The sequence below is a fragment of the Scytonema sp. HK-05 genome, from assembly GCF_963872035.1.
In the GTDB taxonomy this organism is placed as follows: domain Bacteria; phylum Cyanobacteriota; class Cyanobacteriia; order Cyanobacteriales; family Nostocaceae; genus Kalymmatonema.
In genome coordinates this window covers 1-190,471 of sequence record NZ_CAWMYC010000169.1, presented here as the reverse complement: position 1 = coordinate 190,471, position 190,471 = coordinate 1, and the positions used below count along the sequence as shown (strand labels likewise).

Sequence of the window (190,471 nt, the reverse complement as noted above, 5' to 3'; positions counted from 1 at the left end):
GATATACTCTAATTTCATCAAAATGAAACTAACTCAAACGTTCTTCACACTGAATCTTCTAGGTGAAGTTGTGCAATTCATTCCATAAACACCCTATGAATGTTGAGTTTTGCCCTTCTAGGTATGAGTTAACAACTCTAAATGACAAGTGGTACTGAGATGTTATCGATTTTTTAAAGTTTTGTAACAATTTCAAACGTTATAAACTCATCTTATACATCTCAAACATGAAGCAAAACCAAATCTCAAGCACCCATCTGCCATGCTGTAGAAGTACAGATTAAAAACTTCTCCATGAACACCGACATCTTCGCGGCGGTAGTTCCCGAAGATTTTTTCTAATAACTTTTCGTATTTCCAAACCCTGGCTCAACGGCTCACATATGTTATCAAGACAAGAACATAAAATAGATATTTTAGGTAATATTCCCTTTATATCCGTTCATATCGGTTGCCTGTTTATTTTTTGGGTGGGCTTTAGTTGGGCTGCTCTCATTACGTGCTTTATACTCTGGTTTGTGCGGATGTTTGGAGTGACAGCAGGATACCACCGTTATTTTTCACATCGTGCTTATAAAACAACACGTTGGTTTCAGTTTATTCTTGCTGTTCTAGGCAATTCCTCAGCTCAGTTAGGTCCATTATGGTGGGCAGCGCATCATCGTCATCACCACCGCAATACAGATACGGAACAAGATATTCATTCCCCCGTTGTTCATGGTTTCTGGTGGTCGCATATTGGCTGGGTGATGTGTCCTGAATATTCCAAAACGAATGAACAGAACGTTCGAGATTTTGCACAATATCCGGAGTTGCAGTACTTAAACCGTTTTCATATGATTGCTCCTACCGTGCTAGGACTCACTTTGATAGCAATCGGAATACTATGTCAGCTGTATACCCCTCAGCTAAGAACGACTGGTTTACAGATGTTTGTGTGGGGATTTTGTTTAAGTACTTTACTGCTTTATCACACGACTTTTACAATTAATTCTCTCGCCCATATCTTTGGTTCTCGTCGTTTTGATACAACAGATACTAGTCGCAATAATTGGTTTTTAGCTCTCATTACTCTAGGGGAAGGTTGGCATAATAATCATCATTACTATCCTGCTTCAGAACGGCAAGGTTTTTACTGGTGGGAAATAGATATTACCCATTACATTCTTAAGCTACTTTCATGGCTAGGAATCGTTTGGGATTTAAGAACTCCTCCCAGAAAAATCTATGAGAAGTCTCATTGTCTATCTACAAAGTGCTTTTAAGAGGGGAGCAAGCCCGACCTGCAGTTGCCCCAGTTGCCTTAAAGTTAAGAAGGCAGAAGTACGAAGGCAGCTATGCTGAAGGCATTCCCACGCTTAAAAGCGGGGGATTTAATAAGGTTTGCACTCTATTATTTGCCTCGAGAAATAAATTCAGGGGCTGTCTTACCGTATGGCAGAGCACAGAGGACTTCAATTCGTCTAAAAGGTGACAATCTTTCCTTCTGCCCTCTGCCCTCTGCCCTCTGCCTTTCTTCGGTAAACATGGGGCGCTAAATCCACAACATGACTATATCCAAGGAGTCTTGATGAAGCCGTTAATTACTGTTGAGCGCCTGTGTCTTGCAAGTCACATTTTGTCGTTGGTGTTTGGATTGGCAGGATTGCTGCTTGTATTGCCCAATCCTGCCTTTATTGGGACCTTACCGCCCTTTGGTCAAACACTTTTTAGCTGGAGCATGATCGGAGGTGGCGCTGTCTACATTCTTTTAGGAACAGCTACCGTTGCGATTTATGCTTACCGAATGCTGGGTTGGCAAAACTGGCTGGGGTTTATGCTACCTGCCGTGGTTTTGTCACTGTGCAGTGAACTCCTAGGAACCAGCACAGGCATTCCGTTTGGTCATTATCAGTATTTGAGCGGTTTAGGGTACAAAATTGCCGGATTGGTGCCATTCACCATTCCGTTGTCCTGGTTTTATATGGGAATGTCTAGCTATCTGCTGGCGCGAGTTGGGCTGGAGGCGAAGGGGGTTAATGGTTGGATCAAGCAGTTGGGGGCGATCGCTCTGGGTGCTCTCCTCCTTACTGCCTGGGACTTTGTGTTAGATCCCGCCATGAGCCAGACTCCTTACCCTTTCTGGGAATTTCAAGATCTGGGACAGTTCTTTGGCATGCCCTACCGTAACCTGAGCGGCTGGTTAGGAACTGGGGCACTTTTCATGTCTGTGGCAGCCCTTTTCTGGCGTACCCCTTCAACGCAACTGATCCGTAATCAACTGCGGGTTCCGCTCTTCATCTACCTAGTTAACTTTGCCTTCGGAGCCATCATCACGATGAGTCAACTCGGCAGCCGATTCTGGATTCCTACAGCAATCAGTGTGCTGCTGGGTGTGGTTCCCGCTGTTGTCCTATGGTGGGCTGCCAAGTCAACGGCGGTAGTCCCCCCATCTTCCAGCTCACCCACCGTTGCTGCCCTATCAAAAGTTTGAGCTTCTTTGTTAGGAACCCAAGTTTATAGACAAATCGGTTTCCTTGCTACCTTTACCGACCTGCAGCAATTTTCCTTTGTAAAACAGAAATCCGCTCTCGCGCTCCTGGGTGGTCACTCAAAAACGACGGTGTAGAACGCTGGTTCACCAATTTGCTTAAAAATGCAGGCATCGCATTAGGGTTATAACCTGCTCGTTGGATGTACCTAAGTCCTTTCTCATCAGCGTTGTATTCAGCATCCCGGCTATTAGGTAGGTCTACAGCTAATTTATAAGCTGCGGCAGCCACAGTACTTCTGTCTAAACCAGCTACAGAGGCTGCACCTTGAGCGAGTTGTGCTTGTCTGAGCTTGTTGACCAGGTCGTTGTTGCAAATGTGACCAATTTCGTGACCCAAAACAGCCGCTAACTGGTCTTCATTATCCACTGCATTGAGCAGCCCGGTGTGGACATAAACGTAACCACCCGTAGTTGAAAAAGCATTAATGCTTGAGTCTTGAACTACATAAAAGTGAAACGGATATTGAGAACAGTCACTAGCTGCTGCCACTCGTTGACCCACTCGCGTAACCTTCTCATTAGTAGAGAGTCTGTAATTGCTGCGTACCTGTTGGTGAATCTCCTGACCCAGTTCAACTTTTTGCTGTGTTGACAAATTAGACAGTTGCAACAACTGAACGCCATTAAAAAGTAACTGACCCCAAGGAAGCGCACTCGCTGGCGTGGGAGTCACCAATCCCACACCTACAGAAGTCCCCAAGCCAGCAAGAAAGAAGGCAAGACTTTTACGCAATTTAGAAAAGCGAGATTTCATAGTCAAGAGTAAATAGTTATAGAGTGGAAAAAGCTTTTATGGTGTTTTTGTTAAAAACAACTTTAAGATTGCGCGTATTAAATCTGTTTGAGTGAGATTTTGCTCAATCTACCTGTCATGTTTAGCTAAAATATAGACCAACATCTCGACCAAGAGAGCCACCACAAAGGAGGAATTTGACTTGCAGACCGCACCGCTCCCAAAATCATTCCCCAGAAGGTTGCTAGATTTGAACAATTTTGGTGTACTGATCTAAGGTTTATTTTGTTTATTTTGAGGAATTACTTAGAACCCTTAATATTATTATATGCTAAGGTTCATCTCATTTGTATATGCACCCATGACTAATCATGTTATTTTATTAATTGACCAATCAATCAATAACAGCTATGCCTCCACGCGACGAACAAGACTTTGAAGGTCGGCGACAGCAGATTATTGACGGTGCATTAGAAGTCTTTGCTAGCAAGGGCTTCGAGAAGGCGACCAACAAGGATATTGCAGCAGCAGCGGGGATTGGCTCACCTGGGTTGATATATCACTACTTTAAGGATAAAAGCGACTTGTTTGAGCAAGTGGTTGAGCAACGCCTACCAGTGCTGCAATTGCTGCTCCACAGTGAGGAGGACATCATGAGCAAACCACCGCAGGATGCCCTCACCATTTTTGGAAAAGCCTTTCTCAAAGTATTGGAAAACCCGACATCTATTACGCTGATGAAGCTGTTGTTGGGTGAAGCGTTTCGGCAGCCTGGAGTTGCTGAGATGATTAACAAAATTGGACCTAGTCGTTCTATTTCTTTCTTAACTCGCTATCTGGCAAAGCAAATGTCAGTTGGAGTCATGAAACCTATGAACCCAGCAGCAGCAGCTCGCTGTTTTATCGGTCCATTTCTTGCGTATATGCTCACGCGTGAACTATTCCAACAACCTGATGCTCAGCAAATTAGCTCTGATACGATGGTAGCAACTGCTGTCGAGGTTTTCCTGCGAGGCATGGTTTCAATCTCTGATAAGGATTCATACAGACAGTTTGCTACCACCGCAGATGTAATACCACATTCTCTGCCGCAAGGTGTGTTTGACTTGAATGAAAACGGCTACAACCAAGCTTGAAGCCAAATTTTTTTTGGAGCAAAGTTGATTAATCAATCAATCAACATGAAGAATTTAGGAATTCATCACTACCCACGGAGTTGTTATGACACAAACGCAGCCCAATCCTATCCATGACTCTAAACAGGCTCCCAGCATTACCAAAAACGACCTAAAGCAACCCTCGAAGCCCCAGCCGCCACCGCAGAAGCCGCGACGACGCATTCCTAAACCAGTGCTGATTTTGGGGGCGATCGCCCTCCTAGCTGGGGTCGGATACGGAGTTTATCGTGTATGTTTTTATCAGCCTGAGCCTGATGGTCTGTTTTTAAGTGGACGTATTGAAGGCTATGAAACCGATGTATCTGCCAAAATCGGTGGTCGAATAGCCAACGTAGCCGTTAGAGAAGGAGATATGGTTAAGCCAGGTCAACTGTTAGTGCAAATAGACGACTCCGAATTGCGTGCCCAACTACAAGGAGCCGTTGCCCGCGTACGTGCGGCACAGGAGAGGTTAGAACGCGCCCGCCAGCAGTTGCCCGTACTCCAAGCACAGCTACAACAAGCTAATCTGACCACCCAGCAGGCGAATCAAGAAAGTAAAGGTCGAGTTGTGCAGGCAGAGAACGCTTTAGCGGCTGCGCGATCGCAGTTAGTAGAGGCTCAGGCAAACTTGAAACTGGCACAGGTAAAACAACAACGCACTAGTTCCTTGTATGCCGAAGGTGCTGTGTCAGCTCAGCGACGGGATGAAGATAATGCTGGATTAGGTGTTGCTCTTGCTCGCGTTGCTGCTGCCCAGCAGCAAGTTCAGTCAGCGCAAGGAACCCTAACCCAAGCCCAATCTACTCTCAGCAATCCACCAATTCGCGCCGCAGCGGCATTACAAGTTGAAAAACAAATCGCCCAAGCCCGTACCGATATATCAGTCTCCCAGCAGGAAGTCCGCGATGCCGAAGCCACACAAGCGCAAACTCAAGCAAACTTAAATTACTTAGTTATTAAAAGCCCCTTAGCTGGTAATGTCATCACCCGTTCTGTAGAACCAGGCGAAGTCGTTGCAGCTGGTGCCCCACTATTAACGATAATCAATCTTGACAATCTTTACCTGCGTGGTTTCATCCCCGAAGGAGAAATCGGCAAAGTCAGAATTGGTCAGCCTAGTTTAGTGTACTTAGATACATTTCCCAAGCAACCGCTACAGGCAACAGTCACTCGCATAGACCCCAAAGCCAGTTTCACCCCGGAAAACACTTATTTTAAAAAAGACAGGGTAACACAAGTATTTGGAGTAGAAGTCACGCTGAAAAATTCCCAAGGTTTAGCAAAACCAGGAATGCCCGCTGACGGTCGAATCCTTGTACCAGAAACACAGCAAAAACGTGCTTCTACTCAGTTTTCCCTTCCGTGGAAATCCAAACAATAATTCTCTCCTCTGCGTGCTGTGGGACAGGCATCTTGCCTCTCATATACAGCGCAATTCAATTGAATAAAGTAATTATTTATCTGTGTCCATCTGTGTCCATCTGTGGTTCATTATTTCTTTCTCTACCTTACTCCAGGTTGCAAACCGCTATAATTAGTGCTTCATAAAATTATGACAGCAACGCTCCAGACCAACACTCCACAAAAACGCACCAACTCCAAAGTCATCTCCATCCGGGACTTACAACACCGCTACAACAAACAAACTGAAGCAGTAGCAGGTATCAACTTAGACATCTATCAAGGTGAGATTTTTGGGCTAATAGGACCTGATGGGGCAGGCAAAACCACCACATTTCAGATTCTCTCAGGAGTCATGCCACAAACAAGCGGCATCGTCGAGGTATTGGATTCCAAACCTTGGGATGTGCGCCTGCAAATGGGCTACCTCACCCAGCGCTTTAGTCTTTACCTGGATATGAGCATATGGGAAAATTTACGTTATGCCGCAGGGTTACGTGAGGTCACTGAAGCTGCTTTGAAAAGCCGTAGCGAACACTACTTAAAGTTACTAGACTTGGCACAGTTTAAAGAACGTCTAGCTGGACGCCTCTCTGGGGGAATGAAGCAAAAACTTGCTTTGTGCTGTGCGCTGATTCACCAGCCAAAAATTTTGTTGTTGGATGAGCCGACAACGGGTGTAGATCCGGTATCGCGCCGCGAGTTTTGGGATATCTTAGCAGATTTGGCTGTGAGTGAAGGCATGACAACAGTCGTCGCTACCCCCTACCTAGATGAAGCAGAACGCTGTTCGCGGATTGCTTTGATGTATGAGGGCAAAATTCAGCAATGCGACACGCCTGCTAAAGTAAAAGCGAGCTTGGGTGTGCAACGGTTAGAAGTTTATATGCCTGTGGCGCAATTAGACAAAGCTGCAGACATTCTCAAGAATAACGTTGATTTACGAGATTTGGCGCAAGATGTGCAACGTTTTGGCGATCGCCTAGATGTACTTACAGCGCAGCCTAAAGAAACCAGTCACAGAATTGAGCGCGTCTTGGAGCAACAACAGATTAAAGTTGAAAATCTTGCTATTGATACCCCAACTCTAGAGAACACCTTTGTCGCCCGGTTGCGGGAACTTAAAGGCGAAACTTCTACAGGCAATTATCCGCAAATTTTCTATCAAGAAAAATCTGAGGGAACAGCCATTGGGGCGGAAAATTTGAATAAAGTTTTTGGTAATTTCCACGCAGTTAAGAATATTAATTTAGACATTAAATACGGTGAAGTTTTTGGTCTTTTGGGGGCGAATGGTGCCGGAAAGACAACCGTCATCAAAATGCTTTGTGGCTTGTTGCCAGCAAGTTCTGGCAAAGTGAGTTTGGCAGGGGAAACGGGTCAATTACGCAGTGCCGAAGTGCGTCAGAAAATCGGCTATATGTCGCAAAAGTTTACCCTATACGATGACCTGACGATTGGACAGAACCTGGAGTTTTACTGCGGTGTTTATGGTATACCTCGCCGTCATCGACGAGCTAAGAAAAACTGGGTACTCCAGATGAGCGATTTACTAGGTCAAGAGGGTAGGCTAACTGCGGACTTACCAGGAGGTTGGAAGCAGCGCGTTGCTTTTGGCGCAGCAGTCATGCACGAACCGAAAGTTGTGTTTCTTGACGAGCCAACTTCTGGTGTTGATCCGCTTGCAAGAAGAGAATTTTGGCGTTGGATCAACCAGTTTGCCGCTGAAGGCATGGCAATACTGGTAACTACCCATTATCTAGAAGAAGCCGAACAGTGTCACCGCTTGGGATTCATGGTAGCCGGGGAACTCGTAGCTCAAGGGACACCGCGTCAAGTCAAACAAGAGCAGCCAGGACAATTGGTGGAATGGGAGTGTGAGCAAGTGCAAAAGGCTGCGGATGTGCTCAAGCAGAAGTTGGAGCGCAGGCGGGTGTCGATTTTCGGTTCCCGTCTACATACAGTTTTGGATGAGCCGCGCACTCAGATTCCCCAAGTCGAAAATTGGCTCGTTGAGGCTGGGGTAAAAGTGAAAAGCCATCGAGATATCGAGTTTTCGCTGGAAGACGTATTCATTAGTGTGGTGGAACAGGCACGACAGCGGGGTTTAGATGTGCCAAAGGATTAAGCCAACGTACATAGGACTTAAACCGAATGACACTAAAATAACGAGCCAGAGCAATTCTAAATATGAAAAACTCCTTTGTCCGCTTATTAGTGACTATTTCAGCCTTATGTATGGCGCTGTTTGGGTTATCAGTCATAACATTTGCGCAACAAGTAGCCGACCCTAACTTTGACACCACAGTTACTCGCCCTACTTATGTGCAGAACCACCCTAAAGTACTGTTTGATGAAGCCCACAATAATGGTCATACCACCGAGGGACGCTACAAGCCATTTGCTGAACTGATTAGCAACGACGGCTACCAAGTGGTAGCCAATAAAGAAAAGTTTCAACAGCAGATATTAAAAAACTATGACATTTTAGTGATAGCCAATGCACTGGGAACCACACAGGGGGCGAGCGCGTTCACTGAGAACGAATGCAATGTCGTCAGAGATTGGGTTCGCACAGGTGGCGCGTTACTACTCATTGCCGACCATGCACCGTTTGGAGCAGCGGCGGAAAAACTGGCAAAGCGCTTTGGTGTGAATATGAGTCAGGGATTTACTGTGGACTTATCACACTATGACAAAGAGTCTGGCAATCCAGGCTGGCTTGTGTTCACGCGGGAGAATGGACTGCTAGCAACTCACCCCATCACCCAAGGTCGCAATGTTACTGAACGAATTAATCGTGTGCTTACCTTCACAGGTCAGTCGCTTAAAGGCACAAATGACACAGTGGCATTTCTCCGTTTAGCCGATACAGCTGTTGACTTGCCACAACGTCTTTCCAGAGCAACTCAGTTACCTGGTGGTAAGCGAGTTTCTGCTGCTGGTCGCTCTCAGGGGATAGCGTTGCAGTTGGGTAAGGGTAGAGTGGTAATTCTTGGTGAAGCAGCTATGCTTTCAGCGCAACTACTTCAAGGAGAACCAGCACGCGAAATCATGGGGAAAGATGTCGTTCAGATGGGCATAAATCGTAGTGACTTTGATAATCGGCAGTTAGCGCTCAACATCATGCACTGGCTTTCCGGACTGCTTTCCTCAACAAGCTAAGAACGCTTGTTGACTAGCGAGGATTGATTAACGCGCTTCGCTTTGCAAAGGCGGTTCGTTTAAATAATTTTCTGGCAACTAAGGAGTACAGCTTGTGCCTACACGACCTAAACGCATCTTTGCTCAGACTGTTAAAGAACTAACGCAACTGGGGCGCGATCGCCTAACCCTAACACTAGCACTCTTCTTGCCGTTGATACTGCTACTGCTGTTTGGTTTTGCGGTATCCCTAGAAGTAAACAAAATTAACTTTGCCATTCAAGATTTAGACTTGACACCAACTAGCCGCGAGTATATTGCCACCTTTGAGCGCACCAATAAGTTCAGTATCGTTGCTTTTGGACCACAGGTTAATGTGCCGCGACTACTAGATAAAGGATCAGTAGCAGCAGGTTTGATTATCCCTCCAGAGTTTTCACGCGACTTAAAACGGAGTGGACGTGCAGCCGAAGTGCAAATCTTGGTAGATGGTACCGATGCTAACACTGCCAATATTGTCAGAGGCTATGCCAAGGCAACCACCAATGCTTTTGTGGAAAATCTGCGCGGTAGTAGTCATCTGCTTGTCAAGCTTCAATCTCGGCTATGGTATAACCCCGGCTTAGAAACCTTAAAATACATTGGTCCTGGGGCGATCGCAATTACTGTCACCCTGTTTCCGCCACTTCTGGCTGGCTTGGCTACAGCAAAAGAGTATGAACAAGGGACTATCCTCCAGGTTTATGCATCTAGCTTAACAGGCACTGAGTATTTACTAGGTAAAGCAGCAGCATTTTGGCTGGTGGGTATGGCGGAGGTGTTGTTTGTCCATTTAGAAGCATGGCTATTCTTCGGTTTGAGATTTGTTGGCGATCCCACACCCATAATTCTCAGTTCAATACTTTACATTGCTTGCGGTGTATTTTGGGGTATTTTCTTAGGCTGCAATACCAAAGTACAGAGTGCTGCAATCCAAGCAGTAGCCTTCACCGCCTTTTTGCTGTCACTGCAATTATCTGGCTTCATCTACCCCATAGCTAATATTCCAACTGGCATCCGTTGGGTTTCCAATATTATTCCAGCTCGTTACTACATTGAGTTAACTCGCGATGCCTATGTTCGCGGCGTAGGTTGGTTGGGAATCTGGTTTCAGGTCTTAGCTTTAACACTCCTTGCAAGCTTATTTTTCTTCTTGGCTTGGCGTAAATTGCAGAAGATGCAATTGGAGTCTTAAACAATTCAAAATTCAAAATTCAAAGTTCAAAATTATAGCGCCACTGAATTGAATGAATTAATTATTTATCTGTGTCCATCTGTGTCCATCTGTGGTTCATTATTTCTTTTTCTACCTTACTCCGGGTTGCAAACCCGTATATTTAATATGTTTTCAAATTTAATAGACACCCTTTTAGGCAGCCGCTTTTGGGCGCTCTTTCAAAAAGAATTTGCTCAGATACTGCGTAACCGTCAGTTAGTGATTCAATTGCTGGTACCGCCCACAGTCTTTTTAATGTTGTTTGGTTTTGCTCTGAGTCCAGACTTCCAAAACCTTAAAGTTGGAATTACCGACTATAGCAAAAGTAGTGCCTCGCGTGAATTTGTGGAAATATTCAATCAAACTGATGCATTTGTGATTAGTCGGTACTATGCGAATGAAGAGGATATGATTGCCGATTTGGCGAAAGGTTCCCTGACAGTCGGTATCTCTATTCCGCCAGAATTTGCTGATGACATTGCCAAAAGACGTACAGTCGAAGTGCAGACGCTGTATGATGCTGTAGATGCAAACACAGCTAGTATTGCTTCTAGTTACATTAGCCAATTAGTCAGTGACTACAACTTGCGTCATAGAAACAAGCGTGGCGATGCTGTAGCCTTCCAGCGCAATCAGGTGCAGGTTCAGACTTCAGTATTCTACAATCCTGGGTTGGAAACTTCTTGGTTTATAGTCTCAGGAGTATTTGGAATTTTGCTTACAGTCATCGGTTCTCAAGCCGCCGCATCATTGGTGGTACGGGAAAAAGAAGCGGGAACTATTGAGCAACTGATTATGACTCCAGCCTCCAACACAGAAGTCATTCTTGCTAAGGTATGTCCGTTACTTGTTCTGCTTACCGTTGATGTTTTGATTGCTCTGAGCGTAGCAAAGCTAGCCTTTGGTGTGCCACTGCGGGGTAATTTACTTGTGTTTCTAATGATTGCCGTGCTTTACTTCTGGGTAGGTATTAGTATCGGCATTCTGATTGCTTCCTACTCAAAAAGCGAGCAGCAGACACAGTTAACAGCATTCTTTGTCAACCCACCCCTGACTCTTTTATGTGGAGCCACTACGCCGATTTCCTCAATGCCCACCTTCGTGCAATGGCTCACTTATCTCGACCCCTTACGTTACTTTATCGAAGTTTGTCGCGGGATTTTGCTTAAAGGAGTCGGTATCGAGACGCTGTGGCATCAAGTGTTGATTTTGCTAATGTTCGCTACAGTGCTGATGACCTTGAGTATCCGTCAGTTCCGGCGGCAGTTGGGTTAAGGCGTTAAGGACTTTTAATACACTGTTTTTCACGAGAATTTTACCAGCATTTTTGCAGCCCTCAGCCTCAAGGTTGAGGTTTTTCTGTTCGTCATCAGTTTAGGAGGCGCGTCCTAACCATTGAATTACTGCAAAAAGCTGAACATAGCTAGACTTTGTTGTTCATCTTCTTAATTTTCTTTCTCAAAGATTGAATACACTCTCGCAACACATCACTTCTATTTAAATCAACCATCTGACAATATGCATCCAGCGTTTTTAACTCATCCACCGTAACTCTAATCTCTACTCTTTGCGTTTGTTTAGCCATTGACTTTACGTACAATTGTCCGTACAATTAGAGTATAAACCAAGTGTAACCTACAATGTATGCCATCAAAGTAGAGCTAAAACTGAATAACAAAGAGCGAACTTTGATGCGTAGACATTCTGGTTATGCGCGTTTTGTTTATAACTACGGCTTGGCACTAACCCAAGGGTTGCGTTCTGCTGGAGTAAAAGCAAGCGTTGCAAAACAGATAAACGAAATCAAAAAAGTCTTTACTAACTACACCAAAAAGCAGCCTGAGAATCAATGGATGAATGAGTTGTCATCCAAGGTTTATCAACGCGCTTTTATAGATTTAGCACAGGCATATCAAAGATGGGCTAAAGGGCTGTCTAGCAAGCCTGTTTTTAAGTCAAAAAAGGATGGAGATTCGTTTACTGTTTACGACGGCAACGGGAAGGTTTTGGCTTTGTCTGGGAAGAAAATAAAGATTCCGACTTTAGGAACTTTCCGCCTCAAAGAAGCCTTCCCCTGCTGTTATGTGACGCAGACTTTTACTATGAGCCGCCAAGCTAATAAATGGTACGTTTCTTTTGCAGTAGATGCTGATAGAATACCCAACGGGAGAGCAAGTTTCGACTCGACGGAAACCGCCAGGACTCGAACTTGCTCACCGCCAACTTATCATCCAGAGGAAGCAGTAGGAATTGATTTAGGCGTGAAATGTTTTTGTACTCTAAGCGACGGTTCTCAGATTAAAGCTCCTAAGCCTTACAAAAAAGCGAAAACCAAGCTAGCTTTGGCGCAGTGGCGTAATCGAAACAAGCAATCTGGTAATCGTCGTCAAGGTGTGAAGCAGTCGAATAGAGCAAAGAAGTTTTATGACTCTCTTGCTAAAAAACACGCTCGAATTTCTTATCAGCGCCAAGACTTTCTGCATAAGACAACAACAGATATAAGTCGTAAGTTCTACCGAATTCGGATAGAGGATTTAAACGTCTCAGGGATGCTAGCTAACTCTAAGCTTTCATCAGCTATCTCTGACTTAGGTTTTTACGAATTCCGTCGTCAGCTAATTTACAAGTCTGAGTTTTTCGGAACAAAAGTAGAGGTGGTTGACAGATGGTATCCATCATCAAAAATGTGTTCGCTTTGTGGAAACAAGCACGACAATGTAAAACTTTCTGATCGAGTTTATCAGTGTCAGAATAAGTCGTGTTTGGCTCACACAATAACAATGGATAGGGACTTGAACGCAGCTTATAACTTGTTGAACGCACCATTGGACTATGTACGGCTGGCTCAACCGGAAGTGACGCTCGTGGACAAGAAGTAGCCGACTACCTTGTTTGAAGCGAGAAATAAACAGCAATGTGAACACGTTGTATAAGTTTTATGGAGCAGAGCAAAGGCGTTTACCAGAACAGGAACGTACTGAGATAGAAGTATAGCGCGTCGAGGTCTCGACCGCGACAATCAATTCGCGTAAGCCTTGAAACGACTGGGGCGCGATCGTGCAGGGTGGAAGTGTAGGACTCATAAACTGAACAGACGTGAGTTGATATATCTGCTTGCTACATCATTCTAGAGACTGACTTGATTTAGGTTAATATTTGATAGTTTATTATTGGCAGCAGTGCAGGATGTACTTAATATAGGTGTGCCACTGATTGAGCTAAGACCGGAAATTCAACAGGAAATCAACCAAAGTTATCTTGGTTTTAAAGTGAATCAAGAGCGAGGAGTCTTAATTGTAGCTGTGGCTCCCAACTCCCCAGCAGCGCGTGGTGGTTTACGTCCTGGCGATATTATTACCGAAGTAAAAAGAGTTCAAATTCAAAACGCCGAGCAAGTCCAAAATCAAGTAGAAGCAACAGCTTTAGGAAATACTCTTCAATTTAAAGTTAACCGCAATGGTTTCACCCAAATTATCACAGTCAAACCAGAGCAATTAGTAGCTGCTACCTCTTATTAAAAAGTAGACAATTGTTAACTACTTAAGGCGCTATGCCAAGCCCAAAATTACTGAAGTAAGACTATTTTCAAAAATCAAAAGATAGTTTATCAGGCTTAAGGAGAACGAATATGTCAAATGACTTAAATTCTTACCTACCTACACCAACTAAGCAAAAATTTGCAGCTACTTTTCACGTAGTAAGGCCGATTAGCTTCTGGGTACAGTTAGCACTAGGCGCTGTTTCTAGCTTCGCTTTGTTCTTGGCAATATTTAGCCGTAGTTCCACTGTCCAAACAACGACGAATTCGGTCATGGGCTTTGGAGTCTTTTTAGGTATTATTGGAATTTTAGTACTGTGTTTCAGGCTCTATTGGGTTTTCCGCTATCAGCGTTTAGATAAACTTTTACAGTCGCCTAATCGTGAATTACATCCAAGAAAAGAGGACGTAATTCAAATATTACAAATTGGATTAATCGTCAGTTTGATAGGACTCTTTTTAGCTTTTTTAGCATCTGAAGTGACCGTTATTGCTGTATTATCGAAATCTCTAGCTCTGCCTCAAGGAGTGGCAGTCTATAGACCTGAAAATGTCATTCGTTCCCTAGATATTTTTGTAGTTTTGGCAAACGTCAACCTGATTGGCGCTCACCTTGTAGGAGGCGCTACTTCACTTGGGCTGCTTAACTGGTTAGATCAATAGACTTCTTGCAAAAGTTGAAAAAAAAGAATAATTAACCACAGATGGAACTCACATTCCGCAAGAGGTGTAATAGTAAATAACGTGAGTTCAACGGAACTAAAAAATAGCAGGAGGTAGAGCAGGTAAGTCTTTAGGATAAATATTGAGGGATGGTTTTTGGGGAATGCACGCTTTACACATCCCCTCGCGCTTTCCATAGCTCAAAACGAGCGGATAACGAGTGATTATGTCGAGTGGATTACTGCTCTAACCCTGCAAGGCAAGACATTTTTATTAGATATAAGCTAAAGACAGAGAACTGTTCTAGTTTTATCTCAATCTTCAGATTGAGGTTTTCTACTGCTTGGATACTTAAGTTTATGGTTACTAGGCTCACTTTATTTGATGGTCATGAAAGTGAGCAAAAGACTTTTTCACTGAACAATGAGAACATGACTCAGAATAATGCTATGAATTATCTTGTTGCAGTTCTACCAGACCGATTAAAGGCAGAAGAAGCTTACACTGCCCTAGAAAAAGAAGGCTTACCCACTCAGCAAATTGACATTTTAGGCACAGGGTACAAAAGTGCTGATGAGTTTGGGTTGATTGACCCAAATCAGCAAGCAAAGAAAGGTATGACTCGTTTGTCATCTTGGCTGATTCCCTTTGGTTTTGTTGCTGGTTACGCCTTCAACGTTTTGACGGGAATTGAAATCCTTCCTATTGGTAATCTTGGCAATCACCTTATTGGTGGACTGTTGGGAGCCGCTTCTGGTGCTTTGGGTGGATACTTTGTCGGTGGTGGAGTTGGTTTAAGCGTGGGGAGTGGGGATGCTCTACCCTACCGGAACCGCCTTAACGCAGGCAAGTACCTAATTGTGATCAAAGGTACTGAAGAATTGACTCGTCAGGCAACTCGGATTCTGCGCCAATTTGAGCCAGAAAACTTGCAAGGCTATGCCGAGCAAACTTAAGATTTAGGCGGAGGACGGGGTAGGCGATCGCTCGTGGTTGAGAGGGTGTCGGCGGGGCGATCGCTGCATTCTGCACTTACCATCCATAAAAAAATGACGTACTCTACAGCCCATACTAGGTTTACCAGGTAGAGTACGTCACTTTGAAAACCTATGACAAAAGATAGATGACTTGCAATCCCCTAAATGGAACTGTTACTTAAAAGAACCGGCTTGCGGAAATGTCCGTTATTCCGAGCAAACCGTTCAGCCAGAATCTTTTGATAAACTGCTTCATAGCCATCAGTCATATTCTGAACACTGAAACGATTCCAGACATTCTCCCGACAAGCAGAACGGTCTAGTTCAGTAACCTTGCTAATAGCGCTCACACATTCTTCAACACTGTTGCAAAGAAAACCTGTTTTACCATGAGTAATTATCTCTTGTGTAGATCCAAGGTTGATCGCAATCACAGGGGTACCAGATGCCATTGATTCAACCATTACCAACCCAAACGGTTCTCGCCAGGTAATAGGGAATAGGGTTGCTACCGCACCGCCCATTAATGCATTTTTTTGCTCATGATTAGCTTCACCTAAATATTCAATTTGCTTGCCATCAATCAAAGGCTTGATTTCACTTTCATAGTATTCCACATCAACGACATCCACCTTACCTGCCATCTTCAAGCGCCAGCCTGCTTTTTTAGCAATTTCTATCGCCAAGTGCGTTCCTTTCTCTGGAGAAATCCGACCTAGAAACGCTAGATAGGGTGGCTCTTCAGGTTGGGGATAAAATTTATAGGTGTTGACATCAATCCCGTTGTAGACTGTTGCTACACAGTTCAGCCCTAGCCTTTGTTCTCGTTGTGCATCGGAAATACTGACGTAAGGTTGGTTTTTTGCATGTTTAAACATCTTTTCGTTGTCAGGAGTAAAAATTCCATGCAACGTGTGAACAGTGGGTGTTTTTACCAGCTTGGCGTAGGTCAAGGCAGGAAACCCGATGTGGGAATGAATAATATCAAACTCTTCAGCTTGCTCATACACCCTTGCTAAGTTCAGCATATCGTACACGCTGTGTTCTTTCACAGTCCGATCAAGTCGTAGGGCACAGGGATGGACTGATTCAAGCTTTGCCAAACTAATGGAATCTCCTGATGCAAATAGCGTGACTTCGTGTCCACGTCTTACTAATTCATCAGTTAAAAGTCCAACGACTAGCTCTATACCGCCATAAGCTGGAGGTGGTACTCTCTCCCAGAGTGGAGCAACTTGGGCAATTCGCATCAAAAACCTCCTAAAAAGTTTAAAAAGTGAGTTTTAAATTCAAACTGCGGACTTTCTCACTAATGAATGCTTTCCAGCTACTCAACCCAATGAGAACTAACTTGGTAGACAAACCTGAGTAAGAATTTAATAAGCACTTTATTCGGTTTATTTAAAGATTGTCTTTCTATCTTAAGTAGGGAAGTTATTTTCTAAAATTTACAAAATTCTTTAAATATAACAGAATTTAAAGTATAGTTTTTTCCCTCTATGGGCTGATTGTAGCTCACTCCAAATAATAGATATTGCCATATTTATATATTTATACTTCCTAAGGAATAGAGCAATAGGAGTATAAAAGAGGTTTTTTTTATTATTTACAGCTTTGTCAATAACCTTTTTGGATAATTTTAAAACTTGTATTATTAATACCAATAACATCGTTTCTTCGTGCAAAACCCTGCTGATATCGCTAAAATAGTCTTATCCACAGAGCATATTGTGGCTCATCAGCCAAAACTTAAGGCTAGAAGTGCTGGGGAGGCTGGTAGTGTTTGATGAAACTTTGATAAAAAATCGGCAATAGTGATATAGACTTCGGTTGTCATACCATAAAGGCTAAGAGAACTGAGGAAAAGTTATTCATTATTGCGTAATTTCTATAGTGTATATTCACTAAAGCAATAAAAATGCACTCTAAAAGATCTGCATATGAACAGACCAATTTTGTGGCTGAGCGTTTTTCTTGTGCTTGTTGGTTATTGGGTTTTAGTTAATCTAGTAATGTCAAGCAGATAAAATTGTACGTTGGGCTTTCCATGTAGGAAAACCCATTCTTGTTTGAGCAAGTTTGGTCAAACAAGGGTAGTCTGAACTGAAAGCATTCTTGCTTGTTCTCTCTTCTTTATTAAAGAAAAGTGTCTTGTCATTGATTATTAAAACAATGAAAAGCCGTACTCTGAAAAATTTTCAGATTGCGGCTTAAACGTTTGTATCCCCATTGGAACGCTCGATTATGTATTCTATATCAAAAATTTTAGAAATTCTAGTAAGTGGAAAAAGTGGGATTTGTAGCCAGTTTTTATATTTTTACAAACTGAAAAAGTAGGAAAAAAACGAAATTTAGATGTAGCGATATATTAAGTAAGCTTTTTGAAAAAAGCGTCTTATTTATTGATAGAAAAAAGCTGTAACCTCATGTTTCGAGATGACAGCTAATCTAATCAGCAAACTGAAGGTAAGCATCGCAACAAAGTGCATCGACCAAATTCCGATTTTCAAGGCGATCGCGCCTTGGCTCCCTATGCCTACGGCACGGCTGCGCCGAACGGGAGTATCGCGAACGCGAGTGCGTGTCCGGAGGACTCAGCGGGCACTCCGTGCCATCGCCTAAGCGCAAAGCGCACACTTCGTGTTGGCGCAGCCTGTCCGTAAGGACTTACGCGCAACGTGTCCCGAAGCGACTCACGCGAGTGCGTGTCCGGAGGACTCAGGGGGAGAAAAACGCCAGCCCCGCCAATTAACCAGTTTCTCTTGCGTAGCGTCCCATCACTTCTGCTTTATCCAACACATGACCCTCTATCGCCGCTATCACCTGTTCTTTGCTTGCTCCTGGTGGTAAATCAAGCGGTTGGTCTAGCGCAAAGATTTTGAAAAAGTAGCGATGAGCACCGTTTTTGGGTGGACACGGTCCCCCGAAACCTAACTCACCAAAACTATTTTTTCCCTGTATACCACCATCTGGAAGTGTGGGCTCTTTTGTAACCCCTTCTGGTAATTCACGGGTATCAGCAGGTAAATTGTAGATCACCCAATGGGTAAACGTTCCGTCGGGTGCATCGGGGTCATCCACAATCAGGGCAAAGCTTTTTGTTCCTTGAGGAGGTGCTTCCCACAATAAAGGAGGAGAGATATTGTCACCATCGCAAGTGTATTTAAACGGGATGGTGCTGCCAATAAAAAAAGCTGGGCTTCTAATGTCCATATTTTCTACCAAATTTTTCTGAAATGAGTTATAGCGGTTTTCATTTGGTCGAATACACGTCCGGGTGCTTTGAATGTGGTTCGATATAATATTGCGACAAAAAGTAAACTATATAAATCCCTATCAGGGATTGAAATAAGAGCGGAGCAAAAGACACCCCACTCTCAGTTACTTGTAGAAACTTTGAATTATTTACGATTTACCTGAAGGGTCTGCTGCGTGAATTAATTCTGGCTGTTGACTCTCTGGACGTTGAATGATCTGGTCAGCCGTTGGTCTGTGCTGTCGTTTGAACTCACTCAGTTGCACCGGCTGACCTGTTTGTGCTGATTGGTTAATAGCACGAATGATGCGAATATCAGCTAACCCTTCCTCACCAGAGGGTTCGGGGTCTTTACCTGTGATCACACAGTCTGAGAAGTAGATAATTTCTGCGGCAAACTGGTCTCCAGCAGGAAAAGATTGTTCCTGCGTCTCATTGTTGATGGTAATTTGTTGCTTCAGTTCGCCCTGATAAGAGTATGCAGAGTCCATCCGCAAGTCGCCTTTTGTGCCTGCAACCACAAAAGTGGAAACTGGTGCTGCGCCAAAGCTAGAAGTGAAAGTTGCCAGTCTCTCTCCAGGAAAACGCAGAATAGCGGTGGTCATTTCATCGATTTCGTCAAAGCGCTTCTCTGCTTTACTGGCGCTGAAGGCAACGACTTCAGTGGGTTCATCTTGAAATAGATAACGGGCAGCATTGATGCAGTATATCCCCATGTCGTAAACAGTACCGCCACCATTAGAGATTGGTTCTAACCGCACGTTGCCTTCAACAACCTTTTGAGAAAATACGGAGTTAAAGATACGGGGATCGCCAATTTTGCCTGAATTAACAATTTCTACCGCCTGCATATTTGCTTTATCAAAGTGCAAACGGTAGGCAATCATCAGCTTGACATTGTTTTCAAGGCAAGCGCGAATCATCTGTTCGCACTCTTGTTCTGTGACTGCCATTGGCTTTTCGCAAAGCACATGAACACCAGCCTTTGCCGCCCGCACTGTATAATCGCAGTGGAGATGGTTAGGCAGCGCAATGTAAACTGCGTCTATTTCGCCACTTTTGAGGCAGTTATCATACTCTTCGTAGGCGTAAGTCTTGACTCCATACTGTTTGCCGAGTTCCTCACGCTTGATTGGATCTTCGGAAAATAAGGCAACCAGTTGCGAATTTTCGGTCTGGTTAAAAGCAGGTAAAACATCTTCTTGGGCTATCCAACCCAGTCCTATGACGGCGTAACGAACGCGCTTACTGTTTGTCACTGTCATTTGTTAACCTCCTGATAAACAATTTATTTGCTCTAAAGTGTAGGGGTTAGAATTTCCCTATACGATGAGTTAGATGAGGAAAATGCAGAACATAGAAGGCAGAAGAATAAAGAAAAAAATAAGTTTATTTTTTATTTTTATTCTGAATTCCTACTCTGTGGTATGCTTATTCTTTCTTGGTCAAAAGCCTCCTAAGAGATAATATGGAGAAAAAAGAATTCTTTTGTTGGTAAATAAGCGCCAATAAATAAGCGCCAATGTTACGTTGGCGATATTGTCTGTTCTGCGTTCTTTTTTAAGTCGTCTCTGCCTTCAAGGCTAAAAACTTATGGCTTTAGCTCCATCCTCCTAGTGACTGAGAGGTAGCATATTTTCTCGAAACCTTAATTTTATTTAGAATCCAGCGTTATAGCAGAATATCACTCTCTTTTTAGAAATAATATTTACGACTTTAGATAGAAGCGAATTTGTTAATATTTTTTACTATATAAAGTATATTACTTAACCTCATCAGACAAGTTAACACAGTTAGATACTACTATGAGTGCAAGCTGAGCTAATACAGCTTAGTTTGCCTCAAAGTTTCATTCAAGAGATAGTTACAACACAAAAAAATCACCTAAGCGCTAAACAATATTAAGTTGCAATTGAACGTTGATGCTGCAAAAACCAGTCGTACAACATTGGATTGTTATAAGTCTGGGTCCATGAATCGTGATCAGCTTCCGGATACACTGTAAACTTCACATTATTTGCGCCACACTTTTTGAGTGCTTGAACCATTTTTTCAGATTCCCTTAGTGGCACAATGCGATCGCCTCTGGCGGGCACTCCGTGCCATCGCGTTTTCCATGAAATGCCCACACAGGCAGATTTTTTAAACGATAAGCTTCCTCAGGATTCCCACCACCGCAAATAGGTGCTATTGCTGCAAACCTATCCGGCTGATCTGCTGCTAAGTGCCATGTGCCATATCCACCCATGCTTAAACCAGTTAGGTAAACCCGATCTAGTGAGACGTGGTACTGAGCAATAACGTCATCCAAAAGAGCACTCAAAAGGTTCACTGACCAGCGTTCACCTCGGGGACACTGGGGAGACACAACAATAAACGGGAAATCGGGCTGTTCCTCCACTATCCTAGCGATACCATTCCTTTTCACATCTTCTAGGTTAGAACCTCGCTCACCAGCACCATGTAAAAACAAAATCATCGGGAAACGAGACTCTTGTGCTTCATAGCTTTTAGGCAAAAACAGCAAATAGTTATAGCTATGAGTATTCAGAATTTGCCGTTGTGGCGATGTTTGATGCATGGGCTGATTAGCGTATAGGAACAGCAATTGTGTAACTTGGTCGCTGGGAAGCTTCTCGTTGAGTTTTAACCAAGCGCAAGTCACAATCTACATATAAATGCTCTAAAGAAAAATGAGCCAAGTAGGTTTTTTCATATTTCTTTACAGTATTTCTGTCCAAATTTTCTAATTTGAGTGCCTCCGGTAAGTTTCCTTTTTGCAAGGCTGGCTTAACTTTCGTGTTGACGACATCAGTAAACCAATTGTCTGCCTCGTCAACACTTAGAGGAATTTCTCTGTTCCTGAAAGCTTGAAATATACCAACATTTTGAATCCACCATTGATTATTACGGACTTCATATTTTTGCATCACCATAAAGTCGTAAGCAGGCAACCTTGACGAAACCTTTTTCCAGAAAGAAGATTCATGCCCTGGTGCATAACGAGCAATATTAGCGTAATAACCATCGTCGTGAAAAATTTGATAAGACTGCTCACGTATCCGTCCTGGCAAATTATCATGAAAAGGTATAGTAGACCAGATTGGTACCCAAACACCAAGGACAATCGGCAGTTGGTCTTCAACGATGGGAAAAGGGTTGCGTTGGCTTAACTCTTCAAAATAGGGAAGCAATTCGTTTTTATAAAAATTAACTTTAGCGCTTAAAGGTTCTGTATCTCGACCTTTCACCATATTCAAAAGTTCATTTTTGATGTCTTGCGTACTCCAAGAGTTAAAAGGTTTTGTGATTATGTTTACCATAACAATTCATTTCTAGTTATTAACAGCTATTGATAAATATGTGATGAGGCTCACTTCAGCAATAAGACAGATGAAACATCAAGAGCGAGTGAGCCTCATTTCTTTATGGCTAGCTAACGCCATTCGTTACTACCACCAAATCCTATTCCCATTTTCATCGACTCGTGCTTGCCGAATGACATCAGAAATTTCTTCTGCATCCTTCACATGGTGAAGAGCTTTCTTTTCACCATTTGGGTATTCCACAACAAAGTAAGTGGGTACTTTAATCCAGTCGCCTGTAATATCAGGTTGGTCTACAGCTACCTGCTTAGCCTTTTCTTCAACTGTTTGAGGCTTCTGGGCAATTGCGTCTCCCGGATTGACAGTTAAGTTTCTTTCCTTAGCTGTAGGCTCTTCTTTTGCGTGCCAATCAACACTAACTGGCTGCCTAATTTGATTTTTTTCTAGCTGATTAGTCATGTTTCTATCCCAGATTTTTGCTTTGACAATTTCGGCTTTCCTTTAATCACTCTAGACAATTAAAATCTGGATTTGCTCTTTCGTCAGAAAGACTTTTAAATTCATCGTTCTCTTACAAAAGTTTTGTACCTTCTGACTCGAAATCTGAAGCTATACTACGAAAGTCAGTAGAAGAAGGACTTTTTATTTGTTAGCGATGACGAATAGCGTTGCGTGTGTAGACGCAATTTCTAAGGGCTAGGTACTTTTGCCAGAAGTCTCTTCAAGATTTTTCTATAAAAAGTTTTATAGAAAATCATAATTATCTACATTTTTTATAATTATTTTACATAATTCTTCCTTGAGCAGCTTGAAAATATGCTTTGAGGAAGAGGTATTGATTTGACGAAATCTCATTAATATAAATAGAACCTAAAATATATTTTGAATTTGCTGACAAGTCTACAACACAGTCCTTTTTGTTATTAGGCTGCACCGCTATGTTTATTCAAGATTTAATGCTTTGTTTGCAGTTAACAGTTGATAACTTTGAATCCAAAAATTCTTCGGAGTGTCTCTTACATCTTCCCTGTGGTTGTCTTCATCCAGGAAAAGAGCTTTGCTGTGAGAATTGTGAATATCTTGAGGCTTGCTTATCACAAAAACAAATGTTAGAGCGCAAACAAGCCACCTGTGCTAAAGCAGAAGCTGTCACTAAGGTGTAGCGCGAGAGGTTATGGTCAAATCAGCAGCCGAGAAACGAGAGACGGAGTTATTGACTATAAATTTAGAAGATGGTATAATAGTGCGAATGAAAAAAGAATAAGTGAAAATAACAAAACGTGAATATAAGTCCATTCCGGAAGAAACCGCCTGCCTTTACATGGCAGGCGGTTTTCTCACTACTCATGTTTGTTTTCATGTATCTACCGATACTGGTTCTTGCCTTTTATAGTTTCAACTCCTCGCCCTACAGTGCAACTTGGCAAGGATTTACCCTGGAATGGTATCGCAAATTATTCACTGATGAGCGGATTTTATCAGCGCTACAAAATAGTTTGATCGTAGCCTTGTGTGCAGTGGGGATTTCAGCAGTGTTGGGAACTTTGATGGCGGTGGGGTTGGCACGTTATCAGTTTTTAGGTAAGAGCTTGTATCGCGGTATTTCTTACTTACCATTGATTATTCCCGATATTGCGATCGCCGTTGCTACCTTAGTTTTTCTAGCGGCGTTTGCCGTTCCCCTGAGCATTTGGACAATTGTTGCAGCTCATGTCGTATTCTGTCTTGCCTATGTTGCTCTTGTTGTGTCTTCTCGACTAACCAACTTAGATCCCCATTTAGAAGAAGCAGCACTAGATTTAGGAGCAACACCAGTCCAAGCCTTCATCAAAGTCTTATTACCTCAGTTAATGCCTGGTATTGTCGCTGGTTGTTTGCTAGCTTTTGTCCTCAGCTTAGATGACTTTCTCATAGCCAGTTTCACTGCTGGTAGTGGTTCCAACACTCTGCCAATGGAAATTTTTAGCCGCATTAGGACAGGAGTCAAACCAGATATCAATGCTCTCAGCGTTATCTTGATTTTACTCTCTGCGATCGTTGCTCTTGTCGCTGAATTAATTCGTGCTTCAGGACAGAGAATAAATACTCATTAGTCACCTCTAATACCGAAGTAAATACGGTAACTCGCCAAAATTTTGTATTCTTGTTCAACATAACTAAGTGATAATTCATCCGGAAGACAGATGGAGTCATTAAGCAAAACTATATCCTGGAGAGAAGAAATTGCATTCCTACACTTCCTAGAATGATGGGAGTGTTAAATGCAGAGCTTACTATATGACTTATCCAAAAGACCAGGAAACAGAAAACCGAGAATCCGACGAACAAAACGCGGTTGCTTCCGGTGGCGTTCAAACCCCTGTTGATGAAGAGAAACGCCATACTGGCTCTGGTAATAACGAAACCAATGCTAAGCCATCTTCAATACCAGAATCTGGAAACAGTGACCAGTTTACTGAAGGCGCTGGCAATCAGGGAACCGAAAAGCGTTAAGTTTCAATACAACTGAAACCAGTTGTCTCCCAAAAATGACAGGTGGAATGGTGTGATGCTAACCGCATCTTTTTCCACCTATTTTTTTATTTTCACAAAGTAGCTTTTGATGCTTTATTGTGTTCAACTACTATTGAGAATATTTTCTGTTAATTAAATGACAAAAGGGGCGAGCACATGGAGCGCGATGGCACGGACTGCCCGCCAAGGGGCGATCGCCCCTTTTTTCAAATTCCATGCTCATACGGAGTTGCGTTCCATTTTTAATTTTTAATTCTCCAAGGGAGCTCAGTTTCTTTCCAGAATCTTTTATTTAAAAACATCAATAACGTATTTGTAAGAAGCTTGAAGCAAATTTTATTGTCTCAAAATTTTATACTCTAGTATATACAAAACTCTTCCACTCAAATTTGTCTTATCATACTCTCGAATAATTTGCCCACCAAGCTTTTCTGGGATTCTTCGGCTGGGGATATTTGCTTTATCAACGTCATAGATAAGATATTCGTAATCTAAGTTCTCATCAGCCCATCTTTTCAGTCCAGTAATAGCCTCTAATCCATAGCCCTTACCTTGTGCAGATTTTTTTAGCCAAATACCAAGTTCTGGATTTTTACTGTGGATTTCGTGGATTGCAGTACATCCCAAAAATTCTTGGGAGTCTTTTTTTAAGATAACTAGTACAAGATGATTTCCCGTTTCGATTTCCCCTAGAGAATCGTTAATAAATTCTTCTGTTTCGACGATATCTTGAAGTGGACGAGGATACATATAAGTCGTAATTTCTTTTGTGAATTCTCTAAAAATCTCTTCTTTGTATTTCTGTGATATAGGCAGCAACAAAAGCCGATTTGTAAATATTTCTACTAGAGACAGTGACCTAGTCTGTAATTCTCAGTCATTATCTAGCTGAGTTTACCAATTTCATCAATGACTCGCACTAACTATTGAGAATCTTTATTGATTAATATTTGATTGAGTATTGTATTTAACAAAAGTGGCGAAAAATTTATCTGAACTTCAAAAAGAAAAAATCTAAGTTTTGTCATGAAAGAGCTAAAGTTTTGTTAAGATGCAATTGCTGGTATTCTACACACGGAAAACGCCAATCACGGTGTGAAGAATATAAATGAGTACTAGCACCATTGAGTTGAGTAGATAAAACAATGACCACTTACATTTTCTTTGATGACGCCCTCCGGATGCTTGTAAACGCCTTCTTGGCTTCGGTATTCCTACTGGTTGCCTTTTCTAGTTTAGGTTTGGCAGTTATCGAAAGTTTTGAAAAAGCAGGTATTGGCGTAGACGCGAAGCGCCTTCACTAAGCCAAGCGTTTCCGTAGACGCTTTATCCACAGGGGCTTTCCCTAGGGTAATTCTGATCACCTCAAACTAAAAATTTACTTGTTGTCAAGAACCATCGAGTCCAAGTGTTCGCTTGCCAAAAATCTTGGGAACACTGAAGCGTAAAAGTCTCACAGCGTTGCACAATGACCTGAAAGTGACCTAGGCACCAGTGGGTGTACCGCTACACAGAGGCAAGCGAAGCAGTCAACTACGATGGGTCTATTCGACAAGATGTTCGGGGCACAAAGCCAAGTCGAAGAAGCACTCAATAAGCGCAGAAGCTTTTGCTGCAATGACTTTAGCTGCAACAACCACGCATACGGAAATCTTTCTGATCAGCAGGCACGTGGTATTTCCTCTGTGCTGTCTCGTATGAAGCTTTTCAGAAGTTATTCCAACGATAAGATGGACAGGATGTTTGACAAACTCCTGGATAGTTTGAGGCGGTATGCAATAAATGCTTTGTCTCATTCAGCTAAAGAATCCTCACCCTACGACTTGCGGGAAGCAGCTTTTGCGGTAGTCACGGATTTGGTTTTAGCCGATGGTGTGTTGATCCAAGAAGAGTAAGACTTTTTAAACGATTTGTATCAAATTTTGGGAATTTCTGCTGACATTACCACACAAATTGTGCAAGTGATGTGGATCAAAAATCGGGGATAGCGCTTGCCAATTATCAAAAGCCCTTCCTAGAAAAATGGGGTGTGGAATGTAAGGTGTAGAGAAATCCTATATTTCATCTGGGATAGCGGCAATTTTAGGATGATCGGCTATCTTGACAATCAAACGAAAGCAGGGGCAGTAAAAAAATCCTCCCCTGCTTCGTTGTTATGAGAAAATTTTATAAATTTTGAGGCTGTTTTTATTCTGATTTGACAACTATATCTGAGTATAGTAGATTCATTAACTTTATATTCTCAGCAAAAAAAATTAGCATTTAAGGAATTTTGTCCTTGTCGCACTTGCAGACGAGGTATCTCCTTGAATCTAAGCAACAAATTTTGGAATCCAAAAACCCTAGTGTTATGCCTTGTTCTGCCACTCTAAGCCAATTGGTTGAAGTTCTATCTGCAACAGCAGCAAACTTATCTGAAGCTGATGAAGCACATTTGATCTGCGGTATACAGACAGATTCCCGTATCCTTAAGCCTGGTGAAGTGTTTGTGGCTTTACGCGGTGAAAAGTTTGATGGACACAATTTTGTCCCAATGGCGATAGAAAAAGGTGCAATCGCTGCGATCGCTGATTTTGAATACGACTATTCTGAATTTCCTGTGTTGCAGGTCAAAGATACGCTACAGGCATATCAAAAAATTGGCAGGTGGTGGCGTGATCAGTTTTCTATTCCAGTGATTGGCGTCACGGGTTCTGTAGGCAAAACCACAACCAAGGAACTCATTGCCGCAGTTTTGGCGACACAGGGAAGAGTCCTTAAGACTTATGCGAATTACAATAACGAAATTGGCGTGCCGAAAACTCTCCTAGAACTGCAAGCAGAACATGATTTCGCTGTCATTGAAATGGCGATGCGGGGGAAGGGGCAAATTGCGGAACTCACGCAAATAGCCCGTCCAACGATTGGTGTGATTACCAACGTGGGGACGGCGCATATTGAGTTACTCGGTTCAGAAGAAGCTATTGCCTCCGCAAAATGTGAGTTATTGGCTCAAATGCCTGCTGGTAGTGTAGCAATTCTTAATCATGACAACCCTTTGTTAATTGAAACGGCGGCGAAAGTCTGGCAAGGCAAAGTTTTGACGTTTGGTTTATCTGGCGGCGATATCCAAGGAAAGTTGATTGATAGCGAGACGTTGGAAGTGGCAGGAATGCAATTGCCTTTACCCTTGAGTGGACGACACAATGCAACTAACTATTTGGCAGCTTTGGCAGTGGCGCAGGTTTTGGGCATTGATTGGTCATGCCTGAAATCGGGTGTGATGGTGGATATGCCGGGAGGGCGATCGCAGCGTTTTACTTTGCCTAATGATGTGGTAGTATTAGATGAAACTTATAATGCTGCACCAGAAGCTATGCAAGCGGCGTTACACTTGTTGGCAGACACGCCAGGAAAACGACGCATTGCGGTGTTGGGTGCGATGAAGGAATTAGGAGAGCGATCGCACTCCTTGCATCAGCAAGTAGGGGAAACGGTGCGAAGATTGAATTTGGATGCTTTGTTGGTTTTGGTGGATGGCGAAGATGCAAAAGCCATAGCCAAGAGTGCCCAAGGTATACCATCTGAGTGCTTTGCAACTCATGCAGACTTAGTTGCCTCTTTAAAGACTTTTGTGCAAGAGGGTGATAGGATTCTTTTCAAGGCAGCCCATTCAGTGGGACTAGATAGAGTGGTGAATCAGTTCCGTACGGAGTTTGCCAACTAAGTACCCCACCCCTTAGGGAGTACCAAAAAATAAATTATCCATTATGTAGGGGGGCTTCCGGCGCACGACAGTTGAGGTTTTACATACAGGACTTGCATTGCGTCGTAACCCACCATTGTTTTGGAGACTACTACAAATTGGAGATTTTTTTAATTGGAAGTCTCTTACCCCAAGGCGTGCAAGCGCAGACGGGGTTTGGCGAATAAATTGCACATGATATAAATATAGTTATGAGGTATAAGTTATGTGTTGTATTCCTAACTCATAACTCGTAACTCTTAACTTTGTAATGAGCATCAACCTACAGCTAGAAACGGAACGTCTTATTCTCAGGGATTTTACAAAATCAGATTGGCAAGGAGTGCATAGTTACGCCTCTGATCCAGAAGTTGTTCAGTATTTGCCTTTTGGTCCTAATAGCGAAGAAGATACCAAGAATTTTTTGCAAAGAGAGATTAAATTACAACGGCAACAACCGCGTCAGCATTTTAGTCTAGCAGTGACTTTAAAAGATGATAAACAATTAATAGGTGCCTGTCGTATTAGCGTGACAAATCCAGACAAGCAAGAAGGTTCGATTGGATACTGCTTTGCTAAGGAATCTTGGGGACAAGGATACGCAACGGAAGCTGTAGGAAAACTGTTAAATTTTGGTTTCCAGCAACTTAATTTACATCGGATTTTTGCAACGTGTAACCCGAAAAATGTTCTTTCAATGCGAGTTTTGGTAAAAAGTGGGATGCGTCATGAGGGGTATTTGCAAGAGTATCAATGGGTTAAGGGTGAGTGGCGAGATTCAGTGCTGTATGCCATGCTTGAGCGTGAATGGATACAGATGCAGATTCGTAATGTTGAGTAAAGCCGTTATCTGAATTTATCGAACCGCCAAGACGAGCCAGCGCCCTTCGGGTATGCCTTCGGCACGTCTATGTCCTTCGGACACGCTTCGCGAACGACGAACGCAGTCGCCTGCGGAGGGAGACCCTCCTGCAGCGCTGTCTCACCGTGCGGGGGTTCCCCCCGCCCGTGCGACTGGCGTGCCAAGAACGCAAAGGTATCTAGTGCGTCTTTGCGTCTTGGCGGGAGATTAGCATTTCTCTTTACTAGGGTTTTGTACCCAGACGAGAAGGTGCAAGATTGGAACCGCAGATGCACAGCAAAACACGCAGATAATTTATCTATCAAGACATAGTGGGAGGGTGAGAACCCCTACCTTTTAATCCGGGGATGAAACCCGACGGTAGCACGTTTTAACAATCATGTTTCTTTTTCAGGAACTTTGCACGCTTCAAATGCGTCATAATCAATATAGCGTCGGCTCACGCGAAACCATTGTAGGAAAGTCTTCCGCTTCATGCCCAGAGAACCGATAATGACACTGGCTTCTGAGAAAAAGACTTAGGAACTGAATCTTTAAATCCATCCGAGGGGGGACGCCTCTTAGATGTAAAACTAACGGTTCGACTTCGCTCACCGTTAGCCCTGAGCGAAGCCGAAGGGCTAAAATGCTTGTTGAGACGGTCTGGCGGGGAGTAAGTCACGAGGCTGCTCTAGTTAAGAGTCTAAGAAACAGCGAACTTGGGTGTAACAGCATGACCTTGGTCTGCTGTGGAACAACTTTTAAGAATCCCTGCGCATTTATGCCAGGGAGTACGTCAAGTGCATTGGAGATGGCGAATGCGGGACGACGCGAGGTGATAGCATTCTGAGAAGTTATCAGAATTTTGGATGAGGATGAGGTCACGCTCAGGTTGGAAGCGATCGCCTCGAAAGTTGGTAAAAATGAAATACTTTGTACGTGGATATTAGGTGAGCAATCCTAAGAATCAGGACTCTTGTTGCTTACCAAAATTAGTATTGCTCTGAGCTACATATAAACATTAGATTCACGCCGTTTCCTCTAGATATCTATGAACAAATGTCACAGCCATAGCACCTTCACCAACGGCTGAAGCAACTCGCTTTACGGAGCCATGCCTAACGTCGCCAGCAGCGAAGGAACCTGGAACACTTGTTTCCAGAAAGAAAGGGTCACGCTCCTGCGTCCAACACTCTGGTGGACGACCCTCTTTGAGCAAGTCTGATCCAGTCACCAAATAACCTGCTTTATCGCGAATAATGTTGGTGTCCTTTGCCCACTCGGTGTTTGGCGCACCACCAATGCAAACAAACAGCCGTCGAGTATCAATTTTATGCGCCGAACCGTCACGACAGTTGGTAATTTCAATCTGATGCAATGATGTATCACCCAAGAGCCCAGTAACCTGAGCGTGAAAGAGCACTTCGATGTTGCTTGTGTTAGTAATTCGTGAAACGAGATAGTGCGATAAGGTAGCCGCTAGAGTATCGCCGCGAATGAGCATAGTTACTTTTTTCGCATAGCGGGAAAGATACATTGCAGCTTGCCCTGCTGAGTTACCGCCACCGACAATAAATACGTGTTCACCTCCACACATTGGCGCTTCGCTTGCACCTGCACCGTAGAACAGTCCGACCTTGAGAAACTGATTTTCATTTGGCAGATTTAGCCGCCGATACTCTATACCAGTCGCACAAATGTTTGCCCGTGCAATCATTTTGCTGCCATCAGCCATGTCCGTATAGATCCGGTTGTGCTTAAATTCTGATTTTATTCCCTCACGCAACAGCAGAAGTTCGATGCCGAACTTAACAGCTTGCTGGCGTGCCCGTTCGGCTAAGTCGGCACCGCTGATTCCTTCAGGAAACCCCATATAGTTCTCGATTAGAGAACTAGTGCCAGCTTGCCCCCCAACGGCATGACGCTCGACGAGAACAGTCCGCAAGCCCTCTGATGCAGCATAAACGGCGGCGCTTAGTCCCGCCGGACCAGCACCATAGATAGATAAGTCATATTCTTTGAATTTCGGCTGCGTCACCCATCCCAAACGTTGAGCAATTTCTCGGATTGTGGGGGCAAATAGTTGGGTTCCATCCGGGAATTCAACTACTGGCAATCTAACATTGCTTAGAGATGGCAGTCCCAGTTCCTTATTGCAGTCAGCATCGCAAGTGAGCGCAATCCAGTCAAATTCGACAACGGTGCGGTTTAGAAAATCACGGATTTCGTAGGCTTGGGCTGAGTCAGGCTGCCCGTAAAGCCGCACTTTTCTCTGATATGCTTGTGAGTCTGGATTTTTCAGTTCGGTCATGATGGTTCCCTTGTATTATTGGGATATAAGTAGCTGTCGCCAGCTTCCCCACACCGGGTGCGTTTGGATCAGACCTGAACGTCGGGCGCAAGAAGCTGCAACACCTGCGCGTGTGTCATCACAACGTCAGGGTCGCGCTGGAGGGCATCATAGTACTGTTTTTCAAAGCCAGCGCCCGACTCGGACGGGTTGAGCAATGCGCGTGCTCGTTCTATGAGACTGCTAGCATCGTTTGCCGTCATCGGATCGTCCGCGTCTAGTAGCTCGTCAATTTGGACCACGAGTTCGGAGACAGGGTGAAGCCAGGCAAACCACTCGTGTTGGATGACGAGTTGTAGAAGTTCGCCACTCGAAGTGACTCGCCCGTGGAACCGCTCATAAGAGATGCGCTCGGAGTCCACCAGCGCCTTATGGAGACGGAGAAGCCCGTGGCGCAAGTCGTTCAGGTGCGCTCGTGTGAGATCCTCAGACGAGCTGGTGGGGAATATGGACTGATCTGTCATGGTAGTAAGCACCTTCAAAGTCTTTATTGGGCTTTCAAGTAGAGCTATTGCTATAAAAACCACTTTGTGCTATGTCTCAGGCGAAAGTTGGGTACTTTGTCACAAGTCGGCTTAATACAGATTAATCTACTTAATGATAGGTTCACGTTTTAGTTTGGTTAGTTGATTATCAATGACCCCAGGCAAAAGATAAAACAGCGGGATGAGTATATAGAGTGCGATACTTAGCGTTATGTTAACAAACGCTAAACCAGTTGCAACAAGATACGAAACCGGGTAGCCAAGACTCCAAATCGTAGCTTTACGGACAGATCCTTGGTGAATGAGTCCTTCACTCACGATATACTGCTGCACCACATAAAACCAGAGAAAATTGTAAACAAGTCCAGTCATTGCAAGCGATAGCCCGTAAAAGACAACTACGGGCAGCGATGCTCCAAACTCACCAATCAGTGCCGTGGGATATGGGATGAATGCGACACACATCAACAGGAGTAAGTTGATTACTAAGGTAGAGCGATCAACTCGCTTCAAAAGATGAAAGAGCGCATGATGATTAATCCAGAGCACACCAATGACCATAAAACTGGTGACGTAACTTAAAAAGTGGGGGAAGATTTGGAGTAGCTTTGTGACTGCCTCTGATGGTGTCGCTTGAGATAAGTCAGGAGTCTTGATTTCAAGAACAAGGAGTGTTGCAGCGATTGCAAACACCCCATCGCTAAATGCTTCAAAACGGCTCAGACTCATTAAGGGAATTTGTTTTGTATCCTCTGAGCGCGGCATTTTAGTTTCCTCATATATGGAATGATCGCTTTGATTAAGACGCTTGAATCAGGAAGCTGAAGATTTGACAGACAGTTCCCAAGAAAGAGTTGCTCTACACGCTTTGTTACAAGCTATCTAAGTTTTAGCTAAACCGACCAGTTCCGTAGCCGAACTGAGAGCGTGAGCCAAGTTGCTGCCCGTGTGCCATGAGTTGGTTTCCGTAAGCTAGTTGAGTCGGTTCCCAGGCTGGCAACGCTTTTATAACATCATGGTTATGCTCAACCAGTGCATCCGCTAAGGCTAAAGCATTTGCCGCCGCTTTGGAGGTACTTGCTGCTGTATGTGGGCGTGGAACGAAGGCTGCATCACCCACCAGTGCCACCCGCCCAAAAGCCATCTGGCTAACACTCAAGTCAACAATTGCCTGGACAAACGGTTCAGGAGTTGCGGCAATCAGCTTCTGGAATGGCGGCGCAAGCATAGCATCTGCATATGTCCGCATTTCACGCTCAACGAATGGTGCCAGCATACCTGGTGGAATGGAGTAGTCACGGTGTCTCTCGAGTTTATCCGTCAAAATGCGAGGCAATTCATTGGCTTCATCATAATTGACATACCAGACCCAGTTGAAGCGCCGCTCGCCAGGTACCAAAGATTCATTTGCGCCAGGTATAACATATTGGAGAATGTGGGAGTTTGGGAATTGGTAGAAAACAAAGCGCTCAGTAAACAGAGCGGCGGTTGAGCGATCCAGTTCGGTCTCTTCCACCAAGCCGCGATAGGCGACATAACCAGCATACCGATATTGCACTTCTGGTAAGAATTGCTGACGCACCGTGGAGCTACCACCATCTGCGCCAATCAATAAATCTGCTGTGTCATAAGTACCATCGGCGAATATTGCAGTGACACGCTCACCATTCTGCTCAATATTAGTTAGGGTCTTCCCTTGGTGATAATGCTCGGATGGAAAATGCCGACGCATGGAACCATAGAGAAAATTCCAGGAAGTCAGCACCTGACGCATGGACATGGGTTGGGCAATGCTGCCATCGCGGTTCAAATAATATCGCTCATGCGCCACCACACCGAGCGGTTCAGAGTAGCGAATGCCAGCACGCTGAAATACTTCTACTACATCTGGCTGGAGCACAATGCCACCACCCCGGCTGTCGAGATCATGGTCAGAGCGTTCGTAGATATCGACATGCCAGCCAATAGAGCGCAGCATAATCCCGGTAAATAAGCCGCCTAATGACCCGCCAATGACGATTGCATGGTTTCCTGTGGGTTTCATGGTCATCGAACCCTCCATTGTATTCTTATGATCGGCGTTATGCCGCCTTTAATTCATTCACTGCGGTTTGCAAGGCTGTTAAAAAAACATCAACAGACTGTGCCCCGACGATCGTTTCTCTACCAATTTTGATGGTCGGTACGCTGCGTATACCCCGGTTAGCAGCCTGCTGTTCTAGCTCTTTCACTTCCGCAACACCAACAGTTGAAGTTAGGAATGCTCTAACTTGGTCAGCATCCATCCCGACTTCAGCAGCAAGTCTGGCTAAAGTCTCAATATCGGTAATATCCTGTCCTTCAGTAAAGTAAGCATTCAGAATACGCTCAACCATCTCGGTCGCTTTGCCGAACTGACACGCCTTCCAAGTCAAGCGATGAGCTTTCAGGGTGTTCGGAGTGACCTGCATCAAGTCATAGCGGAATTCAATACCGTCACCCATAGCCGCCTGCATCGTTTGAGCATCCAGCTTTTGTGAGTATTCCCAACTGCCAAATTTGTTGGAGCGGTAAGTTTTGCGATCCATGCCAGCTTCGGGCATGGTTGGGTTTAACTCGAATGGATACCAAATGCGCTGGATCTCAACAGGAGTCTTGAGTTGTTCGATCGCTCGATTTAGTCGTCTATCTACGACGAGACACCAGGGGCAGATAAAGTCCGAGGTTATTTCGATCATTAAGGTCATGGTTGCCTCCTGAGTCCGTGTTGCACATTGATTTTCTATATCTCAACCATAACCTCATTCATATAAAATGATAATATAGCTATTACGCCAAACACCTTTGCGTTTTTTGCAAAAATAGGAGAATACGAGAGCCGATGGATCAGTTTGCAGCCATGCGTGCCTTCGTGAAAGTGGTGGAAACTGGCGGATTTTCCGAAGCTGCGCGGCAATTGCAGATGGCAGTTTCTTCTGTGACTCGCCAAGTGAATGCTCTGGAAGAAATGCTCAATACCCAACTACTCAATCGCTCAACTCGCAGCGTTACCCTCACACCGCAAGGTCACAAATACTACGACAAAGCAGTTCGTATCCTGCAAGATGTGGAGGAAGCGAACCAATGTGTGGCGGAGCAGGAGGATATTCCACGAGGACTGTTGCAGGTCAGTCTACCTGTTGCGTTTGGTCTCCTCCACGTTGCACCAATCCTCACAGATTTTCAAGCGAGATATCCAACGGTGAAACTGAATCTCCGATTCATTGATGCGTTGTCTAACCCAGTGGAAGAGGAACTGGATATTGTCATCCGCATCGGAAATCTTGATCGGTCGGGTGCTAACTTGATTGTCCGTAAGCTTGCCTCGCATACACGTTTTGTCTGTGGTAGTCCGGCATATTTCAAACAGTATGGTTTGCCCAAGCATCCATTCGAGTTAGCGCACCATAATTGCCTATTGTTCAAGTATTTCACAGGCTATGACATCTGGCGATTCCAGCGAGACACGGATGTGTTTGAAGTCAAAGTGAGTGGTTCACTGGTGGCGAACAATTCTCTTGTGCTACGCCAAGTCTGCTTGGATGGTTCGGGTCTAATCATGATGCCAACTTGGCTGATTGGTGAGGACATTCGCGCTGGTCGATTGCAAGCTGTACTCACCGACTTCCAAGTGCATCCCCAATCCGACATGGATATGGGTATTTACGCGCTTTATCTACCGAATCGCAGGCATTCTCTGCGAGTTAAAACGTTCATCGATTTTTTGATGAAACGATTTGGTGATCCGCCTTACTGGGAAGCAACCCTGATCTGAAGGGGGTTATGGCAACGATTCGATAGTGTTGGCATGCTACAAATCATCAGACAAAATTACTACAATTTTCAAGGAGCAACGACCACTCACTACAGCGAGCAAAAATCTGCTATGTTTCAGCCTATCCATTACTATGCTGAGGGGTTTGAGTGAAGCGTTTTTGAAACAGAACTGCCCCTACATTGCTCAACAAACAGGTGAGTGCTAACCACAGCAAGATGTAAGTGGGAGCCATCACTACGCCAGCCAAAAACCAAGTATAGACGTGCAATATCATTATGAACGCAAATATGCTACCTATTGCGGATGCTTGCCATACATAATGTGACGGGCGACGGAGTGCGGCAAAAGTCATAGCCAAGATTGTGGCAAGCAAGTTGGCTGGCACTAGAAATGCACAAATACTTACACAGTTGGCGCGGGAGAACTCAGCTAAGCTGTTAAGGTCAAGCATCAATTCTTGGGGATAAAGTCAACATTTTGTACAACCTTTAACATATTTATAAAATAGTGAAACATACCTTAGTGTATACATTTAATATAATAACGACTAAATTAACATAAGTTTAGATAAGTAAAGTATTTTTATCGTTATTAGCAGAGTCAGCGGGGCTAAACCCAGGAAGGATAAGCTTTTCTGAGAAATAGTCATTAAATATTTTAATTTGAATCTTACTTGCAAAAGTTTAAAAAAATGTAAATTCCGGAATTAAAATAACTTTATCAATAATGTGAATCAAAATCTTATCAGCTTCAATGTAGGATAATCGCAGAAAATATAATAGATATAATAGATTTCCTTCATGTCCCTTCGCACATACGCCATTTTAGGAACAGGTGCATTAGGCGGGTTTTACGGTGCTAGACTGCAAAAAGCTGGGTTAAACGTCCACTTTTTGCTGCGTAGCGACTACGAACACGTCAGCAAGCACGGTTTAGTTGTTGAGTCTGTTGACGGCGACTTCACCTTAGGGCAAGTCAATGCCTACTGCGATGTAGAAAAGGTGCCTCGATGTGATGTCGTAGTCGTGGCGCTGAAGACAACGCAAAACCATGTGCTGCCAAAGTTGTTACCCCCTATTGTTAAGGATGATGGGGTTGTACTGGTGTTGCAGAATGGACTGGGAGTGGAGGCGGAAGTCGCCCAAATTGTCGGTAGTGATAAGGTGATTGGTGGGTTGTGCTTTCTGTGTTCAAATAAAGTAGGACCAGGACATATCCGCCACTTGGACTATGGACAAATTACCTTAGGCGAATATGCAGCTGACTATTATGCAGCTGGTATCACAGAACGGATGCGGCAAATTGGCGAGGATTTTGAAAGTGCTGGTATCCTTATTGAATTAACTGAAGACTTGCTGCTGGGGCGTTGGAAAAAACTGGTATGGAACATTCCCTACAATGGGCTTTCTGTCATTCTCAACGCTACGACAGCGGAATTAATGGCAAATGTTCACACTCGCAAGTTAGTGGAACAGCTGATGTATGAAGTACTGGCAGGGGCGAAGAATTCAGGGCGCATTATCCCTGATAGCTTCATCCAAACAATGCTCGATTACACCGTGAAGATGAAGCCTTACCGTACCAGCATGAAAATTGATTATGACGAACGCCGCCCCTTGGAGGTAGAAGCAATTTTCGGCAACCCGTTACGAATGGCACAAGCTGTAGGTGTTAATTTACCGCAAATTTCTTGTTTATATCGGCAACTCAAGTTTTTGGATGCCAAGCAAAAAGGGGGATGAGGGAGATGAGCTGAATTATCCTCACTTCCCTCATCCTCACTCTTTAACGCACTGACTCTGAAATCACAGCTACTGCTAGCAAACACAATAGGAGAATTCCCACTCGCAAAAACCAACTTCCTACTAAAGGTAGTAGCATGGCGGCGATGTGCAAGATACCAAAACTCATTGACATTATGTAGGCGATCGCAAAGCCGAATATGACAATTAAGAAATATTTGAGGCACTTGGAAGCCAACTTGAGAAGGCGACTGCGATCATTGGTGGTGGTTTTCATGGTTCTGAGAATAGGTAGATATGTGCTGTTAAGATTTGGGACAAACTAGACGCAGTTGTTATTTTGTGCTTTGCACAGGAGTTTGCATCTGCTGTTGAGAGTCGATGGTTTGACGGTGATTGCTCACGACTTTCATCACCAGGAGTAAGCACACAACCAGTGCTGCTATTACAAAGAAATTGCTAAAACCATTCCGGCGAAAAAAGTAGTCTTGTCCGCATTTGACGCATACCTGTCTGTTGGGATTGTAGGGATCGCTCCTGAACGGACAATTATCATGCTCGCACTCATTATTACAAATAGGGGTCATGCTACAAGGCTCCTAAATGGGAAGTAAAAACGTCCACATTTTCAGAATGACTGAAGCAATCAGCCTTGAAAGCTCACTATGCGGCTCAATTTTTTGGCTCAGTTGGCTCGGTTATTACGTTTGTCGCTATCGAACACCAGAGCAAATGTAACATAAGAAATATCGTGCTAAATCATATAAAAATGGCGGATTCTGTTAGAGCATCTACACTAGGGCTAGAAATCGTCAATGAAGCTAGAAAAAGAAAGGGCTGGAATAAAACCGCACAGATGTGGTGTCGAGCTGCAAACACTTCACAAGCCACGTTGAAACGGTTTTGGGCAAAGGAGCCAATTCAGAGAGAGACTTTTATCAAGATTTGTGAAGCTGTAGGGGTAACAAACTGGAAAAATATTGCTGAGCATTACCAAATTCCTAGAACTGAACCAGATCCCGATTTTGTTGGACGTTCCGAAGCGATCGCTCAACTCCACAATATGGTGAAAGGTGGTGCAAAGATTATAGTCATCCAAGGTGAAGGCGGCGTAGGCAAAACAAAACTAGCTCGCAAATATTTTGACTCTCTGGGTTTAACTTTTCTAGAACTATGGATGCCAATGGAACATCAGAACATTATTTCTGTAGAGAGCATAGTTGAGGAATGGTTATGGCGAGACTTTGATGAACAACCAGGACGGAATCTGTTGCTCAATTTGCAGAGACTGAAACGGAAACTTCGAGATGAAACCAGAAGAATAGGTATATTAATCGACAACCTCGAAACTGCTTTAGATATAAATGGACAATTCATCCAGCCTCATCGCCATTATGTAGAATTATTGAGAGTCTTGGCAGATCCAGCAATCAATTCAGTCACACTCATTACCAGCCGCGAACGCCTATGTGAAGCTAATGTTGATGTGAACTTTTATCTGCTCAAGGGGTTGGACGAGTCCGCATGGAGACAGTTTTTTGCCAGTCGCGAAATTAATCCTGATTGTCCAGCGCTAGGTGAAATATGCAGAGCTTATGGAGGCAATGCCAAAGCAATGCGAATCATTAGCGGTGTCATTCGCGCAGACTTTGAATGTGATATGGATGCTTATTGGGATGTAACTCAGGATGATTTATTGATTGAACAAGAGTTAAAAAATTTAGTTATTAGTCAGTTTAACCGCCTGCAAGAAATTGATCCTGAAGCATATCGGCTCCTGTGTCGTTTGGGATGCTACCGTTATCAAGATGTACCTTGGGTACCAATTGAAGGGGTTTTGTGTTTGCTATGGGATGTGCCAGAGTCGCAACGTCGGAGGGTACTTAATCGTCTGTGCACTCGGTCTTTAGTAGAATCTCGTAATGAAAAATACTGGTTGCATCCAGTGATTTTGGCTGCAGCGATTTTCCGATTGCGACTGAGTGAAGAATGGCAGACAGCGAACCGCACAGCTGCCGCTTTTTGGACAAATAGTGTGAATACAGTTCAAGGCACAACAGATGCGTTGAGAGCCTTGGAAGCTTACTATCATTATGTAGTGATTGAAGATTTTGAACAAGCTGCAGATGTCATCATCAGACAGAGAAATAATAAATGGGGAACTCATGAATCTCTTGGGCGATCGTTTTACAAACGCGGTTTGTTAAAACCAATGACCGCTGCAATCACTGACATATTAAACAAACTTAATCCAGGGTATCGCCTTGCCAAACTATATCACACATTAGGTGCTATGTGCTGGTTAAAGGGTGATATTCACCAAGCCATTGGTTATTGTAAGCAATCAAGAGAAATAGCGATCGCCTGCTTGCGAGCAATGCAACAAGAAGATGATAATCAGACTGTTAAAAAACTTCAATTAATAGTCATAAATTCCTTATTAACTATAGGTATTTGTCAAATTGGTTGTTGGGAACTCGAAGAAGCAGTAAATACTCTCACACAAGTTGTTCAGCTTTGTGAGGAACTCGACTATGAGAAATATGCTCCATCTGCTTTGTTTTACCTAGCATTTTTAAATTCCTGTTTGGGACGAAAGCAAGAAGCCAGTGAGATTGCTAATTACCTCTACAATAGACTACCAGAGGAAGGACTACCTTCATGGCTAACAGAGTATAGACTATTTTACTTATCCCTAACCTTTAAGAATTTAGGAGAAATAGAAAAATCATTGAAAATATACAAAATCAATCTTTTTTATGCTAAGAAAAGTCCTTATCCTCAAGCTAAAACTAAAGCTTTGATTGGTTTAGCACAATTGTATCGAGAACAGGAAAAATTTAAAAAAGCGGTGATTTGTCATGAAAAAGCAATCAGAGTTTTAGGTGAAATAGGCGCTAAATGGGATTTAGCCGAAGCTTATTTTCAACTGGCATTAACTTATCAACGAATGATGGAAGTTGCCAGAAGTGGGGAAAATTTTGAGAAGGCGATCGCTCTCTTCAACGAAATGCAAGCACCAAAACAAGTTGAGAAAGTACAAAAAGCAATGGGGTGTTTTCAAGATTAACAAGTCATAATGTTAATTGTGCCTTGGGATTTAGAATTTAGATTTTGGATTTTAGGTTTCTTTTGGGGGATGCCAACCTGCTAATACCCATTGTTGCCGAACTGTGACTGATATAATGTTGTTTAATTGTAGGGCAATAACTGTAGCTCGTCCACAGGCAGTAATTCCAATAATTTGAGCGCCATCTTCACTCCATTCAAAATGTTTTGACCACTTTTGTTTTCTCGGATTAAATAGTTTTACTTTTTTACTAGTTACTGGATCTACTGCATCCGTTTGAGTTCCTTTGTAATTGTTGCACAGCCGACAAGCTAACCATAAATTATCTTCGTCGTCAGTGCCTCCTTTTGCTTTGGGAATGATGTGTTCAATTTCTAAAAGTCCCAAAACATAGATTTGTAAACTACGACAGTAACCGCATTGGTCGCTAGCTTGAGCACGAATTTTTTCTCTTAGTGTTTCTGATATCCAGCCTGAACTCATGCATCTAAAGGTTCCCGCAAGCCTCGTTGAACTGCTTCACGTAATGCTTGAGCTTTAAGTAATAGCTTTTCTTGGTAGACTTGCATTAGAGCCAGGAGTTCAAAATGCTCAGTATTGGCGAGTGTTCCAGCTTGTTGATTGTATAGCAATTCGCTTAACCTTTGGTCTTGTTCTGGTTGCATCTGTAATTTTGTGAGGGCGATAATTTCTTCATCAGGTAAAGAAGAGAAAGAGGGAGTTTCTTTGCTGTCAATTGGTGTAGACTGGGGACTGACGGGAGACAGGGAAAGTGCTATTGCTTGTGTCAAAATATCAACTACAGCGCGGTTAGTGAGTTGGGCAAAATGTTCGGCTTTTTTGTAGACTTCATCTGGTAAGTTCAAGATAATTTGAGTAGTCATAGGATTTCAGACTCTTCTGCTATGCTAATGGTACTTTCTTCCACATTATCTTCCACATTACTAGTTCTCTGCCGCTTGGAAAATCTCTTGTGCATCAATCAGCACACTTATTTTAGTTTTTACAATCAATTTGCCAAACGGGTCTTGTATTCTTACTCCCTTCCCGCCACAAGAATACCTATTTTTTAACCGCACGAGGCAAGAGAGGAGGAGACTTCCGTGCGGTGAGACCAGTGCTGCAGGAGGGTTTCCCGACCCAGGCAACTGGCGAACCCGAAGGGAGGTTCCCCCCGCCCTTGGAAAGTGTCCGTTGACACAGAGAGAGAAGTAAATCACTATAGGTAATCTTAGATCGGTAAGGGACTAGCAACCGGGGATGGGGACTCGCACACTGACCAAATAAACTTTCCTCTTGCTGTTGCAGTGCTTCTACTTTGGTTCTAAATATCATTCTATGACTTTTGCAAGAAGTCTATTTAACGAAACTCTAGAAGATAAGCAATAGCTTGAATAACACTCAAATAGAAATTCCTCCCATCGTGTATGAGTGTAAAATCATCAATCAGAATAATCACTCCCAGAACCGTACTTCCAAGTGTCAACTAAGCGATTCCAATAGTATTGCGGTACATTGGGTAAATTTTTCATCCACGGTTCTAGTATTTGACTAAGCCAAAATAAAATAGAATAAATCCCTAAATTCGCGTAATGCACCATCCAATCGAGTAAAGTTCCTAAACCGACTTGTGGAATCACTTTGGCAACTAATCCTGGATGTGTTAACCCAGTTTTTATCAGAGTTTGCGTCAGTGCTGGAAACTGCACGACATCTTGCAAAAATGGTTTGAGTACGGGTTCACCGAGTTGTTGCATTTGTTGAAACACCGCAGACAGCAGTTGGTTAATTTGATTTGGATCAATTTCTTGATTTAAATCAACACTCATTGCTCTTTGGAATAGCCAAGTCACAGCTAAACTCGGTTGATATGGTTGCAGTAGTGCTAGTGCATTTGTAGATAACTGATCTGTTTGCAGCGCCTCGTGAACACCAAATGTTAAACGCCGCAAGTGACGCACCATCGCGCCAAAACCACCAAAACTGAGGGGAGATTGGCTCCCACTGCTATCTCCTACAGGTAAAATGCGGCTCCAAGGTGTCTTCAGCGGATGACGATAGGAGGGAAAAAACCCAAACAGCGCTCGTTTAAATGTCAGTTGGTTTAACTCCACGCCTTGATATTCGCTCATCAGGCGCAGATAATCCTCGAAAAGAGCTTCCAAACCCAAGCGTTGCGGATGGGTATCCATGTAAGTAAACATATAAGTCGTTCTGCCATCCCTTGCTGGAAAAGCTTCCCAAAAGTACTGGCACTGATTTTGCACGGGTGTGAATGATAACAACAAGTCGCCTGTGTGGTTTTCCGAAAAACCTTGAGCACAAGTTCCCACAACTAAACAAAGCGCATCTGGTTTTTCTCCCTGACGTGCTTGTCGTGTTATGGGAGAAAGATGTCCCATTGCATCAATTAACAATCTGGTTTTGAATTGGTTGTTTACCATCACTCCATCAGGATGAACAACTGCTTCTGTAAATGGAGTGTTTTCAAACAACTTTCCGCCAGATGCAAGAAATCGCTGCTTTAAAGTTTCCAGCAAATAAATTGGATCGACACCGATATTGAGAACATCCCTTACCCAAACTTCTGTACCACCAAAAAAGCTCACTCTCGCAGGGTTGTATTTTGTGGCGATCGCCTGCTCTAATTCTGCATCACTCAGTAAATTTAATTCCAAAAAAACTTGTAATTCTTTACGTGAAATATTCCATTCTTGCTCTCTTCCACGCAAAATACCCCGTTCCATTAACGCGACTCGCACTCCCTTCACAGCCAAGGCGCAACCAAGTAAAATCCCTAATGTCCCGCCGCAAATTATAACGTCCCAATCTACACTACTTAAAGGTTGCTGAGTTTCTTTCACTACCATTGGCACTGATGCGGTACCTTCTTTGAGTGATGCTAAGAGGCGATCGCCTTGACGCAACCCTCCCAAAACATTGCCTGGTAATTGCGAAAGAACATTTTCAGTTAGGGACATGACGGTAAATTCTACGAGAGTAACTATTTTCAATTTTCAATGGTACTGATGGAAGTTCCCTCTTAAAATCAATACTAAGTTTTAATAACTTCTACTTAAATGTAGATGGACATAATGTCAATAAGTATTTTCTCGAATAGGGGGAGTCATGAACGATATCAAACAGAATTTAGCTTGTTTTTCAAGATATTCAAAACTTGCTTCTATCGAGACTTCCATTCTTTCTTTACAAAATTTTAACATAAATCGTCTTAATTTAAAGATATTGTAAATAACCTCTGTATTCTTGCGGATCTGAAAAAAAATTATTATCTTTGTATAAGTTTTAGCTTAGTAGTAGAAAATTACTGAAAATCAAAAAAAGCACTGAAACAGCTAGCATGCTGTGATATTTTTTATGAGAATCGCCTTTATAGTAGGACCGTTTCCTGTATTATCTGAGACATTTATTCTGAACCAGATTACAGGTTTGCTTGTGCGTGGACATGAGGTTCACATTTATGGCTATAAGCCTGATGATACTTCTAAGGTTCATCCCGATGTGGAGAAATATCAACTTCTTGACCGTACCTACTACATACCTCAAATTCCTAAAAATTACTTTTTGCGCTTTCTCAAAGGGTTAGCATTTATATCTACCAATTTTCATAAAGCACCTTTGGTTTTGCTGCAATCTCTTAACATTTTTAAGTATGGGAAACGAGCCGCTTCCATGAGGTTGCTTTACTCAGTCATGCCTTTATTAAAGTCTCAACCATACGATATTATTCACTGTCAATTTGGGATGTATGGTATCGATGGCATGATTTTACGAGATGTTGGTGCCATCAAAGGAAAATTGATTACTTCATTTCGAGGTTATGATATCAGTTGGTATGTGAAAGCTTGCGGAGAAGATGTATATGATGAATTATTTGTCAAAGGAGATTTTTTTCTAGCCAATTGTGAGTTTTTTAGACAGCGAGCTATTAAGTTAGGTTGTGACGAGAAAAAAATTGTCGTCCACGGTTCTGGAATAGATTGCAGTCGGTTTACCTATAAGCCACGTTATCCACATCCTGATGGCATTCGGATTGTAACAACAGGGCGTCTCGTTGAAAAGAAAGGCATCGAATATGCCATTCGTGCCGTTGCAAAAGTGGCAAATTTTCATCATAATATTGAGTATAATATCATAGGCGATGGACATTTAAAAGAACACTTGCAGCAGGTGATTTCGGAACTAAATGTTGCGGAGAAAGTCAAGCTGCTTGGCTGGAAAAACCAGAAAGAAATTATTGAAATTCTGGATAAGGCTCATCTATTTATCGCCCCAAGTGTAACTGCTGAAGACGGAAATCAAGACGCTCCTGTCAACACGTTAAAAGAAGCGATGGCTATGGGTTTACCAGTTATAGGAACTCTACACGGTGGTATTCCTGAATTGGTAGAAGATGGTATTTCTGGTTTTCTTGTTCCAGAACGTGATGCTGATGCGATCGCCCAAAAGTTACATTATTTTATTGAACATCCAGAAGTCTGGGAACAAATGGGTAAATCAGGTCGTGTTTATGTAGAAAAACATTACGATATAAACAGACTTAACGATGAGTTAGTAGAAATTTATCAGCAAGTCGTGATGAGTCATTCACAGTTATGCAACCAATTACCAAAAGTATCAGTACCTTCAGAATACATAAGTTTGTCGTAGTGCATAGTGCTACACTAAAAAAAATGGGTGCTTTCATTTGCTGCAATTTTCAAATACATACAATCGTTTCAGATTAGCAGAGGATTTGGAGATGAATTTACCAGGAATTGCAGAAGCGCAAGTTACGATTGTTGTGGTTCCACGGGAGCGTTTCAGTTACACTCGGGAATCTCTTGAAAGTATCTACGAACATACAAAGTATCCTTTTAATTTAATTTACGTAGATGGTGGTTCACCCTCTCATATCAGGGATTATCTGGTAGCTCAAGCTACTGAGAAAAAATTTCAACTGATTCGCACTGAGCATTACCTCTCCCCAAATAGAGCCAGAAACTTGGGTTTACAACAAGTTACAAGCAAATATGTTGTTTTCATCGATAACGATGTCGTCGTTACTCCAGGCTGGCTAGAAGCAATGGTGGAGTGTGCCGAGGAAAGCGGAGCCGCTGTAGTCAGTCCCCTTATCTGTCAGTACCTTCCACTACATGCAGAAGTGCATTGTGCAGGTGGAGAATCTGGGGTGAGAGTGGAAACCAAAGGCGAGACAACAAGACGGCGAATAATTGAGAAAATTTATAAACAAGGTCGCCAGGTAGCGGACGTGCGTCCCCAGCTACAACGCCAGCAAACCGGGCTAGCAGAATTCCACTGCATGATGGTACGCACAGAGATATTTGAGAAAATTGGTTTTTTGGATGAAGCACTGCTGAACACGAAAGAACACGTTGATTTGTGTATGCTGGTAACTGAAGCTGGCAGTTCAATTTATCTTGAACCTCAATCTCTGGTGACTTACGTGCCAGGACCACCACTTGAGTGGACAGATATACACTATTATATGCTGCGTTGGAGCGATGCCTGGGAACTGGCTAGCCTGAAACGCTTGCGCGACAAGTGGAACCTCACCGAAGACGAGTACTTTCAAAACAAGTACAAGCGTTTAGGATGGCGGCGAGACATGACAATTGTCAGTCCCCTCACTCGTAAAGTTCCTTTTGGCAAAATTGGCGCTCGCATAGCAGGGAAAATACTGCGTCACATGGACAAGGCGCTAAACCGCTATCTAACAACCCGCTATGCCAAGAGACATTTGCACAATTTACAAAATCAGCGATCGCCACAATTGGTGAATGCAATCACAGCAACTTCCGAGAGTTGAGATTTATGGCGTTGCATCTATGCATGATCATTGTTCTTTCAATCTCACGCATAGATACAAAGATTTCTAGTGCGCTGTGTCTACGCGTGAGGTGATAGCAGTTCTTAATTAGACAAGATTGCATCTCTTTGATTCCATCTGTGTCCATCTGTGTCCATCTGTGGTTAATTATTCTTTTCTTTCGACTTTTGCAACAAGTCTATTGAATGCACTACAACCTTTTTCTTGTGGGATGGGCTTCTAGCCCGCCCACAAAAATCCACAACTGTATTTTATTCAATTGAAAACCGCTACCAACATAAAACACTATTTTGCAGGGTAAGAAATTTTGAAGCACAATAAAGTTCTCAAATCTCAACCGCCTGCTGAAGTTGTTTATACACCAGAAAGTCAGCTCAGGCGTCCTCGTGAATTGTTCCAACAAATGTGGCGAGACTTGCTGGCTTCTCGCGAACTTGCTTGGCGATTAATGGTACGAGATATTAGCGCCCAGTATCGTCAATCATTTTTAGGAGTCGCCTGGGCTTTTTTACCACCAATTGTCATGGCTACTGGATTCACCCTGGCAAATGATGCCAATGTTATCAATATTGGGGCAACAGATATCCCATATCCAGCTTATGTTATGTTCAGCACAGCACTGTGGCAGACATTTGTAGAAGCGTTGAATGGTCCAGTGCAAGCAGTGACAGTGGCAAAACCGATGCTAGCCAGAGTCAACTTTCCCCGAGAAGCACTGATTTTGGCAAAGGTAGGAGAAGTCTTTTTTAACTTTGCCATCAAGCTGATTTTAATAGCGGCGTTGTTCATCTGGTTTCATATCCCTGTCACTTGGACAGTGATTTTGGTGCCAGTTGCCTTAATTCACTTAGTTATTCTAGGAACATTTTTGGGTGTTTTATTAGCTCCTTTAGGAATTTTATATCAAGATGTCTCTAGAGGAATAACTTTAGTGACTGGGTTTTGGCTATTCTTGACTCCAGTCGTTTATCCAGTTCCCAGCCAAGGAACCTTTGGGTTTTTAGTCAAGCTTAATCCCGTCACTCCTTTACTAGTAACAACGCGAGAGTTAGCAACCACAGGAGTCGTATCAAACCCTTTAGGATTTTGGGTGGTAAGTGGGCTTTCCTTTGTTGGTTTACTACTAACTTGGATTGTATTTCGTCTTGCTATGCCTTTCGTTGTTGAGAGAGTGAGTTCTTAATAATGACTAATTTAATCAAACAAGAAATTGCTGCCAGTTCTGAAGATACTGAAGTTGTTATTTCAGTTGACAACGTTTCTAAAAAGTTTTGTAGAAATTTAAAACGCTCTTTATTTTACGGAATTCAGGATATCGCCACCGAGTTGGTAGGAGGAAGGAGAAAAAGTGATACTCTCAGAACAAAAGAATTTTGGGCGCTCAAAGATGTTAGTTTTCAACTCCGACGAGGAGAAGCACTAGGCTTAGTTGGTTCAAATGGAGCCGGAAAAAGTACACTGCTGCGCATCATTAGTGGTTTGATCAAGCCAGATACTGGTTCTGTAAAAGTTAGGGGTAGGGTAGCTCCGTTAATTGCTTTGGGTGCAGGGTTTAATCCTATCTTAACAGGAAGAGAAAATATTTATGCAAATATGTCAGTGCTAGGGCTATCAACCAAAGAAATCGAAGAGAGATTTCAAGATGTGATAGAGTTTGCTGGCATTGCAGATGCAATTGATGCTCCCGTACAAACTTATAGTTCTGGTATGGCTGCACGGCTAGGTTTTGCCTGTGCTGTTTACATAGAACCAGATATTTTACTTATTGATGAAGTGCTAGCTGTGGGTGATATTTCTTTTAGAATGAAGTGTTACCAAAGATTAGCAAAGCTGCGAGAAAATGGAACAGCTTTTATCTTAGTTTCTCACAATCCTCATGTCGTCTTAAATGTCTGTGAATCTTCTATTTATTTACAAAAAGGGAAGTTGATTACCTCTGGCGAGACAGAAGCAGTGATTCGTAAATATGAAGAAGACTTGAGTCTGGGAGGAACAGACGCACCTCTGGGAGTCATGTATTTGCCAGAGAAACCAAAGAGTGAGAGTCTGGGTGTTGACGTGGTTTCCCTTTACTTCAAAGATGAGCAAGGAAATCTACTTGCTACCCCTTTTTGTGGTGAACCAGCTTATTTGTGCATAGAATGCAAAGCACATAAAACAATTGATAATGCAAATATAGGTGTCTTAATCACAGCTTTATCCGGACAAAATGAGCGGATTTTATACATAACTTCCGGAAGTGATAATGAACTGCTCGAAATACTTCCTGGGGGAGTTGAGATACAAATGCAAATGCCTTACTGTTGCTTACTGCCGGGTTTATACAGCGCCAAGATATACATAAAAGAGGGCATCTGCTCTTTTGATATTGTTGAATCTTTTAGATTTGCAGTCAAGGCAAGTAAGGTGACAAGCCAATCGTTATTTTATCAGCCCCGAAAATGGAAAGTTATGAATAAGTAAGCCTAAGGTAAGAAACTAATGCAGATATAAAGCATTCACTTCCAGCTTAGCTTATTCCCCACGTCGTTTAGAAGTCAGGAATAAAGATATGCCACCGCTTGTTTCGGTCATTATACCTTGCTTTAATGCAGAAAGATGGATAGCAGAAGCAATTCATAGCTGCTTGCAACAAACCTATCCGAACATTGAAATTGTCGTCATTGATGATGGTTCAACTGACAATTCTTGGAAAATTATCAAAACATTTGAAAAAAAAATAATTTGCGAAAGTTTGCCTCATAAAGGGGGAAATCACGCCAGAAACAGAGCTTTTGCTCTATCTAGCGGGAAATATATCCAGTTTTTGGATGCTGATGACTATATATTACCAGAAAAAATCGAAAGGCAAGTGCATTTTCTAGAAACAACTGGAGCGGATGTTGTTTATGGTGATTGGAGACACAAACATCATTTGCCTGATGGCACAAGTTTTCTAGATAAAGTAGAGATTGCTGGAACACAAATAGATATACTTGAGTCTCTGCTTGCCAATTGGTGGACTGCTGTTGCTTCTTTACTATATAAGAGAACTGTTGTAGAAAAGGTTGGTGGTTGGGATGAAAGATTGCCTGCTGCGCAGGATAGAGATTTCTTTTTATCAGTAGCCCTCAATGGTGCCAAAGTTGTCTATCAACCTGGCTGTTATTCTATCTATAGACGATATGGCAATGTCACAGTCTCTAGTAGTTCTCCGCCCCGCTGGATAGAAAGCCACTGTGCAGTCTTAGAAAAGGCAGAAAAAAAATTGATACAGATGAACCAACTTACGATGAGGTATCGGTATGCCTTAGCTAAATCTTATTTTGAACTGGCTAGAGATTCTTTGTTGATTGACAACTACTCACAATACACACGATTGTTAGAAGAAGCTTTAATTCTGTTTCCTGATTTTAAGCAAAACTCTCAAAGACCATTTTATCGTCTTGTCCAAAGTATTTGTGGCTTTCGTCTTACTGAAAGAATTGCTTGCCGTATACTGTTGGTCCAAAAGTTCTTCAATTCAATAATAGATAACCTTGTTAGCCCGGAAAAAAAATATATATAACACTCTAGGATGTGCGATCGCAATCTTACTATAGGCATAATACAATAGTTCACATTGCAGGTAAGACTGTTCACCAACCGAGCCCGTCATGGAGGAGGATTGACCGAACCAATTCGGACAACGCAAGAGGTGAATAGCCCCTGGGAGCCTAATTCTGGTACAGACGAACGGATGCTTCCCATAAGGGAGGATTTATCTCTAAGCTTGATTGGTAAGGGCGTTGGGTAATGCCCTTACGGGTTCGCCAGTTGCCTAGGTCGGGAGACCCTCCTAAGCCCTTCGGGCACGCTGAGCGCAAAGCGCACGCTACGCGAACGCGAACAGCACTGGTCTCACCAAGCTATCTTGGATTAGGTGGGCGAGGGGACTAACTACGGGTTTTGCTGGTTCCTGGGATTATATCCATTTAAAAACCAGCATTCAAATGTAAAGCCGTGCTTTTAGCACGGGGCAAGAGACCCATAATTTTCGATGAATCGTGGAAAAATAGTTGCAATTATCACAGGTGCGATTTCCATACTTTTGGCAATTGCCTACCTTCTCCTTGTGCAACTGCTTGACTTTCGGGGCGAAATGAAACCCGCACCTATCAGTCAGTTGTCGCAGCCCTCAGCTATGATTGCGTACAGTTTACCAGAAAATGGGCAAGCAGTCGTAGAAAGAATCTACTAATTCAAGCGAAAAGCATCCAAAGACGCAACCAGTTGCGTCTCTGCTTTTTTGTATCGAACTACTATAGATAGAAAACAATAGTTACTATTAATTTTCAAAAGTATAAGAATTTATTAGAGTAAACATCTATTAATTATTTAGGTCACTTATTCCCTTTTGTTGTGATAAACGGTAATCTATGATCTAAGAAGCTTAAATAAAAATTAATTTTTCAATTCCCATATCTGCTTTATTTGAAGCAACGGTTGTTAGTTGACAACCGCGTTCTGTTATGCTGCAAATTTAGAGGAGAGTTCATGGCTCATTTCCTGCTTGAAACCGTTTGGTTAGTACCTTCCTATGCCTTAATTGGCGGGCTTTTAGCCCTGCCTTGGTCTCCAGGAATCATTCGACGCACCGGACCAAGACCGGCAGGTTATGTCAACTTGGTAATGACATTTTTTGCGTTTGTTCATGCTGCTTTAGCATTACCAGCGACTTGGAATCAACTGCCATTAGAGATATCTATACCTTGGCTGAATACGGCGGGTTTAAACCTCTCTATTGATTTAGAAATCTCCTCATTAAGTGTCAGCGCGATGGTTGTGATTGCTGGCTTGAATTTGCTAGCACAAATTTACGCTGTCGGCTACATGGAGATGGACTGGGGCTGGGGACGCTTCTATTCCCTGTTGGGATTGTTTGAAGCTGGGCTATGTGCCCTTGTATTATGCAACTCTTTGTTTTTCAGCTATGTCATTTTGGAAATCCTAACTTTAGGTACTTACTTATTGGTGGGACTTTGGTTTAGTCAGCCCTTGGTTGTCACGGGTGCTAGAGATGCTTTCTTAACCAAGCGGGTGGGAGATTTATTCCTGCTGATGGGAGTCCTGGCACTATGGTCTGTAGCAGGGACTTGGAACTATACGGAACTCGCCGAGTGGGCGGCTACTGCCAACGTCAACCCTACCTTAATAGCTTTGGCTTGTCTAGCATTAATTGCAGGTCCGATGGGTAAGTGTGCCCAATTCCCCTTGCATCTGTGGCTGGATGAGGCGATGGAAGGACCTGTTCCCAGTACAATTTTACGGAATTCAGTGGTCGTTGCGAGTGGTGCTTGGGTGCTGATTAAGCTGCAACCTGTTTTGAGCTTGTCGCCTATAGCAACTTCTGCAATGGTGGCTATTGGTGCAGTGACAGCAGTGGGTGCTTCTTTAATTGCGATCGCCCAAATTGACATCAAACGTTGCTTATCCTATTCTGTGAGTGCCTACATGGGTTTGGTGTTTATCGCCGTAGGAACGCAACAAGACGAAGCAGCACTGTTATTGGTACTGACTCATGCTTTAGGTGCAGCACTGTTAGTCATGAGTACTGGTACCATTATCTGGAACAGCATCACTCAAGATGTCACCCTTGTGGGGGGACTGTGGTCACGCCGTCCAGTATCAGGCATAGCTTATGTAGTAGGGACTCTGGCGTTAATTGGGTTTCCACCGTTGGGCGGCTTTTGGGCATTACTGAAATTAGCTTCAGGGCTGTGGGAAACGCAACCTTGGTTAGTGGGAGTGGTGATAGCGGTGAACGCTTTGACAGCTTTCAGTTTAACTAGGGAGTTCAGTTTAATTTTTGGCGGGAAACCCAAGCAAATGAGCGAGCGCTCACCCGAAGTGAGTTGGCAAATGGCTCTACCAATGATTATTTTGCTTGCTTTTACTCTCCATTTACCCTTGGTGTTGCAAAGCTTATCACTGTTACCATCTTGGGCAACTCTCAACAAAGATGTCGCACTACTACTGATTTGGTCGAGTATTTTTGGGTGCAGCATCAGTGGTGTCATCTATCTGGGCAATGTCATTTCCAAACCTGTTCGCTTGCCCATCAAAGCTTTGCAAGACTTGGTAGCATACGACTTCTACACACCAAAACTGTATCGGGTGAGCATAGTTTTGGGTGTTGACCTGATTTCAAAACTTGCCGACATGATTGACCGCTTAATATTTGATGGAATTGTTAACTTAGTTGGCTTAATTTCCATATTGAGTGGGGAAGGTTTGAAATACAGCACCTCAGGACAAACCCAGTTTTATGCATTCACTATCCTGTTGGGAGTAGGAGTTTTAGGAATGCTTGTGAGTTGGCAATACTGGGGAGTTCAGTTTTTAGATTTGGTGTTTTAGTTTTGGGATTCCTTAGTGGAGTAGGGGCGCAAATTTCTGCGCCCTTACAAAAAACTCAATTTTCAACCAATCATTAATAACAAATAATTAACAATCAGCAAGTAGAAGTATCAGAAAAAGACGATGAATAAAAAAACACAGAAGGGAAATCTTTCCAGAAGAAATTTGTTCAAATTTGGTGCAGGAGCAATAGGAACAGGGGTATTAACAGCAGGAATTGGCTCCAAGTTAATGGTTCTTGAACCAGCCGTAGCACAACAAAAAGACATCACTCCCGATCAGGCTCTGCAATCGTTAATCGAGGGAAATCAACGCTTTGTCGCAAGAAAACGTCGCAACCCTAACCAAACTCCTACACGTCTTGTTGAAGTCGCAAAAGCTCAGAAGCCGTTTGCATCTATTCTCGGATGTGCAGATTCACGGGTTCCTGCTGAAATTGTTCTTGACCAAGGATTTGGAGATTTATTTGTGTGTCGTGTAGCTGGTAATATCGCCACTTCAGAGGAGATTGGCAGCCTGGAATTTGGCAGTTTGGTATTGGGGACAAAGGTCATTATGGTGCTTGGTCATAGAAGATGTGGTGCGGTAGATGCCACGATAAAAGGTGCTCAAGTTCCCGGTCAAATTGCCACTGTGCTTGATGCCATTAAACTAGGTGTAGAAAGGTCAAAAAACATACCAGGTGACCAGCTAGAAAACGCTACTAAAGCAAATATTTTGGTGCAAGTGGAAAAGTTGAAATCGTCAACAGTTCTCTCTCAGTTAATTGATACCAACAAATTGACAATTGTAGGTGCTTTTTACGATTTGGATACTGGCAAAATCACTATGGTTAGTTAGCACTAACTATTCATGAATCTGCGCCTAATAACAACTCACTAACAAGTTTTCTTTTGAGTCGAATCACTCTATGCTCAGTACCTTAATTTGGCTACCTATTTTAGGTGCCGCTGTTATTAGTTTATTGCCTCGTGCTATTCCTGCAATTAATATTCGTTTGACAGCCTTAACTGTTGCTGGATTAGCTCTTATTTGGAATATTTTCCTATTCCTGAAATTTGATATCTCCAATTCAGGAATGCAGTTACAGGAATATTTACCTTGGAATGATACCCTGGGCTTGAGCTATCAATTGGGGGCTGATGGACTTTCCATACTGATGCTCATTTTAAATAGTTTGCTGACTTGGATTGCTATCTACAGCAGCAGTCAACAAACCGAACGTCCCCGGCTTTTCTATTCGCTCATCTTATTCGTCAGTGGAGGGGTAGCAGGTGCGATCGCAGCACAGAATTTGTTGCTCTTCTTCCTGTTCTACGAACTAGAATTGATACCCTTCTATCTGCTGATTTCCATTTGGGGTGGTGAAAAGCGGGCTTATGCTGGCATGAAGTTCCTGATTTATACTGCTGTTTCAGGAGCATTAATTCTGGCGGCATTCTTAGGTACAGTGTGGCTTACTGGTTCAACCAGCTTTAATTACGATGCACTCTCCACCCAAACCTTATCAACAGCACTGCAAATCATTCTACTTGCAGGAATAGTGCTAGGTTTTGGTATCAAAATTCCTCTAATTCCCTTGCATACTTGGTTACCCGATGCTTACGTTGAAGCTTCAGCCCCCGTTGCTATTCTTCTCGGCGGAGTGCTAGCAAAGCTAGGAACTTATGGCATTTTGCGATTTGGAATGGCGCTGTTTCCCCAAGCTTGGAGTATTCTTGCGCCGACTTTGGCAATTTGGGGGGCAGTCAGTGCGATATACGGGGCGCTTACAGCAATTGCCCAAAAAGACATCAAGCGCATGGTAGCATACAGTTCCATCGGTCATATGGGCTACATATTGTTAGCTGCTGCTGCCAGCACTTCCTTAGCACTCATCGGTGCCATTACACAAATGGTGAGTCACGGCATCATCCTCGCCCTCCTCTTCCATTTAGTAGGAGTTGTCGAAGCAAAGGTAGGAACCCGTGAGTTGGATAAACTCAATGGCTTAATGAGTCCCATACGCGGACTACCCCTGATCAGCGCCCTACTAGTTTTAGGTGGTATGGCAAGCGCTGGCATTCCAGGCATGGTAGGATTCATTGCTGAGTTTATAGTGTTTCAAGGTAGTTTCTCGGTCTTTCCCATACCAACACTATTGTGTGTAGTTGCGAGTGGCTTAACCGCAGTCTACTTTGTCATCCTCCTTAACCGTACCTGTTTTGGCAAACTTGACAACAACTTAGCTTACTATCCCAAAGTTCTGTGGTCTGAGAAAATGCCAGCCCTTCTCTTGGCAGTTCTCATCTTGTTCTTGGGAATACAACCTAATTGGTTAGTGCGTTGGACTGAACCAACATCTACAGCAATGGTTGCGGCAATTCCTCCTGTTGAGAAAGCCGTAACTGCTCAAGTCGCTCTCAATCAATAAACTTGCCTTAAAAACCCTTCTTTTTCAGAACTAACCACTAACAACCAAAAACTCATAATCTGAAAAGATAAGATCCCCGACAACTTTGGCGAAGTCGGGGATCTGAAGAAGACCAATTTATGCGCTTACGCGCAGGCACTTTCACACAAACGAAATAGGATTGCTATAGCTAAATTTGAGGAAATCCAAATGGTACAAACTCCAGAGAAATCTTCAACTAAATTACCTCCTTCAACCCATGAATTTGCAGAAGTGATTCATCGGTTGGAAGCAGGCGGTGCAATGTTGCCCGATACCCCAGAGAACTTGATGCAAATCATCGGTCTTTACAAAGCTTATGCAGTACCGATGGACTTCTACTGGCGCGACTTATTATATATTGCCGAACGCGTATTTATAAATCCATTTCCCTTCTTCAAATACTTCTTGCCTAAGGAGTATTTAGAACTCCACAATCATTATGCAGGCGATGATGCTGAGTTGAGAGTTTGGCGCGGTGAAGCAACTGCCCATCCAGAACTTTTGGCATTTATGGAAAAGGGTGAAACCTTCAAAATGCCGAAGTTGTTGCATCACTTATTCCATGATCGCATCAACATGGAATTTGCTGAAGCTTGTATGCGGGCAATGCTTTGGCACAGAGGTATGGGTGGGAAATTTGACCCTTACTTGGACACCGAAGAATATAAAGCCAACGCCGACAGGGCAATCAAAGCTTACTTCCAAGGCAACCCATTCATGTTGGCACTCTACAAACTGTTCCCAGATATGTTTATAGAACAGTGCCGCCAGATGTCTTACTACGCTAATTTGGGCTTGTTCTGGGAAATCATGGCTCCCGTGTTCTTTGAAATGTCAGACTTGTATGACGAAGGGAAAATTACCAGTGTCCCAGACGCAATGAATTTCTTGGTGAATGGAATTCTTGCAGTCGCAAATCGTCCCATTTACCATAATGTTTATATCCGTGGCGAATGCTACGAAATCGTTCCCAAATCTAAAGGATTCGTATGGCTTCACGAAGCTGCATTACCTTACGTGGAAGCTGTTTTCTACCGCACCGCTCCCTTCCGGGGTACTAAATCTTATAATGCTCAAGCACGACAAGTACCAGAAGACCAAAAAGACTTCCACTACGGAATTCTTTATGCAGATGTCTTTCCAGTAGGTACCGCTGGCATTCCACCAACACTCCTCATGCAAGATATGTTGCATTTCTTGCCACCATATCTTGTCGAGTACTACAAGCAACATTGCCGAGGAGAAGAAGATATGTTGATTCAGTTGGGAGTTAGTTTTCAACGGTCAATGTACTGCGTCACTTCTGCGGTTATTCAAGCATTACGGACTGCACTTTTACATCCTTTAGATGATCCAGATCCTGAGCATTTACAAGCAAATCGGGACTTTTTTGAGACTCAGTTAAATCGGTTCACACGTCCCGAATATGGCATTCGTGATGCTGCTCGCCTGCGGGATATTCAAAGGCAGGATTATAGATAAGCGAAAACACATTTAAATTGACGTGAGTTCGATGTATCCTGATTTGACCCCTCTCCAAACCTCTCCCCTATAAGGGGAGAGGCTTAAAAATCCCATTTTTACGTAGCTCCTCCCTCTCCTTGTAGGAGAGGGAGGTTGGGTGGGAGAGGTCCTGAGAACTCACGTTAAATTGCATACTTTCTTGTGAGTATCGTCATGAGTCATTAGACTCGCCCAAAAATTTGAAAAGCAGTGAGTGTCTGGCTTGGAGGAAGTTTACCTGCAAGCCATCGCTTTTTCATCTTCAGATGTACTACCTGTGAATCAAAGTGAATAGAGAGTAACCACTGACACCCAAGATGAAAACAACGGCGGCAGAAAAAACTACGACATCTCTGACAATAAATAAAATCCAATCTTTTCTTAATTCTTGTTTAGACTTTAGTTCTCGCAGCTTCCGTTCAAGCGCTGCATCTTCTTGAGACTGCAAATTTAGTGATGATAAAATCAGCGGGTTTTTACCTTGTTTGGCAATTAAATTGGATAAATCTTTTAAATCTGTCATGCTGCTAAATGCCAACAATTTCAGTCTCTAAAGTTTTCTTTTCATCAGTAATCCACAAATGCTTCCCGTTCTGCTTTGCTTCTACTGCTACCTGCATCAAAACTATACCTTTCAGCAGAACCTCAGCCATGTCTCCATCAAGCTGTTGAGCCAGGTTCTTTAAAGTCTCATACAGTTCTGGTGACAAATCCAAACTGATTTGTACACGCTGATTTTTTCCTTGTATAGTCATTTTTTACTCGTATTTTTGCTAATGTGTTTTAAAATATTATATTTTGATGGAAATAATGTCTTATCAAATCGGCGAGGAGTGTAGAGAAGTAGAGGCAAAGGGGCTTGTTGCCGAACCTCGAGTTTCCTATTGAGGCGATTGCGCGTAAGCGCAAAGCGTGTCCCCCAGAGACTCAGGGCAGTGCCCCGAATCGCGATCGCACTTCCCTAACCGATTCGTTTCACGCATCTTTCGATGTTTCTAAGGCAAAGTCCAGTTTTCCAGTTGTAGTCCGATGGGCTATTTGACACTTTTTTGGATTCATGCAAAGCAGGTAGTTATACTAAAGATATTTGAGCGCTTGTGTTCTGTTGCCTCAACCCAAACGACAAAAATCACCTTAAACCGTATAGCCAACTTGACAATTCATCAGCCACCCTTAGTCAGCACATATTATTTTTGTTTCTATCAAAGAACTGGGTTCAAATAATGTGAGTTGTGTCGGATATTTGTGACGACGCACATGATTACAAAAACCAAAATTTTGGTATTCTTTTATATCTATAATTATTTTAGTAGCAAGCTGTTTTGCTAGCAATACAGGAACAGCATTTCCAACCATTTTATAGCCATCAATTATATTTTTATATTTAAAAATATAATCATCTGGAAAAGTTTGAATTCTTGCACATTCTCTCACAGATAATCTCCTGTATTGTTTTAATGAATTGGGATCAAAAATCCATTTATCTTTGCCAACCCAAATCATTTTTTGTGCTTGAGGATGTATAGGAGCATGTCTACCACCTGCCTGAATTGTAAAAGATGGCTCATCCCAGGTTCTTACTCTGTTTCTTGACATATAAATGCTAGAAAAACTACCTTCCATATATTCATGATTAGGTATATATGGGTGAGTTTTAGATACCTCTCCTGCTACTGCTATCGGTTCAAATTCATTTATATCGTAGATAGCATCTCTTAGAGTTAAAATGTGCCTGCTTTCCCGGGGAAATTCAAAGGTTCCCCCCATCTCTTCTCTATACCCTACAATAATTACCCGTTTTCTATCTTGGGGTACTCCATAATTGTAAGCATTGAGCAATTTATAAGTCACCTCATATCCAGCGTCTTTAAATTGATATAAAATATTTGTAAAAGCTTTGTTATGCTTTTCTGCTAAAATTCCACTGACATTTTCAGCTAGAAAAAAAAGAGGTTTTTTTTCTCTAATAATTCTAATGTAATCAAAAAATAACTGACCTCTGCTATCATTTATTCCTCGTCCAGCACCAGCTTCACTCCAACTTTGGCAAGGAGGACCACCAATGATACCTATGCAGTCAGGTATATCATCAGGTTCAATAGCTCTGATATCTCTTCTATCTAGTGTCACATTTGGATGATTAATTTCATAAGTATCCCAAATTGATTTATCATATTCATTTGCCCAGACTATGTTAAATCCAGCTTGATGAAAGCCTAAATCTAAACCTCCACAACCTGAAAATAGAGACACTATATTCATATTTTTTAATTAATTAACTAAGTTGATTTTTAATTTTATAGATAAACATTTTAGCACGAATAAGTTGAGCAGGATTATTCGGAGATCTAATGTTGACATTTTGGTGTTTGAAGTTAACATTAGATATACCTTCTATTTCTTTTCGAGTTTCTGAATAAAAAGATAAATACTTGTCTTCTTTCATAATTACTACTACTTGTAAATTGTTTGTTTCCTCATACTGAAAAATATAATCATAAACAAATATAGGATTTGTTATTCCCCACATTCCTCTAATCCTCAAATCTGTAATCCCTAGAGGATCTACTTTATTCACTCTTCCTAGCTCTCTAGTGTCAGAAAATTCAACATCTTTGATTTCTCTAATGCCGCTACTAATTTTTTTAGCAATTCTTTCATATATTTCTCTGTCGGCAGCATAGCAATCACCATATATAAACCAAAGAAGTTTCAGTTTTCTATCTTTGGGAACACCAATTACATAAATGATGTCTTTCTCTTGCCAATCTTCGCATTGACGACAATGTTTTGTGAGCAGTGGACTATCATAATATAATTTAGATTTTGGATAGGAACTGTTTAATGCAATACTTGCTTTTAGTGATTCTATTTTTTTGACTTCTATTGCATCACCATTTTTTAAAATTAGATCTGGTGGGTTGTTCTGATTACCTATATAAGAAAAAACTTCAGAATATCTCTCATTTTTTAGAGCCTGATCGCTTTGACTTAAAGTTTCGGCAAAGATATCCTTTACAAAACATTCCAAAGCATCACCAATACTGTTAATTCTATTTTTACCTTGGTAGTAACTTACTAAATCTGGAATGGGATTATCAACAATTGTTTTAATTGCTTTAAGTAAGTCTGCCATAAATGTATGTTATGTTTATTACTATATTCTAATTAGATAATAAAGATTATGCCGCTCCTCATGTGTGAAGAGCGGCAATACCGTATCGTATCAGATTGCTAAATCTAATGCAGCAACTCAATCCCCCGCTTCGCCAACGCCTCCGCCGTCAACCCATTAAACGCCATCAACTCGCCAGCACTCGCCGTCGTCTCCCCACGCCTCCATGCGAAAGTATCGCGCTTCGCCGTACTCCGCAGCATGATGGGTTCTAGCATCGCCGCAGCGCCACCAGTGACACCAATGAGTGCATCGCCATCAAATAATTCGGCAAATTTCTCATCATCCAAGAAACCGCCATCGGCTTGCGAACAAGTATCCCAAGCGGTATCATGAGGACGATACAAACGCCGGGGGTTGATAACAGAAACAATCTTGACGGCAATACCTTCAGTTTCTAGAAAAGCAGCAGCTTCAAATACTGGCATTAACGTCATATCGCCAATGACGGCAAATACAACTTTCTTACTCCCCCCTTGATTAGAATCAACATCTTGCAACACGACTGCACCATCGCGTAACCCTTGACGAGTTTGTTCAAATGTTGTTCTAATTGGCAATGGCGACTTACTCGCAGTAATCACAATTCCCTTATTCTTTGTTGTCAGCGCCCAGTCATAACAGACTTGAATACTGTTAGCATCGGGGGGAAACAATGGGAATACATTTCCATTCCGCATCAAGGAAGCAAAATAAGCTTCAATTTCCGGACGTTGGTGAGTCCAACCGTTGCGTCCTTGCTCTAATGCGCCAGCAGTGAATAAAGTAATTGTTGAGGGAGTGGGACGTCGCAATTCTGCCATTGCTTGCGTGACTGTTTGCCAAATTGGTAAACCGTTGATGGCAAAAGATTCGTAGGAACACCACAAAGTTCTCGCACCCATCAAGGATAAACCAGCAGCTAACCCAGCACAAGCATCTTCACTCAAAGGTTCGTAAACTTGTCCACCTGGTGCTTGGTTATATAAGTCGTCTGTGGTGGGGTGGATAATTTTGAGTGCTTGGTTGATATTAGCAATTCCTGATGCTTCGTTACCATCGGCATTAGTCACCAGGAAATTCTTATCTTTCTGTCCAACTATTCCCACTAATCTTCCCATAGATGTGGTGGAAACTTTTGGATCTCCTCCTACTGCATATTCTTCCAAAGGCAATTCGCCTAATTCTGGCAATGGTAATTCAAATTCTGTCACAACTGTCTTCGCTGCGGGACCTCCGCCTGCGCGTTCAGCATTTGTCCGCACCAGTTGCCAAGCTTCTGGAGGTAAGGCGCGTTCTTTCAACGCATTTATAATATGCGGAGCATCAAGGGTATCTTTAGGATAAAGGTTGTGCGATTTTGCACCTCTTGCGTGGACTCCTGCACCTTTGAGTTGTTTTATGATGAACACGGTAAGCTTGCCGCCAAGTGCAGAAATAGCCGCTTTATCCACACCAGTTAGTACGGCTTTGGTGAAAGCTAGCCGCTGCTCAAATGAAAAGGCGGTACTATCAACATAATCGCCTGGCTGGTTTTGGTCGTCAAAGTCTTTGGCATCGACTAACACGACTTCTTCAAAACCGTTACCTTGCCAGTATGCCTTCATCTGTTCATTGGTTTTGAGGGAAACCATGCTATGGTGTTCCTGGCTGTAACCGTTCCACACCAACACTGGCAAGAAGTTAGTCGCCCCTGGAAACGCGGTGTGGAAGTGTGCGATCGCACTTATGATATACGGTTCACCCAGTCCACCGTCGCCAACGGTAAAGGGGAATAACTTATCTTTATGCAGCTTTGCAGCTGCCATTGCAAAGTGTTGCCCTTGTCCCAAAGGACCTGCGGGTGCAAGAATACCGGGAATGTAGCCAGAAAGGTGTCCCAACAGTCCGTGCTTTTCCCGGAAGCGATCGCGCAATTGTTGCACTGTAAAAATTCCCATGTCCTCTAGCGAACGATCCAAGAACATGGCACTATAAAATCCAGGGGCATGGTGTCCCACTTCGGTGATAATGTTCTTGTAACCGAGCATGACAAGCGCTGCATAAGCTTCTGCTTGAGAGGCAAAACCACCTGGGTGTCCAGAGGCTTTAGAGCCGGTGATTTGCAATGTCAGGTAGCGCAAAGCGTCGGCAGCAAGTAAGGTTTGGAAGGCGGCGGCTGGATCTGTGGGGTTGGCAGTCCCCCCCGACTCTATGGCAGGTGTTCCACCATAAGTTTCAAAACCTGGGATTGCTTCACCAAAGTATTGAATTCCTTCGCAAAAATCGGGAGATGCTGCAGTTGCCTTTGGGGTGATTGCTGTCATGCTGAGTACCTTATTTCAAGTATTGAGGAGACACTATACATGCTCGTTCAATTTAATAAAAATTTTACAACTTTCAGGTTGTAACAGTTTATTACTGTTTGGTCATGGAAAGATAATTACCTTAAATATTTGAAAGTGGATGTTAGGAAGTTGTTTTAAGGTAGTTTCAGTGGAAAAAATCTTTTAAGTAGCAAATTATGAAACTACCCGATGGACCGCAAACTCCAGCCCTTGTACAAATGTTCCAGTGGATTTTTAGCCCCATGTCATTCATGGAGAACTGTACAAAGCGTTATGGCGATTTTGTCACTCTACGATTCGATCCCCAATATAGTCCTTTTATATTCGTGAGCAATCCCCAAGCGCTACAGGAAATTTTAACTAGCGATACCAAGGACTTTGCAGCTCCAGGTAGCATAAACAAGATACTGATACCATTTGTTGGGCAATATTCTCTTCTTACCCTAGACGCTGAAGCACACCAGCGCCAACGCCAGCTTTTGTTGCCTCCCTTTCACGGCGAAAGGATGCGAACCTACGGTCAAGCGATTAGTAATGTCACAGAGCAAATTATCACTCAGCTGCAAATCGACAAACCATTCAGTGCCCGAACTGTAACACAAGCTATTACTCTACGAGTGATCCTGCAAGCTGTATTTGGGCTGTATGAAGGTCCACGCGCCCAACAACTAGAGCAACTTTTGCGTAATATGTTGGAGCATTCAACTTCTCTATTGTTCGTCGTCCTGCTTTATTTCCCAGTCCTGCAAAGAGATTTAGGTCCTCTGACTCCTTGGAAAAGCTTTGTGCGCGTTCGAGAGCAAGTTGACCAACTCCTGTATGCGGAAATTCGGGAACGTCGAGAGCATCCAGATCCATCTCGTACAGACATCCTCAGTTTGCTAATGGCAGCTAGGGATGAGGAGGGTCAGCCCATGACGGATGAGGAATTACGCGATCAGTTAATAACTCTGTTAACTGCAGGTCACGAAACCACAGCCACAGCTCTAGCTTGGACTTTGTACTGGGTTCATAAATTGCCATCTGTGCGCAAAAAGCTGCTGGAAGAACTTGATAGTTTGGGTGATAACCCAGACCCTAGCACCATTTTCAAATTACCTTATCTAAACGCTGTGTGCTGTGAAACTTTGCGGATTTACCCAGTGGCTATGCTTTCTATGCCACGGGAGGTGAAAACACCAGTATCGCTGTGTGGTCATGAACTCGAACCCGGCACTTTCTTGTTTGGCTCAATTTATCTCATTCATCAGCGTGAGGATTTATACCCACAACCAAAGCAGTTTAAGCCAGAGCGCTTTTTAGAGAGGCAATTTTCCCCCTATGAATTCATACCCTTTGGGGGTGGTGCAAGACGCTGTATTGGCTTAGCATTTGCTCAGTTTGAAATGAAAGTCGCACTCGCTACCATCCTCTCACGTTGGGAATTAGCGCTAGTCGATAATGGTGAGGTGCGACCAAAACGCCGTGGTTTGGGTACAGCATCTGATCGCCCCATTCAACTGGTCGTTAAAGGTGAGCGAACTGTAAAGCCTCGAACCCTGGCATCTATACCTGGTTAAGTTGGTCACAAGTGTAGGACTGACGCATTGTACAAATAGTATCGTTATGTAATAAGTCATGCGGCAGTAGTGCAAAGAGGACCTATCTTGAAGGCATATATGAGTGCATTTGTACAGTGCATCAGTCATATATAAATACATTTAATTATTTTCAGTGAGCTTCAGTGGCAACAAGAGTATGAAGCAGCAAACAAAACTTATGAAACTACCAAATGGTCCACAAACGCCAGCGCTGATACAAATGGCTCAGTGGGTTTTCACTCCTCTGTCATTTATGGAAGCCTGTGCCAAACGCTATGGGGACATATTCACCTTGAATTTGAATGTTCCTGTGGTTTTCGTTAGCAACCCTCAAGCGTTGCAGCAGATGTTGACTAGCGACACAAAAGAGTTTGAAGCCCCCAGTGATTGGAACACTGTTTTTGAACCACTTATGGGGAAGCATTCTGTTATCACTGTTAGCGGTGAAGCACATCGGCGTCAACGCCAGTGGTTATTGCCTCCCTTTCACGGTGAAAGGATGCGAACCTATGGTCAAGCAATTAGCAATATCACAGAGCAAAAAATGAGTCAGTGGCAGATAGACAAACCCTTCAATGTCCGTTCTGCTACACAAGCCATTACCCTGCGGACAATCATGCAAGTCGTGTTTGGGTTATATGACAGCCCCCGCGCTCAAGAACTCGAGCAACTTGTGTGTGCGTTAATGGATTCTTGGAGTTCTCCCTTGATGGTCGCTATGCTTTATTTTCGAGGTCTACAACGGGATTTCGGTCCGTTGAGTCCTTGGGGAAGCTTTGTGCGTCAGCGGGAAAAAGTTGATAAACTCCTTTACCAAGAGATTCAGGAACGTCGAGAGCAACCAGACCCCTCTCGCACAGATATCCTCAGCTTACTGATGGCTGCACGCGATGAAGCTGGTGAGGCTATGACGAATGAAGAGTTGCGTGATGAATTGATGTCACTGTTGTTTGCAGGTCATGAAACCACGGCTACTGCCCTAGCCTGGGCATTATACTGGATTCACAAACAGCCAGCAGTGCGAGAAAAGCTACTGCAAGAACTCGATACCCTGGGGGATAACCCAGACTCTAGCACAATTTTCAAACTATCCTATCTCAACGCTGTTTGCTGCGAAGCTCTGCGGATTTACTCAGTGACAATGCTCACCTTTCCACGAGTCGTGAGAACACCGCTGTCCCTGTGCGGTCATGCACTCGAACCGGGTACAGTTGTCGTTGGCTCAATGTATCTCACGCACCAGCGAGAGGATTTATACCCCGAACCCAAGAAGTTTAAGCCAGAACGCTTTTTAGAGAGGCAATTTTCAGCCTATGAGTTTATACCCTTTGGTGGTGGTGCAAGACGCTGCATTGGTATGGCATTTGCCCAATTTGAAATGAAAGTGGTACTTGCCAAAATTCTTTTGCAGTTAGAATTGGCACTGGTGGATAACCGTGATGTGCGTCCTAAACGTCGTGGTTTGGTGACAGCACCTGCTCAGCCGATCCAAATGGTTGTGAAAGGTCAGCGATCGCTGCAGTCTCGCAGCCTGACATCTGTTGCTGGTTAAGGTGTTCAGAACACGTTAGTAGGGCTTTGTCTAACCTCAAAAATTGTGCTTCAAAATTTGTGATGATTGTTGAAATCGGACAATTAAAAGAAATTTAATTGTTTAAATTGAGTAGCAGTGGCAAAAAAGAATTAGCACAAGAGCCTATGAAACTACCAAATGGTCCGCAAACTCCAGGGCTGGTACAGATGCTTCAGTGGATTGTTAGCCCTATGTCGTTTATGGAAACCTGTGCCAAACGCTATGGGGATATCTTCACATTGCAGTTAAATAGTCCTGTGGTTTTCGTTAGTAACCCCCAAGCGTTGCAGCAGATTTTGAGTAGCGACACCAAGGAATTTGAGGCTCCCAATGATTGGAATACTCCGTTTGAACCAATGCTGGGGAAGCATTCTGTAATGACCCTAACTGGTGAGGCACATCGGCGTCAACGGCAGTTGTTATTGCCTCCCTTTCACGGTGACAGAATGCGAACCTATGGACAAGTTATTGGCGATATCGCAGAGCAAATCATCAGCCAATGGCAGGTAGACAAACCTTTCGATGTTCGGTCTGCGATGCAAGGCATCACCCTGCGGGTCATGATGCAAGCGGTGTTTGGGCTATATGAGGGTTCACGCGCCCAAGAACTCGAGAAACTTTTGGTTGCGATGCTGGAAAACCGATCTGCCTTGCAGGTGGTTATACTTTATTTTCCGGCTCTACAACAAGATTTAGGTCCTTTGACTTCTTGGGGAACCTTTCTGCGCCGTCGCGAGCAAGTTAATCAACTTTTGTACGCCCAAATTCAGGAACATCGAGAGCATCCAGATCCATCTCGCACAGACATTCTCAGCTTGCTGATCACAGCTACGGATGAAGCAGGAGAATCAATGACGGATGTGGAATTACGTGATGAGTTGATGACTCTGTTAGTCGCAGGTCACGAAACCACCGCAACAGCTTTAGCTTGGGCATTGTACTGGATTCACAAACTGCCAGAAGTGCGCCAAAAGCTGCTAGAGGAACTCGATACCTTGGGCGATAACCCAGATCCGAGCGCCATTTTTAAATTACCTTATTTAAATGCTGTTTGTTGCGAAACCTTGCGGATTTACCCAGTTGGGATGCTGACCTTTCCACGAGTGGTAAGAACACCTGTATCGCTATCTGGTTTTGAATTTGAACCAGGTACAGTCTTGCTTGGCTCAATTTATCTCACTCATCAGCGTGAAGATTTATACCCCGAACCCAAGCAGTTTAAGCCAGAACGCTTTTTGGAACGGCAATTTTCACCTTATGAATTTTTACCCTTTGGCGGTGGTGCAAGACGCTGCATTGGTATGGCGTTTGCCCAATTTGAAATGAAAGTGGTACTTGCGAAAATCCTTTCGCGGTTGGAATTGGCGCTGGTTGATAACCGTGATGTGCGACCAAAACGTCGTGGTTTGGTGACGGGACCGGAACGCCCTATCCAAATGGTTGTTAAAAATGAGCGTTTAGTAAAATCTCAAACTTTGGCATCTGTCTCTGGTTGAGTTTTTAAGAAATAAGATTTTGGTATAGTTTTCAACGCGTGTAATTTAATGTAGGGTGGGCATTGCTCACCCTATAGAATTTTGAGTAAAACATTTAACGAACCGCCTACGGCAAAATTGGTGTCGCAGGCTAGACGCAAAGGACGCCAAGTAGAAGAAACTTTTATTTTTTATCATGCTGCCGTTAATACAAACACTGCAATTGATTGTTAATCCGACAAAATTTTTAGAAGAGTCCGCTGTTAAGTACGGTGACTTGTTTACGGTGCGGGTTTTGGGGTTAAATTCGCCGCCAGTGGTCTTTTTTAGCAGTCCGGAAGCGATCGCTGAGTGTTTTGCGGTTCCAGCGAAAGAGTTGGATTTTAAAAAGGCAACTCATGTGTTTGAGCCTTTGTTTGGCTCAAATTCGATTGTATTGCAAGAAGGGCGATCGCACAATCGCCAACGGCAGTTATTGATGCCGCCTTTTCATGGCGATCGCATGAAGGATTACGGTCAAGCCATTTGCCAAATCACTGAAGAAGTCACGCGAATTTGGACGCAAGGTACGACTATTTCTATGCAGCAAGTCATGCCAGACATCACTTTGCAAATTATTTTGCAAGTGGTGTTTGGTATGAGTCCCGGTGTGCGTTACCAAAAATTAAAAGAACTGCTGAGTTCTTTATTAGAAGATGTCACTAAACCTGGGTATTCTACCTTGTTTTTCTTTCCGCCTTTACAAAAAGATTTAGGTGCATGGAGTCCTTGGGGAAACTACCTTAAAAGGCGAGAGGAAATCGACAAACTGATTTATGCAGAGATTGATGAACGGCGTTTGTCCAATGATGCTTCGCGTACAGATATTCTAACTTTGTTGATGTCAGCGCGTGACGAAAACGAAGAGCAGATGACAAATAAAGAGTTACGCGACCAATTAGTTTCTCTGTTGCTTTTGGGGTATGAAACAACAGCAGCAGTCTTGGCGTGGGTGTTTTATTTAATTCACTCCCACCCTTTGGTAAAAGATAAGCTGATGCAGGAATTGAATACTTTGGGAGATACACCCAATCCTGAAACTATTACTCAATTACCATATCTAGGCGCTGTCTGTCAGGAAACACTGCGAATTCACCCCATTGCTCTAATTTGTACGCCGCGAATGGTAAAAGATACAGTAGAAATTGCGGGTCAGAAATTTACATCGGGGACAGTTTTAGTTCCCAGCATTCATTTAGCGCATCGACGTGCAGAAACTTACCCTGAACCAGAAAAGTTTAAACCAGAAAGGTTTCTCAACCAAAAATTTTCACCTTATGAATATTTGCCTTTTGGTGGAGGTTATCGTGGTTGTATCGGTGCAGCATTTTCTATGTATGAACTGAAATTAGTAGTAGCAAGTATTTTATTACATTTTCAACTAGAGCTTGTTGATAATCGTCCAGTGCGTCCAGTACGTCGTGGCATTACGATTGTTCCTTCTGGGGGTGTGCGGATGGTTGTTACTAAAGAGATGAAGAAGGCGAATAATTTTGTGTATTTGTAGCTATTGCTCAAGATATAAAGATTAAGGAACCACAGATGCACACAGATTAACACAGATAGTATTCTCGTCTTCTTCCTCTATGTTCTTTGTTGCTTCGTGTGGGTTCGTTTATTATCCAATCACAGGATTTTTGATATCTTCCTTCTTTTATATCTTGATGTAGATACTCTCCTCAGTTTTCAGCGTCAAAATTAAGCAGTAAAAGGACGCGAGGAGATAATGAACTTATGCCAGAAGAGCATCGGCTAGAGGAGCACATGCTTTCGCAGGAAGCCGAAAGGCAGATATCTAAACAGCTAGATGGAGCTGAAAAAATAGACGTAGATGTACAAACCGACCTACTGAAAATGTTTCAGGGACAAGCTGATGGGGTTTCCGTTGCAGGTCGCGGACTGGTGATGCGAGGTATCCGCGTGCAGGACATAAAACTGCAAACAGATAGCGTTGCCATTAATCCATTGAGTGTTCTTTTTGGTCAAATAGAACTGAACCAGCCAGTCAATACCAGTGCTCGTGTTGTACTTACAGAAGCAGATATTAACCATGCCTTGACCTCAGAGTTTGTTCGTAGCAAGATGCCAAACTTTGAGTTGAATGTAGATGGTGAAATTGTCGGTTTACAGCCACAAGAGATACAAATTCACCTAATAGATAATGGTAAGATGGCATTTACGGGAAAGGTTTTGTTAACAGAAAAAGGAAATACTCGCCCGATAAGTTTTACAGCACAGGTTTTTCCACGAACTGAACACAAACCCATAATGCTAGAAAGCTTCAACTGTACTCAAGGAGAAGGCATTTCACTTGAAGTCGTTGTTGCCTTAATGCAAAAGGTAAAAGAACTTGTCAACTTACCATATTTGGAGTTTGATGATGTAGTATTTCGTGTCAAAAATATGGAAGTGCAAAAGAATAGTATGACACTTTTGGTAGATGCTCGTGTCACACAAATACCTACGATGGAAGGTAATTTTTAGTTGTAAGTTGTTAAAAAATCTCGCTAACCACTAACCAGTCCATTAGCAATTATCTGTTATGAAAAGTAACATCATCAAAAAATCCTACCTAAAGGTTAATTTTTCTGACTGCCGAATGATGTAAAGCTGTCAACATCTTTCTAAAATCGGGAGTATATGTACTTCCCGAAACTTAAACTATGCAAACGTATGATGTTGTAATTATTGGAGCAGGACACAATGGGCTAGTTTGTGCTGCTTATTTGCTGAAAGCTGGCTATAGCGTCTTACTCCTAGAAAAGCGTTCTGTTCCTGGTGGTGCAGCTACAACAGAGGAATGTTTGCCAAAAGAAGCTCCTGGATTTAAGTTTAACTTGTGTGCCATTGACCACGAGTTTATTCACTTAGGACCAGTCGTACAAGAATTAGAACTCGAAAAGTACGGCTTAGAATATTTGGAGTGCGATCCAGTTGTTTTCTGTCCTCACCCTGACGGGAAGTATTTTTTAGGTCATAAGTCGTTAGAAAAAACTTGTGCAGAAATTGCCCGTTATAGTGAACGGGATGCTAAAAAATACGCAGAATATACAGACTACTGGCAACGGGCAATAGGTGCAATGATTCCCATGTTTAACGCGCCGCCAAAGTCAGTTTTAGATATTCTTGGCAACTACGACATCGCAAAGCTGAAAGATTTATTTTCCGTCATTGGTTCTCCTAACAAGACGCTGGACTTTATTCGCAACATGTTGACCAGCGCTGAGGATATTCTTAACGAGTGGTTTGATTCAGAATTTCTCAAAGCGCCTTTGGCAAGACTTGCAGCAGAACTGGGTGCGCCTCCCTCGCAAAAAACCATTGCCATTGGTGCAATTATGATGGCGATGCGTCATGACCCAGGGATGGCAAGACCGCGTGGCGGTACTGGTGCATTAGTACAAGCCTTGGTAAACTTAGTGACGAGTAAAGGCGGCGTTATCCTAACGGATCAGCATGTAGAGAAAGTTTTAATTGATAATGGTCGTGCGGTTGGTGTGCGGGTGGCAAATGGTACAGAATATCGCGCAAAAGATGGAGTCATCTCAAACATTGATGCCAAACGGGTGTTTTTGCAATTGATTGATGATAGTGATGTCGATGCAGCCGATGCAAATTTGCGAGAAAGATTAGAACGCCGCATCGTCAACAACAACGAAACCATTCTCAAGATTGACTTGGCTTTAAACGAACCGCCGCGCTTTGAACATCACGAACACAAGGATGAATATCTCATTGGGTCTGTTTTGATTGCAGATTCTATTGCTCATGTTGAACAAGCACATAGTAAATGTACCTTAGGAGAGATTCCAGATTCTGACCCCTCGATGTATGTGGTTGTGCCGACAATGTTAGATCCATCAATGGCACCACCAGACAAGCATACCGTGTGGATTGAGTTTTTCGCCCCGTATCAAATTGCAGGTGCAGAAGGCACGGGTTTGAAGGGTACAGGTTGGACGGATGAACTGAAAAATAAAGTTGCAGACAGGGTGGTTGATAAATTAGCAGACTACGCGCCAAATGTGAAAAACGCACTTATCGCCCGTCGCGTGGAAAGTCCGGCGGAACTGGGAGAAAGATTGGGCGCGTACAAAGGAAATTACTACCATATTGACATGACCCTGGATCAGATGGTGTTTTTCCGTCCCCTACCAGAGATAGCGAACTACAAAACCCCAATTGAGAATTTGTTCCTCACAGGTGCGGGAACTCATCCAGGCGGTTCGATTTCCGGAATGCCAGGACGCAACTGTGCGCGAGTCTTTTTGCAGAATAAACACCCCATAGCACAGACACTTAAGGATGCACGGGATTCGATTAAGTCAACAGTTGAGTCGGTATTTAAGATTAATTAATCATTAGCGTTGAATATCACTGACTTAAGGAAAAACTAAACAACAGGAACCTCACCCGCCCACCCCCTCTCCGCTAAGCAGAGAGGGGGTTGTATTTTCTCCTCCTCACTTGTACGCAAAGCTCAAAATCCTAATCCATTTAAATGCAAAATGCAAATAGCTATAATGCTTTAACCTCATTTTTAAGTATTCCGATAAAGTTTTCGGGGTTTTATTTATAATAATTCCGATAAACTTATGGGGATTTAATTCCTAACAATTCCGATGAATTTATGAGTATTTAATTTGTCAAATTTTCAAGATATTTAATCCGTAATTTCTCAATTTAAACTTGGAGATTATTTTATTAATATAAAATTGAGATGTGCCCGTGCTTCAAGACACTGGGCAGATGCATTTCTATTTTTAATTAACCATAATCGAGAGGTAAGTAGGTTTTATGGGTAAAGAAAATCCTTCTACAACTATTGCTATTATTGGTGGTGGCTTCAGCGGTTCGATGGTCGCTGCTCATTTGTTACAAGCAGCAACTTTTCCTCTCAATATCAAGTTAATTGAGCGCAATTCTTTATTAGGACGAGGAGTAGCCTACGGCACTTATTCTCCTTATCATCTTCTCAATGTTCCTGCTGGACAAATCAGTGCTTTTCCCAATAACCCTGACCACTTTCTGCGTTGGGTTCAAAGGCAAAACGACACAATAGGAGGTTTTGTCACCTCTGAAGTTACGGCAAACTCTTTCGTTCCTCGTAAGATTTATGGTGGCTATGTTCAGGCTATCTTGGATGAAGCAGAAACTACTGCGCCCGATTATGTGCGTTTAGAACGAATCACTGATGAAGCTGTTGGCATTGAGCCGGGAAATGTAGGTGCAACCGTGTCCTTAAGCAACGGTCAAACTATACAGGCAGACCGAATTGTTCTAGCTTTAGGCAATTTTTCCCCAGCCGATCCACCCATTCAAGACCGTTCTTTCTACAAAAGCAGCCGCTATAAAGCCAATGCATATTCTGCTGAGGCGTTGACAGACCTCGACTCCGACGACTCAGTTTTGCTGATTGGTTCAGGGCTGACGATGGTAGATTTAACTCTCACCCTATTCCGACAAGGTCATAAAGGCAAGATTTACACTGTCTCGCGACATGGATTATTACCTCTTGCTCACAAAACAATTCCTTCCATAGCTCCCTTTGTTGCTATCGACCAAGCTCCCAAAACAGCTCAAGCGTTGATGCACCTCGTCCGCCAAGAAGTAGAATCGGCAGCTGCTTGTGGTCTAGACTGGCGGGCTGTCATTAACTGTCTGCGCCCAGTCACTCAAAGCTTGTGGCAAACTCTTCCTCTCGGCGAAAAACAGCGCTTCTTACGTCACGTTCGAGCTTACTGGGATATCCATCGTCATCGAATTGCACCAGAGATAGCAGAGGTCGTAAACAAACTACTTTCTTGCGGTCAACTCGTCATACAGGCAGGTCGCATCCAGGCTTACCACGAGGATGAGCGTGGTGTCGATGTCACCGTTCGCAAGCGCCACACCACAGAAGACCTTGTATTACGGGTGAACCGCGTCATTAACTGTACTGGTCCTGCCTCCAACTATGAAAAGTTGGCACATCCGTTAGTCAAGAGCTTGCTGTCTAAGGGTCTTGTTTGTTGTCATGTCTTAAAAATGGGACTCAAGACAGATGCCAATGGAGGGCTGTTGGACGCAAATGATGTAGCTTCAAAGTTTTTATACACACTCGGTCCCACACGTCAAGGCGACCTTTTGGAGACGATCGCAGTCCCGGAGATTCGAGAGCAAGCAATGCTGTTGGCACAGGAGTTATTGTCTCGACCCAATGCACCAGACAGTTCGCTCTTGAGAACAGTTATCAATCAATCGAATAGCAAGCTTGTCAGGTAACCCGATGTTTAGGGCAAGTTTGGCTTTGAAAGTCTTTTGCACTGTCTACCTTAAAAAGTTAAGGATAAAGAGTCGTATGCTATTTCGCCAGTTATTTGATAAGGAATCAAGTACCTATACTTACCTCATTGCCGATATCAAAACGAAGACTGCTGTCCTTGTTGATCCGGTTTTAGAACAATTTGAGCGGGATTGTCAGATTCTTCAACAATTAGAACTTACTTTACGTTATTGCCTAGAAACTCACGTCCATGCTGACCACGTTACCAGTACAGGTAAGCTGCGAGATGCAACTGGGTGTGAGACAGTCGTTCCCTTTGGGGCAGAAGTGCCTTGTGCAGACCGCTATATTACAGATGGAGAAATCTTGCAGTTGGGGTCAGTTGTGATTGAGGCGATCGCCACTCCTGGTCATACGAATGCTCACTTAGCCTATCTCGTCAACTCTGAACGTGTTCTCACGGGTGATGCCTTGTTTATCCGAGGTTGTGGAAGGACTGATTTTCAAAGCGGGGATGCTGGTACTTTATATGACTCAGTGACACAGCGGCTATTTACTCTACCCGATGAAACTCTGGTCTATCCAGGTCATGACTATCAAGGTTGTACTGTTTCAACAATTGGCGAAGAAAAACGTTGCAACCCGAGATTTGCTAAACATGAGCGTAATAGCTTTATTGAATTGATGGGGAATCTCAAGTTAGCCTTTCCTAAAAAGATGGTGGAAGCGGTTCCTGCTAATCAAAATTGTGGTCGTGTCTTGTCTACTTTCAACAAACACATTCCGTAACAGCAGATTGACCAACTAAATCAAAGCCCAAAGAATACGGCGTTAACAGTTATCAATTATCAGTTATCAGTTAATCCCCATGCTTGAAAGCAGGGGATTTAAATGAAGAGTATGGCTATACAAACAAAGACTGCCGGGAGCAGGCTCTAACAGTAATTGTTCGTAGCTTTGGGTAATGGTAGCGCGGGAAATACTGAGAGATTGAGCAAGCGATCGCGTCGAAGGCAATTTTTGTCCTGGCGCTAAAGAGCCTTTTGAGTATCGCCCGCCGCAGTTCCTGCCTATTGCCTATTGCCTATTCCCCATTCCCCATTCCCTTCCTCTACAAACCTTGCTACATTATCACAGAAGAAATAGGCTGAGAACATCGGGCATTTATCAACAGGAACTATTCAATCTATGGCTAAACTTTTTGAATCCATCACTGAAGAACTGCAAGAATTTATTGAAGCTCAACACCTTTTCTTTGTAGGTTCTGCACCCTTAAGTCCCACTGGTCATGTTAACCTTTCTCCTAAAGGTCTAGGAGGTTTTCGCGTTCTTTCTCCCCATCGTGTAGGTTACTTGGACGTGACAGGTAGTGGTAACGAAACCTCAGCCCATCTGCAAGAAAATGGGCGAATTACTTTTATGTTTTGCGCTTTTGCTGAACCCCCAAGTATTCTCCGTCTCTACGGTAAAGGATACACAGTTATTCCCAGTTCGCCAGAATGGGAAACTCTGTATCCCTTGTTTCCAGAGATTCCCGGAGCGCGTCAAATTATTGTAGCGGATATTGAAACAGTGCAAACCTCCTGTGGTTTTGGCGTACCACTTTATGAATATAAAGGACAGAGGGAGACTTTAGTCAAATGGGCTTTGAAAAAAGGTGAAGCCGGACTTAAAGAATATCATCAGCAAAAAAATCTGGTCAGCATTGATGGTTTAGCAACTCCATTGAGTAAGTCATGAGGCTATTGATAAGTTTTGGCTCTCTTATTGGCTGATTTTGGCGCAAAGGTAGTTGTATGTGATAGCCTTAGGTGATTTCTAGGTTTGAGTGAAGCCCACTCTACTAATGCGATACAGAGGTAGTACCAGCAAACCGATCTCCACTCGTGTGTTCCGAAGCGCTCACTCAAGCACACACAAGCATAAACTATTTTTGACCTCATATTCCGGTTAGTGTCTTTAGTTTTTTGCCATCCTTAGCAGTTGCAGACATTAAGCATTGGTTAAAAAAAGATTAAATAAAATTCCTAAGTGTGGTATGTTTGACACTACACATGAATTAAATTTCATATGAATGGTTATTTGTTTGCCATTGCCGGAGGCGATCGCTATTGTCAAACTTCACTCTCGAACTGTCCAGAAGCGCCGCTTGCGTCACGTTGGAAATAACAAAAGCCTATTGCATTCAAGCAAATGAAAAGCAGCACAAATTCGTCAGTTGACTGCGTAGAAAAGCTCAAGGTACTGGCAGATGAAACCCGTCTGGCAGTATTAGAACTGTTAATCGACAGTCCCAGGTATGTGGGACAGATGAACGCAATTTTGGGTTTGGAACAAAGCTTGCTCTCCCATCATTTGCAAGTTCTGCGTCGGACAAAGTTTGTCGTTGCAAAGCGTGATGGGAAAGCAGTTCTCTACAGTCTTGCTCCAGAGGTAGAAGTCACCGCAGACAAGGCTTTGAACCTTGGCTGTTGTGTCCTCTCTTTTTACAAAAAGCTCTAACAGGGTTGCGAAATCAATGATCAAACGTTCACAAGTTCTAGTTCCCCTAGCTATTGGATTGGCGACTTGCTTTTGGTTGCAAGGCTGCTCTTCAGCAAACAAATCTGCAAATAATAATACAAAGAATTCTCAGGGAAAACTCGTCCTCACTGGTTCTAGTACAGTGGCACCGTTAGCAGCAGAAATTGGTAAGCGGTTTGAATCTGGGCATCCTGGTGTGCGAGTTGATGTGCAATCAGGGGGGTCTTCTCGCGGTATTTCTGATGCTCGCCAAGGTGTGGCTGATCTTGGCATGGTTTCCCGTGCTTTAAAGCCGGAAGAAAAGGATTTAAAAGCATTTTCTATCGCCCGTGATGGGGTGACGGTGATTCTCCACAAAGACAATCCAGTACCATCTCTCAATGACAAGCAGGTTGTAGATATTTACACAGGCAAGGTGACGAACTGGAAGCAGGTGGGTGGTAAGGATGGGGCGATTACGGTTGTGAACAAAGCCGAAGGGCGTTCCACTCTGGAATTGTTTACCCACTACTTCAAACTAAAAAACACCGACATCAAAGCACAAGTGGTCATTGGTGATAACGAGCAGGGAATTAAGACTGTCGCAGGAAACCCTAATGCAATTGGTTATGTCTCAATTGGATCGGCAGAAAATAGTATGGCGAATGGAGAATCCATCAAGCTGCTGCCTGTAGGCGGTGTAGCAGCGACAACAGCTAATGTGCAAAATGGCACTTTTCCTATTGCCCGCCCACTTAACTTGGTCACCAAAACCGAACCCCAAGGACTGGCAAAAGAATTTATTAACTTCGCGCAATCACAGCAGGTCAGTGACATTGTTAAAAAGCAAAACTTTGTCGTCGTCTCCAAATGACTTATGGTTAATTTGGATACTTAGAGCTTTGGCGGTTATAGCAGGGGCGATCGCACTCTTAATTGTCGTCTTTCTCATCTTAGAGTCGTTACCAGTCCTCAACCATGTGGGACTTACACGCTTTTTTACCGACTCCTCCTGGAACCCAACCGCAGGGCTATATAATCTCTTACCCATGTTGTTGGGTACACTCTTGGCAATGGTTGGCTCCGTGCTAATCGCTACACCTATCGGGATTTTATCCGCTGTTTTTTGCCAATTCTACGCCCCAAGGGCAGTGGCTGGGCTCTACCGCCGCTTAATTGAATTGCTAGCGGGAATTCCTTCTGTCGTCTATGGGTTCTGGGGATTGGTGGTGCTAGTTCCCCTTATTGGAAAGATACATCCACCAGGACCAAGCTTATTGGCTGGCATTGCTATTCTGACAGTGATGATACTGCCGACAATTGCGCTTGTTGCCGATGCTAGTCTCGCGAAAGTCCCAACCTCTTACCTTCGAGGAGCAGCAGCCTTAGGATTATCCCGTTGGGCAACTATCCGCAGAGTCGTGTTTCCTGCTGCCAAATCAGGATTATTTACAGGTATGATTCTCGAAACAGGTCGCGCTATTGGCGAAACAATGGCAATTCTCATGGTATGCGGTAATGTGGTACAGACTCCAAAAAGTCTATTTGACCCCATCCGCACGCTAACGGCTAATATTGCCCTAGAAATGGCTTATGCCACGGGGGATCATCGTTCTGCACTGTTTGTTAGTGGTTTGGTGTTGATGGGAATGATTGTGCTGTTGGTTGCGATTGCCGAAGTTATCAGTCAGGGGAAAATTTATGGGTGAACCTGTTGTAAATCCTAAAGATTGGCTGCCAACAATCATTGTTTGGACAACTGCTGCTTTGGTGACTGGTATTTTCCTGTGGATACTTAGTGATATCCTTTGGCATGGCATAGGACACTTGTCCTGGGAATTTCTTACGACTGAACCGCAAAACGCTGGTAGAGAAGGGGGAATTGCGAGCATTCTCGTTTCCACCTTCCTAATTATGGGAGTGTGTATGGCAGTTTCCATTCCTATAGGTGTTGGGACGGCAGTTATGCTGGCAGAATTCACCCCAACAGATAGTTGGTTTGGTGGGTTAGTGCGGCGCAGTTTAGATGTATTGGCAGGCGTACCCTCTATCGTTTTTGGATTATTTGGCAACGTCTTCTTTTGCAAAGTTTTAGGACTGGGGTTTTCTATCCTGTCGGGAGGATTGACTTTGGCGTGTATGGTGCTACCAATCTTGATTCGCTCCACAGAAGAAGGATTTCGCGCTGTTCCAAATGAGTATAGATTGGGAGCCGCAGCCCTTGGCTTCTCCCGCACAACAACTCTATTTCAACTCTTGTTACCCGCTGCTGTCCCTGGTTTAGTTGTGGGATTGGTGCTTGGTATTGGTCGAGCGATCGCAGAAACTGCGGCTTTAATTTTTACCAGTGGTTACGTAGATAGAATGCCAGAATCACTGCTAGATTCTGGGCGTGCTCTTTCCATTCATATTTTTGATTTATCAATGAACATCTCTGGGGGAGATGCTAATGCCTACGCCTCAGCATTAGTCTTGCTGTTGCTACTGCTGTTGATTAATGGTACAGCAGCATGGATTGCAGAACGTTGGTTGCACAGGAGAATTTTTTCGGTATGAAACCGACCGAGTCTATACAGACGAATGTCGCCACTGAAATGACTGAACCGTTCATTCAAACGGAGAACTTAACCCTAGAATACGGGCAAAAAACCGCGTTTGCTAATGTCAATTTGGACGTCAATGCGGGGGAAATTTTGGCATTGGTTGGTCCTTCCGGTTGTGGGAAAACTAGCTTCCTCAGTTGTCTGAATCGCTTGACGGATATGATTCCACAGTGTCGAGTCAAAGGCGCAATTCGGATTGGAACTTTAGAAGTGCTGAATACGAAAATCAATGCGATCGCACTGCGGCGTAAAGTCGGCATGATTTTTCAAAAGCCGAATCCTTTTCCTTTATCAATTTGGAAGAATTTGGAATTACCACTGCGAGAACATGGTATCCGCAAGCGGGAGCAAATTGATGAGATTGTAGAGACAAGCTTACAGGATGTGGGACTGTGGGATGAAGTCAAAGACCGACTGCATACCTCCGCTTTGGCACTTTCTGGTGGACAGCAGCAGCGTTTGTGCATAGCTAGAGCTTTGGGTTTGCAACCACAAGTTTTGTTATTAGATGAACCTTGTAGTGCCCTCGATCCCATTTCGAGTGGGATTGTCGAAGATTTAATCACTAGTTTGCGTCAGCGCTATACCCTGATAGTTGTTACGCATAACTTGGCTCAAGCCAAGCGCATCGCAGATCAAGTTGCTTTGTTTTGGGTGCAGGAGGGTGTTGGGCAGCTGATTGAGTCGGGTTCGGTGAAGCAAATTTTTGAGTACTCCCAACATCCCCTAACAGCTGCTTATGTGACGGGTGCAAGGGGTTGATTGCAAAGAGTAATGGGTACACAGTTGTTAGCAAGTTCCGCAATTCTTCTGATCACTCCCCTATGGCTAACGACACGCTACGCGAACGTCTGAGTGAGAGGCTTCTTGCGGAACTTGCTAAATTTAATCATCATGAATTTGAATAGTCTCACCGTTGCCACGAGTAATACTCAAAGCATTGAACTCCTGATCGTCATAGTTGCCAACTACGGTGACTTGTTCTCCTACGGAAAGACTAACAGGTTGTCCCCGATGAGGTTCTGCCTCAACGATGACTTGTCCCTTACCATTGTCAAGAATGAACTTATCATCTAACAGCTTAGTAACTTTACCGGAGATAGTCATAACACGAGCGTTTGGCAAATTCTCAATTTGAGTTTGCGCTTTCTGGGCTCCTACCTGAAAGGGAATTATCAAGGCAGCCAAGCCAATTAGGACGATGCTAGGTAGAAGATTGAATTTCATTCGTTAAGACCTCCAATCTGATGTGTAACTGACGCCTATTTTTAGATTGCCGGATAAAAGTAACAAGAAAGTAACAACAAGGTTTTAAGTCAGGGAATTTCTCTGATCACCAATGAAAATCCTTCTTGTCCAGTTTGCAGTCCCAGTTTTATAGCGCTTCTCGTTTGGATGAAGTAATTATTTATCTGTGTCCATCTGTGTCCATCTGTGGTTCTCCTAACTTGATGTATTGCACTCAACCAAGAAGGGCTATAATTAGAGCTTAGACGTGAAGGGTAGCTGGATTTGGAAGGTGGAACCTTCACCCAAACGGCTTGTCGCTATAATTTGTCCTCCATGTGCCTGGACAATCTGCTGTGCGATCGCCAGTCCTAACCCGAAGCCTCCAGAAGAGCGCGATCGCACACTATCAACTCGATAAAACCGCTCAAAGATATGGGGTAAATCTGCCTCTGGAATTCCAATACCGCTATCCTGTACTTCAATAACCACCCAACGAGACTCAAGGAAAACTCGTAAGCGAACCCTACCTCCAGACGGTGTGTAGCGGCAGGCATTACTGAGAAGATTTGTGACTGCTTGCCGCATCAAATCTGGATTTATTCTCAACATCACCCATTGTTCAGGAAATTCGCTCGTGAATTGTAAGTTTTTTGTCTTTGCTTGGTAAGTGTATTCCTCTACTAATGGCTGGAGCCAGCTAACCAAATTGATGAGATTGAGTGCCTCCAGTTTTAACTGCCCTTCATGTCGAGCTAAGAATAACAAATCGCTCACCAACATTCCCATTGATTCAGCAATCTGGTCGATGTTTTCCAGGGAACTCTGCTGTTGACAAGGATCAATTGGTTCAAGCAAGCCAAACTGAGCATTGTTCCGAATTGCTGTCAAGGGCGTCCGTAGCTCGTGGGAAGCATCAGCTGTGAACCGCTGTAATTGCTCGTAGGATTGGCGAATTGGCTGCATTGCCATTCCCCCAAGGAACCAACCCGTCAAACCAATTGCGCTCAGAGCAATGGGTACGCCTACTATCAAAAACAGTCTCAGCGACCATAACGTTTCCTCAACAGGCGCTAAAGAAGCGGCTATCTCCAGATAACCGATTAATTGTCCATTCTGGAAAACAGGAAGTGTTAATTGACGCAGCCGTTCATTTGGAGGAACAGTGGTGGAAACGCTCTGGCTTAACTCAATCGTTTGAAACCCTGGTTTATTCTTCAACCACTCTGATGGAGTGACACCAAAAAACTCTAGTAGTTGCTTTTTTGGAGTATACCACCGGGCATAAACAATTGCGTTGTCAAAGGGCAAAGCTTCACCACCCAAAATGGGGACATCTTCGAGACTAATGCGCTGCTGTTCTTGGTAAAGTCCATCTTCAACACCCGCCGCCATCAGCCGACTTGTATTGTAAAGTTCTTGGTCAAACGCCCGCAATTGGTCTTTGGCTTCTAAAAAGTAAAGTATTGCTGCAAAGATAACCAGAATACTCCCCATCGAAAGGGTAAACCAGCGAGCTAGGTTACGGCGACTGCGGCTGAATAAGGTAGGAACGAGCAATTTCATGACTCAGGAGCAACCAATCGATATCCCATACCATAAACAGTCTGTAGCCAATCTTCTGCTCCCACCGTCTGTAGCCGCTGCCGCAGTCGATGCACTAACATCGTTATCGCTTTGCTATCTGGCTGTGTATTCCATTCCCAAAGTGCCTGTTCGATTTGGTCATGAGTAAGAACCTGTCGGGGATGTCGTAGAAAATATTCCAGCAATTGAAACTCTCGACCCGACAACTGGACTGTCAGTTCCTGGCGCTGTAGCGTTAAAGTATTGAGATCGAGCTGTAGATCGGCTAACTCTAGCGTGTCACCTTGCCACAGTGGAGCTCTGCGTCCCAATGCTCGCACTCGTGCCAACAGTTCGAGCAAACTAAAGGGTTTAACTAGATAGTCATCTGCACCAACATCCAGAGCAGACACTTTATCCAAAATCGCATCCTTAGCAGTGAGAATCAGTACCGGAGACGTTTTTCCAGCTTGGCGATACTGTTGACACAGACTAATACCACTGACCTTGGGCAGCATCCAATCTAAAATCAACAAGTCATAGTCTCTCTGTGTCATTAACCACTGGGCTATTTCACCATCTTCAACCCCATCCACAATATGTCCGACTTTAGAAAGCGAACCCCGTAGTGGCTGTAACTGAGTGACATCATCCTCCACAAGTAAGATTTTCATTCGCCATGTCGCTGTACTTTCTCTTTATTTTTCTATCATGATTTAATCATTAAGCTTTCTTTGTCTTATGACTCGACCCCGTTGGCTGCAATTTCTGATTAAGTTAGGACTAGAGTTCTGGCTGCCAATACCCTTGATAGGGCTGTTTTTTTGGTTGAGCACGGGTTTGCTAACGCATCAAGTCTTGAGCTATACCTATGACACAACCGCACAATTACACGCCGACTCAAAACATCAAATTCATTTTTCTGTTTCGCTTGCTGTCATGTCTATTGAAGCCCTAATTGAGCGAAGAGAGAAGTTGACTGAAGTAAAGGTTTACACTGCTGATTCGGTTTTAAAGCAGATGGAATTTGAATTTCCAGTGACTGAATATGCTCAAATCGATGCAGCGATCGCTCAAACTTTAGGATTACCGATAACAGCAATTAAGCAGTTAATACGTTATCGAATCGAGAACTAACTTAACGTGAGTTCGACGAACTAGAAACTCTGAAAGACTTGTCTAGAAAAGGTTTTGAAAAATCGTAGCTTCTAAAAGTTTCTGAGCTTATTGAGAATAAAGTCAGCAACTCAAGAATTCTGTTAATTATTGACTTTATTCCAATACGGTTCAGTTAGAGCTAAAACAGTAATGCATGCGTAGGTTGGGTTGAGGAACGAAACCCAACATTCTCGTTGAGACAACTGCTGATTTGGGGATTCCCGCTTATACTGACTATGGAACTGTAGCAATAATATCTCTTACTCCAGGAGCACGCGGAAATGTTTCACAACTGACTCCGGTGTCATTTCCCAGTATTAGGAGATTGGGTGCGATCGCTCTCACCGAACCAACCAGAAATGGGCAAGACGCAGAAACAGAAGCCGAGTTTCAGCAACGTATTTATGGACTGCTTCGTCGCCGCGAAACCCTTATCAGTGAGGATGATTTTGAGGCAGCAGTAGTTGATTTTTTAGGAGTTGGTTCTACAGCGCTGGCAATTGGAAGATTAAAGCCAGATAAGATTACTTATCAAAATGGGTATGTAGGAGTATTTGGACTCAATGCAGACGGTAGCGCTTTAAGTACTGGACAACTCTCTGCACTGAGTGATGAGCTTAACCGTAAAGCTGCAATGGCAACTATCACCGTTTGGACAATTGAAACTTTTACGGTTAATGTTGATGTGGTTGTTGGCATTCAATCAGGCGTGTTACCTGATGCGATCGCTTTATCTATTCAACAAAACGTCAGAGACTTTCTTTTTCCTGGCAAGTTACCAGCAGGTGAGAGTGTTTATCCTAAAGCTTTAGAAGCGCGAATACAAGCAATTCCTGGGGTTGTTTTAGGGGTGATTGATGTTAAGCTTAATGGTTTTGCTATGCCTCAACCTATACCGCATCTTTGGACAGTAGGTGTTTTAGGAATGTTAAAAGTCACAGTCAATCTTAATGGTGGAAGGGGGCTATCTATTAGTTTTAACTATTAAGATTGCTGCAATTACATTAGTCTTTTAGAATATCGGTAATTCGGGAGCAGCTAAGGTATCCAGAGCAGATAAATGACGAAACTCAACGCAACAAAGGTTAGCATTATCGTCAGTATCCCTGATTCTTATCGTTTTACCGACATTTGGTTAAAAGTTGAGTAAAAGTGTAGTCAAGCTAACGGTTCTAATCTAATTTAGAGAAAAACAGCGGTTGTCGTTGAAATAGGTTGAAATCGGGAGCATTAACTTGACGAAAATAAGCCGTTGTAAGGCTGTGCTACACAAAAATGCCCAAACGTGTAGTTGTTTCTGATTTGGCTGGTGAATTTTTCCGTAATCATTAAATTTAGTTTTGAAGTAGTATCTATCACCTGCAATTTGGTAAGGTTTAATACATCCATCAAAGGTGGAAAATGATTAACAGACAAACTACTCAGCCACAAAAAATCTTAATTTTGGCAGCCAGCCCTGTAGACCAAGCAAAACTACGCTTGGATGTGGAAACGCGTGAAATTGATCAAGGTTTACGACGTTCTCGGCATCGTGACAAGTTCCAACTAGAAAAGCAAGGAGCAGTACGAATTGATGACCTGCATCGAGCTTTATTAGATACTGAACCCCAAATTGTTCACTTTTGCGGTCATGGTACTGGGGAAGATGGATTAGTATTTGAAGACGAACTTGGCAATACTAAAGTAGCCAGTACAGAAGCTTTGGCGAATTTGTTCGAGTTATTTGCTGGTGAAATTGAGTGCGTTGTACTTAATGCCTGTTTTTCACAAGTGCAAGCGAGCGCGATTGTTCAGCACGTTGGCTATGTAATTGGCATGAACAAAGCTATTGGGGATAAAGCCGCGATCAAATTTTCCATTGGCTTTTATGATGCTTTGGGTGGTGGAAGGTCTGTAGAAAACGCTTATAAGTTTGGTTGCTATGCAATTCAAGCTGAAGGTATTCCAGAACATCTTACCCCTGTTCTCAAAATCAATACTGCATGGAAGTCTGTATTGGAGAAATCTTCACAGCTATCCAATGCCTCTGCAATAGAAGATTCATCAACAGAGACTTCAAATAAACCCAAGACTTCACAACCCAAAAACATCCACCAACAAGCAGGAGATAATGCTAAACAAATTGGGGAGATTGGGTCAGCAGGAACAATCAATTTTTAGTGAATCAAAAAGATAATGATGGATCAAAGAGCTGGTAATAATGCTGTTCAAATTGGGGAGATTGGGTCAGTAGGGGTACTCAACTTTAACACTCATTCTACAAAAGATAAGCTTATTCCCTTTCAAGCTCCACCCCTGCCACCTTACTATGTAGACCGTCCCGAATATAGTCAAGACTTAAAAAAACGTTTGCTTACAAAGTCTTCAGATGAGCGTACTTTGGTTGTGACTGCCATTCACGGCTTAGGTTCTATCGGCAAATCAACCTTAGCTGCTGCTTTGGCACATGACAAAGAAGTACGAACTCATTTTTGTGACGGCATTCTCTGGGCAACATTAGGTCAGCAGCCTAATCTTCTACCTCTGCTGAGTGGCTGGGTACAAGAATTGGGAGGTGACAGCTTAAATGTCACTAGCGTCGAAGCTGCTTCCAATCAACTGCGTACACTGCTGTATGACAAAGCTGTGCTGCTAGTAGTAGACGATGCTTGGAATACACAGGATGCACAAGCATTTAATGTTGGTGGAGCGCGTTGTCATGTTTTGGTAACAACCCGCGACGCGGCGATCGCTGATGTATTAGAAGCCAGCACTTATTCTCTGAATGTGATGACACCAGAGCAGGCGATGAAACTGTTAACTAATAAATTAGGACGCCCGCTCAAAGAAGCAGAACATCAGTCAGCGTCCGATTTAGCCAAAGAACTTGGGTATCTTCCTCTCGCATTAGAATTGGCAGCAGCTCAAGTTGAAAGCCATGTATCTTGGGCAGTTCTGTTACAAGATATTCAACAAGAAATTGCCCGGTTGAAAACATTTGACAGACCTGGAGCCAGAGATGCTACTGATGAAGTTTCTTTAAAACGTCTCAGCTTAAAAGCATCGTTAAATTTGAGCATAAAGAAATTGTCAGACGAAACACGAGAAAACTTCATTTGGCTGGGAATATTGCCGGAGGATGTAAACATTACTCAGGCTTTTACTGCAACGCTGTGGGATATGGATGATGACAGGGATGCTGTAGATGAGTTACGCGGCTTGCACAGTAAAGCGCTGTTATTAGTTGGAGTTCCTTTGGCAGATGGAACTCCAACCTACCGTTTACATGACTTATTTCATGATCTTGCACGTAATTTGTTAACAGCAGAACCAAAACCGAAGCGCGGCAATCTACCAGGATTAGGTATAACTCTACCTGCTGCCCACGCCACATTATTGGACAAGTACCGGAATTTAACCAATAAAAACCTCTGGCATACTCTTCCTAATGACGGTTATATCCATCAGCATCTAGTCTGGCATTTAGAAAAAGCTGAAAAGGTAGAAGAGATTCACGAATTATTGCGGGAAGAGTCAAAAACAGGAGGTAATGGTTGGTATGAAGCCTGCGATCGCTTAGGACAAACTGCCAACTTTGTAACTGATGTTGCTCGTGCTTGGCAATTGGCAGAAGCAAACTGGACTGAAACAACCCTGCCTCAAGTTATTGGGTTGCAGTGTCGCTATGCTTTGATTATTGCATCCCTTAATAGTCTGGCAGCTAATTTACCAGTAGAACTGCTGATTGCGTTAGTTCAAAAAAATGTATGGACTCCTGACCAAGGACTCGCTTACGTGCTACAAAGCTCGAATCCAGCACAGAAAGCAAACTTGCTTACACAACTAGCCAATCATTTGCCACCAAACCTAAAAGAATTTGGACTAAAGAAAGCACTGGCTGCTGCTAGGGAGATTCAGTATGAGTCTTATCGCGCCTATGTCCTAAGTAATTTGGCTGATAAACTGCCAGAATTGTTAAGTGAAGCACTGGCTGCTGCTAGGGAGATTCAAGATGAGTATAGTCGCGCCAATGCCCTAAGTAGTTTGGCTGATAAACTGCCACCTGAATTGTTAAGTGAGGCACTGGCTGCTGCTAGGGAGATTCAACATGAGTCTTATCGCGCCAATGCCCTAAGTAGTTTGGCTGATAAACTGCCAGAATTGTTAAGTGAGNCCTGAATTGTTAAGTGAGGCACTGGCTGCTGCTAGGCAGATTCAAGATGAGTCTTCTCGCGCCAATGCCCTAAGTAGTTTGGCTGATAGACTGCCAGAATTGTTAAGTGAGGCAGTGGCTGCTGCTAGGGAGATTCAATCTGAGTCTCATCGCGCCAATGCCCTAAGTAGATTGGCTGATAAACTGCCAGAATTGTTAAGTGAGGCACTGGCTGCTGCTAGGCAGATTCAAGATGAGTCTTATCGCGCCAATGCCCTAAGTAGTTTGGCTGATAAACTGCCACCTGAATTGTTAAGTGAGGCAGTGGCTGCTGCTAGGGAGATTCAATCTGAGTCTTCTTGCGCCGATGCCCTAAGTAGTTTGGCTGATAAACTTTCACAAATACAAAAAACTCCACTTTTTGATCACTGGCGAGAGACCCTTCACATCTTATCTGTTCACACTCGCCCAAACTTACTCAATGATATAAACGCATTAACTCCTGTTATATTTACTTTAGGTGATGAACAAGCAGTGAAAGATATAGCTTCTGCCATTCAAGATGTGTCACGGTGGTGGGGTTAGAGAACAACATCTTTAGTTAGCGATAACATTCTACATAAGAGCCAAAAGATGGAACGGGTGGCTGAAAGTATTCATTACTCATTGAGATTTTTTTAATGACAACAATTTGTCACGACGACATCTAATTAATCACTGTACAACTGGCAATCATACAAAGCGAGCTTTGATGACACTCTAACTCAATACAAAGATTTGATAGGGCAGGTAGGAGTCAACGTCGAATAGGTAACACTAAGGTAACTTCCAGACTTGAACTAAAGAGTAATCAGATCTAACACTAGTTTGAACACCTCTGGTAAGGTAAATCCTTAAATCTGCTGTTTGCCCTGCCGTCATGATCAAAGGACGAGCGTTAGAAGCGTTGATTGTTAAATCACCTCTGGCGCTTTCGGTTTGTCCTAAAATGGCGTATTCTTGCCCAGCAGTAAACAAAGATAATTTTGCTGACATATCAGGACTCGTTTGTGTTGCAGTCGTAGTGACACGGATTTGTGCATGAAAAACAGGCGTCACCTGCTACTTGTGTTGTAAAAAGTCCAGATGTATTAAATCCGTTCCCCTCTAATGCTTCAAATGGAATGCGGTAATAGGTGTCTCTTGCAGGAATAGGAAAGTCTTGTGTTTTCCGAACAAGCGCAATTCTTTGCCAAGCGCGGCTATTTGCATATTCAATTGTTGCAAAGTTATCAGTATTAATTGCTGGTGAACGCACTTCAAAAAGAGGATAGTTTTGAATTTCAGTGATTTGACCTCCGTCCGTGACAACACGCGCTACCTCATAACCTCCTGATGGACGTGTCGTAGCAACAAGTACTTGAGCATTGTTATCAATATAAACGTAGCTTGTGGAGTTGTCAGGACAAGTTATTGAAAGTGCTGCGATACTAGCAACAATTCCCCCAATTTTAATAGTACCAGCCGCCACATTAGCAGTGAGTCCAGCACTACGAGTGACTTGAAAAGCTTGGCTTAACTGACTTTGTAGTGTTCCCAATTTTTCGTTAGCAACTGCTAAACTTTGTTCCAAGTCTGCAAGCTTGCGGGAAGCGGCATTAATCCAAGCTGCTCTTAAAATATCTGAGTCTTGAGCGACCTGCCCCAAGTTGACAATATCTACCATTTAAGCGATTCTCCACATCACAAAATAATTGCTTTGTCCGGTATTGCCACCAGGTGAAATAGAATTACCATAAGCATCTATGCCACCACCGCTCATCTTGGCGCGTACATTAAAAATATCACCTGCAACAACTCCAGCCAAAAACCTCCAACCAATGCGACGCGATCGCCAAGCCCCAGCAGTAGAAGATTCATTTTCGTGTACTTAGTACTCGACCAACCCAATTTAGCGAAAAAATGGGTCTAGAGCCGCCGTCCTAAAGGAGCGGCTTTTTCTTTGCCTTCAAACTTCTAATGAGTTCTCTAAGTACATCAGTTTTTGTTCTGCCGACAGATAAGCAGTAGTCTTCAAGAATTTGAAGTTCGTACTCTTCTACTCTAAAATAAGCATCGTTTCTTCATACTATTGTACAGCTTTATTGTGTACAATAGTAGCATGAGAACACTACGATTTAAGTTGTACGAACACAAGCGGAATAGGCACCTCAAGCGAATGATTAACGCTTCTGGGGTGATTTATAACCATTGCATTGCCCTGCATCGTCGGTACTACCAGATGTGGGGCAAGCACCTAGCTTGCGGAAAACTCCAATCTCATATAGCCAAATTGCGGAAGCGTAGCCTGTTTTGGCAATCAGTAGGTTCTCAGGCAGTACAGGATATCTGTCAACGCCCAATCGAAAGCATACCAATTGTTTTTTAAGCACAATAAAAAGGGGGTTCGTCCACCAGGATTTAAGAAAGTTAAGAAATACAAATCATTCACTCTAAAGCAAGCAGGATATAAATTTCTTGGTAGCAATAGGGTACGAATTGGAAATCGGGTTTATCAATTTTGGAAGTCTAGAGAGATTGAGGGAACGGTCAAAACATTAACGATTAAACGTACACCATTGGGTGAGTTGTTTATGGTTGTTGTAGTTGACGATGCAGTTGAACCAGAAATCAAATTCACGACTGGTAGAATGGCGGGATTTGACTTTGGCTTAAAGACATTCCTCACCTGTTCTGATGGCTCTAGTATTGAATCTCCCCAATTCCTTAAACAGTCTCTCAACACCATTAAGAAAGCGAGTAAACAACATTCCAAAAAGCTAAAAGGGTCATCTAATCGAGAACGGGCTAGAAAGAATCTGGTACGCAAGTATGAGGATATTTCTAATATTAGACGTGACTGGTTTTGGAAGTTGGCACACGACCTAACTAATAGGTTTGATGTGTTGTGCTTTGAAACCTTAAACCTCAAAGGAATGCAACGTCTTTGGGGACGAAAAATCTCAGACCTAGCCTTTGGGGAATTTCTACAAATTCTAGAGTGGATTGCGAAAAAGAAAGGCAAGCAGGTCATATTTATAGATCAATGGTATCCGTCTAGTAAGACTTGTTCTAATTGTGGACACGTTTTAGAAAAGCTGGATTTGTCAGTCAGAGAGTGGCGTTGTCCTTCCTGCCAATCAGTTAATGGGAGAGACGAAAACGCAGCTAAAAATATTTATGCAGTTGGGGCATCAACTGCCGGGTTAGACGATGTAAGACGGGCAACGCCTGCAATTGTTGTTTGAGCCTAGAATCCCCATGCCGCGATAGCTGGGGAGTATGTCAAAACTCTCCTAAGACAGCACGGGCAATACTACTCGTGTGTGAGATGACACGGCTTATGGCATTGACCATTTCTAGGTGGATGGCAGATGCATCTAAACTGGATGCCGCCCCAGAACGTAAGCGGTGGAGATGTTGTAGATGAAGTTCACGCTTGGTTTGATTGAGCGACGTTCTACGCAATAAAACTTCATTTGCAATAATTGAGTCAAAGGACGCCAGCCCTGCCAGTGCTTGTTGCAGGAGCGAAATCGTTTCACTATGATAAGTCGTTAGATCATTCCACTCTTCGTCGGAAAAGGCAATTTGTTTGCGGCGCTGTCGCTTGGCGAGTCGCATGAGTTGCTTGTCAACGATATCGCCAATAGCTTCAAGGTCAGTGCAAATGTAAAGTAATGCGATCGCCCTATTTGCCTGTTCTTGGGTCAATAAATCCCCATTGAGCTGTGTTAAATAGCGCTTAATTGCTATTTCTAACTCGTCGAGATGGTCATCTAGCTGGGCAATGCGCTTGGGGATGTCTTTGCCACCGTCTTCAAAAGCGTGGATGCTCAATTGCAACATCTCCCCTGCCAAATCACCCATCCTGAGGATTTCACGCATCGCCAGCCCGAGTGCTACAGCAGGCGCGGGTAGGGCAGCGGAGTCAAGGTAGCGTGCCCCAGACTGTTCAACAGTTGCTGGTTCTCTTACCAGCGTAGTCGCTAAATGTGCAATCTGATTGACTAGTGGAGCGAAGAAGATTGCCAACAACAGGTTAAACCCTAGGTGGAAAAACGAAACTTGAGCGGCTATTGGTAATGGCACATAACTCAGCAGTGCTGTCAACGGATTAAGCGCCACAAGTGCTACGGCAGCCCCGAATAGTCTAGTACCTACGTAGATATATGCCAGCCTAAGCCCAGTGATACTGCCACTATTGAGGGCTGTCAACAATGGCGCGATTGTTGTCCCTACATTGGCACCCAGTGTAATCGCTAGTGCCGCAGAGAGTGGCACTGCCCCACCAGCTGCTAGTACCAAGACTAGACCAATTGTCGCTGTGCTAGAGATAAAGGCGATCGCCAGGAGTGTGCCTGTCAGTGCCAACACTAAGGGTGAACTAGAGAGTGCTTCGAGGATGGCTTTGGTAATAGGACTCGTGGCGATGGGAGCACTACTTGCATCGATCATCGCTAGTCCTACCAACACGAGTCCAAAGCTGAAAACGCCCCTACCTATATGACGTAGGGCAGCTGTGCGGCGGTTCGTAAATATCGCTACTGCTGCACCGAGTCCCAATAATTCTAGAGCGTAGTCAGTGATATGAAACGCCAGCAATTGGACAACCAATGTAGAACCAACCGCAGCCCCTTGTAGCATGATTGCTGCCGCTGTTAACGGCACCAATTGGGCGTTCACCAATCCCACAAGCACAGAGGCAGTCGCGGAAGAACTCTGAGTGAGCACAGTTGTTATAACACCTGTCACAAAAGCTGCAAAAGGGCGCTTGGCAAGCGTCATCATAGCAAGGCGCAGGCGTGCCCCCAAAGCCCGTTCCATAGCATCGGTGACTAGGCGCACACCATATAAAAGTAACATTACACCACCAAAAAGCAGCAGCAAAACTGTGGTCGGATCGTTGGTGTTGACCATAAGCTAGTTAATCTACGGTAATTCTGATGACTTACTGTAAATTAAGTTTAAGTTAAGAATAAATTAAAACTAACAATAAATACTTCAGTGCGGTCAAAATTTTCGCCAATAACTTGAGTGAAAATCTCTAGGGCTTACTAAATCTTGGGTTATGAGCCTGCTAGGTAGTCTTTCAGCAGTCGCTCAATGTTCGTATCTAGAACGCCTGAAAGTGCAACCAAATCTGCTTCTGTTGGACTTTCATCGCCGTTCATTAAATGATCAAGCCGTTCGACTGGAATACCGCTCGTCTGGGCAATTTTTTGTAACGATGGATAGCGCCCCGATTCGATGACAGCATGAATGGAGTGCGAGAACGACTTTGTCTTGGTATCAATCAGCAATCCATAGAGTAGTGCATTGAGTTCTTGAGCAATATGGACTTTGTCTCGCAGGGAAGCACGCCACTTGAGCCAGTAGAGGACATCATCAACGGTTAACTTAGCCCAGTAGTTAAACCTACGCTGAGGGTCTAGCAACTCCTCCAAGCCAACCTTCCCAGAAAGGTAATGATCAATATCTTCAACGCTGCGGCCTAAGTATCGAGCAACAGCTATTTTTCCTTCACCGCTGATGCTCCCTGTCTTTCGCCAACGATAAATAGTGCTTTGAGAACCCAGTTTCAGCTGCTGGGCTATCCACCGCAGCGATTTGTTTTCCTGTAGGCGATCTAAGAGTTGAATTAACCGCTGTTTCTCGTCGTCCACGTTCGCTCACACAACACCATTTGTTTCCATTTTCGCTTAGACATTGGCGTTAGTTGTCTGTTTCGTTTTAGAACATTTAGTGTTTGACGGTAAAACAGTAGTTGTGATAGAACAGGCATAGACATGACACGAACAAACTCCAATAGTTATTCGTGGCATTACCTAAAGCAAGTCTTGGAGAAATGGTTAGAAACAGATATAAATTTGCTGCTGCTTGTGAACAAGAGCTAATCGTCTTTGGTGCTTCAAGACCGGGTTACTCGGCTCAAAATGTACACGACTGGATTGACTTCATGAAGTCTCAAGGTATAGGGCGGGTTTGCTGCTTACTTCCTGATACCCAGTTAGCTCGTTACTCGGATCTACTTGGAATCTACCGAGAGGTATTTGGAATCGGTCAGGTGTGTTGGGCACCTATTGAAGACTTTCAACTCGCTGAGCGTGAAACCTTGCTCCAGAAGATTCTGCCGTTCTTAGCAACAGCAGACCAGCTTGGTGAGAAGGTGGTTGTCCACTGTTCGGGTGGGATTGGACGAACCGGACAAGTTCTAGCTGCCTGGTTAGTGAGTGGACGAGGGTTATCTAACTCAGATGCAATTGCGGCTACCAGACGCACTGGGAGAAATCCTTATGAAGCGGCAATTGTAGCTTTGCTCAAAGGTCGCAATCCGTGGAAAGTCGTAGGAGAGCTTAACGCACTTTTGGATGATTGTCGTGACGCCAATAGGAATGAGTGAGCGTCTGTTGAATGAGTGATATCAAGCCCAGTTAATTAGTGATGATTCCCACATCTGTGCAAAAACCGGAAAACCCTCTTTCCCTCTGCCCCCAGCAAAGCTGCGTTCTTAATGATAAGTGTTTGACCGGACATGATATTACTCTACTTAGAAGAAACTCTGGTTTATCCAGGTCAAGACTATCAAGGTTGTACTGTTTCAACAATTGGTGAAGAAAAACCTTGCAATCCGAGGTTGGCTGGACGCGGTCGTAATTGTTTTATTAAATTGATGGGAATCTCAAGTTACCTTTTCCTAAAAAGATGATAGAAGCCGTTCCTGCCAATCAGAATTCTGGTGATGTCTTGTCCATATAGATATAAGCATGGAATATTTCCCTCTTACACCAATCATTCGTGGATGACTTGTTTATCTTGATTGGTGCAAGCTCTGAGTTATTTTACTCTGTTTGAACTAATAAAGGAGATGCCCTAATAATTCAGAACAAAAACTACCTATCCGGAAACTAAATTAAGACTTTATGAACTATTCATATTGAATTCTGATAATTTCATAGGCTTTGATGTACTTGAGTACTGAAATATACAGCTTTCCTAGAGCTTTTGTATTAAACCAATGAGATTGAACAATATAATTTTTCATTAAAATACTCAGAATGAGGTATCAATTTGCCAAATAGCTATGACATAATCATCAAAGATTAAAAACTGGTTAACTAAAGATTAATCAAAGGAAATTGCTACCAAAGTAGAGCTTGTGAAAAACTACGGTGAAATTAGTCTAAAGTACATTTGTATAGTTATATTTACGTCAGCCTCTACAGGGGTGGCGTAAAGTGAAACATAAAGTTCTAGCAGTAATGTCCCTTGCTAAAAAGTGGGGTCATCGCTTTGATGAAGTGTTCTCACGGCAAATCCTAAGTCAAGACTTTCAAATTTATTTAGGAGGATTGCTGGGCGAAAGCGATTGCCCGAAGGGCAGTGCGCAGAGCGCAATCACAAAAGCCTTACTTTTTGAACAATACGCTGTGGGATAAAACGAAGCTACATAACCGACGTTTAGACGTTATGTACCAGTGTCGCCAAACCAAACGACAGCACGACTTCACCTTCATCGTTGATAAATCAGGTTTTTGTGAAATCGGTAAGACACACAATGAGCTAGTGTTCTTAACAACTTAGTTGTATGACCAAGTGTGAGAACTGACCTTAGATTTGGTGTTTTGCCAACATACCAGTTTGCTAGCGCAAGGTAAAGAACACCCATATATGTGTCAAGAAAGCAGATATGGTCCTGCATAGGACTGCGTTGGATTGCCATTCAGTTGAATGCCATACCGAGGACGGGAGCAATCGAAGTTGATGACTTGCTCACTAATGCTCCAATTGAGTCAGTGAGCACTACCCAAGTAGCGCTTCTTTGCTTACACGGTGGCGGTGGTTGTATTCACTCAATCCAATGGTTTGCGCTGGGTAATTTTTAGTGGCAAGTTGCAGATATATTTACCTGAGTTTGCACTATTTGTGGCGTTGGTGGTACTGCTGTGGAGTAGTATTTGGCATCTCTATAAGACGGAATGTACTTTTGCTGACATGGATTAGGTGTGTGATTGAGGTAGGAGTTTAGATAGATGTCGGATACGGTTATTCGAGTTGAAAACTTAGCTAAGAAGTACGTCATTACACATCAGGAAGAGGGAAGTATTCGTTACAAAACATTTCGTGGGGCGATAACTAATGCGACGAAGTCCTTTGCTGGTGCGCTCAACCCCCATCGTGCAAAGAACAAAGCAAACGCGAGCCGGGAAGAATTTTGGGCACTTAAAGATGTGTCGTTTGAGATTAAGCAGGGCGATCGCGTTGGTATTATGGGGCGTAATGGGGCAGGGAAATCAACACTACTGAAAATTCTCAGCAGAATTACCGAACCAACAAGCGGCTCTATCCGAATTAAGGGGCGAGTTGCCAGTTTATTGGAAGTGGGAACGGGGTTTCATCCAGAGCTTACTGGCAGGGAAAATATTTTTCTCAACGGTGCAATTCTGGGAATGAGCAAGGTAGAAATTCAACGCAAGTTTGATGAGATTGTGGCGTTTGCAGAGGTGGAGAAGTTTTTAGATACGCCTGTCAAGCGGTACTCATCAGGGATGTATGTGCGGCTTGCTTTTGCAGTAGCTGCGCATTTAGAACCTGAGATTTTAATTGTAGATGAAGTTTTAGCGGTAGGAGATGCACAGTTTCAGAAGAAGTGCTTAGGAAAAATGGAGGATGTAGGGAAGGAGGGGAGAACAGTTTTATTTGTCAGCCATAATATGGCGGCTCTAGAGAGTTTATGCGACAAGGGAATTTTATTAAAGTCAGGTAAAGTTTTGACACAAGGTCAAGCACGAAATGTCGTTAAAGAATATATCAAATCTTATGAGTCTTCCCATGAAATTCATATTTCACAAAGAACTGATAGACAAGGAAATGGTTTATTAACAATAACAGACTTCGATTTATTAACTGATGATAAAAAGTTGGCTTTTAATACTTTAAGCTGCGGTCAGCAAATACTTTTTCAAATCAAATATCAAAGTAAAATTAATGATTTTTATGGAAATTTTCAGATTAGTATTTATGATGAATATGAACTACGTATATTAGCTTTGAATACAAGTACTGTAAATCAACTTCCTCTAAAATTATCAGCAAAGGGACAAATTACAGTTGGCTTATCAAAAGAATTTTCTCTTAGTCCAGGACAATACACCGTTAATGTTTCTGCGTTTATTAATGAAGAGATGGCAGATTACGTCCAAGGAGCAATAATCTTTAATGTAGTAGAGGGCGACTTTTTTGGTTCAGGGAAACTTCCTACAGTTAGCAGCCAATGTTTAGTAAAACAATTCTGGGCATTTGAGAAAATATAAATAAGGAATGTGAATTATGGATAATACAATAAATTTAGAAGAAGTAAATTTTTCCTCTATGTCATTAGTAGATCCCGTTGGAGTAGTTTTCTCATGGAGGGGTCGTTTATTTCGAGCAATTTCTTATGAAGAGGTTGAAAATATTAAGGCAATGTTTGACTGCGGAATGATTGATGCTCTCGTGAATAAAAACCTTTTTCCAAGAACCTGGATAACCAGCTATAAATTGGATGGTTATGGATTAATTGTAGAACACGAAAAGATACCTGCTGTTAACTATCCCTATGAGTGGAGTTTTTTAATGTTAAAAGCTGCAGCAATTGCAGTTTTGCAGGTTAATTTAGTAGCAAATCAATATGGATACCAAACAAAAGATTGTCATGGTTATAACATAATTTTTGATGGCTGTTATCCTAAATTTGTTGATTTAGGAAGTTTTGTAAAATTAGGTGAACCAGGCTCGAATTGGATTGCGTATGAAGAGTTTATAAGATTTTATTACTATGTACTCAGTATTTGGAAAGATGGAAGTTCATATCTGGCTCGTAGAGCGTTAAGTTCTGATTACGAAATGCTTAATCATGACGAATTCTATATTTATAGATATACTTATTTGATTTCCAAAATTTTGAAAAATACAAAAAAATATATATCTAAAATTGCAAAGTATTTAAATATAAAATCACATATACTATCTGATGAATTTGGTTTAAAAAATTTAAATAATATAAGTTTTGTTTCAAAAAAAATTGAAAATATGCATTTCAATGATTTTGGTATTTATAAAAAACCTATCAAAAAAATGCATATAAATTTTGATACAAAACTCTCTCAAGAAATTAGCAAAATTATCAATATTTATGATATTGAAAAGATAACATATTTTTCTGCTGTCTATGAGTTGTCTAAATTAATAATAGAAAAAACTAACATCAAACAAATGGTTTGTGTTAATACTGATGAACATGAAATTGATAAAATTTATGAACTATCTAAAACAAATTCTATAGATTTCCAAGATAAAAAAATACTGCCAGTTTTGTTAAATTTTTTACTTCCTGTTAGCAATTACAGTGCATATCCAAACAACTTACCATACTGCAAAGGCAGGTTCCTATCTGATGCAATCATCTCATTATCAGGGATTGATTATGCTATTTCACTAGGATTTAGCATTGATTATGCTTTAAAGACGATTGCCCAGTATACTAAAAGGTATGCCTTAATAGGATTTAGTACGTGCGATAGTAACGAAAATAAACAAAGTGGTCGCACTATTCCTGAATGGCACATAAAAGATTTTTGTAGAGACAAGTTTCAGCAATATTTTGAATTGCTTTTAGAACAAAAAATAGATGATAAGCTTATCCTTTTTGGGAAGAAGTTTGTCGAGAAGCCAAATAATAAGCGTCAAGAAGATTGTGATGGTTCCCTAACTGAACCTATTCCACTCAAAGGGGGGTAAATAAAGTGATTCACAAAATTACCTATCACGACAAGCTACTAGCCGTAATTGTCTCCAGTAAATTTAAAGAGCCAGGCATTCATTTCTTCACTCCGAACGACCTTTCTCAACAGCTAGCTTATATGCACCACCCCACAGGGAAAGCCATTCAACCCCATGTCCACAACCCTATACTTCGTGAAGTGCAATATACCCAAGAAGTTTTGTTCATCAGAAAAGGCAAGCTGCGCGTAGACTTCTACAACAACCAGCAGGATTACCTGGAAAGTCAAATTCTAGAACCTGGTGATGTCATCCTTTTAGTTACTGGTGGGCATGGCTTTGAAGTACTTGAAGAAGTCGAAATGATTGAAGTCAAGCAAGGTCCCTACGTGGGTGAACAGGACAAAACCCGATTCATCGGCATCACCGCAGAGCAAGCCAAGATAGTTAAGTAGAGTCAGTCATGAACCCAATTCCAGTCAACGAGCCACTACTAGACGGCAAGGAGAAGAAATACTTATTTGAGTGTATCGAAACCGGTTGGATTTCTTCTGAAGGACCATTTGTCAAACAATTTGAACAGCAGTTTGCTGCCCATATGGGACGCAAATATGGTATTGCTGTCTGCAATGGTTCTGTTGCTCTCGATGCGGCAGTTGCAGCATTAGGAATTGGTTCTGGGGATGAGGTTATTCTGCCCACATTCACAATTATTTCCTGTGCAGCTGCCATTGTCCGTGCTGGCGCTGTGCCAGTGGTGGTAGATTGTGACCCCCACACCTGGAATATGGATGTTAGCCAACTTGAGGCGAAAATTACACCCAGGACAAAAGCAATCATGGTTGTCCATATCTACGGACTGCCCGTAGATATGGAGCCAGTGCTAGCCTTGGCTGAAAAATATGGGCTGCAAATTATTGAAGATGCAGCTGAGATGCACGGTCAAACCTATAAAGGACGCCCTTGTGGTAGTTTTGGCGCTATCAGTACCTTTAGCTTCTACCCCAACAAGCATGTCACAACTGGTGAGGGGGGAATGCTGCTCACCGATGATGAAAAGCTGGCGGAGCGCTGTAGTTCTTTACGCAATTTGTGCTTTCAACCCCAAAAACGATTTGTCCACGAAGAATTGGGCTGGAACTTTCGGATGACCAATTTGCAAGCGGCTCTTGGCGTTGCACAGTTGGAACGACTTGACGAATTTGTAGCTCGTAAATACCACATCGGGCAACGATACACAGAACTTTTATCAGACATCCCTGGCTTACAGTTACCTGTTCCAAAAACTGACTATGCCGAGAATATTTATTGGGTGTACGGCTTGGTTTTGAATGATCAAGTGCCTTTTGATGCAGAAGAGGCTATGCGGCGTTTAGCCAAGTATAAAATTGGCACTCGTCCCTTTTTCTGGTGTATGCACGAGCAACCTGTATTCCAAAAAATGGGTTTATTTGATGGAGTGTGTTGTCCTGTAGCAGAAAGAATCGCCCGTCGTGGTTTCTACATCCCTAGTGGGATGGCATTGACAGATGAACAAATGGAACGGGTGGCAATAGCAGTCAGAGAGATTTTTAGTTGAGTGTTGCATTATTCCTTTTGATTCAGAAAACTCAGTTCCTTTTTATTCTGGATTGTACTTCAAGCTTAGGTATTGACTATTATGAGTGTCTTTGGCAACTATGCCCGCTACTACGATTTGCTCTACCGCGATAAAGACTACGTGGGAGAAGCTGAATTTATTCATCGGTTAATTCAAACCTATGGACCAGATGCACAAAATATTCTAGAGCTAGGTTGCGGTACAGGTAACCATGCTGTTCTCTTAGCAAAAGAAGGATACCAAATTCACGGGGTGGATTTTAGTCACCAGATGTTGCAAAAAGCAAGCGATCGCCTCTTACAACTCCCTCTAGACTTAGCCTCTAAACTAAAATTTTCCCACGCAGATATCCGCCACATTAAGCTTAATCATACTTTTGATGTTGTCCTATCCCTATTTCATGTCATTAGCTACCAGACAACGAATGAGGACATTCTAGCAGCTTTTGCCGCTGTCAAAGAACATTTAAAGCCAGGTGGAATTTTTATCTTTGATGTTTGGTACGGACCAGCTGTATTGAACCATCGCCCGAGTGTCCGAGTCAAGCGACTAGAAAATGAAGAAATTAACGTCACTAGAATTGCTGAACCTGTGATGCATCCTAATGAGAATTTGGTGGATGTTAACTATCAAGTTTTCATCAAGGATAAAAACAGCGGTGCTGTCGAGGAGCTTCAAGAAACCCACCTAATGCGTTACCTATTTAAGCCGGAAATAGAATTGCTGTTGCAGGAATTTCAGATGACGTTACTTGAATATCAGGAGTGGATGACTAACCAAGAACCAGGCTTCGATACTTGGGGAGTTTATTTTGTAGTTCGTGCATAAAATGTAACAATCATGAAAAAGTCGTGCTCTATATTTTTCTACGAAGGTTATGTTGGTGTTGCACCAACAATTATCAATTTAGCAAAAAGCCTTAATAATTGTGGGTTTTATGTAAATATTTATGCTACAGAAAATGAATATCCATATCCACAAGAAATGGGTGAAAAAATCAAAATCACTTACTTCAAGAAGGCTAGTCAGTTTTTTATTTTTACTATTTTAATGAAAATTTTTTATAAATTTCATTTAAGTAGTTTAGTTCCAGTGATGGAAACAGTTTTATTTGTATTTCAATCTTTAAGAGAAGTATTAAATTGCAATTGTATTGCCGATAATATTAGTATAGGAGTTGATACAAATGGCTCTATAACAGCATTTTTGCAATCTTTTTTGTTCAGAACAAAATTTATTTATCTATCGTTAGAGTTAAATAATCCAACCCATTTTAGAAGATTTGCTAAGCTTATAAACATACTTGAGCGTTTAGCATATAAAAATTCAGAAGCCATAATTGTTCAGGATCAAGACCGATTTACAACTCTTTGCGATTACAATCAATATCAGCATCCTAAAGTATTCTATTTACCAAATTCAGTCACTGCATATGATTCCATAGCTCAAGTTGAAGTATCTGAGAACTATTTTAGAAAGATATTTAATTTGAGCAGTCAAGATTTTCCATACATTGTTATTCAAGCAGGCATGATTGATGATGTAGTGTTTTCACAATCGTTGGCTAAAGCTTTTACATCTATTAAAGGATGTGCTCTAATATTTCATGAAAGAGTTAAGAGAGAAATATACGATCCCTATCTACAGAAATTACAAGAAATTAATTCAGTAAACTTATTTTTATCACTAGTTCCATTGCCTTATGAACAAATTGATAAAATCTATGCTTCTGCAACTATAGGCTTGGCATTCTACAGAAACATTGATAATAACTTTTCTCAAATTGCGATGGCATCAGGAAAATTAGCCCATTACTTGAAGCATGGTAAACCGATATTAGTTAACAATCTGGAATCTCTATCAAGATTAGTGGAGAAATATCAAATTGGTGTGGTAATACAAGAACCATCAAACTCTTTAGAGATGGAACTAGCGATACAAAAAATTTTAGATAATTATGCTTTTTACAGCAGAAATGCAAAGATTTGCTTCGAGGAAGAGTTTGACTTTGCCAAAAAAGTTCAGCCTGTATTGTCTTTGCTCGCGAATTTGTGATCTTTACTAAGAAATGTACAACGCAGCGTAACAAACCTCATCGTAATAGGTGTTGAAAAATACTCCTTCTTGAGAACCGTGAACTTGGTTATCGCTAACATCCAGGTTCAATACAATTTGCTGAGGTGGCTTGGTGTATGACTCTAAAAACAAAAAGGTTTGACAAGAAATTCTGATTCTTTAGTTAATACATTAACAAAGGTTTTTTTAAAAAGTAAAAAGTAAAAAGAGAATCCCCATAAATAAATTTAGGGGATTTAATAAAGACACCTTGTTTCATCGCACTACGTGTCTCGTTCGCGCAGCGTCCCGTAGGCATAACAAATCTTTATTTTCTTTCCATAAATAAATTGAGGGGCTTGTACCATTTCTTTTCTTTTAACTTTTAACTTTTAACTTGGAGCGAAGCGACGGTCAAGAGTAATTTAGATACCTTTGCCCTGGAATAATAAATATAATAAATATAAATATATTGTTAATATAAACATATTATTATTCAATAATACTGAATAATCAGCGGTTGGCATCCTCCTGCAGACTGATACCAAACAAAAGCTAAATTACAAAAATCCCAAATTTTTAATTATAACCGCCGAAAGATTTATACTTCTTAACAGCTTTCTAACATCTGGGAATATACCCTAATCCCCAAATTGCAACTATGGAAGCGTATGATGTTGTGATTATTGGCGCTGGTCACAATGCACTTGTTTGTGCCGCCTATCTACTCAAAGCTGGGTACAGCGTCCTGCTCCTGGAGGCGCGTTCAATTCCTGGTGGCGGTTCGACGACTGAAGAACTTATGCCGCAAGAAGCGCCTGGTTTTAAATTCAACCCCTGCGCGATTAATCACCTATTTATTTTTCTTGGTCCAGTTATACAAGAATTAGAATTACACAAGTACGGTTTGGAATATCTTTCCTGTGATCCGGTCGCCTTTTGTCCTCATCCTGATGGCAAGTATTTCTTAGCTCATAAGTCCGTTGAAAAGACTTGTGCGGAGATTGCCCGTTACAGTCAAAGAGATGCCCAAAAATACGCCGAATATATCGAATTTTGGGAACGGTTTATCAAAGCGGTTACACCCTTTTTCAATGCAGCACCAAAGTCAATTGTTGACATTGCTGGTAACTACGGTCTGAAACATCTGCAAGACTTCTTCTCAATTCTAGGTGGTCCCAACACGACTCTAGATTTAGTTCGCACCCTGCTTAGCAGTCCGATAGATAATATCAACGAGTATTTTGATTCTGAATTTGTCAAAGCACCCCTTGCCCGACTATCTGCGGAACTGAGTTCGCCTCCGTCCCAAAAAGCGATGTCCTTTGGGGCAATGATGTTGGCATTGCGTCACAACCCCGGTATGGCGCGTCCACGCGGCGGTACTGGCGCACTCACCGATGCTTTAGTAAATTGCGTGACAAGTCTTGGTGGTGTTATCCTCACGGATCAAAAGGTTGAGAAAGTGTTGGTGGATGACGGTAAAGCTGTGGGTGTGCGGGTTGCTGGCGGCAAAGAATATCGTGCTAACAAAGGTGTCATCTCAAGTCTTGACGCCAAGCGGTTGTTTTTGCAACTCATGGATACAAGCGATGTGGATAGCGCCGATGCGAACTTACGAGACAGATTAGACCGTCGCATCATCAACAATAACGAAACAATTCTCAAGATAGATTGTGCTTTATCTGAACCGCTGCGCTTTGAACATCACCAACACAAAGATGAGTATCTCATTGGTTCTATTCTGATTGCAGATTCTATGAACCATGTGGAACAAGCTCATAGTGAGATTACTTTGGGTAAAATTCCCGATGAAAACCCGTCAATGTATGTGGTGATGCCTACAGGACTTGACCCCTCAATGGCACCAGAAGGCAAGCATACATTATGGATAGAGTTTTTTGCGCCTTATCAAATTGCCGGTGCAGAAGGTACAGGGTTGAAGGGGACAGGGTGGACGGATGAACTGAAAAATAAAGTTGCTGATAAGGTGATTTCTAAATTGGCAGAGTATTCGCCCAATCTCAAACACTCCATTATTGCCCGTCATGTGGAAAGTCCGGCGGAACTGGGAGAACGCTTGGGGACTTACAAGGGTAACTACTACCACATCGACATGACTCTAGAACAAATGCTGTGCTTCCGTCCTCTACCAGAGTTGGCTAATTATAAAACTCCGATTGATAATTTATATCTCACAGGTGCGGGAACTCATCCAGGTGGTTCCATTTCTGGCTTACCAGGACGCAACTGTGCGAAAATGTTTTTGCATACTCAGGAACCATTGACACAAACACTGAAAGATGCAGGAAATTCGATAAAATCTACCGTTGCAACGGTTTTTGGTCGCGAATGATCAGTTTGTAGTAAGTGCTTAGGCGCTTACTACAAGCTTAAGTGTCATGAAACATCTTCCTATGTGAGCAAGCAAACGTCATACTCCTTACCGATGACAAGGATAAGTGAAAATTGATGTAATAAAAATGCTGTTGTCAGTGCTGGAGCCATGACTGAGCGGGTTTTAATTATTGGAGGGCGGGGGCGGATCGGCAGTAGTGTTGCCCAAGACATTCTCTCCCATACACAGGCAGAAGTAACAATCACTGGACGCACCCCAGATCATGGAATGAATGATCCGCGAGTGCAATTTTTGGTGTTGGACTTGGCAGACGTGGAAAAATTGAGGAAGGCGATCGCCTCTACCAATTTGGTGGTTCACTGTGCTGGTCCTTTTCACTACCGAGATGCCAATGTTCTGAAAATCTGTATAGAACATGGCGTCAACTACGTCGATGTCAGTGACCACCGTTCTTATACTAGTAAAGCTCTAAAATATCATGATGCAGCCATTGCTGCGGGTGTCACAGCGATCGTTAACACTGGCATCTTCCCCGGCATTTCTAACAGCATGGTACGCCAGGGCGTTGAGCAATTCGACACAGCCCAAAAGATTCATTTAAGTTATTTGGTGTCTGGTTCTGGTGGGGCTGGTGTCACTGTCATGCGGACAACTTTTTTAGGGTTGCAAAAGCCTTTTGAATCTTTAATAGATGGTCAATGGCAGATGGTAAAACCTTACAGTCAGCGCGAAACTATTGACTTTCCATCTCCTTATGGACGGACCGGAGTTTACTGGTTTGATATGCCAGAAACCTTCACACTGCCTCATGCTTTTCCCTCTGTGAAAAGCGTCATTACCAAATTTGGTTCAGTTCCCGATTTTTACAATCACATGACTTGGATAGCTGCTCACGTTTTTCCTAAACAATTAATGCAGCGTCGTGCCATGATAGAATTTTTGGCATATGTCAGTCATTTTATGACCGATGTAACGAATCGCTTCAGTGGTATTGGAGTAGCTGTTCGCTCAGAAATTACAGGTCGTAAAGATGATAGAGAAGCAGTCTTTTGCTCTAGTTTAGTGCATGGAAATACTGCCGTGGCTTCTGGTTGTGGCACGGGTAGCATTGCTCAATTGTTACTAGATGGCAAGCTGAAAAAACCTGGTGTGTCACCTGTGGAAGAAGCACTGCCAACTGATTTGTTTGAGCAAGCAATGCAAAGCCGAGGCATTAAGATTAGTCACAATTGGTTGTAAAAATAGTAAAACTTTGCACGAAAATCATGTGAAACGAGTATCTACATATTTCTTAACTTTGAATTTTAAGCGTCTTCCAGAAGGTCTGCACAAACGTCTAGCCTAACCGTAGGGCATATTTTGAATGAGCGAATTTTGAATGAGCGAATTGTTAATGTATCCTCTGGTAGAAGGCAGAGTTACACCTAAACAAGTAGGATTCCTCTGAAACTCTGATTTTTAAGTAAGTATTTATCTCTACTTACGCTGGAAAAATATCATAACAAAGAGGGTAGTGCAATGCAGATAATTCTAGGAATTGTAAATAAAGCATTACGCCAAAGCATCGTTGTTTTAGGGTTGATGCTTTTAATGAGCGTGTCGGGTTTATTTTTTTTTGTTCAGCCTAGCTATGCATTAGGATTTACAACTGAAAAACCAACATTTCCATCCGAGAAACTCACACCGGAACAAAAGATTGACCGTGCTTACGAATATAACAGAGCTGCTGGCCTTCGTGAAGAAGACAGACAACAGGCTTATGAACAAGCAGTAAAAGATGCTGCAACCCCTGAGGAAAAGGTTTACGAAAGGAATGTGAAGGATTCGCAGCCGAATTTGATTGATAAAGCTGGAGAACTGGTTGAGAAAGTCACAGGTAAGTAGCAGTAGGAGAAGATGAGGAAGTTATCTCCCCAAGAGTGTGAGCGTGAATGAAGGCTGAAAATTAATGTTTGTTTGAGCTTCTGAAGCTATCATATTGCAGAACTTCAGAGGCTTTTCTATGGGGTGGCTCCTTAGACCTTAGTAGCAACAAGCCCTCTAGTACACCAAGTTTCCACTACCGCGCAGCTGACGTAAGGAATTTATACAATAAGGGCAGTCGCAGCTAAATAACTGAATCGCAGCATTGCTTTCCTCCTCACTAAAGTCCAGCATGGCAACCTTGCTGTCTGATGGTAGCTGAGAGATAACCGTCGATTTAGGTGCAGGGGGAGCTCCTGGATTTCTCTGTGAATCTTTAATGCAAACAAAAGCGTAGTTACCGTGGGGATGAGTGATACAGGTACGACCGTGATTTGTGTGCATTAATCGCTGGGTCGTAGTAGCCGCGTGGGCGGGATTGATGACTGCCAATGTAGACATCAGCGATGTAAAGATTGTGGAAGTGGAAAGCAAATTCAGTACAAGTTTTTTGTTCATGGCTTCCTTGAAAAACGTGCCTGACTGCTCAGGTTATTCTATTCACTATCAAAGTAAAAGTGAATATTTTCCTCGAATATAGGACTCATATTTGATTTTTGTGAAAGTGCCTGCGCTTGCGCTTAAAAAGTCCGTACACCTCTACGTCCCTTATTTCCTGTTGCCTTTTGCCTACCTCTACGAGCCAATTCAGAAATCAAACCGGATTCTTATAGCTGATCGCAGCTTCACACCGTAAGCAGACAATGCAGCCTTTAGTGGTTCAAATCTAAAGATTTTATTAAATAGCTACTGAAGAAAGATAGGTAAAAAATGTTCTTTTTTGCCATCCCACAAGATTTTATAGTTACATTTTTTGTTATCTGTCTTAACTGTCCGTCAATGGAAGAAATTAATTGCTTAACTGTCTTAACTGTCCTTGACAAATGACTGGAGGTGTATAAATATCCATTTATAAGCTGTTACTATCAAATCATTAACTGAGATTTGGTACTCAGCCGAAAAATAAGCAATACAATTCAAGGCACTTAAATTAATACCTTTGCTAACAACTGAGGTAATCTAACTTTTGCCAAAATAGCCTAATACAAGCGTATGCTGAACTATTAGGAAAGACGTAAAATCCTCATCTAGACAGACAAGACACTATAAACTCTTTCCACAAACAAATACAGGAGTTTATGGATTTAATTTTATGTCTGATGGCAAAAATAAGTATTTATTATTTAAGTTTTCTCTACGCTAATTTATCAAGATTGGCATAGAAGGTATTGCTTATGAATCTTATTCTTTTACAGGGTCAGTAATACAATGTCTATTTTCCTCCGTCAAGAAAATCTTCAGCACCTAAACAGCATTGTCCATGAAGGTAAAGTAGTCATCTTGGCTACAGATACCAATGGCAAGATTTGGTACACAGTCAAGCAAGATGGTTTTGAAGATAGCTACCTCAAACAACCAGCAGATGAGAGAATTGGCTGGGAAAACTGGGAAGCACTGGAATTACCTGATGAAGCAGACGATCAATCAGTAATTGAGAAAGAAACAGAGGAACTTACCTACCAGACAGATACGAGTAAGTTTATTTTCAAATCGCGCTACCAAACCCAGGATGAATCTGCTGTCGCCCCCGTACAACTAATTTCTGGACTAGGACATATTTACGTTTTTCGTCAGTCTAAATCTAATACTTTGTTCGTAGACCGCTTTGTTTTAGATGGAATGACTAATAAGCTTAACCGGAAGCTAGAAGTCAGGTTTAAACGCAGTAAACAAAAGCACAAGCCAATATCAAACATGAACAAAGGAGTTAATGGAATCCTCAATATTGACTCCTTAGATTTTCGTGATGCCAATGGTAACTTCTTCTATGAACCTACAACTGAATTGTGTTCAATAAATAACCTACATCAAGGCTGGTTCTCTGTTGTATTAGTACCCACCATTGAAAATGATATTTATCGCTGGCATATTTTCGCTTACAACAGTTCCACTCAAAAAGTTGAATTGACCACAATTCGCGCCTCGGAAGAAGGGTTGTTTGATGTGAAAGATTACACGATTTTTGAAGAGTCAGACGATATTCTCGTTCCGCGTCGAATTCCAGGTTTAATCAGGCGTACATTAGATATTACAGGTGTAATCAATGGGTTAGCTGCTACCAAATACGATTTGCAAAAGGAACAGCAAACTGAATCAGGAGAGAATCAACTCATTAAAACTAGCACCCGATTGCTGTTGGCTATTCCCACAGAGAAAGGAACCGCGGCTTTCAGCTTTGCCATTGCTGGAGATGGGACACTCGCACAAATCGACGAAACACCACAAACCACTATTATCCGCAGCAAACAGAAGGAAGTTCTTTTACCTTTGAACACCCTAGATGAAATCAAAGCTTTTGGCGATACAACTCCACCACCCCAAGGAATCATTACTGGGTTAGCAGTGGGAACTGATGAAGAAGATGCAGAAGATTTGGTGAAAATATCGACTGATGACAAAGCTAAAGAATTAAAAGATGGCGACCTGGTAAAAATCGCTGGTACGAGTAATTATCAAGGTCTTTATCGCACTCAAAAAATAGACGAGAATACCTTTGAAATTGAACTATCGCTGGATAAAGGACTTGGTTATTGGGAAAAAGAAGACGAAGAAGTAGGTGGATTAATTTTTGACGGCATGATTACTGCCTACGAAAAAACAGCTGATGGGAAATTGCGAGTTACCTGTCCCAATCATGGCTTAGAAAATGGCGATGAAGTGCAAATTACTGGCACAGATGTTTATAACGACACTTATCCAGTGCAGAAGATTGATGATACTCATTTTGTCATCCAACGCAAGTGGGTAACAAGAGAAGCCGTAAATGTCAAACTAAAATCTCAAAAGCGCCGCGGAGTAGTGTTTGATGGAGTCGATGATTATATTCAATTATCGCAGCCACTGCCAATTTTCTCTAGTTCATTTACTATTTCGATGTGGGTAAAAGTACCTCACAATTCTGATAAAGGTATATTATTGGGAGACAATCAACTATCAAACTCAATTAATGTTAATTTTGGAATTTTCGAGGGAAAACTGAGATTTGATTGGAACGGTGAACTACCACCAGATTTGCTTGGTTCAAAAGATTTAAGAGATAATCAATGGCATTTTATTAGCTTTGTCCGAGACCGGGAAAACAAGAAAATCTCCGGCTATATTGATGGTGTTCTTGATTTTGAACATTCTGGAGAAATTTCTGCTCGCGTTGCTGTTGTTGCTCATAGAATTGGATGTGATGGTCAAAAAGGAGTAGCCAATTTTAAAGGGCAAATTGCCAACCTTCGTATCTGGAAAATAGCACGTACTGCCGAAGAAATCAAAAACAGTATGTACCTACAACTGACTGGGAAAGAAGTCGGTTTGGTAGGATATTGGCGTTTGGGTGCTATTGCAGAAAACAAAGTCATTGACTTTTCAGTTAACAGCAACGACGGCATTGTGTATGGAGATGCCTATGTAAGTGCTGTAACGCTGAATCGCAAACTAGGAGATAATATAATTGACGCGGTTAAATATAGCAATTCTGAGCTAATTGCCATTAGTGAACGAGCAACATATCAAGAAAGCTTTGAATTCAAAGTTAATTCTTCAACTCCAGTTGCTCTTGACTATTTAAACAATGCAGATGGCAAAGATATAGACACCAAGATTTTTACTTTATCCTATTGGGGAAAAAGTAGCCGGAGTGCGGAAGAGAAAAAGCCCATCTCTGCTGTGCAGAATGAATTTGAAGAATTGGGCAATGGTTGGTATCGGGTATCTGCCAACGTTACAATCCCTGATGGGGTGAGTATGTTACGTAGCTTCGAGATTGATAATCTCCAAGGTGAATGGGAATCTCTGGAAATCCGCAAACATCGTATCAGTTTGTTGTCTGATAGCATTAGCGAGGCACATTACATTGACAGCGTAAATTTGACAGCCTTGGCTGATAAATATGAAAGCTTACGACAAAAATTGCAGCAGTTGGAGCAAAAAGAGCAAGAAGAAGTGGCTCTAATTATAGAAAAAAGGAAATTAGAACAGCAATTATCTGCTTTAGATAATCTGGAGGATACACAAACCAAAGTCAATAAACTTAGAAATGATATTTATCAGTTGGAAAAAGAGCAAAAGCCCCATCAAGCAGAAATAGACAATGTTTTCAATTATTGGTGTTTAATTATCAATCAAGGTAAGGGATACGCTCCAAATGTTTTGAAAGTAAACGAAAACAAATCAGCGGTGACAACACAACTGAATAATTCCTTGAGTGGTAACGTTGGAAAAATACAATTTTCATATTTAGAAAGCTTGGAAGATTGTAAGAAGATTATTAGTTCTGAGGACTGCCATTGGCGGATTTCAAAAATTGAAAATAACTATTATCGGCTGCAAAATAGAAAGACTAACAATCATCTAGAACAAGACGGCAGTAAAACAGTTGTAGCAAGAAAAAATTATCAACCACCAGAAACAGAATGGAGTAGCAATAAATGGTATTACGATGCTGAATGGCTGCTAGATAAGATAAATAAGGACTCCTGTTTTTACCGTTTGCAAAACAGAGAGAGTAACAAATCTTTGCAATGGGGCAGCAAGTCTAGTGTTACTGTCGGTAATTACATTGGAAAGGAGGAGCACTTGTGGCAAATCATATCTACTGGGCAAGTGATCAATCAATCTGCCATTAGTGATGCCCAAGATAACTTGAACAGGATACAGAAAGAAATCGAACAAAAACGTGAAGAGTTGCAGCCTTTGGAGGAAGTCCTTGCAGATGGTATAAACAAACAAGAAACTTGGAACAAACGTCTTGAAGAAGTTATCAATTTACTCAGCAGAGAAGTTCAACCAAAGTTAAATGAATTAAATACCAGCTTTGTTAATGGAGTTAAAACCATCGAGCAAACGCCACAAATCATGCCCCAAGTTGCTAAAGATGCTAAGGGATTAGTAACTCAAGCAGCTTTACTCGGTTTTGTGAATCCTGCCAGTCGGCTGAACGCGATTGAAACTTGCGAAGGTAACGTGCAACTGAGTTACTTCGATACCCAAGGTCGGATGCGGCAAACGAATTATGATGCTACTGCTGACGCCAGCAATACCGCCTTTGAACAGTGGATTCCTAATGAAGAACGTGTCTGCTTGAACTTTGGCAACAACAACAGTATCCTTCAGTTAATCGATGACGAGGGTCAAGCCCAAAGCTTAAATTTAAGCACAGACTGGACGATTGAAGCTTGGTTCTTTTATCCCTTACCAAAAACAGAACAGTGGAATACGTTAATTGCTGCCAAGGGATTAAATAGCGATGGTGATCGCCACATTCTAGTTAACAATCAGAAACAATTGGGAATTTATCTCTCAAACGATCCCTTTGAGCAAAAATTTTACGATAGTGGCTTCAATATGGAGGTGTTGCCCAATGGATGGCATCACATCACTGCCGTTGGTCGAGGAGATACCACTTTGTTCTATATTAATGGTGACAAAGTTGGCGATACTAAAGCCAAAGCCATAGCAGATGCACAAGCGAATTTCAACAAAAGCAACAATGATGCCTCCGCCAAGCAAAAGCTTGAGGACATCAAGAAAAAAGCAATTTTGAAAGTTACAAGCAATATTGACTTCATCGCCAATTTAGAAACAGGTACACAACAATTCGGAAAACTAGCAGAAGTCCGCATCTGGGGAGTTGCCCTCACTGACGAAGAGGTTGCAGTCAACAGCAAAACACTACTTAGTGGCAATGAACCGGATTTGTTAGCTTACTATCCTATGACCGAGGCTACAGGTGAAACAGTCCGCGACCATTCTGGGAATGGAAATAATAGCACGGTATCTGGTGCAAATTGGTGGGGTTGTGCAGCACCTATTGGCAAGCCCGAAAACCCACCGATAAATCTTCAAGATGCTGTCGTCTCTAGCGAATACAGCACCCTTACCATCGACCCCACGACTAAAGGCAAGTTGGCAATCATGCGACGGTTCTTTGCCTATCCTGCCACCGATGGAGCAGTGTTGTTACCAGATAAGCGCATTGAAGCTTTAGAACTCAAATGGATTGGTAACGCCCAGTTTGCCCCCACTCTCTTAGGCTACATTGAAGGAGCGCCACCCGTACCCAGTGAAAACTTAACGGTGGAATATGAACCCGCAGACGATTATAACGGTGCAACTTCGGTAGAACTTAGCATGTCTGAAGATGTCGGTTTTAGTTGGAATAGATCGCAAGATTGGGGTTTAGGAGCAAATAGAGAACTCTTTGTCGGAATAGATAAAGAAGGCCAAGCAGGTTTGGGGGCAACAGAAAAGATTTATGCTGTCCGTAAGGGTTTAAAGAGCAACTTGGACTTCAGCTACCAATTCCAAAATACCAGTGACGTTACTTCTAGTTCATCCCTGGGTAAGACGGATAAATTAGAACTGCATGGTGATTACGAACAAGAAGCTAAATTTCCCCATCTTGGCAAACGATTCATTCCCAAAAACGTAGGCTATGCTTTGGTTGCCTCTGCATTGGCAGATGTGTTTATCACCCGACTTGCCCGTACTGGTAAAATGGTCGGTCAGCAAGTCCAACCTGTTGATGGTATTCCCCCCGATGTCAACACCATCACCTTTTTAATCAATCCAGCATACACCATCAACGGCAGCTTAGATGGGTTGACCGGTAGCAGTGCCACAAGCGATCGCTTCTTTAAGCACGTTCCCGAAATGCGATCGCAGTATGGTTCTTTGTATCCCGCTAGCTATTACCGTCTACAAGAGGCTTATGACCTCAAAAGACAAATCGAAGCCGAGGATAAGCGACGCGAATCTTACTTTTTTAACTTTAACGTCCGGACGCTTAATGAAATCTCTTTGAACCGCAATATAGACAGCGGTGAGGCACCGGCTGCCATTGGAGTACAACGAGAAGAAGACAAACCTGATACCGAGTTGACAGAAGAGGAAAAGAAAAAGGCCGAGGAGGAAAAAGCTAAACAGGCGCAAGCCGAAGCCGGTACAGCCATCAAGGAAAGTAGCAAAGCTGCACAGCAGAAACAGAAAGAAATCGAGAGCAAAATTAGCGACCAAAAGAAACGAGTGCAAGCCAAAGAAAGTTTTGCAAGTTGGCAAAAACGTATGGAAGCTATTCAAATTCGAGCTGGCAAGCGCAACATCGTCAATACCTATGTTTGGGATGCTGACGGGGGACTGCGAACTGAGCAACAAAGCTTTGCCAACACCGTAGAGCATACCATTGGTGGCTCTTTTATCCTGAATGCAGGTTTGGGTCCTGAAGGGAAAGGAGTTTTATTTGGTGTAGCAGCAGAGTTAACAGCCCAAACTACTTTCAATTTAACCCAAACCATGAGTAAAACAGAATCTCGCAGCGAAGGATGTCAATTAATCGTAGATTTACATGGTGTGGAATCTCGCGGGATTACTGACTACAACGACAACCCGATTTTGCCAGGGGAAAAAGTAGACCGCTATCGATTTATGAGTTTTTATCTCGAAGGTAGTACAAAAAACTTCCAAGATTTCTTTGGCTACGTGGTTGATCCAGAATGGTTAGCCAGCAATGACGAAGAAGCAAGGGCTTTACGCCAAGCACAAGCAGGCAAACCTAATAAAGCTTGGCGAGTGTTGCACCGCGTCACCTACGTGGAACGTCCGGCACTAATGGGTTTTGGTCAAAATGTGCGTAAATTGCAGGCTGCGGGTGAGAGTTCTGAAAATCAAGAACTACTCGATAAAATTGCCAAGTTGGAGGAAAACAACCGAAAACTAGAGGAGAAACTTGATAAAGTCCTCAATTTGCTACAACAGCAGAAATAGTTGATGATTCAGGGAGGAGGAAAATTTCCTCCCTTAACTGTATTGGGGTTGGGTTCAACAGTTTTTGGTAGGTCTGGTTGAACCACTGGTGTAGTTTAATCAGCTAACACCCAGAGCATAGAAAAAAGATTTTTAGCAACAATTATTCACTAAAGTTTTGTAAAAATAGTGCTGGTTTCTATGACTTGAATGATTGTCAAACAGACAGCAGCTTTGATAACGAGATAAGCCAAAAATTAAACATTTGACTCGTCCAAATGTTCTAATAAAGAGCGATACAGGTTGATGATATGACTGTCAGCCAAGCTGTAATAGACGTTTCGACCTTCTCGACGATAACTGACTAAACGCATCACTTTTAATAATCGCAGTTGATGGCAAACTGCTGATTCACTCATCTTCGTTAATACTGCTAGATCGCAAACACACAACTCTTGGGAAGCCAAAGCTGATAAGAGGCGTAGACGGTTTGTATCTGCCAGCACCCCAAAGATTTCTGCCATTTGCTGTGCTTTATCTGTAGCTAAGATTTCCGCCTGAGTTGAGCGTACATTATCTAGATGCACGACATGGGTGTCACAGGTTGGTGCGTCAGAACTTTGGAGTAAGTCCAAGCCCTGCTTTTCCTTGTGCTTGTTCATAGCAAGTTTCTTTTAGCCAATGGTTATCAGTATCAATATTAACTAAATTATTAACTAAAATTTCAATATTGAACAGTTGAATAGTTGCTCAATTGTTGTATTAAAATAATGGCAGTTATCCTTGTCGCCTTTGTTATAAAGCTGCCATGACTCAAACTCCTTCTCTCAAAACCCAAACCTTACAAGTTGGTGGCATGGACTGCGGAAGCTGCGCCAAGACAATTGAAGCAAGCTTGCAGCAGTTACCCGGTATGACGGAAGCGTTGGTTAACTTTACAACAGAAAAAGCTAGGGTTTCCTACAACCCAGATCTCTTAAATGAGAAGGCGATTTTCGACCGTATTAAAGCTTTGGGTTACACAGTTGAGCACAGTCATGGGGCAAACTCCCACCAGCATACCCATACCCATTCTTGTTGCCACGAACACGAACACGACCACGATCACAATAGCGTTGAAGTCGCTTGTGCTAAAAAGCTACAAGTGAAAGTTAACGGCATGGATTGTGGCAGTTGTGCTAAGACAATTGAGGTTGGGTTGCAGCAAATCCCAGGTGTGAGTGAAGTATCGGTCAACTTTGCGACGGAACGATTGCAACTGTCCTATGATCCGCAACGGGTAAGTGAGACAGCAATCTATGAGCGGATTAAAGATTTGGGATATACGGTTGAGGAGAGTCTTGGGGTAAGTGAGCGCCATCACACCCATGACGATCGCCACGACCACAATCATCACCACAACCACGCTCATCCAGTCCCAAAACCGACTCAAAAACGCGACCCAGTAAGCTGGAAATTCTGGATTGCTAACCGCCGGGGACAGAGCGTAATTTTAGCGGGAGTAGGGTTAATCCTGGGCTTACTTGCTCAGTATTTAGCGCTACCCGTTTGGATAGCGCGAGCTTTTTATGGCATCGGCATAGTCGTTGCTGGGTATCCAATTGCACGGGCAGGTTTGTTTGAGTTGCGCTTGCGCCGCGCTGATATGAATCTGCTGATGACCATTTCGGTGATTGGGGCAGTGATTTTAGGAGACTGGTTTGAAGGGGCGCTCGTGCTGTTTTTGTTCTCTTTAGGGACAACGCTGCAAGTTTTTACCTTTGGTCGCACGCGCAATGCTATCAGCGCCCTGATGGATTTGACTCCACCGACTGCTACTGTGAAGCGGGGGAATAAGGAGGTCACAGTTGCCGTTGAGAATATTCAAATTGGAGAAACTTTGACGATTCGACCAGGACAGCGTGTGGCGTTGGATGGCGTAGTCGTTTATGGCACAAGCACGATTGACCAATCTCCAATTACGGGAGAGTCAATTCCAGAAGACAAAGCCCTTGGCGATACTGTCTATGGCGGGACATTGAATCAAACAGGGTTTTTGGAAGTCAAAGTTACCCACACTGCTAGTGATACTACTGTTGCCAAAATTATTCATCTGGTGGAACAAGCTCAAGAAAGCCGCGCTCCCACGCAGCAGTGGGTGGATCGGTTTGCAGAGGTGTATACCCCGATTGTCATTTTGATAGCGATCGCCATTACCCTCATTCCACCCTTAGTGTTTGCTCAACCTTTTCATGTTTGGCTTTACCGGGCTTTGGTAATGTTGGTAATTGCCTGCCCTTGTGCCTTGGTGATTTCCACGCCAGTTTCAATTGTCAGCGCTATTGGTGCTGCAACTCGCCAGGGAGTTTTATTTAAAGGGGGTAACGCACTGGAGACAGCGGGACGCTTGACTAGCCTTGCCTTTGATAAAACGGGGACGTTGACGCAAGGAGAGCCTGTGGTGCTTGATATTTATAATTTTGGGGAGGAGAGTGCAAACCAGGTGTTACTGATTGCGGCTTCGCTGGAGCAACGTTCAGAACATCCTTTGGCAAAGGCGGTTGTTGCGAAGGCTCATGAACTTGGGTTGGAGTTAGAGACACCTGTTGATTTTACGGCGTTACCGGGTAAAGGGATTCAGGCAAACTTTGGTGACGCATTTTGGTTTAGAAACAAAGCAGGCTTTGCTACACCACAGATAAATCAGGATGCTTTCACGACTCATCAAATAAGCCTGCCCTCTTGCCAAAATAACATTCATGAGCTATTGTACTTCGTTGGCAATCGACGGTTGTTCACAGACTTTGACATTCCTTTGTCTCAAGAAGCTGAATCTCTGTTGGCTGAAATTGAACAGCTCGGTCAAACCCCAGTGCTGGTAGGGACAACCCACGGGGTATCGGGAGTTATTGCACTGGCAGATGGACTCCGGTTAGAAGCAAGCGAAGCCATGCGACAACTCAAGCTGTTTGGGCTAAAACACTTGGTGATGCTAACGGGCGATCGCGCTGCTGTTGCTAAGCAGATTGCTCAACAAGTGGGAATCACAGAGTATCAGGCAGAACTGTTACCCGAAGATAAACTCCAAGCGATTCAACAGATGCGTCGAACAGGGGTAGTCGGTATGGTTGGGGATGGGATCAACGATGCTCCAGCGCTTGCTGCTGCAGATATTAGTTTTGCGGTTGGTGGAATTGATATTGCTTTAGAGACAGCAGATGTTGTGCTAGTAGGAAGTGATTTAAGACGACTTGCCTATGCAGTAGATTTAAGCCGCCGCACTGTCTCAGTGATTCAACAGAATGTGGTCTTTTCGCTGGTAACAAAGGGTTTGTTTCTGCTGTTGGGGACTTTTGGGTTTGTTGGGCTAGCCGTCGCTGTTTTAGCAGATACAGGAACTTCCCTGCTTGTGACTGCAAATGGAATGCGGTTATTTAGAAGTGAACTACCCAGCACCGACCCTATCGGGTACGGTGTGGGCTTCCGGCGTCATTGACAGATGCCTTTCCACCTTTCGGCTTATTGGTCTTACTCTGCCTCAGCACGGCAAGAACGGGGTTCCCTCCGTTCATAGATAATATCCGAATTCCTTCATTCCTGATATTCAGTGCGGCGTTACCATCACGGTCGTGGTGAGTGTTGCAGTTGGGACAATCCCACTCACGGATATCGAGCGTTAACCCATCAAGAACATGACCGCAGCATGAACACGTTTTGGAACTGGGGAAAAATCTTCCTATCTCTACAAGTCGTCTTTCTTTAGCTTTCAACTTGTAGTCTAGAAAGTTAACGAACATTCCCCAACCCACATCGGATATTGACGCGTGATAGCTTACGATTCCGTACCATTCCCTTAACGTTGAGGTTCTCTACAACGATGACTTGACTATCGTCTACCAGTTTTCTGCTCAATTTATGCAAAAAATCCTGACGGGAATTTGATACTCTTTCGTGAACCTTGGCTACTAGTTTTCTGTACTTATTTCTTGAATTAGTTTCTTGTACAGACGCGCCATGGCGCGTCTCTACACGGGCAAACTTTTTCTGTTTTCTAGCTAAATTCTTTTCATGACGCTTGAGGTGTTTCGGGTTTGAATACTTGGTAGCTTCACTGCCATCATGAACAATAGCGAAGTCTTTCAATCCCAAATCAATCCCCAATGTTTTACCATCAGTTGATTGATTTATACTATCTTCTATTTCACATAAGATAGAAGCGAAGTACTTATCCGTGGTTGTTTTACTGATGGTGACAGTCTTAACTTTACCTTCAATAAGTCGATGAAAGACTGCTTTAACATTTCCAATCTTGGGAATTTCCAAACAGTCGCCCACAACGTTGACGTTTTGAGGATATTGGATTGACTGTTTATGGTGCTTTGACTTAAATCTAGGAAACTTAGCCCTACCCTCAAAAAAGTTACTGTAAGCCTTGTTTAAATTAATTGCTACGCATTGCAAAACAGCAGAATAACAATCCTCTCTCAACCAAGCATATTCTAGCTTTAACTGAGGTAAGTAAGCTTTATACACACTTAGTTTTAGTGTTTTACCTGTTTCTTCATAGTGGTGAATGCAAGCATTAAGGGCATAGTTCCAATACCACCTTGCACAACAAAATGACTTGGTTAGAGCTATTTCTTGTTCGGTTGTCGGGTATAGCCTGACCTTCACTGCTTTCAACACTTTTATCACCTCCTTGCTGTTACCATAATAACATAAATGTAGCGACATTGATGGTACAAAATGAAAAATAAATACCTGCAAATACGAATAAGTGAACGTAGGTTGAATAAGTTTCGTTTATATTCAGCTTGGAAAGATAAGACTATGACTCAAATACTTGAAGACTTTATTGACTCGTTGCCAACTCCAGAGATTGACAAAAACTCGGACACCCCCCGAACGCGTTAACCGACGATCAACATGGGTCGGGGCGGGGGTCTTACACGAAAAAATCAGCCAGCCTTACTGAACACGAGTACTCGTCTTGGAACACAGATCTACAAAACAAAGGCTGGCCTATCTTAGGGGGACAATGCGTCGGGTGTACCTCGTTTTTGTCCGGCTATTCATCCCGACACCGACTCTTCGAGTACGGTGCGGGGCTTCTAGCTGTTTAAGCTAAAACTTGAGCGTGAAGAACAAAAGAACTCAGGAGCGACAGAACCTGTATTTAAGGTACTGTCTAAGATTGTCCAACTTATTAACCTCTTGATCCCCGATGCTTTATTCAAATTCATCAATCGTAGCTGGGGGAGAAGCATCTCGGGGGTTGGGGGAAAGATTGCGCTCATACCAATTCATTAATGGAGTTGAACTAATTCCATGCATAATCACAGAAACGACAATAGTGGTGTAAGTGATCCAGGCAATTTGCTCACCAAGTTCGCCTTTTAAGCCATTACCAAACGCATAGGCAAGATAATAAAGAGAGCCAACTCCGCGAATGCCAAACCAACCAAATAACCACCGAGTTCCTGGATGAAATGTCTGATGACGCGGGTCTACAGGGCGCTTACCAATTGTGCTGATCCAGGCTGCTCCAGGTCGGATGATAAAAAACAGCAACACCATCACCAATAAAGATTGGAAAGCATAAGTGACCATGGGCTTATATAATAAAATTGAACCCAAGAGTAAAATTATCCCGACTTCCAAAAGCTTTTCAATTCTCTCTATAAATTGCAATTGTGCCAGTGGCTTTTCTGGATTTTTATAACTCCGCTGCACAACTAAGCCAGCAACAAAGACTGCAAGAAATCCATAACCATTCACACATTCTGTCAATGAATAAGTTAGCAAAATTGTGCTGATGGCAATAAAATCTTCCATTGATTCATCGGCACGACGGCGTTTTTGGATTTTTTTATCAATCCAAACGATAGCTTTAGCAACGAGAATTCCCATAACTATGCCAGCGGCGATCGCCCAAATTAAATCAACCGCAACCCATTGTTTAAACCAGTTGTCCCAGTTTTTATCTTTTAACGAATGAATACCAAAATAAACAAAAGGAAACGCAAGGGCATCATTTAAACCGCCCTCTGATGTTAAACCAAAGCGCAACTCATCTTGGTCGTGTGTATCAGTCAGTTGAACTTCTGAAGCTAATACTGGGTCAGTAGGTGCGAGAATTGCTCCTAATAAAATAGCCTCTCCCCAATCCATGCCTAAAAATAATTTGCCTACAATAGCAAGCGCAAAAATTGAAATCGGCATCAAAAGACCAATCAGTCGTACCGTTATATCCCAAGCCCCCAATTGTAGCGGACGAATAATTTTTAAGCCGCAGCCGAAGACAGAAACAAGCACCACAAACTCGGTTAGCCGTTCCAACACCTCGGCGTTAAATACTCCGTCGCGGCGCAATTGAATCAGCTCGAAACCATAGGGACCTAATATAATACCAACCACTAGGTAGATGAGGGCGAAGGAAAGAGGTAAGCGCGAAATCCAGCCTGACCCTAAGGTAACTACCAGCAGAAGTAAACCAATAATAAATAGGTCAATAATATAAATATCAACCATAACAAATACTTTTTTTTATAGAGGGGTGCAACAAGAGTTTACTTGCGATCACTTTTAGGTCTACATCTCCTTGCGGTAGATTTGTTGAAAAGGTTTTACATTACTTATGACCGATGATGCGCGTAGTCACGTATACAGATTCTGCTGGTATTGGAGGAGCGGAAATTAGCCTCCAACATTTAGTCACTAATGTGTCTAAAGACATAGATATTACCGTAGTTGGTACTTCCAATTTAGTCGTGGATGCAATTGCACAGCATAGACCGCAAGCATCACGAGTGGTATTACCCGCGAAAGGAACTCACTCACTAACAGCACACCTGCAAGTACTGCATCGCCTGCGTCCTGACGTAGTACACATCAACATCTGCACGCCTTGGGAGTGTGCAACGGGTCTTTTCGCCGCCCTGACGTTACCAAATGCTCGTGTGGTGCGCGTTGACCAATTACCGCTACGCACCACAGATGCTCTTAAGCTGTGGCGTACCAGGGCGCTGTCGCTGCGAGTTGATGCCCATGTTGCCGTTGGTGAGGCGAGTGCAAGGCGGATGGAGGACTTCTACGCTCTGGGTAGAGGCTCGGTCATTTCTATACCTAACTGCGTACCGGAAATTACACAGAACCCCACCCCTAACCCCTCCCCGCAAGCGGGGAGGGGGAAAGGAGGCGGGGAGGAGTTAGTGATTGGTAGCGTCGGTAGACTGGATGCAATGAAGGGTCACGATATCCTGCTGCGGGCTGTTGCCCAACTTGATGCAGTGCGAGTGGTTATTCTAGGAGAGGGTGGACAACGCACGGATCTGGAGAAGCTAGCAGATGAGTTGGGGGTGAGCGATCGCGTCGGGTTCCCCGGATGGGTGGACAACCCCCGCGCTTATTTACCGCAATTTGACATCTTTGCTATGCCTTCGCGTTCAGAGGGTTTTCCATTGGCGATCGTTGAAGCGATGCTTGCAGCCCGTCCTGTGGTTGCTAGCCGCGTGGGTAGCGTTGCGGAAGCCGTAACCGATGGCGAAACTGGGTTACTTGTCAATAAAGACGATGTAGAAGGACTGACTGCAGCACTGCGCCGTCTTCGTGATGATCCAGCACTGCGTATCCGTCTTGGTCAACGCGGTCGCGAGGTAGCACAGCGTCACTTTACTGTCAAACAGATGGTTAACAGTTATGAGCACTTATGGCGTCAAGTGCTGGCTCAGCCTCAAGCTCCCCGGCTATGGGTTCCACAACCACGTGAATGACCGTGCGTCTCATTTTTGGTTCAGCAAACTCCACCAAATTTATCTATCTGCGTGCGCCGCTGTCCATAACCAAGCAACCACAACAGAAGAATTAGCAACACAAAGGCTGATACTGTTGTTGGCTCAGGTACCTTCTTGACTTCCTGTCCAGGCGGAGGAGTCACAGGAGGAGTGGGCGGGACTTCAATGATTTGATTTCCACCAGGAGGACCACCATTGTTTACAGGAGGAACAGATCCACCAGAGGGAGGTGGAGTGGCAACAGGCGGTATGCCTGTTACTGTACCTGATCCCCGACTTGAAGAACTATCTCCACCACCAAGAGAAAGAAGAAGTAGGAGTAAAGCAAGACCACCTCCGCCAATCAGCCAGGTTGGAAAAGAATTCCCTGAGTTTTGTTGTAACACCACATCTTCTGCAAAGTTGCCAGGAAAATCAACTTCTGCAAGGCTAGAGGGAATATCAATGCTGATTGCTTCAGGCTCCAACGATATTGGAGTTGTCCCAACAAACGCATCGCCAGGAAGAGTTTCTCCAACGAGCGAATCGGCTGGAGGAATACCAAGATTTGGGCGTCCGAACTCAGCACCATCTGGTGGATATGGCACTGAGAGGTCTTTGAGAATGGTGTCTTTGAGAGACTGTTCATTCCCATTCAACGCACGCTTCGCTGTAGAAAGTTTGTCTAAGTAAAACTTGGTTTGCTGCGGCTCTAAACCCAGAGCTTGAATCTGCTGCTGAGCATTAGGAATTTTTCCCACCTCCTCAAGCAACAGACGCCCATAAGAGTATTTCAAATCCAGCAAGCCACGACGAGGATCAAGCGAGTTGCCACTTGTTTCAGGTGCCCAGTAGAAGTTTTTGGTAACTTGCCCTAAACCTTGTTGAGGAGTCCGATTGACTGTCTGTCCAAGAAGATATCGGTACCCGTCTACGATATTAGGGTCGTCTTGCCGCCAGAATGATGCGTACGGCACCTGAGAAAGATTGGGATTGTCTCCGTAGAAGGAAGCGAAATTCCTGTAGTTTTCCTCCCCACCAGCCGCTCGCATCAACAACTGCTCGTAGGTTGGTCCACCATTGGACTCAACTATTTTCTGGAAGACTGCTCCAGGCTTGTTACAAGCCGCACCAAATCCTACATTACATCCAGGAATGCCTCGCATTTGGCTTAAATCTCGCCCTGAAATCTGATACTGCAGATAGTTTTGCTCTAGTCCCGGTTGAATACCATAGCGTCCAATGCTTAGCTGAGCAGAAGCAGACTGGCACGCCGTGATAACTGCTACAATTGATGGTAGTGCAATTGCGGTTCTTTTAATAACTGACTTCAAGGGATTTACCTCCAGTAAACAAGGGTGTAAGGGCATAGGAGTGTAGGAGACAAACCAATTTCAAATTCAAGATTGAAAATTATTTTTTGAATTTTGAATTTTGAATTTTGAATTTTTCTACACCCTGCCCAAAAGGGATTCAGCTTAAATCAGTTATCAGTTATCAGTTATCAGTCAGTCAGGCGTATGGTGGGGGACGCGCGACCACTCGTATTTAACTGATAACTGTTTACTGTTCACTGTTCACTGTTAAAAGGCTGGGGAGGGACCTAAATTCTGAGGTGAGTTGATGTTAATCGTGATTGCTGTGCCCTTGAGGTCTCCTCCTGTAACAGCGTTGTACAAGATGAACCCTCGGCTTGGTTGATCGAAGAGATACCCACGACCAGAAGACGGTATCTTCCCTTGCTTAACTAAAGCAACGAAAGATTCCAAATACCTGCGTATACTCTGACGGTTCCCCTGATTTGTTTTCGTATGATTTTCAATCAGCGTCATGAACAAATCCAAGGTGCGACTTTCTTGCCCTTCAATCAGACTGCCGTTATTCAAGAACGAACTCGCTATCAGCTTTCCATTGATTTGTTGAACTTTAAAAAGCGTATAGTAAACCCCCTGTTTCTGGTTATCTCTCACGTAACAGACCCAGGAACCGTCTTGCTTCTGTGTAAAACCTTGTTGTGCTAGATAGGAAAACCCAGAAGGGTTTTGCTCACCTGCCGGTGGAGGTAGCAAACTCTCTACTGCATCAAAAGAGCATATCTTCTGTGCTGTTCCCGACGGAGGAACAGTAGGAGTCTTTTGCGTTGTTCCTGGCGGAGGAACAGTAGGAGTCTGCTGTGTTGTTCCTGGCGGAGGAACAGTAGGAGTCTTTTGCGTTGTTCCGGGCGGAGGAACAGTAGGAGTCTTTTGCGTTGTTCCGGGCGGGGGAACAGTAGGAGTCTTTTGCGTTGTTCCGGGCGGAGGAACAGTAGGAGTCTTTTGCGTTGTTCCGGGCGGGGGAACAGTAGGAGTCTTTTGCGTTGTTCCGGGCGGAGGAACAGTAGGAGTCTTTTGCGTTGTTCCGGGCGGAGGAACAATTGGAGTCTTTTGCGTTGTTCCTGGCGGAGGAACAGTTGCAGGCTTTTGCGTCGTTTCCGGCTGGGGTACAGTTGGAGTCTCCTGTGCTATTGCAAAGGAAGGCATAGCAGCATATGTAGACAGCGAAAAAGCGAATGCCCCAAGCAAACGAACAAGGATATTCATAAAGTGTTGGCGAGTGGGTAGCAACGGATGTTGTTAGCGAAGTTAATAAACACTCATATTTGACGGGTTAGAAATGAAGGGGTTTCAGTAGTAGCGAAACATCAATGTACGCGCTTGCTCGAAACTTTGAGCAAAAGGGCGTTTCAGCAACCAACAATGCCTGCCTATGTTTAGGCAAAATGTAGGCAATGTTACACTGCTGTCATCAAAGTTTTAACCTATCTAAAAGGTAATAACTTACTTTTGTTTCATGGAAAGTGCTTTAGGCAAAGCTTACCTAGTGCGTACATTCTTGTTCTGTAGCTACTTAAATACGGATAATAAGTGGTTATATGCGCTACTGGAGCCATAGAGATACTATCCTTCATGAAGATATGTGGAAGGTACTGCCTTTGACGAAGTCATACCTCTAGCCAGGTAATTTCAGCCGTTGATGTTCTTAAATGTTTATTAGCTAATAGTTGTACATGGGTGTTAACTATTGAAGGCACCCTCTCCCCCAATTTCTTGTGATGTCATCGAGTAGGAACACAAACAAAATGATTTATACCGAAATTGATGCACCGTTGATAACAATTTTAAAAGGGCTAGAGATGTTATATTGTGCAACCGCTTGGTAGAAAAGTCAACCACCAAAGTACTGTTGTTTGCTTATTCTTGTAAGATTTTTTTCTAGCTATAAAAATTTAAAATCAGGGTACATAAGTTGAATCAGTTTTGTGATATTATTTATTGATTGTAGAATTAATAACTCTAGATAGTTTATAAAGTAAATTTGAAGTAGACAAACACACCACCTCGCAGAGCGTTACTAAGTAGTACTAACGCACCCTACAAATTTAAAGTTGTCTTTATAAATAGTCTCTAAAATGGCATTAGAGTTCAATTAGACCAAGACGAATCTGGATGGGCTCTACTTGTTTCATGGTTTCTAATGTCAGGATTCCTGGTCTTTTTGATACGTTTGTTCTAAATGAAACCAGTAGTCTTCAGCTAATCAGACATCATGTTCAGCCTTACCAAGCGCTCGCTCCTTCAAGTTTTTTCTGATTTGTAAGCAACATATTATTATATGGCTTCAGTGATCAATTGGCAGTGATTCCCCCAAGGGCAATACGCTACAAAGTGCGATCGCCTTTTTGACTTAGTTGATCAACGAGTTCAATCGTTTCTTCTATCAAGTTAATATTCAGCCAGCAATGCAAAATTTTTTACTAAGATGTTACATTGTTATCTGCATTCTTGACATCTCCCCCTTTTAGAAAAAGGAGGATTCTAGACTGTTGCAGCTACGGGGTCTATAAGACCCACTGAGTCCCAAGGGGACACGCTGAGCGCAAAGCGCACGCTCCGCGAACGCGAACGCTGCGTCTACGATATGATTTATTTAATCGTGTAAACAAGTCATATCGTTGTGGCGTTGTCAAAACCGCCCTACCTACCTCGACTAGGCTTACACCTAGCTGTGTAGCTACTTTTTGTGCAATATTCGCTGCACCATTCGCATCTGCGTTGATTAACAAACCTGTTGCTGTTTTATACAATCCACGCTCCACCCTTCTACCTGATGGCTTCCAATATGTGGGTTTTTCACCAAATTTGTGTAGAGTATCGCCATCCAAGAATGATGCTTTGCTTGTATACGCTTCTTCTGTGACTGTGACAACAATCCCGTATTCACTAGCCAGTTGTTTTAACCGTGCAATCAGTCGTCCCGTAGGAATGGGGACAAAGTTTTGGTTGTTAACCTTACTCATATGGGAGCCAACTTTGTGACCATCATTCCAACCAATAATAATATTGCCAATCTTATCCGTTAAACAGCGATTAACAATAAACCGCGCTGCTTTGTTGATTGCATCACGCATTTGATTGTTGCGCTTGCGTTGCACTCTATCAAGGCTGGAGTCCCAATAAAAATCGGGTAACCCAAGCTTGTATTTAGCAACCAAACGACAATAACCTTGGTTCATCGCTTTTAGCTTCTTGCCATCGACAATGAGACTCTTTCCGCGAGTTGAAACACCTGTTAACCAATTACTTCCACCGTGGTCAAAAGACCAAGCATGACTGTAATCAAGGCTAGGGTTGGCTAGAGCTTGCTCTTTGCCATCATCAATAACCCAGTCAATTATGAATTGCCCAAGGCATGGGCGTATTGTCACTTCTTTAACCCAGTCTGAGTCAATGAAATCAGGTAACTTTAACTTGATTTCGGTGATAAGTTCTGACTTGGTTTCCTTGCTGATTGATGGTTTGAAGTAACCGTTTTTGAAACTGAGTGCTTGACGCGGAAATGTGACTGCTTGAAGCCCACCTTTTTTACGGTACTTAGGTAAAGACGGTCGGTCAACCTCTCCCTTGTAATAAGCTTTGACAAGTCCGTTATAGCTTGTTATTGATTCACCAACAGACTTTAAAGTTTGTTGTGCCGCTTGTGCGGCTAATCCTTTGTAGTGTGGGTTATCTTTAAGAACTTTGTCCAACTCAGGGTATGAACCATTGCACTGGTAAGTTTTCCACCCACTACGCAACTCATCACCACACCAAAAAGTCGTATATGCATTACCCATCTCTTGAAGACGTGCAGTCCGGAGTCTGACGAATATGATAGATGGCACAGTTAATCAAGCTGTTTGCGTGTTGACATTGGTCTAACCAAAACGCTTTTTCTTCATCCGTAAATCTTGCTCTGACCGGAACTGTTTTGTACAGTTGACTCACCTCCTGTTTGCTTGTTAGCTTGTCATTAGAATACTAAACGGTACTAAATATGTCAACAGGTAAAGGCAGGAAGAGAGTAAAAAATCAACCAGCATTACATGAAGAGTTAAAGAAGCAGCATGGAATATTTCTGACCAATACAGCTTGGTACTTTGTGTGCGAACAGGCTGTAAAAGAAAGAACAAGTGCTAGTGAGTATATTGAAGCTCTTATTCAACAAAAAAGAAGAGAAACAACAGGTTAAAACCTGTTGAGTCGCGCTTCATCCCCTGGTTAAAAACACAGGGGTTCTCGCGCTCCCATTATGTTTTGATAGTATGCATTTAATACACACCTTTAATGCACATAACATAAAATGGCGTAGATTGAGAGAACTATATTACTTTTTAGTATTCATATCATCGCAGAGATGGCGATCTGCTGAAAGCAGCAGCGCTGAGTCCCAAGGGGACACGCTACGCGAACGCTATCGCTCTCACTAATGTTGGGGTTAGTTGTCAGATAGGCATATAGCCAGTTACAGCCCCGCGCTAGAAGAGCATCTAGCTCTATAGCAGAATCTAAATGGTTGAGTTTCCAAATCCTCACAGTTTTTCCATCACTGGTAGAAACTATGACTTTACCATTGGGACTGAAACTCACACTGTTGACACAATTATTATGTCCATGAAAAGTTTGTAGCTCTTTGCCTTCTAAGCTCCAAAGTTTGACTGTCTTGTCATCACTGGCAGAAGCAATCATCTGCCCATCCGGACTGAAACTCACACTGTTGACAGCATCTCTATGTCCCTGAAAGGTTTGCAGTTCTCTACCATCAACAATACTCCAGAGTTTTACTGTCTTGTCATCACTGGCAGAGGCAATCATTTTACCATCGGGACTAAAACTCACGCTCCTAACCCAATTGTGATGTCCTTGGAAAGTATATAGTTCGGTTCCTTCCAAGTTCCAGAGTTTTACTGTCTTGTCATCACTGGCAGAAGCAATCATTTTACCATCCGGACTAAAACTCACGCCCCAAATCCAATTGCAATGCCCCTGGAAAGTACGCAGTTCTGTGCCATCGAGCCTCCAAAGTTTCACTGTTTTGTCATCACTGGCAGAAGCAATCATTTTACCATCCGGGCTGAAACTCACGCTCCTGACTCTATCGCTATGCCCCTTCAAAGTTTTGAGTAACGTTCCATCAAGACTCCAGAGTTTCACGGTTTTATCCTCACTGGCTGAGGCAATCATCTGCCCATTGGGGCTGAAACTCACGCTCCTAACCCAGTCACTATGCCCGACTAAGGTTTGTAGTTCTTTGCCCTCGATATTCCACAGTTTTACTGTTTTGTCCTCACTAGCAGAGGCAAGCATCTGCCCATTAGGGCTGAAACTTACGCAACTGACTCTAGCACTATGTCCTTGGTGAGTTGGCTTTTCTATACTATCGAGGCTCCAAAGTTTTACTGTATTGTCATCACTAGCAGAGGCAAGCATCTGACCACCTGGACTAAAACTTACGCTCCTGCTCCTAGCCCTATGCCCCTTTAAGGTTTTGACTAAAGTTCCATTAAGACTCCAAAGTTTAACTGTACCGTCATCACTAGCTGAGGCAATCATCTGACCATCCAGACTGAAACTCACGCTTCTGACTCTAGCGCTATGCCCTTGCAGGGTTCTCAGTTCTATGCCATTGAGGTTCCATAGTTTGACCGTGCTGTCATCACTAGCTGAGGCAATTATCTGACCATCTGGACTGAAACTCACGCTCCTGACCTTAGCGGCATGCCCGACTAAGGTTCGCAGTTCTTTACCGTTGAGGTTCCAGAGTTTAACTGTAGTGTCATCACTTGCCGAGGCAATCATCTGACCATCCAGACTGAAACTCACGCTCCTAACCCAGCCACTATGCCCTCGCAAGGTCTGCAGTTCTGTGCCGTTAAGATTCCAGAGTTTGATTGTGCTGTCATTACTGGCGGAGGCAATCATTTTACCATCAGGACTGAAACTTACGGCTAAAACCCAATCGTTGTGCCCGTGAAAGGTTCGCAGTTCTGTACCATCCACCCGCCAAAGTTTCACAGTTCTGTCAGTACTTGCAGAAACAAGCATCTGTCCATCTGGACTGAAACTAACACTATTGACACCAAGGCTATGCCCCTTGAGGGTGTTAACTAGAGTACCGTCGCACTTCCAGAGATTTACAGTGCTGTCATCACTTGCCGAGGCAATAAGCTGACCATCTGGACTGAAACTCACGCTCAAAATTCTGGCACTATGCCCTTGCAAGCGATTCTTCTCTTGAATTCCGTAAACTGCCTGCTGTAGATTAGCTATTGTCCTTAGCTTAAGCTTAATATCCACCAGTGCTGGTGTCTCCTGTAATTTTCTACCTGCCTTGACAGCAGCGACTAATGCCCCAAGTTCATCATGTGATAAAAGCAGGGCTTGAGATAAAGAACTCAGTGCCTCAATTTCAGCAATCTCTGCTCGCTTGCGTTCCTGCTTTTCTTGCAACAGTGAGTGCTTAAGTTTTTCCTTAGTCAGCTTCAATTCTTCTAATAGTTCAGGTTCCTGTTGTTGACGAATAAACGCCAGCAGATAATCGTGAACGAGCTGATAACGATCTGCTGGTGTTTCTCGCACCCGAAATACAAACCCTGCACCGACTAAAATCTCTAAAACTAAATCCAATTGGTCGGGTTCTAATTGCAAACCTGCTGTTTCTATCTTCTCTATCAGTTCAGCACGAGTCTTGAGGGGGCGGATGCCATTTTCATCTGTTAGTAGAAACAAAATAAGTTGAGCAATGGGTTTGTTCTCAAGACCGCAGTCTTGGATAACTTGTTCTAAATATCGCTCAACCAGTTTTGCTTTCGGGTTAGAACCAAGTTTTTGATATTCTTCTAGCTTGGTTATTTTGTCCTCTTCAAGTTGTGCACCTACAATCTGTAACTCGATTGGACGCACTACCCCTAACTCTCCGGCTAAATCCTGCACCAAGGCATCAATGAGCGCAGGCTCAAAGTGAAAATGCGAGTGCGCGGTTAAACTTTGGATGTTTAATTTGGCATCTTCTGATGAAAACTCTTTTAAAGAGTAGCGAATATTTTTACTTAGAATGTCATTATTGATGATATCTAAATTTGTCAGGCGCTCCCACTCCAACAAATAGTGCAAATAATCTTCCCGTAATAATAAGATGATTTTTACAGAGGGAATATTTAAGCAAGTATGCAAAAATTCGTAAAATGGTCGTCTTTGAGCTGGATCGGTGCAGACAAAGAAAAACTCTTCAAACTGATCGAAAATTAAAACTGTTAGTAAATTGCGATTTTTATGGTTTCGCAATTGTTCAACAATATTGTCCCCAGAATCTGGAGTTGCAGGCAAAAGAATGCCTTTTTTTTCTAGAGCATCGACCAAAGCTGTACCCAATTCCTGCAGCCACTTGGTGTAATCCTTCTGCACCACCACGGGTAGGGTCTTATGTTGGCAGATTGGATATTCTACCGCTAGGACTAACTCATTCACCATCGAACTCTTGCCCACCCCTGATTGACCGTGGATCACTATCAGTTTATGATCGTCACGGCATATTCTTTTTTTGATCAAGTAATCAACTTCTTGCTGCCGACGAGCGGAAGCAGTTATTTCTTGATTAAAGCTCATGAGCTGAGCAGATGGCAGCAATGTCGTGTTAATCACCTGTTGCTGTAGCTGCAACTGATTTGCACCGATGAAGGCTCGAATACCATACTGGTGTTCAATTTGACGTTTTTCTTGTTTAATCTGAAAGGCTTTGAGATATTGACCTTGTGTAAAGTAAAGCGATCGCAACACCTCTAAAATCCGAATGTAAATCGGCGCATTATACTCAGGTTTACTTTCTGCTCTAGCAGTTTCTAAGTTTTCAATCGCTTCTGAAACTTGACCAAGATGCTGTTGCGACTGAGCCAATAATAATAAGTACCAACCTCCATGCGATTGCCAAGCCTGAGCTAAACTAGTGTTCTGCTCCAGGTAACAGTAATTTAGTGCTGGCTCTGCCGCACTGTCTAAAATTTGCCGTGCTTTTTCAGTATATTGCTGTGCTTGAGTCCAAGCTTCCACAGCCAGTGCAACCTCTGCTAGCAAGCCATAACTATAAGCAAGCCTGATTGGGTTGAAATAGCTCTGATGCAGAACCTGTGCTCTTTTAGCAATATCGTCTAACTCATCCCACTCGTGTAACCTTTGTAGTACTTCTCCTAGGGCATTGATAAATTTAGCTTCTAGATCGGGGCGGTTAGCCTCCTGGAATACTTTAATACATTGCTGATAATAGTCTTTTGCTATACTACAAGCTTGCTCATACTGGGAACGGTGTAGTACACCGTATGCACGCCACCAAAGACCAAGGCAGAATAGTAAACACCCTCGCCACTCTGGGTTATCGCTTTTTTCCCAAAACGCTAAACTCCTTTCATAGTGTTCTCGAGATTGTTCCATTGAGTTGCAAGCATCTCGTCCTAGAACAAACTCCAGACTGGCTTCTAGCTCTGAATGCAAATTTACACCACGACGTTGTAAATCTTTCCTGGCTGACTCAAGCTCAAATCTACAAGGTGAACCAATTCCTAGATTAAGAGCTGCATTGTCCAGAAATGTGTCTGCACCGACCTCTAGAACTTTGGAAAATACCTCATTTACAGTTTGCTGTAAGAACTTGAGTAACTCATCAGTGGTGAGTTCAAATTCAATTGTTGTTGCCCAACTCTCGAAATCTGGCGTGAGCCGAATCAGCTTTTGCAATACTTCATCATTGATCCACAATAATAACGGGAAGGGAAAATTTTTGCGAAATTCCTCCCTAACTTGATTGGTAGAAGTGAGTACGGTATCAATATCACTCACGGAATCTAGCCCAAATACCATCAATGCTGGTGGCTGTTCTGAATCGAGATTTGCTTGGATGGTGGTGTAAAGCGTCTTGACAGACTCAGGTAGGACTAGCTCTCGAATCTTAATGTTCGTTAGCTCCCGCAGTCGTTGCACCATGCGCTCACGTAAAACTGCGTAGTTACAGCGCACCAAAATGAGCGAAAATTGTCCTTGAGAACGCGCGATCGCCCGCGTCAGCGCCTGCAATGAACTTTCGTTATAGGCGGTAAAATTTTCCGTTTGATCTGAGTTAGTCATCACTGCAACTCTTTTGCTTGTGCCAAAATCGGATTAATATCAAACCACAATTCATCTTGATATCGATATTCAAAAACAAACATACTGTGTATCAGAGATTGGTATCTTTCTTCGCCTCTCAAGCTTTTCTCTTGTGCCACTTGATGCAGCAAGTCCCACTCCTGATCGGTAACTGTATTCTTTAGCGTATTACAGCGTTGCCTAATGACACTTGCCAAGCAGTCACGCGAGAGAGGTAGATCATCTGTCTTTTGGAGACAAGTTTGGAGTAGCATCAGCAAGCTTCGCACATGACCACCACTAACTCGGCACAGTTGCTCTAAAGTCTCAGGACTATCAAAAACCCGCGTAATTAAATTACGGCTTCCTTCCCAACTGACACCAGGAAAAGCTCTTGCCATAACCATCTGTTGCAGCAGTGTAATTCCTTTTAGGAATTGCGAACTATCCCGTAGCTGCACAGGAACCATAGGCAAAACTTTGGGATCTACCCCAAATCGATCTGTCAGTCGTCCTAAAACATTTGAAAAAATCAAGACCAGGGGAATTGTATAAACTAGATGGCAATTCAGTTGTTTTAACTGTTCACCCCGGTCTACAAATAAATATTCTGCCTGACTAGATCCCGACGGCTTCACAGAGTTATGCAATTTTTCGAGATTATCGACAATTACCACCAGTCCTTTTTTGCCTTGCCACTTTAGTTTTTCTGTAGCAGGTTCAAGCACTTCCTTGTTAATTGCTTCTAAAAGCCGATTCGTCTGTGGCTCTAGATAGTACCTTAACTGACTACGAAGCCTAGGACTATCTTTGGTTTTAGCCGTAATTTTGGCAATGCCTACAGACAACTGCACATCGCTGATGTCAATTGGTGTTTGTAAAATCTCTGCAATTTCACGAAACAAATCAACAAAGTATCCTGGCTTAACCCTGATTTTAATAGCTTCCAGGCTTTCACTCACCTCGCGGGCGATCGCCAGTAAAATATCTGTAATATCAACATCCGCCATGTCCATATCATCGCTGGAGTTGAAATAAACGACATGAAAGCCCTCATACTCTAACTCTGCTTTCAGCCGCAGTAACTCTGTAGACTTTCCACAGCCGACGTGCCCTGTAAACAGCTGGCAGGTTGGCTCATCAGGTGAGAGGCGTGTGATGGTTCGCTCTAATTCCGCAATAATCTTGCCACCACGCACTGAGGAAAAATCGATATAGTACTGCCTATCCTCGGCATTCCCTACGACTAGGGTTTTGCTGGGGTCACATGCTTGATAGAATTTTGTTAAATCCAGCTTCATTATAGTTTTCTTAAAAAAATAGCCTGACCGTATCCCTTATATACAGAGCGAAAAATCGCTATTTCGGGTTGGACTGGCTTGGAAATAATTAATAAATATTAAGGGAACAAGGGTGCGTTAAGAAATGCCTAACGCACCAGGGCAATGTCTACAATTCCAACTTCACACCCCGAATTGAATAATCCAACAACTCCATCGGGTGCATAATGGAAATCTCTTTATCCTGCGATCGCAAATGCTGACTAATTTGCAAAGTACAACCCGGATTAGCAGAAGCAATTAACTCCGCCCCAGTATTGAGCAAATTCTGCACTTTTTGCCTACCCAATTCCTCAGCTACCTCTGGCTGCAGCATATTGTAAACCCCCGCACTGCCACAACATATAGCCGCATCGATGGGTTCGCGCAACTTCACACCAGGAATTTGCTGCAATACCTGACGCGGTTGCACACTAATTTTTTGTCCATGCAACAAATGACAAGCATCTTGATAAACCAAAGTCAAGGGCTTATCAGCAAGAGGTGACAATTTTGCTGTTAAACCAACAGTCGCCAAAAACTCTTGCACATCTCTAACCTTCGCAGCGAATTCTTTAGCTTTTTCCCGATATTCCGGGTCATCCTCTAAAATGTGACCATACTCTTTTAACGTATGACCGCAACCAGCAGCATTGATAATCACAAAATCGACATCAGTATTTGCAAAACTATCAATCATCTGCCTTGCCAAAGCTTTGGCTTGTTGGGTTTGTCCTTGGTGTTCGGGAAGCGCCGCACAACATCCTTGAGTTTTGGGAATCACAACCTCACAGCCATTCGCCGTTAAAACCCGTACCGTTGCTTCATTCACAGGCGAGAAAAACAACCGTTGCACGCATCCCAAAATCACCCCAACTCGGTAACGTTTCTCACCCTGCGCCGGAATCACATCCGGCAAATTATCTTGAAATGATTCTAGAGTAATTTTTGGCAGAATAGATTCCATTGCCGCCAAGCGCGGAGATATTTTCTTAAGCAACCCAGTCCCACGCACGAGTTTTTGCAAACCCAACTTTTGATAAACAAACAATGGAACTAGCAAAACTTTCAAACGATTGGGATACGGAAAAAAAGAAAATATGAGTTTGCGAAGCAGTGTATCCGACAAACTGCGAGGATAATTGCGTTCAACTTGGTGACGAGTCGCAGAAATCAACTTGTCATACTGCACACCAGAAGGACAAGTCGTCACACAAGCAAGACACCCCAAACAAGAATCAAAATGTTGTGCAGTTGCCTTATTCAGCGGAATCTCACCCTCATTAATCGCATCCATTAGATAGATGCGCCCTCGTGGAGAATCCATCTCCTTGCCAAGAACCCTGTAACTCGGACAAGTCGAAAGACAAAACCCACAATGAACACAACTATCAATCAACTTCGGTTCAGGCGGATGATTCGCATCAAACCCAGTCAAATCACTCAAACTAGCCTTCTTACTCTCAGAACTTTCCGAAACTTGCATATTATTTCTTCTTTTCCCCTCTCTTGGCGTCCTTGGCGTCTATGTCCTGCGGACACGCTTCGCTAAGGCGGTTCATTTCCTAAATCCCACCCACAAAACGACCAGGACTTAAAATATATTCCTTATCAAACTGTTCTTTTATCCGACGCATTAACTGCACAGCATTACCAGTGTAGCCCCAGACATCCAATTGCTTAACCTTCACTGGTGCTGACAAAATAGTCAGAAAACCGCCATGACTTTGACAAAGATTTCGTATCCCCAACACCTTATCAACCTTATCACCCTCAAACCGCAACACCCCCAAACCACTAGCGATGTGAATCCAACCCAGATCGGCTTGAGTCAAAACCTCAACAGCAGAAGTAGGTAACACTCCTATTTTGCAGGTAATTGCATCATTGGGAGAAGAATGCATTTGTTCTCGCAATATGCGCCATAAATCAGCTTCATCCACAGATGAATATATCGTCCCTTGCAAACCGAGTTGCGCCCCTACCTCCAACAGTCGGTTTGATTGTTCTTTGACACTTTCAGGAATACTTTGGAAGCGAGCAATTAATCCCAATCCTTTACCCAATTCTAAGTTAGACACAAGTTGAGTTGATAGTAAATCAGCTTGGGTTGGTGTTAACGCAGAACCTCGCAGCGTATCAGCAGCTTGGGATACAGCCTTTGCATCACCAGTTAGCACCACCGTACCGGATGCCTCAGGTAACGGATAAACGCGAAAAGTGACTTGACTTAAAACCCCTAATGTGCCATAAGATCCAGTAAACAACTTCATCAAGTCGTATCCTGCGACATTTTTCACCACTCGCCCGCCAGCTTTGGCAATTTGTCCATCGGCACGTACAAAGGTCATACCTAGTAGTTGATCCCTTACACTACCATAACGTTGCCGTAGGGAGCCTGTATCAGCGGTAGCAACAATACCGCCAATTGTTGCTGTATCTTGTGTTATGGGGTCAAGAGCGAGAAATTGCCCACAGTCTACCAACATTGCTTGGAGACGAGAAAACTTCATTCCAGCTTCGACTGTAACCGTCAAATCCCCTATGGCGTGTTCAATCAGTCGGTTGAGCCGTTCTGTACTCACTACGACATCAACGTCTTTGGCTAACCCACCCCAGTTAAGTTTACTGCCACTACCGCACGGTAAAACGCGCCACTTGTTGCGATGCGCTTCTGTCATGACTTGGGCTAGCTGTTCGGTGGTGTGAGGATAGACGATACAACTGGGAGGCGTTGGGGAAGCAATTACCTGTAATATAGATTTTTGCTGACTGACTGGTATGTTTTCCCAAGGACAGACAGAATTTTCTTGATTGATGATAGATGCAAAACAAGAGGCGATCGCTTTCATCGGTTTGTTTTATACTCCCTACATGTGACATCCTCCTACACTCCCCTATCGGGTAAGTGTAGGCTTCCCAACCTCGCGATTGAGATTTCCTGGTTGTTTCCACCTCTAGGGTGTTTCACCACTTACCTAGAGCAGCCTCATGACTTACTCCCCGGCAGACCGATTGCCCAGGCGGTTTCCGTTCCGCACAGCCCGTGCGTACTGACTACCAATCAATTGATACAAATTGGAGTACACCTATGTACTGTGAAGTTTTTACCCAACTACAGAATTGGGCACATCTCACCCAAAGTTTTTAGCTGGAACCCCCTAACTTCAATTGTCTAGGCTTCGGCCGTGATCTCAGCCGAACGGTTCAGACCAATTTATGCCGTTTGCGCTGTTCACCACGTTGCGGGAGACGTGTTCGTTTGAGTCAAGGCAACCGTTGGTTAGACGGTGTATTAATTTTATCATTTCTGTTGGGAATAGCAGCAAACGTCGCCAACACAGAAAGTTAATTTTAGGGATATTGAATCCCATAAAATTAACTTGGGGGAGTCCATGTATCCCACGCCTCCCTTACGGGTAGGGCGTGGGTCTTATAGCTCCCCCAAGCCCCCTCAAAAGATAATTTACTGGTTTAACAACCAAAATAAGGGAGTAAGGAGTCAATAGAAAGAAAACTGTAAAGGGGACTAGGGATTCGGGATTAGGGATTGGGTTGACTAATTCCTCAAAAAGCTTTATTGACTATTAACCACGAAGCGATAATATCAATTTTGACTTCTAGGGGTTTATATTTCTATTCAGTTTAAATAATACTCTTTATACATGAGATACGTATGTCATTGTGATAAGTAACCTTAATATTTTGTAGAGACGCGACGCCAGTCGCCTCTGTCGGGAAACCCTCCTGCAGCGCTGGCTCGCCATGGCGCGTCTCTACATGTACACATTGGCGCGTCTCTACATTTACACATTAACCGCCTGTGTCTTATTTACTGGCGTATAATATCCGTTGGTGTTTTCAGCTTTTACATTTTGCAGTAGTTCTTTACCTGTAATCAATCTTGCGCCACGTTTGCGGGTGAAATAGTTCCAGCCCCACTGAATCATCACTACCAGCTTGTTGTCAAACTCAATCAGGAAGTAGATGTGAACGAACAGCCAAAACAGCCAGGCGAAGAAACCTGAAAATTTCATGAAACCTAAGTCTACAACGGCAGAGTTTTGTCCAATAACCGCTAAACTACCGGAATCAACATAACGGAATTGTGGCAATGTCTTACCTTTTAGCCGTTGTTTAATCAGTGAAGCAACGTATTGTCCTTGCTGCATCGCTACGGGTGCAACACCTGGTAAGGGTTTGCCGTTTTGATGGGCAAAATTCGCCAAGTCTCCAACGACAAAAATGTTGGAGTGTCCTTTGATACTCAAGTCGGGTTCAACAATGACTCGTCCGGCGCGATCGCACTCAGCCCCTGTGCTTTCTGCTAGCAACTTTCCCAGAGGCGAAGCTTTCACACCTGCCGCCCATAATACTGTCTTTGCTGCAATCTGCGTTACTTCATCACCTTGTTTGAGGGTGACAACGTCACCTTCTATATTTGTCACCAGTGTTTTTGGTTGAACAGTAACACCCAAGCGCGTTAGTGATGCTTGTGCTTGTGTTGATAACTCTGGTGCAAACGGTGGTAAAACTCGATCCAAACCTTCGAGGAGTAAAACCTGCGTTTCGGAAGTGTCGATGTTGCGGAAATCCTCCTTCATGGTGTGGTAAGCTAATTCTGCGATCGCACCTGCTAATTCCACACCAGTCGGACCACCACCGACAATTACAAAAGTTAACCAAGCACGGCGTTTTTCGGGATCAGTTTCCTTTTCTGCTGCTTCAAACGCCGTAAAGATGCGGCGACGCATTTCTATCGCATCTTCCACAGTTTTTAAACCAGGGGCAAATTCTTCCCATTGATCCTTGCCAAAATAAGAATGCTTTGCACCTGTCGCCAGGATTAAAGAATCGTAATGTATCGCTTCCTCACCCATGAAGACTTTTTGTGCCTGTGGATCGATATCATTCACCTCTCCCAGCAGCACTTTTGTATTCTTGCTCTTACTGAGTACGGAACGCAGTGGTGAAGAAATATCAGCAGGAGATATGCTGCCAGTGGCGACTTGGTATAAAAGCGGTTGAAAGAGATGAAAATTTCGTTTATCAATAAGAGTCACATGGACATCAGCACGAGTCAGTGCTTTTGCGGCATATAATCCTCCAAATCCACCACCAACAATGACTACGTGTGATGGTGGCTTATTTTCTACTGCGTTTACCATAAGATTTATTTCCTTTTATTGACCGCTTGTCATCCTTCTTAACAAATTTTAAACAATTTCGTCAAAGTAGTTCTGCTCATTTTTTACATATTTAGAAATGTAAAGGTATTGAACAACACGTGAAAAATGTAATGTGTATTACTTTTTTCTTTATGATTTATGCGTTGACAGAAATTTTATTGTATGCAATTACCCTGACTTGATAAAGTACAGAAGTTAAGCATGAATGAGCTAACCTTACTGTATTTTTAATAGTGTAAGCAGACACCAACTTATGCAGCTTAGAGACAAAACACGGTTTCTATTGCGATAGGGTGATAGTTTAAGCAGTACGAACTAAGGGTAGGGCGATCGCTTACTATAGAACTAAGCTTATAGCTGTAGCTTGAATGCACTATGCAAATAACGGTTGAAATTCCCGATGAAATTGCTCAGCGACTAAACCAAGCATGGGGAAGCCTTTCTCGTCGGCTCCTAGAAACGGTTGTCGCTGATGCTTATCGTTGTGGTGAGATTAGCACTGCTGAAGTAGGGCAGATACTTCAATTACCATCACGTCTAGAAACCCATGCTTTTTTGAAACGGATGGGTGTTTACCTGAATTATGACGAAGCTGAATTAGAACAGGATCTTCAAACCCTTAAGAAGTTCAGAGCACAATGATTGTGGTATCTGATACTTCACCAATTTGTTACTTGCTGTTGATTGACCATATCAGAGTATTGCAAGAACTCTACGGCGTAGTGATAATTCCTCAAACTGTGGCTGATGAATTAAACGCTTCTGAGTCACCATCTGTCATCCGAGATTGGATAGCTAAACCTCCTGACTGGCTGCAAATTCAACCCGTTGAAACTCTCCAAAACCTAGAGCTGGAAAAACTCGAGCCTGGTGAACGAGAGGCAATTTTATTAGCAGAGAAACTAAAAGCTGACTTGGTGATCTTGGATGACAAAGCCGCAAGACGCGTGGCTCTGGAACGTGATTTGAGGATTATTGGACTCCTGGGTATTCTGAAAGACGCTGCTAAATTTGGTTTACTGGATTTGAGGATAGTTTTTGACGATTTGCGAGAAGTTGGTTTTTGGGTTGCACCAAGTTTACTTGAGCAGCTTCTCAAAGAGGAGTGATTTTCATTGCCTATTGAATATCCCGAATCAACATTTATCTAAACGCGAGTAGTATTGAAACTATCAAAGCATCGCGGGAGGGTGAGAACCCCTACCTTTTAAGGAGGGACGGGATACCTGACTTCTTTGGACTTTAGTCCTTTGTTTCTCTTTCTTTTTTATCAACATATTCTCTTATTGCTTCTCGAATCAAATCGTTAATTGAGCGTTCTGTTAGCGCTGACATCTTTTTCATATCTTCATATTCTTTATCAGACAACCTCAAGTTGTATCGTTGCATAATGCCATATATATGTTAATATGGGATTATGGTAACACAAGGATGAAAAACTCCAAAAACAAAAAGTGATGCCATGTTGAACAATGACAATTGAAGATATGGAGTTGTGTTGAAAAGAACCTAACAGTTGCCTTCAATACGTGAAATCTTCAAGGTTGGAAGATCCTAAAGTAGCCGCACAGCCTGAAAAGGTCGAGGCGGGTAGGGCTGTCTTACCCTCGTCAACGTGCTTAAAAAACACGAGACAGCGTTGCGCTGTGTGCCTTTTAGCACACGAAGCAACAACAGTCTAGAATCCACGTTTTTCAAAGCGTGGAGAGTTCAAAATCTGGAACAGTGCGACTTTATCTTGTAGCTCCTTGTGTTTTTTTAGATACAACTGAGATGCACCGACGCACCGGAAGACTCGCAATGCTGAGATATCTCACAAGCCGCAAAATACTAGCTGCTTTATTTGTACTGGTTATCTGCCTTACCCTAGTATATGGTTGCTTTTCTGGGCAAAAAACTCTAGCATCCGCGCCTGTATTGCTTACAGATCCATTTCTACAACTCCCCACTCAATCTTCAGTGCGAGTTGTGTGGTTTACTGAGTTTGCTGGTTCTAAACATAGTGTTGCTTATGGGGACAATTTCCAGCAAACAGCCACAGCAAATACTACCAAACTCAGTCGGACACGGGAAGACCAAGAATCAAGAGTAGGAAACCAAACGCAAAACGGGCAAGTTTACAAGCAACCTGTCGCGCGTGACATTTGGCGACATGAGGCGGAAGTTGTTGGGTTAACTCCTGGTAAACGAGTTCCTTATCGCGTCACGAGTGTACGAGAAGATGGCGAGAATGTGAGCAGCAATGCTTTTACTCTAGCACCTACCCCAACTCCAGGAACACCATTGAAAATTCTACTGACTTCTGACCATCAGTTGAAACCGATGATAGCAGCAAATCTGCAAAAGGTCGTGGAAATTGGGAAAGTGGATGCGGTGTGGTTAGCAGGAGATACAGTGAATATTGCAGACCGTGCCTCAGAATGGTTTGATGATAATAGGGGCGGTGCTTTCTTCCCTTGTTTGCAAGGTCGTGCTAAATCCCAAAGAGATTTTAATGGTGGAGAAATCATTCAACACGCCCCCATGTTTACCAGCATTGGGAATCATGAAGTGATGGGACGCTTTCGCAAGAGTGGGGGTATAGGCGATGAATTTAATGATGCGTTTCCGCGTGCAGTGGCTTTAAAGTTGTATGGGGAAAAATCGCTGAAAGATAATTCTTATAATACTGATACCTATGAAGAAATTTTCACATTACCTGAAAGTAAAGAAGGTGGAGAAACTTACTATGCAGTAAGTTTTGGTGATGTGCGTTTGGTGGTTTTGTACGCAGCGAATATGTGGCGGACTCCCAACATGGATGCAGAAGCGAGAGGAAAGTACCGCGAAAGAGACAAAGATTTACAAAATCCAGAGAATTGGGGTTACGGACAAGTTATTTTTGAGCCAATTGCCAAAGGAAGCAAGCAGTATAACTGGTTAGCACAAGAACTCAACAGTTCTGAGTTCAAACAAGCAAAGTATAAGGTGGTGATGTTCCATTATCCGCCGCATTCTTTAGGCGACAATATTGTCCCTGCTTATACTGATCCCGTGCCGAATATTGAACGTGATGCGAATGGCAAAATTAAGGCAGTGCGTTACAACTACCCTAAAGAAGCAGACTACCTGATCCGCGATGTGATGCCTTTACTTGAAGCCGCTAATGTACAGTTGGTATTTTACGGGCATTCGCATCTATGGAACCGCTTTCGTAGTCCGTCGGGAATGCACTTTCTTGAAACATCTAATGTTGGCAATACTTACGGTGCTTTCTTAAGTGGTGATAAACGACCAGTACCGCCTAAAGACAAAAAGGATTATGCTGCACTTGGTGATCCCAATGGATTAGAACCAGTTGTACCAGCGATCGCTCCTTTGCCAGGTAAAGATGGTAAACCGATGCCTTATATTGCCAGTAATGACATTACAGCTTTTAGCATTTTTGATACGGGTACGGGTACAGTCAGCAGTTATCGTTTTGATACAAGTCAGCCGAATTCAAAGGTGGTGAAGTTTGATGAGTTTCAGCTGTTACAACTGAGATAGTAACAGACCATTTATAAAGTAAATCTTAACTTTGTAGGGTGCGTTAGAGCGCAGCGCAACGCACCGTTGATTTCGGTGCGTTACAATACCGTTCAGTTAAGGTTGATGCGTAAAAAATCATGTGTGTAGAGACGCGCCATGGCGAGCCAGCGCTGCAGGAGGGTCTCCCTCCGCAGGCGACTGGCGTCGCGTCTCTACATTGTGTTCTTGATAAGGGTTCTGGTCTTATCTGAACCGTATTGTGATATAGCTGGGGCATCGCCGATTTTCAAATTCAACCAAAGTTGATTAACTTGCACTAGCAACTGGCTTTTTACGAGAAGGACGTTTGCGATCTGATTTTTTCTTTAGTCCCACCGCTTGAGCTTCATCGCTATCTGAACCATATTGCCCACGCACGACTTCTTTCATAGCTAATACAGCATTATGAAATTCCCATTCTGCTAATCGCGCAGCATCAGAAGCAGCACGGTATAAAGCGAGTTTCTCAGTTTCGGTTTGTTGAGAAATCAACATCGCCTGATAAACTTCCTGTAACTTTGCAGTAGAGGCATCAGCACGAGTTGTGTTGTAAGTGCTGACAGTTTGCAAACCGTGGAATGAGTCAATATCTTGACTAATGGTTTGAGGGCGCAAACGGCGTGTTGTATCTTGGATAGTCATAGATGTATACAGTGGTATAGTGTACATTTAATGTACCCATTGCAATAAACAAACTAACAGTAAGGTAAAGTTTTTAAATTGGGCAAGTTTAAAAAAAGGGTAAGCATTAACAATGCATTAACTTGAATTATGAATGTATTGACTTGCATTGTGAATGCATTGGCTTGCATTATTAATGTATTGGCTTGTATTGTGAATGCATCGACTTACATTGTGAATGCATCGACTTGTATTGTGAATGCATCGGCTTGCACTCACAGTTGAATCAGTTTTAAACCACGAGGAGCATTAAAATTTATAACACTCCAAAGCTGAAGTGTTACTAGTGGGAATACAATCACAAAATTAGACAGTTTTGTTAGTAGAGACTGCACTAGAAAATAGCGGAGGTTAAAGCAATGGATGAGCGTGATCGCTATTTACGAATTGCTCTGGTTATTATTGGAATAGCTTTTTTACTTATCTATCCGCTGAGTAAGGTCTGGGCATCAGGCTGGTTATGGCAACCAGGTCAGCACGAATACGAACAGATGATCATTGGTGTTTATGCGACGCTTGGTGTCTTTTTGCTGTTGGCTTCAAGACAACCAGAAGCTCACCTCAGTTTAATCTGGTTCACCGTCTGGTCAAGTGTAGTCCACGGGTTGATCATGGCGGTACATGCAGTAATTGACCCTGCTGAACATGGACACCTGTTTGGTGATGTTCCAGCATTGTTTTTGGTAGCAATTGTCCTTGGCTTTTTAGCACCCCGCAAAGTAGTGTCAAGTACATGAACGGGCTACGCCTACGCTCTATTATTTACTGTACTTTGGATATGTGGGGGCATGAGAATCGAACCGCAGAGGCGCAGAGGACACGGAGGAAGAAATTAAGAGGGAGCGATCGCCATTTAAAGTTACAATTTGTAGGCGATAGCTGCTAAAATTGGAACTACGACTGTTATGTGGTATCAATTTGGTGTGATTTTGTGAGAAAGGGTGCGTAGGCGTAGCCCGTCGTAGACATCGCGTAGCGTGCAAAAGGCGATCGTTAGGGATATGCTTCTCTTAAAAACCTTGCATAATTTTCCTGAACCGTCATTGTATCGGGATGACCTACACCTAAAGTACGTTCACAAATGGCTAAAGCTTGCAGATACAGGGGTTCGGCTTCGCTGTAGCGTCCTGTAGAATGGTAGAGTGCTGCGAGATTGTTCAGGCTAGTGGCGACATGGGGATGGTTGTCTCCCAGTAAGCGTTTATTCAGTTCCAAAGCTTGCTGATACAAAAGTTCAGCTTCGCTGTAGCGTCCTGTAGAATGGTAGAGTTCTGCGAGATTGTTCAGGCTAGTGGCGACATGGGGATGGTTGTCTCCCAGTAAGCGTTTATTCAGTTCCAAAGCTTGCAGATACAGGGGTTCGGCTTCGCTGTAGTGTCCTGTAAAATGGTAGAGTTCTGCGAGATTGTTCAGGCTTTGGGCGATATCGGGATGGTTGTCTCCCAGTGAGTGTTTTCTCAGTTCCAAAGCTTGCAGATACAGGGGTTCGGCTTCGCTGTAGCGTCCTGTAGAAAAGTAGAGTTGTGCGAGATTGTTCAGGCTTTGGGCGACATGGGGATGGTTGTCTCCCAGTAAGCGTTTCCTCAGTTCCAAAGCTTGCAGATACAGGGGTTCGGCTTCGCTGTAGCGTCCTGTAGAAAAGTAGAGTGCTGCGAGATTGTTCAAGCTAGTGGCGACATGGGGATCGTTGTCTCCCAGTAAGCGTTTTCTCAGTTCCAAAGCTTGCAGATGCAGGGGTTCGGCTTCGCTGTAGCGTCCTGTAGAATAGTAGAGTAATGCGAGATTGTTCAAGCTAGTGGCGACAAGGGGATGGTTGTCTCCCAGTAAGCGTTTATTCAGTTCCAAAGCTTGCAGATACAGGGGTTCGGCTTCGCTGTAGTGTCCTGTAGAATGGTAGAGTCCTGCGAGATTGTTCAGGCTTTGGGTGATATCGGGATGGTTGTCTCCCAGTAAGCGTTTTCTCAGTGACAAAGCTTGCAGATGCAGGGGTTCAGCTTCGCTGTAGCGTCCTGTAGAATGGTAGAGTAATGCGAGATTGTTCATGCTAGTAGCAACAAAGGGATGTTCTAAACCAAGACGATTTTTAGTGACTTTTTCACACTGCTGCAACCAAGGTTCTGCTTGCGGATAAAGTCCTTGACCTTGATAAAACCAGCCTAAACCTGTGAAAGGCGAAATTAAATGCTCGTCGCTGAGATATTGGGATAGGTGGGTTGCAACTTCTGCAAGGTGGGGAATACGTGGAGTAAGGTTGAAAATATCTTCACGGTTAGGCTGTTGAGGAATTTGCTTTGCCACCTCTACCATCTGCGCGACAAAAGTAGTTTTCACCTTATCTGCCTCACTTGACTCATCCAACTTCATTTGGAAAAATTGCCGAATCAGTGGATGTAGACGATAAATTCCTTTACTTTGTCGTTGTAGCAAATGCAGTTTCCGCAACTCAGCTATAGCTTTCTCCCAGAGTTCTTGTGTTTCTTCATCTTCTATCGCCTCAACAGAAAAATGAATATCAGCCAAAGCAAACAAACTCAGGTAACAGCCAACATCTTGTGCATTTTTATCCAACTGTTCCCAACTCAATGCAAAAGCTTCAGCGATACCATATTCATAACGCATTAATGGGTTAGCCTTGGCTACTGCTTCGTGTTCCAGTCGCTTTTTCTCTAGCCGCTTTAGCAGTGTTTCTAGAGACAAATCTGGCATTGTATCCAGATATCGCCCCACTAACTCTAACGCCAAAGGCAAATATCCCAAGAATTTACAAATTTTTCTCGCAACCCAAGGTTCGCTTTTAAGTCGTTCCCTGTGAACCAGCGATTTTAATAATTTCATCGCCGCCAATGGTTTGAGAACACCCAAAGGTAATTGCGGCAAAGTTCTATCAAACCCCAGGCGCGTTGTCAGCAATACTTTAAACCGGGGTGATTCTGGGGGTAGATAAGGCTGAACCTGTGTTTTGTAGTCGGTGACATCATCAAACACCAGCAGCACTTCACCTTGTTGCCAATTTTGCCAGCAGTATCTCAGCCTATCTGCTAATTCCCAATCGTCCGGTGCAATGAGTTTAAATTTCAATTCAGCAAATCTGAGAATCTGAATTCCGACATCGATACCCTGTGCTGATAACCAGCAAACTCCACCTTGATATTTCTGCAAATGCTGTTTGGCGTATTGGGTAGCGAGTTCAGTTTTGCCGACACCACCCATACCCGCCACAGCTACAATTGCAACTTGCCGAGATGTTTGTAATGAGGAGTGCAGGTTTTGTAGTTCCGCCTCACGTCCCACAAATTTTTCAAATGGGACAGCAAGGGGAATATTTTGATGAATTTCTTTAATTGTGGGGTGGGCATCTTGCCCGCCATTATATTTTTTTTTCAAGCAAGCTCGTAACTTTTCCAGCTTACCCCGGCTTTGAGAATTGGCTAACTCAGGATAACTCTGGGCGAACTTTTTATAAACCTCAGTCATCCACTTTTTAACACTAGCAGGACTGATCTTCAAGTCGCTGGCAACTTTTGCCTCACTATTAGTTGAGTTTTCAGTCTTCAACCGCTCTACAAAAGCTGCCTTTTCCTCCGAGGATAAGTCATGAGTCGCGGCTTCTTGTTCTAGAAAATCACGCCATTGCATAGACAGCTTGTGAGATTTCTTCTCGATTCTACTTAATTCTACTTTTTTCTACTTAAGTTTCTATTTCTAGGGAATCTCCTCTTCTTCTGGCAGAAATACGATTTACATATGAAACATTTAGAAGAGGTTCGAGCCATGAAAACTGTCTTAACAACTCCAGTTAACTCCAATCAAACTACCCAAACTTCGCAATTAATCCCCGCCTCGCCAACATCGGTAGAGAATCCATCTACTTGGATGCGAGATGGATATAGCCCCACTGAAATCATCCTCTCGGTGGCAATTTTAATTTCATTGTCGATTGGGGGAATTGCCTCTGTGATTGTGGCGATTACGGGTTTAGTTAAAAGTTTAGTGCCTGTAATGGTGCGCCCAACAAAGGAAGAAACTAAGTAGTCAACGTTAAAAGATATTTGCTGCCGTGGATCTTTAACGTTAGCGCGATAGCGTAAGTCCTGCGGACAGGCTGCTTCAGTCGCGGAGCGTGCCCTTGGGCTTAGCACTGCCGCCTTCGGCAGTTCGCATCTCTGATAAACTGCAATGCCGAATAGTGCATAACGCATCAATCAATGCGTTGGCGTAGCCCGCCGCAGGCATCGCCAAAAAACTGAAGCAGCCGAAATAGCGATCGCAATTTTGCAGGTGTGAGTTACGCATATCCCCTGAAAATCAAATTTTGTGTCACTTCACTCGATGCATTTTCCCAAAAAGCCAGGGGATTTACTGCTATCCCGGTTTTGATTGCTGCTGAGTCTATCGATTGGAAGATGAATTTATCCTCAAAGTTTCGATGATGTGAAGGGAGAGTACAAACAGGTTGACTTTGACACGCTTTGTCTGTGCCAAAAGTATCGTTAGAAACTTCCTTCAACTAAGACATCATTATGAAACGCATTGCATATTTAGGACTTGGCATCATGGGCAGTGGTATGGCAACCAACTTGCTGAAAGCGGGGTATGATGTCACGGTTTGGAATCGCAACCCAGAATCCTGTAAGCCTCTGGTTGAACAAGGTGCAACACAAGCTCAAACACCTGCAAAAGCCGTTGAAAATGCTGAGGCGATTATGTACTGTCTTGCGAATGACAACGCAGTTGAAGAGGTTGTTTTTGGGCAAGATGGCATTTTATCGAATGTGCAATCGCCACAAATCGCGATCGACATGAGTACAGTTCATCCTGACACATCCCGCCGACAAGCTGCAGCTTATGCCGAAAAGCAAGTTGAATTTCTTGATGCTCCCGTTTTCGGTAGTAAAAACGAATCCGCAGCCGGGGGATTGTGGATTGTCGTCGGTGGTAAACGGCACGTATTTGAGAAAGTCAAACCAATTTTAGAGCCGTTAAGCGAAACAATACATTACCTCGGCGACACTGGCAAAGGCGCATCAATGAAACTCATCGGTAACTCGATTGTGGCAACGCAAATCGAAGCGTTAGGGGAAGCGATGATTCTGGCAACTAAAGCCGGGCTGAATCCAAAAGACGTTCTCGATGTGTTGCATGTGGTGGATTTTCGCTCTCCGATTTTTGACGGTATAGGCAAGATGCTGGTGGAGCGCGATTTTACACCAAGTTTCGCATTAAAACACATGCTCAAAGATGCCAACTTGATTGCTCGATTTGCCCAAGATTTGAATTCTCCCACGCCTGCTGCCGCAATTGTCAGAGAAACTATCAAAACAGCGGTTAATCAAGGATGGGGAGAAGAAAATGCGTCTGCCCTGATTAAAGCGCTGGAATTAGAAGCGGGAGTAACTATTGAACCATAATTACAAATCATTGTTATCAAGATAACATCAAAAAGTATAGCCAATAAAACAAAATCTGTCTTAGGGCAAAGGTTGGAACAAAAAGGCTAACTAGTTGAATCTGTTTGCACAATTCACACCAACGGTATCTGCAAAGCGTTAATCGACGCTCGTTTCACAACGGCTTTGTTTGTGGTTCGTGATTGAAATCCGTCATCATCTGCTGAGTGTGATCGTACTCAACTGTGCGATCGCGAAGCGGGCGCTCTGCGCCATCGCCTTATGCGGGGCTTTGCCCCGGAGCGAAACGGGCACTCCGTGCGATCGCGAAGCGGGCGCTCTGCGCCATCGCCAGTGAGAGGGTAAAGCCAGAAAATCACCCTTTTGACCGGTATTAAATAAAAGCGCAACCGTAACTACAACGAAAGACCATTCTGATATTCAGTGATTTTACTAGTAAATTCACTGAAGCCTTAATTTAATTCCTAGTTTTTACGGTTACCAACCAACCTCTAGAGTAGTTAGGCTATAGCAGATGATATATCGCTTGTTAATCAGCTTGTAAGCTCTAGGGCAATTTCAGATGATTATTGAAAGACCGCTAGTCATAAATCAGCCACAAATTGGTAAACTAATTCGGGAACTCCGGTTAGAAACTGGGCTAACACAAGAAAAGTTTGCTGTCAAATTGGGCGTGACGTATCCCACGATAAACCGTTGGGAGAACGGACACACGAAACCTTCACCATTAGCCATGCAGAAAATTGAGGAGATGCTAAAGCATAGAGACTTGTACGGTCAAAATCTCAATTTTCAAGAAAACAAGCAGTTTTATTCTTAATTTATTGCAAAGAATAGTAGCTTCAATTCCATTTATTCTTCAGAGTTATTAATACAGCCTAACACTGAATTAAGCGGATTTTTTAGGCAACTTAACTTGACTTAAAAAAGCAAAGATAAAATATTTTTTGGATTCCAAGCAGGGAAATAATAAGCTTAAATTATGATATTTCATGCAATTTTACTAAAGAGTTTTCAAACCTGAATTGATTCAAAGGATTGCTAAATATAGATTTCAAAATTCTTGATGGCAATCCTTAAACACAGGTAGAGTTAATCCATGCGAACTAGCGAACAAATTCAGACAGAAATTGAGGCAAAATTCGGCTTTTTTCCTCCTTTTTTTAGCCCAGCGCTACAAAACCCACAAGTTCTAGAAAATCTTTGGCAACAGACCCTAAGCGCCTACGTTACCAATCCGCTGCCAGCTGTATTTAAAGAAAAGCTTTCTGCCTACCTCTCGCGCTACTGTCCTGTTCCTTACTGTATGGTTTGCCACAGTTGTTCGTTGCACTTCTTGGGGATGAAAGGTAAAGAGGTGTTAAAACTGCTTCAATCGTCTCCTACAGAAGAAATAGAAATTGATAAATACCTACATATACTCGCACAAGCCTCTAATGAGTTAATGCTTGAGGTAGAGATCAACTCAGAAGTTGAAGAGAGCTTACTTTACTGCGCAATATTTATTTCCTTAGAAAAAGATGCCACATATTGTCGCCGCGAACTGCGCCACCTTTTAGGAGATGTAAACTATCAGCACTTAGTCACGTTTATCGCTTACGTGAAGACGTGTCACCTATGGATGGAAGCCCACCCAGAAGTTGCATTAGCAGCAGACAAGCGAGCGATTGACCATCTTGAAGCCTTAGTTGATGAGGAGCCTGGTTTAGCTGATTACTTTGACAGTTATATGGAAGCAGCTAAACAAAAGCGAGAAGAAGAAATTTTTGAGCGCCAACGGACAGAGTCGGCATTACAACAGACAACGACACTTCAACGAGGGATTTTAGATAGCGCCAACTACGCGATCATTTCCACCAATTCACACGGCACAATCCTTACCTTTAATGCAGCCGCAGAGCGATGGTTGGGCTATACCGCCTTTGAAGTAGTAGGGAAAACAACGCCTGCCATTTTCCATGACGCTGCAGAAGTACTGCAGCGGGCGCAAGAGCTATCGCAGGAGTTAAGAACTACTATTGAGCCTGGATTTGAAGTATTTGTAGCCAAGGCGCGACGCGACGAAATAGACGAATGCGAATGGACTTACATTCGCAAAGATGGTAGCTGCTTTAGCGTGCTGCTATCAATCACGGCTTTGCGCGACAACGAGGACAACATCACGGGTTTTTTGGGCATCGCCAGCGATATTACAGAGCGCAAACGAGCAGCAGCGGCACTACAGCAAAGTGAGGAACGCTTCAAGGCGTTTATGAACAATAGCCCAGCTGTGGCTTTTATGAAGGATGAGCAGGGGCGCTTCGTCTATATCAACGAGTCATTCGAGCGCTGTTTCGATATAAAGATGGCTGATTGGCTAGGGAAAACGGATTTTGATGTCTGGCCGGAGCAATTAGCTTTACAGTACCGTGAAAACGATCGCGCTGTTTTCGCTGCTGATAAAACCCTAGAACTTGTTGAAGTTGTTCCTAACCCAGATGGGCATCTCCGCCATTGGTTGTCTTTTAAGTTTCCTTACAAAGATATTTCTGGGCAACGGCTGCTTGGAGGTATAGCGATTGATATTACTGATCGCTTGCAGGCGGAGGCGCTAGAGGAAGCTAACGACAAACTCAGTCGTTCGGTAAAAGAATTAGAACAGCGCCATCATGAGTTTGCTCAACTAGGCGAATTGAGCGATTTTTTACAGGCTTGCAAAACAGTTGAGGAAGCCTACAGCGCACTTGAACTGCTAGTCCCACCTTTATTCCCTCAAACTAATGGTGGGATATTTTTAATTAATGATTCAAAAAATTTGGTTGAAGCCGTTGCTACTTGGGGACCTGCGCCATTTCCTAGCCAGGAATTATTCGCACCTGATGAATGCTGGGCATTGCGGCGGGGTCGGATTCATCATACAACAAAAGCGCACTCAAAATTACGCTGCTCTCATATCCATTCAGACTCAGCACCCGCATCATCTTTATGCATCTCCATGACGGCGCAAGGGAAAGCAATGGGCGTACTGTATTTGAGTTTGCTGGAATCGGGAGAATTCATCGAAAGCAAACAACAGCTAGCTGTTACGGTAGCAGATCACATCGCGCTGTCTTTAGCTAACTTAAAACTACGCGAAACGTTACAGAACCAAAGTATCCGCGATGCGCTGACAGGATTATTCAATCGCCGCTACTTGGAAGAATCCCTAGAACGAGAACTGTACCGATGCGATCGCAATAAGAAATCTTTAGGAATCATTATGCTTGACATTGACCACTTTAAATCGTTCAACGATACGTTTGGTCACTCAGCTGGTGATGCTGTGTTGCGCGAATTGGGCGAATTCTTGCAAAGCCATATTCGGAGATCGGATATTGCTTGTCGCTATGGCGGTGAGGAGTTAACGCTGATTCTGCCGGAAGCATCTGTTAAGGTTGTTTTAGAGCGAGCGCAAGCTATTTGCGACGGAGTTAAGCACTTGCAGGTTGAGTATCGTCGTCAGTTGCTCGGTACGATCTCGCTGTCATTGGGAGTTGCAATGTTCCCAGAGCATGGTGTCACAGGAGAGGCTGTACTGCGAGCGGCTGATGCAGCCTTATACCGCGCTAAACGAGAGGGGCGCGATCGCGTCATTGTTCATCAGTAAATCCTTTCCGGTTTTAGGGTAGAATATTGCATTGACCCAGTTCAAGCTGAGAAATTTATCGCCGCGATCAATGCTTTGCGAGTGGTGCGGCTGCGAGATGGTGCCATTCGGTGGGGTATTTTTCATGATACCGCCGATCTGACTCGTTACTTGGAGACGTTTATAGTTGAGTCCTGGGTGGATCATTTACGCCAGTATGAACTGTTCACTATCCACAAACTGAACAACTCCCCATTGTCCATTTGTCAACCAAGCAGAATCTGATTTCACCACTTCCTCCAGAACTTCCGGTTTAATCCCTGCTGCGACTTCTGATTTGAGAGTACGTAAAGCTACCATTGGCGCAGGTAAGTAACACACTATATCTGCAATGTTAGTTGTGAAATCCCAGTGTCTATCTCCTAACAGCCTACGATAATTTGCATCTCCTTTAATGATTATCAAATTGGAATGAGATAACTCATTTTTGAGGGAGTCGGGTATTTCCCAAAAGGCTAAAGGTGATGTCCAAAAATAATCCTCACACAAAATTAACCGCTTTGATGCAATATATTCTTGCAGTCGTTGAGCAAAGGATATTAATTGTGGATTGCTAGAATCGGCTAAAAAGTCTGTTGTATGATGCACATCTTTAATCATGGCATCAGAGACAAATGTTGGATGAGGTTTTAAATGCAGTTTGATTTGAGTAGCTACACCACTTCCTAAAAGATAATCCACCAAACATAAATCACAGATAAGTTCAAAGCCAGCATTATCTACAACAAAGTCAACGCGTCCGGAATTGCTATTAATTAACAATTCAGTGACTTTGGATGCATCATCTACTAATATATGAGATTGTTGGCTTTCAATGTCAAAACGACTTCTGTCAGTCTCAAATGCAGACCAAAGACTCAGGTCAACTCGGTTTCCCCACAAAGCAAAATATAATAATGCTATCAAAGCTGTTTGCTTGGACTCACTTTGTTGCTGCGATACACTCAACCATGCGTTCACTTGAGTGCATAAAGCAACTATCGAGTCCAGGGATGTTTCTAAACCTTGATGTTTTTGTAATTCAAATGGATCTACACCTTGCGATTCACTCTTGAGAAAGTAATTGGTAATTTGCAGAATAAATCTATAGAAATAAGTTTCAGCAAAAAACCAGGGAATATCTATCCAACGCTGTCCCTTGTATGGTTCTAGATATCTATTCCATGCTGCAAAATCTGCACCAGTGTCATCTACAAGAAGTGGTAAATATCCTGATGACAGTTCACTAGCTAGTTTTTCCAAGCTGTCATTAATATTGGCTGGAAACTTATTTTCAACGATGACTTTACGGGCAATACTGGGCATCCGTTGAGTGACTGTAAACTCAGTAAAAGTCCCAACTTCTGCACCCACCAATGACGGTGGTAAGGGTAATTTAGGAATGCCGGATTTCTGTTTCACTAACTTTTCTTTGCGATAAAGCACCACTTTCAAATAGTGCGATATTTTGTTAACGAACTCTACAAATTTAACATTCAGTTTATAAATGTACAACTGAGGCGGTCGTTTAGTTGACCAAAGGAGCGATGCGAAGCGCGTCCTAGTGGTCTGTCGCATTAATTCTGGTGGGTTGTAGAGACGTTGCATGCAACGTCTCTACAGGGTTTGAAGATAGGTTTGGATGATACACAAACGGTCTTCTGGGCATTTTGCCCTGGTTCTTGTTGCGAAAATTGCAAAAGCAGTCAGTTCAAGACTTCGGTAGCGTCCACCTAGTGTTTGACTTATCATTAAAATCACCAATGTCTTGAGGAAGTTCTCACTTCATTTGATCAGGATTTTGGCACAAACTAAAGTAACTAATATTTACCAATATTTGAAAAAGTACACGAGTCATCTATGAAACTTAGCCTGTGCATGATTGTCAAAAACGAAGAAGCAACACTGTCTAAATCTCTGAGCAGTGTGAAAAATGTGGTAGATGAGATGGTAGTGTTAGATACAGGCTCTACAGACAGAACTCCCGAAATCGCTAAGAAATTCGGTGCGCAAGTGCATCACTTTGAATGGTCCAATGACTTCAGTGCTGCCCGAAATGAAGCTTTAAAATACGTCACAGGTGATTGGATTCTTGTCTTAGATGCAGATGAAACTCTTACCCAGAAAATTGTACCGCAGTTGCAGCAGGCGATACGAAGAGAAGAATATCTCCTGATCAACCTCCTGCGTCATGAAGTGGGTGCAGAACAATCTCCCTATTCTCTGGTTTCCCGCCTTTTCCGCAATCATCCCCAAATCCGCTTTTCCCGTCCTTACCATGCGTTAGTGGATGATAGTGTGTCGGAAATTTTAACTCAGGAACCGCATTGGCAAGTTGGTTATTTGGAAGGCGTGGGGATTGTACATACAGGATACCAAAAAAGTGCGATCGCTCAGCAAGATAAATTTCCCAAAGCGCAAGCGGCGATGGAAGAGTTTCTTGCCTCTCATCCTCATGATCCCTATGTTTGTAGTAAGTTGGGGGCGCTGTATGTGGAAAGTGGGAAACTCGTAGAAGGTATCAAATTGTTGGCGCAAGGAGTCGCACATTGTGAGGAAGAGTACGAGACTTTGTACGAACTCTACTATCATCTGGGCATTGCCTACACTCGTTTGCAAAATTATAAAAATGCGATCGCCCACTATGATGCTGCAACTAAATTGCCCATTTACCCAATTCTTAAATTAGGAGCATACAACAATTTGGGCAGCTTACTCAAAGCAACTGGAGATTTTAACGGTGCTAAAACTGCTTACGAAGCAACAATTAAGATTGACCCTAGTTTCGCGATCGGTTACTACAATTTAGGCATGACTCTCAAAGAGATAGGTTTATTCAAGGATGCTATTCTTGCCTACCGTAAAGCAATTGAGTTGAATCCAAAATCTGCTGAGACTTACCAAAACTTAGGGGTGTTGCTGCTGAAACTTGGCTACGTACAGGATAGTCTGATGACTTTTAAAAAAGCAATAGCCCTTCACGAACAGCAAAACCCCAAAGAGGCGAAGCGACTGCGCCAAAGTTTGTCAGAGATGGGCTTGTTGCGTTAATGAATTTGGGATCTCATAGATTTCTTGCAAAAATCCTGTTTAGAGGTATTTGAACCACAGATGGACACAGATGGACACAGATAAATTATCTGCGTTCATCTGCGGTTTCATATTCAAAAAATTTGACTTAGGCAAAAGATCTATGTAGAGACGCGCCATGGCGCGTCTCTACACGATGCGACTAAATAACTGACTTGACAAATTTTTCCAATCTATCCATTCCCTTTTCAATTGTTGCCAAATCGGTGGCGTAGGAAAGGCGAATATTGTCGTCAGCACCAAAGGCGATTCCAGGAATAACTGCCACTTGCTCTTTTTCTAGCAAGGCGTTACAAAAATCTAGGGATTTTAGTCCTGTTTTGGTGATATCCGGGAATAGGTAGAAAGCGCCGTCTGGTTTTGGACAACTCAGTCCAGGAATAGCGTTGAGTCGTTCAAACATGACTTCTCGGCGTTTGGCGAATGCTTGGCGCATTTCTTCTACACAATCTTGCGAACCTTCCAAAGCAGCGATCGCCCCATATTGAGCAAAGGTACAAACATTCGACGTACTATGGCTTTGGATGTTAATTGTTGCCTTAATCAAATCAACGGGTCCTGCTAAATATCCAATCCGCCATCCCGTCATTGAGTAAGCTTTGGCAAAGCCATTGCTGATCACAGTGCGGGCAAAGATATCTTTTCCTAGTGAACCTATGCTTACCTGTTTTACGCCATCGTAGAGAATCTTCTCATAAATTTCGTCGGAAACGACAACAATATCAGTTTCCACGATTATTTGGGCGATCGCCTGAAGTTCCTCTGGTGTGTACACCATACCAGTGGGGTTAGATGGCGAGTTGAGGATGAATAATTTCGTCTTGGGTGTAATCGACTTACGCAACTTGTCTGGTGTAATCTTATAACCAGTAGAAGCATCTGTAGGGACAATCACAGACACTCCTCCTGCAAGCGTCACCATGTCGGGATAGCTTAACCAGTAGGGCGCTGGGATAATGACCTCATCTCCTGCTTCAATCAGCGCCAGTATTAAATTAAACAGAGAATGTTTTCCACCGTTGGTGACGATGACATTTTCTGCCTTGTAATCAAGACCATTATCCGTTTTTAACTTGCGAGCAATCGCTTCCCTTAACTTGGGTTCTCCAGATGCTGGTCCATACTTAGTCTTACCTTCTTCCAAAGCTTTCTGTGCAGCAGCTTTAATGTGCGCTGGAGTGTCAAAATCTGGTTCTCCGGCGCTAAAACTACAAACATCAATTCCTTCTGCCTTCATTGCCTTAGCTTTCGCGGCAATAGCTAAGGTTATTGAAGGTGTTACTTGACTTACTCGTCCTGCCAGCTTCATTATCACTCGTTTGGCAAACTTGAGACCTATTTAAGAATATCCCAGAAATCCTCTCGATATTTGTCTTTTAATAATTCCTTTGTTCGTTGCATTCACCAAAAGGTAGGGGTACAGCACTGCTGTACCCCTACAAGCGCGATAAAATGAAATCACAAATTGCTTGCTGCTTAATCTCCACGATGAGCTTTATTACGAGCAAGTTCTTGCTCAATTGGGCTACGGTCGTAGTCTTTTGCTCCAAAAACTCGCTGAGGCTGGTCGTTTCCTAATTCTTCTCCAGCTCGCTGTAGCATATTAAGAGGATTTTTTTGCCGACTTCCAGTTCCCAAATCCTTGGGAATCACTTCTCCTGCTCGCTTTCCGCTTTCGATGTAATTATCGCCGCCAATCTTTGGTGTCTGGTTGGCGTTCTGTCCGATTTTTTCTTCTATGACACTACTGGAAGAATAATCACCAGAATAATAACCTGCAGCTTGAACAGAGGTAGCAGGCAAGCTCATGAACGCAAGTAAACCAGCCAGTAAGACTACCGCGATTTTGCGGCGCAATTGATGAAATGTTCTGATAATTTCTGTCATGCGCGAAATTCCCTTTATGCTTTGTGAGTTAACCTCTGAATGTTAAGAAATTGGTACAAAGCTCTCTTCTTCCCTGAGGCGGGTTGTCTGCTATATAAAGAGTCGGGCAGTATAGGTGTTTTCAATTAAGCAATGTAGAGACGTTGCATCGGAAAGTTCTACACGTGTGGAATCTACAGCACATTTGTGCCACGGGCATATCCCGATAGGGACACGCGCAAGCGAGGCTATCATCCAATACAGTTCAGTTAAGGATTGATCCTCCCTAGCCCTCCTTAAAAAGGAGGGAACTAAGTACAGCTTTGCATTAATTCGTAGCGTTTTAAAACGCAGAGGGACGCCGAGTCAGCGCAGAGTAACGCAGAGCCTTTCTGAAATTAATTCGTTACGAACTTGTGAAATTCTGTACTAAGCCCCCTTTTTAAGGGGGTTGGGGGATCTTAACAAAACTAAACACCACTAACTGAACCGTATTGGGCTATCATCGACAATCCTTAACTGAACCTTATTGGTTTGTAGGGGCACAGCATTGCTGTGCCCCTACTGAATGTTGGAGTTTGGAGGTCAGCTTAAGCTATCGTTACCTCACTAGACAAGTAAACATCCTGGATGGCGTGGAACAACTTCACTCCTTCCTCAAAAGGACGCTGGAATGTCTTGCGCCCAGAAATTAATCCTGTTCCACCAGCACGTTTGTTAATTACAGCAGTGCGAATTGCTTCTGCAAAGTCATTTTTTCCAGACGCCCCACCAGAGTTAATTAATCCTGCACGTCCACAGTAGCAATTCAGCACCTGATAACGTGTCAAATCAATTGGATGGTCTGTTGTCAAGTCTGTGTAAATCCGCTCATTGGTTTTACCGTAACTGTGACCAGTCGCTTTGGCTACTGCTCCGTAGCCATTGTTATTTTCCGGCAATTTTTGTTTAATGATGTCTGCTTCAATTGTTACACCAAGATGATTCGCCTGTCCTGTGAGATCAGCAGCAAGGTGATAGTCTTTGTCTTGTTTGAAAGCGTTGTTACGCAAATAGCACCAAAGAATAGTCGTCAGCCCCAGTTCATGAGCGTGTTTGAAGGCTTGGCTGATTTCCTGAATTTGCCGGGTGGATTGTTCTGAGCCAAAATAAATTGTCGCACCCACCGCAGTTGCACCCAAATTCCAAGCTTGTTCGACATCGGCAAACAAGACTTGGTCAAATTGATTGGGGTAAGTTAGCAGTTCGTTATGATTAAGTTTGACAATGAAAGGGATTTTGTGGGCATATTTACGCGAAACTGAACCCAAGACTCCTAAAGTCGTAGCAACAGCGTTGCACTCGGCTGCTATTGCCAGCTTGACAATATTTTCTGGGTCAAAGTAAATGGGGTTGGGTGCAAATGACGCACCCGCTGAGTGTTCAATTCCTTGGTCTACAGGGAGAATAGATAAATACCCAGTATTTCCTAGCCGTCCGGTAGAGTAGAGTGTTTGGAGATTGCGCAAAACTTGGGGATTGCGATCGCTATTCAACCAAACTCGATCCACAAAGTCGGGTCCTGGTAGATGTAGCAAATCCTTGGAAACTTTTGCCTTGTAGGTGAGCAAGTCTTCTGCTTCTTTGCCGAGCTGGGACTCGATAAAACCTGGTGTAGATAGAGTGGCAGTCATAATTTGTCCTCAAGACTTCCGTCTCTTATGGTGGCTATGCCCAGAGTAACGTATGTCTCCCCAAAGACAGAACAATAGCTATTTTTTCTTTGGATTTTCTTTAGGTTCTAAGAAAAATTTGACACAGTTTCATCAGCGATACTTATCACACAAATGCCTATCTTCCTCTGACACCTCTGCATTCGTCCGCAGATAATCCCGCACCCAATCGCAACCATACGCCACCAAAGCCTCACGCTGCAAATCTCGCTCCAAGTTCCACAAAATCACTTTTCCGGTAATATCAGATGAGGCAAGCACGAGTCCGTTTGGGCTGAAGGTGACTGCCCTTACCTGAGAGCCATGCCCAATCAGCGTTTGCACTTCGGTACCACTAAGGTTCCATACTTTAACAGTGTCGTCAGCACTAGCTGAGGCAACTAATTTGCCATCAGGACTCCAAGCGACACTCCAAACCGAATCGCCATGCCCTTTAAGCGTCAGCAATTGCCCATCCCGACTCCACAGCTTCACGGTTTTGTCCCGAGAACCTGTCGCTATCATTTTGCCATTTGGACTCCAAGCGACACTCATCACCTGATTGTCATGTCCTCGCAGCGTTTGCACTTCAGTACCATTAAGGTTCCATATTTTAACAGTATTGTCAGCACTGGCAGAGGCAACTAACTTGCTATCAGGACTCCAAGCGACACTCCAAATGCGATCGCCCTTTGGGCGGCTCCCTTTGGGAGCATCGCTATGCCCTTTGAGCGTCAGCAACTCTTGCCCATCCCGACTCCACAATTTCACGGTTTTGTCCTGAGAACCTGTCGCGATCATTTTGCCATCCGGACTAAAGCTGACACTTAGTACCCCACCCTTGTGTCCTTTAAGCGTTTGCAGTTGTTGCCCATCTTGACTCCACAGCTTAACTGTTCCATCCCAACTAGCAGTAGCAACCGTTTTACCGTCAGGACTCCAAGCTACACTGTTGACTACATGAGTATGTCCCCTAAGGATTTTAACAGCTAAACCGTCCGGTGATACAAGTTTAGCTGTTTTGTCTTGAGAGGCAGTGGCGAGGGCTTTGCCATCTGGACTAAAACTAACGCTCATCACCCAGTCGTTATGTACCGACAAAATATTGAGATACTTACCCTCTACATTCCAAAGCCTAACCGTTTTATCAACAGAGCCAGTGGCAATAGTTTTGCTATCTGGGCTAAAACTAACGCTCATCACCTGGTCATTATGCCCTTTGAAGGAGTAAATTTCTCTGCCATCTCGACTCCAAAGTTTGACCGTATTATCTGCACTGGCACTAGCAAGAGTCTTTCCGTCAGGGCTGAAACTGACACTGATAATTCCTTTGTCATGCCCTTTGAGGATTTTATCAGGACGAGTTTGAAAGCTAGTTTGATTCTTTCGACTCCAAAGTCTAATTGTTTTGTCCCAACTAGCAGTCGCCAAGATATCACTATCAGGGCTGAAACTAACACTCATAACTGTGTGGTTATGTCCTTTGAGAGTTTGTAGTTCTTTACCCTCGCGACTCCAAAGTTTGACAGTTCTGTCCCGACTGGCGCTAGCAATCATTTTGCCGTCAGGACTCCAAGCTACACTAGTAACCCATCCGCCATGTCCTTTGAGCGTTTGCACTTTTATGCCAAACTCCTGTCCAGACGCTTTGTTTTCAAGACTCCAAAGTTTGACTGTATTGTCAACAGAGCCACTTACAATCATCTTGCCGTCGGGACTCCAAGCTACACTGGTCACTTCATCATTATGCCCGACAAGAGTTTGCACTATTGTACCATCAACACGCCAGAGTTTAATGGTTCTATCCCGACTGGCACTGGCAATCATCTTACCGTCGGGACTCCAAGCTAAGCTGGTGACTTCATCATTATGCCCGACAAGAGTTTGCATGATTGTGCCATCCAGACGCCAAAGTTTGATGGTTTTATCCCGACTGGCACTAGCTATGATTTTACCATCCGGGTTAAACCTGACACTCCTGACGACTCCATCATGTCCTTCTAAACGATTGTGTTCTCTTACCCAGTAGAGGCTTTGTTGGAGTCTCGTCTCTACCTTCGCCCGAAGTTTGGTATTAGCCCAGACTTGAGGAGTTTGTTTAAGTTTGATGCTAGCTTTCAGACTTGCTATTAAGGCATCTAGCTTATGATTTGTGTTAAACAATGCTTCTGAATGGTTTACTAAAGCAGTAATTTCGTATTCCGTTGCCCGTTGTTTTTGAGATGCTGCTTGCTGCGCCAACAATCCTGCGATTCCTAATAGACCGAATGCTACTACTGAAGTTATAGTTAAATTAAGCTGTGCTTGCCTAATGGTTTGTTGAGCTTTTTGTTGGGCTAACTTTAAAGTCTGATTAGCTTGAGCTAAAAGCAAAGTCGCTTGTTTTTCAACTTCCAATGCTTTTTGGGTTTCGCGCTTCTCTAGATCTTGGCTTGCGGCAAGAAACTGATAATCCAAGTCAGTCACACTTTTGCCCTGGACCCAAGCTTGGGCATCTCTTAAGGCAAGTCCGCGCAGTAGTCGCGATTCATCAGTCTGTTTTGAGGCAACCCAAGCATCGAAGGTTTGGGAGTAGGGACGCAGGTTTCTGAATTGTTTTTCCACCCATTTGGTGTTAAAAACTTCCTGATAAATGCGGTTTGTCACCTGCAAATAACCCTGGTTTTTCACCACCAAACCTGATAACAACAGTTCCATTTGCTCACGCGAGTCATCGGCTTTGACGAACACACCCTGCAAAAGACTCTGATAAATATCGAGTATTCTCGCAGCACGTTTTTCATTTCTCAGAATCCGGTTGCTTATCGTCCGCAAATGCTGTGGTTCATCCTGCGATTCCCAGTTCTCAATGATGCGTTCATGCACCAACTGCTTGAGCCAATATTCCTCATTGCTTGCAGTATTAGGCAGAGTATTAATTTCGTTTATCGAACTCTTGATTGCTTTTTTTGAGGAATCCAGGCAAAGTTGACAAAGCTTCTGAGTGAGAAATGGTTGTCCACCTGTCCAAGCTAATATTTCTTTGAGAATAGCTTCCGGGTTACTAACTGTGTCCTTTAATCCCTGAATGAGCAGCTGTGCTTCATGTAATTGAAATCCGTGTAGTTCTATCGCTCTACCAATATTAAAAGGTGTACGATTTTTATCTGTAATTAAATCGCTGGGTGTGGCGACTCCAAAAATTGCAAACGTGAGGCGATTGTAGTGTGGATTGATAGCTCTGCGATTGTAGCAAGACCGTATGAGAGCAAAGAAATCATCAACGGCAAAATCTAAGCTGAGAATACTATCAATTTCATCAATAAATATAACAATATTATCTTGGGGAAACTCAACTAACAAGATATCTTCAATAAAACGATTCAGAAGCTGAACCAGCGAGATACCTTGTTCGTCGCGCCACCAGGATTTTAAATTCACTTTTTCTAATAAATTAAACCCCCGCCACAATTCACTCACAACGCCTTTGTACCACTGGAGTGGCGTGATATTTTCGCCGCCTACACAGGACATATCTACAGTCGTACAGCGGTATCCTTGTTGTTGTAGCAGATGACGAGTCCTCACCATGATTGAGGATTTGCCCATTTGCCGAGTGTTGAGGACATAACAAAACTCACCCGCTTTTAATGCTTGATACAATTCCTCATCGGCTTTCCGTTTTACATAAATTGGAGTATCAGCTGCAAGACTACCACCGACTTGATATCTGTAATTTGTCATTAACTACTCATTGCTGACGACTAATAAGCTTGTGGTTGCGCTAAAGGATGACTCACCCTCTACCTTAAATTACGGAATCCATAATTTAAAGTTGTGCTGATATAAGTGCGATCGCGCTTTATAAGTACTGATTGCTGAAGTGTTTCAGAAACAGCATTTACAAGAACGCTTGATGTGCCTTTCTTTTGCGGAATTGTGCAACCAACTGCTAAACTGACTGTTACCACAGGTGCTGGAAGACCGTAAAGTGTCTCTTGATGAGCAAGACCTAATTTTTTGACTTGTTTGCGGATGAGTTCAGCAATTTTAAAAGCCGAATTGGCTGTTGTATGGGGCAAAATAGCCGCAAATTCTGCCTCTTTATAACGAACTGGCAACCGTTGATGCGATTCATGACTGCTTACAACATCACTAATAACGTTAGCAACAAGCCGTACACATTCATCTGCAGCTTTCTGACCATGAGTATTATTGTAAATTTTCAAATAGTCAATTTCCAACAAAATCAATGATAAGGGGCTTTGTTCTTGTGTTAACCTTTGCCATTGTTGTTCTAGGTAGATGTCAAAGTAGCGTTGATTAGCAAGTTGAGTCAGTTCATCAGTATAAGACAAGCGGTGTAACTCTTGGACTTGTCTTTGCAACTGCTCAATTTTCTCCTGCGCGTTCTGTTCCTCAAGAATGTGAAGAGTAAAATACTGTCGATACAACTCACAAGCTACAGTGTATTGATAACCCTGCAATTTTATCAAACCCATACCTTCTAACTTAAATGCTAGTATGGGGTCTAATTCCACACTAATACCAGCACTCATCACCTGTTTAAATGTTGTTGCCAATTCAGGATTTTGCTGCAAACTTGCTAATTGTCTGCGCAAGTAAACGCTATAAATTCCAGCCATTGTGGGGGCTTCATTTAATAGCTGCTGTAAACTTTTTTCAGGAAAATTAGCAAGGTGATAAATAGCCAATCTTACTAAATAGGGATGTCCTCCCACCATTGCTTGTAGTGCTTGGGCATTTTTTTGCCCTACATCACCTGTCCAATTAAGTCCGTAACGCTGGGCTAATTCTTGAATTTGCTCTAAACTAAACTCAGGTAATTTAATTGCTACTCCTACATTAAAAGGAGATTGATTAATATTGAGGTCAGTATAAACTTCTGTAGAGTGAACAACAACTAACCGGAGTTTTTGCCAAAGTACATTTTGTTTTCCTTGTTCATGCCATGAACGCAGCAAAGAGAAAAACTCTTGGCTAATGGGGGAATATTCAAAAATTTGATCTACATCATTTAAAATTAAAACTAAAGGAGGATTTAAATTTTTCAGCAAATAATTTTCAAAATAAATTGTACAACTCACCTTACTGCCAGTATCCTCATCCCAATAGTGATCTAGCACTGGTGTTAAGTCTAACTGGTGGCTGACATAACCACAAAACCAACGCAAAAATTTATCCAAGGAAGTACAAACTGCTGCCTCTGCTTGCTGAAAATCTACATATACTGAGGAGAAACCAGATTGCTTGGCATAATCCAGCAAACGCAGTACCAAAGAAGTTTTCCCTGTTTTATGAGGAGATTGTATGCGAATAACGCTCCCGGTTCTGGTGAGTTCTTGATAAATTTGTTCTTCCACTGGAGGACGTGCGATGTAAAAAGGAGAATCAAGAGGTTCCGAATCACAAGGAAATTCTGTGGTTGCTGAGTGTTGTCGTTCGTAGTTCGTAGCCAAAATAATTTCACCAATCAAATAGAATTGTTATATCTTTGACACTCCCATGCCAAAAAGGCGGTGGCATTCTTAACTCATAGGAACTCTGATGGCTTTATCCTCATTAAGCATCTTAACCGTACATTATTGTAATAAATTAGCAAGGCGATTTTTAAGACAATAACTCAAGTTGCCTTCGCATTTATTGCCGCCGAAGGCGTGGGACTTTCTGCTTTAATTGTTCTAAATTGCAAAATTTAGAGCAGCATAAAGTTCAGTTTATGTTTACAAAGCTGTTCTTAGAAAAAGAATTATAATAACTTTATCTATACCTCTTTATAAAGAAAAAATCAAAATTATCTTACTTTTTATAAACATGAATATTAGAAAAATAGCTTAACCTAAACTTAAAAGTCAAATATATCTATATTTAGATAGATTACCAAATTTTTAACAAGAATAGAAAACTATGTTACATAAACCCAAAAAGCATTGGACACCCTCAAACTGGGCAAGTTGGAAACCCTTTGGAATTGGAGAGCAATACCCAAATAACTACTGGGAAGTCTTTCGTGCCATTTGGCTGTCTCGTCACAAGTTGCCCTACGCATGGAATATCCTGAACAAGGGTGTGTGTGATGGCTGCGCTTTGGGGACAACTGGGATGAAAGATTGGACAGTAGAGGGAATCCATGTCTGCAATGTGCGGTTGCGGCTTTTGCAGATGAACACAATGTCCGCTTTTGACCCTACTATTTTAGCGGATGTCTCCCAGTTGCAAAGAAAAACGAGTGCCCAATTACGCGAGTTCGGACGGCTTGCTTACCCAATGATCCGCCAATGTGGAGAAAAAGGCTTTCGTCGAGTCAGTTGGGATGAAGCTTTGCAAGTTATTGCCAGTCGCATCCGCGCCACCACACCAGACCGCCTCAGCTTCTATATTACCAGCCGGGGTACCGTCAATGAAACATACTACGCCACCCAGAAAGCTGTGCGGGCGATGGGAAGCAACAACATTGACAATGCCGCCCGTATCTGTCATTCTCCTAGTACGGCTGGTCTTAAAGGTGCGATCGGTGCAGCCGCAACCACCTGCTCTTATAAAGATTGGATTGGCACAGATTTATTAGTCTTCATTGGTTCAAACGTAGCAAATAATCAACCTGTCACCGTCAAGTATCTGCACTACGCCAAGAAAGCAGGTACAAGGATAGTCGTGATTAATACCTACCGTGAACCAGGAATGGAGCGCTACTGGGTACCCTCAATTGTAGAAAGTGCTTTGTTTGGCACCAAGTTTGCTGAAGATTTCTTTTTGGTAAACATGGGCGGGGACATGGCATTTTTAAATGGTACAATCAAACATATGATTGCCAATAATTGGGTAGATCAGTCGTTTATTAACCGCTACACTGCGGGATTTGATGAACTCAAAACCTTCCTGGAAACGCAATCTTGGGAAGAATTAGAAAAGCTTTCCGGTGCTTCTCGCGATGAAATGTACGCCTTCGCCAAAATGGTTGGACAAGCAAATAAAGCTGTCTTTGTTTGGAGTATGGGCATTACCCAGCATGAGTGCGGCGAAGATAATGTCAGAGCAATCATCAACCTAGCTCTCACCAAAGGTTTTGTCGGTCGCGAAGGTTGCGGTTTGATGCCAATTCGTGGTCACTCTGGGGTGCAGGGTGGTGCAGAGATGGGATGTTACGCTACAGTCTTTCCTGGTGGCAAACCGATTACCCCAGAAAATGCTGCCCAGTTGAGCAAGCTTTGGGGCTTTGAAGTGCCGACAAGTAAAGGTTTAATTGCTCCAGAGATGATTCATGCAGCATATGAAGGGCAGTTAGATGTTTTGTTCTCTGTGGGTGGGAATTTCTTGGAAGTTTTGCCAGAACCTGATTATGTAGAAGATGCTTTAAAGAGGGTTCCACTGCGAGTGCATATGGATATTGTCCTTTCTAGCCAGATGCTTGTGGAACCGGCAGATACTGTCGTGTTGTTACCTGCGACAACTCGCTACGAAATACCAGGGGGAGTGACAGAAACCAGCACCGAACGCCGGATCATTTTCAGTCCAGAAATTCCTGGTCCCCGCATTGGGGAAGCGCGTCCGGAGTGGGAGGTGTTTCTGGAATTGGCAAGGCGTGTGCGTGTAGAGACGAGAGGTGGCGCGTCTCTACATTCGGATGTAACGTCACAACATTCGGATGCAACGTCACAACATTCGGATGCAACGTCACAACATTCGGATGTAACGTCACAACATTCGGATGTAACGTCACAACATTCGGATGTAACGTCACAATATTCGGACGTAACGTCACAACATTCGGATGCAACGTCTCTACATTTCGCTGATACTGCTGCTATACGGCAAGAAATTGCCCAAGTTGTCCCACAGTATGCTGGAATTCAACACTTAAAGGAAGCCGGTGATCAATTTCAGTACAGTGGATCACATCTGTGCTTTGGTTGGAATTTCCCCACACCCGATGGAAAAGCACACTTTGCAGTCGTATCTCGTCAAGAACGAGAATTACCAGAGGGCTATTTCCTAGTAGCCACTCGCCGAGGCAAGCAGTTTAATAGTATGGTACAAGAACGCAAAGATGCCATCACTGGAGCAATGCGCGAGGCGGTGTTGATGAATGAAACCGATGCCAAGCAACTAGATCTTAAGAATGGCGACGCCGTGATTCTGAAAAATGAACTCGGTACTTTCCCAGGCAGAGTTTACACAGCACCTATTAAGCCAGGAAATTTGCAGGTGCATTGGCCAGAAGGAAATGTACTGTTAGATAGAAGTAAGCGTTCCAGTGAAGGAGTGCCGGATTATAATGCGGTGGTGTGTCTGGAAAAAGTTGAGTAGATTTGTTGCAAAAATCTAGTTTACGCCTACTTGGAACCGCAGAGGGACCTAGATAATTTATCTGTGTCCATCTGTGTCCATCTGTGGTTTAATATTCAAAAAAATTACACCGCTTATTTACAGCAGTTTTCAAGTAAATAAACCACGGGCTAGGGGCACAGCAATGCTGTGCCCCTACAAAAATCTGTGGTTCAATTAGCTGAAAATACCTGTAAATGATTAGACCACAAATCCTAAGGTGGGCATTGCCCATAAAAGTTTATATGATGGACATTTAAGATATGAGTGGGCAATGCCCACCCTACAAAAAACTTGGAACCGCAGAAGGATCTAGATAATTTATCTGTGTCCATCTGTGTCCATCTGTGGTTTTATATTCAAAAAAATTACAGCGCTTATTTAAATGATTAGACCATAAATCGTAAGGTGGGCATAGCCCATAAAAGTTTATGTGATGGACATTTAAGATATGAGTGGGCAATGCCCACCCTACAAAAAATTTATTATAAGTATTTAATCGGACATGATATTAGTGAGCTGCTGGTAAATCCGCTGTGGGTTTTCGTTTACCTAAAAGTAGGAGAAGCGGTAGCGTTACCAGAAAAGCTACCCCGACAATCCAAAAGATATCTTCAAATGACAAAATCTGAGCTTGGGTATCAACTGTTTGGTTCAGAATTTGAAGTGCCTGTTGGTGTGCTGTAGCTGCATCTTCTCCGCGACCTTGTAAAGCATTTTCCAGCATGGAGAGACGTTGATTGGTAGCATAATCATAGGGGGTAACGTGCTCAACCAGTATTTTCCGATGGAATGCTTGCCGTTGTGCTAGCAATGTCGTCAGTACTGCAATTCCAATACTTCCTCCCAACTGACGGGTAAGATTATAAAACCCGGAACCGGCAGAGATATCTTCCTTCGGCAAAGGACCGATGGTTGCCAAACTTAAGGGCAAAAACATCATCACTGTTCCTACTCCACGCCAAAGCAGGGGATAAAATAAGTCATCGCTACCTGTATCTGGGTTGATGCTTGCAAGCTGAAACATGACTAAGCTGGTGAGAATGCCTCCGCCAGCAATAATCAAACGGGGATCAATTTTACTCGTAATTCGTCCAAGCATCAGCATGGTTACAGCAGATGCTAACGCACCAGGAAACAGCAACATACCAGTTTGAGTTGCCGTGTAATGCAGCACGCTTTGGGCAAAGATGGGCACTGCAAATAAAGCACCGTAAAGTCCCATTCCCAACACGGCAGAATAGAGACTTCCAGCAGCCAGCGAACGATGTCGCAAAACTCCTAGATTCACCGCAGGACTATCAGTAGTCAACTCGCGCCAGATGAATAACGCCAGCCCTACCACACTGACAATTGCCAGTGTGGTGATAAAACCAGATTGAAACCAATCTTCCTTCTCCCCCTCCTCTAGGAAGGCTTGCAGACAACCGAGTGCGATCGCCAACAATCCAATGCCCAACCAATCGACTTTTTTGCTGATTGGTTTATGGTTGATGTCGTCACCTGGTAAGAACGTTAAAGCCATCATCACTGCCAGAATCCCAAACGGCAGGTTAATAAAGAAAATCCAGCGCCATCCTAGATTATCGGTGAGAAAACCTCCCAAAGTTGGACCAATTGCCGGACCTGCAATCACACCAACCCCAAAGATTGCCTGTGCTAACCCTTGCTGACTGGGGGGAAAGGTCTCAAACAAAATTGCCTGTGCTTTTGCCAGTAGCCCACCCCCACATAATCCCTGCAAAATCCGCGAAACAATCAGCATGGGGAGATTGATCGCGAATCCACATAGAATAGATGAAATGGTAAAGCCAATCAGAGAAAAGATAAAGTAAGTCTTGCGTCCAAAATAGTCACCTAACCAAGCAGTCAAAGGAATCAAAATTACGTTGGCAAGTGCGTAGCCTGTCACAACCCAACCAATTTCGGTGATGGTTGCTCCTAAGCTGCTTTGCATCTCTGTCAAAGCAACGTTGACAATGCTTGTATCGATGACTTCTAAGATAGCACCGAGGGAAGCCGTGATGGCGATCGCCCATTTAAGCCACTTTGGTTCAGCTTGATGAGATACTGTATGTCTACTTTGAGTGCGAGCCATAAATAATGATGAAACTTGAAAAATAGCTGAAAAATTAAATTAAAAAATTAAATAAAAGCCGTACTGATACCCCGCACAAAAATATCGACGCAAGATTCGAGGTAGTCTTGTTGGCTATAGCTTAATAAAGTAGATGGCGCATTACGCCGCAACATTCCTGCAAGCAGCATCCCTGTGAACATATCAACAGCTACTGCCAAATTCACATCTGCTCGCACTGTGCCCCGTGCTTGACCAGTTTCCAAATAAGCTATCAGCTTTTCTTTGACTGGTTTGGCGGCTTCTTGTATCACACGTCGGGCTGCGTCTGGATGCCGCTTGGCTTCCCCAATAAAAGTGCGGATCAGGTCTTCTGTTGCTTCCAGCATAGAGTTGTAAAGCTGGGCAAAGTGCCTTAAATCCCTCATCAGGTCATTTGTCCATTCCTCTGGATGGGCAAGGGCTTCTGTTTGAAGTGCCAGCGCGTTTTCAATCACCGCACCCAACAGTTGCTCTTTACTGGCAAAGTGACGAAACAAGGTGACTTCGTTAACGCCAGCAACACGAGCAATTTCACGAGTTGTCGCACCGTGCAATCCTGCCTCAGCAAAGACTTGCATAGCAGCTTGAATAATCCGGGTACGCGTAAGGGCAGCAGAACGAGCAGTCTTGTTCATAATTTGTAATGCAAGTACTTACTTACATTATAGTGAGACTTGAAAAGCAATACCGTTCAGTTAAGGATTTTTGGTAGGATTCACGTTCTCTGTAGAGACGTTGCATGCAACGTCTCTACACGTGTGGAAGAACCTAATATGAATTCTGAATTCTTCTTTTGGCTTATTTCAGTTCCTTCGCTGCCGGTACAATACCAAACTTGTTTAAACCTTTGTCAATTTCCCTAAGTAGTTTAAAATCTTCCTCGGGTAAGAGATAACTACTATTGCTGAACAAGCCCGCACTAACAGCAGGCTGCTTTTCAAGAAAGGAAAATGCTTGTCGAAATTGATGCGGCTGAGCTTGAATTGGTGAGTCAAAGTGACAGGGAATAATCCACTGGAAGTCCCAACTTGCCACCTTATCAGCCCAGTCGATAGTTTCCTTGGGTGCGCGGTTGAGAATGAGAGTTTGTAAAATTGGTGCTACAAACAGACGACCATTCCCTCGCAGTGCATCGAATGACCGCTTCCAGTCCTCCTGCCATTGGAAGGGAAATAACCCGAAATAAGCTTTCTTTGAACGCTCTGGTGCTTTGAGGGCATTGCGAAACACCTCACTCCATGTGGGTATTTCCAGCACGCTTGGTTGGAAGTACAAAGCAAACAACGAGATGCGCTGCCATCCCTTACGGCGATTTGCCTGATTATCCTCAACTATATCAGAGGCGTTGTCTTTGGCATGGAACAGCAAGGGGTATGGATCTAATTGGACGATCGCCGGCGGTTCTTCTGGTACGGAAACCACTGAGTCTGTTACAAGCAGGGTGTGCGATCGCCTATGAAAAAATGCAACTTCTTCAAACCGACCTGGTCCAAGTTCGACCGGACCGAGGATGGCATAATCAAACTCGTCGGCAAAGGGGGTTTGCCTGCTGTCTTCTGGGAGTAATGAAGTGCGTTTGGGGGGCAAGCCAAGCCAACTGAGTGGAAGATTGAGCGGGAAACTCCACTGATTTGGAGCTACAAATACCTGTGCGTTGGCAAAGTATCTGGCAAACGGACCAACGAAAACTTTGTGTTCTATGCCGGAGATGGTTGGGAGGATGATGTACTTGACGTTGCCGTGTTGTTCCACCAATTCCTTAACGAGGCGGATACACTCCCTTGTTGGCGCAACGGGCGCATACACGAGCAGTCCGCCGCCCTGTAACTTAACGACGGTCATGCGAACAGGCACGACAACGTAGAATATGCCCTGGAGTTGGTCAAAAGTCCAGACAGTATCTTTTACCACTTCTTTGCGGATTGTCCGCCGCTTGCCGTATGGGTAGAGTGGCAAAGTAAACCAGAACGACCATGAAAAGTCCCTCGGATGAATCTGTTCTGCGTTTCCTACACGTTGATCATGACCCACTGCATGCCCCCTTCCGCTCTTCCCAATGCTCATCAAACCTTTATACAAACCATTGCTAACCCGTTATCTACCAGCTTACTTGCTTGGGCAGTGATTTCGTAGCGCTGTCCTGAACCATCTACAACAAAGGCACCAACTTTCAGTCATAAGTTTAACCTGTTCCCCTTCTCCTTCCAAGCAGTAACTTTCATCTGCCATACATCTTTGGAATCGCAAACCACTCGTTGGACTCCTTAGACTGCAAAACAGGAGTTAACAGGGATCAGCAATTTCGCGGAATTCAGTTAAAAATCGCGCTGGGTGATTCACCTTGGGGAAGCGTTGCTGAGTCCGTCTTTGCAGCCACAAGTGTCAGCTTTTGAACGTATTAAGTAGAGGTTTCTTTACTTAATACGTTTTTATTTTATACAAAATTCATAAAGTATCAAGTAATTCTACGTGTTCATTTGCTTACATAGGTAAGGGAGCTAGCAAATATCAATGCTGGAAATACCTCCTGTTAAAAAATTTTGCAAGTGAGGTTTGGTAATTAAGATGACAATCTTAGCTAATCTAAATGATGAGCGTGGTAGTGGTAGATTTAACGCTCCCACGGCTAACACATTTGAGCAAAGCGAGAATGTGTCATAACAACCGTGGGATTCTTGGCTGCTTGAATCCACTTATACCATTTTGGATTTTAGATTTTAGATTTTGCAGCCACTGCGGTGCGGTGAATCCAGCGCTGCAGGAGGGTTTCCCGACCTAGGCGACTGGTGAACCCGGAGGAAGGTTCCCTCGTTGAGTCTTGTGGCGTGATTGTGAAACAGTTCTTGGTAATCGCTTTTAGCGCTTTGTGAAAGTCGCAATCATGTTTCAATTGGTATTACCATGCTGTAGTTGCCGATGGTTCTCGACAAGAAGCATTTTGCTTGATTACCAAGCCTGTTACTGTGCGCTCCACGCGTAAGGATTCAGATTATATTCATATCGAGGCTATTTCTTCGCTTATGGTGCAATTATGCGGCGTAATTTCAGCTTGACGAGTGGCTTCATCTGCATAAGTCAAGCGAACACCAAGATAGCTGTCTGGTTTGTAGGGCATACGTTCTGCCCACTCAATGGCGACAATTCCTGGTGTGACCTCAACACCTTCCCAGTAGGTTTCTAGGTTTAAGGCGGCGACTTGTTTTGGTTCCAAACGATATAAATCTAGGTGGTAAAGGGGAAGGCGTCCTTCCATGTACTCGTTAATAAGGGTGAAAGTTGGGCTAACAATTGGATCGCTGATGCCTAAGCCGAACCCAATACCTTGCACCAAAGTCGTTTTGCCAGCACCTAAATCACCTTGAAGTAAAATAACATTGCCAGCATTCAGCGATTGACCGAGAGCAATTCCAAGCTTTCGCGTCGCCGCTGCATCTGCCAAAAAAATTTTCATCATCAGTCAATAATCAAGAGTTCTCCCCTTGTCCCCTTGTCCCTTATATCCTCACTTTCCATGATGAGCTCCACTATACCACCGCCACAAGACTCGCGCCAGTCGTTCGGAGTTGTGACGCACGCAACCTGTTTCATCTTCATGCATCACATTAGCTAGAACAATCCGCCGCCCCAACTGGGCTATGGCTTCTCGATCCACGAAAACAGGATGCGATTCTTGTTGGGCGTAGCGGATAAGTGCGCGCGGACTAGGAGATTTTTTGTGTACCAGTACAGCATTAAATAGAGGTCTGCCGCAAGCAGCATCAATTGCCCGGATGTGGTCAGCAACGGTGTATCCCTGAGTTTCTCCAGGCTGTGTCATGATGTTGCATACGTAAATACGCGGTGCTTGGGAGGCGGCGATCGCATCAGCAATTTCTGGTACCAGCAAATTGGGAATAACGCTGGTATAAAGACTGCCAGGACCCATGATAATGTAATCGGCTTCTTTAATTGCCTTAATAGCGGCTGGCAAAGCTGGAGGATTTTCCGGAATGCAGCCAATCTTGACAATATTACCACCGGCTTCGGTAATTTTAGATTCTCCTTGTATGCGGCGACCATCGGATAACTCAGCCCAAAGGCGCACATCACTGAGAGTTGCTGGCAAAACTTGTCCCCGGATGGCTAGGACTTTGGAACTGGCGGCGACACCTCTTTCCAAATCGCCAGTAATATCACTCATCGCCGTCAAAAACAAATTGCCAAAACTATGACCTAGCAACCCCTCTCCAGCCTTAAAGCGGTACTGGAACAGTTCTGTCAATAACTTTTCTTCGTCAGCCAGTGCTGCCAAACAATTGCGAATATCTCCTGGTGGGAGGACGCCAAATTCCTGGCGCAACCGCCCTGAAGAACCGCCATCATCAGCTACAGTGACAATCGCGGTAATATTGGCGCTGTAAACTTTCAAGCCCCTAAGCAATGTGGAAAGTCCGGTACCACCCCCAATTGCGACAATTTTCGGTCCCCGGTACAATCGGCGATGCGCCAAGAGAACATCAATAAGTTCTTCATCGCCTTCTGAACGCAGTACCTGAGTAATTGAACTTACTGTCCGAGTTTGTCCCCATAAAAGCAACAGCAAGCCGCCCAGTATCACCAAAGGTCCGCTAATGTAGTACGGTAGAATGTCGGTGATGAATCCCAGAATCTCCCTCAAAAACTCAATTGCCCGAAAAATTGGCGTTAGCCTAATCCAGATAGCAAATCCCAGACTTGCTAAAATTACACCTCCAACACTAATTAGCAACCATCGTTTCACCGATAGCCCAGGAGATAACCACTTGAACCACTGGTTAACTCGATGGGAAGTGCGACGACGTGACTGCTTTTGCAAGGCGTTGAGGGCTTGTCTGAGAAAACCAATTGACATACCTGATTTGGAGCAGTGCTACTAACAATGATTAACAGAAAATGTACACTACTTGATTTAAACCCAAGAAGTGCGGAATTATTAGATTTTTCAATCTCATTAGACCAAAAGTGCATAGTCTAAGTTGCCAGTATGCCGAGTTATTACGCCTTTTGGTCAACAGAAACAACAAATCAATGGAACAGCGAATTTTAGGAATAGATCCAGGACTGGCAATTTTAGGATTTGGGGCGATCATATGCCAAAAAAATCAAAACAGTGTGCAACATGATTCAGTAAACCTACTAGATTTTGGTGTTGTCAATACGCCAGCTGGCACGGAAGTGGGACAGCGGCTATGTACGTTGTACGACGATTTGCACACCCTGATCAAAGAATTTCAACCTGAGTTGGTAGCAATTGAAAAACTCTTCTTCTATCGTATGGCAAATACTATCCTCGTGGCACAAGCGCGGGGAGTTGTCATGTTGGTATTGGGGCAGCATAAATTACCGACTGTAGAATTTACCCCTGCCCAAATTAAACAAGCGTTAACCGGATATGGTAATGCTGACAAACAGGAAGTCCAGGAAGCAGTGGCGCGGGAGTTGAATTTGGATGTCATACCTAAGCCAGATGACGCCGCCGATGCTTTAGCAGTAGCGCTGACGGCGTGGTTTCAGATTTAGGTTTGTAAAAAGAGAATTTGTAGCTGCTCAAGACTTTGGATGCCATCGCCCTTTTCTCGTGCTAAGGTGCAACAAGAGCATCAATAACGAACAACGATGGCAGAATTAACTCTTCAAATTTCCGATGAACTGGCTCAACGTCTAAAACCTCTGCAAAATCGTTTACCCGAACTGCTTTGGCAACTTTTAGATCTTGCCAACTTGTCAACACCAATTGAGCCAGAACTCAAAGACAGTTCTACAGATATTCCCGCCGTTTATCAAGAGGTTCTTGATTTCTTACTTAAGCGTCCAACACCAGAAGAAATTGTTGCTTTTAAGGTTACACCCTCTGCTCAAACACGCCTGCAAATTTTGCTGCAAAAAAACCGCGAAGCAACACTCACTCCAATGGAAGTAGCAGAATTGGACGTTTACGAGCAGCTGCAACATTTGATGATTTTACTTAAAGCACGAGCCTATTCTACAATTCGCTAGATGACTTCTAGTTTAATAAAGAACTGTATTGTTTATTGAGCTGAATTGGAGGAGCATGACTGACTGCCTCGATGCATTTGAGCCTTTTGAGAGCCTTGTTATGTTTTGCTGTTGCTCCTTGTTTTGCATAGAGAGTCGCTGCCTCCCGATTATCTTTAATTGCTCCTTGCTTGTCTCTTAACTCGCAGCGAGCAATAGCGCGAATCATGTAGGCATCAGCCAAGTCAGGAACGAGACGAATAACTTGTGTATAATCTTCGATTGCTGCCTCATAATCTTTTAGGAAATAGTGGGCATCACCACGTCCTATGTATGCATCAGTATAGTTTGGATCAATTTGAATAGCTTGATTGTAGTCTTTAACTGCTCCTAAATATTGCCCGTTTCCGCTTTTTTTCTTTCCCTGATTAAAGAAGTTTTTTGCCTGATTTTGTTGAGAGTAGCTTTTTTCACTTTTTTGCTCTCCCTGATTAAAGAAGCTTTCTGCCGGATTTTTTGCGGAAAAGTTATAAAATGCCAATGCAGTAACTGCCAAAACACCAACCGCAATAGGAACTGAGCGAGTGGATATGTTTGGAGAGCGAATAATTCTCTGAAAGAATTGGTTAGAAATTAAACTGTTAATAGGTGCAAAAATTGCAGCTTGTTCTGCTATAGTAAACTGTCGTTGCCTCTGCTCTTGTTCCAATTTCTCAATTTCTTCTCTAATACCTTGAGCAATATTTACAAATGCTTCATTCTGGTTTATCCAAAATCTTCTGTTATCTACAGGTTCGCCATTGATAGGCAAAGGCTGTAAGTCTCTGAATGGTGTAGCCTCCCAGTGATCAATTTGGCGGAGTTTAACAGGGATAACAAGGGCTTTTCCAGTATTGTACAGTTTCATAGCCCGCCTTCCAATTTCCCAACCATCATCCGAATCCATAAAATCTGGACTAACTAGCAAAACAATCACATTAGATTTATTCAGGTATCGGTAATTTTCATGCTTCGAGTTTCTTCCTGTTACTGATTGACATTTCCAATATATTTTCACTGTATTCTGTTGTTTCAAACTAGTAAGTTGTGTATCTAGTTTTTTCCGCAGTTTTTCATCTTTGTAAGAGTAGTAAAAACAAATTTTTATAGTTCTGGTAAATATGGAAAATAAAGACATAAATGACAATTTAGTTCGACTGCATCTCTTAATAAATTCTTCGTATTAACTGCTTTAATAGTCAAAATTTCTAAATGTACATTTAAGGTAATTCGCCCGATATTTTGCCAATTTCTTCTGCAAATTCTTCAGCAATGGTAACGAAAGCTTCATTTTGACTTTTCCAATATCTTCTATCAGTTACAAACTTGCCATTCTTAGGTAAAGGCTGGAGATCACCAATGTTGAACTTACCAAGCTTGAAGGTTTGCCAACTTGCGACTGAACTGAGAAATACAGGAATAACGAGAGTTCCTTCGCATTCTCGTCTTTCCATTGCTCGCTTAACCTCATAGTTAAGGTGGTAAACTGAAGAAAGAAAATTCGGACTAATAAGTAGGAGAATTATACGGGCTGAGTTCAGATGCTGCTCAATCTCAACCTTCTTATTTTTCCCTGGAGCAATTTTACTTTGATACCAAATTCTAATAATACTTTGTGACTCCAAAATACTTAAAGACTTTTCCAGTTGCTTTCGCAGCGATTCATCATTTGGAGAGTAAGATAAGAAAACTTCCATATTCTCTATATTTGCTTGTTTCCAGTTCTCAGATGGTAGTAAATCTTGCGGGTGCGTGTAGTTTACTTGAGTTTGGGTTCCCTGCTTGATATTAGATGTGCTACTAGTAAATTGTGGCTCGGCAACACTATCGGCAAAAAATGGAGGAGTTGTATTTGCGTTTTCCGTCCACAACTGGTTTTTGCTCAGCAGTTTTGGAGTTAAAGACTCTGGAATACCTGCGGCTCGGATGACTCTACAGCCTAGTTTATGGGCATATTCAACAGATTTTCCCGCTCCCAAAGCATCGTAAAAACCAACGGCAAATTCAATTGCCGCCTTATCGCCTATTTCTTTGCTCATGCCAATGACGTAATCAATATGTTGCGCGATCGCCTTCGCTTGAATCTCCGAAAAACAAGCATTGAGTAATACACACTTTACGTGTTCTGCAAACAACTCAAACAATCCAGCTAGCGCCTCTGCATCTACTAACTTTTCTTGCCCTGTTTCATCCTCAAATACCAAACCCTTTTGTCCAGATCCATGTCCTGAAAAATGGACAATCTGTGGCTGGAAGTACATGATTTCTCGATGAATATCTCTGTAGCGCACTGCTGCTGCCAATTCAATTTTAAATTGGTCGCGTCCTTTTGATTGTCTTAACCCATTCTTTATTTCGCGAAACTCTTCGTCTAAACGCAGTCTGCTTGTACCTTTCGGATTCGCTGCCAAAATCAAGATTTTGTTGACTGGAGTTCCACTATTCATCTAAAGACTTTATGGTAGATACGATTTAGCACTGAAATTTTCAGTTAATTTTTCTTGTGCCGATCTGACTTGGTAGATATCAAGTCACTCAAAGCCACTGAGAAATCTAAATCCTGGATATTACATATAATTACATACAGCAAGCCGCAAATTCCAGATGAACAGCAACTCAAAAACTTCCCATTTGGTCTTCTCAAGTCAATTTTCTTTACAGCTATTTTCAGTTAATTGAACCACAGATTTTCGTAGGGGCACGGCACAGAACAGCCCCTAAAGCGTGGTTTATTTACTTGAAAAGCGCTGTAAGTGAGTGACATAAGCTGCTACTGTAAAATCTTTGTCAAATAAAACAGCCTTGGCAAACCCATCACCGTCAACTGTTCCCCAAAGGTTCCACCACCACCCTTTTATCAACCTCATCCGCCTTAACTCGCGCTAACCCAAATTGCTCAATAACCCAAGCATTCGTCGTCAAGTGCGTACTCACCTCAGGCACTCGGTACTCACTCCTCGTTGATGCCAAAGCAGCTGGCAATAATAACTGATCCGCTAAATGTTCATCTACGGGTGCGCCTGTTTCATGAAACTTCAACAGTTCCTCGCAAGCCATATCTGCTACTTTGTCTGCTGGCAAACCAATGCGCCCTAACGCACCAAACCCAGCTAAGCTATTCTCGTACTCAGCAGTGAGAAACAAACCCGCCCCTGGTGCGACACCTTTTGCTCGCAATGGCTGCACAGATGGTTTCAATTGGGCTTCACGCAACACATTCTCAGCACGACTCGCCATCCTTTGGGGAATGTGAGAAGGTAATTCCGTGACGACTGCTAATCCCCGCACTTGTTGTAAGTCGCCACGTTCCACCAAGTTGATCCCGCCAATGCTACCACCACTTATTAACAACTGCACTTCTCCCCCACCTTGGGGATACCACCCCCAAGCCTTCAGTTCCACCTCAACTTGCACACCCATGCGTTGCACAGTTGGTAAATAAACTTGTTGAATGTAAGTTATGGAAGGGCTGTGGGTGACGTGAGTCCCGCCCTTAAGTGTTACCTGAGAGTCACCAGTAGCCAGCACCAAAGGCAAGAGAACAGTCTGTAACACTAAACCCACAGCACCAGCCGAACCGCCTTCTCGCGCTTCACTGACATCAAAGGTATAATTTCCCGCTTGTACAGCACTACCAGGAATAAACTCCAGCGCCGTCGAACCCAAAGCATCCCCCTGCACTTTGGCGTTGCAAATTGCAGCAGCAGCGCGAACTGCTGTCAAGTGTTGTGCTGCAAGTCCCGGTTTTGGGCGTCCGGCGCGGATGTTCCCTATCCGGATGGGATGACCAGTAATAGCAGCTAGACTTAGGGAGGTGCGGAGAATTTGCCCGCCGCCTTCACCGTAGGAACCGTCGATGTGAATCATGGACAATTTCAGATTTTGTCTTTTAAATTTTGGATTGTCCCCACGATTTTTGAAATCAAACCACAGATGGACACAGATGGACACAGATAAATCTTCATCGGTGTTTATCTGTGGTTTCCTAATTCTGTTAGCGTAGCCTGCCCTATGGGCATTATTTAAATTCCAACACTTTGCTCTTACCAGGATTCATCAACCCATAGGGGTCAACCATTTCCTTAAACTTTAACTGTTCTGGATCAATAACTTTTCTCCCACCGTCTTCAATAATATATGTGTGGGGATTTGCAATAAACACACCGCGCTCTTCGTGATAGCGGATAATTTCATTGAGGCGTTCTTCTGTAGAGTAGCGCACAAGTTGCAAAGCCGCAGGAGCGATCGCACCGTTGACTCGAATAAATTCCAAATGCATCATCACCTCATCGCCAAAGTGGTGATACAGTTGCTCTACCAGTTGTAAAGACGCGCCAGGTTTCGTCTCTACATTGGCAGGGAATATACTTTGCAAGTAGGTGATGGAAGTATCTACAGTCCGGGCGTGTAAGGTGGTGTGGTTCCAAGTAAATTCCCCTAAGTGCGTCCCTTTTGCTGCATCAATAGCTGGTTTTTGATATGTAATCTTACCCCCATATTGCTGTACTAACCCAGGCAAGAATTCTAAACTCGGTTCAGCAAGCATCAGTAAAGCGGCGTGAGTTCCATCAGGAATATACTCTCGCAGAGGTGCAAAATACTGTGGAATTGGGGATGCAAAAATGCTAATCTCTTTCTTAATCATCCCATCAGCATTAGCTAAAGCTTGACCAAAGCTTGCCGCCGCCATAAATTCTGGGAAGGTAACAATCACTTCTGCCCAAGGGTAAGCTGGTCCTAATGGGATTTCGACTTCAGTAATAATACCATTGATGCCCCAGGCATGGTTGACTTTTTGCACGTCGTCGCCGCGCAGTTCAATGACACGCGGTTCATCTTCCATTGTCACGACTTGTAAAGCTAGAAGATTGCCCCTGTCACCTAACAAACCATATTGTATCGACCCTATTCCGCCGCTACCACCTGCTACAAATCCGGCAATTGTCGCTGTGCGGTAAGTTGAGGGTGCCATCCGCATTTCCCAACCGATTTCTCGTGCTTTTTTATCCAACGCTGCCAACTTTACCCCAGCTTCAACCCGCGCGACTCCTGGTTTCACCCAGGGTATTTCTTGCATTCGCGTCATATCTATAATGACGCCTCCATGTAACGGTACGCATTGCCCGTAATTCCCCGTTCCTGCACCGCGCACTGTGACGGGGACTCTGTGTTTCACGCAAGCTGCTGCTACTTTTAATACCTCTTGTTGGTTCGCAGGACGCACAACTAGATCCCCGACTTTTCCTTCGAGTTTGGGTACGAGTACCGGGCTGAAGGTGTGGTAATCTTGGGATAATTTTGCGACTTGTGTAGGCTCGGTAATAGTTTCAATACCTTCTAAGGAAGCAGTGAGAGCATCTAAATCAAATGATTTTACGGGTGTTGTAGTCATAGTGAGAATTTTCTAAAAATGGAACCACAGATGGACACAGATAGACACAGATAACAGTCACTCGCTTCTCAAACATTCAAAATTATCAATTCAAAATTCAAACATTTTACCCACGGCTGTCTTCCGTGGGCTTGAAACAAGGACACCGTATTTCTTGCGCTTGCGCCAGAGCGAAATACATCTTTTTTTCAAGTGGGCTTGTATCCCACAACTAAAGTTTTTAAGCCGTTTTCCATTTTGAATTTTGAATGAGCGAATGAGCGAATTGTTTTGTCATCTGTGTTCATCGGTGTTCATCTGTGGTTTTAATTTTCATGTTTTACTGCACTTTCATGCCATTTACTTAATATAAGGTCAGATAAGGCACTCAAGCTCACAAAAATCAGAACACCTAAGCCTGTTGTGAGAAATAATGCGGCAAACATACGGGGAATTTGTAAGTTGTAGCTGGAGATGAGGATGCGATAAGCAATTCCTGCTTTTGCCCCACCAGTACCAGCAACAAACTCCGCAACGACTGCACCAATTAATGCTAAACCACCACTGATTTTTAAGCCGCCCAGAAAATAAGGCATGGCACTGGGTAAGCGGAGATACAATAGTGTTTGCCACCGGGAGGCTTTGTACAGTTGAAACAAATCAAGCAAGTTGCGGTCAACGCTGTTGAGTCCTAGTGTAGTGTTAGAAATGATGGGAAACAGGGCAACTATCCAAGCACAAACGACTAGGGCGGCAAAAGTGTTATTTTTTAGCCAAAGAATGATCAGGGGCGCGATCGCCACAATTGGTGTTGTTTGTAAAATGACTGCGTAAGGAAATAAACTTTTTTCAATCCACTTGCTTTGGGCGAATAATATCGCAATCAATAAGCCAGAAATAGCAGCAGCAATGAAAGCAAAAATAGTAATTTGTAGTGTAATTAATAACGAGGGAAAAAGCTCATTCCAATCAGTAATTAGGGTTTGAAATACTAATATGGGATCGGGGAGTATATAGGGAGGCAAATTTGTTATCCGTACAAAGATATCCCACAGAACCAGTGCCAAAAAGCCGATTGCCACAGGTGCCAAGACATCAGCAGAAATAAATTTTGCAAGTATCTTTTGTGTTTGAAGGCGACGGATGAACAGCATAAGCAATTCAAAACTGCAAAATTGAATTTTTGGGATTGCCCATTGCGAACGCTAGATGTTTAGCAACCTTGTGGCAATATTCGTTGTATGCTGAGGACATACGAAACGCCTCACTACGCGGGTGTGGTGCATCAATTATGACATCTGCTACTATACGTCCGGGGCTTGTCCCCATGACAAGAACCCGATTTGATAAATACACTGCTTCGTAAATATTATGTGTCACGAAAACGACTGTCCAGTGGTGTAGATACCACAAATCTAGTAAGTCACGGTTGAGTTTGCTGCGCGTAATTTCATCCAATGCCCCAAACGGTTCATCCATCAACAGGATATTCGGCTGAGTGACTAATGCCCTAGCAATTGATACCCGCATTTTCATCCCACCCGATAACTCGCGGGGATAACTTTTTTCAAACCCTTCTAACCCTACCAGTGCAAGCGTTTGCTGCACCAAGGGAATTGCATCTTTCCTGGGCATTCCCGTTAATTTCAAGGGTAAGCGGACATTTTCCCTAACATTTGCCCAAGGCATAAGTGCGGCGTCTTGAAAAACAAAAGCAAGTTTTCGTGCTTGCTGGCTGATACCCCAGTCAATAGTACCAGAAGTCACACGTCCCAGTCCGGCAATGAGGCGCAGCACTGTGCTTTTACCACACCCAGAAGGACCAACTAAGCTGACAAACTGTGACTGATGGATAACGACATTTAGGTCTTGCAAGGCAACGGTGCCATTGGCATAGACCTTGCTAACATGACTAAGGGTAATGGCGGAATTAGCCATCTGGTTGTTAGTTGTTAGTTGTTTACTACTACCCAAATTCCACTCCCCACTAACGACTAACGACGAACCACTCCCTTATTGACAAATTGCAAAGTAAATGCTTCTTTGTATTTTGTATTGGGTTGAAAAAGTTTAGCCTTGATCATGTCCTGAAACATTGTATCCCAACGCTCCTCAGTCATCGCCCCGATCCCTTGTTTTTCTGCTGCTCCAGAAACAAGTAAACCATATTCTTTGAGCTTTTGAATACTATAAGCAAGCTGCTCGTCTGTCATTTCTGGGTTATCTTTTTTAATAAGTTCATTACCAGGAGTTGGGTTGTCCAAGTAGCTGTACCATCCCTTAATTGAAGCATCGACAAACCGCTGCACTAAATCTGGATTTTTCTCGACAAGTTCTTTTTTTGTCTCAATTGTGGTTGCGTAAGGTGGATAACCAAAATCTGCTAATAAAAACACTAGAGGCTTAAATCCACCCTGCTTTTCAATGGCGAAAGGTTCTGAGGTAACATAACCCTGCTGGGCAGAGTTTTTGTCAGTCAGAAAAGGTCCGGGATTGAAGTTATAGGGGCGCTTTTGTTCGTCGGTAAAACCGTACTTCGCTTTAAGAAAGGGCCAAAAGGTGACATTGGCAGCAGCAGAAAGATAAATTGGCTTACTTTTAAGGTCGGCAAGAGTTTTCACTCCTGTGTTAGGGTGGGCAATGAGACACTGGGGATCTTTTTGAAAGATTGCCGCTACAGTCATTTTAGGGATTCCTTGAGCTATGGCATTGACTGCATCAATGCCATAGCCCATAAAGAAATCTACCGCACCACCCATCAACAACTGCGTTCCACTGGCAACTTGGGGACCACCCATTTTTATGCGAATATCCAAGCCGTGGTCTTTATAAATACCAGTCGCGATCGCCTGATAAAATCCCCCGTGTTCTGCTTGCGCTACCCAGTTGGTACCAAAGGTGACTTTATCCAAGCCAGAGTTTTTAGACTGTGGTTGGTCGTTATTGGCACAAGCAGCAATGATGCTACTACCAATTAACACTGAACCAGACTGGATAAACCGGCGACGACTCAGGGTATGAATTGCTGTTGATGAGCGTGGTGACGGATTCATATTAAAATTTTGCTTTCTTTGCTCCTAGTCTTAGTTCAATCGGAAAGTGCATTCCAAAATCAATTTTTGATTGACTTGGGAATAAGGTTGAATCTCCAAAGCACGGTGAAATGCTCTGATAGCTTCAACGTACTCTCCCATCGCGACATAACACAAGCCGAGACCGTGAAGTGCGCCGAAATGTACTGGATTGATTTGGATGACCATTCGACAGTCTCTCAGAGACTTTGAATACTCTCCAGTGGTATAATAAAGAAAAGCTCGGCGATTCCAAGCTTCAGCAAAATCTGGTTGGTCGTTAATAAGTTCTGTCAGCAAAGCTTCGGCTTCAGCTATTTCTCCAGAATCCATTAACTTTTGACTGCGTTCAATCATGGACAGTCCATGAACTCCCTTTTGTTGAAACCAGATATGCCAGATTTTCCTGGTCGCCTGGTCGCGGACTGTTTGCTCGGGATTTTTCAAGTCTTCAAGTAAGGAATCGATAAATAAAGAATCCATGAATTCAAGGTCGGTGATAGTTACTTTGGATCAAATTTCGCACATTATTATCTAAATGATCTAATTAATCACTAAAAAATTCTGATTGCTGAGTACCGATAACCCACTACGTGCAACACAGAAATCCCAGAGGAGGTTTCCCCCGATGGCAACTGGCGTTGCTGAGCCAAATTTTAGAAATTCAAAAAATGCGACAGCACTCATTGCTTGGAACTTGGGACAATGAAATTAAAAATTAGCAATTAATTTACTATCTTCTGTAGTCTGCAATACGATCGCTCTATGATTCGATATTTAGAGTCATTAGTGATGGGTCATTAGTATGCCATACTTTTACAAGTCACAACTATGCTGGTAGTTGTAGAGAAATCGCTAATGACTAAGAATTGATAAAAAGTAAGAGAAAAAGAAACGACTATGCCAAAGCAAAAAAGCGTTTCCAGGCATATTGTTCTCACTTCGCATCCCAGTCGCTTTGGTCCTAAACCGATTCCCATCCAATGGGGAGCAGCTGATCCAATGCAACGCGGTCCAGTGATTGCCACACTGGTTAAGCAGACACACCGCAATGTGATTGGCACTCACTCTGGTGGTTATGCGATTTACAGGGCATTAGCGGTGGCTAGCGGAGCACTTCAGTCAGATCACAGGGCAGATCTTACCAACACATCTCCAGTAGAATACATTGGACCACACCCAAGCTGGTACGAGCCAGATAAAATTGTCTCGCTTGACCCGTTTGGGGCGATGGTTGGTGAGGTTTTTGCATCATACTGCGCACAGGGATATGACATTCGTCCCACAATTGCCATCACAAACGCGCACATCAACTTACCCGAATTACAAGAAGCGGTGGCAAAAGGACGCTTGCAGGTTGATGGCAAGATTATGAAACCTGGTGGCGATTTAGTGGTCACTAAAGCCGCAATTGAACCAGTTTGGTACTTACCAGGAATTGCCAAACGCTTCCAAATCACTGAAGGAGAGTTACGCCGCGCTTTATTTGAACAAACTGGGGGAATGTTCCCAGATTTAGTGACGCGATCTGATTTGGAAGTATTTTTGCCGCCAATCGGAGGTGTGACTGTGTATATTATCGGGGATATCGCAGCCCTGACTGACCCCGATAAACCCTTAGCAGTACGCGTACATGATGAATGTAACGGGTCTGATGTGTTTGGCTCAGATATTTGCACCTGTCGCCCCTACTTAGTACATGGTATAGAAGTTTGCGTACAAACAGCACAAGAAGGTGGTGCTGGTGTCATTGTCTACTGCCGTAAGGAAGGGCGTGCTTTGGGAGAGGTGACGAAATTCCTAGTTTACAATGCCCGTAAGCGTCAAGAGGGTGGCGATCGCGCTGATTCCTACTTTGCCCGCACTGAGTGTGTGGCAGGCGTGGAAGATATGCGGTTCCAAGAACTGATGCCCGATGTGTTGCACTGGTTGGGCATTACCCGTATTGACCGTATGGTATCAATGAGTAATATGAAGTACAACGCCATTACTCAATCGGGAATTAAGATTGTCGAACGAATACCAATTCCAGAAGAGTTGATTCCCCAAGATGCCCGCGTGGAGATAGAGGCGAAGAAAGCAGCCGGTTACTACACTACAGGAGAGGTGTTGGATGCTGACAGTTTAGCTGCGGTCAAGGGACGTTCTTTAGTAGATTGAGTTTAAGGGGATAAGGGGGACAAAGAAAGGGACACCCAGACACAGGGACAAAGGGGAATTCCTCAAAAAAACTCTCCGGTGCGTCTTGCGCTCTCCCTTGTCTTCCTCATCCTCCTCATCTCCCCATAAGTAGGGGTGTATCGATATAGGAGTCAGTAAGAATGGAGATGCGAACCGCCAAGACGCCAAGGACGCCAAGAACAGAGGGCAAAGAGTTGGTTGCTTATTTGCGTTCTCCTCATGCTATCCGGGAGCGTTGTGGGCAACTGTTTGCGTTGGCAGTTGAGGGTAAGTCGCATCACTTTAGTTGCGATTTGACACGGTTGACAAAAGTGGGTGATTATGTAATAGAGGTAATGCAGGAAGAATACCCAGATTTGCAAATTCCTTTTCACAGCCGGTGGCGGCATTTTGAGGCTGGGGGTGTACCGCGTTTATCTCAGTTGGATGAGCAGTTAGCGGGACTAACGCCTTTAGAGAAAGCTGTTGCCAAGTTTGATTTGGCGATAATCAGTGTTTTATTGGATGCGGGCGCGGGCTCACGTTGGTATTATCGCGAACGGGAGACTCAGCTAAGTTTTAGGCGTTCTGAAGGTTTGGCAGTTGCTAGTTTCCAAATGTTTTGCGATGGAACTTTTTCTAGTGACAAGCAAACAGCACCTTTGCAAGTTGATGCTGAAAGATTGCAAGCCTTAACAGAACAAGAACTGGCAGATGGGTTTGGTGTGAATGCAGAGAATCCTTTGGTGGGAATTGCTGGGCGGTTGCAGTTGTTGCAAAAATTAGGTCAAGCTTTACTTTCTTCACCTCATTTATTTGGAGAACAAAACCCCCGCCCGGGTAATTTGGTTAAATATTTAATAGAAAAATCTGGCAATAACCGATTAGCTGCTACCACAGTGTTGGGTGCAGTTTTAGAAGGACTAGGTAATATTTGGTCTGGACGAATTGAGGTTGCAGGGATTAATCTGGGTGATGTTTGGTTTCACCCAAGTGTTGCTGATGATGGCTTAGTGCCATTTCACAAACTGTCCCAGTGGCTTACTTATTCTCTGCTTGAGCCTGTAGAGGAACTTGGTTTGGAAATAACAGATTTGGATGCCCTCACTGGATTAGCAGAATATCGCAATGGGGGGTTATGCCTTGATTTGGAACTCCTGCGCCCTAAACACCCAGAAATTTTGCTCAAGCCTCATCCAGTTGGATCAGAGGTTATAGTTGAGTGGCGTGCCCTAACCGTGATGCTCTTGGATCGCATCGCCGCCACAGTACGCGAAAAGTTGGGCATGAGTGCCGAAGAACTGCCACTGGTGAAAATCCTGCAAGGTGGAACTTGGACAGCGGGGCGAAAAATAGCTGCTCAACACAGAAAGGGTGGTATACCCCCCATACAGATAGAAAGCGACGGCACTGTATTCTAGCTCTGGGCAGTCATGAGTCATGAGTCATTAGTCATTAGCTTTGGAAAAAGCAACTGACATGGACAAAAAGCTAATGACTGATACCTCTTTTCTTGGTGTCCTTGGCAAGCGAACGGACAGTTGCACGCCCGTCGCTCGTCTTGTGGTTGCATAATAAAACATTTAGAGCTTATGTACAGTCAAGTCATAATAATCGAGCATCCGTTGATTCAACACAAATTGACGCTCATGCGTAAAGCCGAAACCACCACGGCAAAATTTCGAGTCTTAATTAAAGAGATTAGCTTGCTGTTGGCTTATGAAGTCACGCGAGATTTGCCTCTAAAACATGAATTGATTAAAACACCACTAGCCCCCATGAAAGCCCCAGTGCTTGCGCCAGATAAAAAGCTAGTGATTGTTTCTATCCAACGGGCGGGACAGGGAATTTTGGATGGGATGCTGGAACTTATACCATCAGCCAGAGTGGGACACATTGGATTATACCGTGATCCCAAAACCCTAATTCCCGTTGAATATTATTTCAAAGTTCCCCAAGATGTGGATAAGCGAGATGTGTTGGTGGTTGATCCGATGCTGGCAACTGGCAATTCAGCAGTAGCAGCGGTGGAACGGCTGAAATCAACGAATCCGAAGTCGATTCGCTTTGTTTGTATACTCGCTGCACCAGAAGGTATTGAGTATTTCACCGAAGTACACCCTGATGTCCCTATTTACACTGCGGCTATTGACGATTATTTGGATGAAAGCGGCTACATTATTCCTGGATTGGGAGATGCAGGCGATCGCTTGTTTGGGACGAAATAAGCTGATTTGTATTCAAATTGTATAGTTTTACGTAAAAAAGAAGGTAAAAGGTGAAAGCTATAAGGTAAAAAATTATATTTTTCCTTTTTCCTTCTTATTCCTGAACTGCTACTTTCCAAAGTTTAACAGTTTTATGATCACTGGCTGAGGCAATTGTCTGACTGTCAGGACTGAACGCCACATTCCAAACCATATTTGCTCAAACCAGTGAACCTTATTTGCAGACGTGATTCATCACGTTGGTATGTGATTGAACTAGTAAATTTTTTCAAAAAAGTTACTGGCTCAATCAGATTTTTTTATAGTACCTATAATTTTTGATACTTGCTCTCAATAGTAGCAAGCTTGATTCTTGCTACTCATTTGTCGTGCTTTCAATTTTCATGTCCTAAACCCTTACAACAAGAGTTTCATAACCCAAAAAGTGCAAGTTCAATGCGCGATAGCTTATCATGAGGAATTTACTAAAAAATTCTTATTTTGCGTATTAATCATTTATATTCTATTTCTATAACTGTTTTTATCACCCTCGCAAAAATGTCTCAACCAACGATTGGACAACTAGAAAGAGAAATAACACATCGTATCCGTTCCCTCTATACGAAACAACTTGGACATCGCCCTGGCAAAATTATTTGCCAATTTTTTGATACAGAATTGGCAATCTCAATAGAAAATTCTGTAAGCCTTCCTGAGCAAACTCTTTTAAGGGCAGGATATGATATTTTGGCTGAACAAGTGCGATTAGATCTCAACAAAATCATTGCTCCACAAATCAAGGATTTGATTGAGGAGATTATTAAAAAAGCAGTAGTAGACTTGTTGCTCAATACAAATTTAATAACAGGTCGCACTGGTATTCTTGTTTTCTTAGAAGCATTGCCAGAGGTTCGGAATCGCGAAAGTATTCCTAAGGCTAATTGCAAGATTGTGCAAGAGTGAGATAGCGATAGATAACGGCTTGTAATTCATGAAAATTATATGGTTTGGTAATGCAGTCATCAGCTCCTGCTAGAAGAATGGGATTTCCATCTTGTTCACTGGTTAAAGTTGTCATTCCAATAATTGGAATCATCGCTGTCTCTGGGTTGTGCTTTAAATAATGAATAACCTGTAAACCACTTAAATCAGGTAATGCAATATCGAGCAGGATTAAATCTGGTTGGTGTGTTTGTGCTAAAATCAAAGCCTTGATTCCTTGTTTGGCACAAATACACGACACATTGAGTAACTTAAGGTGAGAATTGAGAAGTTCTAAATAGTGTAGATCTTGTTCTACAACTAAAACAAAAGGCTGTACCGACATAAATTATTCCTCACCTTTAAAGAAGGACCATACATCAAAACCCTCGTGACTAAAAAACTCGTTTTTAGGAAGGTTACCCTGTTAGCAAGATGTACGAGGCTTCCTTCAGGCGGCTGTTAGCGGCTTGAGATGGAGTGACTCGTCTGTGATTCACAAGGCTTGGTGTCTGCGCTGATATCCAGGGAAGGACACGAAGAGCTAGTGGCAACATTAAGCAAATATCATCATATTAGATGTGTATTTCGTCAAGTGTTTTTTGAAAAAAATTTAGCTTTGGTTAGCTGTGGTTAAATTTTATAGAGCATTACTCTTGATAAGGACTGACGCCAAAATTTTGATTGTGTGGAACTCGCCATACTGCATCTCTACATAAATCACCTCAACTTAGTAGCGTTTTGAACCTAGAAGACATAAGTCCTCATAGCTGCATTCTTAAGTAGGTGTAAGTAAAATCAACTTATGCAGTTAATCAGATGGAACGTGGATTGTAGATAAGTGAAACATTTTGCCGCCGCAGTGCAATTGATCTACAGATACAGACAATGCTTCCCTCACGAACGCGCATCCGCATGCACGGGTCCGGTTTTTTTTACAGTGCGTAAGTCCTATTGGTGTCGGTTTTCTTTGAAGTAGGGGACTCCCAAAGCTGCTGGAGGTGTAGATTGACCGGCTAATCCAACCAGGGCAAGCAGAGCTGTTATGTACGGTAGCATAATCAAAAATTGATAAGGAATATTTGCATTCAATGCCTGAATTCGCAACTGCAAAGCTTCGGTAGCACCAAACAACAAGCAAGCCAACCCAGTTCCTATAGGATGCCATCTGCCAAAAATTAAGGCAGCGATCGCAATAAAACCTTTTCCAGCACTCATTCCCTCAGCAAAGTATTTTACCTGCACTAAAGTTAAATAAGCACCTCCCAACGCAGCTAGACAACCACTGACTACCACAGCAAGGTAACGCACCTGTTGCACTGACACCCCAGCTGTATCAGCAGCCTTAGGATATTCCCCTACAGCTCGTAAGGTAAGACCCGGGCTGGTACTAAACAAAATATAGGTGCTGATAAAAACTAAAAACAACAGTAAATATACGAGAATGTCTTGCTGGAATAGTAAAGGTCCGACAAGGGGAATATTCGCAAGACCAGGAATCATAATTGGTTCAATTCCAGGTATGCGCTGGGTGCTACTACCACCAAACACCAAGCGTGATAAAAACGATGTTAACCCAGCGGCAACAAGATTAATTGCTAAGCCTGACACCAACTGGTCAACCCGTAAAGTTACGGATAAGAAAGCATGGAGTAGTCCCACCAATCCCCCAGCAATCAGAGAAGCAAAGACACTAAGCAAGACATTACCAGTGTAAAAACTGGCAACAGCACTAGTAAATGCACCAGTGAGCAACATTCCCTCTAAGGCAATATTCAGTACCCCCGATCGTTCCGAAAAAAGTCCACCCAGTGCGGCAAATGCTAGGGGAACTGCGAGACGGAGGCTAGAAACGAGGTAGTCTGAGAAGAAGTTTATGTTATTCATCACATCTTACTTGTTGTTTTGCGTCAAGCTTTTTAAGCTAGAAGCTGTTTCTTCTGGTTTTCCAGAGAGAGGGAAAACTAAAATACTCTTGATTGCCTGGTTATCTACTAATTCTTTTAAGCGATGTAATTGTCGGTCAGTAATGGCAATTCCCGCATAATTTTTGGCATAATTTAATTCTTCTTGAAAATTCGCCTCATTATAAGCTTGAATAAACACTCGATCAACATTCCAATTCTGCCAATCCGCTGCGAAATATCGTTTAGCCCAATAAGGGTTATGATGACAAATATCAAAACTCACGGTCGAGTTAGCTTGTTTCATTGCAGTTATCATTTCTTGTAACAAATTAGTTAAATTAGAGGTGCGGTCAATTTTACCTGGTAATTCAGCATAATAACCTAGATAATCATCCCATTGAACTGCATCAATATTTGGATATTTTTGAACGAACTCTACTAAGATATTTTTAAATAAACTAGCAACCTCAGGAATCTGCACATCAAGGACATAATGATCAATGCCAACGTACGTTTTATCCACACCAGGAACAATCCATCTCCGAGAAGTTGCTAAATCATAAATTGGGCTATTTTTATCTATCTTAATACCTTTTTCAAAATAAGCATGCACTTGCATTCCCTGTTTGTGTGCCTCATCAATCAACCAATCTAACCATTTTTCTTGAAACTGGTTAGGACAACTTCTATATCCCAGAGTTTGCTGCATAACCTCACTATTGTACATCGTACAACCATTACCCCAAACACCGTGGATAATCGTATTATAGCGGTTCTCAGTTGGGTCTAATACATTCTGGTAAAATTAAACGAAGGTATA

155 protein-coding genes and 7 pseudogenes are annotated in these 190,471 nt (G+C 43.2%); 86 read left to right on the top strand and 76 right to left on the bottom strand.

The window, feature by feature from the left end:
* The first annotated feature begins 383 nt into the window (after positions 1-383).
* Together AACT52_RS39750 and cruF are read left to right on the top strand one after the other, a co-directional pair.
* Positions 384-1,265: an acyl-CoA desaturase gene (locus tag AACT52_RS39750; protein ID WP_073628927.1), complete on the top strand. Its 882-nt coding sequence runs from the start codon at positions 384-386 to the stop codon at positions 1,263-1,265.
* 305 nt (positions 1,266-1,570) lie between these two features.
* Entirely contained in the window at positions 1,571-2,473 is a 903-nt protein-coding gene (gene cruF / locus AACT52_RS39745; protein ID WP_073628925.1) for a gamma-carotene 1'-hydroxylase CruF, read from the top strand.
* A gap of 52 nt (positions 2,474-2,525) precedes the next feature.
* Here the strand turns inward: cruF and AACT52_RS39740 are convergent, their stop codons facing one another.
* A complete protein-coding gene (locus tag AACT52_RS39740) occupies positions 2,526-3,287 on the bottom strand; it encodes a M48 family metallopeptidase (protein WP_073628923.1) in 762 nt (253 codons plus the stop codon).
* Positions 3,288-3,676: 389 nt separating this feature from the next.
* Between AACT52_RS39740 and AACT52_RS39735 the strand changes: the two genes are divergently transcribed.
* The 6 genes from AACT52_RS39735 to AACT52_RS39710 all read left to right on the top strand — a co-directional run bounded on the left by AACT52_RS39735 (position 3,677) and on the right by AACT52_RS39710 (position 11,501).
* Complete coding sequence (locus AACT52_RS39735; RefSeq protein WP_073628921.1) at positions 3,677-4,402, top strand: TetR/AcrR family transcriptional regulator; 726 nt, start codon at positions 3,677-3,679, stop codon at positions 4,400-4,402.
* An 85-nt stretch (positions 4,403-4,487) separates the two neighbouring features.
* A complete protein-coding gene (locus AACT52_RS39730; RefSeq protein WP_073628919.1) occupies positions 4,488-5,807 on the top strand; it encodes an HlyD family secretion protein in 1,320 nt (439 codons plus the stop codon).
* A gap of 171 nt (positions 5,808-5,978) precedes the next feature.
* Positions 5,979-7,955 (top strand): ATP-binding cassette domain-containing protein, encoded by a 1,977-nt coding sequence (locus AACT52_RS39725; RefSeq protein ID WP_073628917.1) that lies wholly within the window; start codon positions 5,979-5,981, stop codon positions 7,953-7,955.
* A 62-nt stretch (positions 7,956-8,017) separates the two neighbouring features.
* Entirely contained in the window at positions 8,018-8,992 is a 975-nt protein-coding gene (locus AACT52_RS39720; protein ID WP_073628915.1) for a hypothetical protein, read from the top strand.
* A 94-nt stretch (positions 8,993-9,086) separates the two neighbouring features.
* Positions 9,087-10,205 carry an ABC transporter permease gene (locus AACT52_RS39715; RefSeq protein WP_073628913.1) on the top strand — a complete coding sequence of 373 codons (1,119 nt, stop codon included), beginning with the start codon at positions 9,087-9,089 and terminating at the stop codon, positions 10,203-10,205.
* A 147-nt stretch (positions 10,206-10,352) separates the two neighbouring features.
* Positions 10,353-11,501: an ABC transporter permease gene (locus AACT52_RS39710; protein ID WP_073628911.1), complete on the top strand. Its 1,149-nt coding sequence runs from the start codon at positions 10,353-10,355 to the stop codon at positions 11,499-11,501.
* A gap of 148 nt (positions 11,502-11,649) precedes the next feature.
* Here AACT52_RS39710 and AACT52_RS39705 read toward each other — a convergent pair whose 3' ends face one another.
* Positions 11,650-11,811, bottom strand: coding sequence for a ribbon-helix-helix protein, CopG family (locus AACT52_RS39705; protein WP_096549427.1), 162 nt, complete (start codon positions 11,809-11,811; stop codon positions 11,650-11,652).
* Between the two features lie 55 nt (positions 11,812-11,866).
* On the opposite strand from AACT52_RS39705, the gene AACT52_RS39700 reads away from it, so the two are divergent.
* From AACT52_RS39700 to AACT52_RS39685, 4 genes are all read left to right on the top strand, one after another.
* Positions 11,867-13,105 carry an RNA-guided endonuclease InsQ/TnpB family protein gene (locus AACT52_RS39700; RefSeq protein WP_073628909.1) on the top strand — a complete coding sequence of 413 codons (1,239 nt, stop codon included), beginning with the start codon at positions 11,867-11,869 and terminating at the stop codon, positions 13,103-13,105.
* 300 nt (positions 13,106-13,405) lie between these two features.
* Positions 13,406-13,744: a PDZ domain-containing protein gene (locus AACT52_RS39695; RefSeq protein ID WP_233153835.1), complete on the top strand. Its 339-nt coding sequence runs from the start codon at positions 13,406-13,408 to the stop codon at positions 13,742-13,744.
* A 110-nt stretch (positions 13,745-13,854) separates the two neighbouring features.
* A complete protein-coding gene (locus AACT52_RS39690; RefSeq protein WP_073628907.1) occupies positions 13,855-14,427 on the top strand; it encodes a DUF3611 family protein in 573 nt (190 codons plus the stop codon).
* A 449-nt stretch (positions 14,428-14,876) separates the two neighbouring features.
* Positions 14,877-15,383: a hypothetical protein gene (locus AACT52_RS39685; protein ID WP_073628959.1), complete on the top strand. Its 507-nt coding sequence runs from the start codon at positions 14,877-14,879 to the stop codon at positions 15,381-15,383.
* 182 nt (positions 15,384-15,565) lie between these two features.
* Here AACT52_RS39685 and AACT52_RS39680 read toward each other — a convergent pair whose 3' ends face one another.
* The 8 genes from AACT52_RS39680 to AACT52_RS39645 form a co-directional block, all read right to left on the bottom strand.
* Complete coding sequence (locus tag AACT52_RS39680) at positions 15,566-16,654, bottom strand: glycosyltransferase family 4 protein (RefSeq protein WP_073628905.1); 1,089 nt, start codon at positions 16,652-16,654, stop codon at positions 15,566-15,568.
* A gap of 1,149 nt (positions 16,655-17,803) precedes the next feature.
* Positions 17,804-17,893, bottom strand: coding sequence for a hypothetical protein (locus AACT52_RS41700; protein ID WP_083630113.1), 90 nt, complete (start codon positions 17,891-17,893; stop codon positions 17,804-17,806).
* 259 nt (positions 17,894-18,152) lie between these two features.
* Positions 18,153-18,617, bottom strand: a complete 465-nt coding sequence (locus AACT52_RS39670) for a YbhB/YbcL family Raf kinase inhibitor-like protein (protein WP_073628901.1) — start codon at positions 18,615-18,617, stop codon at positions 18,153-18,155.
* Between the two features lie 192 nt (positions 18,618-18,809).
* Positions 18,810-19,925: a Gfo/Idh/MocA family protein gene (locus AACT52_RS39665; RefSeq protein ID WP_073628899.1), complete on the bottom strand. Its 1,116-nt coding sequence runs from the start codon at positions 19,923-19,925 to the stop codon at positions 18,810-18,812.
* 636 nt (positions 19,926-20,561) lie between these two features.
* Complete coding sequence (locus tag AACT52_RS39660; RefSeq protein ID WP_233153833.1) at positions 20,562-20,708, bottom strand: hypothetical protein; 147 nt, start codon at positions 20,706-20,708, stop codon at positions 20,562-20,564.
* Positions 20,709-20,722: 14 nt separating this feature from the next.
* Positions 20,723-21,241: a carboxylesterase family protein gene (locus tag AACT52_RS39655; RefSeq protein WP_233153832.1), complete on the bottom strand. Its 519-nt coding sequence runs from the start codon at positions 21,239-21,241 to the stop codon at positions 20,723-20,725.
* A 7-nt stretch (positions 21,242-21,248) separates the two neighbouring features.
* The gene (locus AACT52_RS39650) at positions 21,249-21,983 is read right to left on the bottom strand and encodes a hypothetical protein (protein WP_073628897.1); all 735 of its coding nucleotides are present in this window, start codon (positions 21,981-21,983) and stop codon (positions 21,249-21,251) included.
* Between the two features lie 129 nt (positions 21,984-22,112).
* A complete protein-coding gene (locus AACT52_RS39645) occupies positions 22,113-22,445 on the bottom strand; it encodes a hypothetical protein (RefSeq protein ID WP_073628895.1) in 333 nt (110 codons plus the stop codon).
* Between the two features lie 479 nt (positions 22,446-22,924).
* Here AACT52_RS39645 and AACT52_RS39640 point away from each other — a divergent pair, with 479 nt between their 5' ends.
* The 3 genes from AACT52_RS39640 to AACT52_RS39630 all read left to right on the top strand — a co-directional run bounded on the left by AACT52_RS39640 (position 22,925) and on the right by AACT52_RS39630 (position 24,479).
* Positions 22,925-23,149: a hypothetical protein gene (locus tag AACT52_RS39640; RefSeq protein ID WP_073628893.1), complete on the top strand. Its 225-nt coding sequence runs from the start codon at positions 22,925-22,927 to the stop codon at positions 23,147-23,149.
* Between the two features lie 117 nt (positions 23,150-23,266).
* Entirely contained in the window at positions 23,267-24,079 is an 813-nt protein-coding gene (locus tag AACT52_RS39635; RefSeq protein WP_337251570.1) for an ABC transporter permease, read from the top strand.
* Between the two features lie 184 nt (positions 24,080-24,263).
* Positions 24,264-24,479, top strand: coding sequence for a hypothetical protein (locus AACT52_RS39630; RefSeq protein WP_073628891.1), 216 nt, complete (start codon positions 24,264-24,266; stop codon positions 24,477-24,479).
* 357 nt (positions 24,480-24,836) lie between these two features.
* On the opposite strand, the gene AACT52_RS39625 is transcribed toward AACT52_RS39630, so the two are convergent.
* Positions 24,837-25,322 (bottom strand): GNAT family N-acetyltransferase, encoded by a 486-nt coding sequence (locus tag AACT52_RS39625; protein ID WP_233153831.1) that lies wholly within the window; start codon positions 25,320-25,322, stop codon positions 24,837-24,839.
* A gap of 323 nt (positions 25,323-25,645) precedes the next feature.
* Between AACT52_RS39625 and AACT52_RS39620 the strand changes: the two genes are divergently transcribed.
* The 4 genes and pseudogenes from AACT52_RS39620 (at position 25,646) to AACT52_RS39605 (ending at position 29,065) form a co-directional block, all read left to right on the top strand.
* Positions 25,646-25,804: a hypothetical protein gene (locus tag AACT52_RS39620; RefSeq protein WP_198940852.1), complete on the top strand. Its 159-nt coding sequence runs from the start codon at positions 25,646-25,648 to the stop codon at positions 25,802-25,804.
* Between the two features lie 234 nt (positions 25,805-26,038).
* Positions 26,039-26,488: pseudogene (locus tag AACT52_RS39615) on the top strand (tellurite resistance TerB family protein).
* A 362-nt stretch (positions 26,489-26,850) separates the two neighbouring features.
* Positions 26,851-28,206, top strand: coding sequence for a UDP-N-acetylmuramoyl-tripeptide--D-alanyl-D-alanine ligase (locus AACT52_RS39610; RefSeq protein WP_073628887.1), 1,356 nt, complete (start codon positions 26,851-26,853; stop codon positions 28,204-28,206).
* A 289-nt stretch (positions 28,207-28,495) separates the two neighbouring features.
* Positions 28,496-29,065: a GNAT family N-acetyltransferase gene (locus AACT52_RS39605; RefSeq protein WP_073628885.1), complete on the top strand. Its 570-nt coding sequence runs from the start codon at positions 28,496-28,498 to the stop codon at positions 29,063-29,065.
* A gap of 1,027 nt (positions 29,066-30,092) precedes the next feature.
* Here the strand turns inward: AACT52_RS39605 and AACT52_RS39600 are convergent.
* The 5 genes from AACT52_RS39600 to AACT52_RS39580 form a co-directional block, all read right to left on the bottom strand.
* Positions 30,093-31,376, bottom strand: coding sequence for an NAD(P)/FAD-dependent oxidoreductase (locus AACT52_RS39600; protein ID WP_073628883.1), 1,284 nt, complete (start codon positions 31,374-31,376; stop codon positions 30,093-30,095).
* A 68-nt stretch (positions 31,377-31,444) separates the two neighbouring features.
* Entirely contained in the window at positions 31,445-31,879 is a 435-nt protein-coding gene (locus AACT52_RS39595; protein WP_198940851.1) for a hypothetical protein, read from the bottom strand.
* A gap of 126 nt (positions 31,880-32,005) precedes the next feature.
* Positions 32,006-32,665, bottom strand: a complete 660-nt coding sequence (locus AACT52_RS39590) for a TMEM175 family protein (RefSeq protein ID WP_073628881.1) — start codon at positions 32,663-32,665, stop codon at positions 32,006-32,008.
* A gap of 124 nt (positions 32,666-32,789) precedes the next feature.
* Positions 32,790-33,950 (bottom strand): FAD binding domain-containing protein, encoded by a 1,161-nt coding sequence (locus tag AACT52_RS39585; RefSeq protein WP_083630111.1) that lies wholly within the window; start codon positions 33,948-33,950, stop codon positions 32,790-32,792.
* Between the two features lie 31 nt (positions 33,951-33,981).
* Entirely contained in the window at positions 33,982-34,626 is a 645-nt protein-coding gene (locus AACT52_RS39580; RefSeq protein ID WP_073628879.1) for a DsbA family oxidoreductase, read from the bottom strand.
* A gap of 134 nt (positions 34,627-34,760) precedes the next feature.
* Here AACT52_RS39580 and AACT52_RS39575 point away from each other — a divergent pair, with 134 nt between their 5' ends.
* On the top strand, positions 34,761-35,693 hold the full coding sequence (locus AACT52_RS39575; protein ID WP_073628877.1) for a LysR family transcriptional regulator: 933 nt from the start codon (positions 34,761-34,763) through the stop codon (positions 35,691-35,693).
* A 121-nt stretch (positions 35,694-35,814) separates the two neighbouring features.
* Here AACT52_RS39575 and AACT52_RS39570 read toward each other — a convergent pair whose 3' ends face one another.
* Positions 35,815-36,147 (bottom strand): hypothetical protein, encoded by a 333-nt coding sequence (locus tag AACT52_RS39570; RefSeq protein ID WP_073628875.1) that lies wholly within the window; start codon positions 36,145-36,147, stop codon positions 35,815-35,817.
* Positions 36,148-36,496: 349 nt separating this feature from the next.
* On the opposite strand from AACT52_RS39570, the gene AACT52_RS39565 reads away from it, so the two are divergent.
* Entirely contained in the window at positions 36,497-37,438 is a 942-nt protein-coding gene (locus tag AACT52_RS39565) for a putative 2-dehydropantoate 2-reductase (protein WP_073628873.1), read from the top strand.
* Between the two features lie 43 nt (positions 37,439-37,481).
* Here AACT52_RS39565 and AACT52_RS39560 read toward each other — a convergent pair whose 3' ends face one another.
* Entirely contained in the window at positions 37,482-37,715 is a 234-nt protein-coding gene (locus AACT52_RS39560) for a hypothetical protein (protein ID WP_073628871.1), read from the bottom strand.
* 58 nt (positions 37,716-37,773) lie between these two features.
* Positions 37,774-38,025, bottom strand: coding sequence for a hypothetical protein (locus AACT52_RS39555; RefSeq protein WP_073628869.1), 252 nt, complete (start codon positions 38,023-38,025; stop codon positions 37,774-37,776).
* Between the two features lie 182 nt (positions 38,026-38,207).
* On the opposite strand from AACT52_RS39555, the gene AACT52_RS39550 reads away from it, so the two are divergent.
* Positions 38,208-40,508, top strand: coding sequence for a tetratricopeptide repeat protein (locus AACT52_RS39550; RefSeq protein ID WP_073628867.1), 2,301 nt, complete (start codon positions 38,208-38,210; stop codon positions 40,506-40,508).
* A 51-nt stretch (positions 40,509-40,559) separates the two neighbouring features.
* On the opposite strand, the gene AACT52_RS39545 is transcribed toward AACT52_RS39550, so the two are convergent.
* From AACT52_RS39545 to AACT52_RS39535, 3 genes are all read right to left on the bottom strand, one after another.
* Entirely contained in the window at positions 40,560-40,991 is a 432-nt protein-coding gene (locus tag AACT52_RS39545) for an HNH endonuclease (protein WP_073628865.1), read from the bottom strand.
* Positions 40,988-41,392 (bottom strand): hypothetical protein, encoded by a 405-nt coding sequence (locus tag AACT52_RS39540; protein WP_073628863.1) that lies wholly within the window; start codon positions 41,390-41,392, stop codon positions 40,988-40,990. Before AACT52_RS39540 ends, AACT52_RS39545 begins: the two co-directional genes overlap by 4 nt.
* A gap of 558 nt (positions 41,393-41,950) precedes the next feature.
* The gene (locus tag AACT52_RS39535) at positions 41,951-43,489 is read right to left on the bottom strand and encodes an FAD-dependent oxidoreductase (protein WP_073628861.1); all 1,539 of its coding nucleotides are present in this window, start codon (positions 43,487-43,489) and stop codon (positions 41,951-41,953) included.
* 397 nt (positions 43,490-43,886) lie between these two features.
* Here AACT52_RS39535 and AACT52_RS39530 point away from each other — a divergent pair, with 397 nt between their 5' ends.
* The 11 genes from AACT52_RS39530 (at position 43,887) to AACT52_RS39480 (ending at position 56,653) form a co-directional block, all read left to right on the top strand.
* Positions 43,887-45,179 (top strand): glycosyltransferase, encoded by a 1,293-nt coding sequence (locus tag AACT52_RS39530; protein ID WP_073628859.1) that lies wholly within the window; start codon positions 43,887-43,889, stop codon positions 45,177-45,179.
* Between the two features lie 91 nt (positions 45,180-45,270).
* Positions 45,271-46,338 (top strand): glycosyltransferase family 2 protein, encoded by a 1,068-nt coding sequence (locus tag AACT52_RS39525; protein WP_073628857.1) that lies wholly within the window; start codon positions 45,271-45,273, stop codon positions 46,336-46,338.
* A 328-nt stretch (positions 46,339-46,666) separates the two neighbouring features.
* Entirely contained in the window at positions 46,667-47,542 is an 876-nt protein-coding gene (locus AACT52_RS39520; RefSeq protein WP_073628855.1) for an ABC transporter permease, read from the top strand.
* Between the two features lie 2 nt (positions 47,543-47,544).
* Positions 47,545-48,822 (top strand): ABC transporter ATP-binding protein, encoded by a 1,278-nt coding sequence (locus AACT52_RS39515; RefSeq protein WP_073628853.1) that lies wholly within the window; start codon positions 47,545-47,547, stop codon positions 48,820-48,822.
* A gap of 88 nt (positions 48,823-48,910) precedes the next feature.
* Positions 48,911-49,906: a glycosyltransferase family 2 protein gene (locus tag AACT52_RS39510; protein WP_073628851.1), complete on the top strand. Its 996-nt coding sequence runs from the start codon at positions 48,911-48,913 to the stop codon at positions 49,904-49,906.
* A gap of 54 nt (positions 49,907-49,960) precedes the next feature.
* On the top strand, positions 49,961-50,134 hold the full coding sequence (locus AACT52_RS39505) for a hypothetical protein (RefSeq protein ID WP_233153829.1): 174 nt from the start codon (positions 49,961-49,963) through the stop codon (positions 50,132-50,134).
* Positions 50,135-50,377: 243 nt separating this feature from the next.
* Positions 50,378-50,578 carry a hypothetical protein gene (locus AACT52_RS39500; protein ID WP_073628849.1) on the top strand — a complete coding sequence of 67 codons (201 nt, stop codon included), beginning with the start codon at positions 50,378-50,380 and terminating at the stop codon, positions 50,576-50,578.
* 296 nt (positions 50,579-50,874) lie between these two features.
* Positions 50,875-52,737 carry an NAD(P)H-quinone oxidoreductase subunit F gene (locus tag AACT52_RS39495; RefSeq protein WP_073628847.1) on the top strand — a complete coding sequence of 621 codons (1,863 nt, stop codon included), beginning with the start codon at positions 50,875-50,877 and terminating at the stop codon, positions 52,735-52,737.
* 123 nt (positions 52,738-52,860) lie between these two features.
* Positions 52,861-53,577, top strand: coding sequence for a carbonic anhydrase (locus AACT52_RS39490; protein ID WP_073628845.1), 717 nt, complete (start codon positions 52,861-52,863; stop codon positions 53,575-53,577).
* A gap of 70 nt (positions 53,578-53,647) precedes the next feature.
* Positions 53,648-55,150 carry an NADH-quinone oxidoreductase subunit M gene (locus AACT52_RS39485; protein ID WP_073628843.1) on the top strand — a complete coding sequence of 501 codons (1,503 nt, stop codon included), beginning with the start codon at positions 53,648-53,650 and terminating at the stop codon, positions 55,148-55,150.
* Between the two features lie 189 nt (positions 55,151-55,339).
* On the top strand, positions 55,340-56,653 hold the full coding sequence (locus AACT52_RS39480) for a CO2 hydration protein (RefSeq protein ID WP_073628841.1): 1,314 nt from the start codon (positions 55,340-55,342) through the stop codon (positions 56,651-56,653).
* A gap of 292 nt (positions 56,654-56,945) precedes the next feature.
* Here AACT52_RS39480 and AACT52_RS39475 read toward each other — a convergent pair whose 3' ends face one another.
* Both AACT52_RS39475 and AACT52_RS39470 read right to left on the bottom strand, forming a co-directional pair.
* Positions 56,946-57,197 carry a hypothetical protein gene (locus AACT52_RS39475; protein WP_073628839.1) on the bottom strand — a complete coding sequence of 84 codons (252 nt, stop codon included), beginning with the start codon at positions 57,195-57,197 and terminating at the stop codon, positions 56,946-56,948.
* 4 nt (positions 57,198-57,201) lie between these two features.
* On the bottom strand, positions 57,202-57,429 hold the full coding sequence (locus AACT52_RS39470; protein WP_073628837.1) for a DNA-binding protein: 228 nt from the start codon (positions 57,427-57,429) through the stop codon (positions 57,202-57,204).
* Between the two features lie 104 nt (positions 57,430-57,533).
* On the opposite strand from AACT52_RS39470, the gene AACT52_RS39465 reads away from it, so the two are divergent.
* On the top strand, positions 57,534-57,716 hold the full coding sequence (locus tag AACT52_RS39465) for a hypothetical protein (protein ID WP_143172725.1): 183 nt from the start codon (positions 57,534-57,536) through the stop codon (positions 57,714-57,716).
* A 131-nt stretch (positions 57,717-57,847) separates the two neighbouring features.
* Here AACT52_RS39465 and AACT52_RS39460 read toward each other — a convergent pair whose 3' ends face one another.
* The 3 genes from AACT52_RS39460 to AACT52_RS39450 all read right to left on the bottom strand — a co-directional run bounded on the left by AACT52_RS39460 (position 57,848) and on the right by AACT52_RS39450 (position 62,134).
* Positions 57,848-58,936 carry a DNA cytosine methyltransferase gene (locus AACT52_RS39460; RefSeq protein WP_073628835.1) on the bottom strand — a complete coding sequence of 363 codons (1,089 nt, stop codon included), beginning with the start codon at positions 58,934-58,936 and terminating at the stop codon, positions 57,848-57,850.
* Positions 58,937-58,949: 13 nt separating this feature from the next.
* A complete protein-coding gene (locus AACT52_RS39455) occupies positions 58,950-59,810 on the bottom strand; it encodes an NgoPII family restriction endonuclease (protein ID WP_073628833.1) in 861 nt (286 codons plus the stop codon).
* A gap of 104 nt (positions 59,811-59,914) precedes the next feature.
* Positions 59,915-62,134 (bottom strand): transketolase, encoded by a 2,220-nt coding sequence (locus tag AACT52_RS39450; RefSeq protein WP_073628831.1) that lies wholly within the window; start codon positions 62,132-62,134, stop codon positions 59,915-59,917.
* A gap of 197 nt (positions 62,135-62,331) precedes the next feature.
* On the opposite strand from AACT52_RS39450, the gene AACT52_RS39445 reads away from it, so the two are divergent.
* The 8 genes from AACT52_RS39445 (at position 62,332) to AACT52_RS39410 (ending at position 73,876) form a co-directional block, all read left to right on the top strand.
* Positions 62,332-63,714 carry a cytochrome P450 gene (locus AACT52_RS39445; protein WP_073628829.1) on the top strand — a complete coding sequence of 461 codons (1,383 nt, stop codon included), beginning with the start codon at positions 62,332-62,334 and terminating at the stop codon, positions 63,712-63,714.
* 199 nt (positions 63,715-63,913) lie between these two features.
* A complete protein-coding gene (locus tag AACT52_RS39440; RefSeq protein WP_073628827.1) occupies positions 63,914-65,287 on the top strand; it encodes a cytochrome P450 in 1,374 nt (457 codons plus the stop codon).
* 146 nt (positions 65,288-65,433) lie between these two features.
* On the top strand, positions 65,434-66,804 hold the full coding sequence (locus AACT52_RS39435) for a cytochrome P450 (RefSeq protein WP_073628951.1): 1,371 nt from the start codon (positions 65,434-65,436) through the stop codon (positions 66,802-66,804).
* Positions 66,805-66,979: 175 nt separating this feature from the next.
* Positions 66,980-68,329 carry a cytochrome P450 gene (locus AACT52_RS39430; protein ID WP_073628826.1) on the top strand — a complete coding sequence of 450 codons (1,350 nt, stop codon included), beginning with the start codon at positions 66,980-66,982 and terminating at the stop codon, positions 68,327-68,329.
* Between the two features lie 227 nt (positions 68,330-68,556).
* Positions 68,557-69,306, top strand: coding sequence for an LmeA family phospholipid-binding protein (locus tag AACT52_RS39425; RefSeq protein ID WP_073628824.1), 750 nt, complete (start codon positions 68,557-68,559; stop codon positions 69,304-69,306).
* 179 nt (positions 69,307-69,485) lie between these two features.
* Positions 69,486-71,180, top strand: coding sequence for a beta-carotene ketolase CrtO (crtO, locus tag AACT52_RS39420; protein WP_073628822.1), 1,695 nt, complete (start codon positions 69,486-69,488; stop codon positions 71,178-71,180).
* Positions 71,181-71,619: 439 nt separating this feature from the next.
* Complete coding sequence (locus AACT52_RS39415) at positions 71,620-73,086, top strand: FAD/NAD(P)-binding protein (RefSeq protein WP_073628820.1); 1,467 nt, start codon at positions 71,620-71,622, stop codon at positions 73,084-73,086.
* Positions 73,087-73,162: 76 nt separating this feature from the next.
* The gene (locus tag AACT52_RS39410) at positions 73,163-73,876 is read left to right on the top strand and encodes an MBL fold metallo-hydrolase (protein ID WP_073628818.1); all 714 of its coding nucleotides are present in this window, start codon (positions 73,163-73,165) and stop codon (positions 73,874-73,876) included.
* 144 nt (positions 73,877-74,020) lie between these two features.
* On the opposite strand, the pseudogene AACT52_RS39405 reads toward AACT52_RS39410, so the two are convergent.
* Positions 74,021-74,168, bottom strand: a pseudogene (locus AACT52_RS39405) (GntR family transcriptional regulator); the annotation flags it as partial.
* A 107-nt stretch (positions 74,169-74,275) separates the two neighbouring features.
* On the opposite strand from AACT52_RS39405, the gene AACT52_RS39400 reads away from it, so the two are divergent.
* From AACT52_RS39400 to AACT52_RS39375, 6 genes are all read left to right on the top strand, one after another.
* The gene (locus AACT52_RS39400; protein ID WP_073628817.1) at positions 74,276-74,827 is read left to right on the top strand and encodes a pyridoxamine 5'-phosphate oxidase family protein; all 552 of its coding nucleotides are present in this window, start codon (positions 74,276-74,278) and stop codon (positions 74,825-74,827) included.
* Positions 74,828-75,280: 453 nt separating this feature from the next.
* Entirely contained in the window at positions 75,281-75,589 is a 309-nt protein-coding gene (locus tag AACT52_RS39395; protein WP_073628815.1) for an ArsR/SmtB family transcription factor, read from the top strand.
* Between the two features lie 16 nt (positions 75,590-75,605).
* On the top strand, positions 75,606-76,463 hold the full coding sequence (locus AACT52_RS39390; RefSeq protein WP_083630109.1) for a phosphate ABC transporter substrate-binding protein: 858 nt from the start codon (positions 75,606-75,608) through the stop codon (positions 76,461-76,463).
* Positions 76,444-77,298, top strand: a complete 855-nt coding sequence (pstC, locus tag AACT52_RS39385; RefSeq protein ID WP_083630121.1) for a phosphate ABC transporter permease subunit PstC — start codon at positions 76,444-76,446, stop codon at positions 77,296-77,298. Before AACT52_RS39390 ends, pstC begins: the two co-directional genes overlap by 20 nt.
* Positions 77,291-78,145, top strand: coding sequence for a phosphate ABC transporter permease PstA (pstA, locus tag AACT52_RS39380; protein WP_073628811.1), 855 nt, complete (start codon positions 77,291-77,293; stop codon positions 78,143-78,145). The genes pstC and pstA overlap by 8 nt, the downstream gene beginning before the upstream one ends.
* On the top strand, positions 78,142-78,954 hold the full coding sequence (locus AACT52_RS39375; protein WP_073628809.1) for a phosphate ABC transporter ATP-binding protein: 813 nt from the start codon (positions 78,142-78,144) through the stop codon (positions 78,952-78,954). Before pstA ends, AACT52_RS39375 begins: the two co-directional genes overlap by 4 nt.
* Before the next feature lie 123 nt (positions 78,955-79,077).
* On the opposite strand, the gene AACT52_RS39370 is transcribed toward AACT52_RS39375, so the two are convergent.
* From AACT52_RS39370 to AACT52_RS39360, 3 genes are all read right to left on the bottom strand, one after another.
* Positions 79,078-79,419, bottom strand: a complete 342-nt coding sequence (locus AACT52_RS39370; protein WP_073628807.1) for a hypothetical protein — start codon at positions 79,417-79,419, stop codon at positions 79,078-79,080.
* Between the two features lie 255 nt (positions 79,420-79,674).
* Positions 79,675-80,985 (bottom strand): sensor histidine kinase, encoded by a 1,311-nt coding sequence (locus AACT52_RS39365; protein ID WP_073628805.1) that lies wholly within the window; start codon positions 80,983-80,985, stop codon positions 79,675-79,677.
* The gene (locus AACT52_RS39360; RefSeq protein WP_073628803.1) at positions 80,982-81,659 is read right to left on the bottom strand and encodes a response regulator transcription factor; all 678 of its coding nucleotides are present in this window, start codon (positions 81,657-81,659) and stop codon (positions 80,982-80,984) included. The genes AACT52_RS39365 and AACT52_RS39360 overlap by 4 nt, the downstream gene beginning before the upstream one ends.
* A 67-nt stretch (positions 81,660-81,726) precedes the next feature.
* On the opposite strand from AACT52_RS39360, the gene AACT52_RS39355 reads away from it, so the two are divergent.
* The 4 genes from AACT52_RS39355 (at position 81,727) to AACT52_RS39340 (ending at position 86,301) form a co-directional block, all read left to right on the top strand.
* Positions 81,727-82,122, top strand: a complete 396-nt coding sequence (locus AACT52_RS39355; protein WP_073628801.1) for a hypothetical protein — start codon at positions 81,727-81,729, stop codon at positions 82,120-82,122.
* 208 nt (positions 82,123-82,330) lie between these two features.
* A complete protein-coding gene (locus AACT52_RS39350) occupies positions 82,331-83,131 on the top strand; it encodes a baseplate J/gp47 family protein (protein ID WP_083630107.1) in 801 nt (266 codons plus the stop codon).
* Positions 83,132-83,544: 413 nt separating this feature from the next.
* Positions 83,545-84,303 carry a CHAT domain-containing protein gene (locus AACT52_RS39345; RefSeq protein WP_073628797.1) on the top strand — a complete coding sequence of 253 codons (759 nt, stop codon included), beginning with the start codon at positions 83,545-83,547 and terminating at the stop codon, positions 84,301-84,303.
* Positions 84,304-84,318: 15 nt separating this feature from the next.
* Positions 84,319-86,301, top strand: a complete 1,983-nt coding sequence (locus AACT52_RS39340; RefSeq protein WP_233153828.1) for an NB-ARC domain-containing protein — start codon at positions 84,319-84,321, stop codon at positions 86,299-86,301.
* A gap of 790 nt (positions 86,302-87,091) precedes the next feature.
* Here the strand turns inward: AACT52_RS39340 and AACT52_RS39335 are convergent.
* Both AACT52_RS39335 and AACT52_RS39330 read right to left on the bottom strand, forming a co-directional pair.
* Positions 87,092-87,310 (bottom strand): hypothetical protein, encoded by a 219-nt coding sequence (locus AACT52_RS39335; RefSeq protein WP_073628791.1) that lies wholly within the window; start codon positions 87,308-87,310, stop codon positions 87,092-87,094.
* A 1-nt stretch (position 87,311) separates the two neighbouring features.
* Entirely contained in the window at positions 87,312-87,980 is a 669-nt protein-coding gene (locus AACT52_RS39330; RefSeq protein WP_073628789.1) for a hypothetical protein, read from the bottom strand.
* A gap of 79 nt (positions 87,981-88,059) precedes the next feature.
* On the opposite strand from AACT52_RS39330, the gene AACT52_RS39325 reads away from it, so the two are divergent.
* Both AACT52_RS39325 and AACT52_RS39320 read left to right on the top strand, forming a co-directional pair.
* On the top strand, positions 88,060-88,188 hold the full coding sequence (locus tag AACT52_RS39325; protein WP_272937070.1) for a hypothetical protein: 129 nt from the start codon (positions 88,060-88,062) through the stop codon (positions 88,186-88,188).
* 227 nt (positions 88,189-88,415) lie between these two features.
* Positions 88,416-89,541: pseudogene (locus tag AACT52_RS39320) on the top strand (RNA-guided endonuclease InsQ/TnpB family protein).
* A 37-nt stretch (positions 89,542-89,578) separates the two neighbouring features.
* On the opposite strand, the gene AACT52_RS39315 reads toward AACT52_RS39320, so the two are convergent.
* Complete coding sequence (locus AACT52_RS39315) at positions 89,579-91,213, bottom strand: Na/Pi cotransporter family protein (RefSeq protein WP_073628787.1); 1,635 nt, start codon at positions 91,211-91,213, stop codon at positions 89,579-89,581.
* Between the two features lie 149 nt (positions 91,214-91,362).
* Positions 91,363-91,959, bottom strand: coding sequence for a hypothetical protein (locus tag AACT52_RS39310; RefSeq protein ID WP_073628785.1), 597 nt, complete (start codon positions 91,957-91,959; stop codon positions 91,363-91,365).
* A 182-nt stretch (positions 91,960-92,141) separates the two neighbouring features.
* On the opposite strand from AACT52_RS39310, the gene AACT52_RS39305 reads away from it, so the two are divergent.
* The 9 genes and pseudogenes from AACT52_RS39305 (at position 92,142) to AACT52_RS39265 (ending at position 100,709) form a co-directional block, all read left to right on the top strand.
* On the top strand, positions 92,142-92,696 hold the full coding sequence (locus tag AACT52_RS39305; protein ID WP_073628783.1) for a protein-tyrosine phosphatase family protein: 555 nt from the start codon (positions 92,142-92,144) through the stop codon (positions 92,694-92,696).
* A gap of 150 nt (positions 92,697-92,846) precedes the next feature.
* Positions 92,847-93,052, top strand: a pseudogene (locus AACT52_RS39300) (MBL fold metallo-hydrolase); the annotation flags it as partial.
* A 1,080-nt stretch (positions 93,053-94,132) separates the two neighbouring features.
* Entirely contained in the window at positions 94,133-94,297 is a 165-nt protein-coding gene (locus AACT52_RS39295; RefSeq protein WP_198940850.1) for a hypothetical protein, read from the top strand.
* Positions 94,298-94,326: 29 nt separating this feature from the next.
* Positions 94,327-95,607 (top strand): ABC transporter ATP-binding protein, encoded by a 1,281-nt coding sequence (locus tag AACT52_RS39290; RefSeq protein WP_073628781.1) that lies wholly within the window; start codon positions 94,327-94,329, stop codon positions 95,605-95,607.
* A 16-nt stretch (positions 95,608-95,623) separates the two neighbouring features.
* Positions 95,624-97,072, top strand: coding sequence for a hypothetical protein (locus AACT52_RS39285; protein ID WP_073628779.1), 1,449 nt, complete (start codon positions 95,624-95,626; stop codon positions 97,070-97,072).
* Between the two features lie 5 nt (positions 97,073-97,077).
* A complete protein-coding gene (locus AACT52_RS39280; protein WP_073628777.1) occupies positions 97,078-97,509 on the top strand; it encodes a cupin domain-containing protein in 432 nt (143 codons plus the stop codon).
* Positions 97,510-97,517: 8 nt separating this feature from the next.
* Positions 97,518-98,633 carry a DegT/DnrJ/EryC1/StrS family aminotransferase gene (locus AACT52_RS39275; RefSeq protein ID WP_073628775.1) on the top strand — a complete coding sequence of 372 codons (1,116 nt, stop codon included), beginning with the start codon at positions 97,518-97,520 and terminating at the stop codon, positions 98,631-98,633.
* Positions 98,634-98,714: 81 nt separating this feature from the next.
* Positions 98,715-99,482: a class I SAM-dependent DNA methyltransferase gene (locus AACT52_RS39270; protein WP_073628773.1), complete on the top strand. Its 768-nt coding sequence runs from the start codon at positions 98,715-98,717 to the stop codon at positions 99,480-99,482.
* 12 nt (positions 99,483-99,494) lie between these two features.
* The gene (locus AACT52_RS39265) at positions 99,495-100,709 is read left to right on the top strand and encodes a hypothetical protein (RefSeq protein ID WP_073628771.1); all 1,215 of its coding nucleotides are present in this window, start codon (positions 99,495-99,497) and stop codon (positions 100,707-100,709) included.
* A 12-nt stretch (positions 100,710-100,721) separates the two neighbouring features.
* Here AACT52_RS39265 and AACT52_RS39260 read toward each other — a convergent pair.
* Positions 100,722-100,862: pseudogene (locus tag AACT52_RS39260) on the bottom strand (transposase); the annotation flags it as partial.
* 508 nt (positions 100,863-101,370) lie between these two features.
* On the opposite strand from AACT52_RS39260, the gene crtO (AACT52_RS39255) reads away from it, so the two are divergent.
* The 3 genes from crtO (AACT52_RS39255) to AACT52_RS39245 all read left to right on the top strand — a co-directional run bounded on the left by crtO (AACT52_RS39255) (position 101,371) and on the right by AACT52_RS39245 (position 104,952).
* On the top strand, positions 101,371-103,065 hold the full coding sequence (gene crtO / locus AACT52_RS39255; protein ID WP_073628769.1) for a beta-carotene ketolase CrtO: 1,695 nt from the start codon (positions 101,371-101,373) through the stop codon (positions 103,063-103,065).
* A gap of 150 nt (positions 103,066-103,215) precedes the next feature.
* Positions 103,216-104,307: a saccharopine dehydrogenase family protein gene (locus tag AACT52_RS39250; protein ID WP_073628767.1), complete on the top strand. Its 1,092-nt coding sequence runs from the start codon at positions 103,216-103,218 to the stop codon at positions 104,305-104,307.
* 279 nt (positions 104,308-104,586) lie between these two features.
* On the top strand, positions 104,587-104,952 hold the full coding sequence (locus tag AACT52_RS39245; protein ID WP_198940849.1) for a hypothetical protein: 366 nt from the start codon (positions 104,587-104,589) through the stop codon (positions 104,950-104,952).
* Between the two features lie 156 nt (positions 104,953-105,108).
* Here the strand turns inward: AACT52_RS39245 and AACT52_RS39240 are convergent, their stop codons facing one another.
* Complete coding sequence (locus AACT52_RS39240) at positions 105,109-105,489, bottom strand: hypothetical protein (RefSeq protein WP_073628763.1); 381 nt, start codon at positions 105,487-105,489, stop codon at positions 105,109-105,111.
* Between the two features lie 810 nt (positions 105,490-106,299).
* Here AACT52_RS39240 and AACT52_RS39235 point away from each other — a divergent pair.
* Positions 106,300-112,842, top strand: a complete 6,543-nt coding sequence (locus AACT52_RS39235; protein ID WP_083630104.1) for a LamG domain-containing protein — start codon at positions 106,300-106,302, stop codon at positions 112,840-112,842.
* 236 nt (positions 112,843-113,078) lie between these two features.
* Here AACT52_RS39235 and AACT52_RS39230 read toward each other — a convergent pair whose 3' ends face one another.
* Positions 113,079-113,483, bottom strand: a complete 405-nt coding sequence (locus AACT52_RS39230) for an ArsR/SmtB family transcription factor (RefSeq protein WP_073628761.1) — start codon at positions 113,481-113,483, stop codon at positions 113,079-113,081.
* A gap of 146 nt (positions 113,484-113,629) precedes the next feature.
* On the opposite strand from AACT52_RS39230, the gene AACT52_RS39225 reads away from it, so the two are divergent.
* Positions 113,630-116,296 carry a heavy metal translocating P-type ATPase gene (locus tag AACT52_RS39225; RefSeq protein ID WP_073628759.1) on the top strand — a complete coding sequence of 889 codons (2,667 nt, stop codon included), beginning with the start codon at positions 113,630-113,632 and terminating at the stop codon, positions 116,294-116,296.
* On the opposite strand, the gene AACT52_RS39220 is transcribed toward AACT52_RS39225, so the two are convergent.
* The 3 genes from AACT52_RS39220 to AACT52_RS39210 all read right to left on the bottom strand — a co-directional run bounded on the left by AACT52_RS39220 (position 116,262) and on the right by AACT52_RS39210 (position 119,331).
* On the bottom strand, positions 116,262-116,597 hold the full coding sequence (locus AACT52_RS39220; RefSeq protein WP_337251569.1) for a zinc ribbon domain-containing protein: 336 nt from the start codon (positions 116,595-116,597) through the stop codon (positions 116,262-116,264). The two genes, AACT52_RS39225 and AACT52_RS39220, sit on opposite strands and share 35 nt — an antisense overlap.
* Positions 116,587-117,486: an RNA-guided endonuclease InsQ/TnpB family protein gene (locus tag AACT52_RS39215; protein ID WP_337251568.1), complete on the bottom strand. Its 900-nt coding sequence runs from the start codon at positions 117,484-117,486 to the stop codon at positions 116,587-116,589. The genes AACT52_RS39220 and AACT52_RS39215 overlap by 11 nt, the downstream gene beginning before the upstream one ends.
* Before the next feature lie 543 nt (positions 117,487-118,029).
* Positions 118,030-119,331 carry a cation:proton antiporter gene (locus tag AACT52_RS39210; RefSeq protein ID WP_073628757.1) on the bottom strand — a complete coding sequence of 434 codons (1,302 nt, stop codon included), beginning with the start codon at positions 119,329-119,331 and terminating at the stop codon, positions 118,030-118,032.
* Positions 119,332-119,444: 113 nt separating this feature from the next.
* Between AACT52_RS39210 and AACT52_RS39205 the strand changes: the two genes are divergently transcribed.
* Positions 119,445-120,572 (top strand): glycosyltransferase, encoded by a 1,128-nt coding sequence (locus AACT52_RS39205; RefSeq protein WP_233153827.1) that lies wholly within the window; start codon positions 119,445-119,447, stop codon positions 120,570-120,572.
* 20 nt (positions 120,573-120,592) lie between these two features.
* On the opposite strand, the gene AACT52_RS39200 is transcribed toward AACT52_RS39205, so the two are convergent.
* The 3 genes and pseudogenes from AACT52_RS39200 to AACT52_RS39190 form a co-directional block, all read right to left on the bottom strand.
* Positions 120,593-121,906 (bottom strand): hypothetical protein, encoded by a 1,314-nt coding sequence (locus AACT52_RS39200; protein WP_083630119.1) that lies wholly within the window; start codon positions 121,904-121,906, stop codon positions 120,593-120,595.
* A gap of 249 nt (positions 121,907-122,155) precedes the next feature.
* Complete coding sequence (locus tag AACT52_RS41695; RefSeq protein ID WP_443216612.1) at positions 122,156-123,151, bottom strand: hypothetical protein; 996 nt, start codon at positions 123,149-123,151, stop codon at positions 122,156-122,158.
* Between the two features lie 1,298 nt (positions 123,152-124,449).
* Positions 124,450-125,866: pseudogene (locus tag AACT52_RS39190) on the bottom strand (RNA-guided endonuclease InsQ/TnpB family protein).
* A 58-nt stretch (positions 125,867-125,924) separates the two neighbouring features.
* On the opposite strand from AACT52_RS39190, the gene AACT52_RS39185 reads away from it, so the two are divergent.
* A complete protein-coding gene (locus tag AACT52_RS39185) occupies positions 125,925-126,119 on the top strand; it encodes a hypothetical protein (RefSeq protein WP_073628753.1) in 195 nt (64 codons plus the stop codon).
* Positions 126,120-126,268: 149 nt separating this feature from the next.
* On the opposite strand, the gene AACT52_RS39180 is transcribed toward AACT52_RS39185, so the two are convergent.
* The 5 genes from AACT52_RS39180 to AACT52_RS39160 form a co-directional block, all read right to left on the bottom strand.
* Positions 126,269-131,041, bottom strand: coding sequence for an nSTAND1 domain-containing NTPase (locus tag AACT52_RS39180; protein ID WP_073628751.1), 4,773 nt, complete (start codon positions 131,039-131,041; stop codon positions 126,269-126,271).
* A complete protein-coding gene (locus AACT52_RS39175; protein ID WP_073628749.1) occupies positions 131,041-132,342 on the bottom strand; it encodes a P-loop NTPase fold protein in 1,302 nt (433 codons plus the stop codon). The genes AACT52_RS39180 and AACT52_RS39175 overlap by 1 nt, the downstream gene beginning before the upstream one ends.
* A 148-nt stretch (positions 132,343-132,490) precedes the next feature.
* The gene (locus AACT52_RS39170; RefSeq protein ID WP_073628747.1) at positions 132,491-133,846 is read right to left on the bottom strand and encodes a (Fe-S)-binding protein; all 1,356 of its coding nucleotides are present in this window, start codon (positions 133,844-133,846) and stop codon (positions 132,491-132,493) included.
* 79 nt (positions 133,847-133,925) lie between these two features.
* On the bottom strand, positions 133,926-135,212 hold the full coding sequence (locus AACT52_RS39165; protein ID WP_073628745.1) for an FAD-binding oxidoreductase: 1,287 nt from the start codon (positions 135,210-135,212) through the stop codon (positions 133,926-133,928).
* 954 nt (positions 135,213-136,166) lie between these two features.
* Positions 136,167-137,528, bottom strand: coding sequence for an NAD(P)/FAD-dependent oxidoreductase (locus AACT52_RS39160; protein WP_073628743.1), 1,362 nt, complete (start codon positions 137,526-137,528; stop codon positions 136,167-136,169).
* A gap of 396 nt (positions 137,529-137,924) precedes the next feature.
* Here AACT52_RS39160 and AACT52_RS39155 point away from each other — a divergent pair, with 396 nt between their 5' ends.
* The gene (locus tag AACT52_RS39155; RefSeq protein WP_073628741.1) at positions 137,925-138,191 is read left to right on the top strand and encodes a UPF0175 family protein; all 267 of its coding nucleotides are present in this window, start codon (positions 137,925-137,927) and stop codon (positions 138,189-138,191) included.
* Complete coding sequence (locus AACT52_RS39150) at positions 138,188-138,658, top strand: DUF3368 domain-containing protein (RefSeq protein ID WP_073628739.1); 471 nt, start codon at positions 138,188-138,190, stop codon at positions 138,656-138,658. The genes AACT52_RS39155 and AACT52_RS39150 overlap by 4 nt, the downstream gene beginning before the upstream one ends.
* Before the next feature lie 133 nt (positions 138,659-138,791).
* Here AACT52_RS39150 and AACT52_RS39145 read toward each other — a convergent pair whose 3' ends face one another.
* A complete protein-coding gene (locus AACT52_RS39145; RefSeq protein WP_339375030.1) occupies positions 138,792-138,917 on the bottom strand; it encodes a ribbon-helix-helix protein, CopG family in 126 nt (41 codons plus the stop codon).
* Positions 138,918-139,349: 432 nt separating this feature from the next.
* Here AACT52_RS39145 and AACT52_RS39140 point away from each other — a divergent pair, with 432 nt between their 5' ends.
* Positions 139,350-141,077: a purple acid phosphatase family protein gene (locus AACT52_RS39140; RefSeq protein WP_233153826.1), complete on the top strand. Its 1,728-nt coding sequence runs from the start codon at positions 139,350-139,352 to the stop codon at positions 141,075-141,077.
* Between the two features lie 288 nt (positions 141,078-141,365).
* Here the strand turns inward: AACT52_RS39140 and AACT52_RS39135 are convergent, their stop codons facing one another.
* Positions 141,366-141,740, bottom strand: coding sequence for a hypothetical protein (locus AACT52_RS39135; RefSeq protein WP_073628941.1), 375 nt, complete (start codon positions 141,738-141,740; stop codon positions 141,366-141,368).
* A gap of 398 nt (positions 141,741-142,138) precedes the next feature.
* Between AACT52_RS39135 and AACT52_RS39130 the strand changes: the two genes are divergently transcribed.
* On the top strand, positions 142,139-142,516 hold the full coding sequence (locus AACT52_RS39130) for a DUF6632 domain-containing protein (protein ID WP_073628737.1): 378 nt from the start codon (positions 142,139-142,141) through the stop codon (positions 142,514-142,516).
* A gap of 256 nt (positions 142,517-142,772) precedes the next feature.
* Here the strand turns inward: AACT52_RS39130 and AACT52_RS39125 are convergent, their stop codons facing one another.
* Positions 142,773-145,415 carry a tetratricopeptide repeat protein gene (locus AACT52_RS39125; protein WP_073628735.1) on the bottom strand — a complete coding sequence of 881 codons (2,643 nt, stop codon included), beginning with the start codon at positions 145,413-145,415 and terminating at the stop codon, positions 142,773-142,775.
* 170 nt (positions 145,416-145,585) lie between these two features.
* A complete protein-coding gene (locus AACT52_RS39120) occupies positions 145,586-145,978 on the bottom strand; it encodes a hypothetical protein (protein WP_158054544.1) in 393 nt (130 codons plus the stop codon).
* Positions 145,979-146,299: 321 nt separating this feature from the next.
* Here AACT52_RS39120 and AACT52_RS39115 point away from each other — a divergent pair, with 321 nt between their 5' ends.
* The 4 genes from AACT52_RS39115 (at position 146,300) to AACT52_RS41690 (ending at position 151,076) form a co-directional block, all read left to right on the top strand.
* Positions 146,300-147,187 carry an NAD(P)-dependent oxidoreductase gene (locus tag AACT52_RS39115; protein WP_073628733.1) on the top strand — a complete coding sequence of 296 codons (888 nt, stop codon included), beginning with the start codon at positions 146,300-146,302 and terminating at the stop codon, positions 147,185-147,187.
* Positions 147,188-147,749: 562 nt separating this feature from the next.
* Complete coding sequence (locus AACT52_RS39110) at positions 147,750-148,007, top strand: helix-turn-helix domain-containing protein (protein ID WP_073628731.1); 258 nt, start codon at positions 147,750-147,752, stop codon at positions 148,005-148,007.
* 279 nt (positions 148,008-148,286) lie between these two features.
* Positions 148,287-150,812 (top strand): sensor domain-containing diguanylate cyclase, encoded by a 2,526-nt coding sequence (locus AACT52_RS39105; RefSeq protein WP_073628729.1) that lies wholly within the window; start codon positions 148,287-148,289, stop codon positions 150,810-150,812.
* 75 nt (positions 150,813-150,887) lie between these two features.
* Positions 150,888-151,076: an MFS transporter gene (locus tag AACT52_RS41690; protein ID WP_073628727.1), complete on the top strand. Its 189-nt coding sequence runs from the start codon at positions 150,888-150,890 to the stop codon at positions 151,074-151,076.
* Here the strand turns inward: AACT52_RS41690 and AACT52_RS39100 are convergent.
* The gene (locus tag AACT52_RS39100) at positions 150,999-152,252 is read right to left on the bottom strand and encodes a damage-control phosphatase ARMT1 family protein (RefSeq protein ID WP_073628937.1); all 1,254 of its coding nucleotides are present in this window, start codon (positions 152,250-152,252) and stop codon (positions 150,999-151,001) included. The two genes, AACT52_RS41690 and AACT52_RS39100, sit on opposite strands and share 78 nt — an antisense overlap.
* A 456-nt stretch (positions 152,253-152,708) precedes the next feature.
* Between AACT52_RS39100 and AACT52_RS39095 the strand changes: the two genes are divergently transcribed.
* Complete coding sequence (locus tag AACT52_RS39095; RefSeq protein ID WP_073628725.1) at positions 152,709-153,881, top strand: glycosyltransferase; 1,173 nt, start codon at positions 152,709-152,711, stop codon at positions 153,879-153,881.
* Positions 153,882-154,062: 181 nt separating this feature from the next.
* On the opposite strand, the gene AACT52_RS39090 is transcribed toward AACT52_RS39095, so the two are convergent.
* The 5 genes from AACT52_RS39090 to AACT52_RS39070 form a co-directional block, all read right to left on the bottom strand.
* Entirely contained in the window at positions 154,063-155,229 is a 1,167-nt protein-coding gene (locus tag AACT52_RS39090) for a pyridoxal phosphate-dependent aminotransferase (RefSeq protein WP_073628723.1), read from the bottom strand.
* A 167-nt stretch (positions 155,230-155,396) separates the two neighbouring features.
* Positions 155,397-155,807 carry a hypothetical protein gene (locus AACT52_RS39085; protein WP_073628721.1) on the bottom strand — a complete coding sequence of 137 codons (411 nt, stop codon included), beginning with the start codon at positions 155,805-155,807 and terminating at the stop codon, positions 155,397-155,399.
* A 569-nt stretch (positions 155,808-156,376) separates the two neighbouring features.
* On the bottom strand, positions 156,377-157,459 hold the full coding sequence (locus AACT52_RS39080; RefSeq protein WP_073628719.1) for a class I fructose-bisphosphate aldolase: 1,083 nt from the start codon (positions 157,457-157,459) through the stop codon (positions 156,377-156,379).
* A 132-nt stretch (positions 157,460-157,591) separates the two neighbouring features.
* Positions 157,592-161,200: an AAA-like domain-containing protein gene (locus AACT52_RS39075; RefSeq protein WP_073628717.1), complete on the bottom strand. Its 3,609-nt coding sequence runs from the start codon at positions 161,198-161,200 to the stop codon at positions 157,592-157,594.
* A 59-nt stretch (positions 161,201-161,259) separates the two neighbouring features.
* Positions 161,260-162,936, bottom strand: a complete 1,677-nt coding sequence (locus AACT52_RS39070; protein WP_073628935.1) for an AAA-like domain-containing protein — start codon at positions 162,934-162,936, stop codon at positions 161,260-161,262.
* A gap of 448 nt (positions 162,937-163,384) precedes the next feature.
* On the opposite strand from AACT52_RS39070, the gene AACT52_RS39065 reads away from it, so the two are divergent.
* Entirely contained in the window at positions 163,385-165,784 is a 2,400-nt protein-coding gene (locus tag AACT52_RS39065; protein WP_083630096.1) for a molybdopterin-dependent oxidoreductase, read from the top strand.
* Positions 165,785-166,313: 529 nt separating this feature from the next.
* Here AACT52_RS39065 and AACT52_RS39060 read toward each other — a convergent pair.
* From AACT52_RS39060 to AACT52_RS39040, 5 genes are all read right to left on the bottom strand, one after another.
* A complete protein-coding gene (locus AACT52_RS39060) occupies positions 166,314-167,900 on the bottom strand; it encodes a DHA2 family efflux MFS transporter permease subunit (RefSeq protein ID WP_073628715.1) in 1,587 nt (528 codons plus the stop codon).
* Between the two features lie 47 nt (positions 167,901-167,947).
* On the bottom strand, positions 167,948-168,556 hold the full coding sequence (locus tag AACT52_RS39055) for a TetR/AcrR family transcriptional regulator (RefSeq protein WP_073628713.1): 609 nt from the start codon (positions 168,554-168,556) through the stop codon (positions 167,948-167,950).
* Between the two features lie 163 nt (positions 168,557-168,719).
* Positions 168,720-169,985, bottom strand: coding sequence for a DUF4336 domain-containing protein (locus AACT52_RS39050; RefSeq protein ID WP_096549432.1), 1,266 nt, complete (start codon positions 169,983-169,985; stop codon positions 168,720-168,722).
* 931 nt (positions 169,986-170,916) lie between these two features.
* Positions 170,917-171,372: a tRNA (adenosine(37)-N6)-threonylcarbamoyltransferase complex ATPase subunit type 1 TsaE gene (gene tsaE, locus AACT52_RS39045; RefSeq protein ID WP_073628711.1), complete on the bottom strand. Its 456-nt coding sequence runs from the start codon at positions 171,370-171,372 to the stop codon at positions 170,917-170,919.
* A gap of 51 nt (positions 171,373-171,423) precedes the next feature.
* Positions 171,424-172,791, bottom strand: a complete 1,368-nt coding sequence (locus AACT52_RS39040; RefSeq protein WP_073628709.1) for a gluconeogenesis factor YvcK family protein — start codon at positions 172,789-172,791, stop codon at positions 171,424-171,426.
* 176 nt (positions 172,792-172,967) lie between these two features.
* Between AACT52_RS39040 and ruvC the strand changes: the two genes are divergently transcribed.
* Positions 172,968-173,459, top strand: a complete 492-nt coding sequence (gene ruvC / locus AACT52_RS39035) for a crossover junction endodeoxyribonuclease RuvC (protein WP_073628707.1) — start codon at positions 172,968-172,970, stop codon at positions 173,457-173,459.
* Positions 173,460-173,555: 96 nt separating this feature from the next.
* Positions 173,556-173,936, top strand: coding sequence for a hypothetical protein (locus AACT52_RS39030; protein ID WP_073628705.1), 381 nt, complete (start codon positions 173,556-173,558; stop codon positions 173,934-173,936).
* 7 nt (positions 173,937-173,943) lie between these two features.
* On the opposite strand, the gene AACT52_RS39025 is transcribed toward AACT52_RS39030, so the two are convergent.
* The 8 genes from AACT52_RS39025 to AACT52_RS38990 form a co-directional block, all read right to left on the bottom strand.
* Positions 173,944-174,822, bottom strand: a complete 879-nt coding sequence (locus AACT52_RS39025; RefSeq protein ID WP_158054542.1) for a tetratricopeptide repeat protein — start codon at positions 174,820-174,822, stop codon at positions 173,944-173,946.
* A gap of 352 nt (positions 174,823-175,174) precedes the next feature.
* Positions 175,175-176,401: a TIR domain-containing protein gene (locus tag AACT52_RS39020; RefSeq protein WP_073628701.1), complete on the bottom strand. Its 1,227-nt coding sequence runs from the start codon at positions 176,399-176,401 to the stop codon at positions 175,175-175,177.
* Positions 176,402-176,774: 373 nt separating this feature from the next.
* Positions 176,775-177,821, bottom strand: a complete 1,047-nt coding sequence (rtcA, locus tag AACT52_RS39015) for an RNA 3'-terminal phosphate cyclase (RefSeq protein WP_073628931.1) — start codon at positions 177,819-177,821, stop codon at positions 176,775-176,777.
* 151 nt (positions 177,822-177,972) lie between these two features.
* Positions 177,973-179,346, bottom strand: coding sequence for an FAD-binding oxidoreductase (locus AACT52_RS39010; protein ID WP_073628699.1), 1,374 nt, complete (start codon positions 179,344-179,346; stop codon positions 177,973-177,975).
* Positions 179,347-179,651: 305 nt separating this feature from the next.
* The gene (locus AACT52_RS39005) at positions 179,652-180,479 is read right to left on the bottom strand and encodes an ABC transporter permease (RefSeq protein ID WP_073628697.1); all 828 of its coding nucleotides are present in this window, start codon (positions 180,477-180,479) and stop codon (positions 179,652-179,654) included.
* Positions 180,480-180,486: 7 nt separating this feature from the next.
* Entirely contained in the window at positions 180,487-181,263 is a 777-nt protein-coding gene (locus tag AACT52_RS39000) for an ABC transporter ATP-binding protein (protein ID WP_073628929.1), read from the bottom strand.
* Between the two features lie 56 nt (positions 181,264-181,319).
* A complete protein-coding gene (locus AACT52_RS38995; protein WP_073628695.1) occupies positions 181,320-182,378 on the bottom strand; it encodes an ABC transporter substrate-binding protein in 1,059 nt (352 codons plus the stop codon).
* A 30-nt stretch (positions 182,379-182,408) separates the two neighbouring features.
* Positions 182,409-182,879, bottom strand: coding sequence for a tetratricopeptide repeat protein (locus AACT52_RS38990; RefSeq protein WP_073628693.1), 471 nt, complete (start codon positions 182,877-182,879; stop codon positions 182,409-182,411).
* Positions 182,880-183,296: 417 nt separating this feature from the next.
* Between AACT52_RS38990 and AACT52_RS38985 the strand changes: the two genes are divergently transcribed.
* The 3 genes from AACT52_RS38985 to upp all read left to right on the top strand — a co-directional run bounded on the left by AACT52_RS38985 (position 183,297) and on the right by upp (position 186,784).
* Positions 183,297-184,556: a GTP cyclohydrolase II gene (locus AACT52_RS38985; RefSeq protein ID WP_073628676.1), complete on the top strand. Its 1,260-nt coding sequence runs from the start codon at positions 183,297-183,299 to the stop codon at positions 184,554-184,556.
* 161 nt (positions 184,557-184,717) lie between these two features.
* A complete protein-coding gene (locus AACT52_RS38980) occupies positions 184,718-185,977 on the top strand; it encodes a URC4/urg3 family protein (protein ID WP_073628658.1) in 1,260 nt (419 codons plus the stop codon).
* Between the two features lie 171 nt (positions 185,978-186,148).
* Complete coding sequence (gene upp, locus AACT52_RS38975) at positions 186,149-186,784, top strand: uracil phosphoribosyltransferase (RefSeq protein ID WP_073628656.1); 636 nt, start codon at positions 186,149-186,151, stop codon at positions 186,782-186,784.
* A 94-nt stretch (positions 186,785-186,878) separates the two neighbouring features.
* Here the strand turns inward: upp and AACT52_RS38970 are convergent, their stop codons facing one another.
* On the bottom strand, positions 186,879-186,977 hold the full coding sequence (locus AACT52_RS38970; protein ID WP_337251567.1) for a WD40 repeat domain-containing protein: 99 nt from the start codon (positions 186,975-186,977) through the stop codon (positions 186,879-186,881).
* A gap of 344 nt (positions 186,978-187,321) precedes the next feature.
* Here AACT52_RS38970 and AACT52_RS38965 point away from each other — a divergent pair, with 344 nt between their 5' ends.
* Positions 187,322-187,726: a DUF2294 domain-containing protein gene (locus AACT52_RS38965; protein WP_073628654.1), complete on the top strand. Its 405-nt coding sequence runs from the start codon at positions 187,322-187,324 to the stop codon at positions 187,724-187,726.
* On the opposite strand, the gene AACT52_RS38960 is transcribed toward AACT52_RS38965, so the two are convergent.
* From AACT52_RS38960 to AACT52_RS38950, 3 genes and pseudogenes are all read right to left on the bottom strand, one after another.
* Positions 187,701-188,090: a response regulator gene (locus AACT52_RS38960; protein ID WP_073628652.1), complete on the bottom strand. Its 390-nt coding sequence runs from the start codon at positions 188,088-188,090 to the stop codon at positions 187,701-187,703. The genes AACT52_RS38965 and AACT52_RS38960 overlap by 26 nt on opposite strands.
* A 605-nt stretch (positions 188,091-188,695) precedes the next feature.
* Positions 188,696-189,631, bottom strand: a complete 936-nt coding sequence (locus AACT52_RS38955; protein ID WP_073628650.1) for an ABC transporter permease — start codon at positions 189,629-189,631, stop codon at positions 188,696-188,698.
* 6 nt (positions 189,632-189,637) lie between these two features.
* A pseudogene (locus tag AACT52_RS38950) lies at positions 189,638-190,429 on the bottom strand (family 10 glycosylhydrolase); the annotation flags it as partial.
* Positions 190,430-190,471 lie beyond the last annotated feature (42 nt).

What these genes read in the sequence shown, in the direction of transcription:
- AACT52_RS39735 (WP_073628921.1), top strand. Translation starts at nt 3,677, where the DNA reads ATGCCTCCACGCGACGAACAAGACTTTGAAGGTCGGCGACAGCAGATT.
- AACT52_RS39665 (WP_073628899.1), bottom strand. Translation starts at nt 19,925, where the DNA reads ATGACAGTGACAAACAGTAAGCGCGTTCGTTACGCCGTCATAGGACTG.
- AACT52_RS39030 (WP_073628705.1), top strand. Translation starts at nt 173,556, where the DNA reads ATGGCAGAATTAACTCTTCAAATTTCCGATGAACTGGCTCAACGTCTA.
- AACT52_RS39475 (WP_073628839.1), bottom strand. Translation starts at nt 57,197, where the DNA reads ATGACAGATTTAAAAGATTTATCCAATTTAATTGCCAAACAAGGTAAA.
- AACT52_RS39550 (WP_073628867.1), top strand. Translation starts at nt 38,208, where the DNA reads ATGGCGGATTCTGTTAGAGCATCTACACTAGGGCTAGAAATCGTCAAT.
- rtcA (WP_073628931.1), bottom strand. Translation starts at nt 177,821, where the DNA reads ATGATTCACATCGACGGTTCCTACGGTGAAGGCGGCGGGCAAATTCTC.
- AACT52_RS39725 (WP_073628917.1), top strand. Translation starts at nt 5,979, where the DNA reads ATGACAGCAACGCTCCAGACCAACACTCCACAAAAACGCACCAACTCC.
- AACT52_RS39370 (WP_073628807.1), bottom strand. Translation starts at nt 79,419, where the DNA reads ATGAAATTCAATCTTCTACCTAGCATCGTCCTAATTGGCTTGGCTGCC.
- AACT52_RS39610 (WP_073628887.1), top strand. Translation starts at nt 26,851, where the DNA reads ATGCCTTGTTCTGCCACTCTAAGCCAATTGGTTGAAGTTCTATCTGCA.
- AACT52_RS39090 (WP_073628723.1), bottom strand. Translation starts at nt 155,229, where the DNA reads ATGAAGCTGGCAGGACGAGTAAGTCAAGTAACACCTTCAATAACCTTA.
- AACT52_RS39330 (WP_073628789.1), bottom strand. Translation starts at nt 87,980, where the DNA reads ATGGTAGATATTGTCAACTTGGGGCAGGTCGCTCAAGACTCAGATATT.
- AACT52_RS39655 (WP_233153832.1), bottom strand. Translation starts at nt 21,241, where the DNA reads ATGCATCAAACATCGCCACAACGGCAAATTCTGAATACTCATAGCTAT.
- AACT52_RS39240 (WP_073628763.1), bottom strand. Translation starts at nt 105,489, where the DNA reads ATGAACAAAAAACTTGTACTGAATTTGCTTTCCACTTCCACAATCTTT.
- AACT52_RS39355 (WP_073628801.1), top strand. Translation starts at nt 81,727, where the DNA reads ATGACTCGACCCCGTTGGCTGCAATTTCTGATTAAGTTAGGACTAGAG.
- AACT52_RS39150 (WP_073628739.1), top strand. Translation starts at nt 138,188, where the DNA reads ATGATTGTGGTATCTGATACTTCACCAATTTGTTACTTGCTGTTGATT.
- AACT52_RS39575 (WP_073628877.1), top strand. Translation starts at nt 34,761, where the DNA reads ATGGATCAGTTTGCAGCCATGCGTGCCTTCGTGAAAGTGGTGGAAACT.
- AACT52_RS39125 (WP_073628735.1), bottom strand. Translation starts at nt 145,415, where the DNA reads ATGCAATGGCGTGATTTTCTAGAACAAGAAGCCGCGACTCATGACTTA.
- AACT52_RS39555 (WP_073628869.1), bottom strand. Translation starts at nt 38,025, where the DNA reads ATGACCCCTATTTGTAATAATGAGTGCGAGCATGATAATTGTCCGTTC.
- AACT52_RS39120 (WP_158054544.1), bottom strand. Translation starts at nt 145,978, where the DNA reads ATGCGTTATGCACTATTCGGCATTGCAGTTTATCAGAGATGCGAACTG.
- AACT52_RS39245 (WP_198940849.1), top strand. Translation starts at nt 104,587, where the DNA reads ATGCAGATAATTCTAGGAATTGTAAATAAAGCATTACGCCAAAGCATC.
- AACT52_RS39000 (WP_073628929.1), bottom strand. Translation starts at nt 181,263, where the DNA reads ATGGCTAATTCCGCCATTACCCTTAGTCATGTTAGCAAGGTCTATGCC.
- AACT52_RS39640 (WP_073628893.1), top strand. Translation starts at nt 22,925, where the DNA reads ATGTTTATTCAAGATTTAATGCTTTGTTTGCAGTTAACAGTTGATAAC.
- AACT52_RS39230 (WP_073628761.1), bottom strand. Translation starts at nt 113,483, where the DNA reads ATGAACAAGCACAAGGAAAAGCAGGGCTTGGACTTACTCCAAAGTTCT.
- AACT52_RS39730 (WP_073628919.1), top strand. Translation starts at nt 4,488, where the DNA reads ATGACACAAACGCAGCCCAATCCTATCCATGACTCTAAACAGGCTCCC.
- AACT52_RS39605 (WP_073628885.1), top strand. Translation starts at nt 28,496, where the DNA reads ATGAGCATCAACCTACAGCTAGAAACGGAACGTCTTATTCTCAGGGAT.
- AACT52_RS39265 (WP_073628771.1), top strand. Translation starts at nt 99,495, where the DNA reads ATGAAAAAGTCGTGCTCTATATTTTTCTACGAAGGTTATGTTGGTGTT.
- AACT52_RS39415 (WP_073628820.1), top strand. Translation starts at nt 71,620, where the DNA reads ATGGGTAAAGAAAATCCTTCTACAACTATTGCTATTATTGGTGGTGGC.
- AACT52_RS38960 (WP_073628652.1), bottom strand. Translation starts at nt 188,090, where the DNA reads ATGTCGGTACAGCCTTTTGTTTTAGTTGTAGAACAAGATCTACACTAT.
- AACT52_RS39510 (WP_073628851.1), top strand. Translation starts at nt 48,911, where the DNA reads ATGCCACCGCTTGTTTCGGTCATTATACCTTGCTTTAATGCAGAAAGA.
- AACT52_RS39305 (WP_073628783.1), top strand. Translation starts at nt 92,142, where the DNA reads ATGGTTAGAAACAGATATAAATTTGCTGCTGCTTGTGAACAAGAGCTA.
- AACT52_RS39690 (WP_073628907.1), top strand. Translation starts at nt 13,855, where the DNA reads ATGTCAAATGACTTAAATTCTTACCTACCTACACCAACTAAGCAAAAA.
- AACT52_RS39365 (WP_073628805.1), bottom strand. Translation starts at nt 80,985, where the DNA reads ATGAAATTGCTCGTTCCTACCTTATTCAGCCGCAGTCGCCGTAACCTA.
- AACT52_RS39650 (WP_073628897.1), bottom strand. Translation starts at nt 21,983, where the DNA reads ATGGTAAACATAATCACAAAACCTTTTAACTCTTGGAGTACGCAAGAC.
- AACT52_RS41695 (WP_443216612.1), bottom strand. Translation starts at nt 123,151, where the DNA reads ATGAATATCCTTGTTCGTTTGCTTGGGGCATTCGCTTTTTCGCTGTCT.
- AACT52_RS39440 (WP_073628827.1), top strand. Translation starts at nt 63,914, where the DNA reads ATGAAACTACCAAATGGTCCACAAACGCCAGCGCTGATACAAATGGCT.
- AACT52_RS39095 (WP_073628725.1), top strand. Translation starts at nt 152,709, where the DNA reads ATGATTGTCAAAAACGAAGAAGCAACACTGTCTAAATCTCTGAGCAGT.
- AACT52_RS39210 (WP_073628757.1), bottom strand. Translation starts at nt 119,331, where the DNA reads ATGGTTGATATTTATATTATTGACCTATTTATTATTGGTTTACTTCTG.
- AACT52_RS39080 (WP_073628719.1), bottom strand. Translation starts at nt 157,459, where the DNA reads ATGACTGCCACTCTATCTACACCAGGTTTTATCGAGTCCCAGCTCGGC.
- AACT52_RS39170 (WP_073628747.1), bottom strand. Translation starts at nt 133,846, where the DNA reads ATGCAAGTTTCGGAAAGTTCTGAGAGTAAGAAGGCTAGTTTGAGTGAT.
- AACT52_RS39185 (WP_073628753.1), top strand. Translation starts at nt 125,925, where the DNA reads ATGTCAACAGGTAAAGGCAGGAAGAGAGTAAAAAATCAACCAGCATTA.
- AACT52_RS39620 (WP_198940852.1), top strand. Translation starts at nt 25,646, where the DNA reads ATGACCACTTACATTTTCTTTGATGACGCCCTCCGGATGCTTGTAAAC.
- AACT52_RS39220 (WP_337251569.1), bottom strand. Translation starts at nt 116,597, where the DNA reads ATGTTCGTTAACTTTCTAGACTACAAGTTGAAAGCTAAAGAAAGACGA.
- AACT52_RS39645 (WP_073628895.1), bottom strand. Translation starts at nt 22,445, where the DNA reads ATGACTAATCAGCTAGAAAAAAATCAAATTAGGCAGCCAGTTAGTGTT.
- AACT52_RS39425 (WP_073628824.1), top strand. Translation starts at nt 68,557, where the DNA reads ATGCCAGAAGAGCATCGGCTAGAGGAGCACATGCTTTCGCAGGAAGCC.
- AACT52_RS39430 (WP_073628826.1), top strand. Translation starts at nt 66,980, where the DNA reads ATGCTGCCGTTAATACAAACACTGCAATTGATTGTTAATCCGACAAAA.
- AACT52_RS39565 (WP_073628873.1), top strand. Translation starts at nt 36,497, where the DNA reads ATGTCCCTTCGCACATACGCCATTTTAGGAACAGGTGCATTAGGCGGG.
- AACT52_RS39395 (WP_073628815.1), top strand. Translation starts at nt 75,281, where the DNA reads ATGAAAAGCAGCACAAATTCGTCAGTTGACTGCGTAGAAAAGCTCAAG.
- AACT52_RS38955 (WP_073628650.1), bottom strand. Translation starts at nt 189,631, where the DNA reads ATGAATAACATAAACTTCTTCTCAGACTACCTCGTTTCTAGCCTCCGT.
- AACT52_RS39410 (WP_073628818.1), top strand. Translation starts at nt 73,163, where the DNA reads ATGCTATTTCGCCAGTTATTTGATAAGGAATCAAGTACCTATACTTAC.
- upp (WP_073628656.1), top strand. Translation starts at nt 186,149, where the DNA reads ATGTACAGTCAAGTCATAATAATCGAGCATCCGTTGATTCAACACAAA.
- AACT52_RS39570 (WP_073628875.1), bottom strand. Translation starts at nt 36,147, where the DNA reads ATGCTTGACCTTAACAGCTTAGCTGAGTTCTCCCGCGCCAACTGTGTA.
- AACT52_RS39740 (WP_073628923.1), bottom strand. Translation starts at nt 3,287, where the DNA reads ATGAAATCTCGCTTTTCTAAATTGCGTAAAAGTCTTGCCTTCTTTCTT.
- AACT52_RS39680 (WP_073628905.1), bottom strand. Translation starts at nt 16,654, where the DNA reads ATGCGAATTGCCCAAGTTGCTCCACTCTGGGAGAGAGTACCACCTCCA.
- AACT52_RS39010 (WP_073628699.1), bottom strand. Translation starts at nt 179,346, where the DNA reads ATGACTACAACACCCGTAAAATCATTTGATTTAGATGCTCTCACTGCT.
- AACT52_RS39590 (WP_073628881.1), bottom strand. Translation starts at nt 32,665, where the DNA reads ATGCCGCGCTCAGAGGATACAAAACAAATTCCCTTAATGAGTCTGAGC.
- AACT52_RS38990 (WP_073628693.1), bottom strand. Translation starts at nt 182,879, where the DNA reads ATGGATTCTTTATTTATCGATTCCTTACTTGAAGACTTGAAAAATCCC.
- pstA (WP_073628811.1), top strand. Translation starts at nt 77,291, where the DNA reads ATGGGTGAACCTGTTGTAAATCCTAAAGATTGGCTGCCAACAATCATT.
- AACT52_RS39005 (WP_073628697.1), bottom strand. Translation starts at nt 180,479, where the DNA reads ATGCTGTTCATCCGTCGCCTTCAAACACAAAAGATACTTGCAAAATTT.
- AACT52_RS39020 (WP_073628701.1), bottom strand. Translation starts at nt 176,401, where the DNA reads ATGAATAGTGGAACTCCAGTCAACAAAATCTTGATTTTGGCAGCGAAT.
- AACT52_RS39315 (WP_073628787.1), bottom strand. Translation starts at nt 91,213, where the DNA reads ATGGTCAACACCAACGATCCGACCACAGTTTTGCTGCTGCTTTTTGGT.
- AACT52_RS39540 (WP_073628863.1), bottom strand. Translation starts at nt 41,392, where the DNA reads ATGACTACTCAAATTATCTTGAACTTACCAGATGAAGTCTACAAAAAA.
- AACT52_RS39275 (WP_073628775.1), top strand. Translation starts at nt 97,518, where the DNA reads ATGAACCCAATTCCAGTCAACGAGCCACTACTAGACGGCAAGGAGAAG.
- crtO (WP_073628769.1), top strand. Translation starts at nt 101,371, where the DNA reads ATGGAAGCGTATGATGTTGTGATTATTGGCGCTGGTCACAATGCACTT.
- AACT52_RS39585 (WP_083630111.1), bottom strand. Translation starts at nt 33,950, where the DNA reads ATGACCATGAAACCCACAGGAAACCATGCAATCGTCATTGGCGGGTCA.
- ruvC (WP_073628707.1), top strand. Translation starts at nt 172,968, where the DNA reads ATGGAACAGCGAATTTTAGGAATAGATCCAGGACTGGCAATTTTAGGA.
- AACT52_RS39400 (WP_073628817.1), top strand. Translation starts at nt 74,276, where the DNA reads ATGGCTAAACTTTTTGAATCCATCACTGAAGAACTGCAAGAATTTATT.
- AACT52_RS39345 (WP_073628797.1), top strand. Translation starts at nt 83,545, where the DNA reads ATGATTAACAGACAAACTACTCAGCCACAAAAAATCTTAATTTTGGCA.
- AACT52_RS39075 (WP_073628717.1), bottom strand. Translation starts at nt 161,200, where the DNA reads ATGACAAATTACAGATATCAAGTCGGTGGTAGTCTTGCAGCTGATACT.
- AACT52_RS39435 (WP_073628951.1), top strand. Translation starts at nt 65,434, where the DNA reads ATGAAACTACCAAATGGTCCGCAAACTCCAGGGCTGGTACAGATGCTT.
- AACT52_RS39110 (WP_073628731.1), top strand. Translation starts at nt 147,750, where the DNA reads ATGATTATTGAAAGACCGCTAGTCATAAATCAGCCACAAATTGGTAAA.
- AACT52_RS39065 (WP_083630096.1), top strand. Translation starts at nt 163,385, where the DNA reads ATGTTACATAAACCCAAAAAGCATTGGACACCCTCAAACTGGGCAAGT.
- AACT52_RS38970 (WP_337251567.1), bottom strand. Translation starts at nt 186,977, where the DNA reads ATGGTTTGGAATGTGGCGTTCAGTCCTGACAGTCAGACAATTGCCTCA.
- AACT52_RS39040 (WP_073628709.1), bottom strand. Translation starts at nt 172,791, where the DNA reads ATGTCAATTGGTTTTCTCAGACAAGCCCTCAACGCCTTGCAAAAGCAG.
- AACT52_RS39670 (WP_073628901.1), bottom strand. Translation starts at nt 18,617, where the DNA reads ATGGACATTAGAAGCCCAGCTTTTTTTATTGGCAGCACCATCCCGTTT.
- AACT52_RS41700 (WP_083630113.1), bottom strand. Translation starts at nt 17,893, where the DNA reads ATGCACTTTGTTGCGATGCTTACCTTCAGTTTGCTGATTAGATTAGCT.
- AACT52_RS39500 (WP_073628849.1), top strand. Translation starts at nt 50,378, where the DNA reads ATGAATCGTGGAAAAATAGTTGCAATTATCACAGGTGCGATTTCCATA.
- AACT52_RS38995 (WP_073628695.1), bottom strand. Translation starts at nt 182,378, where the DNA reads ATGAATCCGTCACCACGCTCATCAACAGCAATTCATACCCTGAGTCGT.
- AACT52_RS39685 (WP_073628959.1), top strand. Translation starts at nt 14,877, where the DNA reads ATGAATTATCTTGTTGCAGTTCTACCAGACCGATTAAAGGCAGAAGAA.
- AACT52_RS39270 (WP_073628773.1), top strand. Translation starts at nt 98,715, where the DNA reads ATGAGTGTCTTTGGCAACTATGCCCGCTACTACGATTTGCTCTACCGC.
- AACT52_RS39660 (WP_233153833.1), bottom strand. Translation starts at nt 20,708, where the DNA reads ATGGTTCAAGCACTCAAAAAGTGTGGCGCAAATAATGTGAAGTTTACA.
- AACT52_RS39085 (WP_073628721.1), bottom strand. Translation starts at nt 155,807, where the DNA reads ATGACAGAAATTATCAGAACATTTCATCAATTGCGCCGCAAAATCGCG.
- AACT52_RS38985 (WP_073628676.1), top strand. Translation starts at nt 183,297, where the DNA reads ATGCCAAAGCAAAAAAGCGTTTCCAGGCATATTGTTCTCACTTCGCAT.
- AACT52_RS39360 (WP_073628803.1), bottom strand. Translation starts at nt 81,659, where the DNA reads ATGAAAATCTTACTTGTGGAGGATGATGTCACTCAGTTACAGCCACTA.
- AACT52_RS39530 (WP_073628859.1), top strand. Translation starts at nt 43,887, where the DNA reads ATGAGAATCGCCTTTATAGTAGGACCGTTTCCTGTATTATCTGAGACA.
- AACT52_RS39525 (WP_073628857.1), top strand. Translation starts at nt 45,271, where the DNA reads ATGAATTTACCAGGAATTGCAGAAGCGCAAGTTACGATTGTTGTGGTT.
- AACT52_RS39480 (WP_073628841.1), top strand. Translation starts at nt 55,340, where the DNA reads ATGGTACAAACTCCAGAGAAATCTTCAACTAAATTACCTCCTTCAACC.
- AACT52_RS39060 (WP_073628715.1), bottom strand. Translation starts at nt 167,900, where the DNA reads ATGGCTCGCACTCAAAGTAGACATACAGTATCTCATCAAGCTGAACCA.
- AACT52_RS39750 (WP_073628927.1), top strand. Translation starts at nt 384, where the DNA reads ATGTTATCAAGACAAGAACATAAAATAGATATTTTAGGTAATATTCCC.
- AACT52_RS39155 (WP_073628741.1), top strand. Translation starts at nt 137,925, where the DNA reads ATGCAAATAACGGTTGAAATTCCCGATGAAATTGCTCAGCGACTAAAC.
- AACT52_RS39490 (WP_073628845.1), top strand. Translation starts at nt 52,861, where the DNA reads ATGAATAAAAAAACACAGAAGGGAAATCTTTCCAGAAGAAATTTGTTC.
- AACT52_RS39515 (WP_073628853.1), top strand. Translation starts at nt 47,545, where the DNA reads ATGACTAATTTAATCAAACAAGAAATTGCTGCCAGTTCTGAAGATACT.
- AACT52_RS39455 (WP_073628833.1), bottom strand. Translation starts at nt 59,810, where the DNA reads ATGGCAGACTTACTTAAAGCAATTAAAACAATTGTTGATAATCCCATT.
- AACT52_RS39335 (WP_073628791.1), bottom strand. Translation starts at nt 87,310, where the DNA reads ATGTCAGCAAAATTATCTTTGTTTACTGCTGGGCAAGAATACGCCATT.
- AACT52_RS39375 (WP_073628809.1), top strand. Translation starts at nt 78,142, where the DNA reads ATGAAACCGACCGAGTCTATACAGACGAATGTCGCCACTGAAATGACT.
- AACT52_RS39165 (WP_073628745.1), bottom strand. Translation starts at nt 135,212, where the DNA reads ATGAAAGCGATCGCCTCTTGTTTTGCATCTATCATCAATCAAGAAAAT.
- AACT52_RS39115 (WP_073628733.1), top strand. Translation starts at nt 146,300, where the DNA reads ATGAAACGCATTGCATATTTAGGACTTGGCATCATGGGCAGTGGTATG.
- crtO (WP_073628822.1), top strand. Translation starts at nt 69,486, where the DNA reads ATGCAAACGTATGATGTTGTAATTATTGGAGCAGGACACAATGGGCTA.
- tsaE (WP_073628711.1), bottom strand. Translation starts at nt 171,372, where the DNA reads ATGAAAATTTTTTTGGCAGATGCAGCGGCGACGCGAAAGCTTGGAATT.
- AACT52_RS39105 (WP_073628729.1), top strand. Translation starts at nt 148,287, where the DNA reads ATGCGAACTAGCGAACAAATTCAGACAGAAATTGAGGCAAAATTCGGC.
- AACT52_RS39710 (WP_073628911.1), top strand. Translation starts at nt 10,353, where the DNA reads ATGTTTTCAAATTTAATAGACACCCTTTTAGGCAGCCGCTTTTGGGCG.
- AACT52_RS39225 (WP_073628759.1), top strand. Translation starts at nt 113,630, where the DNA reads ATGACTCAAACTCCTTCTCTCAAAACCCAAACCTTACAAGTTGGTGGC.
- AACT52_RS39160 (WP_073628743.1), bottom strand. Translation starts at nt 137,528, where the DNA reads ATGGTAAACGCAGTAGAAAATAAGCCACCATCACACGTAGTCATTGTT.
- AACT52_RS38965 (WP_073628654.1), top strand. Translation starts at nt 187,322, where the DNA reads ATGTCTCAACCAACGATTGGACAACTAGAAAGAGAAATAACACATCGT.
- AACT52_RS39205 (WP_233153827.1), top strand. Translation starts at nt 119,445, where the DNA reads ATGATGCGCGTAGTCACGTATACAGATTCTGCTGGTATTGGAGGAGCG.
- cruF (WP_073628925.1), top strand. Translation starts at nt 1,571, where the DNA reads ATGAAGCCGTTAATTACTGTTGAGCGCCTGTGTCTTGCAAGTCACATT.
- AACT52_RS39580 (WP_073628879.1), bottom strand. Translation starts at nt 34,626, where the DNA reads ATGACCTTAATGATCGAAATAACCTCGGACTTTATCTGCCCCTGGTGT.
- AACT52_RS39050 (WP_096549432.1), bottom strand. Translation starts at nt 169,985, where the DNA reads ATGAGCATTGGGAAGAGCGGAAGGGGGCATGCAGTGGGTCATGATCAA.
- AACT52_RS39250 (WP_073628767.1), top strand. Translation starts at nt 103,216, where the DNA reads ATGACTGAGCGGGTTTTAATTATTGGAGGGCGGGGGCGGATCGGCAGT.
- AACT52_RS39460 (WP_073628835.1), bottom strand. Translation starts at nt 58,936, where the DNA reads ATGAATATAGTGTCTCTATTTTCAGGTTGTGGAGGTTTAGATTTAGGC.
- AACT52_RS39285 (WP_073628779.1), top strand. Translation starts at nt 95,624, where the DNA reads ATGGATAATACAATAAATTTAGAAGAAGTAAATTTTTCCTCTATGTCA.
- AACT52_RS39720 (WP_073628915.1), top strand. Translation starts at nt 8,018, where the DNA reads ATGAAAAACTCCTTTGTCCGCTTATTAGTGACTATTTCAGCCTTATGT.
- AACT52_RS39140 (WP_233153826.1), top strand. Translation starts at nt 139,350, where the DNA reads ATGCTGAGATATCTCACAAGCCGCAAAATACTAGCTGCTTTATTTGTA.
- AACT52_RS39175 (WP_073628749.1), bottom strand. Translation starts at nt 132,342, where the DNA reads ATGAAGCTGGATTTAACAAAATTCTATCAAGCATGTGACCCCAGCAAA.
- AACT52_RS39495 (WP_073628847.1), top strand. Translation starts at nt 50,875, where the DNA reads ATGGCTCATTTCCTGCTTGAAACCGTTTGGTTAGTACCTTCCTATGCC.
- AACT52_RS38980 (WP_073628658.1), top strand. Translation starts at nt 184,718, where the DNA reads ATGGAGATGCGAACCGCCAAGACGCCAAGGACGCCAAGAACAGAGGGC.
- AACT52_RS39390 (WP_083630109.1), top strand. Translation starts at nt 75,606, where the DNA reads ATGATCAAACGTTCACAAGTTCTAGTTCCCCTAGCTATTGGATTGGCG.
- AACT52_RS39130 (WP_073628737.1), top strand. Translation starts at nt 142,139, where the DNA reads ATGGATGAGCGTGATCGCTATTTACGAATTGCTCTGGTTATTATTGGA.
- AACT52_RS39535 (WP_073628861.1), bottom strand. Translation starts at nt 43,489, where the DNA reads ATGTCCCTAACTGAAAATGTTCTTTCGCAATTACCAGGCAATGTTTTG.
- AACT52_RS39600 (WP_073628883.1), bottom strand. Translation starts at nt 31,376, where the DNA reads ATGACCGAACTGAAAAATCCAGACTCACAAGCATATCAGAGAAAAGTG.
- AACT52_RS39545 (WP_073628865.1), bottom strand. Translation starts at nt 40,991, where the DNA reads ATGAGTTCAGGCTGGATATCAGAAACACTAAGAGAAAAAATTCGTGCT.
- AACT52_RS39025 (WP_158054542.1), bottom strand. Translation starts at nt 174,822, where the DNA reads ATGAAACTGTACAATACTGGAAAAGCCCTTGTTATCCCTGTTAAACTC.
- AACT52_RS39485 (WP_073628843.1), top strand. Translation starts at nt 53,648, where the DNA reads ATGCTCAGTACCTTAATTTGGCTACCTATTTTAGGTGCCGCTGTTATT.
- AACT52_RS39705 (WP_096549427.1), bottom strand. Translation starts at nt 11,811, where the DNA reads ATGGCTAAACAAACGCAAAGAGTAGAGATTAGAGTTACGGTGGATGAG.
- AACT52_RS39235 (WP_083630104.1), top strand. Translation starts at nt 106,300, where the DNA reads ATGTCTATTTTCCTCCGTCAAGAAAATCTTCAGCACCTAAACAGCATT.
- AACT52_RS39445 (WP_073628829.1), top strand. Translation starts at nt 62,332, where the DNA reads ATGAAACTACCCGATGGACCGCAAACTCCAGCCCTTGTACAAATGTTC.
- AACT52_RS39180 (WP_073628751.1), bottom strand. Translation starts at nt 131,041, where the DNA reads ATGACTAACTCAGATCAAACGGAAAATTTTACCGCCTATAACGAAAGT.
- AACT52_RS39450 (WP_073628831.1), bottom strand. Translation starts at nt 62,134, where the DNA reads ATGACAGCAATCACCCCAAAGGCAACTGCAGCATCTCCCGATTTTTGC.
- AACT52_RS39595 (WP_198940851.1), bottom strand. Translation starts at nt 31,879, where the DNA reads ATGACAGATCAGTCCATATTCCCCACCAGCTCGTCTGAGGATCTCACA.
- AACT52_RS39630 (WP_073628891.1), top strand. Translation starts at nt 24,264, where the DNA reads ATGACTTATCCAAAAGACCAGGAAACAGAAAACCGAGAATCCGACGAA.
- AACT52_RS39700 (WP_073628909.1), top strand. Translation starts at nt 11,867, where the DNA reads ATGTATGCCATCAAAGTAGAGCTAAAACTGAATAACAAAGAGCGAACT.
- AACT52_RS39290 (WP_073628781.1), top strand. Translation starts at nt 94,327, where the DNA reads ATGTCGGATACGGTTATTCGAGTTGAAAACTTAGCTAAGAAGTACGTC.
- AACT52_RS39135 (WP_073628941.1), bottom strand. Translation starts at nt 141,740, where the DNA reads ATGACTATCCAAGATACAACACGCCGTTTGCGCCCTCAAACCATTAGT.
- AACT52_RS39325 (WP_272937070.1), top strand. Translation starts at nt 88,060, where the DNA reads ATGCCACCACCGCTCATCTTGGCGCGTACATTAAAAATATCACCTGCA.
- AACT52_RS39470 (WP_073628837.1), bottom strand. Translation starts at nt 57,429, where the DNA reads ATGACTATACAAGGAAAAAATCAGCGTGTACAAATCAGTTTGGATTTG.
- AACT52_RS39560 (WP_073628871.1), bottom strand. Translation starts at nt 37,715, where the DNA reads ATGAAAACCACCACCAATGATCGCAGTCGCCTTCTCAAGTTGGCTTCC.
- AACT52_RS39055 (WP_073628713.1), bottom strand. Translation starts at nt 168,556, where the DNA reads ATGAACAAGACTGCTCGTTCTGCTGCCCTTACGCGTACCCGGATTATT.